The 224142-nt window shown below is 69.6% G+C and carries 206 protein-coding genes, 2 tRNA genes and 2 pseudogenes (2 of these 210 only partly in view); 126 read left to right on the forward strand and 84 right to left on the reverse strand.

Going from position 1 to position 224142, the window contains the following annotated elements:
• The 8 genes from RTA_RS09300 to RTA_RS09335 all read left to right on the forward strand — a co-directional run.
• Window positions 1–19, forward strand: partial view of a bifunctional salicylyl-CoA 5-hydroxylase/oxidoreductase gene (locus RTA_RS09300; protein WP_013901136.1) — the 3' end only. The gene continues 2315 nt to the left of window position 1, outside the view; only the last 19 of its 2334 coding nucleotides appear in the window; its start codon lies beyond the left edge, outside the window; its stop codon occupies window positions 17–19.
• Window positions 16–873, forward strand: coding sequence for an enoyl-CoA hydratase family protein (locus RTA_RS09305; protein ID WP_013901137.1), 858 nt, complete (start codon window positions 16–18; stop codon window positions 871–873). The genes RTA_RS09300 and RTA_RS09305 overlap by 4 nt, the downstream gene beginning before the upstream one ends.
• 1 nt (window position 874) lies before the next feature.
• Window positions 875–2044: an acyl-CoA dehydrogenase family protein gene (locus tag RTA_RS09310; RefSeq protein WP_013901138.1), complete on the forward strand. Its 1170-nt coding sequence runs from the start codon at window positions 875–877 to the stop codon at window positions 2042–2044.
• Window positions 2041–2436 carry a RidA family protein gene (locus tag RTA_RS09315; RefSeq protein WP_013901139.1) on the forward strand — a complete coding sequence of 132 codons (396 nt, stop codon included), beginning with the start codon at window positions 2041–2043 and terminating at the stop codon, window positions 2434–2436. The genes RTA_RS09310 and RTA_RS09315 overlap by 4 nt, the downstream gene beginning before the upstream one ends.
• A gap of 10 nt (window positions 2437–2446) precedes the next feature.
• Window positions 2447–3625, forward strand: a complete 1179-nt coding sequence (locus RTA_RS09320; RefSeq protein WP_013901140.1) for an acyl-CoA dehydrogenase — start codon at window positions 2447–2449, stop codon at window positions 3623–3625.
• A gap of 103 nt (window positions 3626–3728) precedes the next feature.
• Window positions 3729–4700 (forward strand): tripartite tricarboxylate transporter substrate binding protein, encoded by a 972-nt coding sequence (locus tag RTA_RS09325; protein ID WP_013901141.1) that lies wholly within the window; start codon window positions 3729–3731, stop codon window positions 4698–4700.
• Between the two features lie 74 nt (window positions 4701–4774).
• Window positions 4775–5008, forward strand: a complete 234-nt coding sequence (locus RTA_RS09330; protein WP_013901142.1) for a FitA-like ribbon-helix-helix domain-containing protein — start codon at window positions 4775–4777, stop codon at window positions 5006–5008.
• Window positions 5005–5442 (forward strand): type II toxin-antitoxin system VapC family toxin, encoded by a 438-nt coding sequence (locus tag RTA_RS09335; RefSeq protein ID WP_013901143.1) that lies wholly within the window; start codon window positions 5005–5007, stop codon window positions 5440–5442. The genes RTA_RS09330 and RTA_RS09335 overlap by 4 nt, the downstream gene beginning before the upstream one ends.
• A 2-nt stretch (window positions 5443–5444) precedes the next feature.
• Here RTA_RS09335 and RTA_RS09340 read toward each other — a convergent pair whose 3' ends face one another.
• The gene (locus RTA_RS09340; protein WP_013901144.1) at window positions 5445–6080 is read right to left on the reverse strand and encodes a GntR family transcriptional regulator; all 636 of its coding nucleotides are present in this window, start codon (window positions 6078–6080) and stop codon (window positions 5445–5447) included.
• Between the two features lie 80 nt (window positions 6081–6160).
• On the opposite strand from RTA_RS09340, the gene scpA reads away from it, so the two are divergent.
• From scpA to cuyA, 7 genes are read left to right on the forward strand one after another with little or no spacing between them, the layout of a single operon-like run.
• Window positions 6161–8314 (forward strand): methylmalonyl-CoA mutase, encoded by a 2154-nt coding sequence (gene scpA, locus RTA_RS09345; RefSeq protein WP_013901145.1) that lies wholly within the window; start codon window positions 6161–6163, stop codon window positions 8312–8314.
• Entirely contained in the window at window positions 8311–9309 is a 999-nt protein-coding gene (meaB, locus tag RTA_RS09350; RefSeq protein ID WP_013901146.1) for a methylmalonyl Co-A mutase-associated GTPase MeaB, read from the forward strand. The genes scpA and meaB overlap by 4 nt, the downstream gene beginning before the upstream one ends.
• Before the next feature lie 35 nt (window positions 9310–9344).
• On the forward strand, window positions 9345–10877 hold the full coding sequence (locus RTA_RS09355; protein ID WP_013901147.1) for an acyl-CoA carboxylase subunit beta: 1533 nt from the start codon (window positions 9345–9347) through the stop codon (window positions 10875–10877).
• 41 nt (window positions 10878–10918) lie between these two features.
• Window positions 10919–11692 (forward strand): YdcF family protein, encoded by a 774-nt coding sequence (locus RTA_RS09360; protein WP_226986136.1) that lies wholly within the window; start codon window positions 10919–10921, stop codon window positions 11690–11692.
• Between the two features lie 22 nt (window positions 11693–11714).
• Window positions 11715–13763, forward strand: coding sequence for an acetyl-CoA carboxylase biotin carboxylase subunit (locus RTA_RS09365; RefSeq protein ID WP_013901149.1), 2049 nt, complete (start codon window positions 11715–11717; stop codon window positions 13761–13763).
• On the forward strand, window positions 13760–14263 hold the full coding sequence (locus RTA_RS09370) for a VOC family protein (RefSeq protein ID WP_013901150.1): 504 nt from the start codon (window positions 13760–13762) through the stop codon (window positions 14261–14263). The genes RTA_RS09365 and RTA_RS09370 overlap by 4 nt, the downstream gene beginning before the upstream one ends.
• Window positions 14250–15290, forward strand: coding sequence for a D-cysteate sulfo-lyase (gene cuyA, locus RTA_RS09375; protein ID WP_013901151.1), 1041 nt, complete (start codon window positions 14250–14252; stop codon window positions 15288–15290). The genes RTA_RS09370 and cuyA overlap by 14 nt, the downstream gene beginning before the upstream one ends.
• Before the next feature lie 9 nt (window positions 15291–15299).
• Here cuyA and RTA_RS09380 read toward each other — a convergent pair whose 3' ends face one another.
• Window positions 15300–16187, reverse strand: coding sequence for a LysR family transcriptional regulator (locus RTA_RS09380; RefSeq protein WP_013901152.1), 888 nt, complete (start codon window positions 16185–16187; stop codon window positions 15300–15302).
• An 81-nt stretch (window positions 16188–16268) separates the two neighbouring features.
• Here RTA_RS09380 and argC point away from each other — a divergent pair, with 81 nt between their 5' ends.
• Complete coding sequence (gene argC, locus RTA_RS09385) at window positions 16269–17210, forward strand: N-acetyl-gamma-glutamyl-phosphate reductase (RefSeq protein ID WP_049871262.1); 942 nt, start codon at window positions 16269–16271, stop codon at window positions 17208–17210.
• Here the strand turns inward: argC and rsxB are convergent.
• The 3 genes from rsxB to RTA_RS09400 all read right to left on the reverse strand — a co-directional run bounded on the left by rsxB (window position 17161) and on the right by RTA_RS09400 (window position 20533).
• Complete coding sequence (gene rsxB, locus RTA_RS09390) at window positions 17161–17817, reverse strand: electron transport complex subunit RsxB (RefSeq protein ID WP_013901154.1); 657 nt, start codon at window positions 17815–17817, stop codon at window positions 17161–17163. The genes argC and rsxB overlap by 50 nt on opposite strands.
• Window positions 17814–19160: a polyhydroxyalkanoate depolymerase gene (locus RTA_RS09395; protein ID WP_013901155.1), complete on the reverse strand. Its 1347-nt coding sequence runs from the start codon at window positions 19158–19160 to the stop codon at window positions 17814–17816. Before RTA_RS09395 ends, rsxB begins: the two co-directional genes overlap by 4 nt.
• Window positions 19161–19336: 176 nt before the next feature.
• Window positions 19337–20533: an amino acid aminotransferase gene (locus RTA_RS09400; protein ID WP_013901156.1), complete on the reverse strand. Its 1197-nt coding sequence runs from the start codon at window positions 20531–20533 to the stop codon at window positions 19337–19339.
• A 116-nt stretch (window positions 20534–20649) separates the two neighbouring features.
• Between RTA_RS09400 and uvrB the strand changes: the two genes are divergently transcribed.
• The 8 genes from uvrB (at window position 20650) to fdx (ending at window position 28306) form a co-directional block, all read left to right on the forward strand.
• Window positions 20650–22755 (forward strand): excinuclease ABC subunit UvrB, encoded by a 2106-nt coding sequence (gene uvrB, locus RTA_RS09405; RefSeq protein ID WP_013901157.1) that lies wholly within the window; start codon window positions 20650–20652, stop codon window positions 22753–22755.
• A 262-nt stretch (window positions 22756–23017) separates the two neighbouring features.
• Entirely contained in the window at window positions 23018–23554 is a 537-nt protein-coding gene (gene iscR, locus RTA_RS09410) for a Fe-S cluster assembly transcriptional regulator IscR (RefSeq protein WP_013901158.1), read from the forward strand.
• 56 nt (window positions 23555–23610) lie between these two features.
• Window positions 23611–24837: an IscS subfamily cysteine desulfurase gene (locus RTA_RS09415; protein WP_013901159.1), complete on the forward strand. Its 1227-nt coding sequence runs from the start codon at window positions 23611–23613 to the stop codon at window positions 24835–24837.
• 30 nt (window positions 24838–24867) lie between these two features.
• Complete coding sequence (gene iscU / locus RTA_RS09420) at window positions 24868–25254, forward strand: Fe-S cluster assembly scaffold IscU (protein WP_013901160.1); 387 nt, start codon at window positions 24868–24870, stop codon at window positions 25252–25254.
• 11 nt (window positions 25255–25265) lie between these two features.
• Window positions 25266–25589, forward strand: a complete 324-nt coding sequence (gene iscA, locus RTA_RS09425; protein WP_041675264.1) for an iron-sulfur cluster assembly protein IscA — start codon at window positions 25266–25268, stop codon at window positions 25587–25589.
• The gene (hscB, locus tag RTA_RS09430) at window positions 25586–26104 is read left to right on the forward strand and encodes a Fe-S protein assembly co-chaperone HscB (RefSeq protein ID WP_013901162.1); all 519 of its coding nucleotides are present in this window, start codon (window positions 25586–25588) and stop codon (window positions 26102–26104) included. The genes iscA and hscB overlap by 4 nt, the downstream gene beginning before the upstream one ends.
• A 4-nt stretch (window positions 26105–26108) precedes the next feature.
• The gene (gene hscA, locus RTA_RS09435) at window positions 26109–27968 is read left to right on the forward strand and encodes a Fe-S protein assembly chaperone HscA (RefSeq protein WP_013901163.1); all 1860 of its coding nucleotides are present in this window, start codon (window positions 26109–26111) and stop codon (window positions 27966–27968) included.
• Complete coding sequence (gene fdx / locus RTA_RS09440) at window positions 27968–28306, forward strand: ISC system 2Fe-2S type ferredoxin (protein ID WP_013901164.1); 339 nt, start codon at window positions 27968–27970, stop codon at window positions 28304–28306. The genes hscA and fdx overlap by 1 nt, the downstream gene beginning before the upstream one ends.
• 18 nt (window positions 28307–28324) lie before the next feature.
• On the opposite strand, the gene RTA_RS09445 is transcribed toward fdx, so the two are convergent.
• Genes RTA_RS09445 through RTA_RS09505 form a run of 13 tightly spaced genes read right to left on the reverse strand, consistent with a single transcriptional unit; the run spans window position 28325 to window position 41459 of the window.
• Window positions 28325–29188, reverse strand: a complete 864-nt coding sequence (locus tag RTA_RS09445; protein ID WP_013901165.1) for an isocitrate lyase/PEP mutase family protein — start codon at window positions 29186–29188, stop codon at window positions 28325–28327.
• A 9-nt stretch (window positions 29189–29197) separates the two neighbouring features.
• Window positions 29198–30535 (reverse strand): FAD-dependent oxidoreductase, encoded by a 1338-nt coding sequence (locus tag RTA_RS09450; RefSeq protein ID WP_041675266.1) that lies wholly within the window; start codon window positions 30533–30535, stop codon window positions 29198–29200.
• A gap of 4 nt (window positions 30536–30539) precedes the next feature.
• Window positions 30540–32015, reverse strand: coding sequence for a dihydroorotase (locus RTA_RS09455; RefSeq protein ID WP_013901167.1), 1476 nt, complete (start codon window positions 32013–32015; stop codon window positions 30540–30542).
• The gene (locus tag RTA_RS09460; RefSeq protein ID WP_013901168.1) at window positions 32012–32527 is read right to left on the reverse strand and encodes a LeuD/DmdB family oxidoreductase small subunit; all 516 of its coding nucleotides are present in this window, start codon (window positions 32525–32527) and stop codon (window positions 32012–32014) included. The genes RTA_RS09455 and RTA_RS09460 overlap by 4 nt, the downstream gene beginning before the upstream one ends.
• Window positions 32524–33786, reverse strand: coding sequence for an aconitase/3-isopropylmalate dehydratase large subunit family protein (locus tag RTA_RS09465; protein ID WP_013901169.1), 1263 nt, complete (start codon window positions 33784–33786; stop codon window positions 32524–32526). Before RTA_RS09465 ends, RTA_RS09460 begins: the two co-directional genes overlap by 4 nt.
• A 2-nt stretch (window positions 33787–33788) precedes the next feature.
• Entirely contained in the window at window positions 33789–34769 is a 981-nt protein-coding gene (locus tag RTA_RS09470; protein WP_013901170.1) for a Bug family tripartite tricarboxylate transporter substrate binding protein, read from the reverse strand.
• 1 nt (window position 34770) lies between these two features.
• Window positions 34771–36093: an MmgE/PrpD family protein gene (locus tag RTA_RS09475; RefSeq protein WP_013901171.1), complete on the reverse strand. Its 1323-nt coding sequence runs from the start codon at window positions 36091–36093 to the stop codon at window positions 34771–34773.
• 4 nt (window positions 36094–36097) lie between these two features.
• A complete protein-coding gene (locus tag RTA_RS09480) occupies window positions 36098–36808 on the reverse strand; it encodes an ABC transporter ATP-binding protein (protein ID WP_013901172.1) in 711 nt (236 codons plus the stop codon).
• Window positions 36805–37566: an ABC transporter ATP-binding protein gene (locus RTA_RS09485; RefSeq protein WP_013901173.1), complete on the reverse strand. Its 762-nt coding sequence runs from the start codon at window positions 37564–37566 to the stop codon at window positions 36805–36807. The genes RTA_RS09480 and RTA_RS09485 overlap by 4 nt, the downstream gene beginning before the upstream one ends.
• Window positions 37559–38536 carry a branched-chain amino acid ABC transporter permease gene (locus RTA_RS09490; protein ID WP_013901174.1) on the reverse strand — a complete coding sequence of 326 codons (978 nt, stop codon included), beginning with the start codon at window positions 38534–38536 and terminating at the stop codon, window positions 37559–37561. Before RTA_RS09490 ends, RTA_RS09485 begins: the two co-directional genes overlap by 8 nt.
• The gene (locus RTA_RS09495) at window positions 38533–39405 is read right to left on the reverse strand and encodes a branched-chain amino acid ABC transporter permease (RefSeq protein WP_013901175.1); all 873 of its coding nucleotides are present in this window, start codon (window positions 39403–39405) and stop codon (window positions 38533–38535) included. The genes RTA_RS09490 and RTA_RS09495 overlap by 4 nt, the downstream gene beginning before the upstream one ends.
• 16 nt (window positions 39406–39421) lie before the next feature.
• Window positions 39422–40636: an ABC transporter substrate-binding protein gene (locus RTA_RS09500; RefSeq protein WP_013901176.1), complete on the reverse strand. Its 1215-nt coding sequence runs from the start codon at window positions 40634–40636 to the stop codon at window positions 39422–39424.
• A 19-nt stretch (window positions 40637–40655) separates the two neighbouring features.
• Complete coding sequence (locus RTA_RS09505; RefSeq protein WP_013901177.1) at window positions 40656–41459, reverse strand: GntR family transcriptional regulator; 804 nt, start codon at window positions 41457–41459, stop codon at window positions 40656–40658.
• 104 nt (window positions 41460–41563) lie between these two features.
• On the opposite strand from RTA_RS09505, the gene dnaQ reads away from it, so the two are divergent.
• Together dnaQ and RTA_RS09515 are read left to right on the forward strand one after the other, a co-directional pair.
• The gene (gene dnaQ / locus RTA_RS09510) at window positions 41564–42295 is read left to right on the forward strand and encodes a DNA polymerase III subunit epsilon (RefSeq protein ID WP_013901178.1); all 732 of its coding nucleotides are present in this window, start codon (window positions 41564–41566) and stop codon (window positions 42293–42295) included.
• A 37-nt stretch (window positions 42296–42332) separates the two neighbouring features.
• Window positions 42333–42407, forward strand: a tRNA-Val gene (locus RTA_RS09515).
• A 60-nt stretch (window positions 42408–42467) separates the two neighbouring features.
• Here RTA_RS09515 and RTA_RS09520 read toward each other — a convergent pair.
• Window positions 42468–43460 carry an SDR family NAD(P)-dependent oxidoreductase gene (locus tag RTA_RS09520; protein ID WP_013901179.1) on the reverse strand — a complete coding sequence of 331 codons (993 nt, stop codon included), beginning with the start codon at window positions 43458–43460 and terminating at the stop codon, window positions 42468–42470.
• Window positions 43461–43556: 96 nt separating this feature from the next.
• On the opposite strand from RTA_RS09520, the gene RTA_RS09525 reads away from it, so the two are divergent.
• The 3 genes from RTA_RS09525 to RTA_RS09535 all read left to right on the forward strand — a co-directional run bounded on the left by RTA_RS09525 (window position 43557) and on the right by RTA_RS09535 (window position 46495).
• Window positions 43557–44447 carry a LysR family transcriptional regulator gene (locus RTA_RS09525; RefSeq protein WP_013901180.1) on the forward strand — a complete coding sequence of 297 codons (891 nt, stop codon included), beginning with the start codon at window positions 43557–43559 and terminating at the stop codon, window positions 44445–44447.
• Between the two features lie 78 nt (window positions 44448–44525).
• On the forward strand, window positions 44526–45377 hold the full coding sequence (locus RTA_RS09530; protein WP_013901181.1) for an N-formylglutamate amidohydrolase: 852 nt from the start codon (window positions 44526–44528) through the stop codon (window positions 45375–45377).
• Window positions 45377–46495, forward strand: a complete 1119-nt coding sequence (locus tag RTA_RS09535; RefSeq protein ID WP_013901182.1) for an NAD(P)/FAD-dependent oxidoreductase — start codon at window positions 45377–45379, stop codon at window positions 46493–46495. Before RTA_RS09530 ends, RTA_RS09535 begins: the two co-directional genes overlap by 1 nt.
• On the opposite strand, the gene RTA_RS09540 is transcribed toward RTA_RS09535, so the two are convergent.
• Window positions 46496–47560 carry a quinone-dependent dihydroorotate dehydrogenase gene (locus RTA_RS09540; protein ID WP_013901183.1) on the reverse strand — a complete coding sequence of 355 codons (1065 nt, stop codon included), beginning with the start codon at window positions 47558–47560 and terminating at the stop codon, window positions 46496–46498.
• Here RTA_RS09540 and rpiA point away from each other — a divergent pair.
• Window positions 47559–48269 (forward strand): ribose-5-phosphate isomerase RpiA, encoded by a 711-nt coding sequence (gene rpiA, locus RTA_RS09545; protein WP_049871264.1) that lies wholly within the window; start codon window positions 47559–47561, stop codon window positions 48267–48269. The two genes, RTA_RS09540 and rpiA, sit on opposite strands and share 2 nt — an antisense overlap.
• Before the next feature lie 6 nt (window positions 48270–48275).
• Here the strand turns inward: rpiA and RTA_RS09550 are convergent, their stop codons facing one another.
• The 5 genes from RTA_RS09550 to RTA_RS09570 form a co-directional block, all read right to left on the reverse strand.
• On the reverse strand, window positions 48276–48929 hold the full coding sequence (locus tag RTA_RS09550) for a glutaredoxin family protein (protein WP_013901185.1): 654 nt from the start codon (window positions 48927–48929) through the stop codon (window positions 48276–48278).
• A gap of 25 nt (window positions 48930–48954) precedes the next feature.
• Window positions 48955–50985: a M3 family metallopeptidase gene (locus RTA_RS09555; protein WP_013901186.1), complete on the reverse strand. Its 2031-nt coding sequence runs from the start codon at window positions 50983–50985 to the stop codon at window positions 48955–48957.
• Between the two features lie 68 nt (window positions 50986–51053).
• Window positions 51054–51905 (reverse strand): bifunctional methylenetetrahydrofolate dehydrogenase/methenyltetrahydrofolate cyclohydrolase, encoded by an 852-nt coding sequence (locus tag RTA_RS09560; RefSeq protein ID WP_013901187.1) that lies wholly within the window; start codon window positions 51903–51905, stop codon window positions 51054–51056.
• 7 nt (window positions 51906–51912) lie between these two features.
• Window positions 51913–52539 carry a response regulator transcription factor gene (locus tag RTA_RS09565; RefSeq protein WP_013901188.1) on the reverse strand — a complete coding sequence of 209 codons (627 nt, stop codon included), beginning with the start codon at window positions 52537–52539 and terminating at the stop codon, window positions 51913–51915.
• Window positions 52536–55073: a PAS domain S-box protein gene (locus RTA_RS09570; RefSeq protein ID WP_049871265.1), complete on the reverse strand. Its 2538-nt coding sequence runs from the start codon at window positions 55071–55073 to the stop codon at window positions 52536–52538. Before RTA_RS09570 ends, RTA_RS09565 begins: the two co-directional genes overlap by 4 nt.
• A gap of 179 nt (window positions 55074–55252) precedes the next feature.
• Here RTA_RS09570 and aceE point away from each other — a divergent pair, with 179 nt between their 5' ends.
• From aceE to lpdA (RTA_RS09590), 4 genes are read left to right on the forward strand one after another with little or no spacing between them, the layout of a single operon-like run.
• Window positions 55253–57958, forward strand: coding sequence for a pyruvate dehydrogenase (acetyl-transferring), homodimeric type (gene aceE, locus RTA_RS09575; protein ID WP_013901190.1), 2706 nt, complete (start codon window positions 55253–55255; stop codon window positions 57956–57958).
• 57 nt (window positions 57959–58015) lie between these two features.
• A complete protein-coding gene (gene aceF, locus RTA_RS09580) occupies window positions 58016–59719 on the forward strand; it encodes a dihydrolipoyllysine-residue acetyltransferase (RefSeq protein WP_013901191.1) in 1704 nt (567 codons plus the stop codon).
• Between the two features lie 23 nt (window positions 59720–59742).
• On the forward strand, window positions 59743–60345 hold the full coding sequence (locus RTA_RS09585) for an Ntn hydrolase family protein (RefSeq protein ID WP_013901192.1): 603 nt from the start codon (window positions 59743–59745) through the stop codon (window positions 60343–60345).
• Window positions 60332–62128 (forward strand): dihydrolipoyl dehydrogenase, encoded by a 1797-nt coding sequence (gene lpdA / locus RTA_RS09590; RefSeq protein ID WP_013901193.1) that lies wholly within the window; start codon window positions 60332–60334, stop codon window positions 62126–62128. Before RTA_RS09585 ends, lpdA (RTA_RS09590) begins: the two co-directional genes overlap by 14 nt.
• A gap of 35 nt (window positions 62129–62163) precedes the next feature.
• Here the strand turns inward: lpdA (RTA_RS09590) and RTA_RS09595 are convergent, their stop codons facing one another.
• Window positions 62164–62784, reverse strand: a complete 621-nt coding sequence (locus tag RTA_RS09595) for a C40 family peptidase (protein WP_081466249.1) — start codon at window positions 62782–62784, stop codon at window positions 62164–62166.
• Window positions 62785–63011: 227 nt separating this feature from the next.
• Between RTA_RS09595 and RTA_RS09600 the strand changes: the two genes are divergently transcribed.
• Window positions 63012–64058: a PQQ-dependent sugar dehydrogenase gene (locus RTA_RS09600; RefSeq protein WP_226986160.1), complete on the forward strand. Its 1047-nt coding sequence runs from the start codon at window positions 63012–63014 to the stop codon at window positions 64056–64058.
• Here RTA_RS09600 and RTA_RS09605 read toward each other — a convergent pair whose 3' ends face one another.
• Both RTA_RS09605 and RTA_RS09610 read right to left on the reverse strand, forming a co-directional pair.
• Window positions 64059–64706, reverse strand: a complete 648-nt coding sequence (locus tag RTA_RS09605) for a response regulator (protein WP_013901196.1) — start codon at window positions 64704–64706, stop codon at window positions 64059–64061. It lies immediately after the preceding gene.
• 19 nt (window positions 64707–64725) lie between these two features.
• Window positions 64726–65808: a hybrid sensor histidine kinase/response regulator gene (locus RTA_RS09610; protein WP_013901197.1), complete on the reverse strand. Its 1083-nt coding sequence runs from the start codon at window positions 65806–65808 to the stop codon at window positions 64726–64728.
• Window positions 65809–65989: 181 nt separating this feature from the next.
• Here RTA_RS09610 and RTA_RS09615 point away from each other — a divergent pair, with 181 nt between their 5' ends.
• Window positions 65990–66745, forward strand: a complete 756-nt coding sequence (locus tag RTA_RS09615) for a GGDEF domain-containing protein (protein ID WP_013901198.1) — start codon at window positions 65990–65992, stop codon at window positions 66743–66745.
• Window positions 66746–66766: 21 nt separating this feature from the next.
• On the opposite strand, the gene RTA_RS09620 is transcribed toward RTA_RS09615, so the two are convergent.
• Window positions 66767–68419: a 4-hydroxyphenylacetate 3-hydroxylase family protein gene (locus RTA_RS09620; RefSeq protein WP_013901199.1), complete on the reverse strand. Its 1653-nt coding sequence runs from the start codon at window positions 68417–68419 to the stop codon at window positions 66767–66769.
• A gap of 88 nt (window positions 68420–68507) precedes the next feature.
• Here RTA_RS09620 and RTA_RS09625 point away from each other — a divergent pair, with 88 nt between their 5' ends.
• The 7 genes and pseudogenes from RTA_RS09625 to RTA_RS09655 all read left to right on the forward strand — a co-directional run bounded on the left by RTA_RS09625 (window position 68508) and on the right by RTA_RS09655 (window position 78610).
• A complete protein-coding gene (locus tag RTA_RS09625) occupies window positions 68508–69110 on the forward strand; it encodes an isochorismatase family protein (RefSeq protein ID WP_013901200.1) in 603 nt (200 codons plus the stop codon).
• A gap of 5 nt (window positions 69111–69115) precedes the next feature.
• Window positions 69116–71029, forward strand: a pseudogene (locus RTA_RS09630) (propionate--CoA ligase); the annotation flags it as partial.
• Window positions 71030–71248: 219 nt separating this feature from the next.
• Complete coding sequence (locus tag RTA_RS09635) at window positions 71249–74119, forward strand: 2-oxoglutarate dehydrogenase E1 component (RefSeq protein ID WP_013901202.1); 2871 nt, start codon at window positions 71249–71251, stop codon at window positions 74117–74119.
• A gap of 65 nt (window positions 74120–74184) precedes the next feature.
• On the forward strand, window positions 74185–75468 hold the full coding sequence (gene odhB, locus RTA_RS09640; RefSeq protein WP_013901203.1) for a 2-oxoglutarate dehydrogenase complex dihydrolipoyllysine-residue succinyltransferase: 1284 nt from the start codon (window positions 74185–74187) through the stop codon (window positions 75466–75468).
• A gap of 9 nt (window positions 75469–75477) precedes the next feature.
• Window positions 75478–76908, forward strand: coding sequence for a dihydrolipoyl dehydrogenase (lpdA, locus tag RTA_RS09645; protein WP_013901204.1), 1431 nt, complete (start codon window positions 75478–75480; stop codon window positions 76906–76908).
• Window positions 76909–76910: 2 nt separating this feature from the next.
• Window positions 76911–78011, forward strand: a complete 1101-nt coding sequence (gene zapE, locus RTA_RS09650; protein ID WP_041675272.1) for a cell division protein ZapE — start codon at window positions 76911–76913, stop codon at window positions 78009–78011.
• Window positions 78008–78610, forward strand: coding sequence for a hypothetical protein (locus tag RTA_RS09655; protein ID WP_143762943.1), 603 nt, complete (start codon window positions 78008–78010; stop codon window positions 78608–78610). Before zapE ends, RTA_RS09655 begins: the two co-directional genes overlap by 4 nt.
• 20 nt (window positions 78611–78630) lie before the next feature.
• On the opposite strand, the gene RTA_RS09660 is transcribed toward RTA_RS09655, so the two are convergent.
• Window positions 78631–79392 carry a PP2C family protein-serine/threonine phosphatase gene (locus RTA_RS09660; protein ID WP_041675274.1) on the reverse strand — a complete coding sequence of 254 codons (762 nt, stop codon included), beginning with the start codon at window positions 79390–79392 and terminating at the stop codon, window positions 78631–78633.
• 104 nt (window positions 79393–79496) lie between these two features.
• On the opposite strand from RTA_RS09660, the gene RTA_RS09665 reads away from it, so the two are divergent.
• Window positions 79497–79700: a YdcH family protein gene (locus tag RTA_RS09665; RefSeq protein WP_013901208.1), complete on the forward strand. Its 204-nt coding sequence runs from the start codon at window positions 79497–79499 to the stop codon at window positions 79698–79700.
• Between the two features lie 93 nt (window positions 79701–79793).
• Window positions 79794–81818: a DNA repair helicase YoaA gene (gene yoaA / locus RTA_RS09670; protein ID WP_041675276.1), complete on the forward strand. Its 2025-nt coding sequence runs from the start codon at window positions 79794–79796 to the stop codon at window positions 81816–81818.
• Here yoaA and RTA_RS09675 read toward each other — a convergent pair.
• Window positions 81778–82590, reverse strand: a complete 813-nt coding sequence (locus tag RTA_RS09675; RefSeq protein ID WP_041675278.1) for an outer membrane protein assembly factor BamD — start codon at window positions 82588–82590, stop codon at window positions 81778–81780. The two genes, yoaA and RTA_RS09675, sit on opposite strands and share 41 nt — an antisense overlap.
• Window positions 82591–82602: 12 nt before the next feature.
• Between RTA_RS09675 and RTA_RS09680 the strand changes: the two genes are divergently transcribed.
• From RTA_RS09680 to RTA_RS09775, 20 genes are all read left to right on the forward strand, one after another.
• Window positions 82603–83655, forward strand: coding sequence for an RluA family pseudouridine synthase (locus RTA_RS09680; protein WP_013901210.1), 1053 nt, complete (start codon window positions 82603–82605; stop codon window positions 83653–83655).
• 102 nt (window positions 83656–83757) lie between these two features.
• Complete coding sequence (gene scpB, locus RTA_RS09685; protein ID WP_013901211.1) at window positions 83758–84441, forward strand: SMC-Scp complex subunit ScpB; 684 nt, start codon at window positions 83758–83760, stop codon at window positions 84439–84441.
• Complete coding sequence (locus tag RTA_RS09690) at window positions 84438–85835, forward strand: pseudouridine synthase (RefSeq protein ID WP_013901212.1); 1398 nt, start codon at window positions 84438–84440, stop codon at window positions 85833–85835. Before scpB ends, RTA_RS09690 begins: the two co-directional genes overlap by 4 nt.
• A gap of 117 nt (window positions 85836–85952) precedes the next feature.
• Window positions 85953–86378, forward strand: coding sequence for a nucleoside-diphosphate kinase (gene ndk / locus RTA_RS09695; protein ID WP_013901213.1), 426 nt, complete (start codon window positions 85953–85955; stop codon window positions 86376–86378).
• Between the two features lie 19 nt (window positions 86379–86397).
• The gene (rlmN, locus tag RTA_RS09700) at window positions 86398–87555 is read left to right on the forward strand and encodes a dual-specificity RNA methyltransferase RlmN (RefSeq protein WP_013901214.1); all 1158 of its coding nucleotides are present in this window, start codon (window positions 86398–86400) and stop codon (window positions 87553–87555) included.
• The gene (gene pilW, locus RTA_RS09705; protein WP_013901215.1) at window positions 87552–88376 is read left to right on the forward strand and encodes a type IV pilus biogenesis/stability protein PilW; all 825 of its coding nucleotides are present in this window, start codon (window positions 87552–87554) and stop codon (window positions 88374–88376) included. The genes rlmN and pilW overlap by 4 nt, the downstream gene beginning before the upstream one ends.
• Window positions 88369–89307: a helix-turn-helix domain-containing protein gene (locus RTA_RS09710; RefSeq protein WP_041675280.1), complete on the forward strand. Its 939-nt coding sequence runs from the start codon at window positions 88369–88371 to the stop codon at window positions 89305–89307. The genes pilW and RTA_RS09710 overlap by 8 nt, the downstream gene beginning before the upstream one ends.
• An 18-nt stretch (window positions 89308–89325) precedes the next feature.
• Window positions 89326–90582: a flavodoxin-dependent (E)-4-hydroxy-3-methylbut-2-enyl-diphosphate synthase gene (ispG, locus tag RTA_RS09715; RefSeq protein ID WP_013901217.1), complete on the forward strand. Its 1257-nt coding sequence runs from the start codon at window positions 89326–89328 to the stop codon at window positions 90580–90582.
• A gap of 13 nt (window positions 90583–90595) precedes the next feature.
• Window positions 90596–91915, forward strand: a complete 1320-nt coding sequence (gene hisS / locus RTA_RS09720; RefSeq protein WP_013901218.1) for a histidine--tRNA ligase — start codon at window positions 90596–90598, stop codon at window positions 91913–91915.
• A gap of 42 nt (window positions 91916–91957) precedes the next feature.
• On the forward strand, window positions 91958–92647 hold the full coding sequence (locus RTA_RS09725; RefSeq protein ID WP_013901219.1) for a YfgM family protein: 690 nt from the start codon (window positions 91958–91960) through the stop codon (window positions 92645–92647).
• Complete coding sequence (gene bamB / locus RTA_RS09730) at window positions 92644–93819, forward strand: outer membrane protein assembly factor BamB (RefSeq protein ID WP_013901220.1); 1176 nt, start codon at window positions 92644–92646, stop codon at window positions 93817–93819. The genes RTA_RS09725 and bamB overlap by 4 nt, the downstream gene beginning before the upstream one ends.
• 112 nt (window positions 93820–93931) lie before the next feature.
• Complete coding sequence (gene der, locus RTA_RS09735) at window positions 93932–95269, forward strand: ribosome biogenesis GTPase Der (protein WP_041675282.1); 1338 nt, start codon at window positions 93932–93934, stop codon at window positions 95267–95269.
• A gap of 147 nt (window positions 95270–95416) precedes the next feature.
• Complete coding sequence (gene hfq, locus RTA_RS09740; protein ID WP_013901222.1) at window positions 95417–95665, forward strand: RNA chaperone Hfq; 249 nt, start codon at window positions 95417–95419, stop codon at window positions 95663–95665.
• Between the two features lie 68 nt (window positions 95666–95733).
• Complete coding sequence (hflX, locus tag RTA_RS09745; RefSeq protein ID WP_013901223.1) at window positions 95734–96933, forward strand: GTPase HflX; 1200 nt, start codon at window positions 95734–95736, stop codon at window positions 96931–96933.
• 41 nt (window positions 96934–96974) lie between these two features.
• The gene (gene hflK, locus RTA_RS09750) at window positions 96975–98309 is read left to right on the forward strand and encodes an FtsH protease activity modulator HflK (RefSeq protein ID WP_041675284.1); all 1335 of its coding nucleotides are present in this window, start codon (window positions 96975–96977) and stop codon (window positions 98307–98309) included.
• A gap of 16 nt (window positions 98310–98325) precedes the next feature.
• Window positions 98326–99243 carry a protease modulator HflC gene (gene hflC, locus RTA_RS09755; protein WP_013901225.1) on the forward strand — a complete coding sequence of 306 codons (918 nt, stop codon included), beginning with the start codon at window positions 98326–98328 and terminating at the stop codon, window positions 99241–99243.
• Between the two features lie 10 nt (window positions 99244–99253).
• Window positions 99254–99442, forward strand: a complete 189-nt coding sequence (locus RTA_RS09760) for a DUF2065 domain-containing protein (protein ID WP_041675287.1) — start codon at window positions 99254–99256, stop codon at window positions 99440–99442.
• Window positions 99443–99495: 53 nt separating this feature from the next.
• On the forward strand, window positions 99496–100644 hold the full coding sequence (locus RTA_RS09765; RefSeq protein ID WP_013901227.1) for an ATP phosphoribosyltransferase regulatory subunit: 1149 nt from the start codon (window positions 99496–99498) through the stop codon (window positions 100642–100644).
• A 31-nt stretch (window positions 100645–100675) separates the two neighbouring features.
• A complete protein-coding gene (locus RTA_RS09770) occupies window positions 100676–102007 on the forward strand; it encodes an adenylosuccinate synthase (protein WP_013901228.1) in 1332 nt (443 codons plus the stop codon).
• Window positions 102008–102037: 30 nt separating this feature from the next.
• Window positions 102038–102562 carry a phosphoribosyltransferase gene (locus RTA_RS09775; RefSeq protein WP_013901229.1) on the forward strand — a complete coding sequence of 175 codons (525 nt, stop codon included), beginning with the start codon at window positions 102038–102040 and terminating at the stop codon, window positions 102560–102562.
• A gap of 24 nt (window positions 102563–102586) precedes the next feature.
• On the opposite strand, the gene RTA_RS09780 is transcribed toward RTA_RS09775, so the two are convergent.
• On the reverse strand, window positions 102587–103282 hold the full coding sequence (locus RTA_RS09780; protein ID WP_013901230.1) for an extensin-like domain-containing protein: 696 nt from the start codon (window positions 103280–103282) through the stop codon (window positions 102587–102589).
• Between the two features lie 38 nt (window positions 103283–103320).
• Here RTA_RS09780 and RTA_RS09785 point away from each other — a divergent pair, with 38 nt between their 5' ends.
• The 7 genes from RTA_RS09785 (at window position 103321) to RTA_RS09815 (ending at window position 110398) form a co-directional block, all read left to right on the forward strand.
• Window positions 103321–104526: a PLP-dependent transferase gene (locus tag RTA_RS09785; protein WP_013901231.1), complete on the forward strand. Its 1206-nt coding sequence runs from the start codon at window positions 103321–103323 to the stop codon at window positions 104524–104526.
• 8 nt (window positions 104527–104534) lie between these two features.
• A complete protein-coding gene (locus RTA_RS09790) occupies window positions 104535–105260 on the forward strand; it encodes a FadR/GntR family transcriptional regulator (RefSeq protein WP_013901232.1) in 726 nt (241 codons plus the stop codon).
• Between the two features lie 69 nt (window positions 105261–105329).
• On the forward strand, window positions 105330–106241 hold the full coding sequence (gene kdgD, locus RTA_RS09795; protein WP_041675289.1) for a 5-dehydro-4-deoxyglucarate dehydratase: 912 nt from the start codon (window positions 105330–105332) through the stop codon (window positions 106239–106241).
• A 23-nt stretch (window positions 106242–106264) separates the two neighbouring features.
• Complete coding sequence (locus tag RTA_RS09800; RefSeq protein ID WP_013901234.1) at window positions 106265–107224, forward strand: Bug family tripartite tricarboxylate transporter substrate binding protein; 960 nt, start codon at window positions 106265–106267, stop codon at window positions 107222–107224.
• A gap of 17 nt (window positions 107225–107241) precedes the next feature.
• Window positions 107242–108801, forward strand: a complete 1560-nt coding sequence (garD, locus tag RTA_RS09805) for a galactarate dehydratase (protein WP_013901235.1) — start codon at window positions 107242–107244, stop codon at window positions 108799–108801.
• Window positions 108802–108806: 5 nt separating this feature from the next.
• Entirely contained in the window at window positions 108807–110132 is a 1326-nt protein-coding gene (gudD, locus tag RTA_RS09810) for a glucarate dehydratase (RefSeq protein ID WP_041675291.1), read from the forward strand.
• A gap of 83 nt (window positions 110133–110215) precedes the next feature.
• Entirely contained in the window at window positions 110216–110398 is a 183-nt protein-coding gene (locus RTA_RS09815; RefSeq protein ID WP_013901237.1) for a hypothetical protein, read from the forward strand.
• 3 nt (window positions 110399–110401) lie between these two features.
• On the opposite strand, the gene mnmH is transcribed toward RTA_RS09815, so the two are convergent.
• Window positions 110402–111463, reverse strand: a complete 1062-nt coding sequence (mnmH, locus tag RTA_RS09820) for a tRNA 2-selenouridine(34) synthase MnmH (RefSeq protein WP_013901238.1) — start codon at window positions 111461–111463, stop codon at window positions 110402–110404.
• Window positions 111460–112104, reverse strand: a complete 645-nt coding sequence (locus tag RTA_RS09825) for an arylesterase (RefSeq protein ID WP_226986137.1) — start codon at window positions 112102–112104, stop codon at window positions 111460–111462. The genes mnmH and RTA_RS09825 overlap by 4 nt, the downstream gene beginning before the upstream one ends.
• On the opposite strand from RTA_RS09825, the gene RTA_RS09830 reads away from it, so the two are divergent.
• Genes RTA_RS09830 through RTA_RS09840 form a run of 3 tightly spaced genes read left to right on the forward strand, consistent with a single transcriptional unit; the run spans window position 112103 to window position 114276 of the window.
• Complete coding sequence (locus RTA_RS09830; protein ID WP_013901240.1) at window positions 112103–112774, forward strand: ABC transporter ATP-binding protein; 672 nt, start codon at window positions 112103–112105, stop codon at window positions 112772–112774. The two genes, RTA_RS09825 and RTA_RS09830, sit on opposite strands and share 2 nt — an antisense overlap.
• Before the next feature lie 33 nt (window positions 112775–112807).
• On the forward strand, window positions 112808–113542 hold the full coding sequence (rlmB, locus tag RTA_RS09835; protein WP_013901241.1) for a 23S rRNA (guanosine(2251)-2'-O)-methyltransferase RlmB: 735 nt from the start codon (window positions 112808–112810) through the stop codon (window positions 113540–113542).
• Window positions 113539–114276, forward strand: coding sequence for an NAD-dependent protein deacylase (locus RTA_RS09840; protein ID WP_013901242.1), 738 nt, complete (start codon window positions 113539–113541; stop codon window positions 114274–114276). Before rlmB ends, RTA_RS09840 begins: the two co-directional genes overlap by 4 nt.
• A 1-nt stretch (window position 114277) precedes the next feature.
• On the opposite strand, the gene RTA_RS09845 is transcribed toward RTA_RS09840, so the two are convergent.
• The 4 genes from RTA_RS09845 to RTA_RS09860 form a co-directional block, all read right to left on the reverse strand.
• On the reverse strand, window positions 114278–114745 hold the full coding sequence (locus RTA_RS09845; RefSeq protein WP_013901243.1) for a DUF3237 domain-containing protein: 468 nt from the start codon (window positions 114743–114745) through the stop codon (window positions 114278–114280).
• A gap of 32 nt (window positions 114746–114777) precedes the next feature.
• Window positions 114778–115344 (reverse strand): chromate transporter, encoded by a 567-nt coding sequence (locus tag RTA_RS09850; protein WP_013901244.1) that lies wholly within the window; start codon window positions 115342–115344, stop codon window positions 114778–114780.
• Window positions 115344–115922: a chromate transporter gene (locus RTA_RS09855; protein WP_041675296.1), complete on the reverse strand. Its 579-nt coding sequence runs from the start codon at window positions 115920–115922 to the stop codon at window positions 115344–115346. Before RTA_RS09855 ends, RTA_RS09850 begins: the two co-directional genes overlap by 1 nt.
• Before the next feature lie 154 nt (window positions 115923–116076).
• Complete coding sequence (locus RTA_RS09860; protein ID WP_041675303.1) at window positions 116077–117027, reverse strand: bifunctional helix-turn-helix transcriptional regulator/GNAT family N-acetyltransferase; 951 nt, start codon at window positions 117025–117027, stop codon at window positions 116077–116079.
• Window positions 117028–117144: 117 nt separating this feature from the next.
• Here RTA_RS09860 and sorT point away from each other — a divergent pair, with 117 nt between their 5' ends.
• Together sorT and sorU are read left to right on the forward strand one after the other, a co-directional pair.
• The gene (sorT, locus tag RTA_RS09865) at window positions 117145–118365 is read left to right on the forward strand and encodes a SorT family sulfite dehydrogenase catalytic subunit (RefSeq protein WP_041675305.1); all 1221 of its coding nucleotides are present in this window, start codon (window positions 117145–117147) and stop codon (window positions 118363–118365) included.
• Between the two features lie 35 nt (window positions 118366–118400).
• Window positions 118401–118673, forward strand: coding sequence for a SorU family sulfite dehydrogenase c-type cytochrome subunit (gene sorU, locus RTA_RS09870; protein WP_049871371.1), 273 nt, complete (start codon window positions 118401–118403; stop codon window positions 118671–118673).
• On the opposite strand, the gene RTA_RS09875 is transcribed toward sorU, so the two are convergent.
• Complete coding sequence (locus tag RTA_RS09875; protein ID WP_013901249.1) at window positions 118670–118951, reverse strand: hypothetical protein; 282 nt, start codon at window positions 118949–118951, stop codon at window positions 118670–118672. The genes sorU and RTA_RS09875 overlap by 4 nt on opposite strands.
• A gap of 284 nt (window positions 118952–119235) precedes the next feature.
• On the opposite strand from RTA_RS09875, the gene RTA_RS09880 reads away from it, so the two are divergent.
• Window positions 119236–119889, forward strand: coding sequence for a response regulator (locus RTA_RS09880; protein ID WP_013901250.1), 654 nt, complete (start codon window positions 119236–119238; stop codon window positions 119887–119889).
• On the opposite strand, the gene RTA_RS09885 is transcribed toward RTA_RS09880, so the two are convergent.
• Window positions 119850–122303, reverse strand: coding sequence for a PAS domain S-box protein (locus tag RTA_RS09885; RefSeq protein ID WP_041675307.1), 2454 nt, complete (start codon window positions 122301–122303; stop codon window positions 119850–119852). The genes RTA_RS09880 and RTA_RS09885 overlap by 40 nt on opposite strands.
• A 278-nt stretch (window positions 122304–122581) precedes the next feature.
• On the opposite strand from RTA_RS09885, the gene RTA_RS19745 reads away from it, so the two are divergent.
• The 11 genes and pseudogenes from RTA_RS19745 to RTA_RS09935 all read left to right on the forward strand — a co-directional run bounded on the left by RTA_RS19745 (window position 122582) and on the right by RTA_RS09935 (window position 134012).
• Window positions 122582–123460 carry a response regulator transcription factor gene (locus RTA_RS19745; RefSeq protein WP_013901252.1) on the forward strand — a complete coding sequence of 293 codons (879 nt, stop codon included), beginning with the start codon at window positions 122582–122584 and terminating at the stop codon, window positions 123458–123460.
• A 40-nt stretch (window positions 123461–123500) separates the two neighbouring features.
• Window positions 123501–123863: a response regulator gene (locus RTA_RS09895; protein ID WP_013901253.1), complete on the forward strand. Its 363-nt coding sequence runs from the start codon at window positions 123501–123503 to the stop codon at window positions 123861–123863.
• A gap of 15 nt (window positions 123864–123878) precedes the next feature.
• Window positions 123879–124232, forward strand: coding sequence for a response regulator (locus tag RTA_RS09900; RefSeq protein WP_013901254.1), 354 nt, complete (start codon window positions 123879–123881; stop codon window positions 124230–124232).
• A gap of 7 nt (window positions 124233–124239) precedes the next feature.
• Entirely contained in the window at window positions 124240–124791 is a 552-nt protein-coding gene (locus RTA_RS09905; RefSeq protein ID WP_013901255.1) for a chemotaxis protein CheW, read from the forward strand.
• A gap of 43 nt (window positions 124792–124834) precedes the next feature.
• Window positions 124835–126967 (forward strand): methyl-accepting chemotaxis protein, encoded by a 2133-nt coding sequence (locus RTA_RS19750; RefSeq protein ID WP_013901256.1) that lies wholly within the window; start codon window positions 124835–124837, stop codon window positions 126965–126967.
• Between the two features lie 27 nt (window positions 126968–126994).
• On the forward strand, window positions 126995–129835 hold the full coding sequence (locus RTA_RS09915) for a hybrid sensor histidine kinase/response regulator (RefSeq protein WP_013901257.1): 2841 nt from the start codon (window positions 126995–126997) through the stop codon (window positions 129833–129835).
• A 32-nt stretch (window positions 129836–129867) separates the two neighbouring features.
• The gene (locus tag RTA_RS09920) at window positions 129868–130302 is read left to right on the forward strand and encodes a hypothetical protein (protein WP_226986065.1); all 435 of its coding nucleotides are present in this window, start codon (window positions 129868–129870) and stop codon (window positions 130300–130302) included.
• A gap of 3 nt (window positions 130303–130305) precedes the next feature.
• Window positions 130306–130518 (forward strand): annotated as a pseudogene (locus RTA_RS21450) (chemotaxis protein CheW); the annotation flags it as partial.
• A 31-nt stretch (window positions 130519–130549) separates the two neighbouring features.
• Complete coding sequence (locus RTA_RS21215) at window positions 130550–130774, forward strand: hypothetical protein (RefSeq protein ID WP_041675311.1); 225 nt, start codon at window positions 130550–130552, stop codon at window positions 130772–130774.
• A 244-nt stretch (window positions 130775–131018) separates the two neighbouring features.
• Window positions 131019–133157, forward strand: coding sequence for an AAA family ATPase (locus RTA_RS09930; protein WP_013901259.1), 2139 nt, complete (start codon window positions 131019–131021; stop codon window positions 133155–133157).
• A gap of 150 nt (window positions 133158–133307) precedes the next feature.
• Window positions 133308–134012, forward strand: a complete 705-nt coding sequence (locus RTA_RS09935) for a Rieske (2Fe-2S) protein (RefSeq protein ID WP_049871267.1) — start codon at window positions 133308–133310, stop codon at window positions 134010–134012.
• 19 nt (window positions 134013–134031) lie between these two features.
• Here RTA_RS09935 and RTA_RS09940 read toward each other — a convergent pair whose 3' ends face one another.
• From RTA_RS09940 to lptF, 5 genes are read right to left on the reverse strand one after another with little or no spacing between them, the layout of a single operon-like run.
• Window positions 134032–135201: a pyridoxal phosphate-dependent aminotransferase gene (locus tag RTA_RS09940; RefSeq protein ID WP_013901261.1), complete on the reverse strand. Its 1170-nt coding sequence runs from the start codon at window positions 135199–135201 to the stop codon at window positions 134032–134034.
• Complete coding sequence (locus RTA_RS09945) at window positions 135191–136135, reverse strand: CysB family HTH-type transcriptional regulator (RefSeq protein ID WP_013901262.1); 945 nt, start codon at window positions 136133–136135, stop codon at window positions 135191–135193. The genes RTA_RS09940 and RTA_RS09945 overlap by 11 nt, the downstream gene beginning before the upstream one ends.
• A 51-nt stretch (window positions 136136–136186) precedes the next feature.
• A complete protein-coding gene (locus RTA_RS09950) occupies window positions 136187–136570 on the reverse strand; it encodes a sirohydrochlorin chelatase (protein WP_013901263.1) in 384 nt (127 codons plus the stop codon).
• Entirely contained in the window at window positions 136567–137667 is a 1101-nt protein-coding gene (gene lptG, locus RTA_RS09955) for an LPS export ABC transporter permease LptG (protein ID WP_013901264.1), read from the reverse strand. The genes RTA_RS09950 and lptG overlap by 4 nt, the downstream gene beginning before the upstream one ends.
• A complete protein-coding gene (gene lptF, locus RTA_RS09960) occupies window positions 137664–138761 on the reverse strand; it encodes an LPS export ABC transporter permease LptF (protein ID WP_041675314.1) in 1098 nt (365 codons plus the stop codon). Before lptF ends, lptG begins: the two co-directional genes overlap by 4 nt.
• 40 nt (window positions 138762–138801) lie before the next feature.
• Here lptF and RTA_RS09965 point away from each other — a divergent pair, with 40 nt between their 5' ends.
• The 7 genes from RTA_RS09965 to RTA_RS09995 all read left to right on the forward strand — a co-directional run bounded on the left by RTA_RS09965 (window position 138802) and on the right by RTA_RS09995 (window position 150154).
• Window positions 138802–140292: a leucyl aminopeptidase gene (locus RTA_RS09965; protein ID WP_013901266.1), complete on the forward strand. Its 1491-nt coding sequence runs from the start codon at window positions 138802–138804 to the stop codon at window positions 140290–140292.
• A gap of 10 nt (window positions 140293–140302) precedes the next feature.
• Window positions 140303–140734 (forward strand): DNA polymerase III subunit chi, encoded by a 432-nt coding sequence (locus RTA_RS09970; protein WP_013901267.1) that lies wholly within the window; start codon window positions 140303–140305, stop codon window positions 140732–140734.
• The gene (locus RTA_RS09975; protein ID WP_013901268.1) at window positions 140734–141033 is read left to right on the forward strand and encodes a hypothetical protein; all 300 of its coding nucleotides are present in this window, start codon (window positions 140734–140736) and stop codon (window positions 141031–141033) included. Before RTA_RS09970 ends, RTA_RS09975 begins: the two co-directional genes overlap by 1 nt.
• Window positions 141034–141169: 136 nt before the next feature.
• Window positions 141170–142375 (forward strand): branched-chain amino acid ABC transporter substrate-binding protein, encoded by a 1206-nt coding sequence (locus tag RTA_RS09980; protein WP_013901269.1) that lies wholly within the window; start codon window positions 141170–141172, stop codon window positions 142373–142375.
• 340 nt (window positions 142376–142715) lie between these two features.
• Entirely contained in the window at window positions 142716–147950 is a 5235-nt protein-coding gene (locus tag RTA_RS09985) for a hybrid sensor histidine kinase/response regulator (protein WP_013901270.1), read from the forward strand.
• Between the two features lie 11 nt (window positions 147951–147961).
• On the forward strand, window positions 147962–150028 hold the full coding sequence (locus RTA_RS09990) for a hybrid sensor histidine kinase/response regulator (RefSeq protein WP_013901271.1): 2067 nt from the start codon (window positions 147962–147964) through the stop codon (window positions 150026–150028).
• Between the two features lie 35 nt (window positions 150029–150063).
• Window positions 150064–150154, forward strand: a tRNA-Ser gene (locus RTA_RS09995).
• Between the two features lie 55 nt (window positions 150155–150209).
• Here RTA_RS09995 and RTA_RS10000 read toward each other — a convergent pair.
• Together RTA_RS10000 and RTA_RS10005 are read right to left on the reverse strand one after the other, a co-directional pair.
• On the reverse strand, window positions 150210–151124 hold the full coding sequence (locus tag RTA_RS10000) for an SPFH domain-containing protein (protein WP_013901272.1): 915 nt from the start codon (window positions 151122–151124) through the stop codon (window positions 150210–150212).
• 29 nt (window positions 151125–151153) lie between these two features.
• The gene (locus RTA_RS10005) at window positions 151154–151579 is read right to left on the reverse strand and encodes an NfeD family protein (RefSeq protein ID WP_013901273.1); all 426 of its coding nucleotides are present in this window, start codon (window positions 151577–151579) and stop codon (window positions 151154–151156) included.
• 134 nt (window positions 151580–151713) lie between these two features.
• On the opposite strand from RTA_RS10005, the gene RTA_RS10010 reads away from it, so the two are divergent.
• Window positions 151714–153978, forward strand: a complete 2265-nt coding sequence (locus RTA_RS10010; protein ID WP_013901274.1) for an arginine/lysine/ornithine decarboxylase — start codon at window positions 151714–151716, stop codon at window positions 153976–153978.
• Window positions 153979–154084: 106 nt separating this feature from the next.
• On the opposite strand, the gene fabI is transcribed toward RTA_RS10010, so the two are convergent.
• Window positions 154085–154879: an enoyl-ACP reductase FabI gene (gene fabI, locus RTA_RS10015; protein WP_041675316.1), complete on the reverse strand. Its 795-nt coding sequence runs from the start codon at window positions 154877–154879 to the stop codon at window positions 154085–154087.
• Window positions 154880–154916: 37 nt separating this feature from the next.
• On the opposite strand from fabI, the gene RTA_RS10020 reads away from it, so the two are divergent.
• The 13 genes from RTA_RS10020 to RTA_RS10080 all read left to right on the forward strand — a co-directional run bounded on the left by RTA_RS10020 (window position 154917) and on the right by RTA_RS10080 (window position 171274).
• Complete coding sequence (locus tag RTA_RS10020; protein ID WP_013901276.1) at window positions 154917–156731, forward strand: extracellular solute-binding protein; 1815 nt, start codon at window positions 154917–154919, stop codon at window positions 156729–156731.
• A 7-nt stretch (window positions 156732–156738) separates the two neighbouring features.
• Window positions 156739–157761 (forward strand): microcin C ABC transporter permease YejB, encoded by a 1023-nt coding sequence (locus RTA_RS10025; RefSeq protein WP_013901277.1) that lies wholly within the window; start codon window positions 156739–156741, stop codon window positions 157759–157761.
• A gap of 61 nt (window positions 157762–157822) precedes the next feature.
• Window positions 157823–158878: an ABC transporter permease gene (locus RTA_RS10030; RefSeq protein ID WP_013901278.1), complete on the forward strand. Its 1056-nt coding sequence runs from the start codon at window positions 157823–157825 to the stop codon at window positions 158876–158878.
• Window positions 158875–160500, forward strand: a complete 1626-nt coding sequence (locus tag RTA_RS10035) for an ABC transporter ATP-binding protein (RefSeq protein WP_013901279.1) — start codon at window positions 158875–158877, stop codon at window positions 160498–160500. Before RTA_RS10030 ends, RTA_RS10035 begins: the two co-directional genes overlap by 4 nt.
• Before the next feature lie 12 nt (window positions 160501–160512).
• Window positions 160513–160923 (forward strand): alternative ribosome rescue aminoacyl-tRNA hydrolase ArfB, encoded by a 411-nt coding sequence (gene arfB / locus RTA_RS10040; protein ID WP_013901280.1) that lies wholly within the window; start codon window positions 160513–160515, stop codon window positions 160921–160923.
• Window positions 160924–161061: 138 nt separating this feature from the next.
• Window positions 161062–161655 (forward strand): ribosome maturation factor RimP, encoded by a 594-nt coding sequence (gene rimP / locus RTA_RS10045; protein ID WP_013901281.1) that lies wholly within the window; start codon window positions 161062–161064, stop codon window positions 161653–161655.
• 1 nt (window position 161656) lies between these two features.
• On the forward strand, window positions 161657–163153 hold the full coding sequence (gene nusA / locus RTA_RS10050) for a transcription termination factor NusA (RefSeq protein WP_013901282.1): 1497 nt from the start codon (window positions 161657–161659) through the stop codon (window positions 163151–163153).
• Window positions 163154–163176: 23 nt separating this feature from the next.
• Entirely contained in the window at window positions 163177–166041 is a 2865-nt protein-coding gene (gene infB, locus RTA_RS10055) for a translation initiation factor IF-2 (protein ID WP_013901283.1), read from the forward strand.
• 39 nt (window positions 166042–166080) lie between these two features.
• Complete coding sequence (rbfA, locus tag RTA_RS10060; protein WP_013901284.1) at window positions 166081–166461, forward strand: 30S ribosome-binding factor RbfA; 381 nt, start codon at window positions 166081–166083, stop codon at window positions 166459–166461.
• Between the two features lie 2 nt (window positions 166462–166463).
• Entirely contained in the window at window positions 166464–167432 is a 969-nt protein-coding gene (gene truB / locus RTA_RS10065; RefSeq protein ID WP_041675319.1) for a tRNA pseudouridine(55) synthase TruB, read from the forward strand.
• On the forward strand, window positions 167429–169261 hold the full coding sequence (gene typA, locus RTA_RS10070) for a translational GTPase TypA (RefSeq protein ID WP_013901286.1): 1833 nt from the start codon (window positions 167429–167431) through the stop codon (window positions 169259–169261). Before truB ends, typA begins: the two co-directional genes overlap by 4 nt.
• Window positions 169262–169268: 7 nt before the next feature.
• Window positions 169269–170144 carry a DMT family transporter gene (locus RTA_RS10075; protein ID WP_041675321.1) on the forward strand — a complete coding sequence of 292 codons (876 nt, stop codon included), beginning with the start codon at window positions 169269–169271 and terminating at the stop codon, window positions 170142–170144.
• Between the two features lie 2 nt (window positions 170145–170146).
• Window positions 170147–171274: an enoyl-CoA hydratase/isomerase family protein gene (locus RTA_RS10080; protein ID WP_013901288.1), complete on the forward strand. Its 1128-nt coding sequence runs from the start codon at window positions 170147–170149 to the stop codon at window positions 171272–171274.
• 3 nt (window positions 171275–171277) lie between these two features.
• Here RTA_RS10080 and RTA_RS10085 read toward each other — a convergent pair whose 3' ends face one another.
• On the reverse strand, window positions 171278–171739 hold the full coding sequence (locus RTA_RS10085) for a hypothetical protein (protein ID WP_013901289.1): 462 nt from the start codon (window positions 171737–171739) through the stop codon (window positions 171278–171280).
• An 18-nt stretch (window positions 171740–171757) separates the two neighbouring features.
• Entirely contained in the window at window positions 171758–172231 is a 474-nt protein-coding gene (gene smpB, locus RTA_RS10090; protein ID WP_013901290.1) for an SsrA-binding protein SmpB, read from the reverse strand.
• Between the two features lie 61 nt (window positions 172232–172292).
• Here smpB and RTA_RS10095 point away from each other — a divergent pair, with 61 nt between their 5' ends.
• Together RTA_RS10095 and RTA_RS10100 are read left to right on the forward strand one after the other, a co-directional pair.
• Window positions 172293–172742, forward strand: coding sequence for a type II toxin-antitoxin system RatA family toxin (locus tag RTA_RS10095; RefSeq protein WP_041676312.1), 450 nt, complete (start codon window positions 172293–172295; stop codon window positions 172740–172742).
• On the forward strand, window positions 172726–173079 hold the full coding sequence (locus RTA_RS10100; protein ID WP_013901292.1) for an RnfH family protein: 354 nt from the start codon (window positions 172726–172728) through the stop codon (window positions 173077–173079). The genes RTA_RS10095 and RTA_RS10100 overlap by 17 nt, the downstream gene beginning before the upstream one ends.
• A gap of 12 nt (window positions 173080–173091) precedes the next feature.
• On the opposite strand, the gene RTA_RS10105 is transcribed toward RTA_RS10100, so the two are convergent.
• Window positions 173092–173628: a DUF4124 domain-containing protein gene (locus RTA_RS10105; protein WP_041675323.1), complete on the reverse strand. Its 537-nt coding sequence runs from the start codon at window positions 173626–173628 to the stop codon at window positions 173092–173094.
• A 149-nt stretch (window positions 173629–173777) separates the two neighbouring features.
• Here RTA_RS10105 and guaB point away from each other — a divergent pair, with 149 nt between their 5' ends.
• Genes guaB through guaA form a run of 4 tightly spaced genes read left to right on the forward strand, consistent with a single transcriptional unit; the run spans window position 173778 to window position 177562 of the window.
• Window positions 173778–175250: an IMP dehydrogenase gene (gene guaB, locus RTA_RS10110; protein WP_013901294.1), complete on the forward strand. Its 1473-nt coding sequence runs from the start codon at window positions 173778–173780 to the stop codon at window positions 175248–175250.
• Between the two features lie 33 nt (window positions 175251–175283).
• A complete protein-coding gene (locus tag RTA_RS10115) occupies window positions 175284–175505 on the forward strand; it encodes an AbrB/MazE/SpoVT family DNA-binding domain-containing protein (protein WP_013901295.1) in 222 nt (73 codons plus the stop codon).
• Window positions 175498–175947 carry a putative toxin-antitoxin system toxin component, PIN family gene (locus RTA_RS10120; protein ID WP_013901296.1) on the forward strand — a complete coding sequence of 150 codons (450 nt, stop codon included), beginning with the start codon at window positions 175498–175500 and terminating at the stop codon, window positions 175945–175947. The genes RTA_RS10115 and RTA_RS10120 overlap by 8 nt, the downstream gene beginning before the upstream one ends.
• 1 nt (window position 175948) lies before the next feature.
• The gene (gene guaA, locus RTA_RS10125) at window positions 175949–177562 is read left to right on the forward strand and encodes a glutamine-hydrolyzing GMP synthase (protein WP_013901297.1); all 1614 of its coding nucleotides are present in this window, start codon (window positions 175949–175951) and stop codon (window positions 177560–177562) included.
• 12 nt (window positions 177563–177574) lie between these two features.
• Here the strand turns inward: guaA and RTA_RS10130 are convergent, their stop codons facing one another.
• The gene (locus tag RTA_RS10130) at window positions 177575–178648 is read right to left on the reverse strand and encodes a DUF72 domain-containing protein (protein ID WP_013901298.1); all 1074 of its coding nucleotides are present in this window, start codon (window positions 178646–178648) and stop codon (window positions 177575–177577) included.
• Between the two features lie 118 nt (window positions 178649–178766).
• On the opposite strand from RTA_RS10130, the gene RTA_RS10135 reads away from it, so the two are divergent.
• Genes RTA_RS10135 through RTA_RS10150 form a run of 4 tightly spaced genes read left to right on the forward strand, consistent with a single transcriptional unit; the run spans window position 178767 to window position 181947 of the window.
• Window positions 178767–179399 carry an FMN-binding negative transcriptional regulator gene (locus RTA_RS10135; protein ID WP_013901299.1) on the forward strand — a complete coding sequence of 211 codons (633 nt, stop codon included), beginning with the start codon at window positions 178767–178769 and terminating at the stop codon, window positions 179397–179399.
• A 3-nt stretch (window positions 179400–179402) separates the two neighbouring features.
• Window positions 179403–179624, forward strand: coding sequence for a hypothetical protein (locus tag RTA_RS10140; RefSeq protein ID WP_013901300.1), 222 nt, complete (start codon window positions 179403–179405; stop codon window positions 179622–179624).
• 7 nt (window positions 179625–179631) lie between these two features.
• Complete coding sequence (tadA, locus tag RTA_RS10145) at window positions 179632–181014, forward strand: tRNA adenosine(34) deaminase TadA (RefSeq protein WP_081466254.1); 1383 nt, start codon at window positions 179632–179634, stop codon at window positions 181012–181014.
• Between the two features lie 21 nt (window positions 181015–181035).
• A complete protein-coding gene (locus tag RTA_RS10150; protein WP_013901302.1) occupies window positions 181036–181947 on the forward strand; it encodes an LD-carboxypeptidase in 912 nt (303 codons plus the stop codon).
• An 18-nt stretch (window positions 181948–181965) separates the two neighbouring features.
• Here the strand turns inward: RTA_RS10150 and RTA_RS10155 are convergent, their stop codons facing one another.
• The 7 genes from RTA_RS10155 to mltG all read right to left on the reverse strand — a co-directional run bounded on the left by RTA_RS10155 (window position 181966) and on the right by mltG (window position 187139).
• The gene (locus RTA_RS10155; protein WP_143762947.1) at window positions 181966–182250 is read right to left on the reverse strand and encodes a hypothetical protein; all 285 of its coding nucleotides are present in this window, start codon (window positions 182248–182250) and stop codon (window positions 181966–181968) included.
• A 354-nt stretch (window positions 182251–182604) separates the two neighbouring features.
• Window positions 182605–183264, reverse strand: a complete 660-nt coding sequence (locus tag RTA_RS10160) for an ankyrin repeat domain-containing protein (protein WP_013901304.1) — start codon at window positions 183262–183264, stop codon at window positions 182605–182607.
• Entirely contained in the window at window positions 183261–184067 is an 807-nt protein-coding gene (locus RTA_RS10165) for a TatD family hydrolase (RefSeq protein ID WP_013901305.1), read from the reverse strand. Before RTA_RS10165 ends, RTA_RS10160 begins: the two co-directional genes overlap by 4 nt.
• A 70-nt stretch (window positions 184068–184137) precedes the next feature.
• A complete protein-coding gene (locus tag RTA_RS10170) occupies window positions 184138–184500 on the reverse strand; it encodes a PilZ domain-containing protein (RefSeq protein ID WP_041675327.1) in 363 nt (120 codons plus the stop codon).
• 8 nt (window positions 184501–184508) lie between these two features.
• Complete coding sequence (locus tag RTA_RS10175) at window positions 184509–185498, reverse strand: DNA polymerase III subunit delta' (protein WP_013901307.1); 990 nt, start codon at window positions 185496–185498, stop codon at window positions 184509–184511.
• Complete coding sequence (gene tmk, locus RTA_RS10180) at window positions 185495–186130, reverse strand: dTMP kinase (RefSeq protein ID WP_013901308.1); 636 nt, start codon at window positions 186128–186130, stop codon at window positions 185495–185497. Before tmk ends, RTA_RS10175 begins: the two co-directional genes overlap by 4 nt.
• 13 nt (window positions 186131–186143) lie before the next feature.
• Window positions 186144–187139 carry an endolytic transglycosylase MltG gene (gene mltG, locus RTA_RS10185; protein ID WP_013901309.1) on the reverse strand — a complete coding sequence of 332 codons (996 nt, stop codon included), beginning with the start codon at window positions 187137–187139 and terminating at the stop codon, window positions 186144–186146.
• Between the two features lie 55 nt (window positions 187140–187194).
• Here mltG and ygfZ point away from each other — a divergent pair, with 55 nt between their 5' ends.
• Entirely contained in the window at window positions 187195–188115 is a 921-nt protein-coding gene (gene ygfZ, locus RTA_RS10190; RefSeq protein WP_013901310.1) for a CAF17-like 4Fe-4S cluster assembly/insertion protein YgfZ, read from the forward strand.
• A 4-nt stretch (window positions 188116–188119) separates the two neighbouring features.
• Here ygfZ and RTA_RS10195 read toward each other — a convergent pair whose 3' ends face one another.
• Both RTA_RS10195 and RTA_RS10200 read right to left on the reverse strand, forming a co-directional pair.
• Entirely contained in the window at window positions 188120–188998 is an 879-nt protein-coding gene (locus RTA_RS10195; RefSeq protein WP_013901311.1) for a YbgC/FadM family acyl-CoA thioesterase, read from the reverse strand.
• Entirely contained in the window at window positions 188995–189915 is a 921-nt protein-coding gene (locus tag RTA_RS10200) for an alpha/beta hydrolase (protein ID WP_049871373.1), read from the reverse strand. The genes RTA_RS10195 and RTA_RS10200 overlap by 4 nt, the downstream gene beginning before the upstream one ends.
• Window positions 189916–189992: 77 nt before the next feature.
• Between RTA_RS10200 and gbd the strand changes: the two genes are divergently transcribed.
• Complete coding sequence (gene gbd, locus RTA_RS10205; protein ID WP_013901313.1) at window positions 189993–191129, forward strand: 4-hydroxybutyrate dehydrogenase; 1137 nt, start codon at window positions 189993–189995, stop codon at window positions 191127–191129.
• 37 nt (window positions 191130–191166) lie between these two features.
• Here the strand turns inward: gbd and RTA_RS10210 are convergent, their stop codons facing one another.
• The 4 genes from RTA_RS10210 to RTA_RS10225 form a co-directional block, all read right to left on the reverse strand.
• The gene (locus RTA_RS10210) at window positions 191167–192237 is read right to left on the reverse strand and encodes a serine/threonine-protein kinase (RefSeq protein ID WP_013901314.1); all 1071 of its coding nucleotides are present in this window, start codon (window positions 192235–192237) and stop codon (window positions 191167–191169) included.
• Complete coding sequence (locus RTA_RS10215; protein ID WP_013901315.1) at window positions 192234–193034, reverse strand: PEGA domain-containing protein; 801 nt, start codon at window positions 193032–193034, stop codon at window positions 192234–192236. The genes RTA_RS10210 and RTA_RS10215 overlap by 4 nt, the downstream gene beginning before the upstream one ends.
• Window positions 193031–194146, reverse strand: a complete 1116-nt coding sequence (locus RTA_RS10220) for a patatin-like phospholipase family protein (protein ID WP_041675329.1) — start codon at window positions 194144–194146, stop codon at window positions 193031–193033. Before RTA_RS10220 ends, RTA_RS10215 begins: the two co-directional genes overlap by 4 nt.
• Window positions 194147–194259: 113 nt before the next feature.
• The gene (locus RTA_RS10225; RefSeq protein ID WP_013901317.1) at window positions 194260–196578 is read right to left on the reverse strand and encodes a Tex family protein; all 2319 of its coding nucleotides are present in this window, start codon (window positions 196576–196578) and stop codon (window positions 194260–194262) included.
• A gap of 142 nt (window positions 196579–196720) precedes the next feature.
• Here RTA_RS10225 and RTA_RS10230 point away from each other — a divergent pair, with 142 nt between their 5' ends.
• Window positions 196721–197335 carry a hypothetical protein gene (locus RTA_RS10230; RefSeq protein WP_013901318.1) on the forward strand — a complete coding sequence of 205 codons (615 nt, stop codon included), beginning with the start codon at window positions 196721–196723 and terminating at the stop codon, window positions 197333–197335.
• A 30-nt stretch (window positions 197336–197365) separates the two neighbouring features.
• On the opposite strand, the gene RTA_RS10235 is transcribed toward RTA_RS10230, so the two are convergent.
• The 11 genes from RTA_RS10235 to RTA_RS10285 are packed head-to-tail and all read right to left on the reverse strand — an operon-like array spanning window position 197366 to window position 209234.
• Window positions 197366–197920, reverse strand: coding sequence for a methylated-DNA--[protein]-cysteine S-methyltransferase (locus RTA_RS10235; protein ID WP_013901319.1), 555 nt, complete (start codon window positions 197918–197920; stop codon window positions 197366–197368).
• A 5-nt stretch (window positions 197921–197925) separates the two neighbouring features.
• A complete protein-coding gene (locus tag RTA_RS10240; RefSeq protein ID WP_013901320.1) occupies window positions 197926–198876 on the reverse strand; it encodes a glutathione S-transferase family protein in 951 nt (316 codons plus the stop codon).
• 16 nt (window positions 198877–198892) lie between these two features.
• Window positions 198893–200539: an isovaleryl-CoA dehydrogenase gene (locus tag RTA_RS10245; RefSeq protein WP_013901321.1), complete on the reverse strand. Its 1647-nt coding sequence runs from the start codon at window positions 200537–200539 to the stop codon at window positions 198893–198895.
• Window positions 200532–201566: a fatty acid desaturase family protein gene (locus RTA_RS10250; RefSeq protein ID WP_013901322.1), complete on the reverse strand. Its 1035-nt coding sequence runs from the start codon at window positions 201564–201566 to the stop codon at window positions 200532–200534. The genes RTA_RS10245 and RTA_RS10250 overlap by 8 nt, the downstream gene beginning before the upstream one ends.
• A 15-nt stretch (window positions 201567–201581) precedes the next feature.
• On the reverse strand, window positions 201582–202598 hold the full coding sequence (locus RTA_RS10255) for an NADP-dependent oxidoreductase (RefSeq protein ID WP_013901323.1): 1017 nt from the start codon (window positions 202596–202598) through the stop codon (window positions 201582–201584).
• A 27-nt stretch (window positions 202599–202625) separates the two neighbouring features.
• Window positions 202626–203066, reverse strand: a complete 441-nt coding sequence (locus tag RTA_RS10260; protein ID WP_013901324.1) for a PaaI family thioesterase — start codon at window positions 203064–203066, stop codon at window positions 202626–202628.
• The gene (locus RTA_RS10265; protein ID WP_013901325.1) at window positions 203066–203857 is read right to left on the reverse strand and encodes an SDR family oxidoreductase; all 792 of its coding nucleotides are present in this window, start codon (window positions 203855–203857) and stop codon (window positions 203066–203068) included. The genes RTA_RS10260 and RTA_RS10265 overlap by 1 nt, the downstream gene beginning before the upstream one ends.
• Window positions 203854–204081 carry a hypothetical protein gene (locus RTA_RS10270; RefSeq protein ID WP_013901326.1) on the reverse strand — a complete coding sequence of 76 codons (228 nt, stop codon included), beginning with the start codon at window positions 204079–204081 and terminating at the stop codon, window positions 203854–203856. The genes RTA_RS10265 and RTA_RS10270 overlap by 4 nt, the downstream gene beginning before the upstream one ends.
• Window positions 204081–205910 carry an acyl-CoA dehydrogenase gene (locus tag RTA_RS10275; RefSeq protein ID WP_013901327.1) on the reverse strand — a complete coding sequence of 610 codons (1830 nt, stop codon included), beginning with the start codon at window positions 205908–205910 and terminating at the stop codon, window positions 204081–204083. Before RTA_RS10275 ends, RTA_RS10270 begins: the two co-directional genes overlap by 1 nt.
• Before the next feature lie 9 nt (window positions 205911–205919).
• Window positions 205920–207095: an acetyl-CoA C-acyltransferase gene (locus tag RTA_RS10280; protein WP_013901328.1), complete on the reverse strand. Its 1176-nt coding sequence runs from the start codon at window positions 207093–207095 to the stop codon at window positions 205920–205922.
• A gap of 36 nt (window positions 207096–207131) precedes the next feature.
• Window positions 207132–209234, reverse strand: coding sequence for a 3-hydroxyacyl-CoA dehydrogenase NAD-binding domain-containing protein (locus RTA_RS10285; RefSeq protein WP_013901329.1), 2103 nt, complete (start codon window positions 209232–209234; stop codon window positions 207132–207134).
• 240 nt (window positions 209235–209474) lie between these two features.
• On the opposite strand from RTA_RS10285, the gene RTA_RS10290 reads away from it, so the two are divergent.
• Window positions 209475–210179, forward strand: coding sequence for a hypothetical protein (locus RTA_RS10290; protein WP_013901330.1), 705 nt, complete (start codon window positions 209475–209477; stop codon window positions 210177–210179).
• Window positions 210180–210199: 20 nt separating this feature from the next.
• Window positions 210200–212731: an ATP-binding response regulator gene (locus RTA_RS10295; RefSeq protein WP_041675331.1), complete on the forward strand. Its 2532-nt coding sequence runs from the start codon at window positions 210200–210202 to the stop codon at window positions 212729–212731.
• Here the strand turns inward: RTA_RS10295 and RTA_RS10300 are convergent.
• The 6 genes from RTA_RS10300 to RTA_RS10325 all read right to left on the reverse strand — a co-directional run bounded on the left by RTA_RS10300 (window position 212701) and on the right by RTA_RS10325 (window position 219565).
• Entirely contained in the window at window positions 212701–213396 is a 696-nt protein-coding gene (locus RTA_RS10300) for an ABC transporter ATP-binding protein (protein WP_013901332.1), read from the reverse strand. The genes RTA_RS10295 and RTA_RS10300 overlap by 31 nt on opposite strands.
• Window position 213397: 1 nt before the next feature.
• The gene (locus RTA_RS10305; protein ID WP_013901333.1) at window positions 213398–214177 is read right to left on the reverse strand and encodes an ABC transporter ATP-binding protein; all 780 of its coding nucleotides are present in this window, start codon (window positions 214175–214177) and stop codon (window positions 213398–213400) included.
• Window positions 214174–215466 carry a branched-chain amino acid ABC transporter permease gene (locus RTA_RS10310; protein WP_013901334.1) on the reverse strand — a complete coding sequence of 431 codons (1293 nt, stop codon included), beginning with the start codon at window positions 215464–215466 and terminating at the stop codon, window positions 214174–214176. Before RTA_RS10310 ends, RTA_RS10305 begins: the two co-directional genes overlap by 4 nt.
• Window positions 215467–215469: 3 nt before the next feature.
• The gene (locus RTA_RS10315; protein WP_013901335.1) at window positions 215470–216504 is read right to left on the reverse strand and encodes a branched-chain amino acid ABC transporter permease; all 1035 of its coding nucleotides are present in this window, start codon (window positions 216502–216504) and stop codon (window positions 215470–215472) included.
• 81 nt (window positions 216505–216585) lie between these two features.
• Window positions 216586–217821: a branched-chain amino acid ABC transporter substrate-binding protein gene (locus RTA_RS10320; protein ID WP_013901336.1), complete on the reverse strand. Its 1236-nt coding sequence runs from the start codon at window positions 217819–217821 to the stop codon at window positions 216586–216588.
• Between the two features lie 115 nt (window positions 217822–217936).
• The gene (locus tag RTA_RS10325) at window positions 217937–219565 is read right to left on the reverse strand and encodes a 3-(methylthio)propionyl-CoA ligase (RefSeq protein WP_013901337.1); all 1629 of its coding nucleotides are present in this window, start codon (window positions 219563–219565) and stop codon (window positions 217937–217939) included.
• Between the two features lie 169 nt (window positions 219566–219734).
• Between RTA_RS10325 and RTA_RS10330 the strand changes: the two genes are divergently transcribed.
• Entirely contained in the window at window positions 219735–220769 is a 1035-nt protein-coding gene (locus RTA_RS10330; RefSeq protein WP_041675333.1) for a fatty acid desaturase family protein, read from the forward strand.
• Here the strand turns inward: RTA_RS10330 and RTA_RS10335 are convergent.
• A complete protein-coding gene (locus tag RTA_RS10335; RefSeq protein ID WP_143763060.1) occupies window positions 220756–221910 on the reverse strand; it encodes a hybrid sensor histidine kinase/response regulator in 1155 nt (384 codons plus the stop codon). The genes RTA_RS10330 and RTA_RS10335 overlap by 14 nt on opposite strands.
• A gap of 14 nt (window positions 221911–221924) precedes the next feature.
• Window positions 221925–224142, reverse strand: the 3' portion of a protein-coding gene (locus RTA_RS10340) for an ATP-binding response regulator (RefSeq protein WP_013901340.1). It continues 290 nt past the right edge of the window; the window shows 2218 of its 2508 coding nt (coding positions 291–2508); the start codon falls outside the window, past its right edge; its stop codon occupies window positions 221925–221927.

Below are 224142 nucleotides of genomic sequence, written 5' to 3' on the forward strand. Positions count from 1 at the left end.
GGAAGAAAGGCAACTATGAACCAGGCTCCCCGACTCGATCCGGCCCTGGCCGCCGGCAACCACCAGTTCCTGGCCGACTACCAGGCCCGGCATTTCAAGTGGGAAGCCGCCGGCGGCGTGGCGACCATCACGCTGAACCGGCCCGAGCGCAAGAACCCGCTGACCTTCGACTCGTACGCCGAGCTGCGCGACCTGTTCGGCCGGCTCCGGTACGCGCAGGACGTCAAGGCCGTGGTGGTGGCCGGCGCCGGTGACAACTTCTGCTCCGGCGGCGACGTGCACGAGATCATCGGCCCGCTGGTGCGGCTGAAGGCGCCCGAGCTGCTGATGTTCACCCGCATGACCGGCGACCTGGTCAAGGCCATGCGCGCCTGCCCGCAGCCCATCGTGGCCGCGGTCGACGGCGTGTGCGCGGGCGCCGGCGCCATCGTGGCCATGGCGTCCGACATGCGCCTGGGCACGGCGCGCAGCAAGACCGCCTTCTTGTTCAACCGCGTCGGCCTGGCCGGCTGCGACATGGGCGCCTGCGCCATCCTGCCGCGCCTCATCGGCCAGGGCCGCGCCAGCGAACTGCTCTACACCGGCCGCGCGCTGGGCGGCGAGGAGGGCGAGCGCTGGGGCTTCTTCAACCGCCTGTGCGCGCCCGAGCAGGTGCTGGCCGAAGCCACGAGCCTGGCGCGCAGCCTGGCCGAGGGGCCGACCTTCGCCAACGGCATCACCAAGACCATGCTGCACCAGGAATGGGCCATGACCCTGGAGCAGGCCATCGAGGCCGAGGCGCAGGCCCAGGCGATCTGCATGATGACCGAGGACTTCTCGCGGGCCTACCACGCCTTCGTCGCCAAGCAGAAGCCCAGATTCGAGGGCAACTGACGTGGCTGACACCCGTTACCTGGACTGGCCGTTCCTGGAGGACCGGCACCGCCAGCTAGCCCGCGAACTGGACGCCTGGGCGGCGCAGAACATCCCCCATGGCCACGGCCCCGACGTGGACGCCGAGTGCCGCGAGCTGGTGCGGCGCCTGGGGCAGGGCGGCTGGCTGCACCACGCCGTGGCGGGCGGGCCCGGCACGGGCGCGGCCATCGACACCCGCGCCATCTGCCTGATCCGCGAGACCCTGGCCCGCCACAGCGGCCTGGCCGATTTCGCCTTCGCCATGCAGGGGCTGGGATCCGGTGCCATCAGCCTGCACGGCACGCCGGCGCAGACAGAAAGGTACCTTGCCCGGGTGGCCCGGGGCGAGGCGATCGCGGCCTTCGCGCTGTCCGAGCCCGAGGCCGGCTCCGACGTGGCGGCGATGCAGTGCAGCGCCCGCGTCGAGGGCGACCATGCGGTGCTGGACGGCGAGAAGACCTGGATCTCCAACGGCGGCATCGCCGACTTCTACGTGGTGTTCTGCCGCACGAACGAAGCGCCGGGCGCCCGCGGCATCTCGGCCTTCATCGTGGATGCAGGGACACCGGGCTTCGAGATCGCCGAGCGCATCCACGTCATCGCGCCGCACCCGCTCGCCCGGCTGCGCTTCACGAACTGCCGCATCCCGCTCAGCCAGCGCATAGGCGCAGCCGGCGAGGGCTTCAAGATCGCGATGCGCACCCTGGACGTGTTCCGCACCTCGGTGGCCGCCGCCGCGCTGGGCTTTGCCCGCCGCGCCCTGGACGAGGCGCTGCGGCGCGCCACCACCCGCAGGATGTTCAACCAGGCCCTGGCCGACTTCCAGCTGACCCAGGCCAAGCTGGCCGGGATGGCCACCACCATCGACAGCTCGGCCCTGCTGGTCTACCGCGCCGCCTGGCAACGCGACCAGGGCCGCAACGTCACGCGCGAAGCCGCCATGGCCAAGCTCACCGCCACCGAGGGCGCGCAGCAGGTGATCGACGCCGCGGTGCAGATCTTCGGCGGGCTGGGCGTGGTCAGCGGGCAGGTGGTGGAGAGCCTGTACCGCGAGATCCGCGCGCTGCGCATCTACGAAGGCGCGAGCGAGGTGCAGCAGCTCATCATCGCCCGCGAACTGCTCAAGGACCCCCAGGAGACCTCCCCGTGAACCAAGTCATCCTTCCCGAGGGCTGGCCCCGGCCCAAGGGCTACGCCAACGGCGTGCTGGCCCGCGGCCGGCAGCTCTACATCGCCGGCATGATCGGCTGGGACGCCCAGGAGCGCTTTCCCAGCGACGATTTCGCCGACCAGGCCCGGCAGGCGCTCAAGAATGTCGCCGAGGTGCTGCGCGAAGCCGGCGGCAGGCCCGAAAATATCGTCCGCATGACCTGGTACGTGACCAGCAAGCGCGAGTACCTGGAGGCCGGGCGCCGCATCGGCCAGGCCTTCCGCGAGCTGATCGGGCACTATGACATCGCCATGACGGCGGTGCAGGTCAGCGCCCTGATCGAGGACCACGCCAAGGTCGAGATCGAAGTGACGGCCGTGCTGCCTGACTAAGGAGATTCTGATGGCTTCCAAAGCCGCGTTCCACTGGGACGACCCGCTGCTGCTGGAGCAGCAGCTGACCGACGACGAGCGTGCCGTGCGCGACGCGGCCCACGCCTACTGCCAGGAGAAGCTGGCGCCCCGCGTGCTGGAGGCTTTCCGCACGGAAACCACCGACCCGGCGATCTTCCGGGAGATGGGCGAGATGGGCCTGCTGGGTCCCACCATCCCCGAGACCTATGGCGGCGCCGGCCTGGACTACGTGTCCTACGGCCTGATCGCCCGCGAGGTCGAGCGCGTGGACTCGGGCTACCGCTCCATGATGAGCGTGCAGTCCTCGCTGGTGATGGTGCCCATCTTCGAATTCGGCAACGAGGCGACCAAGCGGAAGTACCTGCCCAGGCTGGCCACCGGCGAGTACATCGGCTGCTTCGGCCTGACCGAGCCCAACCACGGCTCCGACCCGGCCAGCATGATCACCCGCGCCCGCAAGGTCGATGGCGGCTATCGGCTCACCGGCAGCAAGATGTGGATCTCCAACTCGCCGTTCGCCGACGTGTTCGTGGTCTGGGCCAAGGACGACGAGGGCGCCATCCGCGGCTTCGTGCTGGAAAAAGGCTGGAAAGGCCTGTCGGCGCCCAAGATCAAGGGCAAGGTCGGCCTGCGCGCCTCGGTCACCGGCGAGATCGTCATGGACGAGGTGTTCTGCCCCGAGGAGAACGCCTTCCCCGAGGTGCGCGGCCTGAAGGGCCCGTTCACCTGCCTGAATTCCGCCCGCTACGGCATCGCCTGGGGGGCGCTGGGCGCGGCCGAGGACTGCTGGCACCGCGCCCGCCAGTACGTGCTGGACCGCAAGCAGTTCGGCAAGCCGCTGGCGGCCAACCAGCTGGTGCAGAAGAAGCTGGCGGACATGCAGACCGAGATCACGCTGGGCCTGCAGGGCTGCCTGCGGCTGGGCCGCATGAAGGACGAGGGCACGGCCGCGGTGGAGATCACCTCCATCATGAAGCGCAACTCCTGCGGCAAGGCGCTGGACATCGCCCGCGTGGCGCGCGACATGATGGGCGGCAACGGCATCAGCGACGAGTTCGGCGTGGCCCGGCACCTGGTCAACCTGGAAGTGGTGAACACCTATGAAGGCACGCACGACATCCACGCGCTGATCCTGGGGCGGGCGCAGACGGGCATCGCGGCGTTCTGAAGGCGGCCGCGCCCCCGGCGGGTGCTGGAAAACGCTAGTGCCGCAGCCGCCCCGGCGGCGCCCGCCCTGTGCAGAATGGTCCGACCACAACGGAGACATCTGCATGAATGCACCACGCATGGGGCAGCTGCTGTGCGCGGCCGTGCTGGCCCTCGCATCCCTCGGGGCCGCGGCCCAAACGGCAGCCTGGCCCAGCAAGCCCATCCGCATCGTCGTCACCTTCCCGCCGGGCGGCGCGCCCGACACGCTGGCGCGCGTGCTGGCCGACAAGTGGGCCGCGCTTGGCCAGCCGGTCACGGTGGACAACAAGCCGGGCGCCGGCGGCAACATCGGCGCCGACTTCGTCGCCAAGAGCGCGCCGGACGGGCACATGCTGGTGGTGGGCACGGTGGGCACGCACGCCATCAACGCGTCGCTCTACCCGAACCTTTCCTACCACCCGCAGAAGGATTTCACGCCCATCAGCTTCCTGGCGTCCACGCCCAACCTGCTGGTGGTCAACAACTCGGTGCCGGCCAAGACGGTTCCGGAGCTGATCGACCTGGCCAAAAAGACGCCGCTGACCTTCGGCTCCAGCGGCAGCGGCACCTCCATCCACCTGTCGGGCGAGCTGTTCAACACCATGGCCGGGGTGAAGATGCAGCACATCCCCTACAAGGGCCGGGCGCAGGCCATCCCCGACCTGCTGGGCGGGCGCATCAGCATGATCTTCGACAACATGCCCTCGGCCCTGCCGCTGGTGAAGTCCGGCGAGCTGCGCGCCGTCGCGGTCACCAGCGCCAGCCGGTCGGCGGCGGCGCCCAACATCCCCACCATCGCCGAGTCCGGCCTGCCGGGCTTCGAGGCCACTTCCTGGTTCGCGCTGTTCGCGCCGGCCGGGGTGCCGCGCGAGGTGCAGATGAAGATCAACGCCGAGACTGCGCGCGTGCTGGCCCTGCCCGACGTGAAGGACAAGCTGGCCACCCTGGGCCTGGACCCCAACCCCGGCACGCCCGAGCAGCTGGCGGCGCAGGTGCAGTCCGAGATCACCAAGTGGGCCAAGGTGGTGAAGGAGTCGGGGGCGAAGCCGGATTGAAGCCCGGTCAGAGTGTTGGTTGATATCAGAAGGGGTTTTTGATATCATGGGCTCCCTCAGCCAGGGGCCCCCCAATGCCTGCCGTCACTGTTCGCAATCTCACTGAAGCGACCCATCGCGCACTCAAGAGCCGTGCCGCTCGACATGGGCGAAGCACCGAAGCCGAGATCCGGGCCATCCTGGAAGAGTCGGTGCGCCCCCGGGTGGGCCTGGGCAGCCAGTTGCTGGCCGTGGGTCGCCGTCTGGGCGGTGTCGAGTTGCCGCTGGTGCGCGACAAGACGCCGGTGGCGCCGGCGACTTTCGAATGATCATTCTCGATACGAACGTCGTTTCGGAACCGCTCAAGCCCCAGCCCGAGCCAGCCGTTTTGAGGTGGCTGGACGCGCAGGATCCACAAACGCTGTATCTCACGGCGGTCAACCTGGCCGAGCTGCTGGCTGGTGTTGGAGCGCTGGCGGCAGGCCCTAGGCGGGCTGGGTTGGAACGGGCATTCGATACGCAGGTGCTGCCGCTGTTCGACGGGCGCATCCTGGCTTTCGATGAACCAGCGGCGCGATCCTTTGCCCGCGTGGCTGCTTCGGCCCAGGCTGCCGGCAACCCCATCGGTTTCGCCGACGCAGCCGTTGCCGCCATCGGTGCGGCGAATGGCTTCCTGATCGCGGCGCGCAATGTGCGCGACTTCCGCGGTACCGGTGTGGACGTGATCAATCCGTGGGAAGCCGAGGCAGCCAAACCGGGTTGAGTTCAGCCCGCTGCCTCCAACCCGTTCCTGAAGTGCCGCTGCATGCGCGCGATGGCGGCCGCCGCATCGCGCCGGGCCAGGGCCTCCATCACCTGCGCATGCTCCGCCAGCGACTCCTCGATGCGCCCGGATTTGAGCAGCGAGTTGTGGCGGTTGAGCTTCATCACCTTGCGCAGGTCGGCCACCATCTGGTTGCGCCAGCGGTTGCCGGCGATCTCCAGCAGCCGCATGTGGAAGCGCTCGTTCAGGGCGAAGAACTTCTCGCGGTTGCGCGTGGCGCCTGCCAGTTCCTTGTGGATGGCCTGCAGCTCGCGGATCTCGCCATCGCTGGCTTTTTCGGCCACCACGCCGGCGGCGTCGCTCTCCAGCAGGGAGAGCAGGTGGTAGACCTCGGCCAGGTCCTGCTCGGACACCTCGGTGACGTAGGCACCGCGGCGCACCTTCATGGTCACCAGCCCTTCGGCGGCCAGGACCTTGAGCGCCTCGCGCAGGGGAGTGCGGCTGATGCCGTACTCCTGCGCCAGCTTGACCTCGTCGATCCAGCTGCCCGGCTCCAGCTCGCGCCGGAAGATGCGCTGGCGCAGCAGTTCGGCCACCTCTTCGTAGAGGGCGCGCGGGGCAAGCGAGATGGCGGACATGGCCGCGATTCTAGGACCCGCTGCATTCTTTATCAATAATTATGAATGCGGTAGACTCGAATCCCCGCTGGAAAACTCCCATGAGCCAAGCCCCCGAATTCCCACCCGCTACCCTGGAAGCCTGGGCCAAGGCGGCCGCCAAGTCCACGCCGGGCGGGCGGCTGGAAGCCCTGAACTGGGTCACGCCCGACGGCATCGCCGTCAAGCCGCTGTACACCGCGGCCGATCTGCGGGGCCTGCCGCACACCGACACGCTGCCGGGCTTCGAGCCCTACATCCGCGGCCCGCAGGCCACCATGTACGCCGTGCGGCCCTGGACCATCCGCCAGTACGCGGGCTTTTCCACCGCCGAGGAATCCAACGCCTTCTACCGCAAGGCGCTGGCCGCGGGCGGGCAGGGCGTGTCGGTGGCGTTCGACCTGGCCACCCACCGCGGCTACGACAGCGACCACCCGCGCGTGACCGGCGACGTGGGCAAGGCCGGCGTGGCCATCGACTCGGTGGAGGACATGAAGATCCTGTTCGACGGCATCCCGCTGGACAAGGTGTCCGTGTCCATGACCATGAACGGCGCCGTGCTGCCGGTGCTGGCGGGCTACATCGTGGCGGCCGAGGAGCAGGGCGTTGCGCAGGACCAGCTGTCCGGGACCATCCAGAACGACATCCTCAAGGAGTTCATGGTCCGCAACACCTACATCTACCCGCCGCAGCCGTCGATGCGCATCATCGGCGACATCATCGAGTACACGGCGAAGAACATGCCGAAGTTCAACTCGATCTCGATCTCCGGCTACCACATGCAGGAGGCGGGGGCCAACCAGGCGCTGGAGCTGGCCTTCACCCTGGCCGACGGCAAGGAGTACGTGAAGACGGCGGTGTCCAAGGGCCTCCAGGTCGACGAGTTCGCCGGCCGCCTGTCGTTCTTCTGGGCGATCGGCATGAACTTCTACCTGGAGATCGCCAAGATGCGGGCGGCGCGCCTCCTGTGGTGCCGCATCATGAAGGGCTTCGGCGCCAGCAACCCCAAGAGCCTGATGCTGCGCACGCACTGCCAGACCTCGGGATGGTCTCTGACCGAGCAGGACCCCTACAACAACGTGGTGCGCACCACCATCGAGGCCATGGCCGCGGTGTTCGGCGGCACGCAGTCGCTGCACACGAATTCATTCGACGAGGCGATCGCGCTGCCTTCCGAGACCTCCTCGCGCATCGCGCGCAACACCCAGCTGATCATCCAGGAGGAGACCCACATCACCAGCGTGATCGATCCCTGGGCCGGCAGCTACATGATGGAGAAGCTGACGCAGGACATGGCCGACGCCGCCTGGAAGATCATCGAGGAGGTCGAGGCCCTGGGCGGCATGACCCGCGCGGTGGACTCCGGCTGGGCCAAGCTCAAGATCGAGGCGGCCGCCGCCGAGAAGCAGGCGCGCATCGACTCGGGCAAGGACGTCATCGTGGGCGTCAACAAGTACCGCCTGGCCAAGGAGGATCCGGTCGACATCCTGGAGGTGGACAACGTCAGGGTGCGCGAGCAGCAGATCGCCCGGCTGAAGGCCATCAGGCAAAAGCGCGATGCGGCCCGCGTCGAGGCGGCGCTCGCGGCCATTACCTCGATCGCGGAAGCCGGCCAGGGCAACCTGCTGGCCGCCAGCATCGAGGCGATCCGCGCCCGCGCCACGGTGGGCGAAGTGTCCGATGCACTGGAAAAGGTTTTCGGGCGCCACCGCGCCGACACGCAGAAGGTGACCGGTGTGTACGCAGCCGCCTACGACTCGGCCGAAGGCTGGGAGAAACTCAAGGGCGAGATCGCCCGCTTCGCGCAGGAGCAGGGTCGCCGCCCGCGGGTGATGATCGCCAAGCTGGGCCAGGACGGCCATGACCGCGGCGCCAAGGTGGTGGCCACGGCGTATGCCGACCTGGGCTTCGACGTGGACATGGGCCCGCTGTTCCAGACGCCCGAGGAATGCGCCCGCCAGGCGATCGAGAACGACGTGCATGCGGTGGGCGTCTCCACCCTGGCCGCCGGCCACAAGACGCTGGTGCCCGCCATCATCGGGGAGCTGCGCCGCCAGGGCGCCGACGACATCATCGTCTTCGTCGGCGGCGTGATCCCGCAGCAGGACTACGACTTCCTGTACCAGGCCGGCGTCAAGGGCATCTACGGCCCGGGCACGCCCATCCCCGCCAGCGCCAAGGACGTGCTGGAGCAGATCCGCAAGGCCCTGGCTTGAACAGCCCGCTGGCCCTGGCCGAGCAGGTGCGCTGCGGCACGGCCGTGCCGCAGCGCCGCGCCATCGCCAAGGCCATCACGCTGTTGGAGTCCACCCGTACCGACCACCGGGCGCAGGCCGACGAGCTGCTGACGGCGCTGCTGCCGCACACGGGCCAGGCCTTCCGCCTCGGGCTGTCCGGCGTGCCGGGGGTGGGCAAGAGCACCTTCATCGAGGCGCTGGGCCTGTACCTGATCGCGCTGGGGCACCGCGTGGCGGTGCTGACCATCGACCCGTCCAGCAGCGTCTCGGGCGGCTCCATCCTGGGCGACAAGACGCGCATGGAGCGGCTGTCGGTGCACGAGAAGGCCTACATCCGCCCCAGCCCGTCCAGCGGCACCCTGGGCGGCGTGGCCGAGAAGACGCGCGAGGCCATGCTGGTGTGCGAGGCCGCGGGCTACGACATCGTGATCGTCGAGACCGTGGGCGTGGGCCAGAGCGAGACCGCGGTGGCCGGCATGACCGACATGTTCGTGCTGATGCAGCTGCCCAACGCCGGCGACGACCTGCAGGCCATCAAGAAGGGCGTGATGGAGCTGGCCGACCTGGTGGCGATCAACAAGGCCGACCTGGACCCGGACGCCGCCGTGCGGGCGCAGGCCCAGATCACCAGCGCGCTGCGGCTGTTCACGCAGCACGGGCGCGACCGCGGGCAATGGATGCCGCAGGTGCTGCAGCTCAGCGCCTTGAGGAACACCGGCGTCGACGCCTTCTGGGCCGCGGTGGACAGGTTCCGCGGGATCCAGGCCGCCGAGGGCCGCCTGCAGGCGCGCCGCCGCCAGCAGGCCCTGGCCTGGATGTGGGAGCGCATCGAGGCCGGCCTGAAGCAGGACTTCCGCCAGCATCCGGCCGTGCAGGCGCTGCTGCCGCAGCTGACGGTCGATGTCGAGGCGGGGCGCCTGCCGGCCTCCACCGCCGCGCGACACCTGCTCGCCGCCCGCACACAGGCGGCCTGAGCGGCACGCACACAGAGCAACAACGAAAGACCTCCATGCAAGACATCCTGGAACAACTGGAGAAGAAGCGCGCCGCCGCGCGCCTGGGCGGCGGTCCCAAGCGCATCGAGGCCCAGCACGGCAAGGGCAAGCTCACGGCGCGCGAGCGCCTGGAGCTGCTGCTGGACGAGGGCACCTTCGAGGAATGGGACATGTTCGTGGAGCACCGCTGCCACGACTTCGGCATGGAGAAGAACAAGATCCCGGGCGACGGCGTGGTCACCGGCTACGGCATGATCAACGGCCGCCTGGTGTTCGTGTTCAGCCAGGACTTCACCGTCTTCGGCGGCGCGCTGTCGGAGGCGCATGCCGAGAAGATCTGCAAGGTGATGGACCAGGCCATGAAGGTGGGCGCACCGGTCATCGGCCTGAACGACTCGGGCGGCGCGCGCATCCAGGAAGGCGTGGCCTCGCTGGGCGGCTATGCCGACGTGTTCCAGAAGAACGTGCTGGCCTCGGGCGTGATCCCGCAGATCAGCATGATCATGGGCCCCTGCGCCGGCGGCGCGGTGTACTCGCCGGCCATGACCGACTTCATCTTCATGGTGAAGGACTCCAGCTACATGTTCGTCACCGGCCCCGAGGTGGTGAAGACGGTGACCCACGAGGAGGTGACGGCCGAGGAGCTGGGCGGCGCGTCCACGCACACCAGCAAGAGCGGCGTGGCCGACCTGGCTTTCGAGAACGACGTGGAGGCGCTGATCATGCTGCGGCGCCTGTACAACTACCTGCCGCTGAACAACCGCGAGAAGCCGCCGATCCGCCCCAGCAACGACCCGGTGGACCGCATGGACCACTCGCTGGACACGCTGGTGCCCGACAACCCGAACAAGCCGTACGACATGAAGGAGCTGATCGTCAAGACGGTGGACGACGGCGACTTCTTCGAACTGCAGCCCGAATACGCCAGGAACATCGTCATCGGCTTCGCACGCATGGAAGGCACGAGCGTGGGCATCGTGGCCAACCAGCCGCTGGTGCTGGCCGGCTGCCTGGACATCAAGAGCAGCATCAAGGCGGCGCGCTTCGTGCGCTTCTGCGACGCGTTCAACATCCCGGTCATCACCTTCGTCGACGTGCCCGGCTTCATGCCCGGCACCAGCCAGGAGTGGAGCGGCATCATCAAGCACGGCGCCAAGCTGCTGTACGCCTACGCCGAGTGCACCGTGCCCAAGGTCACGGTCATCACCCGCAAGGCCTATGGCGGCGCCTACGACGTGATGAGCTCCAAGCACCTGCGCGGCGACGTCAACTTCGCCTGGCCCAACGCCGAGATCGCGGTGATGGGCGCCAAGGGCGCGGTGGAGATCATCTTCCGCGAGGACAAGGGCGATCCCGCCAAGCTGGCCGCCCGCGAAGCCGAGTACAAGGCCCGCTTCGCCAACCCCTTCGTGGCGGGGGCCCGCGGCTTCATCGACGACGTGATCCTGCCGCACGAGACCCGCAAGCGAATCTGCCGCTCGCTGGTGATGCTGCGCGACAAGAAGCTGGACAACCCGTGGCGCAAGCACGGGAACATCCCGCTCTGACGGCCATGTCCCTGGCTTTGCGACTGCCTGCTCTGCCTGCCTTGCGGCCGGTCCTGTGCGCCGCCTCCGGCGCGCTGCTCGTGGCGGATGCAGTGTTCCTCATGGCCCAGCGGCTGTTCAGCGTCGGCGTGCTGCTGCCGCTGGTCCTGGGCATCGCTCTGCTGTTCCTCGGCCTGCGCTGGCAGGCGGCCCACCGCTGGCTGGCGGCCCGGCCGGGCCGGGCGCGTGCCTGGCGCTGGCTGCGCCTGGCGCTGCTGGCCTGGCTGGCCAGCCTGGCGGCGTTCTGGGCGGTGCTGGCCCAGGCCGGCGGTGCGGCAGCCGGCCAGGCGCCGCCGCCTGCCGCCATCCTGGTGCTGGGCTCGGGCACGCCGGGCGGCAAGGCTTCGCCCGTGCTCGCAGCCCGGCTCGAGCTGGCACTGAAGCAGGCGCGGCTGCATCCGGATGCGCTGGTGGTCGTCAGCGGCGGCATCGACTTCAACGAGACCGTCAGCGAGGGGCAGATCATGGGCGACTACCTGCGCGCGCGCGGGCTGGCCCCGCAGCGCATCCTGCAGGAGGAGAGGAGCACGAGCACGCAGGAGAACCTGCGGTTCAGCCAGCCTCTGCTGATGCAGCGCGGCGTGGCCGCGTCGGCCCCCATCCGCCTGGTGACCAGTGACTTCCATACCCTGCGCGCTGGGTGGATCGCGCGGCGCGCCGGCTACACGCAGGTGACGCCGCTGGGGGCGCCCACGCCGCTCTATGTCCGCTACAACGCCTGGCTGCGCGAGTATTTCGCCGTGGCCAGCGGCTTCATCCTGCGCGAGTTCGCGTAGCCGAACACAAGGAGAACAACCGATGTTCGACAAGATCCTCATCGCCAACCGCGGCGAGATCGCCTGCCGGGTGATCAAGACGGCCAGGAAGCTGGGCATCAGGACGGTGGCCGTCTACTCCGACGCCGACCGCGACGCGCGCCACGTGCGGATGGCCGACGAGGCGGTGCACATCGGCGCCGCGCCCTCGCGCGAGAGCTACCTGCAGGGCGACAGGATCATCGCCGCCTGCAGGCAGACCGGCGCGCAGGCGGTGCATCCCGGCTACGGCTTCCTGTCGGAGAACGAGGACTTCGCCCGGAAGGTGGAGGAGGAGGGCATCGTCTTCATCGGCCCCAAGCACTACTCCATCGCGGCCATGGGCGACAAGATCGCGTCCAAGAAGCTGGCCAACGAAGCCCGGGTCAACACCATCCCCGGCTGGAACGACGCCATCGAATCGGCCGAAGCAGCCGTGGCCATCGCCAGGGACATCGGCTATCCGGTGATGATCAAGGCCTCGGCCGGCGGCGGCGGCAAGGGCCTGCGGGTGGCGCACGACGACAAGGAGGCCTTCGAGGGGTTCACCTCCTGCCGCAACGAGGCGCGCAACAGCTTCGGCGACGACCGGGTGTTCATCGAGAAGTTCGTCGAGGAGCCGCGCCACATCGAGATCCAGGTGCTGGGCGACGCGCACGGCAACGTGATCTACCTGAACGAGCGCGAGTGCTCCATCCAGCGGCGCCACCAGAAGGTGATCGAGGAGGCGCCGTCGCCCTTCATCAGCGACGCCACGCGAAAGGCCATGGGCGAGCAGGCGGTGGCGCTGGCCAGGGCCGTGAAGTACCAGTCCGCCGGCACGGTGGAGTTCGTGGTCGGCAAGGACCAGTCGTTCTACTTCCTGGAGATGAACACCCGGCTGCAGGTGGAGCATCCGGTGACCGAGTGCATCACGGGCCTGGACCTGGTGGAGCTGATGATCCGCGTGGCGGCCGGCGAGAAGCTGCCGCTCACGCAGGCCCAGGTGCCGCGCAACGGCTGGGCCATCGAGTGCCGCATCAACGCCGAGGACCCCTTCCGCAACTTCCTACCGTCCACCGGCCGGCTGGTGCGTTTCCAGCCGCCCAAGGAGAGCATGTGGGCCGCCGACACCGGGCACCTGCAAGGCGTGCGCGTCGACACCGGCGTGACGGAGGGCGGCGAGATCCCGATGTACTACGACTCGATGATCGCCAAGCTCATCGTGCACGGCGTGGACCGCAAGGACGCCATCGCCCGGATGCGCGAGGCGCTCAACGGCTTCGTCATCCGCGGCATCAGCAGCAACGTGCCCTTCCAGGCGGCGCTGCTGGCCCATCCAAAGTTCGTCGCGGGCGACTTCAACACCGGCTTCATCGCGGAGCACTACGGCAAGGGCTTCCGCGCCGAGGACGTGGCGCACGACGACCCGGATTTCCTGGTGGCCCTGGCGGCCTACGTGCACCGGCGGGCGCTGCAGCGCTCGGCCGGCATCGCCGGCCAGATGCGCGGCCACGAGCTGCGGGTCGGCGAGGACTTCGTGGTGGTGCAGCTGGGCGAGGGCGGCCGGCACCGGCGCCAGCCGGTGAAGGTCACCGGTTTCGAAGCCAAGTCGGGCTCCAGCCGGGTCGTGGTCGGCGCGAAAGGCTACGAGATCTGCAGCCACTGGCACCTGGGCGGGGCCCGCATCCGCGGCACTGTCGGCGGCCGGCCCTTCACCGCCCAGGTGGAGCGCGGCCTGTCGTGCAACCCGCTGGCCATCGCCATCAGCCACGACGGCATGCGGCTGGAGGCGCTGGTGATGACGCCGCGCGCCGCCGAACTGCACGCGCTGATGCCTTACAAGGCGCCGCCGGACATGAGCCGCTTCCTGCTGTCGCCCATGCCGGGCCTGCTGGTCCATGTGGCGGTGCAGCCGGGGCAGAAGGTGCAGGCCGGCGAGCGGCTTGCCGTCATCGAGGCCATGAAGATGGAGAACGTGCTGTTCGCCGCGGCGGACGGCGTGGTGGGCAAGCTGCTGGCCGGCAAGGGCGAGTCCCTGGCCGTGGACCAGCCCATCCTGGAGTTCGAATGAGCGCGACGGGCAAGCCGTTCAAGGTGCTGGGCGTCCAGCAGATCGCCATCGGCGGGCCGGACAAGCAGCGCCTGAGAAGGCTCTGGGTCGACCTGTTCGGCCTGGAGGTGACCGGCACCTACACCAGCGAGCGCGAGAACGTGGACGAGGACATCTGCGCCCTGGGCGCGGGTGCCTTCAAGGTCGAGGTCGACCTGATGCAGCCGGTGGACCCGGACAAGAAGCCGGCGGTCCACGCCACACCCCTCAACCACGTGGGCCTGTGGGTGGACGACCTGCCCCGGGCGGTGGAATGGCTGGGCCGGCAGGGAGTGCGGTTCGCGCCGGGCGGCATCCGCCGCGGCGCGGCCGGCTTCGACATCACCTTCATCCATCCCAAGGGAAGCGAGGAGTCGCCCATAGGCGGCGAGGGCGTGCTGATCGAGCTGGTGCAGGCCCCGCCCGAGGTGGTGAGGGCCTTCGCCGCGCTCGCGGCACAATCGGGCCATGGACCTGTCTAGATTCCCCCGCCGGCGGTACACGCCCTTCGCCACTCCCCTGGAGTTCCTCCCCAACTTCAGCCGCGCCCTGGCGGCCACCTGCCCGGGCGGGCAGGGGCCCGAGGTCTGGATCAAGCGCGACGACATGCTGGGCCTGTTTCCCGGCGGCAACAAGACGCGCAAGCTGGAGTTCCTGGTCGCCGATGCCCTGGCGCAGGGGGCCGATACGCTGATCACCTGCGGCGCGCCGCAGTCCAACCACTGCCGCATCACCCTGGCCGCCGCGGTGAAGGAAAGCCTCAAGTGCCGCTTCGTCATCGAGGAGCGCGTGCCCGGCAGCTACAGCAAGGACGCCAGCGGCAACAACTTCATGTTCCGGCTGATGGGCGTGGAAGCGATCACCGTGGTGCCCGGCGGCAGCAACATGGCGGCCGAGATGCAGAAGGTGGCCGACGCGCTGGCCAAGGAAGGCCGCAAGGGCTACATCGTCCCCGGCGGCGGCTCCAACGCCCTGGGCGGCCTGGGCTACGTGGCCTGCGCCCAGGAGCTGCAGCAGCAGCTGTTCGAGCAGGGCCTGGCCCTGGACCACGTCGTCCTCGGCTCGGGCAGCTCGGGCACGCACGGCGGGATGGTGGCGGGTTTCCTGGGCAACCACATCCGCATCCCTATCACCGGCATCGGCGTCAGCCGCGACCCGGCCGACCAGGAGCCGCTGGTGCACAAGGAAGCCCAGGCCATCATGGACCTGCTGGGCCTGTCCATCCAGGTGCCGCGCGAGGCGGTGGTCAGCGTGGGCGGCTACTGGCAGCCCAAGTACTCGGTGCCCAACCAGCGCATGGTTGAAGCCGTGCAGCTGCTGGCACGCACCGAAGGCATCCCGCTGGACCCGGTGTACACCGGCAAGATCATGGCCGGGCTGATCGGCTTGGCGCGCCAGGGCCGCTTCAAGGCCGGCGAGAAGGTGCTGTTCCTGCACACCGGCGGCCTGCCGTCGCTGCACGCCTACGAGCGCGAGGTGCTGGGCGCCGAGCCCGTCACCGCCGCCTGACCGGCCGGCTCAGCGAGTCGCGCTGCTGTCCAGCAGCGCCTGCCGCACGTGGGCCGCGGGCCCGTCCTGCCCCTGCTCACGCATGGCCACGCCCAGCGCCCGCCACAGGGCGGGCGAGAGCGGCCGCGTGGTGATGCGCTCCTCCTGCAGTGGCTGCTCGGCCTCCTGTGGCAGCAGGGCGGCGCCGTAGCCCGCGGCCACCAGGGTGCGGATGGCGTCGTTGTAGTTCAGCTCGATGCGCGGCCGGCAGTGCAGCCCGGCGGCCGCAAACCATTCCGCCGTCAGCCGGAACAGGCGCGTGGAGGCATCGTTCAGTATCAGCGGGCGCTCGGCCAGCCAGCGCGGGGTGACGCGGCGCGGTGGCTTCCAGGCTGCGGGCAGGAAGGCCAGCACCGGGTCCCGCCGCAGCGGCGTGACGACCACGCCGCGCACCGACGCCTGGGGCAGGGCCACCACCGCCAGGTCCAGCGTGCCCGCGGCCAGCCGCGCCATGCTGTCGCCGGAGGTCAGGACCTGTACGTGCACGTCCAGCCCAGGCTGCTCCCGGCCCAGCCGCTCCAGCACCGGCGGCAGCTGGTGCGCGATGACGCCGGTGGAAGCACCGATGCGCACGCGCCCGGTCAGGCCGGCCAGCTGGCGGCGCACCTCGTCCTGCGCGTCGTCGGCCTCGGCCAGCAGCCGCCGGGCGCGCGCAATGAACCGCTCGCCCACCGCGGTCGACACGGCCGGACCGCGCCCGCGCCACAGCAGCTGCGCCCCCAGCCGGGTCTCCAGGTCGGCGATGTGGACGGTCACGGTGGGCGGCGCCAGTTGCAGCGCCTGCGCGGCGGCAGCCAGGGAGCCCAGGTCGGCGATCGCGACGAGGGTGCGCAGGTGGTCAAGGCTGAGTTCACGCATGCGCGCACTTTATCGTTTGTGAATCCCGGCTTTGAGAAATTCAGCTTGGCTGCAGCCGATGGCATGCCTAGCATGCGTTGCATGGACCCCATCCTCTTCATCGACGGCGACCAGGGCACCACCGGACTGGACCTGCAGCGGCGGCTGCTCGGCCAGCCCTTCCGCGTGCGCACCTTGCCGCCCGAGCAGCGCAAGGACCCGGACGCCCGACGCGACGCGCTCAACGGCTGCGACATCGCCGTGCTCTGCCTGCCGGACGCGGCAGCGCGCGAGGCGGTGGCTTGGGTGGACAACCCCGCCGTCCGCGTGCTCGACGCCAGTTCGGCGCACCGCACCGCGCCAGGCTGGGTGTACGGATTGCCCGAACTGGACACCCGGCAGCCGGCGTGCATCGCGGCCGCCACCCGCGTGAGCAATCCGGGCTGCTACCCGACGGCGGCCGTCGCGCTGCTGCGGCCGCTGCGCGATGCCGGCCTGCTGCCTGCCGACCTTCCGCTGGCGATCCATGCGGTTTCGGGCTACTCGGGACAGGGCCGTGCCGGCGTCGAGCGCTTCGAAGGCGGGGAGGCGGCCGCGACGGCCCTGCAGGTGTACGGCCTGGGCCTTGAGCACAAGCACGTGCCGGAGATCCAGCACCATGCAAGTCTGGCCGAGCGGCCCGTGTTCGTCCCGGCTTATGGCAACTATCGCCAGGGCATCGTGCTGACCATCGCGCTGCATCTGCGCCTGTTGGCCCCCGGCTCCACCGCCGCGCGACTGCACGACTGCCTGGCTGCGCACTACGCCGGCAGCGAGTTCATCGAGCTGCAGGCAGCGGGCGCGCCGGGCGAGCTGGACCCGCAGGCACTCAATGGCACCAACCGCATGCGGCTGACGGTGGCCGGCAACGACCGCACCGGTCAGGTGGTGCTGTGCGCCGTGCTGGACAACCTGGGCAAGGGGGCGGCCGGGGCGGCCGTGCAGAACCTGGCGCTCATGGCGCGGCACGTCGAGACTGGGCGCGTTCCAGGGCCTGCTGGATGATGGCGCGCTTGCGCTCGGCCTCGGCGCCTTCGGCACCGTGCGTGGTGGCCGGCAGGTCGGCCAGCTTGGCTTCGGCTTTTTCTTCAAGCCTTTTTTGCTGATCGCCGTCGTCGCGCTTGCTTCGATAGCTATGAAATTCATAGCGCTCCAGGGCCTGGGCGGCCTGGGCCGGTGACCAGGCCTGCCAGCCGGTGCGGCTGCCGCTGACGTTCTCCAGGCCGATGCAATCCACCGGGCACACCGGGATGCAAAGCTCGCAGCCGGTGCAGTACGGCTCGACCACGGTGTGCATGCGCTTGTTGCCGCCGAGGATGGCGTCGGTGGGACAGGCCTTCAGGCACAGGGTGCAGCCTATGCACCAGTCCTCGTCGATCACTGCCACCGTGCGCGGCCCTTCGGTCCCGTGCACCGGGTTGAGCGGCAGCAGCGGGCGTCCGGTGAGGGCGGCCAGGCGGGCAACGCCCTCGGCCCCGCCCGGCGGGCACTGATTGATGTCGGCCTCGCCGGCGGCGATGGCCTGTGCATAGCCCTCGCAGTCGGGGTAGCCGCAGCGCGTGCACTGCGTCTGCGGCAGGGCCGCGTGCAGGCGCCGCGCGAGCTCGTTCACGCCGTGGCGCGCGCCTTTCGGTCGGCGGCCTTGCTGGGCGCCGCAGCGGCGGCGCGCTTCCTGGGCGCGGCCGCCGGGCTCTCGTTGAACCTGGCGATGAAATCGCGCACCTGCGGGTACACCACGTCGCGCCAGCGGCGGCCGCTGAAGATGCCGTAGTGGCCCGCGCCCTTGACCTCGATGTGCTTCTGGCGCTCCTTGGGCACACCGACGCACAGCTCGTGCGCCGCCTCGGTCTGGCCGGCACCGGAGATGTCGTCCAGCTCGCCCTCCACCGTCAGGTGGGCGGTGGCGGTGATGTCCTGCGGCCGCACCGGCTCCAGCACGCCCTGCTCGTTGCGCACCTCCCAGCTGCCGTGCACCAGGCGGAACTCCTGGAACACGATCCGGATGGTTTCCAGGTAGTAGTCCGCATCCATGTCGAGCACGGCGTTGTACTCGTCGTAGAACTTGCGGTGCGCTTCGGCCGACGCGTCGTCGCCCCTGATCAGGTTCTTGAAGTAGTCGTAGTGGCTGGACAGGTGGCGGTCGGGGTTCATGGCCACGAAGCCGGTGTGCTGCAGGAAGCCGGGGTAGACGCGGCGGCCTTCACCGGGGAAGCTGCCGGGCACGCGGTAGATCACGTTGTTCTCGAACCACTCGTAGCTCTTGTTCATGGCCAGGTTGTTGACCGCGGTGGGCGATTTGCGCGCGTCGATCGGGCCGCCCATCATGGTCATGGTCAGCGGTGTGGTTTCGCCGCGCGAGGCCATCAGCGACACCGCCGCTAGCACCGGCACCGTGGGCTGGCAGACGCTGACCACGTGGCAGTTGCCATAGGCGCCCTGCAGGTACCGGATGAACTCCTGCACGTAGTTGACGTAGTCGTCCAGGTGGAACTCGCCCTGCGCCAGCGGCACCGTGCGGGCGTTCTTCCAGTCGGTGATGTAGACCTTGTGGTCCTGCAGCATGGCGCGCACCGTGTCGCGCAGCAGCGTGGCGTAGTGGCCGGACAGCGGCGCGACGATCAGCACCACCGGCTGGGCCTTGAGCTTGTCCAGCGTCGCGGGGTCGTCGGTGAAACGCTTGAAGCGGCGCAGCTCGCAGAACGGCTTGTCGACCTCCACCGTCTCGTGGATCACCACGTCGGTGCCGTCGGCCTGCACGGTCTTGATGCCGAACTCGGGCTTCTCGTAATCCTTCCACAGCCGGTACATCAACTCGTAGCTGGCCGAGACGCGCTGCGCCAGCGGGTTCTGGCCGAACGGGGAGAGCGGGTTGCTGTAGAGCTTGGCGGCCGCCTGGGCAAAGTCCGCGAAGGGTTCCATCAGCGAACGCTGGGCCTCATAGATCTGGTAAAGCATGGTCCAAAGTCCCTTGTTGTGCAGTGCAATATAGCAGCGCTCACCAAATTTGACATTCGTAGCATCCGCAGCCCTGCGGAAGGAAGTCACATGCGTGTGTGGGACGCCACCTCGGACCCGGGAGGTGCGAAAAAGCCGCCCCGGGGGCGGCTTGTCGTGGAAGCTGGCTCAGCCTCTCAGATGACCTTGGCGATCGATTGGCAGACGTAATCGATGTTCCTGCTGTTGAGCGCCGCCACGCACATGCGGCCGGTGTCCGTGCCATAGACGCCGAACTCGTTGCGCAGCCGGACCATCTGGTCCTTGGACAGGCCCGAGTAGCTGAACATGCCGATCTGCTGGGTGATGAAGCCCATGTCCTGCTTGACGCCGGCGGCCTTGAGTTTTTCCACCAGGGCCAGACGCATCTGCTTGATGCGCAGCCGCATGTCGCCCAGCTCCTTTTCCCACAGGGCGCGCAGCTCCGGGGTGCCCAGCACCGTGGCGACCACCATGCCGCCATGGATGGGCGGGTTGCTGTAATTGGTGCGGATCATGATCTTCAGCTGGGACAGCACCCGCCCCGCCTCGTCCTTGTCCTGGCAGCACACGGACAGGGCGCCCACCCGCTCGCCGTACAGGCTGAAGCTCTTGGAGAACGAGGTGGAGACGAAGAAATTCTGGCCGGAGGCCACGAACTTGGCGACCACCGCGCCGTCCTCGGCGATGCCATGGCCGAAGCCCTGGTAGGCCATGTCCAGGAAGGGCACCAGCTTCCTGGCCTTGACGGCGGCGATGACTTGATCCCATTGCTCGGCCGTGATGTCATAGCCGGTGGGGTTGTGGCAGCAGGCGTGCAGCACGACCACGGTGCCGGCGGGCGCCATCTGCAGCGCCGTGAGCATGCCGTCGAAGTCCAGGCCGCGCCTGGCCGCGTTGTAGTAGGGGTAGGTTTCGACCGGGAAGCCGGCCTGGGTGAACAGGGCCCGGTGGTTCTCCCAGCTGGGGTCGCTGATCAGCACCTTGGCGCCCGGATTGACGCGCTTGAGTAGGTCGGCGCCTATCTTCAGGCCGCCGGTGCCACCCAGGGCCTGCACGGTGGCGACACGGCCGCTCTTGACCGGTTGGCTCTCGGCCCCAAATACGAGGTTGCGCACGGCCTGGTCGTACGCGGCGATGCCGTCGATCGGCAGGTAGCCGCGGGGCTTGGGCGTTTCCATCATCTGTTTTTCGGCCCGCAGCACGCATTGCAGCAGGGGCAGCTTGCCGTCGTCGTCGTAGTAGACGCCGACGCCCAGGTTCACCTTGTTCGGGTTGACGTCGGTGTTGAACTGCTCGTTGAGACCCAGGATGGGGTCGCGCGGTGCCATTTCGACGGCGGAAAACAGAGACATGGGGATCCTTGGCAAGTGTGTCTGGGAGCGCGGGTCGCCGGGGCGCCAGGCTTGCGGTACCCTGTCCGGCTGCCCGCAATTTTAAGCCGCCGCCATCGGCCCATTTCCGAAGAGCCATGCCAGAAATCTCCGAAGTCACACAGGAACAGCAACCAGGCGAGTTCGTTACCTTCCCGGGCTCGCCGTTCGAGCTGTTCCTGCCGTACCCGCCGGCCGGCGACCAGCCCAAGGCCATCGAGAAGCTGGTGGAGGGGGTCCTCGACGGCGAGGTGTTCCAGACCCTGCTGGGCGTGACCGGCTCGGGCAAGACCTTCACCATGGCCAACGTGATCGCCCGCCTGGGCCGCCCAGCCATCGTGTTCGCGCCCAACAAGACCCTGGCGGCCCAGCTGTACAGCGAGTTCCGCGAGTTCTTCCCCAAGAACGCGGTGGAGTACTTCGTCAGCTACTACGACTACTACCAGCCCGAGGCCTACGTGCCGCAGCGCGACCTGTTCATCGAGAAGGACAGCTCGATCAACGAGCACATCGAGCAGATGCGCCTGTCGGCCACCAAGAGCGTGCTGGAGCGGCGCGACACGGTGATCGTCGCCACGGTGAGCGCGATCTACGGCATCGGCGCCCCGGAGGACTACACGCAGATGCGCTTCATCTGCCGGGTGGGGGACAAGATCGGCCAGCGCGACGTGATCAGCCAGCTGATCCGCATGCAGTACAACCGCAACGAGCAGGATTTCTCGCGCGGCACCTTCCGCGTGCGCGGCGACACCATCGACGTGTTCCCGGCCGAGCACAGCGAGCTGGCGATCCGGCTGGAGCTGTTCGACGACGAGATCGAGTCGCTGCAGCTGTTCGACCCGCTCACAGGCCGCATCCGCCAGAAGGTGCCGCGTTTCACCATCTACCCGTCCAGCCATTACGTGACGCCGCGCGAGAAGGTGGTCTCGGCCGTGGAGTCCATCAAGCTCGAGCTGAACCAGCGGCTGGCCGAGCTGGTGGGCATGGGCAAGCTGGTGGAAGCCCAGCGGCTGGAGCAGCGCACCCGCTTCGACCTGGAGATGCTCAGCGAGGTGGGGCACTGCAAGGGTATCGAGAACTACACCCGGCACCTCAGCGGCGCCCCTCCGGGCGCGCCGCCGTCCACGCTGACCGATTACCTGCCCAAGGACTCGCTGATGTTCCTGGACGAGAGCCACCAGATGATCGGCCAGCTGGGCGCCATGTACAACGGCGACCGCCAGCGCAAGACCACGCTGGTGGAGTACGGCTTCCGCCTGCCCTCGGCGCTGGACAACCGGCCGCTGAAGTTCGAGGAATTCGAGGCCCGCATGCGGCAGGTGATCTTCGTCTCGGCCACGCCCGCCGCCTACGAGCAGCAGCATGCCGGGCAGGTGGTCGAGCAGCTGGTGCGGCCCACCGGCCTGATCGACCCCGAGGTCGAGGTTCGTCCAGCTACCCATCAGGTGGACGACGTGCTGCAGGAGATCCGCATCCGGGTGGAGAAGAGCGAGCGGGTGCTGATCACCACGCTGACCAAGCGCATGGCCGAGCAGCTCACCGACTACCTGGCCGACAACGGCGCCAAGGTGCGCTACATGCACAGCGACATCGACACGGTCGAGCGGGTCGAGATCCTGCGCGACCTGCGGCTGGGCGCCTTCGACGTGCTGGTGGGCATCAACCTGCTGCGCGAGGGCCTGGACATTCCCGAGGTGTCGCTGGTGGCCATCCTGGACGCCGACAAGGAAGGTTTCCTGCGTGCCGAACGCTCGCTCATCCAGACCATCGGCCGGGCGGCGCGCAACCTCCATGGCAAGGCCATCCTGTACGCCGACCAGATGACCGAGTCGATGAAGAAGGCCATCGGCGAAACCGAGCGGCGCCGCGCCCGCCAGATCGCCCACAACCTCGAGCACGGCATCACGCCGCGCAGCATCAAGAAGCAGGTACGTGATCTCATCGACGGCGTCTACAGCGAGAAGACGGCCAAGGAGCAGGAGAAGCAGGAGCTGCAGCGCGCCCTGGCCGAGGACATGTCGGAAAAGGACGTGGCCAAGGAGATCAAGCGGCTGGAAAAGCAGATGCTCGAGCATGCGCGCAACCTCGAGTTCGAGAAGGCGGCGCGGGTGCGCGACCAGCTGGCCCTGCTCAAGGAGCAGGCCTTCGGCGCCGCCGGGCGCGAGAACGTCATCCCGATCCAGGCGGGCAAGCGCGGCAGCTAGCTTTTTCTCCCGGCGTGCTTGGCTTCGGCCGGCAAGGAACCATATGGTGACTGGCCGGTCTACTTACCCGAGCGTTTTCTTGGGTCTTCGGGTATACTTGACGGAAACGCTCAAGAACAGAACCAAAGAAGTAACGAACAAGCCGGCGGCCAAAGGCCGCGGCGAGGGCCGGCGGAAGCCGGAAACATGGGTGGAGACGGGCCTGCGGCGACAGGTGCCGCCCGGGCAGTTGAACGGTAAGCCAGCAAACAAGGAGCTTGCGATGCGTCTCACAACCAAAGGCCGTTTTGCGGTCACCGCGATGATCGACCTGGCCCTGCGCCAGAACAATGGTCCCGTCACCCTGGCGGCGATCAGCCAGCGCCAGCAGATTTCCCTGTCTTACCTGGAGCAGCTGTTCGGCAAGCTGCGCCGCCACGAGCTGGTGGAGTCCACCCGTGGCCCCGGCGGCGGCTACACCCTGGGCCGCAAGGCCTCGGAGATCACCGTGGCCGACATCATCGTCTCGGTGGACGAGCCCATCGATGCCACCCAGTGCGGCGGCAAGGAGAACTGCACCGGCGACGGCGGCCGCTGCATGACGCATGAGCTGTGGTCGGCGCTGAACCAGCGCATGGTCGAGTTCCTGGACTCGGTCACCCTGCAGAAGCTGGTGGACGACCAGCTGGCCAAGGGCGTGCAGATCGAGGACAAGCCGGCCGTCAAGCGGGCCATTTCCAGCGCCCCGGTGGTCAAGCCCATCCGCGTGAACGCGCCGAACTCGGTATTCGCCCTGGGCAACGTGCTGGCCAAGAGCTGAGGCCAGGCCTTTCCCCCCCTCAACAAGACGTCATCGCGAGCAGCAAGAAGCCAGCCATGGACATGACTCCCCACTTCCCCATCTACATGGACTACGGCGCGACCACGCCGGTGGACCCGCGCGTCGTCGACGCCATGATCCCCTGGTTGCGCGAGCACTTCGGCAACCCGGCGTCGCGCAGCCATGCCTGGGGCTGGGAAGCCGAGGAAGCGGTGGAAAAGGCGCGCCAGCAGGTGGCCGACCTGATCGGCGCCGATCCGCGCGAGATCGTCTGGACCTCCGGTGCCACCGAGTCCAACAACCTGGCGCTCAAGGGCGCCGCCCATTTCTACAAGACCAAGGGCAAGCACCTCATCACCGTCAAGACCGAGCACAAGGCGGTGCTGGACACCATGCGCGAGCTGGAGCGCCAGGGCTTCGAGGTGACCTACCTCGACGTGCAGGAAGACGGCCTGCTGGACCTGGAGAAGTTCAGGGCCGCGCTGCGGCCGGACACCATCCTGGCCAGCGTCATGTTCGTCAACAACGAGATCGGCGTGGTCCAGGACATCCCGGCGATCGGCGCCATGTGCCGCGAGCGGGGGATCATCTTCCACGTCGACGCGGCCCAGGCCACGGGCAAGGTGGAGATCGACGCCAAGACGCTGCCGGTCGACCTGATGAGCCTGGCCTCGCACAAGACCTACGGCCCCAAGGGCATAGGCGCGCTGTACGTGCGGCGCAAGCCGCGCGTGCGGCTGGAGGCGCAGATGCACGGCGGCGGCCACGAGCGCGGCATGCGCTCGGGCACCCTGCCCACGCACCAGATCGTGGGCATGGGCGAAGCCTTCCGCATCGCCCGCGAGGAGATGGCCCAGGACAACGCCAAGGCCGCCGCGCTGCAGAAGCGCCTGCTGGACGGCCTGAAGGACGTCGAGCAGGTGTTCATCAACGGCAGCATGTCGCCCGGCCGGCGCGTGCCGCAGAACCTGAACATGAGCTTCAACTTCGTCGAGGGCGAGTCGCTGATCATGGGCATCAAGGGCCTGGCCGTGTCGTCCGGCTCGGCCTGCACCTCGGCGTCGCTGGAACCCAGCTACGTGCTGCGCGCCCTGGGCCGCAGCGATGAACTGGCGCACAGCAGCCTGCGCATGACCATCGGCCGCTTCACGACCGAGGAAGAGATCGACTACGCCGTCACCACGATCAAGAAGAACGTGGCCAAGCTGCGTGAGCTCAGCCCCCTCTGGGAGATGTACCAGGACGGGGTGGACCTGAGCACCATCCAGTGGACGGCCCATTGAACGCATACAGAGGTTCGAGAGGAACACACCATGGCTTATTCCGAAAAGGTCGTTGACCACTACGAGAATCCGCGCAACGTCGGCTCCTTTGACAAGGGCGACGAGAGCGTGGGCACCGGCATGGTCGGTGCGCCGGCCTGCGGCGACGTGATGAAGCTGCAGATCAAGGTCAATCCCGCCACCGGCGTGATCGAGGACGCGCGCTTCAAGACCTATGGCTGCGGCTCGGCCATCGCGTCCAGCTCGCTGGTGACCGAATGGGTCAAGGGCAAGACGCTGGACGAGGCGGCCTCGCTGAAGAACAGCCAGATCGCCGAGGAACTGGCCCTGCCGCCGGTCAAGATCCATTGCTCCATCCTGGCCGAGGACGCGATCAAGGCCGCGGTCGAGGACTACAAGAAGAAGCGCACGCACTGATCGGCGGGTCCATGGCAGTGACATTGACCGAGGCGGCCGCCCGCCACGTGAACCGTTACCTGAGCAGGCGCGGCAAGGGCGTGGGCGTGCGGCTGGGCGTCAAGACCACCGGCTGCTCGGGCCTGGCCTACAAGCTCGAGTACGTCGACGAGGTTGCGCCCGAGGACATCGTGTTCGAGAACCATGGCGTCAAGGTCCTGATCGACCCCAAGAGCCTGGCTTACATCGACGGCACGCAGCTGGATTTCGTGCGCGAGGGCTTGAACGAGGGCTTCAAGTTCAACAACCCGAACGAGCGCGACCGCTGCGGCTGCGGCGAATCCTTCCGCGTGTGAACCTCCAGGCCAGCGACTTCGAGCTGTTCGGCCTGCCCGAGCGGTTCGCCCAGGACCGCCCGGCCATCGACGCGCGCTGGAAGGAACTGCAGCGCGAAGCGCACCCCGACCGTTTCGCCGCCCAGGGCGCCGCCGCCCAGCGGGTGGCCATGCAATGGTCGGTGCGCATCAACGAGGCCTACCGGCGCCTGAAGGATCCCCTTCAGCGCGCCGCCTACCTGTGCGAGCTGCGCGGCGCACCCATCGAGGCGGAGAGCAACACCGCCATGCCCGCGCAGTTCCTGATGGAGCAGATGGAATGGCGGGAGGCGCTGGACGAGGCCGATGGCGAGGCCGAACTGCAGGCGCTGCAGCGGCAGCTGCGCAGTGCGCGCGAGCAGGTGCTGCAGGCCATAGCACGCGCCCTGGACCAGCAAGGCGATGCCCGGGCTGCAGCCCAGCAGGTCAGGGCGCTGATGTTCATCGAGCGCTTTGCCCATGACGTCGAAGCGCGCTTCGACCAGCTGGGACAATAGCGGGATGGCGCTCCTTCAAATCTCCGAGCCGGGCCAGGCACCGGACCCGCACCAGCGGCGCATCGCCGTGGGCATCGACCTGGGCACCACGCATTCGCTGGTGGCCGCGGTGCGCAACGGCGTGGCCGAATGCCTGCCGGACGACCAAGGCCGGGTGATCCTGCCCTCGGTGGTGCGCTACCTGGAGGGCGGGCGCCGGCAGATCGGCCATGAGGCGCTGGCCGCGCAAGGCGAGGACGCGGAGAACACCATCGCTTCGGCCAAGCGCTTCATGGGGCGCGGCCTGGCCGACATCGCGGGCCGCGAGAAGCTGCCGTACCGCTTCGTGGACCAGCCCGGCATGGTGGCCCTGCAGACGCGTGCCGGCGTGAAGTCGCCGGTGGAGGTCAGCGCCGAGATCCTGGCCACGCTGCGCCAGCGCGCCGAGGACACCTTCGACGACGAGCTGTACGGCGCCGTGATCACGGTGCCGGCGTACTTCGACGACGCGCAGCGCCAGGCCACCAAGGACGCCGCGCAGCTGGCCGGCCTGAACGTGCTGCGCCTGATCAACGAGCCCACGGCCGCCGCCATCGCCTACGGTCTGGACAACGCCAGCGAAGGGGTCTACGCGGTCTACGACCTGGGCGGAGGCACCTTCGACATCTCCATCCTGCGCCTGGCGCGCGGCGTGTTCGAGGTGATCGCCACCGGCGGCGACTCGGCCCTGGGCGGCGACGACTACGACCGCGCGCTGGCCGACTTCCTGCTGGCGCAGACCGGCCTGCAGGTCCAGGGCCCCGCCGACAAGGCCGCCATCCAGCGCTGCGCCCGGGCCGCCAAGGAGGCCCTCTCGGCCGCGCAGTCCGTGCCCGTCGAAGTGAAGCTGACGGGCGCCGCGGCCCATGTGGAGGTCACGCGGTCCGATTTCGAGGCGGTCACCGCCGCGCTCACGGCCCGCACCATGGCCGCGGTCCGCAAGGCCCTGCGCGATGCGCGCCTGGGCAAGGACGAGATCCAGGGCGTGGTGCTGGTGGGCGGCTCCACCCGCATGCCGCAGGTGCGGCGTGCCGTGGCCGAGTTCTTCGGCCGCGAGCCGCTGACCAACCTCAATCCCGACGAGGTGGTGGCCCTGGGCGCCGCCATCCAGGCCAACCAGCTGGCCGGCAACAACGCCGCCGGCGACCTGCTGCTGCTCGACGTGATCCCGCTGTCGCTGGGCATCGAGACCATGGGCGGGCTGGTCGAGCGCATCGTGCCGCGCAACGAGACCATCCCCACCGCCAAGGCGCAGGACTTCACCACCTACCAGGACGGCCAGACCGCGCTGGCGCTGCACGTCGTGCAGGGCGAGCGCGACCTGGTGCAGGACTGCCGCAGCCTGGCGCGTTTCGAGCTGCGCGGCATCCCGCCGATGGCGGCCGGCGCGGCGCGCATCCGCGTGACCTTCACGGTGGATGCCGACGGCCTGCTGAGCGTGGGCGCGCGCGAGCAGGCCAGCGGCGTCGAGGCCCGCATCGACGTCAAGCCCTCGTACGGCCTGAGCGACGAGCAGGTGGCCCGGATGCTGCAGGACAGCTTCGCCACTGCCGAACAGGACATCCGCGCGCGCGCCCTGGCCGAAGCCAGGGTCGATGCCGACCGGCTGCTGCTGGCCACGCGCAGCGCGCTGGAGGCCGATGGCCACCTGCTGGCGCCGGCGGACCGGCAGGCCATCGCGCAGGCGATGGACCGGCTGCAAGGCGCGGTGGCGCAGGCCCAGGAGGCGGCAGCCATCGAAGCCGCCACCGAGGCACTGGCCAAATCCACGGAAGGCTTCGCCGCCGAGCGCATGAACCACAGCATCCAGAAGGCCCTGGCCGGCCGCAACGTGGAGACCCTGTAGTGGCCGTCATCAAGATCCTGCCGCACCCCGAGTACTGCCCGCAGGGCGCGCGAGTCGAGGCGGCCGCCGGCACGTCCATCTGCGAGGCCCTGCTGGACAACGACATCAGGATCGAGCATGCCTGCGACATGAGCTGCGCCTGCACCACCTGCCACGTCATCGTGCGCGAGGGCTTCAACTCGCTGGGCGAGATGGACGAGAGCGAGGAGGACCTGCTGGACCGCGCCTGGGGCCTGGAGCCGAACTCCCGCCTGTCCTGCCAGGCCATCGTCGCGCAGCAGGACCTGACGGTGGAGATCCCGCGCTACTCCATCAACCACGCCAAGGAAAACCACTGAGCGCGGCTGCGCCGGCATTCAGCCGCCGTACCGTCTGCCCGCTTCCAGCAGCTCGGGCGTGCCTATCACCGCATTGAGGCCCTCGAAATCCAGCATGTGGCCGCGCAGGCCGGCGGTCGAGCCCTCGCGCAGCAGCGTCGCGTAGTAGGTCTGCAGGCCGTGCGCCACGGCCCGCGCCGTTCCGCCGGGGAAGATGACGATGCGAAAGCCCAGCGCGCCCAGGTCGTCCACCCCCAGCACCGGCGACTTGCCGCCCTCGACCATGTTGGCCAGCAACGGCACGCGCCCGGCGAAGCGGGCGCAGGCGGTGCGCATCTGGTCGGTGCTGCGCAAGGCCTCGATGAACAAGGCGTCCACGCCGCAGGCCAGGTAGCGCTCGGCCCGCTCCAGCGCCGCGTCCACCCCCTCGACCGCGACCGCGTCGGTGCGCGCCAGGATCAGCGTGTCGCTGCTGCGCCGGGCGTCGAGGGCGGCGCGCAGCTTGCCGCACATCTCGTCCACGGGGATCACGGTCTTGCCGTCCAGATGGCCGCAGCGCTTGGGGAAGCCCTGGTCCTCCAGCTGGATCATGGCGGCGCCGGCGCGCTCGAAGTCACGCACCGTGCGCTGGGTGTTGAGCGCGTTGCCGAAGCCGGTGTCGGCGTCCACGATCACGGGCAGCGCGACCCGGTCGCAGATGGCCCCCAGGGTCTGCGCGACCTCCGTGGCGGTGGTCAGGCCGACGTCGGAGCGCCCCAGCCGGGTGTAGGCGATGGAGGCGCCCGACAGGTACAGCGCGCGGAAACCGGCTTGTTCGGCCAGCAGCGCGGTCAACGCGTCGTACACGCCGGGAGCGAGCAGGGGGCCGGGCGCGGCCAGCAGGGTCTTGAGGGAAGGGGTCATGGCGGAAAATCAGGTGCGCAGCTGCGCTGAAAGGGTCCGGGCCGCGATCCAGCCGCCGGCCACGGCACTCAGCAAGCCGTTGCCCGACAGGTAGCCCCAGACCGCGTTGCCGCTGACGCCACGTGCGGCGCCGCCCGCGGCCAGCAGATTGGGAAACACACTGCCGTCCGGCCGCCGCACGCGGCAGCCCGCGTCGATGTCCAGACCGCCTTGGGTGTGGAACAGCGCGCCGGTCACCCGGACGGCGTGGAACGGCGGGCCCAGGCGCTCCAGTTCGGGGGCCAGTCCGCCGGCGGTGCAGCCGATGATGGCGGCCAGGGCCTGGCGGTCGGCGGCCGTGCGCAGCGCGCCGGCGGCTTCGGCCTCGCGAAAGTCGGGGAACTCCCGGGCCAGGGCGAGTTGCCGGTCGCCGAACACGTTCCAGGCCGTGCCGCCGGGCTGGCGCAGCACCTCGACCGCGGCTTCGGAGTAGCCGCGGGTCTCGTCGTGGAAGCGGCGGCCGTGCGCATTCAGCTGCACGCCGCCCTGCATCATCACGGCCCAGGTCATCAGCGCCCCCTGGGGCACCACCCAGGAGCCATGGCCCTGGTAGCCGCCCAGGTCGGCCAGCCCGGCGCCGATGTCCCGGCCCCAGAGAAGAGCGCTGCCGTCATTGCCGGCATGGCCGGCGAAGATCGCGTCGCGCATGGACGGCAGCAGTTCGCCCACCAGCGCCGGGTTGCCGCCGAAGCCGTTGCAGCACAGCAGCAGGGCTTCGCAGGCCACCTGTTCGCGACGGCCGTCCGGGCGCTCAAAACCCACTCCCAAGACCCGGTCGCCGGCGTCCAGCCACAGCTCGGTCACCAGCGAGGAGGTGATCAGGTCGCAGCCCGCCGCCTGCGCGGCCCGCTGCAGCGCCGCCATCAACGCGGCGCCGGTGCGCTGCGGCAGGGTGTGCATGCGGTGCACGCTGTGTCCCGGATAGAGGAAGCCGTCCAGCACCTCGAAGGCCAGCCCGTGCGCCGCCAGCGACTCGATCGCGGCGGCGCTGGCCTCGGCGTAGGCGCGCACCAGGTGCGGCGCGGCCGTGCCGTCGGTCTTGGCCAGGACGTCCTGGGCGAATCGCGCGGGGCTGTCGGCGATGCCCTGGGCCCGCTGCATCCGCGTCCCGGCCGCCGGGATGAAGCCGGAGGACAGGGCGGTCGAACCGCCGGGCGCGGCGTCGCGCTCCAGCAGCAGGCAGTCGATGCCCGCGTCGCGCAGCGCCAGGGCCGCGGTCAGGCCGCCGGCGCCGGCGCCGACGATCGCCACCGGCACCTGCACCGGGGCGGCCAGCCGGTCGGCGCGGACGACGCGGGGCGCAGCCATGGCTTCAGGCCGTGGGACGGAACAGGTACTGGCCGCGCGGCTTGCCGATCACGCCCCGGTCATGGGCGTAGATCTGCTCGCCGCGCAGGTAGGTGGCCTCGACCCGCGCCGACAGCTCCAGCCCCTCGAACGGCGTGTAGCCCTGCGTCGAAGGGGAGTCCTTGGCCTGGATGGTCCAGCTGCGCGCCGGGTCCACCAGCGCGATGTCGGCGTCGAAGCCTTCGGTGATGTCGCCCTTGCGGTTGAGGCCGAAGCGCTGGGCCGGCGCCCAGCTGGTGACCCGGGCCATGTGGTTGTAGCCCATGCCGCGCCGCGTGCCTTCGCTCACCAGCGCCGGCAACAGGTACTCGGTGCCGCCGAAGCCGCTCTTGGCCATCCAGATGTTGCCGAAGTAGCGCCGCGGGACCTTGGTCTCGTGGCGGCAGCAGGCGTGGTCGGACACGACCCAGTCAAGCTCTCCCGCCAGCAGCGCGTCCCACAGGAACTCCACGTCTTCGCGCGGGCGGATCGGCGGGTTGACCTTGGCCAGCTCGGCGGCCTTGGCGTTGATGTCCAGCATCAGGTGGCCGATGGTCACCTCGCGCCGGAAGTCGATGTGCGGGAACACCTCGGCCATCATCAGCGCCGCCTGCACTGCCTTGCGCGAGCTCAGGTGCAGCAGGTTGATGGTGGGAAGCGCCGTCTCGTGCGCCAGGTAGCTGGCGATGAAGACCGCCAGGCCTTCGGAGTGCTGGGGGCGCGAGGCGCTGTAGGCAGCCAGGCCCTGCAGCGACTTGTCCTTCTCCACCAGCCGGGTGTAGGCCGTCATGATCTCGGCCGTCTCGCAGTGCAGCGACAGCGAGATCTGCCGCGCCCGCTCGGGGAACTGTTCGCGAGCCTTCTGGATGCCGCGCATGATGAATTCGAAATGCGCGTAGTCGTAGCGCTCGTCCTCGCCGATCATCAGGAACTCGCGCTGGGAATTGCTGGCCCCGTGCAGGCCGTGCGAGCCGTAGAACATGAAGATCTTGAAGCTGGACACGCCGTGCTTGTCGATCAGCATCGGGATCTCGTCGATGTGCGTGCGGTCCATGGGCGCCAGGTGGAAGCCGTAGTCGACGTGGAAGCGGCCCTCGCTGGTCTTGAGCACCTCGGGATAGAAATCCCGGTACGGGCCGCCCTTGTTCAGGTAGTACTGCCCGGTGCGGAAGTAGTTCAGGCTGGAGGTCACGCCGCCCATGGCCGCGGCCTTGGATTCGCTTACCGCGTCCTCGTCCAGCGGCGAGTAGATGCCGCTGTGCATGTGTGCGTCCACCACGCCGGGAAAAGCCAGCTGGCCGCGGCCGTCGTGCACCTGGCGCGCCAGCGCCGGGTCGATGCCGGGCGCGACCTTGGCGAAACGGCCCTCGGCGACGGCGATGTCGGCCTCGTGCACCACGTTGCCTTGGGGCCGCACCACGCGGACATTCTTGATCAGCAGGTCGTAGGGAGGTCGGCTCACGGGGTGCTCCTGGCTGGGTAACGTTGTTTGAGTTGGGGCAGCAGGCCCCCTGCCTCGACCATGTCGAGCAGGAAACCGGGGATGGGGTCGGTGGGCAGCGTCCGGCCGGCGCCGGTGACGATGCGGCCGGCACGCGCGTCGATCGCCACCTGCTCGCCCTCGGCCAGCTCGTGGGCGCGCGCGCAGGTCAGCAGCAGCAGCCCGAGATTGAACGCGTTGCGGAAGAACAGGCCCGAGTACGAGGGGGCGATGACGGCGGCCACCCCCAGGTGGCGCAGGGCGGCCGCGGCCTGCTCGCGCGAGGAGCCGATGCCGAAGTTGGGACCGGCCGCCAGCACGTCGCCGGGCCGCACCTGCGCGGCGAATTCCGGCCGTACCGATTCCAGGCAGTGCTGCGCGATCACCTCCACGCCGTGCTGCATCCAGGCGCCGGGCGCCAGCGCGTCGGTGTCGATGTCGGCCCCCACGCGCCAGACGCGGTGGGAGGCCTTCGCAACCACCGGGCGCTTCATGCCAGCACCTCGCGCGGGTCCGCGATGCGCCCGGCCGCCGCGGAGGCGGCCACGGTGTAGGCCGAGGCCAGGAAGACGCGGGTGCTGGGCGGGCCCATGCGCCCCTTGAAGTTGCGCGCGGTGCTGGAGATCACGGTCTCGCCCTCGGCCAGGCTGTCGCCGTAGCCGGCGCAGACGCCGCAGGCGCTGGGCAGCAGCTGGGCGCCGGCGTCCAGCAGCACCTGCAGCGTGCCTTCGCGCTCGGCGGCGGCGCGGTCGGCCAAGCTGGCCGGCGCCACCATCAGCCGCACGCCCGGCGCCACCCGGCGGCGCCGCAGCACATGGGCGGCGAAGCGCAGATCGTCCAGCTTGGCGCCGGTGCAGGCGCCGATGTAGGCGGCGTCTATGCGGGTGCCGGCCAGCTCGCCCACGCCATGCCCGTTGGCCGGGCTGTAGGGCGCGGCGACCTGCGGCGCCAGCGCGCCCGCGTCGAAGACGTGCTCCTCGTCGGCGCTGCCGTCATCGCTGAACCAGGGGGCGATGTCCACCCCGGGCGCGCCGTGCGCCGCCAGCCAGTCGCGCGTGACCTCGTCGGGCGCGACCAGCCCCACCTGCGCGCCCAGCTCGGCGCTCATGTTGGACAGCGTCATGCGCTCGTTCATGCCCAGGGCCCGCACCGCCCCGCCCGCGTATTCCACGGCCTGGTAGGCGCCGCCGTTCATGCCGAAGCGGGCGATCAGCGCCAGCATCATGTCCTTGGCCGTGACGCCGGCCGCCAGCCGGCCTTCCCAGCGCATGCGGATGGTGCGCGGCGCCTGCACCCAGATCTGCCCGGTGGCCACCACGCCCAGCATCTCGGTGGCGCCGATGCCGAACATGTAGGCGCCGAAGGCGCCGCCGGTGGGCGAGTGCGAATCGCCGCCCACGCAGAACATGCCGGGCCGGATGTGCCCGTGCTGCGGCACCACCACGTGGCAGATGCCCATGGAATCGTAGACATGGGGCAGGGCCTGATCGCGCGCCCAGTCCCGCGCGATGCGCACGATGCGCCGCGCGTCCTCGCTGCGTTCGGGCACGTAGTGGTCCATGACCAGCACGACCTTGGACTTGTCCCAGATCGCCGCGCCCAACTCCTCGAGCATGGGCTGCAGCCGCCGCGGGCCCGAGGAGTCGTGGAACATCGCCAGGTCTACGCCGCAGGTGACGATCTCGCCGGGGCGCACGTGCTCGCGCCCGGCTGCCCGGGCGACCAGCTTGCAGGCCAGGGTGGCGGCAGCCATGCTCAGTCCAGTCTCGCCCCGGATGCCTTGACGGCACGGCCCCAGCGCTCGATCTCGGCCTGCAGGAAGCGCCGGAATTCCTCGGGCCCGCCGGCCACGATGGTCGAGCCGCCCTCGGCCATGCGCTGGCGCACGTCGGGCTGGGTCAAGGCCCAGACCAGGTCGTCGGCCAGCCGGGCGGCCAGCGCCGGCGGCAATCCCTTGGGCGCGAAAAAGCCGGCCCAGGGCGCCGCCACGTAGCCGGGCAGCCCCTGCTCGGCCACGGTGGGCACCTCGGGCGCGGCGGGCGTGCGCTCGGCCGTGGTCACGGCCAGCAGCCGCAGCTTGCCGGCCCGCGCCAGGGGCAGGGCCGCCGGCAGGCCGGTCAGCCCGGCGTCGATCTGGCGGCCGACCAGGTCGTTGAGCATGGACGCGCCGCCGCGGTAGGGGATGTGCGTCATGAAGACGCGCGCGTCCGCCTTGATCAGCTCCATGCCGAGGTGCGACGCCGTGCCATTGCCGTCCGAGCCGTAGCTCAGCTGCCCTGGCCGGCTGCGCGCCAGGGCGATCAGCTCGCGCAGGTCGCGCGCGGGCACGCCGGGGTGCACCGCGACTGCGTTGGGGAACAGGGTGGCCTGCGTCAGCGCCTCGAAATCGCGCAAGGGGTGGTAGGGCAGGCTCGGGTAGAGCGACAGGTTGATGGCGTGCGAGCCGGTGACGCCCAGCACCAGGGTGTGGCCGTCCGGTGCCGCCCGGGCCACCAGGGCCGAACCCACGTTGCCGCCCGCGCCGGGCTTGTTGTCCACCACCACCGGCCGGTCCCAGCGCTCGGCCAGCTTCTCGGCCACCAGCCGCGCCGTCAGGTCGGTGGGGCCGCCGGGTCCGAACGGCACCACGAGGGTCACGGTGCGCGCGGGGAATGCGCCCTGCGCGCCCGCGCCCAGCGGCGGCAGCGCCGCACCCGTCAGGGCGCCCATCCACTTCAGCAGGCTTCGTCTTTGCATCTCATGCTCCAAGGTCGGGAAGAAGGGCGGGTGCCTGCGCGTCCTGCGAGCGCAAGCGATGCGCCCAGCGCGCCATCGCCGCGTCGCCGCCGGTGAACTGCCGGAACTTGGCCATCACGGCCGCCTCGTCGGGCTGCAAGCCGCCGTCGCCCGCCACCGGGCCCTGCTCGACCTGCCAGGTCCGGTCGCCCCGGCGCACCCGCAGGTGCGCGCCGCGCGTGGCGCCGGGGAAGGCCTGGGCATCGGCCACAACCTCGACGCGCTGTTCCAGGGCCCGCACCGCCTCGTCCATGAAACGCGGCGCCCGGAATTCCGCCGGCGAGAGGTCGCCGTGCACCCAGGCCGCGGCCACGCCATGGCTCAGGCTGAACTGCGCCGCCAGCGGCGTACGCGGGGCCCGGTTGGCGCAGTACTGCAGTGCCTCCGGGTAGACGGTCAGGCGAACCTCGTCCGGCAGCGCCGACCCGGCCTGCGCCCGCAGCCGCAGCGCCGCCTGCGCGCCGTAATGCACATGCCGCACGGCCGCGAACGGTTTCCAGTAGCTCTGCAGGATCAGCCACTCGCCCGGCGCGGGCCAGCCGCCGGCCTGGGTCGGATCGAGCGCCAAAGCCGCGAAATCGTCGATGCACCCCTGCGGCGTCGCCAGCCCGGCCAGCGCCGCCTGGCCGGCCTGCAGGCCGAGCCAGGCGCTGTGGCCCAGGTACAGGTTGCGCACGTTGGCGCCTTCCCGCACCGGCCGGTACAGGCTGAAGGGCAGCTGCGCGGCGCAGGTCTCCAGCGCCCGGGCGGCGCAGGCCCAGTCGCCGCCGCGCAGGTGCACCAGGGCGGCGGCCGCGCCGAAGGCGCTCCACACCCCGTCCACGTGCATGCCCGGCCGGATGCGCAGGCGTGCCCCCAGCCGCGCAGCCACCTCGTAGCCCACGGCGGTGGCCTGCCACAGCGCCTGCCAGGCGGGCCGCAGCGAGGCGACCTGCGTCCACAGCGCGGCCACCACCGGCACGCCCGGCCGGCCATGGGCCAGCGCCAGGCCCTCGCAGGCCTCGTCCCAGCAGGCTGCCAGGGCGAAGCCGGTGGCCGCCGCCGAGGCTGCCAGGCGGGTCGGGCAGCCGGGCAGCGGCACGGCCCCGGCGTCGCCCTGGGCCTGCAAGGCGATCCAGCGCGCCGGCTCCTCGGCCTGCAGCCCGGCCCAGGCGCAGGCGGCCGTGTCCAGCCACAGCCGCCGGGCGCGCTCCACTACCGGCGGCGGCAGCTCGCGCGCGGCCGGCCACAGCCAGTCGCCCAGCGCCTGCAAGGCCTGGGTGACGGGGAGCGCGGGCCCGCTCATCCCCTCACACTCCCAGGTAGGCCTGGCGCAGCCGGTCGCTGGCCAGCAGCTGCGCGCTGCTGCCCGAGAAATCGACGGCGCCGTTTTCCAGCACGTAGGCGCGCTGGGCGATCTCCAGCGACTGCCCCACGTTCTGTTCCACCAGCAGGATGGCCAGACCCTGCGCGTGCAGGCGGCCGATCAGGCCGAACAGCTCCTCCACCAGCAGGGGCGACAGGCCCAGGGACGGTTCGTCCAGGATCAGCAGGCGCGGCTCGCCCATCAGCCCGCGGCCGATCGCCAGCATCTGCTGCTCGCCGCCGCTCATGGTGCCGGCCAGCTGCCGCGTGCGCTCCTGCAGGCGCGGGAAGATGCCGAACACCCGTTCCAGGTTGTCGGCCCGGCGCGCTCTCGCCCGGGCGAACGAGCCCAGCTCCAGGTTCTCCAGCACCGACAGGTTGGGAAAGATGCGGCGGCCCTCGGGCACCTGGATCAGTCCGGCCTCGACGATGGCGCGGCAGGACCGGCCGGTGATGTCCTGGCCGTCGAACAGGATGCGCCCGCCGCGCGCGCGCACCAGGCCGCTGACCGTGTGGTTGAAGGTGGATTTGCCGGCGCCGTTGCTGCCCAGCAGGGCCACGATCTCGCCCGGCCCGACTTCGATGTCGACGCCGCGCAGCACCTCCACGGCTCCGTAGCCGCTGCGCAGGCCGCGCACGGACAGCAGCGGCGTCATGGGGTGGCCTCCGCCGCCTGGCCGGCCAGCCGCCGCGCCGTGCCGTGGCCGAGGTAGGCCTCGATGACGCGTTGGTCCCGCGTCACCGCCCGGGGCGGTCCCTCGGCGATCAGCTGCCCCTGGGCCAGCACCCACACATGCTGGGCCAGGTTCATCACCGCCTGCATCACGTGCTCGATCATCAGCACGGTGACGCCGCCGGCCGCGATGTCGCGCACCACCGGCACCATCTCGGCCACTTCCTGCGGGTTCAGTCCGGCCAGCACCTCGTCCAGCAGCAGCAGGCGAGGGCGGGTCGCCAGCGCCCGGGCCAGCTCCAGGCGCTTGCGGCCGGCCACGGTCAGGTCGCCCGCCGGCTTGTCCAGTTGCGGCGCCAGCCCGACGCGCCGGGCCACCAGCGCGGCCTGCTCCAGCGCCTCGGCCCGCGCCGCGCAGTGCAGGTGGGCGCCGACGGCGATGTTCTCGCGCACGGTCTGGGCCGCGAAGGGCTGCACGATCTGGAAGGTGCGGGTCATGCCGCGCCGCGCGTTCAGGTGCGGCGGCTGGCCCGTGATGTCGCGGCCGTCGAACACGATGCGGCCCGCGTCCGGCCGCAAAAAGCCCGACATCAGGGCGAACAGCGTGGTCTTGCCGGCGCCATTGGGCCCGATCAGGGCCCCCAGGCTGCCGGCCGGCAGCTGCAGCGAGACATCCTGCACCGCGGCCAGCCCGCCGAAGGACTTGGACACGTTCGCCAGGCGCAGCAGCGGCTCAGCCACGCCGGCGTTCCCACAAGGCCCGCGCCGACTGGCCCAGGCCCATCACGCCGCGCGGCGCGAACATGACGATCAGGATCAGCACGGCGCCGTAGATCACCATGTTGATGCCCGGCAGCTGGCCGAACAGGTTGCGCGTGAGGTCGGCCAGCAGGTGCAGCGCGAGGGCGCCCAGCACCGGCCCCCACAAGGTGCCCAGCCCGCCCACGATGGCCGCGACCAGGGCCTCCACCGAGGTGTGCGGCCCGTAGGCGATGGCCGGGTCGATGTACTGGAACACCTGCACGTAGAAGGCGCCGGCGGCGCCCATGAAGCCCGCGGACAGCCCGATGGCGCCCAGCTTGACGCGCAGCGGGTCGACGCCGACCGCCCGGGCCGCATCCTCGTTGTCGCGCACCGCCTGCAGCCGCGCGCCGAAGCGCGAGTGCCGCAGCCAGCAGGTGGCCAGCAGCGCCAGCACCACCAGGCCCAGCATCAGCAGCACGTAGCCGCCCCGGCCGGCGAACTGCAGGTGGGCCGCGCCGGTGCGCAGCGGCACCATCAGCCCGACGCCGCCGCCGGTGAAGTCGACCGACAGGGCCAGGATGCGGGCCACCTCGGCAAAGGCCAGGGTCACCAGCGCGAAGTACGAGCCTTTGAGGCCCCAGCGGAACGACAGCGCGCCCACGCCCAGGCCCGCCGCCGCCGCGGCCAGCACGGCCAGCGGCAGGGCCAGCCAGGGGTTCAGGCCGGCGCCGAGCTGGGCGATCGCCTGCACGTAGGCGCCGGTGCCGAAGAACAGCGCATGGCCGAACGAGAACTGCCCGCCGTAGCCGCCCAGCAGGTTCCAGGCCTGCGCCATCAGGCAGGCATAGAGCGCCATCATGGTGAAGTTCAGCACCACGCCGGAGCGCGCGAACACGCCCACCAGCGCCACGGCCGCCGTGAAGGCGGCGATGTGCAGCAGGTCGCGCCGCAGGCTGGGCATCTTCATGCGCGCGCTCCGAACAGGCCCTGCGGGCGCAGCAGCAGCACGGCGATGAAGATCAGGAAGATCCCGATCTGCCCCAGCGACTCGCCCAGCCACAGCCCGCCCAGCGACTCGACGACGCCGACCAGCAACCCGCCCAGCAGGGCGCCGGCGAAGCTGCCCATGCCGCCCAGCACCACGATGGTGAAGGCCACCAGCACGAAACCGTTGCCCACCTGCGGGTTGACGTAATAGGCGGGCAGCAGGAAGCAGGCCGCCGCGCCCAGGCAGGCCAGGCCGATGCCGAAGCTCATGGCATACACATGGTCCACGTCGATGCCCACCAGCCGCGCGCCCTGCTTCTCCCTGGCCACGGCCCGGATGGCCCGCCCCAGGTCGGTGCGCCTGACCGTCCACAGCAGGACCGCGCAGGCCGCCAGGGCGCCGCCGAACGCCACCAGCTTGGGCAGGGCCAGCGTGGCCGGGCCGATGGCGACCGTGGCCAGGGTGTAGGGCGTCTCGATGGTGCGCGTGTCCGACTTGAAGGCCAGCAGCGCGAGGTTCTCCAGCACGATGGCCAGGCCCAGCGTCACCAGCAGGATGTTCTCGTCCTTGCCGTGGCTGGCGCGGTTGATCACCACGCGCTGCAGCCCATAACCCAGCACGAACATCGCCGCCACCATGGGCGGCAGCGCCAGGTAGGGGTCCAGCCCCAGACGCTGCTTCAGGAAATAGACCCCGTACAACGCCATCATCAGGGCCGCGCCATGCGCGAAGTTGATGATGTGCAGCACCCCGTAGATCAGGGTCAGGCCGAGCGCCACCAGCGCGTAGACCGCGCCGGTGGTCAGCCCGTTCAGGATGGAGGGGAACAGGACCTCGAAGGCGAACATCGCGGCGGCGTGTGCTTCAGGCCTTGAGCGGGAAGACGGGTTCGGCCTCGCGGTATTCGCGCGGAATGATGACGCGGATGTCGTCCTTGATCACCTGCGTCATCAGCGGCTGCGCGCCGGTGTTCTGGCCGTTGACGAAGCGGGTCGGGCCGTAGGGCATCAGGTGGTCGGAAAAGGTGCTGCTCTCCAGCGCGGCCAGGATGGCGGCGCGGTCGGCGGACCTGGCCCGCTCGATCGCATCGGCCAGCAGCTGCATCGCCGTGTAGGTCATGAACAGCTCGTAGCTGAAGAACAGGCCCTTGGCCTCGGCCCGCTTCCTCAGCGCTGCGCTGCGCCTGTCCTTGGGGTTGAACCAGTGGTTGCAGTCGATGATGCCGTTGGCGGCCTGCGGGAACTCCTTGATGAACTTGTAGCTGGAGGCGGCGCCGCCCAGCACCGAGTAGACGGCCTTGGGCGTCACCTTCTGCTGCTGCATGGTGCGCACCAGCAGGGCGTACTCGTTGTAGTAGTTGGCCGGGATCACGATGTCGGGGTTGACCGCCTTCATCCGCAGCACGATGTTGTTGAAGTCGCGCGTCGGGTTGGCGTGCTTGACCACCTCCTTGATCTCGTAGCCATAGCCCGGCAGCTCGCGCGAGAGCAGCTGCGCCGTCCCGGTGCCGAACAGCGACTCCTCGTGCACGATCATCACGCTGCGCGCGGGCTTGCCGGCCGAGGTGTTGAGCACCTGCAGGTTGGCCATGGCGATCTCGGCGCACTTGCGGTAGCCGGGCCCGAAACGGAAGGTGTTCTTCAGGCCGCGCTCGACGATCTGGTCGGCCACGCCGACGTCCACCACGTGGGGCAGGTTGTACTTGGCGGCCGCCTGGGTGGTGGCCAGGCAGATGGCGGAGGCGAAGGCGCCGACCACCGCGCTCACGCCCGCCTCGTTCATCTTCTCGATCTCGGCCGTGCCGGCCGCCGGCGTGGACTGCGCGTCGCCCAGCAGCGCCTCGATGCGCGCGCCGCCCAGGGATTTGATGCCGCCGGCCTGGTTGATGTCCTCGATGGCCATCAGCGCGCCCTCGCGGCATTGCTGGCCGGAGTAGGCCAGCGCGCCCGTCACGGGATGCAGCACCCCCACCTTGACGGTGCGCGGCTGCGCGCCGCTCACCAGCGGCAGGGCCAGTGCGGAGGCTGCGGCGCCAGCCTGGACGATGAACCGGCGGCGATTGTTGTGCGGTGTGCTCACGGTGTGCTCCTGTGGGTCGTCAGTGGAACTGGGCAGCGAAGTCGCGGCTGACCCAGACCTTGGCGTCTATCTCGCCGACGCGGGACAGCTGCATCTGGTACTCGTAGCGGTCGGGCCGGTACAGGCCGTGCAGCCATTGCACTGGCCGGCCGTCCTCGTCATGGATCAGCCGGCGCACCGCCAGCAGGGCGGAGCCCACGGCCAGGCCCAGCTGCGCGGCCACCTGCGCGTCGGCCAGCCGGGCCGAAAGGGTCTGGTGCGCGCCGCCGACGCGCACGCCAGCCTCCTCCAGCAGCACCAGGATGGGCTTCCTCGCGAGCTCGCGCTTGCCGAAGCCCTGCGCCAGCGCCGCCGGCACCCAGGTGGTGATGTGGGACAGCGGACCTTCGCGCGTGGAACGCACGCGCACCGCCTTCTGCACCGGCTCGCCCGGCTGCAGGCGCAGCGCCTGCGCCACCTCCGTGGCGGCGGCCACCTCGCCGACCTCCAGCACGCGCACGGTGGTGTTCAGGCTGGTGCTGACCAGGTTCTCGAGCAGGCCGGTCAGGCGCGTGGTCTTGGCACCCGCGGCGCCGGCGCGCGCGGCGGGCGAGGCGCCATGAGCCGCCGACAGCGCACGGGTGCCGCGACCACGCTCGCGGGCGATCAGGCCCTCGCCGGCCAGCTCCTGCAGGGCGCGCCGCACGGTCACGCGCGCCACGCCGAACTGCCGCATCAGCTCCAGCTCGCCGGGCAGTCCCTGCGCGAACCGTCCCTCCTGCAGCTGTTCGCGCAACACCAGGTAGATCTGGTGGTACTTGGGCAGGGGCAGGGCGGCCGTCATGGGCGCATGGTCGGCCGGCCCATTTGTCCTGTCAATGGGACAATTCATCGGGACAAACCATGGGACAACCGGAGCGCCGCAGGCCTCTTGCATAATCGCCCGCCATGCGCCAGATCGTCCTCGACACCGAAACCACCGGCCTGTCCGCCGAAGGCGGCGACCGCATCATCGAGATCGGCTGCGTGGAGCTGGTCGGGCGCAAGCTCACCGGCAACAACCGCCACTGGTACCTGAACCCCGAGCGCGACAGCCACGAGGACGCGCTCAAGGTGCACGGCATCAGCAACGAGTTCCTGCGCGACAAGCCCAAGTTCGCGGCCATCGCCGACGAGCTGCTGGACTACCTGGCCGGCGCCGAGATCATCATCCACAACGCGGCCTTCGACGTGGGCTTCCTGAACAAGGAGCTGGAACTGCTGGGCCGGCGCGCATTCAAGACCTACGTGGGCAGCGTGACGGACACGCTGGCGATGGCCAAGGAGATGTACCCCGGCAAGCGCAACAGCCTGGACGCGCTGTGCGACCGCCTGGGCGTGGACAACTCGGGCCGCACGCTGCACGGCGCGCTGCTGGATGCCGAGCTGCTGGCCGACGTCTACATCAACCTCACGCGCGGCCAGGACGCGCTGCTGATCGACGTGGGCGACGACCACGCCGTGCAGGGCGTCGCCGTCAAGGTGGACCTGTCGGCCTTCACGCTGCCGGTGCTGCTGGCCAGCGAGCAGGAAGCGGCCGCGCACGACGAGGTGCTCAAGCAGCTGGACAAGGCCAGCGGCGGCAAGACCCTGTGGCGCCAGCAAACGCCCGGCCAGAACCCTCCCGTGCCTGTGGCATAATCGTGAGCTTTCCGGATGGGCTCCCCATCCGCGAAACGGGTGATTAGCTCAGCGGTAGAGCACTGCCTTCACACGGCAGGGGTCGCAGGTTCAAACCCTGCATCACCCACCATCGAATTCAAGGGCTGACGCCACCTGCGGGTGGCGTTTTCATTTCTCTGGTACGGAGAAGCTACGGGGTGGCTGCGTGCGCCGGTGCTACTGCCGACAGGCAGCCCAACCCGCGCAGCGTAGCCGCCACGGCCTCGTCAAGCGCAGTGTGCGGCTCGTGGCCCAGGGTGGCGACCAGCTTGCGGTTGTCCATGCGCACCTCCTGCCGCCACAGGTAGCGCAGTTCGAGCAGCTCGCGCAGCGTCACGACGAAGGGCGAGGCGATGCGCACCAGCCACCACGGAAAGGCACGCAGCGCGGGCACGGTGCCGTCATGCCACTCGACGACGCGAGCGATGGCCTTGGCCATGCCCTGGCCGTCCTCGTCCCAGTGCCCGGCCATGTGGAAGCTGGCAAACGGCTCCAGCTCGTCACGTTTTGCCAGGAGTTCGACCATCGTCCGTGCGACGTCCGGCAGGTAGGACCATTGATGGCCCACGCCGGCGTCGGCCAGCATGTTCACCTGGCGCACCGGTTGCCCTGGCTTCACCATGCCCTGCGAGAACCAGCTGTTGCCTGGCTTGGGGCCGAAGAAGTCGCCGGCGCGCACCACGATGACGCGGCAGCCGGATTCGCTGCCCTGCCGCAGACGCCGTTCCAGCTCGACGCGGATGGCGCCCTTGCGCGTGGCCGGGTTCTGCGGCGAATCCTCCCTGAGCAGGGGAAAGGCGTCGGGTCCATAGTTGTAGACGGTGCCAGGCAGCACGATGGTCGCGCCCTGCTGGCGCGCGGCTGCGATGGTGTTGTCCAGCATCGGAAGCACCAGCTCGCTCCAGCGTCGGTAGCCGGGGGGATTCACAGCGTGGACGATGACCGAGCAGCCGCGCGCCGCGGCGGCGACATCCTGCGCATCGAGTGCGTCGCCCTGCAACCAGGTGATCTCGGGGCAATCCGCCGCCGCCGCTGCGGCGCGGCGCCGCAACGCGCGCACTTGCCAGCCCGCCTCCTTCAGCTGGCGGGCTACTTCACCGCCGATGCCGCCAGTGGCGCCGAGCACCAGGACCGTCTTTTCCATTCTCATCTCCAGCTTGGGTTGGGATGCCGGGAATTCTGGAAGCGGGTGGCCTAAAAAGAAATTACCGAGGATCGCCGAGCAACCATACAATTTTGTATGGCAAGCGAGATCGGCTGGGAACTCTACCGCACCTTCCTCGGAGCGCTGCAGGCGGGCTCGTTGTCCGGCGCCGCACGTGCCTTGGACCTGACCCAGCCGACCGTGGGCCGCCACATCGACGCGCTGGAAAAGGCGCTGGGCGTGACGCTGTTCACCCGCTCGCAGGCCGGTCTTTCGCCCACGGACGCGGCGATCGGCCTGCGCAGTTATGCCGAGGCGATGCGCAGCCAGGCCGAAGCGCTGGTACGCGCAGCCGAAAGCCAGGGTGCGGCCGCCAAGGGGACGGTGCGTGTCACCGCCAGCGAAGTGATCGGCGTCGAGGTGCTGCCCCCCATCCTGGCGCGCCTGCGGCAGGAGCATCCGCTGTTGAAGGTGGAGCTGGTTCTGGCCAACCAGATGCAGGACCTGCTTCGGCGCGAAGCCGACATCGCGGTGCGCATGACCCGCCCGACACAGGACGTCCTGGTCGCGCGACGGCTGGGTAACGTCGAGCTCGGCCTGTTCGCGCACAGGCGCTACCTGCGCGCGCGGGGCACGCCGGCAAGCGTCGCCGAGCTCGCCGGCCATTCGCTGATCGGCTACGACCGCGAGACGCCCTTCCTTCGGGCGGCCCGGAAAGGTTTTCCCTTCTGGCACCGATCGGCGTTCGCGCTGCGGGCGGACAGCGATGTCGCGCAGCTGGCCTGCATCCGGGCGGGCGTCGGCATCGGCGTGTGCCAGGTCAAGCTGGCGATGCGGCAGCCGGACCTGGTGCGTGTGCTTGCACAGGAGTTCAGCATGCCGCTGGATACCTGGGTGACGATGCATGAGGACCTGCGCGCCACGCGTGCGTGTCAGGTCGTGTTCGACGCGCTGGTCAGCGGGCTGGGGGAGTACCTGGCCCCGTAGCCGGGCTCCTGCTCATGTGCGCGCCACGCAGCCTGCCGGGCGCCCCGTTCCGAGGCGCGCTGCGCCACAATCCTGCCCATGACTGAACAAGTCCGTTTCCTCGCGGGCACGACGGCGCTGGTGCTCGATTCGCCGCACAGCGGCACCGCCTATCCCGCCGATTTCCGCCATGCCTGCGCGCTGTCCGAGCTGCGGCGCGCCGAAGACACGCACGTGGACAAGCTCTACGATTTCGCGCCGGCGCTGGGCGTAGCCTGGATCGAGGCGCTGTTCCCGCGCAGTTATCTCGACGCCAACCGCCATCCGGCGGAGATCGACCAGAGCCTGCTCGATGCGCCCTGGCCCGGCGAGATCGCGACCGACCCCGGGCTGCTCGCCAAGGTGCGCCTGGGCAAGGGCCTGGTGTGGCGGTGCACCGACGACGGCCTGCCGATCTACGACCGCAAGCTCCCGGTGGGCGAGGTGCAGGCCCGCATCGAGCACTGCTGGAACCCCTACCACGCATCGGTGGCGCAAGCCATAGACCAGGCCCATGCGAAGCACGGCTTCAGCATCCACATCAACTGCCATTCCATGCCGGCGATCGCCGGCAGCCACGCCACCGACTTCCCCGGCGCCGCCCATGCCGACTTCGTGGTGGGCGACCGCGACGGCAGCACCGCCGCGCCCGCGCTGTCGCAGCGGGTGTGCGACCACCTGCGCGGCCTGGGCTACAGCGTGGACTACAACCATCCCTACAAGGGCGTGGAGCTGGTGCGGCGCCATGGCCAGCCGGCGCGGCACCGCCACAGCATCCAGCTGGAGGTCAACCGCAAGCTCTACATGGATGAGCAAACCCTGCAGCCGCACGGCGGCTTCGGCCGGCTGCGGGACGACCTGCAGTCGCTGGTCCGCCGCTTGCTCGAGACCGATCCGCGCAAGCTCGCCTGATGGAACGGGTGGATGCTGTGGTCGTCGGCGCCGGCGTGGTCGGCCTGGCGGTGGCGCGTGCGCTGGCGCAGGCCGGGCACGAGACCATCGTGCTGGAAGCCGGCCCCGGCATCGGCCAGGGCGTGAGCTCGCGCAATAGCGAGGTGATCCACGCCGGCCTGTACTACACGCCGGGTTCGCTCAAGGCGCGGCTGTGCGTGCGCGGCAAGGAGCTGCTCTACGCGATGTGCGCCAGCCACGGCATCGGCCACCGCCGCTGCGGCAAGCTCACGGTCGCCAATAGCGAGGAGGAGGTGCGGGCGCTCCACGGCTTGCAGGACCGCGCGGCGGCCAATGGCGTCCCGGTCGAGTGGCTGGAAGCGCGGCAGGCGGTGGCGATGGAGCCGGCGCTGCGCTGCATCGCCGCGCTGCATTCGCCCAGCACCGGCATCGTGGACAGCCACGGCTTCATGCTGGCCTTGCAAGGGGACCTGGAGCGCGCCGGCGGCATGGTGGCTTTCCATGCCACCGTGGACTCGGCGCAGCTGGCCGCCGGCGAGGGCGGCCTGCACGTGCTGAACCTGGCCGACGGCACCGAGCTGGCCACGCCGGTGCTGGTGAACGCGGCGTCGCTGCACGCCTGCGCGCTGGCGCGGCGCTTCGACGGGCTGGACCCCCGGTTCGTCCCGCGCGAGTGGTTCGCCAAGGGCAACTACTACTCGCTCGGTGGCAGGGCGCCCTTCAGCCGTCTGATCTACCCGGCGCCGGCCGACGCCCACCTGGGCACGCACCTGACGCTGGACCTGGGCGGCCAGGCCAAGTTCGGCCCGGACATCGAGTGGCTGGACATCCGCGCGCCCGAGGAGATCGACTGGCGGGTGGACCCGCGGCGCGCCGATGCGTTCTACGCCGAGGTGCGGCGCTACTGGCCAGGACTGCCGGGCGGCAGCCTGCAGCCCAGCTACAGCGGCGTGCGGCCCAAGATCCACGGGCCGCACGAGAAGGCGCCGGACTTCCGCATCGACGGCCCGGCCCTGCATGGCATCGGCGGTCTGGTCAACCTGTTCGGTATCGAGTCGCCGGGCCTGACCAGCTCGCTGGCCATCGCCGAGCAGGTGGTGGGCGCCATCGGCCGCTGATCACCGGCGGCGGCCGTGCGCCCGCAGGGCGTACGCGGCCTCGCCCGCCAGGGCCGGGCCGCGGTAGATCAGCCCGGTGTAGACCTGCACCAGGTCGGCCCCGGCCTCGATCTTGGAGACCGCATCCGGTCCGCTCATCACGCCGCCCACGCCGACGATGGGAAAGCGCGGGCCCAGCGCGGCACGCAGCTGCCGGATCACGCGGTTGCTGGCCTCCAGCACCGGCGCGCCGCTCAGGCCGCCGGCTTCCTGCGCGTGCGGCAGGCCTTGCACCGCGTCACGGCTCAGGGTGGTGTTGGTGGCGATCACGCCGTCCATGCCGTGGCGCTGGAGGGTGGCGGCGATCACCCGGACCTGCGCCTCGTCCAGGTCGGGCGCGATCTTCACGAACAGCGGCACGCGGCGGCCGTGCCGCTGCTCCAGCTCGGCGCGCCGCCGCGCCAGCGCCGCCAGCAGCGCATCGAGGGCCTCGTCGCTCTGCAGCGCCCGCAGGTTCTGGGTGTTGGGGCTGGAGATGTTGACCGTCACGTAGTCCGCGTGCGGGTACACGCCTTCCAGGCCCGTCAGGTAGTCGCGCGTGGCGTCCTCGATGGGGGTGGCGGCGTTCTTGCCGATGTTCAGGCCCAGCACGATGCCGCCGTCATGCAGGCTGCGCCGACGCACGGCCGAACGCTGCACGTTGGCCACGAAGGCCTCCAGGCCCTCGTTGTTGAAGCCCAGCCGGTTGACCAGGGCCTGGGCCTGCGGCAGCCGGAACATGCGCGGCTTGGCATTGCCCGGCTGGGCCAGAGGCGTGACGGTGCCGACCTCGACGAAGCCGAAGCCCATGCCGGCAAAGGCGTCGATGCAGCGTGCGTTCTTGTCCAGTCCGGCGGCCAACCCGACGCGGTTGGGGAAGCGCAGCCCGGCCAGCTCGACGGGGTCGTCGACGCGCCGGCTGCGCCACGCCCATTGCAGGGGCGTTCCTTGCAGCCGCGCCAGCGAGGCCAGGGTCAGGTCATGGGCGCGCTCGGCGTCCAGGTGGAACAGGAAGGGGCGGGCCAGCGGGTAAGGCAGCAGCGGCATGGATAATCCGTCGTTTTGCTCAGCCGGGGATTGTCGCGTGACGCAGGATGAATTGAAGGCGCTGGTCGGCCAGGCGGCGCTGCAGTACGTGGTGCCCGGCGAGGTCGTGGGCGTGGGCACCGGATCCACCGTCAACAAGTTCATCGAAGCCCTGGCCACCGTCAAGGACCGCCTGCCGGGCGCGGTCTCCAGTTCGGAGGCGTCGACGCAGCGGCTGCGGGCGCTGGGCATCCGGGTGTTCGACGCCAATGAGGTCGGCGAGCTGTCGGTCTACATCGATGGGGCCGACGAGATCGACGGCCGCGGCCACATGGTCAAGGGCGGCGGCGCCGCGCTCACGCGCGAAAAGATCGTGGCGGCGCAGTCCCGGCGCTTTGTCTGCATCGCCGACGAATCCAAGCGCGTCGAGGTGCTGGGCCGCTTCCCGGTGCCGGTGGAGGTGATCCCCATGGCCAGCGCACGCATCACGCGCCAGTTCGCGGCGATCGGCGGCACCGCGCGCGCGCGGCTGAAGGACGGCGCGCCGCTGCTCACCGACAACGGCCAGCACCTCCTGGACGTCAGCGGCCTGGCCATCGCCGACCCGATGGCGTTCGAGACCGAGGTAAACCAGTGGCCCGGGGTGGTGACCGTCGGTGTCTTCGCCCACCAGAAAGCCGCCGTGTGCCTGCTGGGCACGAGCGGCGGCGTGCGGACGCTGACCTTCTAGCGGGCGCTAGAACTGGATGCCCGCCGGGTTGGACGGGCTGGAGCCGGAGGAGGGCGCGGGCACGGTGGCGCGCTGGTTGGCCGTGTTGGAGGCGGGCGCCGCGGTCGTCGGCGCCGCAGGGCGCTGCACCGCCACCAGGGGCGTGGCCGCCGGCGGCCGGTACGAGGCGGGCAGCACCGAATTTTTCGGGTACCCCGCCGCGTCCAGGAACTGCGTCCACTCCGAATCGGAATAGCCCTTGAGCTGCTGGCCGCCGATGGTCAGCAGCGGCAGCGAGCTCTCGCCGGCCAGCCGCTCGAGCGCCTGCGCATCCTCGGCGGTGGTGACGGTCTTTTCGGTGAAGGGGATACCGCGGCTGGTGAGCATGGCTCGGCCCGAGCCGCAGGGCACGCAGTTCGTACCGGTGTACAAGGTGACGGGGTACTTGCCGGCTACCTGGCGCAGCTCGAAGGGAAGGCCGGCGGTGCCGGACCCGCCCGATCCGCCGGAGGCCGCCGGCGCCGCCTTGGCGTTGGGTTCCTGGGGCGGCTTGTCGGAGAAGGTGACGCGGCCGTCGGGTCCGACGATGCGCCAGACCTGTTGGCCTTGCGCCACGATCGGCGTCGCGGCAGCCATCAACGCGGCCAGGCCGGCCGCCAGCACGGGACGGGTGCGGGACATCTTCAACTCCTCCTAAGGTGACTCCTCAGGCCATGCCCTGGTGCCGCAACAGCGCGTCCAGCTTGGGTTCGCGGCCGCGGAAGGCCTTGAACGACTCCATCGCCGGCCGGCTGCCGCCGGCCTCCAGGATGGCCTCGCGGTATTTTCGCCCGGTTTCCACGCTGGGACTACCCTCGGGATCGGCCGTCTCCTCGAACGCCGCATACGCGTCGGCCGACAGCACCTCGGCCCACTTGTAGCTGTAGTACCCCGCCGCGTAGCCGCCGGCGAAGATGTGGCTGAAGGTGTGCGCGGTGCGGCTGAAGGCCGGCGGCTGGATCACGGCCACCTCGTCGCGCACCCGCTTGAGCAGCGGCATGAAGTCCTGCGCCGGCTCGTGCTCGGTGTGCAGCAGCATGTCGAACAGCGCGAACTCGATCTGCCGCAGCGTCTGCAGGCCGCTCTGGAAATTGCGGGCGGCCAGCATCTTGTCGAACAGCTCGCGCGGCAGCGGCTCGCCGGTGTCCACATGAGCCGTCATGTGGCGCAGCACGCTCCACTCCCAGCAGAAGTTCTCCATGAACTGGCTGGGCAGCTCCACCGCGTCCCATTCCACGCCGCTGATGCCCGAGACGTCGCGCTCGTTCACTTGCGTCAGCATGTGGTGCAGGCCGTGGCCGAACTCGTGGAACAGGGTGGTGACGTCGTCGTGCGTCAGCAGCGGCGGCTTGCCCTCCACGCCGTCGGCGAAGTTGCACACCAGGTGCGCCACCGGCGTCTGCAGCTGCCCGTTGTCGGGCCGCAGCCAGCGGGCGCGCACGTCGTCCATCCAGGCGCCGCCGCGCTTGCCGCTGCGGGCGGCCGGGTCCAGGTAGAACTGGCCCACCAAACGGCCGTTGCGCTCGATCCGGTAGAACTCCACGCCCGGCACCCACACCGGCGCCTGGTCGCGGCGGATCGCCACCTCGAACAGGGTCTCGACGATCTTGAACAGCCCGCCCAGCACCTTGGGCGCGGTGAAGTAGGGCTTGACCTCCTGCTCGCTGAAGGCGTAGCGCTCCTCCTTGAGTTTCTCGCCGATGTACGACCAGTCCCAGGGCTGCGGGTCGGCGATGCCCAGCTTTTCGGCGGCGAAGGCGCGCATGTCGGCCACGTCCTTCTCGGCATAGGGCCGGGCGCGGCGGGCCAGGTCGCGCAGGAAATCGATCACCTGCTGCGGCGAATCGGCCATCTTGGGCACGACCGAGACCTCGCCGAAGTTGCGGTAGCCCAGCAGCCGCGCTTCCTCTTGGCGCAGGGCCAGGATCTCGCGGACCAGCTCGCTGTTGTCGAACTTGCGGAACTCCTGCGGCGCCTGGTCGCTGGCGCGCGTGACGTAGGCGCGGTACAGCTGCTCGCGCAGCGCGCTGCTGTGCGCGAACTGCATCACCGGCAGGTAGCTGGGCATCTTGAGCGTGAGCTTGTAGCCCTCCTTGCCGTCGGCCTGGGCAGCGGCGCGGGCGGCCTGCACCACGTCCTCGGGCACGCCGGCCAGCTCGTCCTGCCGGGCGTAGTAGGCGAAGGCGTCGGTGGCGTCCAGCGCGTTCTCGCTGAACTTCTGGCTCAGCTCGGCCTGGCGCTCCTGGATCTTGGCGAAACGCTCCTTGGCCGCGCCGGTCAGCTCGGCGCCGCCCAGCACGAAGTTGCGGATCGCGTTCTCGCGCGCCCGGCGCTGCTCAGGGTTGAGCGTGGCCGGGTCGATGGCCTTGTACTTGGCGTACAGGCGCTCATCGCTGCCCAGGCGGGTCCAGAACTCGGTCACGCGGGGCAGGGCGGCGTTGTAGGCGGCGCGCAGCTCGGGCGTGTCAGCCACGCTGTTGAGATGGCTGACCGCGCCCCAGGCGCGGCCCAGCTTCTCGGTGGCCACGTCCAGCGTGCCGGCCAGGTCTTTCCAGGTTGCCGGGAAGCCGGGCTGGGCAACGGCCTCCAGGGCCGCCTCGCTCTGGGCCAGCAGCTCGTCCATGGCCGGCGCCACGTGCTCCGGCTTGATACGGTCGAACAGGGGGAGGTCGCTGAAATCGAGAAGGGGATTGCTCATCCCGCCGATTTTGCGTCAGGGGCGCCTTCCTCAAGCCCGGCGCGGGATTGATTTGCCCGATGGGCGCCTTAGCCGGCGGCGCGCTCGGCGGCTTCCAGCGTGTTGACCAGCAGCATGGCGCGCGTCATGGGACCCACGCCGCCCGGCACCGGCGTGATCCAGCCGGCGACCTGCCGCACGCCCTCGAAGTCCACGTCGCCGCACAGCTTGCCGGCCTCGTCGCGGTTCATGCCCACGTCGAGAACCACGGCGCCCGGCTTGACCATGCCCGCGGTCAGCACGTTGCGCTTGCCGACCGCGGCCACCACCACGTCGGCCTGGCGCGTCATCGCACCCAGGTCGGCCGTGGCGCTGTGGCAGATGGTGACGGTGGCGTTCTTCTGCAGCAGCATCAGCGCCATCGGCTTGCCCACGATGTTGCTGCGGCCGATGACCACCGCGTGCCTGCCGCGCAGCTCGTAGCCGATGCTCTCCAGCATCTTCATGCAGCCGTAGGGCGTGCACGGCCAGAAGCCGGGCTGGCCGGTGACCAGTGCGCCGGCGCTGGCGACGTGGAAACCGTCCACGTCCTTGGCGGGCGAGATGGTCTCGATGACCTTGCTCGCATCCATGTGCCCGGGCAATGGCAGCTGCACCAGGATGCCGTGCACCTTCGGGTCGGCGTTGAGCGCCCGGATGCGGTCCAGCAGCTGCGCCTCGGCCAGAGTGGCGGGGTAGCGCTCCAGCGTGGCGCCCAGGCCGGTCTCGGTGCTGTCGTTGACCTTGTGCCGGGTGTAGACCTGGCTGGCCGGATCGTCGCCCACCAGGACGATGGTCAGCTGCGGCTGGATGCCGCGCGCCTTGAGCGCCTCGGTGCGGTGCGCCACCTCGGCGCGGATCTGCCTGGCAAGCGCGTTGCCGTCGATGAGCTGGGCTGTCAAGGGGAGTTCAGGGTTTGCCGGCGTTCTGCCCGAGCGCGATCTTGAGCAGGTCGGCCACCGTGTTGGCGTTGAGCTTTTCCATGATGTTGGCGCGGTGCGCCTCCACCGTCTTGATGCTGATGCCCAGGTCGTCGGCGATCTGCTTGTTCAGCCGGCCGGCGACGATGCGCTCGAGCACCTGCGCCTCCCGGCTGGTCAGCTTGGCCAGCAGCGCGTCGCGGCTGGCCGCGCTCTGGTACTCGGCGAACGAGCCGCGGGCGTGCTCGAGCATGCGTTCGACCAGGTTCACCAGCTCGTCCTCCTTGAACGGCTTCTGGATGAAATCCATGGCGCCCTTCTTCATGGTGTTCACCGCCATGGGCACGTCGCCATGGCCGGTGATGAAGACGATGGGCAGGGGCGACTTGCGCTCGAGCAGCTTGTCCTGCAACTCCAGGCCGGTCATGCCGGCCATGCGGATGTCGACGATCAGGCAGGCGACCTCGCGCGGGTCGTAGCGGGCCACGAAGGACTCGGCCGAGTCGAAGCAGCGCACGCGGTAGTCCTTGCCCTCGAGCAGCCACTGCACCGAGTCGCGGACGGCCTCGTCGTCGTCCACCACGTACACCGTGCCCTTCTTGGGAATAAGGCTCATGCGGTCACCCCGGCATCCTTGCCTGCTATGTTATTGGTAGCGCCGGACACAGGAATCCAGAAGGAGAACAGGCACCCGGCAACTTCCGTGCCATTGTAGATGTTCTCGGCCAGCATCCGGCCCTGGTGCGACTCGACGATGCTGCGGCACAGGCTCAGGCCAATGCCCATGCCCTCGGCCTTGGTGGAGAAGAAGGCCTCGTAGAGCCGGGCCATGACCTCGGGCGCCAGGCCCTGGCCCGAATCGCGCACCGAGAACTCCACCACCGGCTGCCCCTCCACCGACTTGGGCACCACGCGCAGCTCCACGCTGCGGCGGGCCGTGGGCCGCTGCGCGAGCTCGATCGACTCGGCCGCGTTCTTCAGCAGGTTGACCAGCACCTGCTCGATCAGGATCGGGTCCACCATCAGCTGGGGCAGTCGCGCGGCCACGTAGTGCGACAGGCGCACGTTGCGCCGGCGCAGCTCGATCTCGGCCAGCTCCACCGCTTCGGTGACCATCTGGGTCACGTCGGCCAGCTGGCGGTTGGGCTCGCTGCGCTTCACGAAGGTGCGGATGCGCTGGATGATCTGGCCGGCCCGCTGGGCCTGGCGCGCGGTCTTGTCCAGCGCGGCCAGCAGGTCCTGCTCCTGGATCTGCTTGCCCTTGATGCGCGAGACCATGCCGTTGCAGTAGTTGTTGATGGCCGTCAGCGGCTGGTTCAGCTCGTGCGCCACGCTGGAGGCCATCTCGCCCATGGTGATCAGCCGGCTGGCGGTCTGGGCCCGCTCGGCCTGGGCGGCCGCCTGTTCCTCGGCCAGGCGCCGGGCCGTGATGTCGGTGGTGATCACCATCTGCGCCAGGCGGCCGTCCACCCAGTTCAGGTAGCGCGAGCGCACCTCCAGCCACTTGCCCAGCTCGTGCACGAAGATCTCGGCATTGCCCGCCTGCACCGCCTCCAGCTGGCCTGTGGGCAGGCCGACGAAGGAATCGACCTCGTCCAGTGATTCGTCGGTGCGCGGCTGGTCCGGCACACCGGCCTGCGCCACCATCTGCAGGTGGCCGGCGGTGTTGGTGCCGAACCATTGGCGGTACAGCTTGTTGGCGAACAGCAGTTCCTCGCTGCCCAGGGGCGCCACCGACACCGAGGCGTCCAGCGCCTCCAGCACGGTGGTGAAGCGCTCGTGCGAGGCCTGCAGCTGCTCGCGGATGCGGTTGGGCTCGGTGATGTCGGTCATGGAGGTCATCCAGCCGGTCTGCCGTCCCTTGGCATCCACCAGGGGCGACATGTAAAGCCGCGCGTCGAAGCGGCTGCCGTCCTTGCGCTTGACCCGCACCTGGAAGCCGCCCGGCCGGGTGCGGCCCTGCAGCTCGTCCTCCAGGCGGTCGGCCAGCAGCTCGCGGTCCTCCTCCGGCCAGTAGGGGAAGGGCGGGGTGCGGCCGACCAGCTCGGCCTCGCTCCAGCCGGTCATCTGGCAGAAGGCGGCGTTGACGTAGGTGATGCGCCCCTGCATGTCCAGCGCGCGCATGCCGGTGAGCATGGAGTTTTCCATGGCCCGGCGGAAGTTGGTCTCGGCCACCAGCGCGCGCTGCGCCTGCAGCCGCCGGCGCGTGTGGCGCCAGTTGCCGATCAGCATCCAGGCTGTCATGGCGCTGAGCGTGCCCACCAGCCAGAACAGGCCGCTGCCGATCACGCCCAGCGAGGTGCGGTAGGCCTGGGCCCGGATCACCAGGCCATTGCCCACGGGCGAGACCGGCACCTCGTACTCGTTGGCCTGGGGCGCGGTCCAGGGCAGCCAGCTGGCGATCGGGCTGCGCACCGGCACCGTGCTGCCCGCGAGCAGCCGGCCCTTGCCGTCCAGCAGCGCCACCGCGTACTTGGCCGACACCTCGGAAGGCACGCCGTAGCGCAGCAGGCTGTCGATGGAGTACTCGCCCAGGATCACGCCGCCGAAGCGGCCCTGGTCGGTCAGCGGCACATGCAGCTGCAGCAGCCCGGCGCTGTCGGTTTCCGCCCCGGGCTGCGAGTACACCGGCTGCAGCAGGTCGCGCGCCAGGCCATACATGGACTCCGTTTCCCCCGGCCGCAGCACCTCGCCGGGGATGTGCTGCTGGTTGACCGCCACGCTGGGCGCGGCGTAGCTGGCCTTGACGCGGCGCCGCTCGTCGATCCAGGACAGCGCCTGCAGCTCCGGGTACTGGATCACCATGGACTCCGCCCGGCCCATGAACTCCTCCTCGTCCACCTCCTTGTTGGAGATGTCGCGCGCGATGCGCATCAGCTGCTCCTGGCGCTCCAGCAGGCGCAGCCGCACCCGCTGCTGCGCGTACTCGACATCGCGCTTGACCGCCTCCTGCTCGCGCTCCATCTCCTCCAGCCGCAGGTAGCCGAAGGCGGAAACGATGGCCGCCAGGAACAGCAGCACGGCGGCCAGCGGCGCCAGCATCGCGAAGCGGTCCTGGCGTCCGGGCGTCTGGCGTCGCCACCAGCGCCGCAGCCACGGGGCGGGCGGCACGGTGTCATGCAACTCCGAGGGGATGACCGAATCCTGCATACGGGTGCAAGTGTAGGTGTCTGCCCGCGCTGCTCCCACGCGTGGGAGCCTCGTCCATTGGAATTTCATATTCTGGAACGATGGCGCACTATTTGAAACAGCCAAAAAACTGTGCCACACTCGCGCCCGGGTGCGGCCAGGCCGTACTAAATTCACTCGCATCCCCCAGGAGACAAGCCATGTCAGCCCAGCCCGAGTATGTGTTCGGCGCGGCCGCCAATGACGCGGACGCCCAGGAAACCCGTGAATGGATCGACGCCCTGTCGGCCGTCATCGCCACCGAGGGCCGCCAGCGCGGCCACTATCTGCTGGAGCAGCTGCTCGAGCAAGCGCGGCAGGAAGGCATCGACCTGCCGTTCTCGGCCACCACCGGCTACGTCAACACCATCGAGCCGCAGGACGAGGAGCGCTGTCCCGGCAACCTGGAGATCGAGGAACGGCTGCGCGCCTACATGCGCTGGAACGCCATGGCCATGGTGGTCAAGGCCAACCGCCTGCACCCGGCCGACGGCGGCGACCTGGGCGGCCACATCAGTTCCTTCGCCTCGCTGGCCAACATGTTCGGGGCCGGCTTCAACCACTTCTGGCATGCCGAGAGCCCGGACCACGGCGGCGACTGCCTCTACATCCAGGGCCACAGCGCGCCCGGCATCTACGCTCGTGCGTTCCTGGAGGGCCGCATCACCGAGGAGCAGCTGCTGAACTTCCGTCAGGAGGTGGACGGCAAGGGCATCTCCAGCTATCCGCATCCCAAGCTGATGCCCGAGTTCTGGCAGTTCCCGACCGTGTCCATGGGCCTGGGGCCGCTGATGGCGATCTACCAGGCGCGCTTCCTGAAGTACCTGCACGCCCGCGGCATCGCCGACACCAGCAAGCGCAAGGTCTGGGTGTTCTGCGGCGACGGCGAGATGGACGAGGTGGAGTCGCTGGGCGCCATCGGCGTGGCCGCCCGCGAGAAGCTGGACAACCTGATCTTCGTCGTCAATTGCAACCTGCAGCGCCTGGACGGCCCGGTGCGCGGCAACGGCAAGATCATCCAGGAACTGGAAGGCGAGTTCCGCGGCGCCGGCTGGAACGTGATCAAGCTGATCTGGGGCAGCTACTGGGACCCGCTGCTGGCGCGCGACAAGGAGGGCGTGCTGCGCCAGATCATGATGCAGACGCTGGATGGCGACTACCAGGCCATGAAGGCCAACGACGGTGCCTTCGTGCGCAAGCATTTCTTCGGCCAGCACCCCAAGGCGCTGGAGATGGTGGCCAAGATGAGCGACGAGGACATCTGGCGCCTCAACCGCGGCGGTCACGACCCGCAGAAGGTCTATGCGGCCTACCACAAGGCGGTGAACCACAAGGGCCAGCCCACGGTGCTGCTGATCAAGACCGTCAAGGGCTTCGGCATGGGCAAGGCGGGCGAGGGCAAGAACATCGCCCACCAGGCCAAGAAGCTGACCGACGAGGACATCCGCGCCTTCCGCGACCGCTTCAACATCCCGATCCCCGACGAGAAGCTGCCGGAGATCCCGTTCTACAAGCCCGAGGAGCACACGCCCGAGATGCAGTACCTGCACGAGCGGCGCCGCGCCCTGGGCGGCTACCTGCCCAAGCGGCGCGTCAAGGCCGACGAGCAGCTCAAGGTGCCGGCGCTTGACGCCTTCAAGGCGGTGCTGGAGCCCACGGCGGAAGGCCGCGAGATCAGCACCACCCAGGCCTACGTGCGCTTCCTCACCGCGCTGCTGCGCGACAAGGAGCTCGGGCCGCGGGCCGTGCCCATCCTCGTGGACGAGGCCCGCACCTTCGGCATGGAAGGCCTGTTCCGCCAGATTGGCATCTACAACCCCGAAGGCCAGAAGTACACGCCGCAGGACCGCGACCAGGTCTCCTACTACAAGGAAGACCAGAAGGGCCAGATCCTGCAGGAGGGCATCAACGAGGCCGGCGGCATGGCCAGCTGGATCGCGGCGGCCACGTCGTACTCGACGAACAACCGCATCATGGTGCCGTTCTACATCTACTACTCGATGTTCGGCCTGCAGCGGGTGGGCGACCTGTGCTGGGCGGCAGGCGACATGCAGGCGCGCGGTTTCCTGCTGGGCGGCACCTCCGGGCGCACCACCCTCAACGGCGAGGGCCTGCAGCACGAGGATGGCCACAGCCAGATCCTGGCGCAGACCATCCCGAACTGCGTGAGCTACGACCCGACCTTCGCGCACGAGGTCGCCGTGATCATGCAGGACGGCCTGCGGCGCATGGTGGAAAAGCAGGAGAACGTCTTCTACTACATCACCCTGCTGAACGAGAACTACCCCATGCCCGGCCTGCAGCCCGGCACGGAGCAGCAGATCATCAAGGGCATGTACCTGTTCAAGCAGGGCGGCAAGGCCAAGGCCAGCGTCAACCTGCTGGGCTGCGGCACCATCCTGCGCGAATCCATTGCCGCCCAGGAGCTGCTGGAGAAGGACTGGGACGTGGCGGCCAACGTCTGGAGCTGTCCCAGCTTCAACGAGCTGGCGCGCGACGGCCTGGACGCCGATCGCTGGAACCTGCTGCATCCGACCGAGACGCCGCGCGTGCCCTTCGTCACGCAGCAGCTGGACAAGCACGCCGGCCCGGTGGTCGCCTCCACCGACTACATGAAGGCCTACGCCGAGCAGATCCGCCCCTTCGTCCCCAAGGGCCGCGCCTACAAGGTGCTGGGCACCGACGGCTTCGGGCGCAGCGACTTCCGCGGCAAGCTGCGCGAGCACTTCGAAGTCAACCGCCACTACATCGTGGTGGCCGCGCTCAAGGCGCTGAGCGAGGAGGGCACGGTGCCCGCGGCCAAGGTCGCCGAGGCGATCCGGAAGTACGGGATCAAGGCTGACAAGGTCAATCCGCTCTACGCCTGATCATTGCGGCGCCAGCCGCAACAAGAAAGAACACAAGAACACAGGAGAACAAGAAACATGGCGTTGATCGAAGTGAAGGTCCCCGACATCGGGGACTTCGACGAGGTCGCGGTCATCGAACTGCTGGTCAAGCCCGGCGACAGCGTCAAGCCCGAGCAGTCGCTCGTCACCGTCGAGTCCGACAAGGCCTCGATGGAGATCCCCTCGTCGGCCGCCGGCGTGGTCAAGGAGCTCAAGGTCAAGCTCGGCGACAAGGTGGCCGAGGGCAGCGTGCTGCTGATGCTGGAAAGCGAGGGCGCCGGTGTCTCTTCGCCTCCCGCCCCGGGGGATGGCAGGGTGGGGGCGCCAGCGGCGGCCAGCACGCCAGCCGCTGCGCCTTCAAGCGCTGCAGCGCCTCCACCCCAACCCTCCCCCGGTGGGGGAGGGAGCGTCGAAGTACGGGTGCCGGACATCGGCGACTTCAAGGATGTCGCGGTCATCGAGCTGCTGGTCAAGCCCGGCGACAGCGTCAAGCCCGAACAGTCGCTGATCACCGTCGAATCGGACAAGGCGTCGATGGAAATCCCGTCGAGCGCCGGCGGCGTGCTCAGGGACCTGAAGGTCAAGCTGGGGGACAAGGTCAACATCGGCGACCTGATCGCGGTGCTGGAGGGGACGGGCGCCGCGGCCCCGAGCCCCTCACCCCAATCCGCTTCCCCGCGGGCAGAGGGGGCCAGTCCCGCGCTGGCCGCCGCCCCGGTCGGCTCCTACGGCACGCCCGCCGCCACCCCGGCCGAGCGGGCCCTGCCCACCGCCTCGCTGCCGCCGCACGAACCCAGCGCGCCCACGGGCAACCTGCCGCACGCTTCGCCTTCGGTGCGCAAGTTCGCCCGCGAGCTGGGCGTGCCGCTGGAGCAGGTCAAGGGCACGGGTCCCAAGGGCCGCATCACGCAGGAAGACGTCCAGGCTTTCACCAAGGCGGTGATGAAGGGCGAGGCGTCCACCAAGGCCGCGGCCGCCAAGGCGCCTGCCGGCGGTGGTGGCGAGGCCCTGGGCCTGCTGCCCTGGCCCAAGGTCGATTTCACCAAGTTCGGCCCGGTCGAACGCAAGGACCTCTCGCGCATCAAGAAGATCAGCGGCGCCAACCTGCACCGCAACTGGGTGATGATCCCCCACGTCACCAACCATGACGATGCCGACATCACCGAGCTGGAAGCCTTCCGCGTCCAGCTCAACAAGGAAAACGAGAAGTCGGGCGTCAAAGTCACGATGCTGGCCTTCCTGATCAAGGCCTGCGTGGCGGCGCTGAAGAAATTCCCCGAGTTCAACAGCTCGCTGGATGGCGAGCAGCTGGTCCTCAAGCAGTATTTCCACATCGCCTTCGCCGCCGACACGCCCAATGGATTGGTCGTGCCGGTGATCAAGGACGCCGACAAGAAGGGCATCTTCCAGATCAGCCAGGAAATGGGCGAACTGGCCAAGAAAGCCCGTGACGGCAAGCTCGGCCCGGCCGACATGCAGGGCGCCTGCTTCACCATCTCCTCGCTGGGAGGCATAGGCGGGCGTTACTTCACGCCCATCATCAACGCACCGGAAGTCGCTATCCTTGGCGTTTGCAGAAGCCAGACCGAACCGGTCTGGGACGGCAAGCAGTTCCAGCCCCGCCTGATGCTGCCGCTGTCGCTGTCGTGGGACCATCGCGTGATCGATGGCGCCGCGGCCGCCCGTTTCAACGCCTACCTGGGGCAGATCCTGGCGGACTTCCGCCGTGTCCTGCTTTAGAAGAAGAACAGCAACCCTTCCGTATGACGACAGTTGTAGTGGTGAGAAAAGCCGGACAGATCGCCATTGCCGCCGACACCCTGGTCACCTTTGGCGACACCCGGCTGGCCCACCGGTTCGAGGACAACACCAAGATTTTCAAGGTCGATACCGACGCCGGCCCCAGCTACATCGGCATGGCCGGCACCGTGGCGCACTTCCCGGTGCTGCGCAAGGCACTGAGCTCCATGCCGCGCGAGATCCTTCAACTGGGCAGCAAGGACGAGGTGTTCGACACCTTCACCAAGCTGCATCCGTACCTCAAGGACAACTTCTTCCTGCAGACCAAGGAGGAGGACAGCGATCCCTACGAGTCCAGCCAGTTCAGCGTGGTGATCGCCAACGCCAGCGGCATCTACGGCCTGTACAGCTACCGCGAGGTGTTCGAGTTCAAGGAGTTCTGGGGCATAGGCTCGGGCCGCAGCTTCGCGCTGGGCGCCATGCATGCCCTGTACGGCAAGGCCAAGACCGCCCGCGAGGTCGCCGAGGCCGGCATCGCCGCCGGCTGCGAGTTCGACCGCAACTCGGCGGCGCCCTGCGATGTGTTCACCCTCAAGGCCAAGGAGCCCGCCGATGGCGGTCGTTGAAGTGCAGGTGCCCGACATCGGCGATTTCGCCGAGGTCGCGGTGATTGAACTGCTGGTCGCGCCCGGCGACCGCATCCAGGCCGAGCAGTCGCTGGTCACTGTGGAAAGCGACAAGGCCTCCATGGAGATCCCCTCCAGCCACGCCGGGGTGGTGAAGGATCTCAAGGTCAAGCTGGGCGACAAGGTGTCCAAGGGCACCGTGCTGCTGACCTTGGAGGCGGACGGTGCTGCTTCCGCGCCCGCGCCCGCGCCGGCACCCGCTGCGGCGCAAAAGCCCACCGCTGCCCCTCCCGCGGCCGCACCGGCCGCCAGCTACGCCGGCGCCGCCGACCTGGAATGCGACATGCTGGTCCTGGGCGCCGGTCCCGGGGGCTATTCGGCTGCTTTCCGCGCCGCCGACCTGGGCATGAAGGTGGTCCTGGTCGAACGCTACGCCACGCTGGGCGGCGTGTGCCTGAACGTGGGCTGCATCCCGTCCAAGGCGCTGCTGCACGTGGCGGCGGTGATGGACGAAGTCAGCCATTTCGAGTCGCTGGGCGTGAGCTTCGGCAAGCCAACGCTGGACCTTGCCAGGCTGCGGGCGCACAAGGCCAAGGTGGTGGGCAAGCTCACCGGCGGCCTGGGCGCGATGGCCAAGATGCGCAAGGTCACCGTGGTCCGCGGCCTGGGCCAGTTCCTGGACCCGCACCACCTGGAGGTGGCCGAGACCAGCGGCGAGGGCCAGCAGGCCACGGGCAAGAAGCAGACCGTGCGCTTCAGGAACGCCATCATCGCGGCGGGCTCGCAGGCCGTGCGCCTGCCCTTCATGCCGCAGGACCCGCGGGTGGTGGATTCCACCGGCGCGCTGGGCCTGGCGGCCGTGCCCAAGCGCATGCTCATCCTGGGCGGCGGCATCATCGGGCTGGAGATGGGCACGGTGTATTCCACGCTGGGGGCGCGCCTGGACGTGGTCGAGATGCTCGACGGGCTGATGCAGGGCGCCGACCGCGACCTGGTGCGCGTGTGGCAGAAGATGAACGCGCCGCGCTTCGACAACATCATGCTCAAGACCAGGACCGTGGGGGCCGAGGCCACGAAGGACGGCATCCTGGTGCGCTTCGAGGGCGAGCAGGCACCCAAGGAGCCGCAGCTGTACGACCTGGTGCTGCAGGCCGTGGGCCGCAGCGCGAACGGCAAGAAGATAGGCGCCGAGAAGGCCGGCGTGGCGGTGAGCGACCGCGGTTTCATCCCGGTGGACGTGCAGATGCGTACCAACGTGCCGCACATCTTCGCCATCGGCGACATCGTGGGCCAGCCCATGCTGGCGCACAAGGCGGTGCACGAGGGGCACGTGGCGGCAGAGGTCGCGGCCGGCGAGATGCTGGAAGACGACACGTTGCGTCGCGCGGTGTTCGACGCACGGGTGATCCCCAGCGTGGCCTATACCGACCCCGAGGTCGCCTGGGTCGGCATCACCGAGGACCAGGCCAAGGCCCAGGGCATCGCCGTCAAGAAGGGCCATTTCCCGTGGACCGCCTCGGGCCGCGCCATCGCCAACAACCGCGACGAGGGTTTCACCAAGCTGCTGTTCGACGCCCAGACGCATCGCATCCTGGGGGGCGGCATCGTGGGCACGCATGCGGGCGACATGATCGGCGAGATCGCGCTGGCCATCGAGATGGGCGCGGACGAGGTGGACATCGGCAAGACCATCCACCCGCATCCCACGCTGGGCGAGAGCATCGGCATGGCCGCCGAGGTTGCCCATGGCACCTGCACGGACGTGCCGCCGCCGCGGCGCTGAACAGCCTACAGCTGGACGAAACGCGCGCGCGCCGTTCAGGGGTTCATGGTGACGCCGGGCGGCAACCCGGGCGCTGCCGCGGCGGCCGTCCTTGCAGGCTTGGCCCTCCGGGCGCGTAGCGGGCTGGCCGTCGGTGTCATGGCCACCCGGCGGGCGCCATCGAAGCGGCTCTGCCAGTAGCTCATGCCCATGTCCTCCACCCGTACCCGGGCACCGGACCTGGGCGAATGGATGAACTTGTTGTCGCCGACGTAGATGCCGACGTGGCTGAAAGCCCGCCTCAGCGTGTTGAAGAACACCAGGTCGCCCGGCTGCAGGTCCCTGCGGTCGATGACCTGCGTGGCGGCGGCCTGCTCGTCGGCCCGGCGGGGCAGCACCAGTCCCAGGGTCTGCGCGTAGATGGCCTTCACGAAACCGCTGCAGTCGAAGCCCGTTTCGCCCGAGTTGCCTCCGCGCCGGTAGGGAACGCCCAGGAAACCCTGGGCCGTGGCCACCACGTCCGAAGGGCGATCTCCCCGGGCTGGATGGCCCGGGTGCTCCATCCGGTTCACCAGCCCCTTATCGGTCATGAAATCGGCCATGTCGTCCTCAGGGACGGCTGCCAGCGCCGGCAGGCCGGCCGTCGCCATGAGGAAGGTGCAAAGCCATCGGGACATGTGGCGAGGTTACGGACGAGGTTGGGTCAAGTCAACCAGGGCGGCCTGCGTAACCCATTGATTCAACAACGATGATGCGCCGCCGACACGCCCGCTGAGGATGCGGTTCTGCGCACAATGGACCGATCCACGTTCTGGAGAACACGATGGCTTGGTGGACCCCCTTGTGGCAGCGCGCCGGCGCGACCCTGGCGTTGGGACTGGCGTTTTCCGCGGCGGCACAGGAGATGCGCACGCAGGCCGTGGCCACCGGCCTCGAACATCCCTGGGCCGTGGCCTTCCTGCCCGACGGCCGGTTCCTGGTGACGGAACGGCCTGGCCGCGTGCGCGTGATCGAGCCCGACGGCACGCTGGGCGCCCCCCTGGGCGGCGTGCCCGAGGTGGTGGCAGGCGGGCAGGGCGGGCTGCTGGACCTGGTGCTGGATTCGGACTTCGCGCGCAACCGGACGGTGTATTTCTGCTTTTCCGAACCCGGCGGCGGGAGCAACAGCACCGCCTTGGCCAGCGCGCGCCTGAGCGACGACCGCTCGCGGCTGGAGAAAACGCGCGTCATCTTCAGCCAGAAACCCAAGGTCGCCAGCAACCTGCACTTCGGCTGCCGCATCGCGCAGGCGCGCGATGGCACGCTGTTCCTGACGCTGGGCGATCGTTTCCACCGCATGCAGGACGCCCAGAAGCTGGACAACCACCACGGCAAGGTGGTGCGGCTGAACAAGGATGGCTCGCCGGCCCAGGGCAATCCCTTCATCGGCCGCTCCGGCGCGCTGCCGGAAATCTGGAGCTATGGCCACCGCAACCCGCAGGGCGCGGTGTTGGGGACGGACGGCAGGCTGTGGCTGCACGAGCACGGTCCCCAGGGCGGCGACGAGATCAACCTGCCGCAGGCCGGGCGCAACTACGGATGGCCGGTCATCACCCATGGCGAGAACTACGGCGGCGGCAAGCTGGGCGAGGGCACGGCCCGCGCAGGCATGGAGCAGCCGCTGCATTACTGGGTGCCGTCGATTGCCCCTTCCGGCATGGCGGTGCTGACCAGCGACCGCTACGGGGAGGCTGCCCGGGGCGACCTGTTCCTCGGCTCACTCAAGTTCGGACACGTGGCCCGGCTGGAAGTCGAAGGCGGCAAGGTCGTGCGTGAGCACAAGCTGGCCGTTCCCGGCGAGCGCATCCGCGATGTCCGCCAGGGCCCGGACGGGCTGCTGTACCTGCTGACCGACAGCCCGCGCGGGCGACTGCTGCGACTGCCGGCCCAGCCGCTGGCGGGTGCGTCGTGATCAGGGCTTGATCAGGCCCTTGCGCACGGCGTAGCGGGTGAGGCTGGCGATGTCGTTCAGCCGCAGCCGCTCCATGATGCGGGCGCGGTGCACGTCCACCGTCTTGGGCGACAGGCCCAGCTCGAAGGCGATCTCCTTGGAGGCGCGGCCCTGGGCGATCAGCCGCAGGATCTCGACCTGGCGGTGCGTCAGCTCGTCGTCCACCGTGGGTTCGGAAGGCTGAAGCAGCCGCTGGGCGATGGCCGGGCTGAAGTAGCTGCCGGTGGCCATGACGCTGCGCAGCGCCTGCTCCAGCTCGAACGGCGGGGCGTCCTTCATCAGGTAGCCGCAGGCGCCGTTGGCGACCGCGCGCTTGACGAAGTCGACGGTGTCGTACATCGACAGCACCAGCAGCCGCACCTCCGGCTGCCTGGAGTGGATCTCGGCGATCGCCGCGATGCCGTCCATGCCGGGCATGGAGATGTCGGTCATCACGACGTCGGGCTTGAGGCTTTCGACCAGGGTGACCAGTTCCTGGCCATGCCGGGCCTCGGCGATGACCTGCACGCCGGCGATCATGGTCAGCAGGGCCTTGATGCCCGAGCGCACCAGGTCATGGTCGTCGGCCAGCACCACGCGGATGGAGGGAAGGGCGTCGTTGGTGTTCATGGTTGAACTGCTCGCTTTCCTAGAGCACGGCCCGGATGGCAACACCGGCCCCCGGACACGTGCGGATGTGGAGCCGGCCGCCGGCCAGCTCGGTCCTTTCGATCATGCCGTACAGCCCGACATTGTGTTCGCTGGGCTGTCCTGTCAGCAGTGCTGCCTTGTCGAAACCCACACCGTCGTCCAGCACCAGCAACCCGATGCGGCCCTGCGGCAGGAAGCGCAGCCGCACCCATACCTGCGACGCATTGGCGTGGCGCACGATGTTGTTCAGCGCCTCCTGCACCAGCCGCACGGCCACGGAAGCCGTTTCGCCCAGCACCTGCGGCTCCTGGCCGCGTGCCGTGACCGCGAAAGCCAGCCCCGCGGGCTCGGCGAAGCGCTGCACCGCCGTCTGCACGGTAGCGACCAGGCCCAGCAGGTCCAGCTGCGGTGGACGCAACGAGAAGGACAGGGTCTTGAGCTGCTCGACCGCGCCCTGCGCCATGTCCATGGCGGTATCGGCATGCCGGCGGGCATCGCCGGCTTCGGCGGCACGTTGGGCGGCATGCAGGTGGATGACAACGCCGGTGAGGGTCTGCCCCAGCTGGTCGTGCAGCTCGCGCGAGATCAGGGTCCGCTCGCGTTCCTGCGCCACCACCAAGCGGGCCGAGAGCTTCTTCAGGCGCCGGTAAGCCGCTTCCAGCTCCCGGCCGAGCCGCTCCTGCTCCTGCACGCGGTGCCGCTCGGCCATCACCCGGTCGATGATCTGGGGCAGGGTGCCCAGCTTGTCCTTGGTGACGTAGTCCTTGGCACCGCAGCGCAGCACGTGCACCGCCGCCTCCTCGCCGATCGCTCGCGTCACCACCAGCAAGGGCGTGTGGCACCGCCGCGCCACCAGGATCTGCAGCGCCGCATAGGGCGAGAAGCGCGGCATGTTGAAGTCGCACAGGATCGCGTCGAAGTCGCGCTGCAGGGCTTCGACGAAGGCTCCCGGGTCATCGACGCGGTGCAGCTCGTAGCGCCGCTCGGGATCGGAGCGCTCCAGCGCCAGTTCCATCAGCTCGACGTCGTCCGGGTTGTCCTCCACGCACAGCAGGCGGATCAGGTCGTGGTCGGGAGGCATGTCGGAGCGAACAGCGGGTGCTGGGAGTGTAACGGCCGGTGTCCAGTAGCCCGAGCCGCTGCGTTCGGGGGCGCCTAAGGCTTTTCCTTAATCCCAGGCTCGGCAACCACTTAGTTTCCGAATGTAAAGCTGTGGCCTGATCACCCCATACCAAAGAAACCGGCTTTCAGTGAGGACACCCATGATGCAGGACTTCGCACCGACCTCGGTCCAGGACCCCCTGGGCCGCTGGACCGGCACACCGCCGCAAACGGCGGCGGGCCGCAGTCCGTGGGTGCTGCGGCTGGCACGGTGGCTGCGCGCATCCTCGGCCCGGCGGGACGAGGTGAAGGCGGCCCATGTCGATCCCTGCACCGGATTGCTCAACCGCGCCGGCCTGCTGACCCTGGGCGACCGGCTGCTGGGGGATTGCCGGCGCCGCGGGCGGCCGTTCGCCGTCGCGGTGTTCGACTGCCATGACCTGCTGGAAGTCAACGAGCTGTATGGCCGCCGCGTGAGCCACCAGCTGATGGAGCGGCTGGCGGCGAGGATGGACCGGCTGGCGGGCGTGCGTGGTCTGGCGGCACGCACCGGACCGGCGCAGTTCGCGGTGGCGCTGCCCGGCCTGGACCGCGAGGGCGCCCTGCAGGCGATCCGGCGCGTGCTGGGCGAATCGCCATGCATCGAGCTCGAGCAGCGCGGGGACGAGATCGTCCTGGTGCCCGACTTCATGGTGGACATCGCCGGTTCCGAGGCCGGCACGGCCGAACGGCTGTACCGCAAGCTGTGCGCCGAACTCGCGCGCATGCAGGAATTCCAGCAGCGTCGCTGCAGCTACATGCGGCGCCAGCGCGAGCGGCATTCGAGGCCCATGGACATCTCATCGGCCGCCAACGACACCGAGTTCGGCTCCAGCCGGCCCGCCGCGGACACCATACCCATGGTGGCTGCGCGCTGAGCGCAGCCGGTCCAGCCGGGTCTACCGCCCCGGAGCCGGGGAACCGCCGGGCGCGGGCAGGTCCACCATCACCGGCTGCCCCGGCGCACTGCAGCCCATGTCGCAGCAGCGGCCCGGCTGCCGGTTGCGCGTGACGGCGCGCTGCGGGTCGTGGGGCGCGGCCGCGGGGCTGCCGTCGGCGGCAACGCCGCGCTCGAGCAGGCGCTCCACCAGCTCCACCTTGGAACCCACCGGGTAGTGGCGCCAGATCTCCTGCTTCATCGCGGCCGGTGAGCCGCCGCCGTGCAAGCTGATCACGCTGTACCAGCCGCCCTGGTAGCCGGCCGTCAGGTCCTCGATGAAGCGCGCCGTCTGGATGCGCTGCTCGTAAGGCACATGGGGGTTGGCGCGCAGCACGTCAGACAGCCGCGCCGCCGTCTCGGGATTGTGGTCCTCGTCCGGGCCGGGCAGGGTGACGATCAGCCCGCCGCTGACGTAGTGCGCGATGCGGTGCATGTCGTAGATCTGGGTGGCCATCAGCAGCTTGCCGATGTTGGCGAACACCGGGTCGGGCATGAAGGTCCTGCTGTGCTCGTCGGCCTTGCCGTACACGCTGGCGGCCACGCCGCAGGCGAAGAAGCCCTCGGTGATCTTGATCAGCTCCACCATCTGCTCGCGCAGGTGCGTCTCGCGGCCCGGGTCGAATCCGTTGGCCTCGCACATCAGCGCGCCGGCGCCGATCAGCAGGTCGCCGAAGCCGGCGCGCGCGGCGATGCAGGTCTGACGGTGGTGCGTCGCGTAACTGTAGGTGAGGTGGCCGGAGTGCTCCCATTCGCCGGCATAGAACACGTCGTCCCAGGGCACGAACACCCGGTCGAAGATGCACACGCCGGTGCTCTGGCCGTACTTGCGCGAGAACAGCGCGTCGCCGTGCTCCAGCTTGTCGCCCGGGCGTCCGGCCGGCCGGGCCACGATGGTCAGGCCGGGCGCGTCGATGGGCACGGCGCAGCACACCGCGAAGTCGGCGTCCTCCCGGCCCATGTTCCGGCAGGGCATGACCAGCAGCTCGTGCATGTAGGGCGCGCCGGTGACGATGGCCTTGGTGCCGGAGATCACGATGCCGCGCACGCCGTCCCGCACCGCGTCGCGTTCGACGACGTGCACGTAGCTGTCGGCGTTGGCCTGCTGGTGCGGCCGCAGGCTGCGGTCGCCCTTGGCGTCCGTCATGGCGATGCCCAGGGTGAGGTCCTGGTCCTGCACGCGGTGCAGGTAGTTGAGGAACCGTGCCGTGTGCTCCGTGCTGCCCCGGGCATCGTCGATGCGCGCGGCCACCTGGCCGATCGCGTTGAGCGCGTCGTGCGTCAGGTAGCGCTGGGCACAGCCGGTCTCCTGGCACACCAGCCGCACCGCTTCCAGCTTGTTGAGCAGGTCGCCCGCGCTGGTGTTGATGTGCGCCAGCCGGTTCACGCGCCTGCCGCTGGTGTGCTGCACCGCGGTCATCAGCGGCGCGTACTCGGGTTTGTGCGCGTAGTCGTAGGTCAGGGCGATGGCGTTGATGCCGGGGCGCAGCGCCGGGTCGTCCGCCACGCTGTCCACCCGCCGGCCGTCCACGAACACCGTGGGCCGGTAGCGGCGCAGCGACTCGCGGTAGTCGTCGCCGGTCATCAGCAGGGCGGTGGGTGCAGGCGCGTTCATGAGGGAAATCCTTTGCTGGTGTTTGTCAGGTGCGGGTCATTCCAGCACGCTGGAATAATGGGCTGCAAGCTCCACAACCCGAATACCCATGCTGCTCGACGCCGACGACTCGCAACTGGTGCTGGTGGACTACCAGGCGCGGCTGATGCCGGTCATCCACGAGGGGCCGGCCGTGCTGGCCAATGCCTTGCGGCTGGCTCAGCTGGCGCGGCTGTTCGGCGTGCCGGCGTTCGGCACCGAGCAGAATCCCTCACGGCTGGGCGAGAACCCCGCCGAGCTGCGGGCGTTGTGCCGCAAGACCCTGGCCAAGATGCATTTCAGCGCCTGCGCGGACGGCCTGGTGCCGCTGCTGCGGCCGCCGGCCAAGCCCGGCGGTGGCAATGCACGCAGCCTGCCGCGCCACCTGCAGAAACCCGCGGAACCCGCGCCGCAGCGCGGCACGGTGGTCATCGCCGGCTGCGAGGCCCATGTCTGCCTGCTGCAGACCGCGCTGGATCTGCTGGACGAGGAGTTCGAGGTCTGGGTGGTCACTGATGCCTGCAGCTCGCGCACCGAGCGCAGCCGCGACGCGGCCTTCGACCGCCTGGCCGGCGCCGGCTGCGAGCTGGTGACCACGGAAATGGTGGCCTTCGAGTGGCTGCGCACGGCCGAGCATCCCCGGTTCAAGGACATGCTGGCCCTGATCAAGTAGAAAAGCACGACAAGCCGGAGACAACGATGAGCTATGCAGAGTTCTACCGCCGCTCCATCGAGCAGCCGGAGGCTTTCTGGGCCGAGCAGGCCCGCCTGATCGACTGGCAGTACCCGCCCGAGCGCATCTGCGACGACAGCCGGCCCCCTTTCACCCGCTGGTTCATGGGTGGCACCACCAACCTGTGCCACAACGCGGTGGACCGGCACCTCAAGGAGCGTGGCGGCCAACCCGCGCTCATCCACGTCTCCACCGAAACCGGTAGCGAGACGGTCTACACCTTCGCGCAGCTGCACCGGGAAGTGCAGCGCACCGCCGCCATGCTGAAGGCGCTGGAGGTGGCCAAGGGCGACCGGGTGCTGATCTACATGCCCATGATCCCGGAGGCGGTGTTCGCCATGCTGGCCTGCGCCCGCATCGGCGCCATCCACTCGGTGGTGTTCGGCGGCTTCGCTTCCGTTTCGCTGGCCTCGCGCATCGAGGACGCCACGCCCAAGGCCGTCGTCAGCGCCGATGCCGGCTCGCGCGGCGGCAAGGTGGTGCCCTACAAGCCGCTGCTGGACGAGGCGATCCGCCTGTCGCGCCACAAGCCTTCGGCCGTGCTGCTGGCCGACCGAGGCCTGGCCGCCATGGACATGGTGGCGGGACGCGACCATGCCTGGCGGGCCCTGGCCGAGGAACATGCGCAGGCCGAAGTGCCCTGCGAGTGGCTGCAGGCCACCGACATCAGCTACACCATCTACACCAGCGGCACCACCGGCCGGCCCAAGGGCGTGCAGCGTGACGTGGGCGGCTACGCCGTGTCCCTGGCCGCGAGCATGAAGCACATCTTCCAGGCCCGCGCCGGGGAAACCTATTTCTCCACCAGCGACATCGGCTGGGTGGTGGGCCACAGCTACATCGTCTATGGCCCGCTGATCGCCGGCATGGCGACCCTCCTGTACGAGGGCCTGCCGGTCCGGCCCGATGCCGGCATCTGGTGGAGCCTGGTCGAGAAGTACCGGGTCACCGCCATGTTCAGCGCGCCCACGGCGGTGCGCGTGCTCAAGAAGCAGGACCCGGCCTATCTGAAGAAGCACGACCTGTCCAGCCTGCGGGCGCTGTTCCTGGCCGGCGAGCCGCTGGACGAGCCGACCGGCCGCTGGATTACCGAAGCCTTGGGCGTGCCCGTCATCGACAACTACTGGCAGACCGAGAGCGGCTGGCCCATCCTGACCATCGCCGGCGGGGTCGAACCCAAGGCCACCAAGTTCGGCAGCCCGGGCATCCCCATGTACGGCTACAAGGTCAAGATCCTGCACGAGTCCACCGGCCAGGAGCTGACCGGGCCGAACGAGAAGGGCGTGGTGGTGATCGAGGGGCCCACGCCGCCGGGCTTCATGCAGACCGTCTGGGGCGACGACGAGCGCTTCGTCAACACCTACTGGAAGAGCGTGCCCGGCCGCATGGTCTACAGCACCTTCGACTGGGGCATCCGCGACGAGGGCGGCTACTACTACATCCTGGGCCGCACCGACGACGTGATCAACGTCGCAGGTCACCGCCTGGGCACGCGGGAGATCGAGGAGAGCATCGCCAGCCACCCCAACGTGGCCGAGGTCGCCGTGGTGGGCGTGGCCGACGCGCTCAAGGGCCAGGTCGCGATGGCTTTCGTGGTGGCCAGGGACGCCGCGGCGCTGGACGACCCTGCCGCACGGCTCAGGCTCGAGGGCGAGATCATGAAGCGGGTGGACGAGCAGCTCGGCTCCGTCGCCCGGCCGGCGCGGGTGCGTTTCGTCACCCTGCTGCCCAAGACCCGCAGCGGCAAGCTGCTGCGCCGGGCCATCCAGGCGGTCTGCGAAGGCCGCGACCCGGGCGACCTGACCACCATCGAGGATCCGACGGCGCTGCAGCAGATCAAGGACGTCGCCAGCCAATAAGGACTCCCTCTCCCCCTCGGGGGAGAGGGCGGGGGTGAGGGGGTTCCTGAAGCCGCCGCGGGCCGTGTTGCGCAGGCGAGCGTGCCACGGAAGTGGCACAATCGCTTGCGCAACCAAGGCCCTTCCAGCCACAGTCGCATCCGCCATCCGGTCCAGCCGTGTCGCGGAAGGTTTCTTCAACCAGCTCATGCTCCCTGCAGGGGGGCGGAAAGTAGCGAAATGAGCGAGACGAACTCCGTCTACACGGCCTATCAGGCCAATTCGTACCTCTTCGGCGGCAACGCGCCCTACGTGGAGGAGATGTACGAGAACTACCTGACCAATCCCGGCAGCGTGCCGGACAACTGGCGCGAGTACTTCGACGCGCTGCAGCACGTGCCGGCCGTCGACGGCAGCAATGCCAAGGACGTGCCCCACCTGCCGGTCGTCAACGCCTTCGCCGAGCGCGCCAAGCAGGGCGGCACCAAGGTGGTGGTGGCCTCCGGCGCCGATTCCGAGATGGGCCGCAAGCGCACCGCGGTGCAGCAGCTGATCGCCGCCTACCGCAACGTCGGTGCCCGATGGGCCGACCTGGACCCGCTCAAGCGCACCGAGCGCGAGAAGATCCCCGAGCTCGACCCCGCGTTCTACGGCTTCACCGATGCCGACCAGGAGACGGTGTTCAACACCAGCAACACCTTCTTCGGCCGCGACACCATGTCGCTGCGCGAGCTGATCAACGCACTGCGCGAAACCTACTGCGGCACCATCGGCGCCGAGTACATGTACATCACCGACCAGGGCCGCAAGCGCTGGTGGCAGCAGAAGCTCGAGTCCATCCGCAGCAAGCCGCAGTTCAACGCCGACAGGAAAAAGCACCTCCTGGACCGCCTGACGGCGGCCGAGGGCCTGGAGCGCTTCCTGCACACCAAGTACGTGGGCCAGAAGCGCTTCTCGCTGGAAGGCGGCGAGAGCTTCATCGCCGCCATGGACGAGCTGATCCAGCAGGCCGGCGCCAAGGGCGTGCAGGAGATCGTGATCGGCATGGCCCACCGCGGCCGCCTGAACGTGCTGGTCAACACCCTGGGCAAGATGCCGCGCGACCTGTTCGCCGAGTTCGAGCACACGGCCAAGGAGGACCTGCCGGCCGGCGACGTGAAGTACCACCAGGGCTTCTCGTCCGACGTCACCACCCCCGGCGGCCCGGTGCACCTGTCGCTGGCCTTCAACCCCTCGCACCTGGAGATCGTCAACCCGGTGGTGGAGGGCTCGGTGCGCGCCCGCATGGACCGCCGCGGCGACCCCAAGGGCCGCCAGGTGCTGCCGGTGCAGGTGCACGGCGACGCCGCCGTGGCCGGCCAGGGCGTGGTGATGGAGACGCTGGCGCTGGCCGAGACCCGGGGTTACTTCACCGGCGGCACGGTGCACCTCGTCATCAACAACCAGATCGGCTTCACCACCTCGGACCCGCGCGACAGCCGCTCGACGCTGTACTGCACCGACGTGGTCAAGATGATCGAGGCGCCGGTGCTGCACGTGAACGGCGACGACCCCGAGGCGGTGGTGCTGGCCACCCAGCTGGCGCTGGAGTACCGCCAGGAGTTCGCCAAGGACGTGGTGGTCGACATCGTCTGCTTCCGCAAACTGGGCCACAACGAGCAGGACACGCCCTCCCTGACCCAGCCGCTGATGTACAAGAAGATCGCGGCCCACCCGGGCACGCGCAAGCTGTACGCGGACAAGCTGGCGACCCAGGGGCTGGGCGACTCGCTGGGCGACGACATGGTCAAGGCCTACCGCGCCGCCATGGACGCCGGACGGCACACGGTGGATCCGGTGCTGACCAACTTCAAGAGCAAGTATGCGGTCGACTGGAGCCCCTATCTTGGCAAGAAGTGGACCGACGCCGCCGAGACCGCCATCCCCACGGCGGAATGGAAGCGGCTGGCCGAGCGCATCACCACCGTGCCGGAGAATTTCACCGTGCACCCGCTGGTCAAGAAGGTGCTGGAAGACCGCGCCGCCATGGGCCGCGGCGACGTCAACGTCGACTGGGGCATGGGCGAGCACATGGCGTACGCCTCGCTGGTGGCCAGCGGCTACCCGGTGCGGCTGTCGGGCGAGGACGTGGGCCGGGGGACCTTCACCCACCGGCACGCCGTGCTGCACGACCAGAACCGCGAGCGCTGGGACGTCGGCACCTACATCCCGCTGCAGAACGTGGCCGACAGCCAGGCGCCCTTCGTCTGCATCGACTCCATCCTGTCGGAGGAGGCCGTGCTGGGCTTCGAGTACGGCTACGCGTCCAATGATCCCAATACGCTGGTGATCTGGGAGGCCCAGTTCGGCGATTTCGCCAACGGCGCGCAGGTGGTGATCGACCAGTTCATCGCCTCCGGCGAGGTGAAGTGGGGCCGCGTCAACGGCATCACGCTGATGCTGCCGCACGGCTACGAGGGCCAGGGCCCCGAGCACAGCTCGGCCCGCCTGGAGCGCTTCATGCAGCTGTCGGCCGACACCAACATGCAGGTGGTCCAGCCCACCACGGCCAGCCAGATCTTCCACGTGCTGCGCCGCCAGATGATCCGCCCGCTGCGCAAGCCGCTGGTGATCATGACGCCCAAGTCGCTGCTGCGGAACAAGGACGCGACCTCGCCGCTGTCCGAATTCACCAAGGGCGGCTTCCAGACCGTGATCCCCGAGAACCAGGAGCTCAAGGCCGACAAGGTCAAGCGCGTCATCGTGTGCTCGGGCAAGGTGTACTACGACCTGGCCAAGAAGCGCGAGGAGAAGGGCGCCGACGACACCGCCATCCTGCGCGTGGAGCAGCTCTACCCGTTCCCGCACAAGGTCTTCGCCTCGGAACTGAGGAAGTACCCCAACGCCACCGACATCGTGTGGTGCCAGGACGAGCCGCAGAACCAGGGTGCCTGGTTCTTCGTGCAGCACTACATCCACGAGAACATGCTCGAGGGCCAGAAGCTGGGTTATGCCGGCCGCGCGGCCTCGGCCTCGCCGGCGGTGGGCTACTCGCACCTGCACCAGGAGCAGCAGAAGGCGCTGGTCGACGCCGCCTTCTCCAAGCTCAAGGGCTTCGTGCTGACGAAATAACGACGGATTCGACAAGCCGGGCTCCGCCCGGCCTTGTCCTTGAACAAGAATTTTTAGGAATAAGAATGGCTATCGTTGACGTGAAAGTGCCGCAGCTGTCGGAGTCGGTGGCGGAAGCAACCCTGCTGCAGTGGAAGAAGAAGCCCGGCGAGGCCGTGGCCCAGGACGAGATCCTGATCGAGATCGAGACCGACAAGGTGGTGCTCGAGGTGCCGGCCCCCAGCGCCGGCGTGCTGGCCGAGGTGGCCGTGGCCAATGGCGGGACCGTGACGGCCGACCAGGTCATCGCCAGGATCGACAGCGAGGGCAGGGCCGGTGCCACCGCACCCGCGGCCGCGCCGGCCGCTGCGGCCGCGGGCAAGCCCGACGCCGCAACCCCCAGCGCTGTGGCCTCCCAGCCAGCGGCCGTGGCGGGCGCCAAGGCCGGCGTGGCCATGCCCGCGGCGGCCAAGCTGATGGCCGACAACAACCTGCCCGCCGGCTCGGTGGCCGGCAGCGGCCGCGATGGCCGCGTGACCAAGGGTGACGTGCTGGGCGCGGTGGCCGGCGGCACTCCCAAACTGGCGGTCGTGCCGGCGCAACCGGCGCGGCCGGCGGCGCCGTCGCTGCCGCAGGTGGCGGCACCCGTCGCGGCGCCCGACCTGGGCGAGCGTCCCGAGCAGCGGGTGCCCATGAGCCGGCTGCGCGCCCGCGTCGCCGAGCGCCTGCTGCAGTCGCAGTCCACCAATGCCATCCTGACCACCTTCAACGAGGTCAACATGGCGCCGGTGATGGAGATGCGCAAGCGTTTCCAGGAGAAGTTCGAGAAGGAGCACGGCGTCAAGATCGGCTTCATGAGCTTCTTCGTGAAGGCCGCGGTGCACGCGCTCAAGAAGTACCCGGTGATCAACGCCAGCGTGGACGGCAACGACATCGTCTACCACGGCTACTTCGACATCGGCATCGCCGTCGGCTCGCCGCGCGGCCTGGTGGTGCCCATCCTGCGCAATGCCGACCAGATGTCGTTCGCCGACATCGAGAAGAAGATCGCCGAGTTCGGGCAGAAGGCCAAGGACGGCAAGCTGGGCATCGAGGAGATGACCGGCGGCACCTTCTCCATCTCCAACGGCGGCGTGTTCGGCTCCATGCTGTCCACCCCCATCATCAACCCGCCGCAATCGGCCATCCTGGGCGTGCACGCGACCAAAGAGCGCCCGGTGGTGGAGAACGGCCAGATCGTCATCCGCCCGATCAACTACCTGGCCATGAGCTACGACCACCGCATCATCGACGGCCGCGAGGCCGTACTGGGCCTGGTGGCGATGAAGGAAGCGCTGGAAGACCCGGCCCGTCTCCTCTTCGACATCTAAGGAGCGGCCATGGCGAAGAACTTTGACGTCATCGTCATTGGCGGCGGGCCGGGCGGCTACATCGCCGCCATCCGCGCGGCGCAGCTGGGATTCAACACGGCCTGCGTCGACGAGTGGAAGGGCCCCAAGGGCGGACCGGCCCCGGGGGGCACCTGCACCAACGTGGGCTGCATCCCGTCCAAGGCGCTGCTGCAGTCCTCGGAGAACTTCGAGGAGGCCGGCAAGCACTTCGGCGACCACGGCATCCAGATCGGCGGCCTGTCCATCGACGTGGCCAGGATGCTGGGCCGCAAGGACACCGTCGTGAAGCAGAACAACGACGGCATCCTGTACCTGTTCAAGAAGAACAAGGTCAGCTTCTTCCACGGCCGTGGGTCGTTCGTCAAGGCCGGCGCCGAAGGCTACGAGATCAAGGTCGCGGGTGCCGCCGAGGAAACGCTGTCGGCCAGGCAGGTGATCGTCGCCACCGGTTCCAATGCCCGCGCGCTGCCGGGCGCGCCTTTCGACGAAGCCAACATCCTGTCCAACGACGGGGCGCTGCGCATCCCCCAGGTGCCCAGGACGCTGGGCGTGATCGGCTCGGGCGTGATCGGCCTGGAGATGGGTTCGGTGTGGCGCCGCCTGGGCGCCGACGTGACCATCCTGGAAGGCCTGCCCACCTTCCTGGGCGCGGTGGACGAGCAGATTGCCAAGGAAGCGCACAAGCTGTTCACCAAGCAGGGTCTGAAGATCGAGCTGGGCGTCAAGGTCGGCGAGGTGAAGAACAACGGTGCCCAGGGCGTGTCCATCGCCTACACCGGCGCCAAGGGCGAGGCCCTGAACCTGCAGGTCGACAAGCTCATCGTCTCCATCGGCCGCGTGCCCAACACCATCGGCCTCAACCCCGAGGCGGTGGGACTGAAGCTGGACGAGCGCGGCGCCATCGTCGTGGACGACGAGTGCCGCACCAACCTGCCCGGCGTCTGGGCCATCGGCGACGTGGTGCGCGGCCCCATGCTGGCGCACAAGGCCGAGGAGGAAGGCGTGGCCGTGGCCGAGCGCATCGCCGGCCAGCACGGCCACGTCAACTTCAACACCATTCCCTGGGTCATCTACACCAGCCCGGAGATCGCCTGGGTGGGCCAGACCGAGCAGCAGCTAAAGGCCGCGGGCCGCAAGTACCGCGCCGGCACGTTCCCGTTCATGGCCAACGGGCGCGCGCGGGCGCTGGGCGACACCTCCGGCATGGTCAAGTTCCTGGCCGACGAGGCGACCGACGAGATCCTGGGCGTGCACATGGTCGGCCCCATGGCCAGCGAGCTGATCTCCGAGGCCGTGGTCGCGATGGAATTCAAGGCGTCCAGCGAGGACATCGCCCGCATCTGCCACGCGCACCCGTCGCTGTCGGAAGCGACCAAGGAGGCGGCGCTGGCGGTGGACAAGCGCACGCTCAATTTCTGAACGTGACCTCGGTCCGCGAGGCCTATGACGCAGAGCTGAAGGCGCGGGGTTACGCCAGCGACCCCGCGCAGCTGCGTGCCGTCGAGGCGCTGGACCGTTGCGCTTTGGAGTGGGCGCAGTTCAAGGAGCAGCGCTCCAACGTCATCAAGAAGCTGATAAACCGGCCCGCCATCCCGCGCGGCGCCTACCTCTGGGGCGGCGTGGGGCGCGGCAAGAGCTTCCTGATGGACTGCTTCTTCAACGCGGTGCCGCTCGCGCGCAAGACGCGGCTGCATTTCCACGAGTTCATGCGCGAGGTGCACCGCGAGCTGGCCGAGCTCCAGGGCACCGTCAACCCGCTGGACCGGCTGGGTGAGCGCATTGCGCGGCGCTACCGGCTGATCTGCTTCGACGAGTTCCACGTCGCCGACATCACGGACGCGATGATCCTGCACCGGCTGCTGCAGGCGCTGTTCGACAACGGCGTGGGCTTCGTCACGACCTCCAACTTCAGGCCCGACGATCTGTATCCCAACGGGCTGCACCGTGACCGCATCCTGCCGGCCATCGAGCTGCTCAAGGAGAAGATGGACGTGGTGAACGTGGACAACGGCACGGACTACCGGCGCCGCACGCTGGAGCACGTCAGGCTCTACCACACGCCGCTGGGCCCGCAGGCCGACGCCGAGATGGACCGCGCCTTCACCGAGCTGGCCGAGACGCACGACGAGGACCCGGTGCTGCACATCGAGCAGCGCGAGATCCGGGCGCGGCGCAAGGCCGGCGGCGTGGTCTGGTTCGACTTCAGGACCCTGTGCGGCGGGCCGCGCTCGCAGAACGACTACCTGGAGATCGCCACCCAGTTCCACACGGTGCTGCTGTCGGGGGTGCCGCACATGCCGGTGCGCATGGCCTCGGAAGCGCGGCGCTTCACCTGGCTGGTCGACGTGCTGTACGACCGGCGGGTGAAATTCATCATGTCGGCAGAGGTGCCGCCGGAGGGCCTGTACACCGAAGGACCGCTGGCCCATGAGTTCCCGCGCACCGTCTCGCGCCTCAACGAGATGCAGTCGGCCGAGTTCCTTGCGCAGGAGCACCGCATGGTCGACACTCGCCTGACATGAACACCCGTTGGACGTGGCCCTTGCTGCTGGCGCTGGGCAGCGGGGCGGCGCAGGCCCAGACTCAGACCCAGGCACCTGACGCCCTGGACGCCGAACTCGCCCGCATCTCGGCCGAGCGGCGCCAGGCCGAGGCCCGGTTCGCGGCCGAGGAAAAGGCCTGTTACGCGCGCTTCGCGGTGAACGACTGCATCGCCGAGGCCCGCGCGCGGCAGCGTGCCGCGGCGGCCGACCTGCGCCGGCAGGAGAATTCGCTGGCCGAGGAACAGCGCCGGCGCCGCGGCGCCGAGCGGAGGGAGGAGCTGCGCGAGCGGGCGGACGAGCGCGACCGGGAACTGGCGCAGCGCCGCGCCGGCGCGGCGATGCAGCAGGAAAGCCGCGATCAGGACGGCACGCGCAAGGGGACGCAAGGCGCCCCGCGCGCGGACAGCACGCCGCGGCGGGCCGAACGATTGCCGTCGGAGCGTCCGGCCGTGGACGAGGCGGGCAACCGGCGCGCCCACGAGGAACGCGTGCGCGAGGCGCTCCAGCGCAAGGAGCGGGTGCAGGAAAGGGCGGCGCAGCGCGCCAAGCGCGCGCAGCCGCTGCCCGTGCCGCCCTGAGCCGGGCGGGCCGGCCTGGCCTACGAGGCCAGCGGTTCGAGCTTGACCACCACCAGCGACAGGTTGTCGCCGCCGCCGCGCGCGCGCGAACGCGCCTTGTCGATCAGGAACTCGGTGGCCTCGCGCGGCGACAGCGAGGCCAGCACCGATCCCAGCTCGTTCGGGCTGAAGTAGTGCCAGACGCCGTCGCTGCAGGCCATCAGCACGTCGCCGGGCTTGAGCTGCGGGATGAAGTGCAGATCGGCCGGCGGGTCCTCGTCGGCGCCCAGGCAGCCCATCAGGATGTTGGACTGCGGGTGCACGTTGGCCTCTTCCTCGGTGATCTCGCCCCGGTTCACCAGCGTCTGCACATAGGAGTGGTCCAGGGTGCGCTTGACCAGCTGGCTGCCGTGAAAGTGGTAGATGCGCGAGTCGCCGGCGTGCACCCAGTGGCAGTCGCCGGCCGGGTTGATGACGAACGCCGCCACCGTGCTGTGCGGTTCCTGCTCCGAGGAGATGGCGGTGAGCTTGATCACCAGATGGGCTTCCTGCACCACCTGCTTGAGCATGTCGGCAGCGTCGTCGTGGTCGGGCGAGTAGCGCTCGAACAGCTGCCTGGCGGTGAGCATGACCTGGTCGGAGGCCTTGCGTCCGCCGCTGCGCCCGCCCATGCCGTCGGCCACCACCGCCAGCAGGCAACCGGCCGCGCGCGGGTGGCTGATCAGGCTGATCTGATCCTGCTGGTACTCGCGGTCGCCCTTGTGGATGCCGGTCGAAGCGGTGAGTCGATAACCTTTGGCCATGCGATTGGGCAATGCGCCACGCCGGGTGGCCGGGGCGCCATTGTGCTGTCGGGCAGGTATTATCAAGCGAACGGCGGTGCTGCCCGCCTGCTGCTGCGCGCGCCTTGGACACCAACCTGCATTCGCCCGAACGACGGCTCATCGAGCTGCGCATGGAGCATGCCGATCTCGACGCGCTGATCGACGGCGCGGCGCGCCAGGTGCCCGCCGACGAGCTGATGATGCGCCGGCTCAAGAAGCGCCGCCTCGCGCTGCGCGACCAGATCGCCCGCCTGGAGCGGGTGCTCGACCCCAAAGAACCGGCGTGAGCGATGAGGCCCCCACGCTTCCCCACTGCGTGTGGGTCGCTGCCCCCCGAGGGGGCCGCAATCGTCTTGGGACGGCCCGGCGGCGATTGATCCGTGCGCTTGCCCGACCTCACTCGTGAAGCTTTCGCTCCCGGCGCGGCATTGTCGCGCGCGGCCGAGCACTTCCGTCCGCGGGAGGGCCAGACCGAGATGGCGCTGGCGGTAGCCCGCACCATCGAGCAGGGCGGCGCACTGGTGGTGGAGGCCGGCACCGGCGTCGGCAAGACCTTCTCCTACCTGGTGCCCGCGCTGCTGTCGGGCGAGCGGGTGCTGCTGTCCACCGCCACCAAGACGCTGCAGGACCAGCTGTACGGACGCGACCTGCCGCGTCTGGCCCAGGCCCTGGGCCTGCCGGTGAAGACCGCGTTGCTCAAGGGCCGCGCCAGCTACCTGTGCCTGCACCGCATGGAGCTCGCCCGCCGCGACCTCACGCTGCCGGACCGCACCTCGGTGCGGGCCCTGGCCAAGGTCGAGGAATGGTCCCAGGTCACCCGCACCGGCGACCTGGCGGAACTGCCCGGGCTGGACGAGCGCTCGCCCATCATCCCGCTGGTGACCTCCACCCGCGACAACTGCCTGGGCGCCCAGTGCCCGCGCTTTCGCGCCTGCCACGTCAACACCGCGCGGCGGGAGGCCTTGGGCGCCGACATCGTGGTGGTGAACCACCACCTGTTCTTCGCCGACCTGGCGGTGCGCGAGTCCGGCATGGCCGAGCTGTTGCCGACCGTCCGGGTGGGCATCTTCGACGAGGCGCATCAGCTCAACGAGACCGGCGTGCAGTTCCTGGGAGCCCAGCTCACCACCGGCCAGGTGCTGGACCTGGCGCGCGACCTGCTGGCGGCTGGCTTGCAGCTGGCGCGGGGCCTGGTGGACTGGCAGCAGCTGGCGGCCATCCTGGAGCGGGCGGCGCGCGACCTGCGGCTGGTCGTGGGCCGCGGCATGGCGACGCGCCTGCGCTGGACTGCGGCCGGACCGGAGGCGGTCAGCCCCGACGCCTGGCCGCAGTCGCTCGAGGCCTTGCAGGCCGCCTGCGGCCAGGCCCAGGACGGCCTGGCGACGGTCAGCGAGATCGCGCCCGATTTCGTGCGCCTGCACGAGCGTGCCGAAGCCCTGGCCCAGCGCGCCGCACGCTTCGTCCAGCCCTGCGAGCCCGGTTCCGTGCGCTGGATCGACGTGGGGCAGCAGCTGCGGCTGGTGGAGTCGCCGCTGGACATCGCCCAGGCGGTGCACACCCGCCTGCTCAAGCAGGACGGGGAGGGCGAGGCCAGCCACCGGGCCTGGATCTTCACCTCGGCCACGCTGGGCGACGACGAGCGCCTGTCCTGGTTCACCGAACCCTGCGGGCTGGGCGCGGCCGAGATCCTGAGGGTCGGCAGCCCTTTCGATTACGCCCGTCAGGCCGCGTTGTACGTGCCGCAAGGCCTGCCCAGGCCGGGCGAGCCGGCGCACAGCGCCGCCGTGGCGGCGATCGCGGCCGAGGGGGCGAGCCGGCTGGGCGGCCGCACCATGGTGCTGACCACCACGCTGCGCGCCTTGCGCGCCATCGGCGAGGCGCTGCAGCAGCGCTTCGGTGAGAGCGGCGAAGTCGAGGTGCTGGTGCAGGGCCAATGGCCCAAGCGCCGGCTGATCGAGCGCTTCCGCGAAGGCGCGCAGGGTGGCGGCCCCGGCTGCGTGCTGGTGGCTTCGGCCTCGTTCTGGGAGGGCGTCGACATCCCGGGCGATGCCCTGCAGCTGGTGGTGATCGACAAGCTGCCGTTCCCGCCACCCGGCGACCCGCTGGTGGAGGCGCGGGCGCAGCGGCTGCAGGCGCAGGGGCGCAGCCCCTTCAACGACTACTACGTGCCCGAGGCCGCCGTGGCGCTCAAGCAGGGCGCCGGCCGCCTGATCCGCCAGGAGACCGACCGCGGCGTGCTGGTGGTGTGCGACAGCCGGCTGGCCAGCATGGGCTACGGGCGCCGGCTGCTGCAGGCCCTGCCGCCGATGCGCCGGCTCACGTCGGCCGAGGGGTTCGAGGAGGCGCTGGACGAGCTGGCCGGGCTCACCAGAGCTTCCACCACGGACCCTGGCCTGCTCGGCTGACCTCCTCGCCGCGCAGGTAGGCGCTGCCCGGATAGGTCTTCTCCAGCACGCGCCGCGTGTCGGCGGCCAGCTGGGTCATGCCCAGGGCCCGGTACGAGCGCTGCAGGATGGCCAGGGCCTCTTCCAGCGCCGGCACGTCCTGGTACTCGGCCAGCGCGGACTGCGTACGGTTGATCGCCGCCACGTAGGCCCCCCGCCGGTAGTAGTAGCGCGCCACATGCACCTCGTACTGGGCGAGGGAGTTGACGATGTAGGTCATGCGCGCGCGGGCATCGGGCGTGTAGCGCGAGTCCGGGAAGCGCGTGGCCAGCTCCTTGAACGCCTCGAACGACTCCTTGGCCGCCTTCTGGTCGCGCTCGGACAGGTCCTGCCGCGAGATGAAGGAGAACAGGCCCAGGTTGTCGTTGAAGTTGACCAGGCCCTTGAGGTAGAGGGCGTAGTCGATGGCGGGGCTGGCCGGGTGCAGTTTCATGAAGCGGTCCAGCGTCGCCAGGGCCTGGGCCTGCTCGCCCGCCTTGTGGTGGGCATGGGCCTTTTCCAGCTGGGCCTGCTGCGCCAGCGGCGTGCCAGCGGCGCGGCCCTCGAGCCGCTCGAACAGCGGGATGGCCTTGTCGTAGGAACCGGCGCTGACCTCGTCGCGCGCCTCGCTGTAGATGCGGTTGGGGCTCCAGTTGGCGGTTGGGTCGTCCGGCGTGGACGAGCAGCCGGCCAGCACGGCCAGGCCCAGGATCGGCATCACGCGGGCCACCGCCGATAATTTCGCTCGCAACATGACGCGACTTCCTTGATACAGGGTTCCAAGTTTATATCGGCCGGGCAGGGGCCCGAGGCGGCGGAACGCCTGCCCGACGAGGGTGCGGCCGAGGTTACCGGCGAGGCCGAGCTGCGCGCCTTCACCATCGCCGCGGCCTTGCATGGTGAGCGGCTGGACCGGGCGTTGGCCGAGCTGGTGCCCGAGTTCTCGCGCAGCTACCTGCAGCAGCTGGTGGATGCCGGCGCGGTGCGGCTCAACGGTGCGGTGGCATCGCGTCCCGCGCACCGCGTCCGCGCCGGCGACACGGGCCAGATCGAGCTGCGGCCCACGCCCCAGAGCCAAGCGTTCCGGCCCGAGCCCATGGCCCTGGACGTCGTGTTCGAAGACCCGCACCTGCTGGTGCTGGACAAGCCGGCCGGCCTGGTGGTGCATCCGGCCCCGGGGCACTGGAGCGGTACCCTGCTCAACGGCCTGCTGGCGCGCGACGCCAAGGCCCTGGCGCTGCCGCGCGCAGGCATCGTGCACCGGCTGGACAAGGACACCAGCGGCCTGATGGTGGTGGCCCGCGAGCGCCAGACCATGGACGCGCTGGTGCGGCTGATTGCGGCACGCGAGGTCTCGCGCCAGTACCTCGCCCTGGCCCATCGACCCTGGGCCGGCGCTCCCGTGCGCGAGGTGGACGCGGCCATCGGCCGCGATCCGACCAACCGTCTGCGCATGGCGGTGGTCGACCTGGACAGGCAGGGCGGCAAGCCGGCCTCGACCCGCATCGAGCTGCTGCAGGATGCGTCCGAGGGCTGCTGGGTTCAGGCCACGCTGCGCACCGGCCGCACGCACCAGATCCGGGTGCACATGGCCCACCTGGGGCATCCGCTGGTGGCCGACGAACTGTACGGCGGTGCGCCGGCCGCGGGCCTGCGCCGCCAGGCGCTGCATGCGTTCCGACTGGCGTTCAGGCACCCGGTCACGGGCCAGGCGCTGGAGTTCCAGTCGCCGCTGCCGCGGGACCTGCAGGACGCCTTGGCGGCCTGGGGCCTGCGTTACAATCGCGGCGACCGGCCCACCAGCCATCTCCCCGGCTAGGTACGCGGCGCTGCATGCCAGCCATGCCCGCGGCAACCCGACGCCTACCGGCCTGAACCACTGGCGCACCGCCCCGGCGGTCCGAACCCTTCGACACGACACATGAATACGGCGGATGCCAAGCGCGTCCTCGAAACCGCCCTGATCTGCGCGCAGCAGCCTCTCACGGTGCGCGACATGCGCGTGCTGTTCAACGACGAGCTCGGGGCCGACACCCTCAAGTCGCTGCTGCTGGACCTGCAGGACGACTGGGCGCAGCGCGGCGTGGAACTGGTGGGCGTGGCCAGCGGCTGGCGCTTCCAGAGCCGTCCGCAGATGCGCGAATACCTGGACCGGCTGCATCCCGAGAAACCGCCCAAGTACAGCCGGGCCACGCTGGAAACGCTGGCCATCATCGCCTACCGCCAGCCGGTCACCCGCGGCGACATGGAAGACATCCGCGGCGTCACCATCAACACCATGATCCTCAAGCAGCTCGAGGACCGCGGCTGGGTCGAGGTGATCGGGCACCGCGAGGCGCCGGGCCGGCCGGCCCTGTTCGCCACCACCCGCCAGTTCCTGGACGACCTGGGCCTGGAGTCGCTGGACCAGTTGCCGCTGCTGGACACCCCGGCCCAGCAGGCCGGCCTGCTGGCCGAGCTGGCCGGCGATGCACCCGGGCAGCCCGAACTGGGCATGGCCGCTGACACGCCTGACGCAGCCGATGCCGCTATGGCATCCGATGCGCCTGTCGGCTCTCCCTCCGAAGGCGCTGCCGCTGCCGACCTGAGCTCCGAACCCACATGAACGACGCTATGCCCGAGGGCGCTCCACGCGACGCCGGCGAATCCGAGTCCCAGGAACCTGGGCCCGATGCCCCGCATGACGCCGCGCCGTTGATGCGTCCGGCGGCGGCTGCGCCGGTGGAGGAGGCCCAGGCCCAGGATGGCGGCGAAGACGAGGACGATGGTTCCGAAGCCGATGAGGACGAGGACGAGCCGTCCGTCCGTCCGCGCAGCCCCGCGCCGGCGGTGCTGCCTGCCATCCGCTTCGAGGACGTGGTGTCGGGCCAGTTCGATGCCGACGAGGACAGCCCCGAGGTAGGACCGCCCAAGCGCGTGCTGGCGCCGCAGGCCGAGACCCCCAAGCTGCACAAGGTACTGGCCCAGGCCGGCCTGGGATCGCGGCTGGAGATGGAGCAGCTCATCATGGAAGGGCGCATCTCGGTCAACAACGAGCCCGCCCACATCGGCCAGCGCATCCAGTTCGGCGACCAGATCAAGGTCAACGGCAAGCCGATCCGCTTCCGCATCGCGCCGCCGCCGGCCCGCGTGATCGCCTACCACAAGCCGGTGGGCGAGGTGGTCACGCACGACGACCCGCAGAACCGCCCGACCGTGTTCCGCCGGCTGCCCAAGCTGCAGCAGGGCAAGTGGCAGTCGGTAGGCCGGCTGGACCTCAACACCGAAGGCCTGCTGCTGTTCACCAGCTCGGGCGAACTGGCCAACAAGCTGATGCACCCGCGCTTCGGCCTGGAGCGCGAGTACGCGGTGCGGGTGCTGGGAGCGCTGAGCAAGGACGAGAAGCAGCGCCTGCTCGACGGCGTCGAGCTGGACGACGGCCGGGCCCAGTTCGGCTCCATCGAGGACGGCGGCGGCGAGGGCGCCAACGCCTGGTACCGGGTCACCATTTCCGAGGGCCGCAACCGCGAGGTGCGCCGCCTGTTCGAAGCCGTCGGCCACGCGGTCAGCCGCCTGATCCGCATCCGTTACGGCGCCATGGTGCTGCCGCGCGGACTCAAGCGCGGCGCCTGGCTGGAACTGGACGAACGCGACATCCGCGCGCTGGCCCAGGTGGCGGGGGCCGACACCGTCCGCGGCGGCGCCGACACGGGCGAGGGCCGGGGCGGGCGCAACCGCCGCCGTGGCAATACCGGCAACGGGCCGCGCGGCGGGCCCGAAGGCGGCCGTGGCGGCCCGCCTGGCAACAAGAAGGCCGGCGGCGGCCAGCAGCAGCGGCGCAAGGAGCGCGGCGACCGGCAGGGCGACGGCGGCGGGGCGGCCCAGCCGGATCCGATGAAAACTTCGTTCGGCTACATCGGCGCCGACAGCTTCACCCGCCAGCGCCAGCAGGCCGGGCCCGGGCAGCGCCGCAGCGGCGGCGGCAACGGCGGCCAGCGGCGCAATCGCGGCGGCCGCTGAGGCAGCGCCCACCACGGCCCGGCGGTTAAAATCCCGGGCTTTGCCGAACTTTTGCACGCCGGCCAGGCCTAACGGCCGGGGCAGCAATTCTCATAACTCAAGCCCAGGAAGAACCACATGGCTATCGAACGCACCCTCTCCATCATCAAGCCCGACGCCGTGGCCAAGAACGTGATCGGCCAGATCTACGCGCGCTTCGAGGCCGCCGGCCTGAAGGTCGCCGCCGCCAAGATGGCCCACCTGTCGCGCGGGGAGGCCGAGCAGTTCTACGCCGTGCACAAGGCGCGTCCTTTCTTCAAGGACCTGGTCGAGTTCATGATCTCCGGCCCAGTGATGATCCAGGTGCTGGAAGGCGAGAACGCCATCCTGAAGAACCGCGAGCTGATGGGCGCGACCGATCCCAAGAAGGCGGAGAAGGGCACCATCCGTGCCGACTTCGCCGACAGCATCGATGCCAACGCCGTGCACGGTTCCGACGCGCCCGAGACGGCCAAGGGGGAAGTGGCCTTCTTCTTCCCCGCCATGAACATCTATTCCCGCTGAAGCGGGGATCTCCCATGCGATGACGACGGCCAACCTGCTCGATTTCGATCTCGACGGGCTGGCCGCGTTCTGCGAAACCCTGGGCGAGAAGCGCTTCCGCGCCACCCAGCTGTTCCGCTGGATCCACCAGCGCGGCTGCGCCGAGTTCGACCAGATGAGCGACCTGGCCAAGTCGCTGCGCGAGAAGCTCAAGTACGCGGCCCGGGTCCAGGGCCTGGCCATCATCACCCAGCACGAGTCGGCCGACGGCACCATCAAGTGGCTGTTCGACGTCGGCCAGGGTAACGCCGTCGAGGCAGTGTTCATCCCCGAGGACGACCGCGGCACCCTGTGCGTGTCCTCGCAGGCCGGCTGCGCCGTCGGCTGCCGCTTCTGCTCCACCGGCCACCAGGGCTTTGCGCGCAACCTCAGCACGGGCGAGATCGTGGCGCAGCTGTGGTTCGCCGAGCATTACCTGCGCCGGCACCTGGGTACCTCGGAGCGGGTCATCTCCAACGTGGTGATGATGGGCATGGGCGAGCCGCTGCAGAACTACTCGGCCCTGGTGCCGGCGCTGCGCACCATGCTGGACGACCATGGCTACGGCCTGTCGCGCCGGCGTGTCACGGTGTCCACCTCGGGCGTGGTGCCCATGATCGACCGGCTGGGCCAGGACTGCCCGGTGGCGCTGGCCGTGTCCCTGCATGCCCCCAATGACGAGCTGCGCGACCACCTGGTGCCGCTCAATCGCAAGTACCCGCTTGCCGAGCTGCTGGATGCCTGCAACCGCTACCTTGAGCATGCGCCGCGCGACTTCATCACCTTCGAGTACTGCATGCTGGACGGCGTCAACGACCAGCCCGAGCACGCCCAGCAGCTGATCGAGCTGGTGCGCGGCCACGCCGGCCGCGGAGTCTCATGCAAGCTGAACCTCATCCCGTTCAACCCCTTCCCGCAGTCGGGTCTGACGCGCTCGCCCAACAAGGCGGTGTCGGCATTCGCTGAAAAGCTCATCAATGCTGGTATCGTCACCACCGTGCGCAAGACCCGGGGGGACGACATCGACGCGGCCTGCGGCCAGCTGGCCGGCGACGTGCGTGACCGCACCCGCGTGGGCGAGCGCATCGCCCAGCAGCGCACGGTGATGTTGAAACAGGTGCCGGCGGTCCAGGCTGCCGGGAAGGAGATGGAACGATGAGGAGCAGCGGGCTTGCGCGCAGGGGACATGGCGCCGCGGCATGGGTGCCCCTGGTGGCGGCCGCTTGGGTCGCACTGGCCGGATGTGCCGGCACAGGGATGCAGCCCGGCGCGCGCAAGGACATGGTGACCGAGTCCGACGAGCCCGAGGCACGCAAGCGTGCCCGCATCCGCATGGAGCTGGCGCTCGGCTACTTCGAGCAGGGGCAGACCAGCGTGGCGCTGGACGAGATCAAGCAGGTCATCGCCAGCGACCCCAACTTTCCGCAGGCCTACAACCTGCGCGGGCTGATCTACATGCGCCTGAACGACATGGGCCAGGCCGAGGACAGCTTCCGCCGCGCCCTGTCCGTGGACCCGCGCAGCGGCGACACGCTGCACAACTACGGCTGGCTGCAATGCCAGCAGCGCCGTTACGACGAGTCCGTGCGCTCGTTCGAGCAGGCGCTGGCCAACCCGACCTACGGCGCCCGCGCCAAGACGCTGATGGCCCAGGGCCTGTGCCAGGCACGTGCGGGCCGGGCCGTCGATGCCGAGCGCAGCCTGGCGCGCTCGTACGAGCTGGACGCCGCCAACCCGGTCACGGGCTACAACCTGGCGCGCCTGCTGTACCAGCGCGGCGAGCTCAAGCGCTCGCAGTTCTACATCCGCCGCCTGAACAACAGCGAACTGTCCAATTCCGAGTCGCTGTGGCTGGGTATCCGGGTCGAGCGCCGCCTGGGCGACCGCGTCGCCATGACCCAATTGGCCGAGCAGTTGCGCCGCCGCCATCCGCAGTCGCGCGAGCTGACGGCCTACAACCGGGGAGCCTTCGATGAGTGAGGTAGCCGCCATGGAAGCCGTCAGCGCCGGCACCCTGCTGCGCCGCGCGCGCGAGGCCGCCGGCCTGCATGTGGCCGCGCTCGCGGTGTCGCTCAAGGTGCCGGTGCGCAAGCTCGAGGCGCTGGAAGAGGACCGCTTCGACCTGCTGCCGGAGCCGGTGTTCGCCCGCGCACTGGCCTGCAGCGTCTGCCGCGCGCTCAAGATCGACCCCCAGCCGGTGCTCGACCGCCTGCCGCAATCGTCCGCGCCCTGGCTGGTGCAGGACAACCCTGGTCTCAATGCGCCGTTCCGCGCCCCGGGCGATCCGCCGGGGCCGGCCTGGTGGGAGCAGCTGACCAATCCGGTGTTCCTCAGCGTGGCGGCCTTGCTGCTGGGCGCGCTGATCCTGCTGCTGCTGCCGGTGCCACAGCGTGAACAGGCGGCGCCCGCGCCGGGCCCGCTGGCCGCCGCGCCCGTGAAGCCGCCCGCCGCGGCACAACCTGCGGTGCAGACCGTATCCGTGGTGGCACAGGGCGAAGCGCCCCAGGCCGACAGGCCGGCTGCCGCCAGCAACGCGCAGCCAAGCGTGCCGGCCGCGGCCGTCATGCCGGCCATCGACAAGGTGGCCGCGCCGGCCGCCGCGGTACCGGTCGCGGTCGTGCCGGCTGTCACGGCAGCGGCACTGCCCGCCTCTGTCCCGGCCAAGCCGGTGGGCGGCCTGGTCGCCTTCCGCGCCGCCGCCCCGTCCTGGATCCAGGTCGTCGATGCCAATGGCAGCGTCAGGCTGAACCGCCTGCTGGCCGGGGGCGAGAGCGCCGGCATCTCCTCGGGCGCGCTGCCGCTGGCGGTCACCGTGGGCAGCGCCTCCACCATCGAAGTGCTGGTGCGCGGCAAGCCCTTCGATGTGGCGCGTCTGGCGCAAGAGGGCGTGGCCCGTTTCGAGGTCAAGTAAGACGTGACTGGTCCCTGTATGCCGGTGGAGCCGGCCGCCCCCCAACCCCGCCGTTCGCGCCAGGCGCGCACCGTGTGGGGTTCGCGCGTGGTGACGGTGGGCGGGGACGCGCCGGTGCGGGTGCAGTCCATGACCAACACCGACACCCAGGACGCGATAGGCACCGCCATCCAGGTCAAGGAGCTCGCCATCGCCGGCTCGGAGATGGTGCGCATCACCGTCAACACGCCCGAGGCGGCCCAGGCCGTTCCCTACATCCGCGAGCAGCTGGACCGCATGGGCATCGACGTGCCCCTGATCGGCGACTTCCACTACAACGGCCACCGGCTGCTGACCGAGTTCCCGGCCTGCGCCCAGGCGCTGTCCAAGTACCGCATCAACCCCGGCAACGTGGGCAAGGGCGACAAGCACGACAAGCAGTTCGGCCAGATGATCGACGCGGCGCTGCGCTGGGACAAGCCGGTGCGCATCGGCGTCAACTGGGGCAGCCTGGACCAGGAGCTGCTGGCCGGCCTGATGGACGAGAACAGCCGCCGCGCCATGCCCTGGGACGCCAGGTCGGTGATGTACGAGGCGCTGATCACCTCGGCCATCGACTCCGCGAAGCTGGCCGAGTCCATGGGCATGGACGGCAGCCAGATCATCCTGTCGTGCAAGGTCAGCGGCGTGCAGGACCTGGTCTCGGTCTACCGCGAGCTGGCGCGCCGCTGCGACTACCCGCTGCACCTGGGCCTGACCGAGGCCGGCATGGGCACCAAGGGCACGGTGGCCTCCAGCGTGGCGCTGGGCATCCTGCTGCAGGAGGGCATCGGCGACACCATCCGGGTCTCGCTCACGCCGCAGCCGGGCGAATCGCGCACGCAGGAGGTGGTCATCGCCTCCGAGATCCTGCAGGCCCTGGGCCTGCGCAGCTTCGTGCCCAGCGTCACGGCCTGCCCGGGCTGCGGCCGCACCACCAGCACCACCTTCCAGGAGCTGGCCAAGCAGATCGACGACCACCTGCGCAGCCAGATGCCGGTCTGGCGCGCCAAGTACCCGGGCGTCGAGAAGATGAAGGTGGCCGTGATGGGCTGCATCGTCAACGGCCCCGGCGAGAGCAAGCATGCCGACATCGGCATCAGCCTGCCGGGCACCGGCGAGGCGCCGGCCGCGCCGGTGTTCATCGACGGACAGAAGGCCCTCACCCTGCGCGGCGACAACATCGCGGCCGAGTTCCACCAGATCGTCGAAAACTACATCGAGCAGCGCTTCGGTCACGCCACCGAAACCGCCTGACTCGGGGATCCCCATGGCCGAGAAACTCAGTGCCGTCAAGGGCATGAACGACATCCTGCCGGCGTCGGTGCCGCGTACGGAGAAGCTGCCCGATTCCGCCTTGTGGCAATGGTTCGAGGGCGCGGTGCGCGGCGTGCTCGGCCGCTACGGCTACCAGTACCTGCTGACGCCCATCGTCGAGCCCACGCAGCTCTTCGTGCGCGGCCTGGGCGAGGTGACCGACATCGTGGAGAAGGAGATGTACTCCTTCACCGATTCGATGAACGGCGACCGGCTGACGCTGCGGCCCGAGGCCACTGCCGGCATCGTGCGGGCGATGATCGAGCACAACGCGCTGTACAACGGCCCGCTGCGCATCTGGACGCTGGGCCCCATGTTCCGCCACGAGCGGCCACAGAAGGGCCGCTACCGGCAGTTCCACCAGCTCGACGTGGAGGCCCTGGGTTTCGCCGGCCCCGACGTCGATGCCGAGATGATCCTGATGGCGCGCGCCCTGTGGCGCGAGCTCGGGCTGGTCGAAGGCAGCCACGTGCGGCTGGAGATCAACAGCCTGGGCCAGCCCGACGAGCGCCGCGCGCACCGCCAGGCGCTGGTGCAGCACTTCGAGCAGAACGCCGATGCGCTGGACGAGGATGCGCGGCGGCGCCTGCACAGCAATCCCCTGCGCATCCTGGACAGCAAGAACCCGCAGATGCAGCCGCTGATCGAGCGGGCGCCGCGGCTGATGGACTTCCTGGGGGCCGAGTCGCGCGCGCACTTCGACGCGGTGTGCGCGGCGCTGGACGCGGTGGGCCTCGCGTTCCGCGTCAACCCGCGCCTGGTGCGCGGCATGGACTACTACAACCTCACGGTGTTCGAGTGGGTGACCGACCAGCTCGGCTCGCAGGGCACGGTGTGCGGGGGCGGCCGCTACGACGGCCTGATCGCGCAGCTGGGCGGCAAGCCGGCGCCCGCGGTCGGCTTCGGCCTGGGCATCGAGCGGCTGCTGCTGCTGGTGCAGGAGCTGGGCCTGCCGGTGCCGTCCGGCGCGCCGGATGCCTACGCCATCGTGCCGGCCGGCACGCCCCTCGCGCCCGTGGTCGTGGCACTGGAGACATTGCGTGCCGCGGGCCTGCGGGTGGTGCAGCATGCCGGCGGCACCGAAGGGCCGGGCAGCATGAAGTCGCAGTTCAAGAAGGCCGACGCCAGCGGTGCGCGCCACGCGCTCATCTTCGGCGCGGACGAACTGGCGGCCGGCGAGGTCACCGTCAAGTCGCTGCGCGACGGCGGCGGGGCGCAGTCGCGCCGTCCGCTGGCCGCCGTGGCCGACTGGGCCGCGGCCCTGAAGGGCTGAAGAGCGCCTCACTACAATCGCGCCTTCCCCCGGATCCCACGCATGGCTAAACACCTCGACCTCGAAGAACAGGAGCAGCTGGACCAGCTGAAGCACTTCTGGAACGCCTACGGCAACCTGATCACCTGGTTGCTGATCGCCGTGTTCGGCAGCATCGCGGCCTGGAACGGCTGGCAGTACTGGCAGCGCCAGCAGGGCCTGCGCGCGTCCGCGCTGTACGAGGAGGTCGAACGCGCCGCCCAGGCCGGCGACCTGGCCCGGCTGCAGCGCGGCTTCGACGACGTGAAGGACAAGTTCGGCGGCACCCTCTATGCCGCCCAGGCCGGCCTGCTGGCGGCCGAGACCTTCTTCGACAAGGGCAACGCGGACGCCTCCAAGGCGGCGCTGGGCTGGGTGGCCGCCGAGTCGGGCAATGCGGGTTACCAGGCGGTGGCGCGCCTGCGGCTGGCGGGCCTGCTCACCGAGGCCAAGGCCTACGACCAGGCCCTGCAGCAGCTGGCCGGCGAGTTCCCGAACGAGTTCGCGCCGCTGGCGGCGGACCGCCGCGGCGACATCTACAACCTCCAGGGCAAGAAGGCCGAGGCACGGGCCGAGTACGCCCGGGCCTACCAGGGCCTGGAGGGCCGCGCCGAGTACCGCCGGCTGGTCGAGGTGAAGCTGGCGTCGCTGGGCGGCGATCCAAAGGCCGCGGAGGCGCCCGCGGCGGCGGCTTCCGGAACGGCCAAACCATGAGCCGGGCGGCGGTACCGGCCCGCACCGGCGCGGGACGCGCGGCGCTCCTGGCGCTGGCCCTGGCAGGCAGCCTGCTGGCCGGCTGCTCCGCGCTGCCTTCGTTCCTGGGCGGCGGCCCCGAGCGGCCCAAGCCGGCCGAGCTGGGGCCCAACCCGGGCCTGATCGGCGTGCGCCAGGCCTGGTCCGCCCGCATCGGCAAGGTCGAGTTCCCCCTGTCGGTCCAGGTCCAGGGCACCACCTTGTGGGTGGCCGGCAGCGACGGCGCCGTGGCCGCGCTGGACGCCGCCAGCGGGCGTGAGCTGTGGCGCGGCAGCGCCGGCGGTGCATTGGCGGCGGGCGTCGGCAGCGACGGCAGCGTCACGGCCGTGGTCACGCGCGAGAACGACCTGGTGGCGCTGGGCGAGGGCGGCCAGCCGCTGTGGCGCCAGAAGCTCGTCGCCCAGGCCTACACCGCCCCCTTCGTCGCCGGCGGCCGGGTGTTCGTGCTGGCCGCGGACCGCACCGTGTCGGCCTTCGACGGCCAGACCGGCCGTCGCCTCTGGAGCCAGCAGCGCCCGGGTGAGCCCCTGGTGCTGCGCCAGGGCGGCGTGCTGCTGGCCGTGGGCGATACCCTGCTGGCCGGCCAGGCCGGCCGGCTGGCCGCGCTGAACCCGGGCAACGGCAGCATCCGCTGGGAGGCGCCCATCGCCACGCCGCGCGGCACCAACGACGTGGAACGGCTGGTGGACCTGGTCGGGCGCGTCAGCCGAGTCGGCAGCAGCGTCTGCGCCCGGGCGTTCCAGGCGGCGGTGGGCTGCGTGGACGCGAACCGCGGCACCGTGGCCTGGACCAAGCCGGCCAATGGCGCCGACGGGGTGCACGGCGACGAGCGCCAGGTGTTCGGCAGCGAGAGCGACGGCCGCGTCGTCGCCTGGCGCCGCAGCGACGGCGAGCGCACCTGGGTCAACGACAAGCTGACGTACCGCGGCCTGACGGCGCCGCTGCTGGTGGGCCGCTCGGTCGCCGTGGGCGACAGCACGGGCCTGGTGCACCTGCTGTCGCGCGAGGACGGCAGCCTGCTCACCCGCCTGTCCACCGACGGCTCGGCCATCGCGGCGGCGCCCGTGCTGGCCGGCAACACCCTGGTCGTGGTGACGCGCAACGGCGGCGTCTTCGGCTTCGTTCCTGAATGAACATGGGCCCCCACGCTCTCCGCTGCGCGTGGTCGCTGCCCCCCGAGGGGGCCTTCGCGCCTTGGGGCGGCCCGGCGGCGCTCAAGCGTCGCGCCGGCTGATACTGCTTCCCATGAAACCGGTCATGGCCCTGGTGGGCCGCCCCAACGTCGGCAAGTCCACGCTGTTCAACCGGCTGACCAAGTCGCGCGACGCCATCGTGGCCGACTTCGCCGGCCTGACGCGCGACCGCCACTACGGCAACGCCAGGCAGGGCCGGCACGAGTTCATCGTCATCGACACCGGCGGCTTCGAGCCCACGGCCGAGGGCGGCATCTACATGGAGATGGCCAAGCAGACGCGCCAGGCGGTCGCCGAGGCCGACGTGGTGGTGTTCGTGGTCGACGCGCGCGGCGGGTTGTCGGCACAGGACCATGACATCGCCGGCTACCTGCGCAAGCTGGGCAAGCCCACGGTGCTGGCGGCCAACAAGGCCGAGGGCATGCAGGAGGGTGCCCAGCTGGCCGAGTTCTACGAGCTCGGCCTGGGCGAGGTGCTGCCGGTCTCGGCCGCGCACGGGCAGGGCATCCGCAGCCTGGTCGACACCGCCCTCGGGCTGCTGCAGCTGCCCGAGCCCGGCGAGGAAGGCGAGGCCGGGCCGGACGGCACCATCAAGCTGGCCGTGGCCGGCCGGCCCAACGTCGGCAAGTCCACCCTCATCAACACCTGGCTGGGCGAGGAGCGCCTGGTCGCCTTCGACCTGCCCGGCACCACCCGCGACGCGATCTCCGTGCCGTTCGAGCGCGCCGGGCAGAAGTTCGAGCTGATCGACACCGCCGGCCTGCGCCGCAAGGGCCGGGTGTTCGAGGCGATCGAGAAGTTCTCGGTGGTCAAGACGCTGCAGGCGATCGAATCGGCCAACGTCGTGCTGCTGCTGCTGGACGCGACCCAGGGCGTGACCGACCAGGACGCGCACATCGCGGGCTACATCCTGGAGAGCGGCCGGGCGGTGGTGCTCGCGGTCAACAAGTGGGACGCGGTGGACGACTACCAGCGCGAGCAACTGCAGCGGCAGATCGAGTCGCGGCTGGCCTTCCTGAAGTTCGCCAAGCTGCATTTCATCTCGGCCAGGAAGCGACAGGGCCTGGGTCCGGTGTGGCAGTCCATCGCCGAGGCCCACAGGTCGGCCACGGTCAAGATGCCCACCCCGGTGTTGACGCGCCTGCTGCTGGAGGCGGTGCAGTTCCAGTCGCCCAAGCGCGCCGGCATGTTCCGCCCCAAGCTGCGCTACGCGCACCAGGGCGGCATGAATCCCCCCGTGATCGTGGTGCACGGCAATTCGCTGGAGCACGTGACCGACGCGTACAAGCGCTTCCTGGAAGGGCGCTTCCGCAAGGAATTCAACCTCGTCGGCACCCCGCTGCGCATCGAGATGAAGACCTCGAAGAACCCCTACGCGGACAAGGAATAGGGCAGGGATCGCGCGCGGAGTCGGGCGGGCCCTTGAAGAAGCAAAACCCGCGCCCATGTGGGGTGCTGTCGGTGGCGGACTACTTGCACAGCCGTTACCCTGTGGTAATGTGCAGCTTCCAAAAAACTTCGCAACACGGAGAATATCGTGAGCAACAAAGGGCAACTACTACAAGACCCCTTCCTCAATACCCTGCGTCGCGAGCATGTGCCGGTGTCGATCTACCTGGTCAACGGCATCAAGTTGCAGGGGCAGATAGAGTCCTTCGACCAGTACGTCGTGCTCCTGCGCAACACCGTGACGCAAATGGTCTACAAGCACGCCATCTCCACCATCGTTCCCGGGCGCGCCGTGAATTTCTCCACGGCCGAAAGCAACGAAGCTTCCGCAGCCTGACGGCGCCGGCCTGGCGCCGGACGCGGCACCCGGGTTGTTCCATCCTTCGATGAACCCGGGCTCCCAGATTGTCTGAAACTCCGCAAACACAACGTCCCGCCGCCTCCGCCATCCTGGTCGGGGTCGACCTGGGCCATCCCCATTTCGATGCCGAGCTCGAGGAGCTCGGCCTGCTCGCGCAGACCGCCGGCCTGGAGCCGGTGGCGCGGGTGACCTGCAAGCGCAAGGCGCCCGACGCGGCGCTGTTCATCGGCAGCGGCAAGGCCGACGAGATCAAGCTGCTGGCCGAGCAGGCCGGCGCCAGCGAGGTGCTGTTCGACCAGTCGCTCAGCCCCGCGCAGCAACGTAACCTGGAACGGCACCTGGGCCTGCCGGTCAATGACCGCACCCTGCTGATCCTGGAGATCTTCGCCCAGCGTGCCCGCAGCCACGAAGGCAAGCTGCAGGTGGAACTGGCGCGCCTGCAGTACGTCAGCACCCGCCTGGTGCGGCGCTGGTCCCACCTGGAGCGCCAGACCGGCGGCGCCGGCGTGCGCGGCGGCCCGGGCGAGAAGCAGATCGAACTGGACCGCCGCATGATCGGCGAGGCCATCAAGCGCACGCGCGAGCGGCTGGAGAAGGTGAAGAAGCAGCGCCACACCCAGCGCCGCCAGCGCGAGCGCCAGGGAGCCTTCAACATCTCCCTGGTCGGCTACACCAACGCCGGCAAGTCCACGCTGTTCAACAGCCTGGTCAAGGCGCGCGCCTACGCGGCCGACCAGCTGTTCGCCACGCTGGACACCACCACCCGCCAGCTGTACCTGGGCCCGAATCCCGACGATCCGCAGGGCGGCGGCCGTTCGGTCTCGCTGTCCGACACGGTGGGCTTCATCCGCGACCTGCCGCACGGCCTGATCGACGCGTTCGAGGCCACGCTGCAGGAGGCGGCCGATGCCGACCTGCTGCTGCACGTGGTGGACGCGGCCAATCCCAACCACCCGGAGCAGATCGCCGAGGTGCAGCGCGTGCTGCGCGAGATCGGCGCCGACCAGGTGCCGCAGCTGCTGGTGTTCAACAAGGTGGACGCGCTGGATGCCGGCCAGCACCCGCGCCAGGCCGAGGATGTGTTCGAGCTGGAGGGCACGCCGGTGCCGCGCCTGTTCGTCAGCGGCCGCAGCGGCCACGGCCTGCCGGCGCTGCGCTCGCGTCTGGCCGAGGCCGCGGCCGGCGCCCGCGGCGCCGCTTTGGCCCTGCCGGGCGACCCGGAAATGCAGGGAACGGTCGCCTGATTGGGCACAATCCGGCCCAGCTACAAATGAGATCCAAGCGCATGAACCTCCACTTTCCGGGCCTGCGGCCTGCCGGGCTATGGGGCCGTCTCAGGGGCATGTTCAACCTGAACGACCCCCGCTGGGGCCGTGGCGAGGACACCAAGTCCGAGAACAACCGGCCCGACGGCGGTCCGCCCAAGGGACCCAACCAGGGCCCGCCCGACCTGGATGAGCTGTGGCGCGATTTCAACCGCAAGCTGGGCGGCCTGTTCGGCGGCGGCCGGGGCCGCCGCGGCGGCGACAACGGCTTCGGCGGGGGCGGCAACTTCCAGCCCGACATGAAGAGCGCCGGCATAGGCGCCGGCTTGATCGCGGCCGTGGTGGTGCTGATCTGGCTGGGCACCGGCTTCTTCATCGTCCAGGAAGGCCAGCAGGCGGTGATCACCCAGTTCGGCCGCTACAAGGAGACGGTCGGCGCGGGCTTCAACTGGCGCCTGCCGTACCCGATCCAGCGGCACGAGCTGGTCACCGTGACCCAGGTGCGCTCGGTGGACATCGGCCGCGACACCATCATCCGGGCCACCGGCCTGCGCGAGTCGGCCATGCTGACGCAGGACGAGAACATCGTGGAGATCAAGTTCGCCGTGCAGTACCGGCTGAACGACGCCCGCGCCTGGCTGTTCGAGAGCCGCAACCCGGCCGAGACCGTGGTGCAGGCAGCCGAGACCGCGGTGCGCGAGGTGGTGGGCAACATGCGCATGGATGCCGCCCTGGGCGAAGAGCGCGACCAGATCGGCCCGCGCGTGCGCAAGCTGATGCAGACCATCCTGGACCGCTACGGGGTGGGCGTGGAGGTGCTGGGCATCAACCTGCAGCAGGGTGGGGTGCGCCCGCCCGAGCAGGTGCAGGCCGCCTTCGACGACGTGCTCAGGGCCGGCCAGGAGCGCGAGCGGGCCAAGAACGAGGCCCAGGCCTATGCCAATGACGTGATCCCGCGCGCCGTGGGCGCCGCCTCGCGCCTGACGGAGGAGGCCCAGGGCTACAAGGCGCGCATCGTGGCCCAGGCCCAGGGTGACGCGCAGCGCTTCCGCTCGGTGCTGGCCGAGTACCAGCGCGCCCCCCAGGTCACGCGCGACCGCATGTACCTGGAAACCATGCAGCAGATCTACAGCAACGTCACCAAGGTGCTGGTCGACTCGCGCCAGGGCTCCAACCTGCTGTACCTGCCGCTGGACAAGATCATGCAGCAGGTGGCCCAGGGCGGCACCGCCGCCGAGGCCACGCCCGCGCCCGGCAGCCCGCCTTCCTCCTCCGTCCCGTCCAGCGCCGCGCCGCCGGTAGGTGACGTGCGCAACCGCGACAACGCCCGCGGCCGCGACCGCGAGTCGCGCTGAGCCCGGAGCACAGAACATGAACAAGATCGGATTCATCGTCACCGGCGTCCTGGTGGCGCTCGCGCTGCTCAGCTCCACGCTGTTCGTGGTCGACCAGCGCCAGTTCGGCGTGGTCTACGCGCTCGGGCAGATCAAGGACGTGATCACCGAGCCCGGGCTGCACTTCAAGCTGCCGCCCCCGTTCCAGAACGTGTCGTACATCGACAAGCGCCTGCTCTCGCTGGACAGCAACGACACCGAGCCCATGCTCACGGCGGAGAAGCAGCGCCTGGTGATCGACTGGTTCGTGCGCTGGCGCATCATCAACCCCTCGCAGTACATCCGCGCCGTGGGCCTGAACGAGGCCGCCGGCGCGGCCCAGCTCAGCCGCGAGGTGCGTGACGCCTTCCAGCAGGAGATCAGCAAGCGCACCGTGCGCGAGCTGCTCTCGACCCGGCGCGACCAGCTGATGAACGACGTGCGCCAGAGCGTGCAGCAGGAGGTCAAGGCGCGCAACTGGGGCATCGAGATCGTGGACGTGCGCATGACCCGCGCCGACTATTCCGAGTCCATCACCGAGTCCGTGTACCGCCGCATGCAGGCCGAGCGCCAGCGCGTGGCCAACGAGCTGCGCTCGACCGGCGCGGCCGAGGGCGAGAAGATCCGCGCCGACGCCGACCGCCAGCGCGAGGTGACGCTGGCCAATGCCTACCGCGACGCGCAGAAGGTGCGCGGCGAGGGCGACGCGCAGGCCGCGGCCGCCTACGCGGACGCTTTTGGCCGTGATCCGCAGTTCGCCCAGTTCTACCGCAGCCTGGAGGCCTACAGGGCCAGCTTCAACAAGAAGGGCGACGTGATGGTGCTGGACCCGGACGGCACGGAGTTCTTCCGCACCTACCGCGGCGCCGGCTCGCTGGCGCCCGGCATCACGCCCTCGCAGCCGCCGCGCCGCTGAGCCGCGCGCCGTGGACAGCGACGTCCTGTGGGCGGCCCTCGCCCTGGTGCTGGTGTTCGAGGGCCTGTTCCCCTTCATCTCGCCCGGCGGCTGGCGCCGCACCTTCCAGAAGCTGCTGGCGCTGCAGGACGGGCAGCTGCGCTTCTTCGGCCTGTGCAGCGTGATGCTGGGCCTGCTGCTGCTCTGGCTGACCTCGTGAGGGCGGCCGGTGGGCGGCCGGTAAAATACCGTTTTTAACAGCGTCCCTTTTCCATGTCCGCCTGGGTCCTGCCGGATCACATCGCCGATGTGTTGCCTTCCGAGGCCCGGCACATCGAAGAACTGCGCCGCCTGCTGCTCGACACCGCCCGCGGCTACGGCTGCGAGCAGGTGATGCCGCCGCTGCTGGAGCACCTGGAGTCGCTGCTCACCGGCACCGGCGAGGCGCTGGACCTGCAGACCTTCAAGCTGGTGGACCAGCTGTCCGGCCGCATGATGGGCCTGCGGGCGGACACCACGCCGCAGGTGGCGCGCATCGATGCGCACCTGCTCAATCGCCGCGGCGTCACCCGCCTGTGCTACTGCGGACCGGTGCTGCACACCCGCCCGGGCCGGCCGCACGCCACGCGCGAGCCGCTGCAGTTCGGCGCCGAGATCTATGGCCATGCCGGCCTGGAGGCCGACCTGGAGGCATTGACGCTGGCGCTGGACTGCCTGCGCGCCACCCGCGTGGCCGACCTCACCGTGGACCTGGCGGACGCGCGCATCGTGCGCGCGCTGCTGGCCGGGGTGCCGCTGGACGCGGCCGCCTTGGCGCGCGTGCACGCGGCACTGGCGGCCAAGGACGCGAGCGAGCTGGCGGCGTTGACCCGCGGCATCCCCGCCGCCTCGCGCGAGGGCCTGGCGGCGTTGCTGTCGCTGTACGGTGACCAGGGCGTGCTGGACGAGGCCGAAAAGTGCCTGCCGCCCGCGCCCTTGCTGCGCGAGGCGCTCGCCAACCTGAGGTGGCTGGCCAGCCAGGTGGAAGGCGCGCGCATCAGCTTCGACCTGGCCGACCTGCGCGGCTACGCCTACTACAGCGGCGCGCGTTTCGCGGTCTACACGCCCGGCGCCAGCGACGCGCTGGTGCGCGGCGGCCGCTACGACGAGGTGGGAGCCGTGTTCGGCCGCAACCGCCCCGCCGTGGGTTTCAGCCTGGACCTCAAGGAACTGGTCGGCGTGGTCGCCAAGCCCGCGCTCAAGGCCGCGATCCGGGCGCCCTGGGGCGAGGACGCCGGCCTGCGCGCCGCGATCGCCGAGCTGCGCCGGAGTGGCGAAACGGTGGTGTGCGTGCTGCCCGGCCACGAGAGCGAGGTGGACGAGTTCCACTGCGACCGCGAGCTCGCCCGCCAGGGCGGCGGCTGGGCCGTGCGCCCCCTCTGATCCATCTCTCTCCAACCGGGATTTCTCTGCGATGAACAAGACATCAGGCCGCAACGTGGTCGTGGTCGGCACCCAGTGGGGTGACGAGGGCAAAGGCAAGCTGGTCGACTGGCTGACCGAGAGCGCCCAGGGCGTGGTGCGCTTCCAGGGCGGCCACAACGCCGGTCATACGCTGGTGATCAACGGCGTGAAGACCGCGCTGCACCTCATCCCCAGCGGCATCATGCGCCCGGGCGTCAGGTGCTACATCGGCAACGGCGTGGTGCTGTCGGCCGCCAAGCTGTTCGAGGAGATTGAGGGCCTGGAGAAGGCCGGCGTGGAGGTGCGCTCGCGCCTGCGCATCAGCGAGGCCTGCCCGCTGATCCTGCCCTTCCATGCCGCGCTGGACATCGCGCGCGAGCAGCTGCGCGAGAAGGGCGGCAGCGAGAAGATCGGCACCACCGGCCGCGGCATCGGCCCGGCCTACGAGGACAAGATCGCCCGCCGCGCGCTGCGCGTGCAGGACCTGCGGCACCCGCAGCGCTTCGCCGACAAGCTCAAGACCCTGCTGGAGCTGCACAACCACGTGCTGACCACCTTCCTGCACGCGCCGGCCGTCGACTACCAGCAGACGCTGGACGAGGCCCTCAAGCTGGGCGAGCGGCTCAAGCCCATGATGGCCGACGTCTCGCGCGAGCTGAACGAGGCGCACCTGCGCGGCGACAACCTGCTGTTCGAGGGCGCCCAGGGCACGCTGCTGGACGTGGACCACGGCACCTATCCCTACGTCACCTCCAGCAACTGCGTGGCGGGCAACGCGGCGGCGGGCGCCGGCGTGGGGCCGGGCCTGCTGCACTACGTGCTGGGCATCACCAAGGCCTATTGCACGCGCGTGGGCGGCGGCCCCTTCCCGACCGAGCTGGACTGGGAAAAGCCCGGCACCGTCGGCTACCACCTGTCGACCGTCGGCGCGGAAAAGGGCGTGACCACGGGCCGCTCGCGCCGCTGCGGCTGGTTCGACGCCGCGCTGCTCAAGCGCAGCGCCCAGGTCAACGGCCTGTCGGGCCTGTGCATCACCAAGCTGGACGTGCTGGACGGCATCCAGGAACTGCAGCTGTGCACCGGCTACGAGCTGGATGGCGAGCACACCGACATCCTGCCGCTGGGCGCCGACGAGATCGCGCGCTGCAAGCCGGTGTACGAGCAGCTTCCCGGCTGGAGCGAGAGCACGGTGGGCGTGACGCAGTACGAGCGGCTTCCGGTCAACGCGCGGCTGTACCTGCAGCGCATCGAGCAGGTCACCGGCGTGCCCATCGCCATGATCTCCACCAGCCCGGACCGCGACCACACCATCATGATGCGTCACCCCTACCTGGCGGATTGAGGAACTGAAACCACAAGAGGAGCAGTTGAGATGTTGACGGAAGACGGCAAGCACCTGTACGTGAGTTACGACGAGTACCACAACCTCATCGAGAAGCTGGCGATCAAGGTGCACCAGTCGGGCTGGCAGTTCGACACCATCCTGTGCCTGGCGCGCGGCGGCATGCGGCCGGGGGACATCCTCTCGCGCATCTTCGACAAGCCGCTGGCCATCATGTCCACCAGCTCCTACCGCGCCGATGCGGGCACGGTGCAGGGCCACCTGGACATCGCGCGCTTCATCACCACCCCCAAGGGCGAGATCGCCGGTCGCGTGCTGCTGGTGGACGACCTGGCCGACTCCGGGCACACGCTGCACAAGGTGGTGGACCTGCTCAGGACCAGCTACAAGCCCATCACCGAGCTGCGCAGCGCCGTGATCTGGACCAAGGGCATGTCCAGCTTCACGCCGGACTACTCGGTGGAGTTCCTGCCAACCAATCCCTGGATCCACCAGCCCTTCGAGGGCTACGACAGCATGGGGCCGGAGAAGCTGCTGGCCAAGTGGAAGATCTGAGTACCGCCCGCGGTTCCGCCCGACTCAGCGGCAGGCGCGCCAGGGTCCGCGGTCCAGGTGCAGGTGGTCGCGGTGGGCGGCGTTGTAGTCGGGCCCCAGCACCGCGTCGAAGAACCTGCATGCCCCGGCGTGGGCCTCGCGCAGGAAGGCAGCTTCCGCGCCCTCGGCCGACCAGTCCCGCAGCACGCTGATGCGCCGGCCGTCGGCCAGCACGAAGCCGGCCACGTCCAGGGCGTCGGCCGTCGCGTGCTGGCTGCGCCGCCCGGCCGTCGCGTGGTTCACGTTGCGGCAGGCGTAGCTGCCGAAGTGCTCCAGCCGCACCACGCGCGCCGGCAGCAAGGCGGCCGCCGGCTGCAGCACGTGCCGCTCCCACAGGGCCAGCGACACCGCCGCGGGGCATGAGAGCACGAAGGCCGGCCCGACATGCATTTGCGTGCGTTCGATGCGCACCGCGTTGGCCAGGCCGCAGCGCTCGCCGGTGACGCGGTCGGGCACGGGCGCCCAGCGCATCTGGGCCGTGCCCAGCACCTGGAGGCACAGGGCCGGCTCGCGGCCGAGCCTGCCCAGCTTGTGCCGCGTCAGCCAATGCGGCTCCTCCTCGATGCGCAGGGGCGCCCAGGGGTTCCAGCGGTCCGGCAGCTGCCACGAGCCCGTCCACAGCGCGTAGCCTGCCGCGGCCGGCAAGACCAGCAGCGCGGCGGCGAACAGCTTTGCGATCATCCGGCGATTCTGCGAAGACTCTGGCTACCATGGGGCGCATGAGCGACCCTGTTACCCACCTCCTTCACCACCCGTACCAGCCGCCCGCGGGCTTCGCCGCGCCGCAGCCGGGCGTGTTCAAGGCCTCCACCGTCATCTTCCCCAACGTCGCGGCCATGCGGGCGCGCGACTGGAAGCACAAGCACGGCTACACCTACGGCCTGCACGGCACGCCCACCACCTTCCTGCTGGAAGAGCGCATCGCGGCGCTGGAGGGTGGGGCGCAGTGCGTGCTGGTGCCCAGCGGCCTGGCGGCCGTCGCCAACGTCGACCTGGCGCTGCTCAAGACGGGCGACGAGGTCCTGATCCCGGCCAACGCCTACGGCCCGTCCAAGGCGCTGGCCGAAGGCGAGCTGGCGAACTGGGGCATCACGCACCAGCTGTACGACCCCATGGACCCGGCCGACCTGGCGGCGCGCCTGGGCCCTCGCACGCGCCTGGTCTGGCTGGAAGCGCCCGGCTCGGTCACCATGGAGTTCCCCCCATTGGCGCAATTGGCCCATGCCTGCCGGCAGCGTGGCGTGACCACCGCGCTGGACAACACCTGGGGCGCCGGCCTGGCTTTCAACGGCTTCGATCTCGCGACGCCCGGCAGCGGCGCCGACATCGTGGTGCAGGCGCTGACCAAGTACCCCAGCGGCGGCGGCGACGTGCTGATGGGCAGCATCGTCACCCGTGACGAGGCGCTGCACCTGCAGCTCAAGCTGACCCACATGCGCCTGGGCTGGGGCGTGGGCGCCAACGACGCCGAGGCGGTGCTGCGTTCCCTGCCCAGCATCGCGCTGCGCTACCAGGCCCACGACCGTGCGGCTCGGGTGTTGGCGCGCTGGCTGCAGGCGCGGCCCGAGGTGGCACGGGTGCTGCATCCGGCACTGGAGGGCTCGCCGGGCCATGAGCACTGGCGGGCGCTGTGCACGGACCCGGGGCAGGGCGGCGGGGGGCGGGCGGCCGGCCTGTTCTCCGTGGTCTTCCATGAGCGCTACCGCATGGCGCAGGTCGACGCCTTTTGCGACCGGCTGCGGCTGTTCAAGCTGGGCTACTCCTGGGGGGGACCGGTCAGCCTGGTCGTGCCCTACGACATGCCCGGCATGCGACGGCACTGGCCGCACCGCGGCACGCTGGTGAGGTTCTCGGTCGGGCTGGAGGCGGCGGCCGACCTGCAGGCCGACCTGGCGCAGGCTCTGGACGCCCTGGCCAAGACATAATACCTCTCATGAACGCCGAAACCCCCGCCAGCCTGCGCCGCGGCCGCTCCCTGACGGCCGACCTGGTCCAGGCCCTGGGCGACCGGGTGCGGGACGGCCGCTGGCCTGCGGGCGCGCGCCTGCCCAAGGAGGCGGACCTGATGTCCGAGTTCGGCGTCAGCCGCACCGTGGTGCGCGAGGCCATGTCCCGGCTGCAGGCCGCGGGCGTGGTCGACATCCGGCACGGCGTGGGCACCTTCGTCCTGGGCTACGGCGACCCGGGCAGCTTCCGCATCGCGCCCGAGCAGCTGGGCACGCTGCAGGACGTGATCGCGGTGCTGGAGCTGCGCATCGCGCTGGAGACCGAGAGCGCAGGGCTGGCGGCGCAGCGCCGCACCGTAGAGAACCTGGCGGCGATCCGCTCCGCGCTGGATGCGTTCACCGGCGCAGTGGACGCGGGACGCGACGCCGTTGGGCCGGACTTCCAGTTCCATCTGGAGATCGCCCGCGCCACGCAGAACCGGCACTTCGGCGACCTCATGGGCACCCTGGGCGGCATGATGATCCCGCGCGCCCGGCTGGAATCCAGCGAGCCCCTGACGCCCGAGCGCGCGCAGTACCTGCGGCGTGTCAATGCCGAGCACGAGAGCATCTACGACGCCATCGACCGGCAGGACGCGGAGGGCGCACGGGCCGCAATGCGCACGCACCTGGCCAACAGCCGCGAACGGCGCCGCCGCGCGGCGCTGGCCTGAGTCACAACAAAACACAAACAGGGGTAGAGACCATGAGGTACGATGTCCTATCTCTTGGAAATTAAACGCATGACCCCGAACGAACTCAAGCAAGCGCTGTCCAGCGGCTTGCTGTCCTTCCCGCTGACCGACTTCGACGCCCAGCTGCGCTTCCATGCCCGTGGCTACGCCGACCGGCTGGAGTGGCTGATGCCCTACGGCGCCACGGTCCTGTTCGCTGCCGGCGGCACCGGCGAATTCTTCTCGCTCGAGCCGCAGGAATACGGCGCGGTGATCAAGACCGCGGCCGACACCTGCCGCGGCCGGGTGCCCATCATCGGCGGCGCCGGCGGCGGCACCACGCTGGCCATCAGGTACGCGCAGGAGGCCCAGCAGCAGGGCGCCCAGGGCGTGCTGCTGCTGCCCCACTACCTGACCGAGGCCACGCAGGAAGGACTGGTCGCCCACGTCGAAGCCGTGTGCAAGAGCCTGAAGATCGGCGTGATCGTCTACAACCGCGGCGCCACCCGCCTGTCGGCCGACTCCCTGGCCCGCCTGGCCGAGCGCTGCACCAACCTGATCGGCTTCAAGGACGGGCTGGGCGACATCGAGCGCATCGTCTCCATCCGTCAGAAGCTGGGCGACCGCTTCGTCTACGTGGGCGGCATGCCCACGCACGAGGTCTATGCCCATGCCTACAAGGCACTGGGCGTGCCGGTGTATTCCTCCGCCGTCTTCAACTTCATCCCGCGCACGGCCATCGAGTTCTACAACGCCTACGCCAGCGGCGACACCGCGACCACCGGCCGCCTGCTGGACGAGTTCTTCCTGCCCTACCTGGCCATCCGCAACAAGGGCGAGGGCTATGCCGTTTCCATCGTCAAGGCGGGAGCCACGGCGGTCGGCCGCAGCGCCGGGCCGGTGCGCCCGCCGCTGTCGGAGCTCAAGCCGTCGGAAGCCGAGGAGCTGGCCGCGCTGATCCGCAAGCTCGGCCCGCAGTAAGTCTGTTCATCCAAGGAGACACCATGAAAAAAAACCTGCTCGGCCTGGCGCTGGCCCTGGCCGCCACCGTGAACGCCCTGGCCGCCTACCCCGAGAAGCCGGTGACGGTGGTGGTGCCGTTCCCGCCGGGCGGCTCCACCGACAACATCGCGCGCGTGCTCTCGCAGAAGCTGCAGGAGTCGCTGGGCGGCTCGTTCATCATCGACAACAAGCCGGGCGCCACCGGCACCATAGGCGCCGCCTTCGTCAAGCGCGCGCCCGCGGACGGCTATACGCTGTTCGTGTCGTCCCTGGGCCCCTTTGTGATCGCCCCGCACCTGATCAAGGGCGTGCAGTACGACGCGCTGAAGGACTTCGACCCGATCACCGTGGCCGTGCAGGCGCCCAACGTGCTGGTCGTGCCCGCAGCCTCCGCCGACAAGAACCTAGCCGACCTGCTGGCGCACCTCAAGCGCACGTCCGGCAAGGTGAGCTTCGCTTCCTCGGGCAACGGCTCCTCCGACCACCTCTCGGCCGAGCTGTTCTGGCAGCAGACCGGCACCCAGGGCCTGCACATCCCGTACAAGGGCGGCGGCCCCGCCATCAACGACCTGCTGGGTGCCCAGGTGGACGCGGCCTTCGTCAACATCAACAGCATCATCCAGCACGTCAAGGCGGGCAAGGTGCGGGCCCTGGCCATCTCCTCCGAGAAGCGCTCCCCGCTGCTGCCGGAGGTGCCCACGCTGGCAGAGCAGGGCGTCAAGGGCGCGGAGGTCCAGTCCTGGCAGGCGGTCGCGGCCCCCAGGGGCCTGCCGGCCGACGTCAAGGCCAGGCTGCACGGCGCCATCGTCGCCGCGCTTGGCGACCCGGTCGTCAAGGACAAGCTGCTGGCGCAGGGTTTCGAGATCGTGGCCAACACGCCCGAGCAGTTCGCCCGCTTCCAGGCCGCCGAGTACGCGCGCTGGAAGCAGCTGATCGAGGCTCGCAAGATCACCGCAGACTGAAGGCGGGCAGCGCGGCCATGAATGCCAGTCCCCGCTGGATCCGCATGCACGAGGCGGACAACGTGGCCATCGTCGCCAATGACGGCGGCCTGGAGGCGGGCGCCTCCTTCCCCGGCGGCCTCACCCTGCGCGAGCGCGTTCCGCAGGGCCACAAGGTGGCGCTGGTCGACCTGCCGGCCGGCGGCGAGGTGCGCCGCTACAACGTCGCGATCGGCCGCGCGCTGCGGGACATCCCGGCGGGCAGCTGGGTGCACGAGCGCCTGCTGGCCATGCCGGCGGCCGCCGACCTGGCGCAGCTGCCCGCTGCGCGCGCCCGTGCCGAACCGCCGCCGCCCCTGGAGGGCTACACCTTCCAGGGCTACCGCAATGCCGACGGCTCGGTGGGTACCCGCAACCTGCTGGCCATCACGCAGACGGTGCAGTGCGTGGCCGGCGTCGCGCGCATCGCGGCCGAGCGCATCCGCGCCGAGTTGCTGCCGCGCTACCCCAACGTGGACGGCGTGGTGGCGCTGGAGCACAGCTACGGCTGCGGCGTGGCGATCGATGCGCCCGAGGCGGCCATCCCGATCCGCACCTTGCGCAACATCAGCCTCAACCCGAACTTCGGCGGTGAGGTGCTGCTGGTGAGCCTGGGTTGCGAGAAGCTGCAGCCGGACCGGTTGCTGCCGCCGGGCGTGATCCCCCTCGTGGCCGACGCCGGACCGCAGCCGCTGGACATGGTCCGGCTCCAGGACGACAGGCACGTCGGCTTCCAGTCGATGGTCGACGCCGTGGTGCGCCAGGCCGTGCCGCACCTGGAGCGGCTGCAGGCGCGCCGGCGCGAGACCGTCCCGGCCGGCGAGCTGGTGGTGGGCGTGCAGTGCGGCGGCAGCGATGCCTTCTCCGGCGTCACCGCCAATCCGGCGGTGGGCTACTGCACCGACCTGCTGGTGCGTGCCGGCGCCACCGTGATGTTCTCGGAAACCACCGAGGTGCGCGACGCCGTCGACCAGCTGACCTCGCGCGCCGCTTCGCCCGAGGTGGCCGAGGCGATCAAGCGCGAGATGGCCTGGTACGACGCCTACCTCGAGCGCGGCCGTGTCGACCGCAGCGCCAACACCACGCCCGGCAACAAGGCCGGCGGCCTGTCCAACATCGTCGAGAAGGCGATGGGCTCCATCATCAAGTCCGGCAGCGCGCCGATCTCCGGCGTGCTGCCGCCCGGCGAGAAGCTGAAGCCGGGCCAGCGCGGCCTGTTCTACGCCGCCACGCCCGCCAGCGACTTCATCTGCGGCACGCTGCAATTGGCCGCCGGCATGAACCTGCACGTGTTCACCACCGGGCGCGGCACGCCCTACGGCCTGGCCGAGGTCCCCGTGATCAAGGTGGGCACGCGCACCGAGCTGGCCCGCCGCTGGCACGACCTGATCGACCTGAACGCCGGCCGCGTCGCCGACGGCGAGTGCAGCGCCCCGGAGATGGGCTGGGCTCTGTTCCGCCTGATGCTCGAGGTCGCCAGCGGCCGGCAGCGCACCTGGGCCGAGCGCTGGAAGCTGCACAACCAGCTGGTCCTGTTCAACCCCGCCCCCGTGACCTGATCGCCATGACCACTCCCATCGTCCGCACCCTGCGCGTGGTGCCCGTCGCCGGACGCGACGGCATGCTGCTCAACCTGTCCGGCGCCCACGCGCCTTTCTTCACCCGCAACCTGGTGATCGCCACCGACAGCGCCGGCCGCACCGGCCTGGGCGAGGTGCCGGGCGGCGAGAAGATCCGCCAGACGCTGGAGGATGCGCGCGCCCTGGTGGAGGGCCGTCCCGTCGGCGAGCTGCAGGCCATCCTCAGCGAGATGCGGCAACGCTTCGCCGAGCGCGACGCCGGCGGCCGCGGCCTGCAGACCTTCGACCTGCGCACCACCATCCATGCGGTGACGGCCGTTGAGTCGGCGCTGCTGGACCTGCAGGGCCAGCACCTCGGGGTGCCGGTGGCCGCCTTGCTGGGCGAAGGCCAGCAGCGCGAGGCGGTGCAGATGCTGGGCTACCTGTTCTTCGTCGGCGACCGGCGCAAGACCGACCTGCCGTACGCCAGCGAGCCCGATGCGGCGGACGACTGGCTGCGCCTGCGGCACGAGCCTGCGCTGACGGCCGAGGCCGTGGTGAGGCTGGCCGAGGCGGCACACGAGCGCTATGGCTTCCAGGACTTCAAGCTCAAGGGCGGCGTGCTGCGCGGCGAGCAGGAGGTGGAGGCGGTCCGTGCGCTGCACGAACGCTTCCCGCAGGCGCGGGTGACGCTGGACCCGAACGGCGGCTGGCTGCTCAAGGACGCCGTTCGCCTGATGCGCGACATGCATGGCGTGCTGGCCTATGCCGAGGACCCGTGCGGCGCCGAGGAGGGATTCTCCGGGCGCGAGGTGATGGCCGAGTTCCGCCGCGCCACCGGCCTGCCCACGGCCACCAACATGGTGGCCACCGACTGGCGGCAGCTGTCGCATGCGCTGTCGCTGCAGGCGGTGGACATCCCGCTGGCCGACCCGCATTTCTGGACCCTGGCCGGCTCGGTGCGGGTGGCGCAGACCTGCCGCGACTGGGGCCTGACCTGGGGCTCGCACTCCAACAACCACTTCGACGTGTCGCTCGCGATGTTCACCCACGTGGGCGCCGCCGCGCCCGGCAAGGTGACGGCCATCGACACCCACTGGATCTGGCAGGACGGCCAGCGCCTGACCCGGGAACCGCTGAGGATCGAGGACGGCTGCGTGCAGGTGCCGAAAAAGCCCGGCCTGGGCGTCGAGCTGGACATGGCCGAGGTGGAGAAGGCGCATGCCCTCTACCAGCAGCATGGCCTGGGCGCGCGCGACGACGCGATCGCGATGCAGTACCTGGTGCCGGGCTGGACCTTCGACCCCAAACGCCCCTGCCTGGTGCGCTGACCCTGCGGCCAACCGGGCCGCCGGTACCCATCGCAGGGCTGATCGCTTACATTGCACCCTCAACCCAACCCGATGGAGCGCTGGTGGCCACACCCAATTACGGATACGAGAAGCGGCAGAAAGAGCTGGCCAAGAAGCGCAAGAAAGAGGAAAAGCTCAAGGCCAAGGCCGAACGCAAGACCGTCCCCGGCCAGGAAGCCGGGAACGGCTCCCCGGATGCGGGCGGGCCGGGCAGCACCCCGGTGCCGCCGGCCCGGCAGGGCTGAAGCTCAACCTTCCACGGCCGTCAATTCCTGCGCCAAGCGGCCCATGGCCTGCATCGAGCGGTCCTGGGCCGCGATCGTTCTGGCTGTGCCGTACTGCCGGAAGTTGCGCGCTATGGACGCCGCGTAGCCGGGGTCGTAGTGCTGGGTGAGCAGCTCGCGCACCACCTCGCGGATCCGGCCGGCGCCCACCCGGGCCTGCCAGTCCTCCACCACCGCGCGGCCGCGCAGCTCGGCCAGCGCCCCCAGGCGGTCGCAGAAGAAATCCGGCTGGCGCACGAACCAGTCGTAGTCCTCCATCAGCAGCTCCACCCGCTCGGGCTCGGGCAGTTCCAGCCGCAGGCAGGGGCTGGCGCGCATGGCGGCGATCAGCGCCTCGGGCACGGCCACGTTGCCGACCTTCTTGCTCTCGCTTTCCACGTACACCGGCCGCGCCGGATCGAGGCGGCGCAGCTGCTCCCAGACACGGGTGTCAAACTGCTTCTGGCTGGGCTGCGGCTGGCCCGGCACCAGGCCCAGCACGGAGCTGCGATGCTGGGCCAGGCCCTCCAGGTCCAGCACCTGCGTGCCCCGGTCGGCCAGCGCCTGCAGCAGGCGCGTCTTGCCCGAGCCCGTGGGGCCGCAGATCACCTGGTAGGACAGCCGCTGCGCCAGCGCCGGCAGCTCGGCCAGCACGGCGGCGCGGAAGGCCTTGTAGCCGCCGTCCACCAGGCTGACGCGAAAGCCGATCTGGTCCAGCACCAACGACAGCGAGCCGCTGCGCTTGCCGCCGCGCCAGCAGTACACCAGCGGCTGCCAGCCCTTGGGCTTGTCCAGCACCTCGCGCTCGATGTGGCGCGCCACGTTGGCCGCCACCAGGGCGGCACCGCGCTTCTTGGCCTCGAAGGGGCTGACCTGCTTGTAGATCGTGCCCACCAGGTGCCGCTCATCGCTGGTGAGGGAGGGCCAGTTCACCGCCCCGGGCAGCCGGTCCTCGGCGTACTCGGCCTGGCTGCGTGCGTCGATGACGGTGCTGAACTCGGCCAGGCGCGCGATGGCCTCGGCCGCCGGGATGACCTGGACCGTCACTTCGACCTGAGGAGCTTCACCAGCTCGGGCCAGACGTTGGCCAGCATCTGCGGCTGCGCCTCCTCGGTGGGATGGATGCGGTCCGGCTGGAACAGGCGGGCGGCGTCAGGGATGTCGGCCACGCCCTTGAGGATGAAGGGCACCACCGCCGCCTTGTGCTGGCGGCCCACCTTCTCGAACAGCGCCGCGAAGCGCTCGCCATAGTCGCGCCCGTAATTGGGCGGCAGCTGGATGCCGGCCAGCAGCACCTCGGCGCCGGCCTTCTGGGCCGCCTGCGTCATGGCCGACAGGTTGTTCTCCGTCATGCCCAGGGGCAGGCCGCGCAGCGCGTCGTTGCCGCCCAGCTCGATCACCACGTGGGTCGGCTTGTGCTGCGCCAGCAGGGCCGGCAGGCGCGAGCGGCCGCCGGAGGTGGTGTCGCCGCTGATGCTGGCATTGACCACGCGGGCCGCGATCTTCTCGCGCTCCAGCCGCTGCTCCAGCAGCGCCACCCAGCCGCTGCCGCGTTTGAGGCCATACTCGGCACTCAGGGAATCGCCCACGACCAGAATCACCGGCGTGGCGGCCCACGCGGCGGGAGCGTAAGCCGCGGCCAGGCCGGCGGCGATCAATTGCCTGCGATCCAACACCCAGAACTCCATGTCCGAACCCATCATTTCCGTCGAGCACGTCTTCAAGTCCGTCACGGACTCGACCGGCACCCTCGACATTCTGCGCGATATCGATTTCACCCTGGCTCCCAGGGAGACCGTGGCCATCGTGGGCGCCTCGGGCTCGGGCAAGAGCACCTTGCTGTCCATCGTCGCCGGGCTGGACACGCCCACCCGCGGCACCGTGCGGCTGGCGGGGCAGGACCTGTTCGCCATCGGCGAGGACGAGCGGGCGCGGCTGCGCGCGCAGAAGGTGGGCTTCGTGTTCCAGAGCTTCCAGCTGATGGGCAATCTCACGGCACTGGAGAACGTGATGCTGCCGCTGGAGCTGGTGGGCCGGCGCGATGCGCGCAAGGCCGCCGCCGAGATGCTGGCGCGCGTGGGCCTGGACCAGCGGCTGGGCCACTACCCCAAGGTGCTGTCCGGCGGCGAGCAGCAGCGGGTGGCGCTGGCCCGCGCGTTCGTGGTGCAGCCGGCGGTGCTGCTGGCCGACGAGCCCACCGGCAGCCTGGACTTCGCCACCGGCGAGACCGTGATGCAGCTGATGTTCGACCTCAACCGCGAGCAGGGCACCACGCTCGTGCTGGTGACGCACGACCGCGCCATCGCGGCCCGCTGCGATCGGCGCATCACCATCGAGGCGGGACGGATCGCGGGGTGAGATCGGCGCCTTCCTGCCTCCGATAATCCCCTGATGTCCGCACCCAAAGTCCTGTTCGGCTTCCACGCGGTGGGCGTGAGGCTCAAGACCGCGCCGCAGTCGGTGATCGAGGTCTACTACGAGCCGACGCGGCGCGACGCGCGCATGCGCCAGTTCCTCGAGCGTGCCAAGGAGGCCGGCGTGCGCCTGATCGAGGCCGACGGGCTGCGCATCGCCAAGCTGGCCGGCAGCGCCGGCCACCAGGGCGTGGCGGCCCGGGTGCAGGCCCTGGAAGCCGCCCGCTCCCTGGACGACCTGCTGGACGCGGTCCAGGGGCCGCCGCTGCTGCTGGTGCTGGACGGCGTGACCGATCCCCACAACCTGGGCGCCTGCCTGCGCGTGGCCGACGGCGCGGGAGCGCACGCCGTGATCGCACCCAAGGACCACGCGGTGGGCCTGAACGCCACCGTGGCCAAGGTGGCCAGCGGCGCCGCCGAGACCGTGCCCTACTTCATGGTCACCAACCTGGCGCGCACGCTGGGCGAGCTCAAGGAACGCAACATCTGGTGCATAGGGACCAGCGACGACGCGCCGCGCACCCTCTACCAGGCCGACCTGAAGGCGCCAGTGGCCCTGGTGCTGGGCGCCGAGGGGCCGGGCATGCGGCAGCTCACGCGCAAGACCTGCGACGAGCTGGTGTCCATCCCCATGCGCGGGGCGGTGGAGAGCCTCAACGTGTCCGTGGCCAGCGGCGTGGTGCTGTACGAGGCGCTGCGGCAACGGTCATGAGCACGGCCGGCGTCGCCGAGGTGCAGCGCTGGGTGCGGGCCGCCCGCCGCATCGTGGTGCTCAGCGGCGCCGGCATGAGCCAGGAGTCGGGCGTGCCCACCTTCCGGGACGCGCAGACCGGGCTGTGGGCGCACCACCGGCCCGAGGACCTGGCCACCGAGGACGCCTTCCGCGCCGCCCCGTCCATGGTGTGGGACTGGTATGCCATGCGGCGCGCCAAGGTGGCCGAAGTGGAACCCAATGCCGGCCACCGGGCAGTGGCGGCTTTCCAGCGGCGTCACCCGGGGCGGCTCACGGTGGTGACGCAGAACGTGGACGATCTGCACCAGCGCTCGGGCAGCCCCGGCGTGCTGCCCCTGCACGGCAGCCTGTTCGCCGACCGCTGGCTGGACCCGCCGCGCGCCTGCTGCCAGGCGCAGCCGCCGCAGCCGGGCCACCCGCCGCGCTGCGCCGGCTGCGGCAACCTGCGCCGGCCTGGCGTGGTCTGGTTCGGCGAGGCGCTGCCGCCGGACGTGCTGGCCGCCGCCCAGGCCGCCGCCACGGCCTGTGAGCTGATGCTGGTGGTCGGCACCTCGGGCCTGGTCTACCCCGCGGCGGGCCTGCCGGGCGAGGTGTCCGCGGGCGCGCGCGTGGCGGTGGTCAACCCGCAGCCCTCGGCACTGGACGACCCGGCCCAGGCCGTGCTGCGCGGCACGGCGGCCGCGCTGCTGCCGGCGCTGCTGGCGGCGGACTGATTCAGCCCAGTTCCCAGAACCGCATCACCACGCGGTCCGGGTGGCGCTGGCCGCTGCCGACGAACACGCGCTCGGTGATCCAGCGCAGCGCCGGCCAGGCGGTCTCGAAGCTGGGGCTGCAGCGGAAGTAGATCCGCGCCGGGTCCACCGGCTCGCCGCGCGCCAGCCGCGCCATCAGCTCGGGCGGGCCGCTGCGCAGCGCGCGGTTGGTGACGTAGATGCGTTCGCCGCCCTCGGCCTCCAGCATGTAGCGCGCATCCAGCTCGGCCAGCGTGTCGCTCACCACCAGCTGGAAGTCGGCGCCGCCCGGCAGCACGCGGGCGCGCCAGCCGTCGCCCACCACCTCGCCGCCCAGGATGGGGATCAGCCGGCGCAGGCCGCGGCCGGTGCGGCCCAGCTCCTGCGGCGCGGCCACCTGCACCGTCAGGTCGGCGAAGAACTTGAGCGGGGGCAGTGCGAGGTCGGCCATTCGGCATTATGGGCAGCCGCGGTCCCGCTGCCCTAGACCAGGCCGAACCAGCCCAGCACGGCCCCTATGCCCAGCAGCCACAGCAGGTGCACCCGCGTGCGCCAGACAATGAGGGTGGTGGCCAGGGTCACGGCCCACAGCGGCCATTGCGACAGCCGGTAGCCGCCGCTGGTGGCCAGGATCCAGCCGGTGGCGACGAGCAGCGCGATCACGATGGGCGCCATCCCCTGCTTGAAGGCACGCACCGCGCGCAGCTCGCGGTTGCGGTGGCCCCAGCTCGCCGCCAGGTAGGTCAGGGTGGTGCTGGGCAGCAGGATGCCGGCCAGGGCCAGTACCAGGCCGGCGCCGGCCCCGGCCCAGCCGCCCGCGCCCATCCCGACGTTCCATCCCAGCAGCGCGACGAACAGCACGTTGGGCCCGGGTGCCGCCTGCGCGATCGCCACCGAGGAGGTGAACTGCGGGTCGGTGAGCCAGCCCTGTTCCTGCACCAGGTAGCGGTGCATGTCGGGAGCTGTGGTGATGGCGCCGCCGATGGACAGCAGCGAGAGCATCAGGAAGTGGCCGAAGAAAGCCAGCCAGTCCAGGCCGCCGCCCACCATCAGCGCGGCCCCAGCTTGCGCCAGGTGAGCGCGCAGGCCAGGCCGCCCAGCACCAGCAGCACCCAGGCCAGCGGCAGCCGCAGCAGGGCGATGGCGACGAAGGCGGCGCCGCCCAGCGCCATGCACACGGGCAGGCCCAGCGGGTGCTTGAGCAGGGCGCTGAACAGCTTGAGTCCGGTGGCCGCCACCAGCCCGGCGGCCACCGCGCCCATGCCGCGCAGCGCGCCGGCCACCTGCGGATGGTCGGCGAACCGCGCGTAGACCAGGGCCAGCGCCAGCACCACCATCAGCGGGACCAGCAGCATGCCGGCCAGTGCGACCAGCGCTCCCGGCAGGCCGAAGTAACGCCCGCCTATCATCAGCGACAGGTTGATCACGTTGGGCCCGGGCATGATCTGCGCCACCGCCCATTCCTCGACGAACTCCTCGCGCGTCATCCAGCGCTTGCGCTCGACCAGCTCGCGCTGGACCACCGCCAGCACGCCGCCGAAGCCCTGCAGCGCGAGCCAGGTGAAGGAGAGGAACAGGTCGGTCAGGGAACGGGGCTGGGGCCGGTCGGCGGGGAGAGGGGAGGTCATCGCACCAGGATTATCGGCATGCGCCGCGCCCACGCCGGTCACTTCAGCCCGAACCTGCGCGCAGGCTGTGCGTGGCCAGCCACAGTCCGGCGGCGATCGGCGGCATGCCAGGCGCCCGGTGGCTCGCCGGTTCATGCGGCGCACGCCTGCCGCGTCACAGCTTCAGTTCCCAGGTCTCGCCCACCAGCGCGTGCCCGCCATAGCCGCGGTAAGGCTCGCTCTTGACCAGGCGGAAGCCGCGCTGCGCGTAGATATGGCGCGCGGCCTGCAGGTTGCCGTTGGTCCACAGCACCATCCTGCGGTAGCCCCTGGTGCGCGCGAAGGCGATGGCCTCGTCGGTCAGGCGCGCGCCCAGGCCATGGCCGCGCGCCTGCGGGGTCAGGATCAGCAGGCGCAGCTGGGCCACGGTGGCGCTCTTGCGCACCACGAACACCGAACCGGCGCGCTCGCCGTCCACCTCCGCGATCCAGCAGCGTTCCCACTCGGGCTGGAACCTGCGCACGAACTCGCCGGCGATCTGCGCCACCAGGGCCTCGAATTCCTGGTTCCAGCCGTACTCGCGCGCATAGATCTCGCCGTGCTGCTGCACCACCCAGCCCATGTCGCCGGGTCGCGGGTCGCGCAGCACCACGGTGCGCGGCGGCGCGGCCCGGGAAGCGTCCAGCAGCCGCTGGACGGTGGCCATGGCCGCGATCAGCTGCTCGCGCTGCGGCACCGGCAGGCTGGAGAGCAAGGCGGCTGCTTCGTCGCGCGATTTCTGCTGCAGCGGCGCGAAGGCCAGGTGGCCGGCGGCGTTCAGGCGCAGCAGGCTCTGGCGCGCGTCGGCCGGCGAGGGCTGCCGCTCCAGCCAGCCGCGCGAGTCGATGCGGCGCAGGATGCGGCTGAGGTAGCCGGCGTCCAGGCCCAGGTCGCGGCCCAGCTCGCTGGCGGTGGGCTGGTCGCGGTGCGCCAGTTCGTACAGCACCCGCACCTCGGTCAGCGACAGTTCGCCGCCCAGGTAGGGGTCCAGCACGCCCATGCGGCGGGTGTAGAAGCGGTTGAAGCCTCGCAGCGCCTGCACCTGGGCGGCGGTCGGTGGGTCGGCGCCGGCATCCATGTTTGCCATCGTCAGGCAATTGGTTGCCGCAGTCAAATAACACGGAGGTCTTACAGCACTTCCCCCTGTGCAGCGCGGCCGGCCGGGGCTATGCTGCGGCTGCACGACAAACCGCAGGAAACAACCATGACCCCCTTCCCTCACACTTCCCGGCGCCGCCTCCTGTCCGGCGGCGCCACCGCCCTGGCCGCGCTGGGCCTGGGGCGCGCCCAGGCGCAGACCGCATCGGCCCCGACACCCGCCGCGGCAGCTCCCGCCCGCAGCCTGCCGCCCTACGTGGACTGGAAGGACGCGGAGCAGATGATCGTGCATACCGGCACGACCATCGAGACCCGGCGCAGCGCCTTCGGCACCAGCATCATCACGCCGGCCGAGCGCCTGTACATCCGCAACAACCTGCCGGCACCCGAGGTGGGCATCGTCGCCGACCCGGACGCCTGGGCCATGGCCGTGGAGGGCGTCCAGCAGCCGCGCTACCTCACGGTGCGCGAGCTCAAGGCACTGGGCATCGAGACCGTCGCCACCGTGCTGCAGTGCTCGGGCAATGGCCGCGGCTACTTCGCCGGCAAGCCCAGCGGCACCAAGTGGACGGTGGGAGCGGCCGGCTGCGTGCTCTGGAGCGGCGTGCCGGTGCGCAACGTGGTGGCCGCCCTGGGCGGCCTGGCCGGCGGCGCCCGGTTCATGACCGGCACCGGCGGCGAGAAGCTGCCCGAGGGCCTGGACCCCAGGAGCGTGATGGTGGAACGCTCGGTGCCGCTCAAGGCCATGCAGGATGCCCTGCTGGCCTGGGAGATGAACGGCGAGCCGCTGCACCACGCGCACGGCGGGCCGCTGCGGCTGGTGGTGCCCGGCTACAGCGGGGTGAACAACATCAAGTACATCAAGCGGCTGGCGTTCACCGCCGCCGAGAGCGACGCGGCGATCCAGAAGACCGGCTATCGCATGTCGCCGCCCGGCACCAAGGGCGACCCCAGCCACCCGTCGGTGTGGGAGATGGACGTGAAGTCCTGGATCAACGGTCCCGCGCCGGAAACCGGCCCGCTGCGCGCGGGCTGGGTGCAGGTGCACGGCGTGGCCATGGGCGGCACGCGGCCGCTGCGCCGGGTGGACGTGTCCATCGACGGCGGCCAGACCTGGCGCGAGGCGCGGCTGGTCGGCCCGGACCTGGGCCGCTTCGCCTGGCGGCAGTTCGTGCTGCCGGTGCAGCTGCCGCCCGGCCAGCACGTGCTGGCTTCGCGCGCGCAGGACACACAGTTCAACTGGCAGGTGGAGACCTCGCCCGAGAACGCCGGCGGCTATCTCAACAGCGGCTGGCGCTCCCACGCGCTGCCCATCACGGTGGCCTGACCGTGCGGTATGTACTGGCGGCCGCCGCGTTGGCCATGGCTTCGCCGCTCTTGGCGTCGGCGGCCGACGAGGACACCGGCCGCAAGCTCTTCACCAGCGTCACGCCGGCGTGTGCCCTGTGCCACAAGCTCAAGGACGCCGAGGCCGAGGGTGCGGTGGGGCCCTCGCTGGACGAGCTCAGGCCGGACCAGGCCCGCGTGGCCAAGGCCTTGAAGAACGGCATCGGCCAGATGCCGGCTTTTCCGCAGCTGAGCGAGGCCGAGGTCCAGGCGTTGGCGCGCTACGTCGAGCGGGCAGCCGGCCGCTAGACCTGGACAGCCACCCTGCGGCGGCACATGGCGCGCTGGCGCGAAGACGCCAGCCCGGCCACCTGGAAACGGGCCATGGCTTCCGCGGTGGCGAGGGCGGCCTCCGGGCTGCGATGGTGCTCGCCGCCGAACAGCTTGAACAGGCAGTGGGCATCCCAGTAGCTGCCAGGCCGCTCCAGGCATACCTTGGCATAGGCGGTGAACAGGCTGCTGCCTGAATTGCGCCTGGCCGAACAAACGATCCAGAAGCCGCCGGCCGGGCCCGTGATCCTTTCCATGTGCTTGCCTCCTTGCGAACCGAGCGGCAGTGTGGGCGCGAAGCACCGGTCTTGAACGTGAGGCATTTCACGTTTGCGCGCGAGATTCAACTCATCCGTTGAGCTTCCGGCAGGCGCCCGCCACGCGGGACTTGGACACAATGCAGGCCGATGAGCCTGCCCTGGAGTGGCCGGACGGGGCGGGCTGCCCCCAGCGGAGGAGCCGGAAGGCGCAGGCGGATGAGATACTCGCGCCAGGTCCGATGGCGTGCGGGGTGCCGCGCGTCGAAGCGGCCGGCACCAACTTGAACACCGAAACAGGCAAGAACAATCCGATGCGGGTGGTCCTGGCGGACGACCACCTGCTGGTGCGCGTGGGGCTGCGCGCGCTGCTCGGCGACATGGATGGCGTCGAGGTGGTGGGCGAGGCAGGCGAAGGCCGCGAGGCTCTGCGGCTGGTGCAGCAGCTGCGTCCCGATATCCTGCTGACCGACATCGCCATGCCGCAGCTGGGCGGCCTGCCCCTGCTGCGGGAAATCCGCGCGGCGGACCTGCCGGTCAAGGTGATCCTGCTGTCCATGCACGACAACGACGAGTACGTGGCCGAGGCCATCCGCCTCGGCGCTTCGGGCTACATCGTCAAGAGCGCGGCGGCGGAGGAACTCGCGTCGGCCATCCAGGCGGTCTCGCAGGGGGACGCCTACCTCAGCCCCCGCATCGCCGGCAAGCTGACCCAGGCCTTCAGCGGCGGCCACAGCCTGCTGACCGAGCGGCAGACCGACGTGCTGCGGCTGATCGCGCGAGGCGCCTCCTCCAAGGAGGTGGCGCGGTCGCTGAACCTGTCGGTCAAGACCGTGGAGACGCACCGCTCCCAGATCATGGACCGCCTGGGCATACGCGACCTGGCCGGCCTGGTGCGTTATGCGGTGCGCAAGGGATTGATCGATCCCGAGGAGTAGGCGCCGGGCGGCTCGGCGAGCCGGAACAGGACCATCAGCGCCGTGCCCCGGCCCGGCTGCGAATCGACGTCGAGCGTGCCGCCGCGCGCCTTCACCCGCTCGCGCATGCCCACGATCCCCAAGCGGCCGGCGGCGGCCGCGCTCTCGGGGTCGAAGCCCACGCCGTTGTCGCGCACGATCAGCACCGCCTGCCCCTCGCTCACACCCAGGCGCACCTCGACGCGGCTGGCGCGCGCATGGCGGGACACGTTGGTCAACGCCTCCTGGCAGACCCGGTAGAGGGTGACGACCAGGTCGGACGGCAGCTGTGCCAGGTCGCCCAGGGTTTCCAGGTCCACCGCCATCCGGGCGAGCTCGCGGTGGCGGTTGCACAGCTCCCGCACCGCCGGCAGCAGCCCCAGGTCGTCGAGCACGGGAGGCCTCAGGTTCATCGACATCGTGCGCACCCGCACGATGGCGTCGTCCACGACCGACCGGGCCAGGTACCAGGGCTCGCCGAGGGCGGGCCGGCCTGAATCGGAGCGCGGGGGAACCAGCACCATCCGCACGGCCGTCAGCACCTGGCCGATCTCGTCGTGCAGTTCGCGGGACAGCTGCCGGCGCTCCTCCTCCTGCGCCGCCAGGAGCCGGCCGGACAGCGCGGAGACGTGCGATGCGTACTCGCGCAGCTGCTGGTCGGCCTTGCGCCGCTCGGTGATGTCCTCCACGACCACCACGCGGTGGACCTTCTCGCCCGGACGCCCGGGCAGCACCGAGACGCGCACATGCGCCCATACGTCGCGGCCGCTGCGGTGGCGGTAGCGTGTCTCGACGGCGGCCCGGTCCGGCAGCGGTGCAGCCGGATCGTCCGCGCGTCCCTGTGCATGGGAAAACTGCGCCAGGGGCCTGCCGATGAGATCGACGCGCTCATAGCCCAGGAGCGAGCACAGCCGTGGGTTGGCCTCCGTGATGCACTCGTCGCGCAGGATGGCGATGCCCACGGGGGCCTCGGCGATCACCACCCCGAAGCGCGCCTCGCTCTGCGTCAGGGCCCGGGCGCGCTGGAGCGCTCGCTTGCCCAGGTCGTGGTTGAGCTGCTCGAGCGCCTGTTCCGCGCGCTTGCGCACCGTGATGTCGGTGTACGAGATCAAGGTGGACGAGCCCTTGGGACCGGCCTCGATGGGCCGGCCCCGCATCAGCACCCAGATCGACTCGCCTGACTTGACGCGCATTTGCGCCTCGCGCTCCTGCGAGCCCGCCGCCGCACCGAACACGTCTGCGTGGCTGAGCCATTGTTCGTCGCTGTGGTAGAGGACGCGGTCGCACTGGCCTTTGAGTTCGCCCTGGGCATAGCCGAACATCTGCTCCATGCGCTCGTTGCACATCAGCAGCACCCGCTGGTCCCCGACGAACGCGGTGCCGGCGGGGGAGTGGTAGAACAGCGCGGTGCCCATCCGTTGGGCTTCGTTGCGTTCGCTGTCGGCCACCGCATGCGCCACCATGCGCGCCAGGGTCTGTGCGAACTGGCGGTCTTCCTCGCTCCAGCCTTCATCCCCGTGTGCGCGCTCGAGGCGGATGACGCCCAGCAGGCGTGCGCCGAGGCGCATGGGCGCGTCCAGGGTCGAGGCGGCGCCCCGCGGCGCGCGTCCGCCGGGGAACAGGTCACCCATGCCGCTGTCGCGCACCGTGTCCGTGGCGCTCATGGGTTCGCCCTCGGCCAGCGCGGCAAAGTACCGCGCGTGCACCTGCGCGTCCACGGTGAAGCCCTGCTCGTGCGAAGCATCCGACGCGCGATACAGGTCGCGGCACACCAGGCCTTTGCCGCCGTCCTCCTGCAGCCAGATGCCCGCACGCTCGACCTGCAGCGCCTGCGCCGCCGCCTCGGTGGCCACCTGCAGGAAGCGGCCGATGGGCGAGACGTCCTGCTCGGCCAGGGTCAGCAGCACCCGGCTGAGTTCCAGCGAACGCGCCGTGCGGGACTTCTCCGCGTCCGCCAATTGTTCGGCCCGCTTGCGGTCGGTGATGTCCATGCTGATGCCGATCATGCGCAGGGCGCGCCCGGTGAGCGGATGGCGCTCTACAACCCGGCCGTGCCAGAGGACCCAGCGCACGCTTGCGTCGGCCGCCTCGATGCGCTGCTCGAGGCTGCACTCGTCACGCAGACCGTTGAGCACGGCATCCAGCAGCGCCCGGCCCTGTTCCCGGTCCCCGGGAGGCAGTGAGTCCACGAGGGCAGAAAAGCTCGTCCGGCTGCGGGCGGGCGCCTGGCCCCGGCCTGCGTCCCAGCTTCCGCTGAGCAGCAGTTCGCCGCTGCGGTGGTCGTACTCCCAGGGAGAGGCATGGGCGCTGCGCAGCGCGAACTCCATGCGCACGTGGGCCTGCCGCAGTTCGTCGACCTGCTCGCGCAGCCGCTCGACGGTATTTGCCAGTTCCATGGCCTGCGCGTGCCGGGGAGGTCGACCAGGCAGGAATGCCCGGCCAAGCCGGGCGGCGAAGGAGCGGTAGAGCTGGAACATACGCGTGATTCTCTTTGCAGCCGCTACGGTACCCGCCTCACCAGCTTAGTTATTAATACCTAGGTGTACTTCGCACCTACCACCAGGGTATGACAGGCGCGCCAGGGTGTAACGCACGGATCGCGCCAGGGCCCAGCAATTCGTACATTCAGTTACGCCAATGTAGAGCTTTCACCCCATCCATGAGAAACCCACCCATGCTGGATACCCACCGAATCGCCGCGCAGGCCGCGTCCGCACCTGTGCTCCTGGAACTGCAGGGCCATCCGCCCGCCGCGGCAGGTGATGTCGTGCGCCTGCTGGTCATGGGCTTCACCGACGCGGAGCGCCGCCTGCTGCAGGGCAGCGTGATGCTGTCCCGGCGCCGGGCGCCACAGCTGGAACTGGTCACCGAGGCCGAGGCGGAGCGGGCCGACGTCTTCATGGTCGATGCGCGCGACCGCCTGGCCTCGCGCTGGGCCGAGGGCCGACCCTGGCTGGCGGACAGGCCCGTGATCTGGGTCGATGGCCGGGAGGGTGCCGCGCCCGGACACGTGCAGATGGCGCGCCCGGTCCAATGGCCCATCCTGCCCATGCTGCTGTTCCGCGCCATGGAGCAGCACCCCACCGTGGCCGGCAAGCCGGCACCCAAGCAGGCGTCGCCCGCGTCCGCGCAGCGCGTTCGCCCGGCGGAAGCGGGGCGTGACGTGCTGGTCGTGGACGACAGCATGGCGGTACGGGCCTACCTGCGCTCGCTGCTGGAGCCGCGCGGCATCCGGGTGGCCGAGGCCGACGGCGGGGAGGCGGCGCTCGCGGCCACCGCCGCCGGCGCGGTGGACTGCGTGCTCATGGACGTGCTGATGCCCGGGATCGACGGCTTCGAAGCCTGCCGCCGCATCAAGGGCCGGGGCGGCCTCGTTCCTCCGGTGGTGATGCTCACCAGCAAGTCGTCGCCGTTCAACCTGGTGCGCGGGAAGATGGCCGGCTGCGACGCCTACCTCACCAAGCCCGTCGATCCCGCCCAGCTTTTCCAGGTGCTCCAGGCCTTCGTGCGCCTGGACCTCGATCTCACCCAGCCGGCGCCGCTGCCGGCTTGACCGCCCCGAACCCTTTCCGTCACCCACCCAAGGAGCCGACATGCCCCGCGCCATCCTCATCGTCGAAGACAACCAGGCCGAACGCCAGCGCCTGGAAAAGCTGCTGGCCGACAACGGCTACGCCGTGACCACCGCCGCCACGGGCGTGCAGGCGCTCGACGCGGTCAAGCGCAGCAAGCCCGACGCCATCCTGATGGACATCAACATGCCCGAAATGGACGGCTTCGCCGCGACCCGTGCGCTGCTGCGGGGGGAGGCCGACACGCGCGACATCCCCGTGATCGTGGTCTCGGCCAAGGACCAGAAGGCCGACAAGGCCTGGGCCCAGATGCTGGGCGTCAAGGGCTACATCACCAAGCCGTTCACCGACGAGCAGGTGCTGTCGCAGGTGCGCGCGGTTTAACCAAGGAGTTCCGCCATGGCTAGCAAGATCCTCGTCGTCGACGACGCCCCCGTGGACCGCGACAACCTGCAACGCATCCTGGCCGGCGCCGGCCACACCGTCATCACGGCGGAGTCCGGCGAGCAGGCGATCGCCCGCGCCCGCAGCGACGCGCCGGACCTGATCATGATGGACGTGAACATGCCGGACATGGACGGCTTCGCGGCCGCCCGCAAGCTCAAGAGCGAAGACGCGACCAGGAACATCCCGGTGGTCTTCGTCTCCGGCAAGAACCAGAAGGCCGACATGGCCTGGGGCCTGATGCTCGGCGCCAAGGGCTATGTGGCCAAGCCCTACACGGCGGCCCAGATCCTGGCGCAGCTGGCCTGAGACCGGCATGGACGCCGCGTTCGCAACCCTCGCTCCGCTGGCGCAGCTGGCGCCCAGCCAGGCCCTGGCCATGCCTGCCAATGCGGTGCTCGCCTTCACGGCGCCGCTGGCGGCTGCCGACCAGGACGAGCGCCGGCAAGGCTTCGCCGTGGGCGGCCTGCGCCTGATGATCCGCTACGAGGACGGCAGCGAGCTGGCCGAACTGCCCGCGTCGACCGCCTTGCCGAACGCGCCGCACTGGTTCGTCGGCACGGCCAACCTGCACGGCGTGCTGGTGCCGGTGTTCGACCTGGCCGCCTATCTGGGCGTGGCGCGCGGCGGCCGGGCGCGTCCGATGCTGCTGGTGCTGGGCCACAGCGATGACGTCACCGGCATGGTGATCGACGGCCTGCCGCGCCGCCTGCGCTGGAACGCCGCCCAGGTTGCCGATCCCGGCACCATCCCGCCCGCCCTGGCCGGCCTGGTGCACAACGCCGTGACCGTGGCCGACGAGCTCTGGCTCGACCTCGACATGCCCGCGCTGCTGGACGCCCTGGAATCCGCGCTGCGCAACCACTGACTTCCCCTTCGTCGTGCAACCCTGAACCTGAACGGAACCCGCCATGAAATTGCGTCTCCCTAGCTTCCAGTCGAGCACCATGCTCGGCAGCGGCGACACGCTGATCGCCGAACGCCTGAACCGGCTGCTGCGGCAGGCCGCCATCGCCTTTGGTGTGCTGCTGCTGGCGTACCTCGGCGTCGCCGTCTTCAATACGCGGGGGGTGGCGCAGCAGACCGACCTCGGCGCGCTGGCCCAGGCCGTGCAGGGCTACGAGTCCGCGCTGCTGCAGATGCGACGCAACGAAAAGGACTTCTTCGAACGCAAGACGCAGGAGGAGCTGGACAAGCACAAGAGCAACGACGAGGAGTCCCTCGCCCTGCTCAAGGCGGCGAAAGCCAATCCGGCGGCTACCGACGAAGAGGTGCGGGTGCTGACCGAGCTGGAGAAGACCAACGCGGCGTACCGGCAGGCCTTCCTGGCCGCCGCCAACACCCAGATCGCCCTGGGCGTGGACGAGAACGCCGGCCTGCAGGGCGCTTTGCGCAAGGCGGTGCGCGAGGCCGAGGCGCTGGCCGATAAATCCGGCGCGCTGGACATCGAGAACAGCGTGCTGCAGCTGCGCCGGCACGAGAAGGACTTCATCCTGCGCGAACGGCAGGAGTTCGCGGACCGACACGCCAAAGAAGCGCAGCGGCTGCAGCAGCTGATCGCCGGAGCCAGGCTGGACGGCGCGGCCCGCGCGCAACTGGCCGAATTGGCAGGCGCCTACGACAAGACCTTCAAGGAGTTCGCCGCCGGCACGATCGCGGTGAACCAATCCATCGCCACGGCGCGGGCTGCCGCACGCGCCGCGGAAGAGCCCCTGCCCGGGCTGCTGAAGGAAGTCGCCGAGCGCCGCGATGCCGCCGCCACCCGGGTGCGCATCGCGCTGCTGGTCTCGATCCCGGCGCTGCTGGCGGTGCTTGCCGCGGTGGGCTGGATGCTGTACCGGACGCTGACCGGCGTGCGGGTGAACATCACCCATTCGGTGCACCAGCTGCAGAACACGGTGGAGCGGGTGCGCGGCGGCGAGCAGCTCACCGCGGAGTCGGCCGTGGTGAGCGCCGACGAAATGGGCCAGGTGTGGCGCTCAGTGGACGCGCTGCTGACCGACCGGCTGAACGCGCAGCGCGCGGCCGAGTCGGAGAACGAGCGCCTGAACAACTCGGTGATCTCGATCCTGCAGGCGGTGAACCAGCTCTCCCAGCGCGACCTGACCGCCAAGGCCCCGGTGACGGAGGACATCATCGGCACGGTGTCGGACTCGATCAACCTGCTGACGGACGAGACCAACAAGGTGCTCCACGGCGTGACGCGCATCGCCGGCGAGGTGCGGCAGGTGTCGGGCAACGTGAAGACGCAGGCCGAGCTGGTGTCCAAGACCGCCGAGGACGAGCGCAAGAGCGTGAACCAGATGATCCAGGCGCTGGCGGAAGCCACGCAGATGACCGACCAGGTCGCCAAGGTGGCCGAGCAGAGCAACCGCTCCGCCGAGCAGGCCACGCAGGCCACCGACACGGCGCTGGAGACGGTGACCGGCACGGTGCGCGGCATGGAGTCGATCCGCGAGACCATCTCCGAGACCGAGAAGCGGATCAAGCGGCTGGGCGAGCGCTCGCAGGAGATCACCGGCATCGTGAACCTGATCAACACGATCTCGGAACGCACGCACGTGCTGGCGCTCAACGCCTCCATGCAGGCGGCGGTGGCCGGCGAGGCGGGCCGCGGCTTCGCGGTGGTGGCCGAGGAGGTGCAGCGCCTGGCGGAGAGCTCGCGCAACGCCACCCAGCAGATCGGCACGCTGGTGAACAACATCCAGCTGGAGACCAACGAGACGATCGCCACGGTGAACCGCACCATCGGCCAGGTGGTCCAGGGCTCCGAGCAGGCGCAGAGGGCCGGCGAGCAGATGCGCCGCACGCAGGAGATCACCGCCGCGCTGGTGGAGCAGGTGCGCCGCATCGCCGCCGCCTCCGGGGAGCAGAAGCAGATGTCCGAGACGCTGATGAAGTCGGTGCAGACCATCGGCCAGAGCACCGAACGGACGGCCGCGCAGATCCAGGCGCAGACGCGGGAGACCGACACGCTGCTCGACTCGGCCCGCAGGCTGGTCGACTCGGTCAACGTGTTCAAGCTGATGCCGGTGTCCGTCTGACGCCGGTCCATCCTCAAGGGTGCGCGCATGAAGCTCAATGACTTGATCGACGCATTGGCTGCCGAGGTCGAACTGGCGCAGGCCGACCTCGAGCGCAGCCTGGGCGAACTGGCCGCACGCGCCGTCGACGACGCGGCCTTCGTGGACGCCTTCGAGCTGTACAGCGGGCAGGCCCAGCGCATGGGCGAGGCCGCCTCGCTGGCAGGATTTCCCGGGCTCGAGGCGGTGTGCCAGCACGTGGCGGAAAACACCTTGCTGCTGCCGGCGCTGCCGCCGGGCGAGCGCGGGCCGCTGATCGAGTTCCTGCGGCGCTGGCCGGCGCTCACGGTGCACCACCTGCGCAACCTGAGCGACCCGTCCACGGCCGCGGGCCTGGTCGACCACCTGCGCGCCGCCCCCAGCCCCATGGAGGAGGAGCGGGCGCTGAAGGTGATGCACATGCTGGGCGCGATGCCGCTGCAGGTGGGCGTCGGGGTCGACGAGTCGCAGCCGCTGCGGCCCGTGCTGGCGCTGCCCGAGGACGTGGCGCTGGAGCTGCCTGCCGATGCCGACGAGCACATGCTGGCCGGCTTCCTGCAGGAGGCGCCGGAGCAGGCCCGGCAGCTGGTCGCCTACGCACGCGCGCTCGCCGCAGGCGAGGGCGACAGCTCCGACGTGGTCGCCGCCAAGCGCGTGGCCCACACGCTCAAGGGCTCGGGTTCCATCCTGGGCGTGCGGGGCATCGCGTCGCTCGGCCACCACCTGGAGGACATCCTGGAGCACGCCGAGCGCTCGGACGGCCGCATGGGCCGACACGCGCGCGAAACCCTGCTCGACGCCGCCTGGTGCGTCGAGCAGATGGTCGGCTTCATGACCGGCGCCGACGACCTCCCGGCCCAGGCCCAGCCCGTGCTGCAGGCGGTGCTGGACCTGGCCAACCGCCTGGACCGCGGCGAACCGGTCGAGGCCGATGGCGTGCTGCGCGCGCCCGCGGCCAACGCTGGCATCCCATCCGCCGTCCAGGAGCCGGCGCCGGCCGCGCGCGCCGCGGGCGCCCCCCACGGCCCGGCCAGCGCGCTGCGCGTCAGCCTGGCGCGCATCGAGGCGCTGTTCCGGGTGTCGGGCGAGGCGTCGGTGCAGGCGGCGGCGATGGAGACGCGCATCAAGGACGTGGTGGACCGCTCGCGCGAGTTGCTGGTCCAGAACCTGCGCCTGCAAAAGCGCCTGTTCGAGCTGGAGACGGTGGTCGACGTGCGCACCCTGTCCACGCTGCGCGAGCGCAGCATGCAGACCGAGCGCCCCGGCTTCGACCCGCTGGAGCTGGACCAGTACAGCGAACTGCACAGCACCACCCATGCGCTGGTGGAGGAGGCGGCCGACGCGCGGATGCTGGCCGTCCGGCTGGAGGAGGAGATCGCCGGGCTGGCCGGGCTGCAGGCGCAGCAGAAGCGGCTGTCGGACGAAATGCAGCACATCGTGATCGGCACCCGCATGACGGAGGTGGGCGCGCTGGAATCACGCCTGCAGCGCAACGTGCGCGCCACCTGCAAGGCCACCGGCAAGGAGGCCGGCCTGGTCGTCGTGGGCGGCCAGACGCTGGTGGACAGCGAGATCCTCAACCGCCTGGGCGAGCCGCTGCTGCACCTGCTGCGCAACGCGGTCGACCACGGCCTGGAGCCGGCCGGCGTCCGTCTGGCGGCGGGCAAGCCGGCGGCCGGCCGCATCGAGCTGGCGTTCCGGCGCCAGGGCCAGCAGCTGGTGGTCACCTGCCGCGACGACGGTGCGGGCATGGACCTGGCAGCCGTGCGCCACCGTGCGATCGAGCGCGGCCTGGTCGCCGCCGACCAGGTGCTCGGCGAGGAGGACACGGCGCGCCTGGTGCTGCTGCCGGGCTTCTCCACCCGCGACCGGGTGACCGAGGTGTCCGGCCGCGGCGTGGGCCTGGACGTGGTGCGCGAGTTCGCGGTGGCGATGAACGGCAGCATCCGCATCGAGACCGGGGCCGGCCGCGGCTGCGTGTTCGAGATGCGGGTGGCGGCCACCCTGTCCACCGTGCAGTCACTGATCGTCGAGGCGGCCGGGCAACGTTATGCGCTGCCGGCCGTGCAGGTGGTGCAGGCGCTGCCGCGCGGCGTGGGCGCTTTCGAGCTCCAGGCCGGCCGGGCGCTGTACCGCCATGACGGCACCGTGTACCCGGCGCTGCGGCTGGCGCAGGCCGCCGGCCTGCGCGAGCCCGAGCCCCTGCCTTTGGAGGAGCAGCATGCGGTGGTGGTGCGGGTGGACGACCAGGTCAAGGTGCTGGCGGTCGACCGGCTGCTGGACGCGCGCGAGCTGCTGGTCAAGAGTCCCGGCCGGTACGCGCGCCACCTGCGCGGCGTGGCGGGGCTGTCCATCCTCGGCGACGGCTCGGTGGCCCTCAACCTCGACCTGCTGCAGCTGCTGGCACCGGACGCAGGCGCACGGCGCGGGCTGCAGGACGGCGCGGCGGATTCCGTGCAGGAGCCGGCGGGAGGCCGTCAGCAGGCCAAGGGCGTGCTGATCGTGGACGACGCGTTCTCGGTGCGCAACGCGCTGCAGCAGCTGGTGCAGGACGCCGGCTATGTGGCAAAGACCGCACGCGACGGCATGGAAGCCGTGGACGCGCTGCGCAGCTTCAGGCCGGACGTGGTGTTGACCGATTTGGAGATGCCCAACATGAACGGCGTCGAGTTCACCGCGCACCTGCGCGGGCGCGAGGACCTGCGCGGCCTGCCGGTGATCATGATCACCTCCCGCTCGCAGGAGAAGCATCGCCGGATGGCGCAGCAGGCCGGGGTCGACACCTACCTGACCAAGCCCTACCGCGACGAGGAGCTGCTGGACACGCTGCGCCAGGCGCTGGCCGGGTGAGCGGGCGGGACGCTGCAATGACCATGGACACGATGAGCGCCGACCTGCCGCAGGGCGCCTGGGTGATGCTGCGCGCCGGCAGCCTGCGCTTGCTGCTGCCGCACGGCGAGCTCGGCGAGGCGTCGTACCTGGAGGTGCGGCCCCAGCCCGGTGCTGTGCCGGGGCTGCTGGAGGAGCCGACGCCCGGGACGCGCCGCTTCGTCGCCCTTTCCGAAGACATGAAGCCGCTGCCGCAGTGCCCCTCGGGACGCTTCGTGGCCACCGCCTTCGCCGGGGACCGCGATGGGCTGCTGTGGTGCTGGGACGAGGTGCAGATGATGAACGGCGCCCAGCTCAAGGCCCGGCCGGTGCCGGCGGTGCTGCGGACCGGCTCCACGCCGGTGACGCATTTCGTCGAGCAGGCCGACGGCCTGGCCTACCTGTGCAGCGCTGCGCGCCTGCGGGCCTTTGCGCTGGAAGGAAGCTGAGCCATGGACCTGCATGTTGCCCCCGAGGTGTCCGCCCAGCTGGTGGAGTACCGCGAGAACCACTGGATCGCGCTGCCGGTCCACACCACGCTGGAGGTGGTCGAGCAGCCAGCGGTGGTGCCGGTGCCGGGTGCCGCGCGCGCCGCCCACGGCCTGATGCCCTGGCGCGGCGCCTGGATCCCGCTGGTTGACATGGAGGGGCTGCTGCGGCCGGGGCCGCTGCTGCAGCGGTTGCCGCCGCCCCGCTATGCCTTGGTGCTGGCCTGGCAGCCGGCAGCCGGGGCAGCCGGCCGCCCACGGCGCCCTGGGCCTGGCCCGGCTGCCACGCGTTGTCACGGTGGACGACCAGGACCGCTGCGCGCTGCCGCAGGACAGCCGGCTGTGGCCGTCGGTCGCCTCGGCGTGCTTCCAGCACCACGGCCGCCCGGTCCCCGTCGTGGACCCCCTGCGCCTGTTCGCCGCGGTCGCCTGAGCACCGACCGCGCCAGAAAAAATCCCCCGGTCGCAGAGCGGCCGAGGGATGAAGGGCCGGGGGAAGAAACTTGAAAAAAACCCGGCCTGCATTGGAGCGGTTTGCCCTGCGCGGGTTCCCGCGTGAATAAGTCACGAGAGCGTTCACAAGCAGAGGGGGCGTGTGTCTAAGGCTGGCTTCGCGTGGTAGGTCTATGTAGGATGCCTCTGACACGTGATCGCGTGTTTTTCCTTCGAAAGAACCTATGTCGGATCTGTCCGCCAGCGCCAACACTTCTACCGAAATCTCCAAGGACGAGCAGCCCGCCGGCAGCCTGTGGCTGGCCATCAAGAAAGCCGCGTCGCGGCTGCAGGACTGGTTCGTCATTCAGACCTCGGCCGTCAAGCTGACGGTCATCGCCATGGCCCTGTTGATTCCGGCCACCGGCATCTACTCCCTGGTGCTCATCCAGAAGCAGGCCGTGGTGGCCGAGGAGGTCCGGGCCATGGCCGGCGGCGACAAGGTCGCGGGCGGCCTGTGGACGCTCAATGAGCAGCTGCCCGTGGTGTTCGGCACCGGCTCGGTGCTGAGCTTCCTGGAGAACAGTCCCGTCGAACGCATCACGGTCATCTACAAGCCGCTGATGTGGAACGTCTCCGAGCGCTTCATCCTGGTCGAATCCCAGGGCAAGCAGTTCGCCTACTACCCGTCGGACATGGAGACCAAGATCTTCGCCGACAAGGCCGTGTCGGCCGCCTGGGGGGGCAAGCTGGTGTTCGTGCCGCGTGCCGAGCTCAGCGCCACCAGCATCGCCATGATCGAGCGCCTGGACCAGCGCTTCGCCGGCGCCCGGCCCCAGTCCGAGAAGGACGCCTGGAAGGCCGGCGTCAGCGGCGTGCTGTCGGCCTCGCTCACCCTGGGCCTGCTGGGCTTCCTGTTCTTCCAGCTCAAGGGCCAGATGAAGTCGCTCAAGTTCATCGAGCCGGCCCAGGTGCAGGGCTCGATCGAGGACCTGGTCGGCATGGACGACATCAAGACCGAGGTCGCGCAGATCAAGGACCAGTACCAGCGCCGCGCCGAGTACGCCGAGTACGGCATCAACAAGCCGTTCAACGTGATGTTCAGCGGCCCGGCCGGCACCGGCAAGACCAAGCTGGCCAGCTACCTGGCCAAGGAGCTGAACCTGCCCATCCTGTTCCACTCGGCCGTGAACCTGGAGACCGGCTACGTGGGCGGCGGCGCCAGCACCCTGAACCGCATCATGTCCATGGCCAAGCGGCGCAAGCGCTGCATCGTCTTCCTGGACGAGGCGCAGGACCTGTTCATGAAGCGCGGCGGCAACCGCAAGTTCGACGACGACACGCAGAACATGCTGCTGGCCGTGCTGGACGGGGTACGCACCAAGAACGACGCCGAGATCATCTGGATCGTGGCCTCCAACTTCAACAGCGAGACCATGCAGATGGACGAGGCCATGCTGCGCCGCTTCCAGATGAAGGTGGACTTCCGCCTGCCCAACAAGGAAGAGCGCGCCGCCATCATCGGCCACTACCTGGGCCAGCGCGCCGACAAGGTGCTGCCCGACCTGGACCTGCGCCACATCGTCGAGATCACCGAGGGCCGCAGCCCGGCCGATCTGGAGACCATCGTGAACCAGGCCGGCATCACCGCGGTGCAGGCCGGCGAGATGATCGGCACCGACACGCTGATGCAGGCGGCCGAGCGGGTCATGGTGGGCAACGTCAACACCAACACCACCAAGGAGCGCGAGCGCGACCGCCGCATCATCGCCATCCACGAGTGGGGGCACTTCCTGGTGGATTTCGAGCAGGAGCGCAAGCGCACCGGCGGCGACTGGGACACCATCCTGGCCGAGATGAAGACCCTCAAGATCTCGCTCAAGGCCAATCCGCGCAATAACGCGCTGGGCTTCGTGTTCCACAAGCAGGGCGCCAACCTGCTCAAGACCAAGGGCGACATCGAGCACGACGTGCGCGTCCTGCTGGGCGGCATGGCCAACGAGGAGCTGTTCTTCGGCGAGGAGGGCACGACCAATGGCGCGCACAACGACATCACCCGCGTGACCAAGCTGCTGCACCACGCCGTGGGCGAGATGGGCATGTACCGCAAGACGCGGCTGAACTTCGGCGCGCTGTCCAGCGACGGCCAGGGCAGCAGGAACATCGACGAGGAGACGCGTTCCATCATGGAGGCGCAGAGCGAGCGCCTGTACGGCGAGACCAAGGCCCTGCTGGCCCGCCTGAAGCCGCTGACCGAGCACCTGGCCGGCAAGCTGATGGAGGCCGGCGAGATGAGCCTGAAGGAAGCGCTGGCCGAGATCCGTGCGTTCGAGGCGGCCTGCTACAGCTTCAACACCCGGGTGGGCCTGACCCACGCGGCCTGAAAGCCAGGATGCCCCGCGAAAGCCGCCTTCGGGCGGCTTTTTCCTGGGCGCCCTCAAAACTGCGGACTTTGTTCTTGCGTACAAACGGGCATGACAGACCGCCGGGCTGCCACTACCGTGGCGGCCCCAGACCCGAAAAAGAAGCATCCCATGGACCGGCGCAGTTTCATCGAGTCGTGCACCGCAGGCGCCGCCTGCCTGTCCTCCTCGGCGGCCCTGCCGGCCTTCGCGGCCGACGCGCGGCCCAAGGCCTATGCCCGCGCCCTGCTGGTGGACGAGCAGAACCAGCCGCTGCGCGCGTCCAGCCTTCGGCCGCAGACCAACTACGTCTTCCATTACCCGTTCGAGGCCACGCCCGCGTTCCTGCTGGACCTGGGCAAGCCGGCGGCCCCGCAGTCGCTCACCACCCGCTCGCGCGACACCTACCAGTGGCCGGGAGGCGTGGGGTCGCGGCGCAGCATCGTGGCGTTCTCGGCGATCTGCTCGCACCAGCTGGTGTATCCCACGCGCGAGGTGAGCTTCATCAGCTTCCGCAAGACGCGGGCGCAGCGCGGCGTGCAGGACAGCCTGATCCACTGCTGCGCCGAGCACAGCCAGTACGACCCGGCGCGCGGCGCCGAGGTGCTCTCCGGTCCTGCGCCGCAGCCGCTGGCCGCCATCCTGCTCAGCCATGATCCGCAGGCCGACACGCTCACCGCCACCGGCACGCTGGGCGGCGAGCTGTTCGACGCGTTCTTCCAGAAGTACGCCACCAAGCTGAGCCTGGACGTGGGCGCCAAGGCGCGCAATGCCGTGGCCGGGCAGGCCGTGGTGCGCGAACTGGACAGGTTCTGCCGCAACAACGTGCAGTGCTAGCCGCGCGCGGCGCGGCGCCTCACAGCCGTGCCAGCCGCTCCAGCGCCAGCCGCAGGGTCTCGTCCTTCTTGGCGAAGCAGAAGCGCACCACGCGCTGGTCGAAGCCGTCGCCGTAGAACGCCGACAGCGGGATGGCCGCCACGCCGATTTCGCTGGTCAGCCACTGGCAGAACGCATCCTCCGCCAGGTCGCTCACGCCGGAGATGTCCACGCACTGGAAGTAGCTGCCCTCGCTGGGCAGCAGGCGCAGCCGGGTGCGCGCCAGGCCCTCGCGGAACAGATCGCGCTTGCGCTGGTAGAAGGCGGGCAGGTCGCGGTAGGGCGCCGGGTCGGCCATGTACTGCGCCAGCCCGTGCTGCACCGGCGTGTTGACGGTGAACACGTTGAACTGGTGCACCTTGCGGAACTCGGCCGACAGCGGCGCCGGCGCCGCCACGAAGCCCACCTTCCAGCCCGTCACGTGGTAGGTCTTGCCGAAGCTGGAGACGATGAAGGCGCGCGCGGCCAGGCCGGGGAAGCGCGCCGCGCTCTGGTGCGCCTGGCCGTCGAACACCATGTGCTCGTAGACCTCGTCGCTGATCAGCAGCACCTCGGTGGGGGCCAGCAGCTGGGAAAGGCGCAGCATCTCCTCGCGCGTCCACACCGTGGCGCTGGGGTTGTGCGGCGTGTTGATCAAGAGGGCCCGGGTGCGGCCGTTGATGGCGGCGGCGATCCTGTCGAAGTCGGGCCGGAAGCTGCCGGGCGTGAGCGGCACGCGCACCACGGTGCCGCCGGCCAGCTCGATGTTGGGGACGTAGCTGTCGTAGCAGGGCTCCAGCACGATCACCTCGTCGCCCGGCCGCACCACCGCCAGGATGGCGGTGATGATGGCCTGCGTGGCGCCGGCGGTGATGGTGATCTCGCTGCCGGCGTCGTAGCGGTGGCCGTGCAGCGCCTGCACCTTGGCGGCAACGGCCTCGCGCAGGGCCGGCACGCCCGTCATGGGCGGGTACTGGTTCAGCCCGCGCGTCATGGCCTGGGTGACGGCCCCGACCAGCCGCGGATCACAGTCGAAATCCGGGAAACCCTGGCCCAGATTGACCGCGCCCTTCTCGGCGGCCAGGGCGGACATCACGGTGAAGATGGTGGTGCCCACGGCGGGCAGCTTGGACTGCACCGCCGGGGTGCGTACGAGGAGGTCAGAGCTCATAGTCGTTGACGTGGCCGGTCATGGCCTTGGCGATCAGGTGCCGGTCCAGCCGTGGCGACAGCAGCTCGGCGAACTGGTAGACGAAGTTGCGCAGGTAGGCGCTGCGCTTGAAGGCCACCCGCGCGATGTTCTGGCCGAACAGCTGGCCCAGCGGCCGCACCGCCAGGTCGCCGTTGCTGCCATCGTCGCGCACCGCCATCTCGGCCACGATGCCCACGCCCAGGCCCAGGCGCACATAGGTCTTGATCACGTCGGAGTCGATGGCTTCCAGCGCGATGCGCGGCTGCAGCTTGCGGTTGGCGAAGGCCGTGTCGATGCGTGTGCGGCCGGTGAACGACGGGTGGTAGGTGATGATGGGCTCGGCCGCCAGGTCTTCCAGGGAGATGCGTTCCTTCTGGGCCAGCGCATGGGCGGACGGCATCACCAGCACGTGCTGCCACTCGTAGCAGGGCAGGGTGACCAGGTCCTGGTAGTCCGCCAGCGACTCGGTGGCGATGCCGATCTCCGCCACCTCGTCCATCACCATGCGCGCCACCTGGTCCGGCGAGCCCTGGTGCAGGCTGACGTTGACCTTGGGATAGGCCTCGCGCAGCTTGGCCACCGACACCGGCAGCACGTAGCGCGCCTGCGTGTGGGTGGTGGCGATGGACAGCGTGCCGCTGTCCTGGGCGCTGAACTGCTCGCCGATGCGCTTGAGGTTGCCCACCTCGCGCATGATCAGCTCGATGCTGCGCAGCACGTGCTGGCCCGGCTCGGTGATGCGCTTGAGCCGCTTGCCGTGCCGGGCGAAGATCTCCACGCCCAGCTCTTCCTCGAGTTCGATGATGGCCTTGGACACGCCGGGCTGCGAGGTGTGCAAGGCCTTGGCCGCCTCGGTAAGGTTGAGGTTGCGCCGCGCTGCCTCCTGCACGAACCGGAACTGGTGGAGGTTCATACCGAATCTCTACTAAGGAAGAAATTCATTATGCCTCAACACTCTAAGGGGCTATTCAAGGGACTGTTCGGCGGCAATCTCGGCCAGCAGGTCCAGCAGGCGTTCGTCCTCGCCCACGGGCGGTCGCAGGGTCCAGATGACACCCGGATGCGCCGCCTTCAATTGCTCCACCAGCGCCGGCAGGTCTTCCCGCACGTGCCGGCCGGCCCCGAGGAACATGGGCGTGATGGCGACCTGGGTGGCACCGGCCCGCGCCAGATCGGCCGCGGCGGTGGGCAGGTCGGGCTGGGTCAGTTCCAGGTAGGCGCATCGCACCAGCAGACCCGGTGCGCGTCGCGCCAGCCGGGCGGCCACGGCTTCCATGGGGAGCCGCCACAGCGGATCGCGTGAGCCGTGCGCGAACAGGATGACGGCGTGGGAGGCGGTGTCGCTCATCGCCGAAGCACCAGCCATCCGAAGGCCCCCAACGACACCACGGAGTAGATCAGCCCGGGCGCCGCGGCCGTCAGCCAGGGCAGCCAGTTGCGCAGGTTGCCGATGTAGCCGAACACGTTGTTCAGCAGGAAGAAGCTGATGCCGATCAGCACGCCGACGAACACGAAGCCGGTGATGCCGCCGGAACGGAAGTGCAGGTAGGCGAAGGGCAGGGCCAGCACCACCATGACGAAGCAGCTCAGGGGATAGAACACCTTGCGCCAGAACTCGATCTCATAGCGCTGCGAACTCTGCCCGTTCTCCTCCAGGTGCTGGATGTAGTGGAACAGGTCCAGGGTGGCCATGCGGTCCGGCTTGAGCAGGGCCACCGACACCATCTCCTGGTTGATGCTGTTGGGCCAGCGCAGCAGGGGCGACCGGGTCTTGGTCACGCGCGGCACACCCTCGCCGACGGCGGCGAAGTCGGTGCGCTCGGCATTGCGCAGGATCCATTCGCCATTGCCGAACTCCGCCTCCTGGGCCTGCATGACCGCCACCAGGAAGCCACGCGCGTCGGCCTCGAAGATGCGCACGCCCATCATGTCGCCGTCCGGACGCAGCGCGCTCACGTTCACGTTGTAGGTGGACTGCTGCTGGCGCTCCTTCAGCCAGGCGCCGGTCTGGCCCACGCTGATGCTGCCCTGCAAGCGGGCCCGCAGCAGCTGCGCCGCGCGGTCGGCCGCCGGCGCCACGTAGTCGCCGGTGGCGAAGGTGAGCAGGGTGAACACCAGGCCCAGCGCCAGGAGCGAGCGCAGCGCGCGCCAGGGGCCCAGTCCGCTGGTGCGCAGGATGGTGTATTCGGAGCTCTGCGCCAGGCGGGCCATCACGAAGATGGTGCCGATCAGCACGGCGATGGGCAGCAGCTCGTACAGGTGGCTGGGCTGCAGCAGGGTGACGCGCAGCAGCGCCTGCGCCAGTCCATAGGAGGCGCTGCCCCGGCCCACCCGGGGCAGCTCGTCGACGAAATCGAAGAAGAAGAACAGCGCCAGGAAGCCAATCGCGACGAAGGCCACGGACGCGACCACCTCGCGGTAGATCAGGCGGCGGATGGTCATCATGGCGCGGCCTCCATTCGCCGCAGCCGCGGCTTCCATGACCAGTTGTTGTGCTGCTTCCCCAGCCAGAGCAGGCCCAGCGCCAGCACGCCGCCATGCAGCGCCAGCACGAACACGTGCAGGCCGATGCGGCCGGTGCCTATCCAGCTCTGCCCCAGGTTGAGCAGGTTGTAGTAGACGATGAAGGCGAACAGCGCGAACAGCAGGTTGCCGCTGCGCCCGGCGCGCGGGTTCACGCTGGACACCGTGATCGCGATCACCACGAAGTTGAACGCCGCCAGCGCCAGTCCCAGGCGCCACGCCAGCTCGCCCTGGTTCGCCGGCGTGGGCTCGCGCAGCAGGGCCAGCGTCGAGCGCGCCCGTGCCGGCACCGAATCGCGGCTGCCCGGCGAGGCCGCGCCGACGCGGTTGCCCAGCTCGGCGAATTCGCTGACCTGCAGCTCGCCGTCGTCGGCCGTGCGTTCTATGCGCTGGCCGTCGGACAGCAGCAGGAACTGGCTGTCGCCCTGGGTGATGATGCGGCCGGTGCGCGCCGAGGTGACGGTTTCCTTGCCGCGTTCCACGGTGGAGATGAAGATGTTCTTGCCCGAGCGGTTGTCGGGCGTGTCCTTGTCCAGGAAGAACACCCGCGCCCCGTTGGCCGACTCCTGGAACTGGCCCGGCGCCACGCGTTCGAGGTCGCCGCGGCTGCCGTAGCGGTCACGCAGCCCCTGCGCCTGCTCGTTGGCCCAGGGCCAGACCGCCAGCGCCAGCACCGCGATGACCACCAGGATCGGCCAGGCGAAGGCCAGCAGCGGCTTGAGGAAGGACGACAGGCCGCGGCCCGCGCCGAACCAGATCACCATCTCGCTGTCGCGCCACATGCGCGAGAGCGTGCCGACGATGGCGATGAACAGCGACATCGTCAGAAGAGGAGGCAGGTATCCCAGCACGGTGTAGCCCATCACCATCAGGATCTCCTGAGGGTTGACGCTGCCCCGGCTGGCCTGGCTGAGGGTGCGAATCAGCGTCATGGTCATGACGATGGTGATCAGCACCACCAGGGTCGCGCCGAAGCTGCGGGCCAGCTCCTTGCGGACGGAGGAATGGAATAACATCGGCGCGCAACAAGCAGTGGCGACAAAGAAGAACGGCATTATGGACTTCGAACTCAAGACCCTGGACCTGGCCGCGGCGGCATCGGAGAAGTGCGACGCGCTGGTCCTGCTGGTCACCGATGGTTTCCAGGGCGGCAAGGATGCACTGTCCCGGCTGGCGGCCGATGCGCTCAAGGCGCGCGACCTGGAGGCCAAGCCGGGCAAGCTGCTGCAGGCCTGGCGCCCGACGGGCATCGCGGCCGGCCGCCTGCTGCTGGCCGGCGCGGGCGACGGCAGCGGCAAACGCATCCACGCGGCGGTGCAGGCCGCTGTCTCCGCGCTGCGCACCAGCGGCGTGCGGCGGCTGCTGATCTGCCTGCCCGAGGCCGCCGAGGACGATGCGGTGCGCGCCGCCGTAGCGGCCACCGCCGAGGCCAGCTACGTCTACGTCACCACCAAGTCCAAGCCGGAGGGCCGCGAGCTGCAGCGGGTCGTCCTCGCGGTGGCCGACGCACCGGCGCGGCGCGAGGCTTTCGCGGCGGCCAAGGCCGCGGCCCTGGGCATCGAGTTCGCGCGCGAACTGGCCAACCTGCCGCCCAACCATGCCACGCCCACCCGCTTGGGCGAGGAGGCCAAGAAGCTGGCCAAGCTCGGCGGCTTCCAGTGCGAGGTGCTGGGGCCCAAGGAGGTGACGCGGCTGGGCATGGGCGCCCTGCTCGGCGTGGCGCAGGGCTCCCAGGAGCCGCTGCGCTTCATCGTCCTCAAGTACCAGGGCGCCGCCGCCGCGGACGCGCCGGTGGTGCTGGTGGGCAAGGGCATCACCTTCGACAGCGGCGGCATCTCCATCAAGCCGGCCGCCGAGATGGACGAGATGAAGTTCGACATGGGCGGGGCGGCCAGCGTGCTGGGCACCTTCCGCGCGCTGGCCGAACTGCGGCCCAGGCTCAACGTGGTGGGCCTGATCCCCAGCTGCGAGAACATGCCGGGCGGCCGCGCCTTCAAGCCCGGTGACGTGCTCCAGAGCCTGAGCGGCCAGACCATCGAGGTGCTCAACACCGACGCCGAGGGCCGGCTGATCCTGTGCGACGCGCTCACCTACGCCGAGCGCTTCAAGCCGCGCGCGGTGGTGGACGTCGCCACGCTGACCGGTGCCTGCGTGATCGCGCTGGGCGGCGTGCGCACCGGCCTGTTCGCCACCGACGACGGCCTGGCCCAGGCATTGCAGTCCGCCGGCGATGCCGCATTGGACCCATGCTGGCGCCTGCCGCTGGACGACGAATACGGCGAAGGCCTCAAGAGCAACTTCGCCGACATGGCCAACGTCGCCGGCCGGCCCGGCGGCGCCATCACGGCCGCCAAGTTCCTGCAGCGCTTCACCGCCAAGTACCCCTGGGCCCACCTCGACATCGCCGGCACGGCCTGGAAGGGCGGGGCGGCCAAGGGCTCCACCGGCCGCCCGGTGGGCCTGCTGGTGCAGTACCTGCTGTCCCAGCAAGCGGCCGGCAGCGCCGCTGCCAAGGCCGTGCGGCGCAAGGCGGTGCGCGCGGCCTGAGGGCCAATGCATGACCGAGGTCGCCTTCCACTTCAACGCGCCGGACAAGCTGGGCTACGCCTGCCGGCTGCTGCGCAAGGCCCAGGCGGGTGGCGCGCAGGTGGTGGTGACCGGTGCGCCGGAGCTGCTGCGCGAGCTGGACACGGCGCTGTGGACCTTCTCGGCGCTGGACTTCGTCCCGCACTGCCATGACGCGGTGGCGTTCGAAGCGGTGCGCCGCCGCACGCCCGTCGTGCTGGCCGAATCCGTCCGCTCGGCACCGCACCGCCAGGTGCTGGTCAACCTGGGGACCGGGGTGCCGGAGGGTTTCGAGGGCTTCGAGCGGCTGATCGAGGTGGTGACCGGCCAGGACGAGGATCGCCTGCAGGCCCGCCGCCGCTGGAAGCACTATGCCGACCGCGGCTACGGCATCATCCGCCATGACCTGGCGCAGGGGCAGTGATGGCCGGCCGCCCTCCGTCACCGCGTTTCGTCCCGACGCTCACCGAGGTGGTCAAACCGGCCGGCGAAGCCGCACCGCCGGTGCCTGCCGGGGTGGCGGAGGAACAGCTGGTGCATCGCGTGATGCAGCGCGTGGAGCAGGAGCTGGACAAGCGGCTGCGCGAAGCCATCGCGACGGTGGTGATCGAACACACCCGCACGCTGGGGCCGCTGCTGCGCCAGGAGGTCGAGGCGGCGGTGCGCCAGGCCGTGTCACAGGCCCTGGCCGACGAGTCGGCGGCCGCGGCGCAGCGCCGCTGAAAGCGCACAGGCCGGGTGGCGGGTGGGTTTGATCGCGACTCCGGGGCTTCCACTATGGTTTGGGCGCAAAAATTGCGCTAATGTCGCGCTCCCTGAGCCAGGACTCATTTCTCATTAATCCAACTGGAGGTTTGTTATGCGGAGAGGTTTTGTTGCAGCCGGTGTGGCCGCTGCTGCGATGGTGGTTGTAGGCTGCGGCAAGAAGGAAGAGACCGCTTCCGCGCCGGCACAGGCTCCGGCCTCGGCTCCCGCGGCCGCGCCGGCCGCTGCGGCAGGCGGCGAGACGGTCGTGCGCATCGGGCACGTCGCCCCGGTGTCCGGCGCCCAGGCCCACTATGGCAAGGACAACGAGAACGGCACCCGCATGGCCATCGAGGAGCTCAACACCCAGGGCATCACGATCGGCGGCAAGAAGGTGCGCTTCGAGATCCAGGCCGAGGACGACGCGGCCGATCCCAAGCAGGGCACGGCAGCCGCCCAGAAGCTGTGCGACGCCAAGGTCGCCGGCGTGGTCGGCCACCTGAACTCCGGCACCACCATCCCCGCTTCCAAGGTCTACAACGACTGCGGCATCCCCCACGTCACGGGCGCGGCCACCAATCCCAGCCTGACCAAGCCGGGCTACAAGACCACCTACCGCATCATCGCCAACGACAACGCCCTGGGTGCCGCCCTGGCGCTGCACGCCGCCGACACGCTCAAGCTCAAGAAGGTCGCCATCATCGACGACCGTACCGCCTACGGCCAGGGTGTGGCCGAGGTGTTCAAGCAGACCGCGACGTCCAAGGGCATGCAGGTGGTGGACGAGCAGTTCACGACCGACAAGGCCACGGACTTCATGGCCATCCTCACCGCCATCAAGGCCAAGAATCCTGACGCCATCTTCTACGGCGGCATGGATCCGCAGGCCGGGCCGATGCTGCGCCAGATGGAGCAGCTGGGCCTGTCCAACGTCAAGTACTTCGGCGGCGACGGCATCTGCACCTCCGAGATCGCCAAGCTGGCTGCCGGCGCCAAGACGCTGGCCAACGTGGTCTGCGCCGAGGGCGGCGCGTCGCTGGCCAAGATGCCCGGCGGCACCGAGTGGAAGAAGAAGTACGACGCCAAGTACCCGGGCCAGTTCCAGGTGTACAGCCCGTACACCTACGACGCGACCTTCGTGCTGGTGGACGCGATGAAGCGCGCCGATTCGACCGACCCCAAGGTCTACATTCCCAAGCTGGCCGAGACCAATTACAAGGGCGTGACCTCCGTCATCCAGTTCGAGCCCAGCGGCGAACTGAAGAATGCCGCCACGACGCTGTATTCGTACAAGGATGGCAAGAAGACGCCCATCGAGTGATGCTCACCAGTCGGTTCGAGCGCTTCTTGAAAGGCCGCCGCAGGGCGGCCTTTTTCATGGAAGGACTGGTCTTCGCCGCTGCTGAGTCGTGCCGGAAGAGGTGACCAGCACAGCCTTTTCATTGCCAAGTCCAGGCTCAGCATCGCTGCCGAGTTTCTTCGCAGCCACATCAGGGCGTAGGGATGAGCGCATTGATGCCGTAGGCTAATTCCTACAAGCCGCGCCAGTGTTGGTTTGGCAGCCCGGCAGTACTTTTCTCGGGTTGTCTCCTCTAGTGGAAATCACTACCCTCCCGCAACGCAGTCACTCTGTGACATTTGTTTACGTATTGGGGACTCACATGGAAGTGGTGGCAAAGCTCCCGTCGTCGGAGCAGCAAAACAGCGAACTCAAGCTGGTGCTCAAGGCGTTGGGAGCCTTTCGGCGGGGAGACAGCGACGTAACGCTTCCCACCGAATGGGACGGCGTGTACGGCAAGATCGCGGCCGAGTTCAACGAACTGGTGGCCCAGACCACAAGGACCTCGCACAAGCTCAAGGCGGTGGAACTGGCCTCGCGCGGCGGCGGCAAGGTGAACCGCCGGATCTCGGATGACAAGCTGACGGGCTTCTGGCAGGACAACGTGGCCAACGTGAACCTGCTCGTCGACCAGCTGGATCAATCGGCCGAGCACACCCGGGCGGTGCTGGGCGGCCTGACCGACCTGAAGAAGGGGAAGGCCACGGCACAGCTGCCGCAGGACTGGTCGGGCATGTTCGGCAAGGTGGCCGACGCGTTCAACGATGTGGTCGGCGAGAACGTGCGCATGTCGCAGGAGCTGGCCCGCCTGTCGCGCGTGGTCGGCAAGGAGGGCAAGCTCAAGGAGCGCGCCCAAGTGCCCAACGCCAGCGGTTTCTGGCGGGACTCGGCCGAGTCCATCAACTCCTTGATCGGCGACCTGGTGCACCCGACGTCCGAAGTGGCGCGGGTGATCGGTGCGGTGGCGCAGGGCGACCTGTCCAAGTCGATGGCGCTGGAGGCCGACGGCCGGGCACTGGAAGGCGAGTTCCTGCGCACCGCCATGATCATCAACAAGATGGTCCAGCAGCTGGGCACCTTCTCCGCCGAGGTCACGCGTGTGGCGCGCGAGGTGGGCACCGAGGGCAAGCTGGGCGGCCAGGCCGACGTGCAGGGCGTGGCCGGCACCTGGAAGGACCTGACCGATTCGGTGAACTTCATGGCGTCGAACCTGACCTCGCAGGTGCGCAACATCGCGGAGGTGACGACCGCCGTGGCCGCCGGCGACCTGTCCAAGAAGATCACGGTGGACGTCAAGGGCGAGATCCTGGAGCTCAAGAACACCATCAACACCATGGTGGACCAGCTGCGATCCTTCGCCTCGGAGGTGACGCGGGTGGCCCGCGAGGTGGGCACCGAGGGCAAGCTGGGCGGCCAGGCCGACGTGCAGGGCGTGGCCGGCACCTGGAAGGACCTCACGGACAACGTGAACTTCATGGCCGGCAACCTCACTTCGCAGGTGCGCAACATCGCCGACGTGACCAAGGCGGTGGCCGCCGGCGACCTGTCCAAGAAGATCACGGTGGACGTCAAGGGCGAGATCCTGGAGCTCAAGAACACCATCAACACCATGGTGGACCAGCTGCGATCCTTCGCCTCCGAAGTGACGCGGGTGGCCCGCGAGGTGGGCACCGAGGGCAAGCTGGGCGGCCAGGCCGACGTGCAGGGCGTGGCCGGTACCTGGAAGGACCTCACGGACAACGTGAACTTCATGGCCGGCAACCTCACTTCGCAGGTGCGCAACATCGCCGACGTGACCAAGGCGGTGGCCGCCGGCGACCTGTCCAAGAAGATCACGGTGGACGTCAAGGGCGAGATCCTGGAGCTCAAGAACACCATCAACACCATGGTGGACCAGCTGCGATCCTTCGCCTCCGAAGTGACGCGGGTGGCCCGCGAGGTGGGCACCGAGGGCAAGCTGGGCGGCCAGGCCGACGTGCAGGGCGTGGCCGGCACCTGGAAGGACCTCACGGACAACGTGAACTTCATGGCCGGCAACCTCACTTCGCAGGTGCGCAACATCGCCGACGTGACCAAGGCGGTGGCTGCCGGCGACTTGTCCAAGAAGATCACGGTGGACGTCAAGGGCGAGATCCTGGAACTGAAGAACACCATCAACACCATGGTGGACCAGCTGTCCTCCTTCGCCTCGGAGGTGACCCGGGTGGCGCGCGAGGTGGGCACCGAAGGCAAGCTGGGCGGCCAGGCCGACGTGCAGGGCGTGGCCGGCACCTGGAAGGACCTGACCGACTCGGTGAACTTCATGGCCGGCAACCTGACGGCCCAGGTGCGAGGCATCGCCAAGGTGGTGACCGCCGTGGCCAACGGCGACCTGGAGCGCAAGCTGACCGTGGAAGCCAAGGGCGAGATCGCCGCGCTGGCCGACACCATCAACTCCATGACCGACACGCTGGCCACCTTCGCCGACCAGGTGACGACGGTGGCGCGCGAGGTGGGCGTGGAAGGCAAGCTGGGCGGCCAGGCCAAGGTGCCCGGCGCCTCGGGCACCTGGAAAGGCCTGACCGAGAACGTGAACCAGCTGGCCGCCAACCTTACCACCCAGGTGCGCGCCATTGCCGAGGTGGCGACCGCGGTGACCCAGGGCGACCTGACCCGCGCCATCTCCGTGGAAGCCCAGGGCGAGCTGGCGGCGCTGAAGGACACCATCAACGAGATGATCCGCAACCTGCGCGACACCACCCAGGTCAACACCGAGCAGGACTGGCTCAAGACCAACCTGGCCAAGTTCTCGCGCATGCTGCAGGGCCAGCGCGACCTGGTCGCGGTGGGCCACCTGATCCTGTCCGAGCTGGCCCCGGTGGTGGGCGCGCAGCAGGCCGAGTTCTACGTATTGCGCTACACCCAGGACCAGCCCAGGCTGCGCCTGATGGCCAGCTACGCCTCGGACGGGCACGGCTCGTACGGCAAGGAGGTGGACCTGGGCCAGGGCCTGGTGGGCCAGTGCGCCTTCGACCGCAAGAAGATCCTGCTGACCTCGTCCATCCCCGAGAGCCTCAAGATCTCCTCCGGCCTGACCGAGCTGGCGCCGCTGAACGTGCTGGTGCTGCCCATCATCTTCGAAGGGCAGGTGCGCGGCGTGGTCGAACTCGCGTCGATGGAGCGCTTCAGCCCGTCGCAGCAGGCCTTCCTGGACCAGCTGACCGAATCCATCGGCATCGTGATCAACACGATCGAGGCCAACATGCGCACGGAGGACCTGCTGACGCAGTCGCAGTCGCTGGCGCAGGAGCTCCAGAGCCGGCAGCAGGAACTGCAGCAGACCAACGAGGAGCTGCAGGAGAAGGCCCGCCTGCTGGTGCACCAGAACCACGAGGTGGAGCGCAAGAACCAGGAGGTGGAGCAGGCGCGCCAGGCGCTGGAGGAAAAGGCCAAGCAGCTGGCCCTGACGTCCAAGTACAAGTCCGAGTTCCTGGCCAACATGTCGCACGAGCTGCGCACGCCGCTGAACTCGCTGCTGATCCTGTCGGACCAGCTGTCCAAGAACCCGGACGGCAACCTCAGCACCAAGCAGGTGGAGTTCGCCAAGACCATCCACTCGTCGGGCAACGACCTGCTGATGCTGATCAACGACATCCTGGACCTGTCCAAGATCGAGTCCGGCACGGTCGCGGTGGACGTCAGCGAGCTGCGCCTGTCCGACCTGCAGCTGTACGTGGAGCGCACCTTCCGCCACGTGGCCGAGGCCAAGAGCGTGGACTTCATGATCCACAGCGGCCTGCAGCTGCCGGGCTCCATGGTGACCGACGTCAAGCGCCTGCAGCAGATCCTGAAGAACCTGCTGTCCAACGCCTTCAAGTTCACGCACCAGGGCCAGGTGACGCTGGCCATCGAGGAGGTCGTGACCGGCTGGACTCCGGACAACGAGGACCTCAACCGTGCTCCGCAGGTGATCGCCTTCGCCGTCTCCGACACCGGCATCGGCATCTCGGCCGACAAGCAGCAGATCATCTTCGAGGCCTTCCAGCAGGCCGACGGCTCGACCAGCCGCAAGTACGGCGGCACCGGCCTGGGCCTGGCGATCAGCCGCGAGCTGTCCAAGCTGCTGGGCGGCGAGATCCGCCTGGCCAGCGCCCCGGGGCAGGGCAGCACCTTCACCCTGTACCTGCCGGTGCACTTCCCGGCGACCCGCGGCACGCGGCGCACCAGCTCCTACACCGAGCCGCGCGGCGACGCGGCGCTGCCGCCGCAGGCGCGCCGGCTGCTGCCGTCCAAGACGCCCCAGCTGCCCGAGCCGGAGCTGACGCGCGCCGTGGCCGAGGCCGAGGAGCTGGAGGTCGGCACGCGCAACGAGGCCAATGACGACCGCGACATCATCACCCAGGGCGACCTGGTGCTGCTGATCGTCGAGAACGACATGGCGTTCGCCCGCTTCCTGCTGGACGCGGCCCGCGCCAAGGGATTCAAGGGCCTGGTGACCGCCATGGGGGCGGGCGCGCTGACGCTGGCCAGCCAGTACCAGCTCTCGGCCGTGACCCTGGACATGTACCTGCCGGACGTGGACGGCTGGCGCGTGCTGGACCGGCTCAAGCAGGACTTCACCACGCGCCACATCCCGGTGTGCGTCATCTCCACCGACGACTCCAAGGACCGGGCCTTCGACGGCAGCGCCGTCGCGTTCGTCGAAAAGCCGATCCAGTCCAAGGAAGTGCTGGACACCATGCTGGACCAGCTGCGCTCCTATGCCATGCGCCAGCAGCGCAGCATCCTGGTGGCGATGAAGGACACGGCCGCGCGGCGCGAGCTGCTGGCGCAGCTGGAGGACGAGAACATCAACACCGTGGTGGCCAAGTCGCCGGAGAGATTCCTGGAGGCGCTGGACGAGAGCCGGTTCGACTGCGTGGTGCTGGACGACAGCTTCGGCAAGCTGGACACGGCCGAGACGCGCCAGGCGCTGGCCGCGCAGGCGACCATGGGACCGGTGCCGCTGCTGCTCTACCGCTCCGGCAGCCTGGATGGCAATGGCCGCTTCGCCTGGCATTCGGACGACAAGGTCACGGTGCGCGAGATGCACACCGTGCCCCGGCTGTTCGACCTGGCGCTGCTGGCCATGCACCACAACGTGACGCGCCTGCCGGCGGCCAAGCGCGCCATGCTGGACGACGTGATCTCCTCGACCAAGCCGCTGGCCGGCAAGCGCGTGCTGATCGTCGACGACGACATGCGCAACATCTTCGCCCTGGCCACCGTGCTGGAGGAGCACGCCATGGACATCGTGTGGGCGGACAACGGCCGCGAGGCCATCAACCGGGTGGCCAACGACCCGCAGATCAAGATCGTGCTGATGGACATCATGATGCCGGAGATGGACGGCATGGCGACCATGAAGGAGATACGCAAGCTGCCGCAAGGCAAGACGCTGCCCATGATCGCCGTGACCGCCAAGGCGATGAAGGGAGACCGCGAGAAATGCATCGAGGCCGGGGCCTGGGACTACCTGTCCAAGCCGGTCAACACGCAGGACTTGTTGGCCGTGTTGCGGGCATGGCTGCACCAGTGAGGCCGGCGCCGATGCAGGACACCGCGGCAGCGGCCCGGCCGGAGAAGGCCAGCATCCTGATCGTGGACGACCTGCCCGAAAAGCATGTCGTCTTCCGCAGCATCCTCGAGGAGCTGGGCCAGCACATCGTCAGCGCCCGCTCGGGCAAGGAGGCGCTCGCCCAGATCCTGGACAACGAGTTCGCCGTGATCCTGCTGGACGTCAACATGCCGGACATCGACGGCCTGGAGACCGCCAGCCTGATCCGCCAGTACAAGCGGTCGGCCCAGACCCCCATCGTCTTCATCACGGCGTATGTGGATGAGCTGCAGGCCAAGCGCGGCTACGCGCTGGGGGCGGTGGACTACATCCCCTCGCCGGTGGTGCCGGAGGTGCTGCGCTCCAAGGTCCGGGTGTTTGTCGAGCTGTTCCGCATGAACCGGCAGCTGCAGTGGCGCGCGGCCGAGCGCGAGGCGCTGGCCCGCTCGGAGGCCGCCCGGGCGGCGGCGGAGCAGGCCATCGCGCGGGCCGACTACCTGGCCGATGCCAGCCAGCTGCTGTCGCGCTCGCTCGACATGGACCAGACGGCGCGGGCGCTGCTGGAGGTGTCGGTTCCCATGCTGGGGCGGCGCGCCTTGCTGGTGGTCGCCGGATCCGATGGCGCCGTCATGCGCTCGCAGGACCATCCGGCCGGTGCCGTCGGCGGCGTGGACGGGCTGGAGCCCGGGCTGCGCGAGGCGGTGGCCCGCGTGCTCGAGGAGCGCCGCTTCGAGCGCTGGCAGGACGGCACGGCCGGCGCCGCCGTGTGCCCGCTGCTCATGGGCGAACACTCGCGCGGCGTGCTGGTGCTGCTGGGCAGGCCCGACGAATTCGACTCGCCGCGCCTGGCCCTGGCCAAGGAGGTGGTCAGCCGCGCCTCGATCGCACTGGAGAACGCGCGGCTGTACGCGGCGGTGCAGGAGGCCGACCGGCGCAAGAACGAGTTCCTGGCCATGCTGGCCCATGAACTGCGCAACCCGCTGGCGCCCATCCGCAACGCCGTGCACATCATGCAGGGCGCCGATGTGGCCCCGCCCACCATGAACTGGGCGCGCGACGTGATCAGCCGCCAGGCCGACCACATGGCGCGCCTGATCGACGACCTGCTGGACGTCTCGCGCATCGTGCAGGGCAAGGTGGTGGTCAAGCCCGAGAAACTCAGCCTGGCTTCGCTGGTGGAGCGGTCCGTCGAGTCCAGCATGCCCAAGATCGAGGGCCGCAGCCAGCGCCTGGCGGTGGAGCTGCCCGACGATCCGGTGGTGCTCGATGGCGATTCCGTGCGTCTGGCGCAGGTGCTGTCCAACCTCATCAACAATGCCTCGAAGTTTTCCCCGCCGGACACGCGGATCGCGCTGCGGGCGCGCTATGCCGCCGGCAAGGTGACGATCGCGGTGCAGGACCAGGGCGTGGGCATCGCGCCGGACTTCCTGCCCCACATCTTCGACCTGTTCGCCCAGGCCGACCAGTCGCTGGACCGCTCGCAGGGCGGGCTGGGCATCGGGCTGACGCTGGTCAAGCACCTGGTCGAGCTCCATGGCGGCCGCGTGGAGGCGCGCAGCGAAGGCATCGGCCGCGGCACCGAGGTGTCGGTGCAACTGCCGGCCAGCCTGGCGCCCGCGCAGCGGCCCGCCGAGCCGGTGGCGGCGGCCGCCAAGCCTTCGGCTGGCGAGCGCGCCGCGCCGCGCGTGCTGGTGGTGGATGACCTGGCAGCGTCGGCCGAGACGCTGATGATGCTGCTGGAGATGGAGGGTTTCGAGGTCAAGACCGCGCACGAGGGCAATTCGGCGCTGGCCGTCGCCGAGGCGTTCCGGCCGGACGTGGTGCTGCTGGACATCGGCCTGCCGGGCATGAACGGGTTCGAGGTGGCGCACCGGCTGCGCAGCCTGCCGGCCTCGCGCGACGCGCTGCTGATCGCGCTCACCGGCTACGGCGAGGCCGAGAGCCGCAACCGGTCGGCCGAGGCCGGCTTCGACTTCCACATGGTCAAGCCGGCCGACGTGAACCTGCTGCTGCAGCTGGTGGCCGATCCCCAGCAGGCCCGGCGCGCCAAGGTGGCCTGATGGGCAGGGTGCGCTGCTACAATCGCCGGCTGTCAGGAGCGGTGGATGAGTGGTTTAAGTCGCACGCCTGGAAAGCGTGTGAGGGTTAACAGCCCTCCGCGGGTTCGAATCCCGCCTGCTCCGCCAGCCACATGAGAAAAGCCCCGCCATGCGGGGCTTTTTCTTGGGGCGGGATCCCCGGTCAGCCGGTCTTGCCCGCCTGCACCATCCGCATCGCCGATGCGATGAGTGTCGACACCTCACTCATGTTGGCCGGCACGATCAGCGTGGTCTGCGACTCGTTGGCCACGTTGCGAAAGGCGTCCACTGCTTTCTCCGCCACCTCCAGCTGCACTGCCTGCTCGCCACCCGGCTGGCGGATCGCCTCGGCCACCTTGCGGATGGCTTCCGCGCGCGCCTCGGCGATCGACAGGATGGCGGCGGCCTCGCCCTGGGCCTGGTTGATCTCGGCCTGCTTCTCGCCCTCGGAGCGGGCGATGAAGGCCTCGCGCTCGCCGGTGGCGATGTTGATCTGCTCCTGGCGCCGGCCCTCGGAGGCGGCGATCAGGGCGCGCTTCTCGCGCTCGGCCGTGATCTGCGACTGCATCGCGCGCAGGATCGCCTCGGGCGGGGTCAGGTCCTTGATCTCGTAGCGCAGCACCTTCACGCCCCAGTTCAGCGCCGCCTCGTCGATGGCGGCCACCACCTGCGCGTTGATCACGTCGCGCTCCTCGAAGGTTTTGTCCAGCTCCAGCTTGCCGATCACGCTGCGCAACGAGGTCTGGGCCAGCTGCGTCACCGCCACGAGGTAGTTGCTGCTGCCGTAGCTGGCGCGCATCGGGTCGGTCACCTGGAAGTACAGGATGCCGTCCACCTGCAGCTGGGTGTTGTCGCGCGTGATGCACACCTGGCTGGGCACGTCCAGCGGGATCTCCTTGAGGCTGTGCTTGTAGGCCACCTTGTCGATGAAGGGCACCAGGAAGTTCAGGCCGGGTGCCAGCGCGGCGTGGTACTTGCCCAGGCGCTCCACCACCCAGGCGTTCTGCTGCGGCACCACCTTGACGGACCGCACCACGAAGATGACGGCCACGACGAACAGGACGAGTGCGATTTCCATATGAGCTTCTTCTCCGGTCAATGGGGACTTCAGATCTTCTCGACGATCAGGCGGTTGCCCACCACCTCTTTCACCCGGTGCGGCCCGGTGGCGCCCGGCAGGCCGCCGGCGGGCAGGGCGGTCCAGGTCGCGCCGCGGTAGCGCACCGCCGCCGTGCCGTCGGCCTGCCAGGCGTCGACCTGCACCGTCTCGCCGATGTCCAGGTTGATGTCGCGGTTGGCGGCGGCGGTCGGGCCCTCCGGCCGCCGGCCCCGGGCGACGTGCCAGGCGGCCACCGCGCCGCCGCCGACCAGCGCGGCGGCGACCAGCTGGGCGGCCAGGGCGCCGCCCGCGTGCGCCGCCAGCGCGCCGGCGGCCAGGCCGATGGCCAGCATCAGCAGGTAGAACGTGCCGGTCACCAGCTCGACGGCCACGGCCGCGCCGGCCAGCAGCCACCAGACGGTCGATGGGTCCATGCTTCCCTCCTCCTGGGTGTTGTGCGCCGCATTCTGGGCCATCCGGCCGCCGCCCGCCCAGCGTGGCCATCTTATTTGCATACACTTCGCGGCTGCCTTTTTTATCCGACCTGCCAGGCGAAGAAAGCCCGTCCATGAAATTCCGCTTCCCCATCGTCATCATCGACGAGGACTACCGTTCCGAGAACACCTCCGGGCTGGGCATCCGCGCCCTGGCCCAGGCGATCGAGGCCGAGGGCATGGAGGTGCTGGGGGCCACCAGCTACGGCGACCTGTCGCAGTTCGCGCAGCAGCAAAGCCGCGCCAGCGCCTTCATCCTGTCGATCGACGACGAGGAGTTCAGCTCCGGCCCGGACCCGGACCCCGTGGTGGTCAAGCTGCGCAGCTTCATCCAGGAGGTGCGCCGCAAGAACGCCGACGTGCCGATCTACATCTACGGCGAGACCAAGACCAGCCGGCACCTGCCCAACGACATCCTGCGCGAGCTGCATGGCTTCATCCACATGTACGAGGACACGCCGGAGTTCATGGCGCGCCACATCATCCGCGAGGCCAAGAGCTACCTGGAGGGCGTGCAGCCCCCGTTCTTCAAGGCGCTGCTGGACTACGCGGAGGACGGCTCCTACTCCTGGCACTGCCCGGGCCACTCCGGCGGGGTGGCCTTCCTCAAGAGCCCGATCGGCCAGATGTTCCACCAGTTCTTCGGCGAGAACATGCTGCGCGCCGACGTGTGCAACGCGGTGGACGAGCTGGGCCAGCTGCTGGACCACACCGGCCCGGTGGCCGCCAGCGAGCGCAACGCGGCGCGCATCTTCAACGCCGACCACTGCTTCTTCGTGACCAACGGCACCTCCACGTCCAACAAGATGGTCTGGCACCACACGGTTGCGCCGGGCGACGTGGTGGTGGTGGACCGCAACTGCCACAAGTCCATCCTGCACTCCATCATCATGACAGGGGCCATCCCCGTGTTCATGAAGCCCACGCGCAACCACTTCGGCATCATCGGCCCGATCCCGCAGAGTGAATTCGAGCCGGCGGCGATCAAGGCCAAGATCAAGGCCAACCCGCTGCTCCAGGGCGTGGACCCGGACACCGTGAAGCCGCGCGTGATGACGCTGACCCAGTCCACCTACGACGGGGTGCTGTACAACACCGAAACCATCAAGAGCATGCTGGACGGCTACGTCGACACGCTGCACTTCGACGAGGCCTGGCTGCCGCACGCGGCCTTCCACCCGTTCTACGGCTCCTACCACGCCATGGGCAAGCGGCGCTCGCGGCCCAAGGAGTCGCTGACCTTCGCCACCCAATCCACACACAAGCTGCTGGCAGGCATCAGCCAGGCCAGCCACGTGCTGGTGCAGGACTCGGCCAACCGCAAGCTGGACAGGCACCTGTTCAACGAGGCCTACCTGATGCACACCTCGACCAGCCCTCAGTACAGCATCATCGCCAGCTGCGACGTGGCGGCCGCCATGATGGAGCCGCCCGGCGGCACGGCCCTGGTGGAGGAGAGCATCCTGGAGGCGCTGGACTTCCGCCGCGCCATGCGCAAGGTCGACCAGGAGTACGGCAAGGACTGGTGGTTCAAGGTCTGGGGCCCGGACAAGCTGGCCGAGGAGGGCATAGGCCGCGCCGACGACTGGGTCATCAAGGGCGAGGCGCGCACCGCCAAGTGGCACGGCTTCGGCAACCTGGCCGAGGGCTTCAACATGCTGGACCCGATCAAGTCCACCATCGTCACGCCCGGCCTGGACCTGAACGGCAAGTTCGCCAAGACCGGCATCCCGGCGTCCATCGTCACCCGGTTTCTGGCCGAGCACGGGATCATCGTGGAGAAGACCGGCCTGTACAGCTTCTTCATCATGTTCACCATCGGCATCACCAAGGGCCGCTGGAACACGCTGCTGACGGCGCTGCAGCAGTTCAAGGACGACTACGCGCGCAACCAGCCGATGTGGCGCATCCTGCCGGAGTTCTGCCAGGCCTACCCGCGCTACGAACGCATGGGACTGGCCGACCTGTGCCAGCACGTGCACGAGCTGTACGCCAAGTACGACATCGCGCGGCTGACCACGGAGATGTACCTGTCGGACCTGACGCCCGCCATGAAGCCCAGCGATGCCTTCGCGCACATCGCCCACCGCAAGACCGAGCGGGTGGAGATCGACCAGCTCGAAGGGCGCATCACGACCAGCCTGGTCACGCCTTATCCGCCGGGCATCCCGCTGCTGATCCCGGGCGAGGTGTTCAACAGGAAGATCGTCGACTACCTCAAGTTCTCGCGCGAGTTCAACGCGCAGTGCCCGGGCTTCGAGACCGACATCCACGGCCTGGTGGAGGAGCTGGGCAGCGACGGCCAGCCGCGCTACTTCGCCGACTGCGTCAAGGATTGATCAGGCCGGCCGGTCGGGCCGCACGCACAGGAAGCGGCCTCGAACCGCCCGTGGCCGGCCCACAGCTCGCCGTCCACGGGCCGGGGCACTCGACCTGCCAGGCGGGCTAACCGCCGGCGGGCTCGGCGATGCCGCCCACGACCTGGCTGAAGCCGCCGTCCACGTAAGTGATCTCGGCGCTCACGCCGCCGGCCAGGTCGCTCAGCAGGAAGGCCGCCACGTTGCCCACGTCCTCGATGGTCACGTTGCGGCGGATCGGCGAGGCCTCGGCCACCACCGACAGGATCTTGCCGAAGCCCTTGATGCCGCTGGCCGCCAGCGTCTTGATCGGGCCGGCGCTGATGCCGTTGACCCGGATGCCCTGGGGGCCCAGCGATTCGGCCAGGTAGCGCACCGACGCCTCCAGCGAGGCCTTGGCCAGGCCCATGGTGTTGTAGTTGGGCACGGTGCGGATGGCACCCAGGTAGGTCAGCGTCAGCAGGGCCGAGCGGTCATTCAGCAGGGGCAGGGCCGCCTTGGCCATGGCCGGGAAGCTGTAGGCGCTGATGTCGTGGGCGATGCGGAACGCCTCGCGCGACAGCCCGTCCAAGAAGTCGCCGGCGATGGCCTCGCGCGGCGCGTAGCCGATGGCGTGCACGAAACCGTCGAACTTCGGCCAATGGGCCGACAGGTCGGTGAAGAGCCTGGCGATCTGGGCGTCGTCGCCCACGTCGCAGTCGAACACCAGCTTGGAGCCGAAATCGGCGGCGAATTCGGTGATGCGGTCCTTGAAGCGCTCGCCCACGTAGCTGAAGGCCAGCTCCGCGCCCTGCGCGTGGCAGGCCTTGGCGATGCCGTAGGCGATGGATCGGTTGGACAGCACGCCCGTGATCAACAATTTCTTGCCAGACAGAAAACCCATGATGTTTGACGGTGAAAAAAGTCGGCAGAATTGTCGCATGCGAGGTCTGCTGTTCGCGCTGGTCGGCGCCCTGGCCCCGGCCGCCTGGGCCGCCCATGGCTATGCCATCTGGGGCGACATGAAGTATCCGGCCGATTTTTCGCACTTCGCCTACGTGAACCCCGCTGCTCCCAAGGGGGGCGAGCTGCGGCTGGTGAGCAACCTGCGGGTGTCCACTTTCGACAAGTACAACCCGTTCACCATCAAGGGCAACGCGCCCGCGTATCTCTCGGGCCTGCTGTTCGACAGCCTGCTGTCGGGGGCGCTGGACGAGGTCGGCGCCGGCTACGGCCTGCTGGCCGAAGACGTGGAAGTGGCCCCGGACGGCCTGTCGGCCACCTTCCGCCTGCGGCGCGAGGCGCGCTTCCACAACGGCGAGCCGGTGCTGGCCGCCGACGTCAAGCACACCTTCGACACCCTGCTGGGGCCCTACACCTCGCCGGCCTACAAGACCGCGCTGGAGGACCTGGACGGGCTGGACGTGGTGGACGAGCGCACCGTGCGCTTCCGCTTCAAGCGCCTGAACCGCGAGATGCCGCTGACCGTGGGCGGCTTTCCCATCTTCAGCCGCCAGTGGGGCATGGATAACGGCAAGGCCAAGCGCTTCGACGAGGTGGTGATGGACATCCCCATCGGCAGCGGCCCGTACAAGATCGGCCCGGTGCGCTTCGGCAAGGACATCACCTACGTGCGCGACGCCAGCTACTGGGCGCGCGACCTGAACGTGCGCCGCGGCAGCGCCAACTTCGACCGCATCACGGTGAAGATCTACCGGGACAACACGGCCCGGCTGGAGGCGCTCAAGGCCGGCGAGTTCGACCTGATGCGGTTCTTCTCGGCCGGCGACTGGGCGCGCCGGGTGGACGGCAAGCGCTTCAAGACCGGCGAGCTGGTCAAGGGCGAGTTCAAGCACCGGCTGCCGGCCGGCTTCCAGAGCTACGTGCTCAACACCCGCCACCCCAAGCTGCGGGATGCGCGCGTGCGGCAGGCGCTGGGCCTGGCCATGGACTACGAGTGGATGAACCGGCAGATGTTCTACAACTCGTACCAGCGGGTGAAGGGCCTGTTTATGAACACGGACTGCGAGGCCACCGGCATGCCCGGCCCCGAGGAACTGGCATTGCTGGAGCCCTGGCGCGGCCAGATCCCCGATGCCGCCTTCGGCCCCATGGTCGTGCCGCCGCGTACCGACGGCGAGAGCACGCTGCGCGACAACCTGCTCAAGGCGCGCGACCTGCTGCGCCAGGCCGGCTGGCAGGTGCGCGATGGCGCGCTGCGCAACGTCCAGGGCGAGCCACTGGTGCTGGAGTACCTGGACAGCAACGAGTCCGGCGCGCGCGTGGTCACGCCCTGGGCGCGCAACCTGGAGAAGCTGGGCATCCAGCTGGTGTTCCGACCGGTGGACTTCGCGCTGTACCAGCAGCGCCTGCAGAAGTTCCAGTTCGAGATCACGACCCTGGCCTACCCGGGCACCCACACGCCGGGGCAGGAGTACGTGGACCTGTTCGGCAGCAAGGCGGCCGACACCGAGAACTCCGGCAACCTGACCGGCGTCAAGAACCCGGCGCTGGACGACCTGCTGGCCCGGATGACCGGCGCCTCCACCCGCCAGGAGCTGGTGCCGGCCTGCCGCGCGCTGGAGCGGGTCGTCGCCCACATGCACCTCATGGTCCCGCAGTGGACGGCCGGCACCCACCGCATCGCCTACAACGCCTGGCGGCTGCAGCCCACGGCCTCCATGCCGCCCTATGCCCAGGGCGAGGCCTGGGCCATCGACACCTGGTGGGCCCGTCCGGGGCCGCCGGCCCACTGAAATCGCCGTGGCCTCGTACATCCTCAAGCGCCTGCTGCTGATGCTGCCCACGCTGCTGGGCGTGCTGCTCATCACCTTCGTCGTCACGCAGTTCGTGCCCGGCGGCCCGGTGGAGCAGTACCTGGCGGAGTCGCGCGCGGGCACGGGCGGGGAGGGCGGCGCCTTGACCTACCGCGGCGACCAGGGCGTGGACCCCAAGCGCATCGAGCAGATCAAGGCCCTGTACGGCTTCGACAAGCCGCCGCACGAGCGCTTCCTGCAGATGCTGGGGCAGTACGCCCGCTTCGACCTGGGCCGCAGCTTCTTCCAGAACAAGGACGTGTGGCTGCTGATCCGCGAGAAGCTGCCGGTCTCCATCACGCTGGGCCTGTGGACCTTCTTCATCAGCTACCTGATCGCCGTGCCGCTGGGCGTGTCCAAGGCGGTTCGCGCCGGTTCGCGCTTCGACCTGGCGACCACGCTGCTGGTGCTGGTGGGCTACGCCATCCCGGGCTTCGTGCTGGGGGTGGCGCTGCTGGTGGTGTTCGGCGGCCAGCTGCAGTGGTTCCCCCTGCGCGGACTGACCTCCGGCAACTGGGACGAGCTGAGCCTGGGCGGCAAGGTCGTCGACTACCTCTGGCACATCACGCTGCCGGTCACGGCCATGGTGGTGGGCAGCTTCGCCGTGACCACCATGCTGACCAAGAACTCCTTCCTGGAGGAGATCCGCAAGCAGTACGTGCTGACGGCCCGCGCCAAGGGCCTGGGCGAGCGGCGGGTGCTGTGGAAGCACGTGTTCCGCAATGCGCTGATGCCCATCATCGCGGGCTTTCCCGCTGCCTTCCTGGGCGCCTTTTTCACCGGCTCGCTGCTGATCGAGACCCTGTTCTCGCTGGACGGGCTGGGCCTGCTGAGCTACGAGAGCGTGATCCGGCGCGACTACCCGGTGGTGCTGGGCACGCTGTACCTGTTCACGCTGATCGGGCTCGTCACCAAGCTGATGAGTGACCTCATGTACGTCTGGGTGGACCCGCGTGTCAAGTTCGACTAGCCCTGAGCTCCTGGCCGACCCGTCGGCTGCCGGCCAGACACAGGGTGCGGGCGCGGCCGCCATGCCGCCGCCGGCTGGCCTGGCCTTGCCGGAGCATGTCTCGCCCGGCCGGCGCGCTTGGCGCAGGTTCAGGCGCAACCGGCTGGGCTTCGGCAGCCTGGTGGTCTTCGTCACCCTGGTGGTCCTCAGCCTGTTCGCCGAGGTGCTCTCCAACGACAAGCCGCTGGTGGTGCGCTACGAGGGGCAGTTCTACTTCCCGCTGGTGAACCGCTATCCCGAGACCACTTTCGGCGGCGACTTCCTGACCGAGACCGACTTCCTGGACCCCTTTATCCGCAAGCAGCTGGCCAGGGACGGCAACTGGGCGATCTACCCGCCCAACCCCTACGGCCCGAAAACCCTGAACTATTTCGCCAAGGAGCCCAACCCGTCGCGGCCCACGCGCCACAACCTGCTGGGCACCGACGACCGCGGCCGCGACATGCTGGCCCAGCTGGTCTACGGCTTCCGCCTGAGCGTGCTGTTCGCCCTGGCGCTGACGGCCGTCGGCGTGGTGATCGGGGTGGTGACGGGCGCCATCCAGGGCTTCTTCGCGGGCAAGACCGACCTGGCGTTCCAGCGCTTCATCGAGATCTGGGATTCCATGCCGGAGCTGTACCTGCTGATCATCTTCAGCGCCATCTTCGCGCCCAGCGTGGCCCTGCTGCTGATCCTGCTGTCGCTGTTCGGCTGGATGGGGCTGTCCAACTACGTGCGGGCCGAGTTCCTGCGCAACCGGCAGATGGACTACGTGCGCGCCGCCCGGGCCCTGGGCGTGGGCAACGGCCGGATCATGTGGAAGCACATCCTGCCCAACAGCATGACCCCGGTGATCACCTTCCTGCCGTTCCGCATGAGCGCGGCCATCCTGGCGCTGACCTCGCTGGACTTCCTGGGCTTGGGCGTGCCGCCGGGCACGCCTTCGCTGGGCGAGCTGCTGAGCCAGGGCAAGAACAACATCGACGCCTGGTGGATCTCGCTGTCCACCTTCGCCGTGCTGGTGGTCACGCTGCTGCTGCTGACCTTCATGGGCGACGCGCTGCGGGATGCGCTGGATCCTCGGAAGGCAGACGCATGAGTGGGCGGGAGGAAGGCCTGGCCCCGCTGCTCGAGGTCAGCAACCTGCGCGTGGCCTTCGGCGGCAAGGAGGTGGTGCACGGCGTGAGCTTCGCCATCGCCCCGGGCGAGAAGCTGGCCCTGGTGGGCGAGTCCGGCTCCGGCAAGACGGTGACGGCGCTGTCGCTGCTGCGGCTGGCCCAAGGCGCTCGGCTGGGCGGTTCCGCCCGCCTTCTCGGTTCGGACCCCGCCGCCGGCAGGCGCGACCTGCTGGCGATGTCCGAGCGGGAGCTGCTGGGCGTGAGGGGCCGGGAGATCGCCATGATCTTCCAGGAGCCGATGACGGCGCTCAACCCGGTCTACACCGTGGGCGACCAGATCGCCGAGGTGCTGCGGCTCAAGCAGGGCCTGTCGGCGCGCCAGGCCTGGGACGGCGCGGTGGAGGCCCTGGCCGCCACCGGCGTGCCCGAGCCGCAGCGCCGCGCCCGGGCCTTTCCGCACCAGCTCTCCGGCGGCCAGCGCCAGCGCGCCATGATCGCCATGGCCCTGGCCTGCCGGCCGCGGCTGCTGCTGGCCGACGAGCCCACCACCGCGCTGGACGTGACGCTGCGCCAGCAGATCCTGGAGCTGCTGGCGCAGCTGCAGCGCCAGACCGGGATGGCCGTGCTGATGATCACGCACGACCTGAACCTGGTGCGCAAGTTCGCCGACCGGGTGGCGGTGATGGAGAACGGGCACCTGGTGGAACACGGCGCGGTGCAGGCCGTGTTCGGCCAGCCGCGGCATCCCTACACCCGCAAGCTGATCGACAGCCGTCCGGAACGCGAGCTGCAGGAAGGCCCACCCGAGGGTGAACCGGTGATGCGGGCCCGGGAGGTGCGGGTGAGCTACCCGGTACCGCTGGCCGGCATCCGCGGCTGGTTCCGCCGCGGCGAGTTCGTGGCGGTGCACGGGGCGGCGTTCGCCATCCCGCCGGGCCGCACCCTGGGCGTGGTGGGCGAGTCCGGCTCCGGCAAGTCCACACTGGCCCTGGCGGCCCTGGGCCTGGTGCCGCACCGGGGCACACTGGAGGTGGCGGGTGGGCACTGGCAGCGCGGCACGGCGGCCAGCCGGCCGCTGCGCCGGCAGATCCAGGTGGTGTTCCAGGACCCGTTCTCCTCCCTGTCGCCGCGCATGACCGTGGAGGAGATCGTGGGCGAGGGCCTGCTGGTGCACGAACCCGGCCTGGACCTGGCGCAACGCCGCGAGCGGGTGGTGCGGGCGCTGGGCGACGTGGGCCTGACCGAGCAGCTCTTTCCCGGCCTGCTGGCGCGCTACCCGCACGAGTTCTCCGGCGGCCAGCGCCAGCGCCTGGCGATCGCCCGGGCGCTGATCGTGGAGCCGCGCCTGCTGGTGCTGGACGAGCCGACCAGCGCGCTGGACGTGACCATCCAGAAGCAGGTGCTGCGCCTGCTGCAGCGGCTGCAGCGCGAGCGGGGCCTGAGCTACCTGCTGATCACCCACGACATCGAGGTCATCCACGCCATGGCGCACGACGTGGTGGTGATGAAGGAGGGCCGCATCGTCGAAGCCGGCACGGCCCAGCAGGTGCTGGGCCAGCCGCAGGACCCGTACACCCAGGCGCTGATCGCGGCCGCCGTCTGAACCCTGCAGGCCATGGCCGCCGCCGGACGCACGCCCATCCCGCCGCACGAGGTCGAGACCACGGCCATGCGCGCCCAGGGCGCCGGCGGCCAGAACGTCAACAAGGTCTCCAGCGCCATCCACCTGCGCTTCGACATCCCGCGTTCCTCGCTGCCGGAAGACCACAAGGCCCGGCTGCTGGCGCTGCGCGACGGCCGGATCAACCGCGACGGCGTGCTGGTCATCAAGGCCCAGCAGCACCGCAGCCAGGACATGAACCGGGCCGAGGCGTTCGGCCGGCTGCAGGAACTGGTCGACAGCGTGGCGCAGGCGCCCCAGGCGCGGCGCGCCACCCGGCCGACCGCCGCCTCGCGGCAGCGGCGCCTCGAGGCCAAGAAGCTGCGCTCCCAGGTCAAGCTCATGCGCAGCCCGCCGCAGGACTGAGGGCGAGGTTCTTCCGGCGGCTTGCATCCCGGCCGCGCTGGCGGTACAATCTTTGCTTCACGACCAAGCCGGGCGGGTACTCACCGCCCGTTTTTTTTGGTCGATCGCAAACCGCACCCCAGGAATCCAGACACAGACGTGGCGCTGCAGGACATCGTCGAACAAACCGTGAGCGGGCTCGGCTACGAGCTGGTGGAGATCGAGCGCTCCGCCGGCGGCTTGCTGCGCATCACGATCGACCTGCCCTGGCAGCCCGTGTCCCAAGGAGCCGTTCCGTCGCCGGAACAGTTCGTGAACGTCGAGGACTGCGAGAAGGTCACGCGCCAGCTGCAGTTCGCGCTGGAGGTCGAGGGTGTCGAGTACAAGCGGCTGGAGGTGTCGTCGCCGGGCATCGACCGGCCGCTGCGCGGCGAGCGCGACTTCGAGCGTTTCGCCGGCGAGTTGGTGGACATCACGCTCAAGGCGCCCATGGGCGCGGCGGCGGCGGGCCAGGTCGCGGCCAACCGCAAGAAGTTCCGCGGCACGCTCGAGCGCGCGGCCTCGGGCCAAGGCTGGCAGATCAGCTGGACCGACGAGCCGCAGGCCAGGCCCGGCCAGAAGGTGAGCAGGAAGAAGGAGCGCCCGCCGGTGCAGGTGCTGGGGTTCCGGCTGGACGAGTTGAAGGAGGCCCGTCTGGCCTCAGTTGTGGATTTCAAGGGGCGCAGGCCCAAGGCAGTTGCAGGAGAGTCGTGACATGAACCGCGAATTGTTGATGCTGGTGGAAGCCATCTCGCGCGAGAAGAACGTCGAGCGCGACGTGGTGTTCGGCGCGGTGGAGTCGGCCCTGGCCCAGGCCACCAAGAAGCTGTACGAGGGCGACGTGGACATCCGCGTGGCGGTGGACCGCGACTCCGGCAGCTATGAGACCTTCCGCCGCTGGCACGTGGTGCCCGACGAGGCCGGCCTGCAGCTGCCCGACCAGGAGATCCTGCTGTTCGAGGCCAAGGAGCAGATCCCCGACATAGAGGTGGACGACTACATCGAGGAGCCGGTCGAGTCCGTGCCCATCGGGCGCATCGGCGCGATGGCGGCCAAGCAGGTCATCCTGCAGAAGATCCGCGACGCCGAGCGCGAGATGCTGCTGAACGATTTCATGTCGCGCGGCGACAAGATCTTCGTGGGCACCGTCAAGCGCATGGACAAAGGCGACATCATCGTCGAGAGCGGCCGCGTCGAGGGACGCCTGCGCCGCGGCGAGATGATCCCCAAGGAGAACCTGCGCAACGGCGACCGGGTCCGGGCCATGATCATGGAGGTGGACCTGACGCTGCGCGGCGCGCCCATCATCCTGTCGCGCTCGGCGCCGGAGTTCATGATCGAGCTGTTCCGCCAGGAGGTGCCCGAGATCGAGCAGGGCCTGCTGGAGATCAAGTCCTGCGCCCGCGACCCCGGCAGCCGGGCCAAGATCGCCGTGCTGTCGCACGACAAGCGGGTGGATCCCATCGGCACCTGCGTGGGCGTGCGCGGCACGCGCGTGAACGCGGTCACCAACGAGCTGGCCGGCGAGCGGGTCGACATCGTCCTGTGGTCCGACGATCCGGCCCAGTTCGTGATCGGCGCGCTGGCCCCGGCCAACGTGACCTCCATCGTCGTGGACGAGGAGAAGCACGCCATGGACGTGGTGGTGGACGAGGAGAACCTCGCCATCGCCATCGGCCGCGGCGGGCAGAACGTGCGGCTGGCGTCCGAGCTGACCGGCTGGAAGATCAACATCATGGACGCCAACGAATCGGCCCAGAAGCAGGCCGAGGAGACGGACAAGATCCGCACGCTGTTCATGGAAAAGCTGGACGTGGACCAGGAGATCGCCGACATCCTGTTTGCTGAAGGGTTCACCAGCCTGGAGGAAGTGGCCTACGTGCCCATCCAGGAGATGCTGGAGATCGAGGCGCTGGACGAGGACACGGTCAACGAGCTGCGTTCCCGTGCCAAGGACGCCCTGCTGACCATGGAGATCGCCCGCGAGGAAAGCGTCGAGGAGGTGTCGCAGGACCTGCGTGACCTCGACGGCCTGAACCCGCAGCTGATCGGCAAGCTGGCCGAGGCCGGCGTGCACACCCGCGACGACCTGGCTGACCTGGCCGTCGATGAATTGACAGATATCACCGGCCAGTCCGCGGACGAGGCCAAGGCCCTGATCATGAAGGCTCGCGAGCACTGGTTCACCAGCGCACCCGCGACCCAAGAGTGATGTGATGGGAGGCTCCAGAACATATGTCCAGTACGACCGTCGCCGAGTTCGCCAGCGAACTCAAGAAATCCCCCGACACGCTGCTTGAGCAGCTGCGCAGCGCAGGCGTGTCCAAGTCGGCTCCGTCCGACGCACTGTCCGAGGCGGACAAGCAGAAGCTCCTGGGCTTTCTGCAGGCCAGCCACGGCACGTCCTCGCCCGAACGCCGCAAGATCACCCTGGTGAAGAAATCCACCAGCGAGATCAAGCAGGCCGACGCCTCCGGCAAGGCCCGCACCATCCAGGTGGAGGTGCGCAAGAAACGCACCTTCGTCAAGCGCGACGAAGGCGCGGACACCGCCGTGGTCGACGCGCCGGAGCCCGAGGTCCAGGCCGCGGCTTCCCCGCGTGCGGACGAGGCCGAGCTGGCTCGCCGCGAGGAAGAGGCGCGCCGCCAGGCCGAGCTGATCCGCCGCCAGGAGGAAGACCTGCAGGAAAAGCGCCGCCAGCGCGAGGAAGCCGAGCGCAAGGAGCGGGAAGCCGAGGCACGTGCCGCGGCCTATGCTGCCGCCGAGGAGGCCAAGAAGGTGCAAGCCAACGCCGTGAAGGCCGAGGCCAACGCCGAAGCCCAGGCCCATGCCAGCGCCCGCACCGTCGCCCAGGCCGAAGCGCGCGCCAAGGCGGAAGCGCAGTCGCAGGCGCGGGCCGCGGAAGAAGCCGCGCGCGCCAGGGACCTGGAGGAGCGCCGCCGCAAGGCGCTGGCCGAGGCCGAAGCCATCCGCGCGATGATGGCCGCGCCCAAGAAGGTGCTGGTGGCCAAGAAGCCGGAGGAGGCCAAGCCGGCCGCCAAGACCGCCGACGGCGCCGCCAAGCCGGCCGCCAAGGGCACGCTGCACAAGCCCGCGGTGGGCACGGGACGTCCCGCGCCCGGCGCGGCTGCGCCCGCGGCTCCCGGCGCCGGCAAGGAAGTCAAGTCGGCCAAGCTGTCGTCCAGCTGGGCGGGCGATCCGGCCAAGAAGAAGGCCATCCCGACCCGCGGCGACGCCTCGGGCGGCGTGGGCCGCAACAACTGGCGTGGCGGCCCGCGCGGCCGCCGCGGCAACGATCGCGACCATCGCGACGACCATGTGCAGTCCGCGCCCGTCGAGCAACGGGTGATCGAGGTGCACGTGCCCGAGACCATCACCGTCGCCGAGCTGGCGCACAAGATGGCCGTCAAGGCCTCCGAGGTGATCAAGGCGCTGATGAAGATGGGCCAGATGGTCACCATCAACCAGCCGCTGGACCAGGACACGGCCATGATCGTGGTCGAGGAGATGGGCCACAAGGCCGTCACCGCCGCGCTGGACGATCCGGAAGCCTTCACCGAGGAGGACGTGGGCACGGCCGACGGCGAGGCCCTGTCGCGCGCCCCGGTGGTCACCGTCATGGGCCACGTGGACCACGGCAAGACCTCGCTGCTGGACTACATCCGCCGCGCCAAGGTGGCGGCGGGCGAGGCCGGCGGCATCACGCAGCACATCGGCGCCTACCACGTGGAGACGCCGCGCGGCATGATCTCCTTCCTGGACACGCCCGGCCACGAGGCCTTCACCGCCATGCGCGCCCGCGGCGCGCAGGCCACCGACATCGTCATCCTGGTGGTGGCGGCCGACGACGGCGTCATGCCGCAGACGCGCGAAGCCATCAAGCACGCGAAGGCGGCGGGCGTTCCCATCGTGGTCGCCGTCAACAAGATCGACAAGCCCGGCATCAACCTGGAGCGCGTCAAGCAGGAGCTGGTGGTCGAGGAGGTGGTGCCGGAGGAGTACGGCGGCGAGTCGCCCTTCGTCAACGTCTCGGCCCTGACGGGCCAGGGCATCGACGACCTGCTCGAGCAGGTGCTGCTGCAGGCCGAGGTGCTGGAGCTCAAGGCGCCGGTGGAAGCGCCGGCCAAGGGCCTGGTGGTCGAAGCCCAGCTGGACAAGGGCCGCGGCCCGGTGGCCACGGTGCTGGTGCAGTCGGGCACGCTCAAGACCGGCGACGTGGTGCTGGCCGGCCAGACCTACGGGCGGGTGCGCGCCATGCTGGACGAGAACGGCAAGACCATCAAGTCGGCGGGTCCCTCCATCCCGGTGGAGATCCAGGGCCTGACCGAGGTGCCGCAGGCCGGCGACGAGTTCATGGTGCTGGCCGACGAGCGCCGGGCGCGCGAGATCGCGACCTACCGCGCCGGCAAGTTCCGCAACACCAAGCTGGCCAAGCAGCAGGCCGCCAAGCTGGAGAACATGTTCACGGACATGACCGCCGGCGAGGTGAAGACGCTGCCGATCATCGTCAAGGCCGACGTGCAGGGCTCGCAGGAGGCGCTGTCGCAGTCGCTGCTCAAGCTGTCCACCGATGAGGTCAAGGTGCAGATGGTCTACACCGGCGTGGGCGGCATCAGCGAGTCCGACGTCAACCTGGCCATTGCCTCCAAGGCGGTGATCATCGGCTTCAACGTGCGCGCCGACGCCGGCGCGCGCAAGCTGGCCGAGGGCAACGGCGTGGACATCCGCTACTACAGCATCATCTACGACGCCGTCGACGAGCTGAAGGTGGCCATGTCCGGCATGCTGGCGCCGGAGCAGAAGGAGGAGGTCATCGGCACGGCGGAGATCCGCACGGTGTTCGTCGCCTCCAAGATCGGCACCGTGGCGGGCTCGTACATCACCTCGGGCCAGGTCACGCGCAACTGCCGCTTCCGCCTGCTGCGCGACAACGTGGTGGTCTACACGGGCGAGGTCGAGTCGGTCAAGCGCATGAAGGACGACGTGCGAGAGGTCAAGGAAGGCTTCGAGTGCGGTATCAAGCTGCGCAACTACAACGACATCCGGGAAGGCGACCAGCTCGAGTTCTTCGAGGTCAAGGAGATCGCGCGCACCCTGTGACGGGCCGGCGGGCCGCCGCAAGCGGCCCGTCCTTCACCAATGGTCAAGAAGAAGTCCTCCTCCCCCGGCGCCAACCGCGGCTACAAGGTCGCGGACCAGATCCAGCGCGACCTGGCCGAGCTGATCCGCGAGGTCAAGGACCCGAGGGTCGGCATGGTCACGATCAACGCGGTCGAGGTCACGCCCGACTACGCCCATGCCAAGGTGTTCTTCAGCGTCCTGGTGGGCGAGCCGCAGGAAACCCAGGACGCGCTCAACCAGGCGGCCGGCTTCCTGCGCAACGGGCTGTTCAAGCGCCTGCACATCCACACCGTGCCGACGCTGCACTTCCAGTTCGACCGCACCACCGAGCGGGCGTCGGACATGAACGCGCTGATCGCGCGCGCGGTGGCCTCGCGTTCCAAAGACTCCGACGAATAGCCATGAGCGCACCACGAGCACGGGTCGTGAGGCGCCCCGTGCACGGGGTGCTGCTGCTCGACAAGCCCAGGGGCCTGTCGAGCAACGACGCCTTGCAGAAGGCCAAATGGCTGCTGCGGGCGGAGAAGGCCGGCCACACCGGCACGCTGGACCCGCTGGCCACCGGCGTGCTGCCGCTGTGCTTCGGCGCCGCCACCAAGTTCAGCCAGCTGCATCTGGAGGCGGACAAGACCTACGAGGCCGTCGCGGTGCTGGGCGTGAAGACCACGACCGGCGACGCGGAGGGCGAGGTGGTTTCGCGCCAGCCGGCGCCCGAGCTGACGGCCGACAGGCTGGCCCAGGTGCAACGCCAGTTCACCGGGGCGCTGAGTCAGGTGCCGCCCATGCACAGTGCGCTGAAGAAGGACGGCAAGGCGCTGTACGAATACGCCCGGGCAGGCGAAGAGGTCGCCCGGGAAGCGCGCGCCATCATGGTCCATGCGCTGGAACTGGCCGCGGCCCGCACCGGGTCGGGACAGGCAGCCGTGCGCTTTATCGCCAAGGTCAGCAAGGGAACCTACATCCGCACCCTGGGCGAGGACATCGGCGAGGCGCTGGGCTGCGGCGCGCACCTGTCCCTGCTGCGCCGGCTGGCGACCGGGCCCTTCGACCTGTCGCAGTGCGTGACCCTGGAGGCGCTTCAGGACATGGCCGAGGACGAGCGCCTGGCCCGCCTGCTGCCGCCCCAGGCCCTGCTGGCCGGCCACGGCCGTGTCACGCTGGACGCCGACAATGCCGGCCGCTTCCTCTCCGGCCTGCGCCGTCGAGGCGACTGGCCGGACAGCGAGGCGGTGGCGGTGTTCGGCGAACAACCGCCGGCGCTGCTAGGCACCGGCCACGTCAAGGCCGGCGAACTGATCCCGGGGCGTCTGCTGAGCCCCATCGAAATCCAGCAAATCCTGCACCCGCAAGAACAGGCGACCACCCCATGAGCACCAAGCAAATCCGCAACATCGCGATCATCGCCCACGTCGACCACGGCAAGACCACCATGGTCGACCAGCTGCTGCGCCAGTCCGGCACCTTCGCCGAGCACGAGAAGGTGGTCGACACGGTGATGGACAACAACGCCATCGAGCGCGAGCGCGGCATCACCATCCTGGCCAAGAACTGCGCCGTGAGCTGGCAGGGCACGCACATCAACATCGTGGACACGCCCGGCCACGCCGACTTCGGCGGCGAGGTCGAGCGCGCCCTGTCCATGGTGGACGGCGTGGTGCTGCTGATCGACGCCCAGGAAGGTCCCATGCCGCAGACCCGGTTCGTGACCAAGAAGGCGCTGGCCCTGGGCCTGCGGCCCATCCTGGTGGTCAACAAGGTCGACAAGCCCGGCGCGCGCCCGCAGCACGTGGTCAACGCCGCCTTCGACCTGTTCGACAAGCTCGGCGCGACCGACGAGCAGCTGGACTTCCCGGTGGTCTACGCCTCGGGCATCAACGGCTGGAGCTCGATGGAGGAGGGCGCCGCGGGCGAGCAGTGGGGCCCGGACATGTCGGCGCTGTTCGACACCATCCTCAAGCACGTGCCGGCGCACCAGGGCGACCCCGCCGAGCCGCTGCAGCTGCAGATCTCGGCCCTGGACTTCTCCACCTTCGTCGGACGCATCGGCGTGGGCCGCATCAACGCGGGCACCATCAGGCCGATGATGGACGTGCTGGTGATGGAAGGCCCGGACGGCAAGTCGATCAAGGGCCGCGTGAACCAGGTCCTGACGTTCCAGGGCCTGGACCGCGTGCAGGTCACCGAGGCCGGCCCGGGCGACATCGTCCTGATCAACGGCATCGCGGAGATCGGCATCGGGGTCACGCTGACGGACCCCGCCAAGCCGACGCCGCTGCCGATGCTGAAGGTCGACGAGCCGACGCTCACCATGAACTTCTGCGTCAACACCAGCCCGCTGGCCGGCCGCGAAGGCAAGTACGTCACCAGCCGCCAGATCTGGGACCGTCTGCAGAAGGAGCTGCAGTCCAACGTGGCGCTGCGCGTGAAGGAGACGGACGAGGAGGGCGTGTTCGAGGTCTCCGGCCGCGGCGAGCTGCACCTCACCATCCTGCTGGAGAACATGCGCCGCGAGGGCTACGAGCTGGCGGTGTCCAAACCGCGCGTGGTGTTCAAGGACATCGACGGCCAGCGCTGCGAGCCGATCGAGCTGGTCACGGTGGACATCGAGGAGCAGCACCAGGGCGGCGTGATGCAGGCCCTGGGCGAGCGCAAGGGCGACCTGGTGAACATGGAGCCGGACGGCCGCGGCCGCGTGCGCCTGGAATACCGCATCCCGGCGCGCGGCCTGATCGGCTTTTCCAACGAGTTCCTGAACCTGACGCGAGGCTCGGGCCTGATCTCCAACATCTTCGACCGCTACGAGCCCTACCGCGGCGAGATCGGCGGACGCAAGAACGGCGTACTGATCTCCATGGACGACGGCGAGATCTTCACCTACGCGCTGGGCAAGCTGGACGACCGCGGCCGCATGTTCGTGCGCGCCAACGACCCGGTCTACGAGGGCATGATCGTGGGCATCCACAGCCGCGACAACGACCTGGTGGTCAACGCCACCCGCACCAAGCAGCTGACCAACTTCCGAGTCAGCGGCAAGGAGGACGCGATCAAGGTCACGCCGCCGATCGAGCTCACGCTGGAGTACGGCGTCGAGTTCATCGAGGACGACGAGCTGGTCGAGATCACGCCCAAGTCCATCCGGCTGCGCAAGCGCTTCCTGAAGGAGCACGAGCGCAAGCGCGCCCTGCGCGAAGCGGCTTGACGAGCCCATGAGGCTCACGCACACGCGGGCGGTCTTCACCATGGTGGCGGTGACCCTGATGTGGTCCATCGCCGGCGTCGTCACGCGCCAGCTGGAGAACGCGCGCAGCTTCGAGATCACCTTCTGGCGCAGCTTCTTCACAGTGGTCTCGCTCTTGGTGATCCTGCCGTTCTTCCAGGGGCGCGAGGTGTTCGCCAGGATCCGCCGGGGCGGCGCCGCGCTGTGGCTGTCGGGCCTGTGCTGGAGCGTGATGTTCACCGCCTTCATGGTGGCGCTGACGCTGACCACCGTGGCCAACGTGCTGGTGACCATGGCGGTCGGCCCGTTCCTGACGGCCCTGATCGCCCGCGCCTTCATCGGCCACCGCATCCCCGCGCGCACCTGGGGCGCCATCGGGGTGGCCGGGGCCGGCATCGCCTACATGTACGGCGCCCAGCTGTCGGCCGGGCAGCTGGCGGGCACGCTGGTGGCCTTCGCCGTGCCGCTGGCCGGCGCGGTGAACTGGACCGTGACCCAGCGCTCGCATGCGCGCGGCGAGGACGTGGACCTGGTGCCCGCGGTGCTGATCGGCGCCGTGCTCTCGTCGCTGGCCACGCTGCCGCTGGCCTGGCCGTTCGAGGCGACCGGCCGGGACGTGGGCCTGCTGGCCCTGCTGGGCCTGGTGCAGCTGGCGATTCCCTGCTCGCTGGCGGTGGTGTGCGCCCGGGTGCTGAAGGCGCCGGAGATCTCGCTGCTGGCCCTGCTGGAGGTGATCTTCGGCATCCTGCTGGCCTGGGTGGGCGCGGGCGAGGCGCCCGGCCCCACGGTGCTGGCCGGCGGTACGCTGGTGATAGGCGCCCTGGTCGCCAACGAACTGCTGGCCTGGAAGCAGCGAGGAGCATGAGCATGAGCGAGGTGGTCACCGAGGTCCGCGGCGGCGTGGGCTTCATCACGCTGAACCGGCCCCAGGCGCTGAACGCGCTGTCGCTGGACATGGTGCGCGCGCTGACGGTCACGCTGCTGGCCTGGCGCGACGACGCCCAGGTGCAGGCGGTGGCCATCCGCGGCCAGGGCAAGGATCCGGCCAGCCCCGCCGGCAGTAGCGCCTTCGGTGCCTTCTGCGCCGGCGGCGACATCCGCTTCTTCCACCAGGCGGCCCTGGCGGGTGACCCCCGGCTGGAGGATTTCTTCACCGAGGAGTACAGCCTCAACTACCTGGTCCATGGCTATCCCAAGCCCTACATCGCTTTCCTGGACGGCATCTGCATGGGCGGCGGCATGGGCATCGCGGGGCACGGACAGACAGGCGCGCTACGCATCGTCACCGAGCGCAGCAAGCTGGCCATGCCCGAGACCCACATCGGCTTGTTCCCCGACGTCGGCGGCGGCTGGTTCCTGGCCCGCTGCCCGGGCCATCTCGGCGAGTACCTGGCGTTGACCGGGCAGGTGATGGGATCGGACGATGCCTTGGCCGCGGGCCTGGCCGATCTGCGGCTGGAAGCCCAGGCGCTGCCGGCCCTGTGGGACGACCTGGCGGCGCATGGCATGGCCGCGGTGACGCAGCTGCAGGCACGCGCCGCCGCGGGAACCCCCGCCGCCACGCAGTCGGAGCTGGTGGCGGCCAGGAGCCGGATCGATGCGGCGTTCGCCCTGCCGACGGTGCCCGCCATCATCGCCGCCCTGGAAGCCGACGCCTCGGCCTGGGCGGCGCAAACCGCAGCCGTGCTGCGCAGGCGCTCGCCCTTGATGCTGCACGTGGTGCTGGAGCAGGTGCGGCGCGCACGCCACCTGGGCCTGGCGGATGCCCTGCGCTTGGAGCGCGGCATGGTCAGGCACTGCTTCCACACGCGGCACCTGGGCCGCTCGGGCGCGGCCAGCGAAACCGTCGAAGGCATCCGCGCCCTGGCGGTGGACAAGGACCACGCGCCGCGGTGGACCCCGCCGCGCATCGAGGACGTCACGCCGGCGATGGTGGGCCCGTTCTTCGACAGCCCCTGGCCGGCGCAGGCGCATCCCTTGCGCTCGCTGGACTGAGAACTACCCGGGCGTCCGTGCCGCCCATCCGTGGCGCTGCCAGGCCCAGAGGGCGGTAGCGACGGCCAGGCAGAAGGCGGCCAGCACGTCCGCCGTCACCACCCGGGCGAGCGCTGCGTTGAGTCCGGGCTGCAGGGCCGCCAGCACCAGGAACGCGGCGACGCTGGCCCATCCGGCCATGAGCGCGAGCGGCACCAGCGAGGGTCGCCAGGCTGCGTACAAGAGCAGTGCACCGAGCAGACCGAACAGCACGGCACGGTGGCGCATCAGCAGGACCAGGTTGGGATCGTCGAGCGGTATGCCGTAGAGCAGCCGCAGGCGCTCAGGACCCAGAACGCCCGGCAGCGGGAGCAGGTGGATGATGCCGACCACGGCCAGCAGGCACGACACCACGAGAGAACCGGAAGGACGCATGGCCCGCAGTATGCCGCCCGTGCGGCACCCGGCCATGACCTCGGAGGTCATGCGCGGATCGTCCTGCCGCTAACGGTTGCGGCCCTTCATCGCCCGCTCGACCTCGCGCTTTCCTTCGCGCTCCTTGATGGTGTCGCGCTTGTCGTGCTCGGCCTTGCCCTTGGCCAGCGCGATCTCGCACTTCACCTTGCCGGCCTTCCAGTGCAGGTTGAGCGGCACCAGGGTGTAGCCCTTCTGTTCGACCTTGCCCACCAAGCGGCGGATTTCGTCCTTGTGCAGCAGCAGCTTCTTAGTGCGCACCGCGTCCGGGTTGACGTGGGTGGAGGCGGTCTTGAGCGGGTTGATCTGGCAGCCGATGAGGAACAGCTCGCCCTGCTTGACGACCACGTAGCCGTCGGTCAGCTGCACCTTGCCTTCGCGCAGGGCCTTGACTTCCCAGCCCTGCAGCACCATGCCCGCCTCGTACTTTTCCTCGAAAAAGTAATTGAAGGCGGCCTTCTTGTTGTCGGCAATGCGGCTTGCCGTGTCGGGGTTTTTGGCCATTGGCTGACAGGTGGAGCCGCGGGTGCGTCTCTACAATGCCGCCGCGGAAGCGCAATTCTCCATGAAAACCGTCCACAAGTCCGTGCTCATCTGGTACAGCGCCGAGGAGATGTTCGCGCTGGTGACCCACGTGGAGGACTATCCGAAGTTCCTGCCCTGGTGCGACCGTGCGGCCGTGCTCTCGCGCGACGCGCACGGCATGCAGGCCCAGGTCGGCATCTCCTTCGGCGGCATCCGCCAGACCTTCACCACCCGCAACGAGCATGTGCCGGGGCGGCAGGTGCACATGAAGCTGGTCGAAGGCCCGTTCTCGCAACTCCAGGGCCAATGGACCTTCACGCCCGTGGGCACGCCCGAGCAGCGCGCCTGCAAGGTCGAGCTCAAGCTCGATTACGGCTTCAAGAACGCGGCGCTGGCGGCCCTGGTCGGGCCGGTGTTCGACAAGATCGCGGGCAGCCTGGTCGACGCCTTCGTGAAGCGGGCCAAGCAGGTGTATGGCGAACCCGCCTGAGACGCTGACCGTGACGGTGGCCTACTCGCCCTCAGCCCGCGAGGTGGACGAACGCGTGGTCCGGCTGCCGGCCGGGGCCCGCGTGGCCGACGCCCTGGACGCCAGCGGGTTGCGCGTCGCGTACCCGCAGCTGGACCCGGCGCAGGCGGGCGTGGGCGTGTGGGGCCGCGCCGCGGCCTGGGACCAGCCCCTGCGCGAGCGCGACCGCGTCGAGATCTGGCGGCCGCTGCGCGTCGATCCCAAGGTGGCGCGGCGCGAGCGCTTCCGGCGCCAGGGTTCGCGCGCCGCCGGCCTGTTCGTCCAGAAGAAAGCCGGCCCGCGGGCCGGCTCCGGCTGACACACGGCGTCTTCAGGACGCCTTGCACTCGCTCGCGATCATCTCCTGCAGCCGCTTGACCTCGGCCGCGCGCTGGGCGTCGTCCAACACCTCGCGCTCGCCCTTGGCATTGGTGCGGGCGATGCGCATGCCGGAATCGAAGTCCGCCTTCGACTGCTTGGCCCGCGAGCAGTTGTCGGCGCGGGCCTTGGCCACCCGCTCTTCCTCGGCCTTGCGCTTCTCGGCTTCCGCGGCCTCGGCCTGCTTTTTCTTCTCTTCCAGTTCCTTGTCCTTGCCGCCGATCTTGAGCGTGCCGGTGGCCGTGCGCGTGGCGGCCGATGCGGGCACGGCGCTCGGCGCGGGCGCGGCGGTGGGCACCGGCTCGGCCGCGGCAGGCACCAGCGCGCGCCCACCCGGCTGCTTGAGGATGTTCTTGGCGGGGATCTCGGGCGGCGGCGACTGGTCGCTGAAGACCTTGCGGCCGTCCTTGTCGACCCATTGCCATTGCGCCAGGCCGATCGCGGGCGCGGCGCATGCCAGGCCCAGGAGAAGGGAGCGGAACAGATTCATCGGGGCAGTGTAGCTCTGCCTTTCAGCAGCAACCACTCCCGGCGGGGTTCCGCGTGGCCGCGCGTGACCTGCAAGTCACAGTCGCGCCGGCCGGCAGACCCCAGGGTTAACACCAGGGCGCCGTTACAATCCGGCTTTTGGAGCCAGACATGCGCCTTCTTGGCAAAGCGCTCACCTTCGACGACGTGTTGCTGGTGCCGGCGTACTCCCAGGTCCTGCCCAAGGACACCTCGCTCGCCACCCGCCTTTCCCGGAACATCCAGCTGAACCTGCCCCTGGTGTCCGCCGCCATGGACACCGTGACCGAGGCACGCCTGGCAATCGCCATCGCGCAGGAAGGCGGCATGGGCATCGTCCACAAGAACCTCAGCGCCCAGCAGCAGGCGGCCGAGGTGGCGCGGGTCAAGCGCTACGAGTCGGGCGTGCTGCGCGACCCGGTGATCATCACGCCCACGCACACGGTGCGCCAGGTGCTGGCGCTGTCCGAGCAGCTGGGCATTTCCGGCTTTCCGGTGGTGGACGGCGGCAAGGTGGTGGGCATCGTCACCGGCCGCGACCTGCGCTTCGAGACGCGCTACGAGGTGCCGGTCACCCAGATCATGACGCCGCGCGAGCGGCTCATCACCGTCCAGGACGGCACCACCCCGGCCGAGGCCAAGCAGCTGCTGAACAAGCACAAGCTGGAGCGCCTGCTGGTGGTGAACGACACCTTCGAGCTCAAGGGCCTGATCACGGTCAAGGACATCACCAAGCAGACCAGCTTCCCGAACGCCGCGCGCGATCCCTCGGGCCGGCTGCGCGTCGGCGCGGCGGTGGGCGTGGGCGAGGGCACGGAGGAGCGGGTCGAGGCCCTGGTCAAGGCGGGCGTGGACGCCATCGTGGTGGACACGGCGCACGGCCACAGCAAGGGCGTGCTCGACCGCGTGCGCTGGGTCAAGCAGAACTACCCCCAGGTGGACGTGATCGGCGGCAACATCGCCACCGGCGCCGCGGCGCGCGCCCTGGTGGAAGCCGGGGCCGACGCGGTCAAGGTGGGCATCGGCCCGGGGTCGATCTGCACCACGCGCATCGTGGCCGGGGTCGGCGTGCCGCAGATCATGGCCATCGACAACGTGGCCACGGCCCTGCAGGGCAGCGGCGTGCCGTTGATCGCCGACGGCGGCATCCGCTACTCGGGCGACATCGCCAAGGCGATCGCCGCCGGCGCCCATACGGTGATGATGGGCGGCATGTTCGCCGGCACCGAGGAGTCGCCCGGCGAGATCGTGCTCTACCAGGGCCGCAGCTACAAGAGCTACCGCGGCATGGGCTCGATCGGAGCGATGCAGCAGGGCAGCGCCGACCGCTACTTCCAGGAAGCGACCACCGGCAACCCGAACGCCGACAAGCTGGTGCCCGAGGGCATCGAGGGCCGCGTGCCGTACAAGGGTTCCCTGGTCTCCATCGTGTTCCAGATGGCCGGCGGCGTGCGGGCCAGCATGGGGTACTGCGGCTGCACCACCATCGAGGAGATGCGCAGCAAGGCCGAGTTCGTGGAGATCACGGCTGCGGGCATCCGTGAGAGCCACGTCCATGACGTGCAGATCACCAAGGAAGCGCCGAACTATCGAGCGGACTCGTAGTAAAGTAAGGAATCCTTCTTTCCGGAGTTCCTTATGTTGGCCAAGCTGACGTCCAAGAACCAAATCACCCTACCTAAGGCAGTGGTGACCCAAGTGCCTGCGGCCGAGTATTTCGAAGTGGAAGCGGTGGGTGACCGCATCGTGCTCACGCCCGTGCGGGTGAACAAGGCTGATGCGGTGCGCGCCAAGCTAGCCGAGATGAATCTGAGCGAGCAGGACGTCAGGGACGCTGTGGAGTGGGCACGCCGTGGCTGAAGGTCCGGCACGCGTCGTGCTGGACACCAATGTCGTTGTTTCCGCCCTTCTGTTCCAAAACGGTCCTCTGGCGCGCTTTCGACATATGTGGCATCGGAGAACCCTGGTGCCCCTCACCTCAGCAGCTACTACGAGCGAGCTGTTGCGGGTGCTGGCATATCCGAAGTTCCGGCTCAGCACGACAGATCGCGACGAATTCATTGCGGACTACCTGCCTTATACGGAAACCGTGCATCCACAGTCCACGCCGAACTCGTTGGCCCACCTGCCGGTGTGCCGCGACGCGAACGACACCATGTTTCTCGAATTGGCCCAGGCCGGTAGCGCGGACTTCCTGGTCACTGGCGACAAGGACCTGCTGGAGCTGAACGATCCGCTCCAACGCCATATGCGCTTCCTGATCGTGACGCCGGCTGAGGCACTGCGTCATTGGGAGAACTGACATGCAACACGACAAGATCCTCATCCTCGATTTCGGCTCCCAGGTCACGCAGCTGATCGCCCGGCGCGTGCGCGAGGCGCACGTGTACTCCGAGGTCCATCCCTGCGACGTGACCGACGACTGGGTGCGCCGCCACGCCGCCGACGGCACGCTCAAGGGCGTGATCCTGTCCGGCAGCCATGCCAGCGTGTACGAGGAAACCACCGACAAGGCGCCGCAGGCGGTGTTCGAGCTGGGCGTCCCGGTGCTGGGCATCTGCTACGGCATGCAGACCATGGCGCACCAGCTGGGCGGCAAGGTCGAGGGCGGGCACAAGCGCGAGTTCGGCTTCGCGGCCGTGCGCGCCCGCGGCCACACGGCGCTGCTGCGGGACATCGCCGACTACACCACGCCCGAGGGGCACGGCATGCTCAACGTCTGGATGAGCCATGGCGACAAGGTGGTCGAGATGCCGCCCGGCTTCAAGCTGATGGCGTCCACCGACAGCTGCCCTATCGCCGGCATGGCCGACGAGGCGCGCAGGTTCTACGCCATCCAGTTCCATGCCGAGGTCACGCACACCGTGCAGGGCCGCGCCATCCTCGAGCGCTTCGTGCGGGACATCTGCCAAGCGCGGCCCGACTGGGTGATGCGCGACCACATCGCCGAGGCGGTGGAGGCCATCCGCCGGCAGGTGGGCGACGAGGAGGTGATCCTGGGCCTGTCTGGCGGCGTCGATTCCTCGGTCGCCGCGGCGCTGATCCACCGCGCCATCGGCGACCAGCTGACCTGCGTGTTCGTGGACCATGGCCTGCTGCGCCTGGACGAGGGCGACATGGTGATGGACATGTTCGCCGGGCGCCTGCACGCCAAGGTGGTGCGCGTGGACGCCAGCGAACGCTTCCTGGGCAAGCTGGCCGGCGTGAGCGACCCGGAGGCCAAGCGCAAGATCATCGGCCGCGAGTTCGTCGAGGTGTTCAAGGCCGAGGCCGCCAGGATCAAGGAGACGCACTCGCGCCACGTGGCCTGGCTGGCGCAGGGCACCATCTACCCGGACGTGATCGAGTCCGGCGGCGCCAAGAGCAAGAAGGCCGTGACCATCAAGAGCCACCACAACGTGGGCGGCCTGCCCGAGCAGCTGGGTCTGAAGCTGCTGGAGCCGCTGCGCGACCTGTTCAAGGACGAGGTGCGCGAGCTGGGCGTGGCGCTCGGGCTGCCGGCCGAGATGGTGTACCGCCATCCCTTCCCGGGGCCCGGCCTGGGCGTGCGCATCCTGGGCGAGGTGAAGAAGGAGTACGCCGACCTGCTGCGGCGCGCCGATGCCATCTTCATCGAGGAGCTGCGCGAGGCGCGCGACGCGTCCACCGGCAAGAGCTGGTACGACCTGACCAGCCAGGCCTTCACCGTGTTCCTGCCGGTCAAGAGCGTGGGCGTGATGGGCGACGGCCGCACCTACGACTACGTGGTGGCGCTGCGGGCGGTGCAGACCAGCGACTTCATGACGGCCGACTGGGCGGAGCTGCCCTATGCCCTGCTCAAGCGCGTGTCGGGCCGCATCATCAACGAGGTGCGCGGCATCAACCGGGTGACCTACGACGTCTCCAGCAAGCCGCCGGCGACCATCGAGTGGGAGTGAGCCGAAGGCGGGTCAGCGGCCGGCGGCGCGGGCCGCCATCGCCTCGTCGAAGGCCTGTGCCAGCGCGAAGGCCGACAGCGGCGCCGAGCCCTCGGCCTTGTTGCTGATGGTCACGTAGACCTTCTGCCCGGCGGCCGCCGTGCCGGCCATCACCCGCGCCAGCGCGGCCCGGGTGTCCGGGTCGGCATCGCGCAGCCGATCGAACGGCGCGTACACGCGCTCGGCCTCTTCGTAGCCGTAGGCGCCGTGCCGGCGGTGGTAGTTCCAGCGGCACACCAGCGGCCCGGGCCAGAGTGCCCGCAGCAGCGGCAGTTGCGCTTCCAGCGGCGGCAGCTTGGCATGCACGCCCAGGCAGTAGGTGGCGCCATGGCGGCGCAGCAGCGCCGCGAATTCGGGCGTAAGCAGGGCGGCGTCGCGCACCTCCACGGCGATGATGCCGTCCGGGGCCTGCGGACGCAGCGAGGGCAGGGCGCCGAGCATCGCGTCCAGCCGGGCATGCAGCCGCGGCAGGTCGACCAGCCAGCGCGCGGGCAGCGGGCTGAGCTGGAACACCAGGGCGCCGCAGTGCTCGCCCAGGCCTTCCAGCGCCGGCTGGACGAAGCCCTGCACGGCCAGCTCGGGATCGAGGAAGTGCGGATTGGAGGCGGTGCCACGGCCGTCTTCGCCGCGCACGGTCGCGTCGGTGACCAGGCTGGGCGCCTTGGCCACGAAGCGGAAATGCGGCGGCACCTGGGCCGCGTAGCGCGCGTAATCCGCCACCGCCAGCGGCTGGTAGAAGTTGCGGTCGATGCTGACGGTGCGCAGCAGCGGATGCCGCGCATAGGCCTCCAGGCCGCGTTTGGCCAGCACGCTGGCGTCGTATGCGCCGTCCCACACGAAACCGGCCCAGCCCGGGTAGCTCCAGGACGAGCTGCCGATGCGCACGTGCGCCGGCAGTCGGGCGGCCAGGGCCGGCAGCTCGTCCGGCACGGACGCGGCCACCACCCCCGCGGCGGGCTTGCGCGCGCGGGCTGTGGGCTTGGCCGCGGGCCGCGCCGCGGCGGGAAGGTCCGCCTCGGCGAGCTCGGGAAACAACGAGTCCTGCATGCACTACCATTGTTCTTCAAGCCCGAACGGCCTGCAAGCATTGCGCATGCTGGCCCTGGCGCTCTGAATGTAATAGCAGCTTCGGCTTGTGCCAGGCGCTGCGCTACGATCCGTGCCCATGTACCTGCCGCGCCACTTCGAATCCGAGGACGCCGCCCTCGCCCGAGAGCTGATGCGCGCGCATCCCTTCGCCAGCCTGATCTCCACCGACGACGATGGCCTGCCTTTCGTCACCCACCTGCCGCTTCACTTGGAGGAGCAGCCGGCCGCCGAAGGCGACACCGGTCTGGCGCTGCTGGGGCACTGCGCCCGGCCCAATCCGCACTGGCGCTACCTGCACCAGCGCCCCCGGGCGCTGGTGACCTTCCTGGGGCCGCACGCCTACCTGTCGCCGCGCGTCTACCCGGACCGGCAGCGCGTGCCGAGCTGGAACTACCTGGCGGTGCACTGCACGGTGCAGGCCTCGCTGGTCGAGGAGCCCGAGGCCAAGGACCGGCTGCTCAAACAGTTGATCGGCGACCATGAACCGGCCTATGCGGCCCAATGGCGCGGGCTTGGCGAGGATTTCCAGCACAAGCTGCTGGCCGGCATCGTGGGCTTCGAGCTGCGCATCACGGCGCTGCAGTGCAAGGTCAAGCTGAACCAGCACCGGCCGGAGGCGCACGAGGCCATGAAGGCCGGCTATGCCCAGGGCAGCGAGGACGAGCGCGCGCTGGCCCGCTGGATGGATCGTTTGCAAACGAGGAGGTGAGACATGCGCATGGTATTTGGCGTGCTGGGGCTGCTGCTGGTGGTGGCCATCGTGGGTGTGCTGGCGAAAAAGCAACTGACTTCCGTGGCCGGGACCTCCGGGGCGCCAGGGGCGGTGTCGGCCAGCGGATCGGCCCCGGCCGCGCCGGCGCAGCAGGTCCAGCAATTCCAGCAGGCGGTGCAGGGCGCCATGCAGCAGGCCCGGCCGATGCCGGACGACAAATGACACGCCAGTGACGGCCGCCGCGGACGACCTGCACTTCATGGGCCTGGCGCTGGACCAGGCGCGGCAGGCCCAGGCCGCCGGCGAGGTTCCGGTGGGCGCGGTGATCGTGCGGGACGGGCAGGTGATCGCCACCGGACGCAATGCGCCCGTGACCGCGCATGATCCGACCGCGCACGCCGAGATCGCCGCCCTGCGCGCCGCGGCGGCGGCCCTGGGCAACTACCGGCTGGACGGCTGCGACCTGTACGTGACGCTGGAACCCTGCGCCATGTGCAGCGGCGCCATGCTGCACGCGCGCCTGCGGCGGGTGGTGTTCGGCGCGCCCGACCCCAAGACCGGCGCGGCCGGCTCGGTGCTGGACCTGTTCGCCGAACGCCGGCTGAACCATCACACCCAGGTGCAGGGCGGCGTGCGGGCCGGGGACTGCGGCCGGCTGCTGTCCGATTTCTTCCAGCAGCGACGCACGCAGGCCCGTGTGGCGCAGCAGCCTTTGCGCGAGGACGCGCTGCGCACGCCCGAAGAACGTTTCGCCGGCCTGCCCGACTACCCCTGGGCGCCCAACTACCTGAGCGACCTGCCGGCCCTGGCCGGGCTGCGCCTGCACTACCTGGACGAAGGCCCGCGCGCCGGCGCGTCGGTCTGGCTGTGCCTGCATGGCAACCCGGCCTGGAGCTACCTGTACCGCAGGATGATCCCGGTGTTCCTGGCCGCCGGCCACCGCGTGGTGGCGCCGGACCTGGTGGGTTTCGGCAAGAGCGACAAGCCCAAGAAGGAGGGCGCCCACAGCTTCGGCTGGCATCGCCGGGTGCTGCTGGAATTCGTGGATCGCCTCGACCTGCGGGAGGTGGTGCTGGTGGTGCAGGACTGGGGCGGGCTGCTGGGCCTGACCCTGCCCATGGCCGCGCCGCAGCGTTACCGCGGCCTGCTGGTGATGAACACCCTGCTGGCCACCGGCGATGCGCCGCTGAGCCCCGGTTTCCTGGCCTGGCGGCAGATGTGCGCCCACAACCCCGAGTTCGACATCGGCCGCCTGCTCGCCCGCGGCAACCCGCAGCTGCGGCCGGAAGAATGCGCCGCGTACAACGCCCCGTTTCCCGACCGAGGCTATCGCGCGGCGCTGCGCGCCTTTCCGCCCATGGTGCCGGAGTTCCCGGAATCCGACGGCGCCGCGCTGTCCCGCCAGGCGCGCGAGTTCTGGTCGCGGCAATGGTCGGGCAAAAGCCTGATGGCCATAGGCGCGCAGGATCCCGTGCTGGGCCCACCCGTGATGCAGGCCTTGCACCCGCTCATCCGAGGCTGCCCGGAACCCATCGTGGTCGACCAGGCCGGCCATTTCGTGCAGGAGCACGGACAGGGCATCGCCGAGCAGGCGGTGCGGCATTTCAGCTGACCCACACAGGACCCTCTTTCCTTGAGCCACATCTACATCTTCTCGCCCTCCAGCGCCGTGCGCGACAAGCCGGCCGTGCGCCGCGGCATCGCGCGCCTGCGCGCCCTGGGCCACGAGGTCGAACTGGACGAGGCGGCGCTGACCGCCCGCATGCGCTTCGCCGGCGACGACGAGACCCGCCTGGGGGCCATCCATCGGGCCGCGGCCAGCGGCGCGGACATCGCGATGATCACGCGCGGCGGTTACGGCCTCACCCGGCTGCTGCCGGCCATCCGCTACAAGGAGGTGGCCCGGGCCGTCGAGCGTGGCCTGAAGTTCGTCGGCCTGAGCGACTTCACGGCGTTCCAGAACGCCATGCTGGCCCGCGCAGGCGCCGTCACCTGGTCGGGGCCGGCGCTGGGCGAGGACTTCGGTACCGAGGCCGAGCCGGACGAGATCATGCAGGCCTGCTTCGAGGACCTGGCGAGCGGGCAGGGCGAGGGCACGGGCTGGCGCCTGTCACGCGCCGAGCGCCAGGAGGGCCTGCTGGAGCTGCGCGGCCAGCTCTGGGGCGGCAACCTGGCCATCCTGGCCGCGCTGGCCGGCACGCCGTATCTGCCCGAAGCCAAGGGCGGCATCCTGTTCATCGAGGATGTGCACGAGCATCCGTACCGCGTCGAACGCATGCTCACCCAGTTGCTGTACGCCGGCGTGCTGGCGAGGCAGAAGGCCATCGTGTTCGGCCAGTTCACCAATTACCGCCTGATGCCCCACGACAAGGGGTTCAAGCTGCAGACGGTGGTCGAGTGGCTGCGCCGGCAGGTCAAGGCCCCGGTGCTGACCGGGCTGCCCTTCGGCCATGTGCCTACCAAGGTGTTGCTGCCGGTGGGCGCGCCCGTGCAGCTGACGGTGGAAGGCGCCGATGCCTTCCTGCTCTGGGGACACCGCCACTGACAGGCGGCAGGCCCGGGTTCAGTTGACCAGCGGGCTGGGACGGGAATGCAGGCTGCTGGGCAGCAGGCCCTGGAACATGCGCGAGACCGATTGCAGCTTCTCGCGGGCGTGGGCTTCGCCCTCCATGGCGGCCAGCACGGCCATCAGGTCGCCGCGCAGGTACCACAGGCCCTGCACATCACCGGCATAGCGGATGCGACGGGTCACATGGGGATAGCTGTTGCGGCCCTGGTCGCCCAGCAGGCCCAGCATGGCTTCCCGGATGTCCTCCATGCTGCTTTCCATGGCCGATTGCGAGGGCATGACGGAATGCCCCAACAAGCCATAGATGCTCCCTCGCAAACTGGGTTTGAGCCAACGCATATATCTTTTTTTGTCCCTGTGGACGGTCGAATCGGCAGATAGGTGACAAGTTATGCGGACTGTTGCCAAAGCGCAAGTTAATTTCGTGAAGGAGTTGACTAAAAACCATCAGATAAATCAACACCTTGGTAACGAAACGTCAAGTCGAACCGAGATTTAGGCCCTTTGTAATACCTGAGCAAATGCAGGTGTTTGACAGCAAGCGGGATCCGCCGTCTTTGGCAGCTGGAAATACCCTCCTTAATTATTTGACATAACGCACATCGTATTCAATTGAAAATACGGCGGATGGGCTCACCAGCGCCCGCGTGGCTGCTGCTGGCGGATATGGGCAGCGATCAGCTCTGCCGCGTCCCGGCGGTTGGCCCGGTTGGCGAAATCGATGGCGGTCAGGCCCAGCTGGTTTCTCATGTTCACGTCGGCACCGGCTTCCAGCAGCAGCTTGACGGCCGCCGGCGTGCCGTAGTGCGCCGCCATCATCAGCGGCGTCGTGCCGTTGGGCGACTCGGCGTCGATGAAGGCATGGTGCTCCAGCAGCAGGTCCATGACCTCCAGGTGCCCGTGGGTCGCCGCGTAATGCAGCGGCGCCCAGCCGGGCTTGCTCACATGGGCACCCTTGGCGATGAGCTGGCGCACCAGCCCGGTGTGACCCTTGAGTGCCGCCATCATCAGCGGGCTCTCGTCCTGCTTATTGCGCGCGTTCAGGTCGGTCTTGGGCCAGTCGATCAGCGCCTGCGCGACCTTGGGCGACGGCTCGCGCAGCGCCAGGTACAGCCCGTGCAAGCCGTCCGGACTGGGCGTATTGGGGTCGAAGCCACGGCGCAGCAGGTCGACCACGGCCGTCGCATCATCGCGCTTGATGGCGATGAAAAAGTCTTCGTACGAACCCGCGTTTACAGCAGAAAAAGCAAGTACGACAACAAGATAAAGAAGATTCTTCAGGTAATGTCTCATGCATTCACTCCGGCGAACAGGCGCTCGAAATTGGCGCTGGTGTGGGCCGCGACCGCCTCCACGGGCAGTCCGCGCAGTTCGGCGATCTGGCGCGCCACATAAGGCACATAGGAGGGGTTGTTGGTCTTGCCGCGGAACGGCACCGGCGCCAGGTAGGGGCTGTCGGTCTCGATCAGCAGCCGGTCCAGCGGCACGAAAGCCGCCACCTCGCGCAGGTCGGCCGCGCTCTTGAAGGTCAGGATGCCAGAGAAGGACACGTAGTAGCCGATGTCCAGCGCCGCCCGCGCCACCTCGGCGGTTTCGGTGAAGCAGTGGAACACGCCGCCGGCCGAGCCCGCAGAGCCATCCTCGCCCTCCTCTTTCAGGATGGCCAGGGTGTCGGCCGAAGCGGAGCGGGTATGGATGACCAGTGGCTTGCCGACCTGGCGCGCGGCGCGGATGTGGGTGCGAAAACGCTGCCGCTGCCACTCCAGGTCGGCCACCGTGCGGCCGCCCTTGCGCTCGACCATCTGGTAGTAGTCCAGCCCGGTCTCGCCGATGGCCACCACCCGCGGCCGGACGGACAGCGTCACCAGGTCCTGCAGCGAGGGCTCCTGCACGCCTTCGTTGTCCGGGTGCACGCCCACGGTGGACCAGAAGTTGTCGTACCGCAGGGCCAGGGCGTGGACGGCGTCGAACTCCTCCAGCGTGGTGCAGATGCACAGCGCGCGGTCGACCTGGGCCTGCGCCATGGCGTCACGGATGGCCGGCAGCTGGGAGGCCAGTTCAGGAAAGCTCAGGTGGCAATGGGAATCGACGAACATGGGTCTTCAACGCGGGAAAAAGCCGCGACCCGCCCCGGACCGGAGCGGCAGCCACGAAGACCGTGGCAGCTCAGATCGTCTGGGTGGGCCGCTCGGAAGCCAGGTGGCCGCCGAGGATTTCCTCGATTTTGGCCTTGAGCAGGCGGGACTTGTCGTCCGAGGGGAATCGGATGCCCACCCCCTGGGTGCGGTTGGCCGCCGCGCGCGGCGGCGTCACCCAGGATACCTTGCCCGCCACCGGGTAGCGCTGCGGGTCGTCGGGCAGCGTCAGCAGCACGTAGACGTCGTCGCCGAGCTTGTAGTCGCGCGTGGTGGGGATGAACACGCCGCCGTCGGTGAACAGCGGGATGTAGGCCGCGTACAAGGCTGCCTTTTCCTTGATCGCCAGCTGGATGACGCTGGGACGCGGCGCGGTCGGGGACGGGGTGCTCATCGGTGGGTTCAAGTGCCGCAGTGTAGGGCCGAGCGCGCGCGGCCCACAAGCGATTCCAGCATCAGGCCGGCGTTGAACGGGTGATCGGCCGTGCGGGCGTTGCGGGAAAGCTCACGCGCCCATTCGCCCAGCGCCGCCATCGACGGCGCTGGCGGCAGCTCCTGGGCCGCGAAGAACCGCGGCGCGGCGCCCGCCCCTGTGGCCAGCATGTCGTGGCAGAGCTTTTGCAGGGCCTGGACCGCCTCGGCCGGCGCCCAGTCGGCCAGCACCGACACGTCGCCGCGCGCCACCGCCTTGGGCAAAGCGGTCCACTGGCGGGCATCACGCCCGGCCTGCGACCAGCGCAGCGCGTCCTCCGGACGGTCGCCGGCCGCGCGAAGCAGCACCGGCGCATCGGCCGCCGGCACGCCCTCGGCCTGCAACCAGGCCAACGCCTCGTCCGGCCCGGGCCAGCGCATGGTGTGGACCAGGCAGCGGCTGCGGATGGTGGGCAGCAGCTGGTGCGCCGCCTCCGACGCCAGGATGAAGCGCACGTCGCCCGGCGGCTCCTCCAGCGTCTTGAGCAGGGCATTGGCCGTCACGTGGTTCATGCGCTCGGCCGGGTAGACCAGCACCACCTTGCCGCGGCCGCGGCCGCTGGTGCGCTGGGCGAACTCGACCGCCTCGCGCATGGCCTCGACCCGGATCTCGCGGCCGGGCTTGCGCTTCTTGTCGTCCAGCTCCTGCTGCGCCTTCTCGGACAGGGGCCAGCCCAGCTCCAGCATCGCCACCTCGGGCATCAGCATGCACAGGTCGGCATGGGTGCGCACCTGGACGGCGTGGCAGCTGGCGCACTGGCCGCAGGCGCCCTGCTCGCCTGGCTGGTCGCACAGCCAGGCCAGGGCCAGGTCCAGCGCCAGGGTGTACTGGCCCAGGCCCGAAGGGCCCTGCAGCAGCCGGGCGTGGCCGCGCTGCGCCAGCAGGCTGCGCAGCTGGGCCGCCAACCAGGGCGGCGTCACAGCACCCCCCGGGCCACCAAGGCCTGCTCCAGCTGCGCCCACACGGACTCCCGCGGCCGGTCCGCGTCGATGCGCACGAAGCGCGCGGCGTCCTCGCGCGCCCGGCGGTCGTAGCCGGCCGCCACCCGGCGGAAGAACTCGGCCGGCTGGGACTCGAACCTGTCCGGCATCCGCGTGCCCGACAGCCGCCGCGCCGCCACCTCGGCCGGCAGTTCGAACAGCACGGTGAGGTCGGGCTGGCGCAGCGCCGCCATGGACGTGGCCTGCACCCAGCGCTCCAGCTGCTGCAGCACGGCCCAGTCGAATCCGCGGCCGCCGCCCTGGTAGGCGAAGGTCGCATCGGTGAAGCGGTCGCACAGCACCACCTCGCCGCGCGCCAGGGCCGGCTCGATCACCTGCAGCAGGTGGTCGCGCCGGGCCGCGAACATCAGCAGCGCCTCGGTCAGCGGGTCCATGGGGTCGTTGAGCGCCAGTGTCCGAAGCTTTTCCGCCAGCGCGGTGCCGCCCGGCTCGCGCGTGCGCGTCACCGCCCATCCCCGCGCCTGCAGCGCCGCCGCCAGCGCGTCCAGGTGGGTGGACTTGCCGGCACCGTCGATGCCTTCGAAGCTGATGAACAGGCCGGATGCCGTCATGACCCCTGCGGCATCACTGGCCGCGCTGGTACTTGTTCACGGCGCGGTTGTGCTGGTCCAGCGTCTCGCTGAACTGGCTGCTGCCGTCGCCGCGGGCCACGAAGTACAAGGCCTTGCTGTCGGCCGGCCGCAGGGCCGCCAGCAGCGACGCCCCGCCCGGCATGGCGATGGGCGTGGGCGGCAGGCCGTTGCGGGTGTAGGTGTTCCAGGGCGTGTCGGCCTGCAGGTCGGCCTTGCGCAGGTTGCCGTTGAAGCTCTCGCCCAGGCCGTAGATGACGGTGGGGTCGGTTTGCAGCGGCATGCCGATGCGCAGGCGGTTGTTGAAGACCGCGGAGACCAGCGGCCGGTCGGCGCCGCGGCCGGTCTCCTTCTCCACGATGCTGGCCAGGATCAGCGCCTCGTACGGCGTCTTGGCGGCCGACTGCGGTGCCCGCTGCTTCCAGGCGCCGGTGAGCTGGCGCTCCATGGCCCGCAGGGCCCGCCGCAGCACGCCCAGGTCGCTGGAGCCCTTGCTGTAGGCGTAGGTGTCGGGGAAGAACTGGCCTTCCGGATGCACCCCGGGCAGGCCGATCAGCTTCATGACCTCTTCGTCGCTCAGGCCCTGGGTGTCGGGCTTGAGTTCCTCCGCCTTGGCCAGAGCGGCACGGAACTGCCTGAAGGTCCAACCCTCCACCAGGGTGACGACCCGCTGGGCCTCCTCGCCACGGGCCAGCTTGGACAGCAGCTGCCGCGGCGTCAGCCCGGCAGGCAGCTCGTAGTTGCCGGCCTTGATCTGGCGCGCCTGGCCCGACAGGCGGAACCAGGCATACAGCAGGTCGGGATGCACCTGAACCCCCGCATCGGCCACGGCCTGGGCCACGCCGCGCGGCAGCGTGCCCGGCTGGATCGACAGCTCCACCAGAGGTGCCGCCATGGGCATGGGCTTTTGCACCCACCAGAAGGCGGCGCCCGCGGCGCCCAGGGCCAGCAACACCGCCAGCAAGAAAACTCTCGACAAGAAACGAAGCACGAGGACGCCGCCCCTTCGGGCCGGATGGATGTGGTGAGGGGATGATAATTCAGCGGTGAGCAAGCACCTGGAAGGCATCGCCCCCCTGCCCCACCTGGGCATCATCCGCGTCGAGGGCGAGGACGCGGCTTCTTTCCTGCACGGGCAGCTGACGCAGGACTTCGCCCTGCTGGGCCCGGGCGAGGCGCGCCTGGCGGCTTTTTGCAACGCCAAGGGCCGGATGCTGGCCAGCTTCGTCGGCTTCAAGCAGGGCGCGACCACCGTGCTGCTGGTCACGCCCCGCGAGGTGCTGGCGCCGGCGCTCAAGCGCCTGTCCATGTTCGTGCTGCGGGCTAAGGCGAAGCTGACCGATGCCACGGCCCACTTCATGCTGCAGGGCCTGGCCGGCAGCGCCGTCGCGCAGGTCGCCGGGCAGCCGGTGGCCGCGCCGTGGCGCCGGGTGGCTCTGGGCGGCGCCGATCTGGTCACCCTGCCGCCTGCGGACGGCCAGCCCAGGGCCTTGTGGATCGCCCCGTCCGGCACGCCGGTGCCGGCCGGCGCGCCTCTGGAAACGAGCCACTGGCAATGGGGCGAGGTGCGCAGCGCGGTCGCCTGGATCACGGCGCCGGTGGTCGAGGCATTCGTGCCGCAGATGCTCAACTACGAATCGGTGGGCGGCGTCAGCTTCAAGAAGGGCTGCTACCCGGGCCAGGAAGTGGTGGCGCGCAGCCAGTTCCGCGGCACGCTCAAGCGCCGCGCCTGGCTGGCGCACGCGCAGGCGGAACTCGCGGCCGGCCAGGAGGTGTTCCATCCCGCCGACGCTTCGCAGCCCTGCGGCCTGGTGGTCCAGGCCGCGGCCGCGCCCGGCGGCGGCTGGGACGCGATCGTCTCCCTCCAGACCGCGGCCGCCGATGGCTCGGCGCTGACGGTCGGCGCCGCTGCGGGCCCGGCGCTGGTCCTGCAGCCCCTGCCCTATCCGCTGCTCGAGGACATCTGAGGCGCTACGGGCGCGGCGGCAAAGGGACCGCCATCTCCACGTGCGGGATGCCCGCCTCCTCGAACGGTTCGCCGCGCGCCACGAACCCCAGTCCGCGGTAGAAGCTCTCGGCGCTGCGCTGCGCATGCAGCATGACCTCGGTGTCGCCGCGCGCCGCGGCAGCCTGCAGCAGCGCCGCCATCACCTGCCGGCCGACCCCGCCGCCGCGCAGCACCGGGTGCACCGCCACGCGGCCGATCTGGGCCAACCCGCGGCGCGGCTGCAGCAGGCGGCCGGTGCCGACGGCCTGGCCGAGCCGGTTGTAGGCCACGGCATGCAGCGCGCCGGCATCGGCGGCATCCCATTCCAGCTCGGCCGGGATGCGCTGCTCCTCGACGAAGACCCGGGTGCGGATGCGCGATGCATCGGCGCCCAGCGTGTCCCAGCTGCCGGTGCGCACCTGCAGCATGGGCTCGCCGGCCTCGTGGCCGGTGAGCACCTCGCGCAGCGCGGGGGGCACGGGCCGCGAGGTCTGGCTGGCCGGGTCGGCGAACACGTAAACCAGCTCGGCGGTGACCAGCAGGTCCTCGCCACGGAAGATGGCGCCATCGAACGCCATGGACGAGTTGCCGATGCGGCCGCAGCGCAGCGCGACCTGGAGCCGGTCGTCCATGCGGGCCGAGGCGTCGTACTGCACCGTGGCCTTCTTCAAGTACAGGTCGCCGCCCAGCTGGTGCATCGCCTCCTCGTACGGCAGCGCCAGCGCCCGCCAGTAGTCGGCCACCGCCGTGTCGAAGTACATCAGGTAGTGCGCGTTGAAGACGATCTTTTGCATGTCCACCTCGGCCCAGCGCACGCGCAGGTGGTGGAAGAAGCGGAAGCTGTCGCGGGTGGTCGTGGTCATGGTGTGCTCGGACGAAGGGCCTCGGCCAGGGCGCGCGCCGCATCGGCATGGGCCTGCCGCGCCTCGGCCAGGGCCCGGCCCATCTTGATGAACTCGTGGGTGACGCCGCGGTAGATCTCCAGGGCCACCGGCACGCCGGCGGTCCGCAGCCTGTCGGCGTACAGCAGGCCTTCGTCCACCAGGGGGTCGCATTCGGCCAGGCCGAACCAGGCCGGCGCCACGCCTTCGACGTCGGGCGCATCGAGCGGCGCGAAACGCCAGTCCCCGCGGTCGGCCGGGTCGATGTAGTGGCCGAAGAAGTAGTCGATCAGGGCCCGGTCCAGCACCAGCCCCTGGCCGAAGCGCCGGTGCGAGGCCGTGTCCTGCCGCGCCGCGCAGCCGGGGTAGAACAGCAGCTGCAGGCGCAGCGGTAGGCCTGCATCGCGGGCCAGCAGCGCGCAAACGGCCGCCAGCGTGCCGCCCGCGCTGTCGCCGCCCACGGCCAGGCGGCGGCCGTCCAGCCGCAGTTCGCCGGCTTGGGCGGCCAGCCACTGCAAGGCATCCCAGGCGTCGTGCACCGCGGTGGGAAAGCGATGCTCTGGCGCCAAGCGGTAGTCCAGCGACACCACGGCGCAGCCGCTCAGGCGGCACAGCTCGCGGCACAGCGTGTCGTGCGAATCCACGCTTCCGATGGTGAAGCCGCCGCCGTGGAAGTACAGCAGCACCGGCAGGCCGGCCGCATCGCCGGCGTAGAGCCGCGCCCGCAGCCGCTGGCCGTCGCGCGCGGGGATGCCCAGGTCCTCCACCCGCGGCAGTGCGGCGCGCGGCACCTCCAGCACGCCGGCGGCGGCTTCGTACGCGGCGCGCGCCTGCTGCGGCGCCAAGGTGTGCAGCGGCGGATGGCCGGCCCGCGCCATGCGGTCGAGCACGGAGCGCATGGCGGGGGTCAGGGAGAGCTGCTGCGGCAAGGCGGGTGGCGTAAAGTGCGAGCCGATCGATCCTACCGCGCGGCACCATGGCCTTCATCTACTACGTCACCCAGATCCAGTTCGACTTCGGCGCCGTCGCGCTGCTCAAGGCCGAATGCCAGCGCGTGGGGATCACCCGCCCGCTGGTGGTCACCGACGCGGGCGTGCGCGCGGCCGGCGTGCTGCAGAAAGCGCTGGATGCGCTGACCGGCCTGCCGGTCGCCGTGTTCGACCAGACACCGTCCAATCCGACCGAGGCGGCGGTGCATGCGGCCGCGCAGCTCTACCGCGACCAGCGCTGCGACGGCCTGGTGGCGGTGGGCGGCGGCTCGGCCATCGACTGTGCCAAGGGCGTGGCCATCGCTGCCACGCACGAGGGCCCGCTCACCCGCTACGCCACCATCGAAGGCGGGTCGCCGCGCATCACCGACCGGGTCGCGCCGCTGATTGCCGTGCCCACCACCAGCGGCACCGGCAGCGAAGTGGCGCGCGGCGCCATCATCATCGTCCAGGATGGCCGCAAGCTCGGCTTCCATTCCTGGCACCTGGTGCCCAAGGCTGCCATCTGCGACCCGGAGCTGACGCTGGGCCTGCCGCCGCGCCTGACGGCCGCCACCGGCATGGACGCCATCGCGCACTGCATGGAAACCTTCATGTCGGCGGCGGTCAACCCGCCGGCCGACGGCATCGCGCTGGACGGGCTGGAGCGCGGCTGGGCCCATATCGAGCGCGCCACGCGCGACGGCAGCGACCGGGAGGCGCGCTTCCAGCTGATGAGCGCCTCCATGCAGGGCGCGATGGCGTTCCAAAAGGGACTGGGCTGCGTGCATTCGCTCAGCCACAGCCTGGGCGGCGCCGACCCGCGGCTGCACCACGGCACGCTCAATGCCCTGTTCCTGCCGGCAGTGGTCCGGTTCAACGCGCAAGCCGAGCCCGTGCGCAAGGAACGCCGGCTGGAGCGCATGGCCCACGCCATGGGACTGGCCTCGGCCGGCGACGTGCCGGAGGCGATCCGCGACATGAACGCGCGCCTGGGTTTGCCCCAGGGCCTGGCCGAGATCGGCGTGCAGCGTTCGCTGTTCCCCAAGGTGATCGAGGGGGCCTTGGCCGATCACTGTCACAAGACCAACCCGCGCCTGGCTTCCGCCCAGGATTACGAGGCCATGCTGGCAGCCTCCCTCTGAGCAAGGCGCGGCAGCTCGTCGCGACCTTGACAGCGCCTCAGCGCAACGCCACCGCGAGCGCTGCCAGCGCGGCCACGCCCCAGCCCAGCAGCCAGGCGAACGGCACGCGGCGCCGGGCCGGTTGCCCGTCTGCCTTGGACCACTGCCGCAACGCGGCCTGCTGGTCGAAACGCGGCGACAGCCGCAGCGGCCGGGCCTGCGCCTTCAGGGGCTCGGTGCGCGCGAACGCGTCCACGTCCTCCTTCGGCCCGGCCGTGCGTCGTCCGCCGACCGGCCAGGACCGTACCAGCGCCGCCAGCGCCCGGGCCAGCTCACCGGCATTCTGGTAGCGCTCCTCGCGCTGCTTGCGCAGCGCCTTGGCGACGATGGCGTCCAGCTCCGGCGGCACTGCCGGGTTGAGCCGGCTGGGGGGCGGCGGGTCCGCGCGCACGACGGCCATGAGCAGCCCGCGCAGGTCCTCGCCATGGAACGGCGGCGTGCCGGCCGCCATCTCGTACAGCAGCGTGCCCAGCGAGAAGATGTCGCTGCGCGCATCCACCGGCTGGCCTTCCACCTGCTCAGGCGACATGTAGCGGGGCGAACCCAGCATCAGCCCGACCTGGGTGCGCACCTGCGAGGACTGCAGCCGCGCGACGCCGAAGTCCATGATCTTGGCGTGCGAGCCGGCCACCACCATGATGTTGGAGGGCTTGATGTCCCGGTGCACCACCCCGTGGGCATGGGCCGCGGCCAGGCCCTCGGCCACCTGGCGCGCCAGGTCGGCCGCCAGCGGCAGGTCCATGGCGCCCTGCGCCATCAGGTCCCTCAGCTCCTCGCCGCGCAGCAGCTCCATGGCGATGTACAGCCATTCGCCCTCGCGGCCCAGGTCGTGGATGGTGACGATGTTGGGGTGGCTGATCGCGCCGGCGGACTGCGCCTCCTGGAGGAAGCGCGCCTCGTGGTCGGCGCGCTCCTGCGCGTCGCCTGGCAGCAGCAGCGCCTTGACCGCCACCTGCCGGTGCAGGGCCTCGTCCTCGGCCAGGTAGACCACGCCCATGGCGCCGCGGCCCAGCTCCTGCAGCACGCGGTAGCGGCCGAAACGGCCGACCGCGGGTTCGCGTGCGCTCATTTGGGCACCCAGCCCGGCAGGCCGTCGCGCAGCCGGTCGCGCAGCCGGTCCGTCCATGGCGGGGTGCCGCGGCTGGCGGCGGGCGGCGGCGCGGCGCGGAACTCGTGCCGGATCGTCATTTCCTCGCCGGGCTCCAGGCGGATCTCCATGCGCAGCGGCTTGAAGCGACCATTGCGCACTTCCAGGGTATGGGCGCCGGCCGCGATGCGCATGCGGCTGAGCGGCGGCGTGCTTCCCTTGAGGTCGCCGTCCACCCAGATCTCGCCGGAGGGCCGGATCTCCAGCTGCAGCGTGGCCAGCTGCGGCTGCGACCAGCGCTGGCGCAGGGTACGGCCCAGGCCGCCCAGCGCGAGCAGGCCCACCACGCCGGCCGCGCCGACCATGTGCAGGCGCAGGCGCCGCGCCCCGGCCAGGGCCTGGTCGAACTGCGGCGTGGTGCGCAGCGCGGGCCGGCCTTCCTCGGCCACGGCCGCCGCGGCGGCAGTGTCCATGGCCTCGCCCATGGCCTGCATGCCCGAGTCCTGCCGGACCAGCTGCACCGGCCCGTGGTGCAGGGCGATGAGCAGCCCGTCCTTGCGCGCGGCTCGCCGGGCCGCTTCCAGCACCGCCACCGGGCCGCCCAGGCCGATGACCGCCGCCGCGCCGTCCGCTTCCAGCACCAGGCGCTGGTCGGCCGGCCAGCCCGACAAGGCCCGGTCCAGCGCCGCCGCCAGGCGCTTGGCGGGGGCGCCGTCCACCAGGCGCAGGTACAGCACGCTGGCTACCCGCGGCGCCAGCGTTGCGGGGATGTCCTTCACAAGGCCTCCAGTCGCGACGGGTCGGGGCGCGCGACCCATTCGGCGAACTCGTCCGCCAGCTGCCGACTGGCCGAGGCGGCGGCGCGCCATGCGGCGCTGCGGCCCCGCGTGTCACGGCCGAAGCGGCCGAAGTCGGTGCGGTCCGGCAGCTTGCCGCCCGGCAGGCGGCCGGCCACCCACGCCGGGTCGGGCGCCAGCAGCAGCATGTGGTCCAGGAAGGGCGTGGCGGCGTGGCGCCAGCGCCAGCCCTTGTCCAGCCAGCCGGGCACCACCGCCTTCTGGAAATGCGGGTACAGCACCAGGCCGCCCGCCGCCGTCGTGCCATTGCCGGGCGCTTGCGGGCGCAGGTAGTTCAGATGCAGGTGGTAGTCGGTGATGCCGCCGTCCCAGTAGGCGCCGCGCGGGGCGCCCGGGATGTCGTGCACCGCCTTCAGGGCGAACGGGATCGAGCAGCTGGCCTGCAACGCATGGCTGAAATTGGCCTCGCTCAGCGCCACCTGCCGCGTGCGGTAGTCGCCGGTGGCGAAGGGCAGCGCGGCCGCGCCGCCCTCGCCCGGCGCCGAGAACACCACCCGCTCCAGCCACGCGCCGAGAGCCCTGCGGTGCACCGAGTTGCAGACGAAGGCTCCCAGGTAACCCAGGGGGGTCGCGATGCGGTGCTCGCGGGCCAGCACGTGCCGGCCGCGCGCCGTCACCACATGCAGCCGGAAGCGCGAATGCCCCAGCACCTCGGTCACGCGGCCGCCGTAGAAGGCCTGCAGGTTCTCGCCAAAGCGCAGCGACACATGCTCGGGCGTGGGCAAGCGCCGCCCGGGCGGAAGTTCGTACTCCTGGTGGATGTAGTCGTGCTCCAGCCGCTCGAGGGCCTGCACCGGATCGCGCAGGCAGGCGGTGGCCAGCCTCCAGGCGCCGATGGAGGCGCCCACCAGGTGGACGGGATGGTCCGATTGCGGCAGCCATTGCCCGAACAGGAAACGGTCCAGCGGGCCCAGCACCAGACCCTTGGGCCCGCCGGCCGCGCCGGGCACGACGCCGATGTCGTGCGGCCGCAGCCCGTGCCGCTCGACGTGACGCCGGGCAGCGGGTCCGGCGTAGAGGCGCAGGGCGTGCATGCGCGAAATTGTAGGAGGCCCGCCGTCCGCTGCTGCTGCAGGAACGGCATCAGGACCTCCGATTCCTCGCAGCGCCGCAACGCGTAGCACTCCTGCAACGCCGGGCACTGCGCCTACTTGCGCAAGCCTTGCAGCTTCGCGAACGCGCCCTGCATGGCCGAGCCAATCGCGGGGTTGGTCGGCGCGCGCTGGCCGCGCGCCGCGCCCTCGAAGCGGTTGTCGCGCGGACCGTCGCGGCGACCGGCCGGTGCCCCCAGCTTCATGGTCAGGCTGATGCGCTTGCGCGCGGGGTCCACCTCCAGCACCTTGACCTTGACGATGTCGCCGGTCTTGACCACCTCGCGGGCGTCGTTGACGAACTTGTGCGACAGCTGGCTCACGTGCACCAGGCCGTCCTGGTGCACGCCCAGGTCGACGAAGGCGCCGAAGGCAGCGACGTTGCTCACCGTGCCCTCCAGCTCCATGCCCTCGCGCAGGTCGGCGATGTCCTCCACGCCGTCGTTGAAGCGGGCCACCTTGAAGTCGGGACGCGGGTCGCGGCCGGGCTTTTCCAGCTCCACGATGATGTCCTTCACGGTCACCGCGCCGAAACGGTCGTCCGCGAAGCGCTCGGGCCTGAAGGTCTTGAGCAGCTCGCCGCGGCCCATGAGCTCCTGCACCGGCTTGCCCGCGGCCGCCAGCATCTTCTCCACCACCGGGTAGGTTTCGGGGTGCACCCCGGTCATGTCCAGCGGGTTGTCGCCGCCGCGGATGCGCAGGAAGCCCGCGCTCTGCTCGAAGGTCTTGGCGCCCAGGCCGCTGACCTCCAGCAGCTGCTGGCGGCTCCGGAACGCGCCGTGCGCCTCGCGCCAGCGCACCACCGCCTTGGCCACGCTGCCCGACAGGCCGGAGACCCGCGACAGCAGCGGCACGCTGGCGGTGTTGAGGTCCACGCCGACCGCGTTCACGCAGTCCTCCACCACCGCGCCCAGCATGCGCGCCAGCTCGCCCTGGTTCACGTCGTGCTGGTACTGGCCCACGCCGATGGACTTGGGATCGATCTTGACCAGCTCGGCCAGCGGGTCCTGCAGGCGCCGCGCGATGCTGGCGGCGCCGCGCAGGCTCACGTCCACGTCAGGCATCTCCTGCGAGGCGAACTCGCTGGCGGAATACACCGAGGCGCCGGACTCGCTGACCACCACGCGCTGCATGCCGGGCAGGCGCTTGCCCAGGTCGGCCGCCAGCTTGTCGGTCTCCCGGCTGGCCGTGCCGTTGCCGATGGCGATGAGGTTGACGCCGTGCTTCTCGCACAGCCGGCCCAGCGTGTGCAGGGCGCCGTCCCAGTCGCGGCGCGGCTCGTGCGGGAACACCGTCGCGGTGTCCACCAGCTTGCCGGTGGCATCGACCACCGCCACCTTCACGCCGGTGCGGATGCCCGGGTCCAGGCCCATGACCACGCGCGGGCCGGCGGGCGCGGCCAGCAGCAGGTCGCGCAGGTTGTCGGCGAAGACCTTGATGGCCACCTTCTCGGCCTCTTCGCGCAGCCGGGCGAACAGGTCGCGCTCGGTGGACAGTGAGAGCTTGACGCGCCAGGTCCAGGCGACGCACTTGCGGATCAGGTCGTCGGCCGGCCGGCCCTGGTGGCTCCAGCCCAGGTGCAGCGCGATCCTGCCCTCCGCGATGGAAGGCTTGCCCGGCTCGGGCTCGACCGGCAGGGAGAGCTTGGCCTCCAGCACCTCCAGCTGGCAGCCGCGGAACACGGCCAGCGCGCGGTGCGAGGGCACGCGGCCGATCGGCTCGTCGTAGTCGAAGTAGTCGCGGAACTTGGCGACGTCGGGATGGTTCTCGTCCTTGCCGGTGGCCAGCTTGCTCTTGAACAGCCCCTCGCTCCACAGCCACTCGCGCAGCTGCTGCACCAGCGCCGGGTCCTCGGCCCAGCGCTCGGACAGGATGTCGCGCACGCCGTCCAGCACCGCGGCCACGGTGGTGAAGTCCTCGCCGCCCTCGCCCTTGTCGGTCTTCACGAAGGCCTGGGCCTGGGCCGCCGGGTCCAGGCCCGGGTCGGCGATCAGCCGGTCGGCGAGCGGTTCGATGCCGGCCTCGCGCGCGATCTGGCCCTTGGTGCGGCGCTTGGGCTTGTACGGCAGGTACAGGTCTTCCAGCTCCTGCTTGGTGGGGGCGGCCTCGATCGCGGCGCGCAGCTCGGGCGTGAGCTTGCCCTGCTCCTCGATGCTGCGCAGGATGGCCTCGCGCCTGTCCTGCAGCTCGCGCAGGTAGACCAGGCGCACCTCGAGCTCGCGCAGCTGGACGTCGTCCAGGCCGCCGGTGGCTTCCTTGCGGTAACGGGCGACGAAAGGCACGGTGGCGCCGCCGTCGAGCAGCTGCACGGCCGCGCGCACCTGCTCCTCCCCCACCCTGATTTCGGCAGCGATCTGCCGGATGATCCATTGCATTCGTGTAACTGCTCAGACGCCTGGGACGCGGCAGTGTGCCACAGCACGCCGGGCCATCCGCGACAGGAAGACGGCATCTCCTCCGACACGGGCGGCCCGGCGCCGGCGCGAAGAATTTCTCATTCCTTGAGGAGTTGTCCCTATGCGAGCCCGAACCCTGGTCCTGATCGTCGCCATCGCCGCGGTGGTGCTGTTCGCCCTGCTGAACTGGCAGGAGTTCTCCCGCCCGACCACGCTGAACCTCGGCTGGCGCACGGCCACTGCCCCGCTGGGCCTGCTGCTGCTGGGCCTGCTCGGGCTGACACTGATCGCTTTCCTGGTCAGCAGCGCCTCGGCCCACACGCGCATGCTGATGGAAAGCCGGCAGAACGCCAAGGCGCTGCAAGCCCAGCGCGATCTGGCCGACAAGGCCGAGGCTTCGCGCTTCACCGACCTGAGGCAGCAGCTAGACAACCACCTGCGCGAGACCCGCCAGCGCGAGACGACGGCCGCCGCCGAGTTCGAGAAGACCATGAGCAACCACCAGCGCGAACTGCGCAACCAGCTCGAGCAGATGCAGCGCTCGCTGTCCATGCGCCTGGGCGAGATGGAGGCGCGCATCGATGCACGGCTGGGCCACCAGCAGCCCATGGCCGCTCCCGCGATGGGCGCCGCGCCCGTGATCACGCCGCCGCGGCACACCGAGACGGTGAGCAGCACTGAGCATGTGGAGCCGGTACTCGGCCGCGGCGAGTTCACGTCCTCCCCCCGCGGTTGAGCCGCGAGCGGCGCCATGCGGCGCCGCTGCCTATGCCGGGTCGAACAGGCCCGGCGTAGCGCCGAACTGAGCCGTTTCGATCTGCAGCAGGCGCAGCTTGGTGGCAACGCCGCCGTCGGCCGAGAACCCGCCGGCGCCATTGCGCGCCGCGAGCACACGGTGGCAAGACCCGACGGGCGCGAAGGGATTGCGTCCGAGTGCCTGGCCGACCGCGCGGGCGGCCCCGGGAACTCCCAGCAGGGCCGCCAGCTCGCCGTAGGTGAGCGTGCGGCCCGGCGCGATGGCGCGTGCGGCCTGGTAGACGCGGCATTCGAATTCGCCCAGCCCGCGCCAGTCCAGCGGCAGGTCGCGCAGGTCGTCGCGGCCGTGCGCCAGCAGGCCTTCGATGCGCTCGATCCAGCCTATCACCACGGTCGGCGGGGCGGCCTCCCGGGCGCCGGGAAAACGCTGCCGCATGCGCCGGCGCAGCACGGCCTCGTCCGCTTCGGGCAGGTGGACGCCGGCGATGGCGCCATCGTTCCAGGCCAGGGCGCAGGGGCCGACCGGCGTGGGAAACAGCGCGAGCCCGTGCGCCTGCGCCACCATGGGACTCAGCCGGCGGCCCGCAGCACGTAGCCGATGCGCGGGAAGTGCACGTGCACCAGGCCGGCGCGCGCATCGGCACGGCGCAGGCTGTAGTGGGTGCGCGTAGCGGCCACCAGCTCGCCCTCGGTAGGTTCGGTGCCGAACGACTCCGGCGTGACCGTGACCCGGCTGCCCAGCGGGATGCCGTGGTCGTCCTGGAAAGCGCTGTCGACCAGCAGGTTGCTGCCCGCCGGCTGCGGGTCGGAGCCGGCGGCGATGGTGATCGCGTCGGCGGACGACAGCTTGGTGGACGCGGCGTGCCCGATGGCCTCCAGCCGGCTCATCCACTCCAGGATCGAAGGCGTTGCGTTGAAGATGTCGGCCATCACCGGCACCTGGCGACGCGTGTACCAGAGGCCGTGATAGGTCGCGAAGTCGGCCACGCAGGGCTCGGCCCCGAACAGGAAGTCGTGCTCCTCGACCATGTTGGCGATGCGCCGCAGGTAGGAGCGCAGGGCCGAGGTCGCGTCCGGCGGGCGCAGCTGGGTCATGTTCACGCGCATGGCCTTGCGGTCTTCCATGAAGGCCTTGGCGAGCTCGGGCGGCGCCTTGGCGAACGCCTGGGCCGCGCCGCGCGGCTGCAGGTTGTAGGCCATGGCCGCCCAGAACAGCGTGGTGTCGGCCCAGTGGGCGAAGATGCGACAGACACCGCGCAGGTGCGGCGGGTACAGCGTGGGCTCGGGCCGCACGTGCTCCAGCACGTCGCAGATCAGCGCCGTGTCGCAGTAGATGTCCCCGCCGACCTGCAGGAAGGGGGCGCGGCGGTAGCCTCCGGTCAGCGCCACCACGTCCGGCTTGGGCATGACCGGCGGCACGTGCACCGATTTCCAGGGCAGCTTCTTGTGGCCCAGCACGAGCCGGATCTTCTCGGAGAAGGGCGAGGACGGGTAGTGGTGCAGGATCAGGTCGGCGGTCATCGGTGGGGAAAAAGGTTCAGCGCGGCATGGCGCGGGCAAGGATGGCGTCGAAATCGGTGGCGGCGCCCAGGGTGCCGAAGGCCTGGCCCCAGTTGCCGGCTATGCGCGAGTCGCAGAAGGCGGCGAACACGGCGGGCGGCGCGGTCTGGGCCAGCAGCGCGGCCTGCACGGCCACGGCCACGTCCTGCGCCAGGCGCCGGGCCTCCACCTCGCTGGCCATTTCCTCCACGCGCGTGGGCAAGGCCGCCACCAGGCGGTCCAGCGCGGCGTGCTGGCCGCGGGCCGGCGCCAGCTCCTGGGCCAGCGCGGCGGCGGCATCGGCCTTGCGGATGGCGCGCAGCAGGTCCAGCGCCATGATATTGCCGGCGCCCTCCCAGATGGAGTTGAGCGGCATCTCGCGGTAGATGCGGGCCATCACGCCCTCGCCGCCCTCCTCCACGTAGCCGTTGCCGCCCAGGCACTCCATCGCCTCCTGGGCAAAGTGGCTGCCGCGCTTGCACACCCAGTACTTGGCGACGGGCGTCAGCAGGCGGGCCATGGCCTTCTCGTGCGGCTGGTCGGGGTGGTCGAACGCCCGCGCCAGCCGCAGGGACAGCGCGCAGGCGGCTTCGCTCTCCAGCGCCAGGTCGGCCAGCACGTTGCGCATCAGCGGCTGCAGGATCAGGCGCTTGCCGAAGGCCTGCCGCTGGCTGGCGTGGTTCAGCGCCAGGCCGAGGGCCTGGCGCATCAGGCCGCTGGTGCCCAGGGCGCAATCGAGACGCGTGAGCGTGCCCATCTCCAGGATCTGCGGCACGCCCCTCCCCTCCTCGCCCACCAGCCAGGCGATGGCGCCGTGGAACTCCACCTCCGAGCTGGCATTGGCCTTGTTGCCCAGCTTGTCCTTCAGGCGCTGGATGCGGATGGCGTTGGGCTCACCCTGGGGCAGCACGCGCGGCAGGAACAGGCAGGACAGGCCCGAGGCCGTCTGCGCCAGCACCAGGAAGGCATCGCACATGGGCGCCGAGAAGAACCACTTGTGGCCGGTGACGGCGTAGCGTGGCCCCCAGCCGTCCTGCCCGGCCGGCTCGGCCCGGGTGGTGTTGGCCCGCACATCCGAGCCGCCCTGCTTCTCGGTCATGCCCATGCCCATGGTCAGGCCGGCCTTGTCGCGCCAGAGCCTGGGTTGCGGGTCGTAGGACCGGTTGGTGAGCTTGGGGCCCCAGTCGGCATACACCGCCGGGTTGCCGCGCAGCGCCGGCGTGACCGCGTAGGTCATGGAAATGGGGCACAGGACCGAGGGCTCCAGCTCGGTGAAGAGCATGAAGCCTGCTGCCCTCAGGACGTGCGGCGACGCGCAGCCGCCTGCCCACGGCGTGCCATGCAGCCCGGCCTGCACCGCCGCATCCATCAGCGCGTGGTAGCTGGGATGGAACTCCACCTGGTCGATGCGCCGGCCGAAGCGGTCGTGCGTGCGCAGCTGCGGCGCATGCACATTGGCCAGCCGCGCATGCAGCTGCATCTCGGCCGTGCCCAGCCGGCGGCCGAGCTCGGCCAGGGGCGCGGTATCCAGCGCAGGCGCGTTGAACTTCAGCGCGTCGCGCAGCGCTGCATGGCCCTGGAACAGGTCGTAGTCCACCAGCGGCTCGGGCTGGTTGAACACCTCGTGGGTGGCGATGTCAGGCACGGGACCTCCTTGGCGCGAACACCCGGCGCCAGCTGGCGGGCACGTCGCGCACCTCGGCGCCTTCCAGCGCGCCCCGGGCCGCCAGCAGCCGGTGCAGCCGCGGCAGGTGGTAGTGCGGAACGGCCGGATAGAGATGATGCTCCAGGTGGTAGTTCACGTGGTGCGGGAACAGCACGAAGCGGGCGAGCCAGTTGGCGGCGCAGCCCCGGGTCCGGTTGCTGCGCGCGGCGGTCAGCGGCGAGCTGAGGTCATCCACCGCGCCGTGCTCCAGCACCGCACGCAGGCGCAGGATGGGCTGCAGCACCGTGACCATGGGCAGCAGCCACAGTACCGCGTACATCAGCACGCCGCGCCCACCGCCGAGCGCCAGGGCCAGCAGCGGTGCAGCCAGGTGGAACGCCACCACGCCCCAGCGGTCGCGCCGGGCCGCCGCGCGCAGCTGCGGCGAGGTGTCGTCCAGGGGGCGGATCTCGCGCTGGGTGTCTTCATTGATGGCCGGCGCGCCGAAGAAATAGGCGAAGGTCTTCCAGGCGTTCAGGCCGGCCAGGTCGCGCGCCAGCTTCTTCCACAGGTAGGCCCGGCCACGCGGGTAGCCGCCGTGGATGGCGGTGTCCGGATCTTCTTCGGTGTAGAGATTGTTGTGGTGCAGCCGGTGCGTGACGCGGTAGGTGCACATGGAGATGCCGCCCAGCATGCCGATGAAGCGGCCCAGCGCATCGTTGGCGCCGCGATGGGCGAACAGCCGGTAGTGGGCCGCCTCGTGCGCCAGGATGAACAAGCCATGCTGGGCGATGCCGACCAGCACCACGCTGACCAGCAGCCAGGCGCTGGGCCAGGTGGCAACGCCCAGCGCCAGTGCGGCGCCGATCAGGCCGAAGGTCTGCATCACCGCGAGCAGCGAGCGGCCGGTCGACAGCTGCGTCAGGGGGACGAGCTCGGCGGCGCCCAGCAGGCTGCGCGCCTGCGCATTGCGCGACCCCGGGGTGCGGTGGTCCTCCCGGAACTCCTCGCCGCTGCGCTGCGCCATGGCCGGCTCGCCGCGTCAGACCAGCTGGACCAGCTGCTTGCCGAAGTTGCGGCCCTTGAGCATGCCCAGGAAGGCTTCGGGCGCGGCCTCCAGGCCCTGGGCCACCGACTCGCGCGGCCGCAGCTTGCCGCTGCCCACCAGCTGGCCCAGCTCCTTGAGCGCCTCGGGCCAGACCTCCATGTGCTCGCTGACGATGAAGCCTTCCACCCGCAGGCGGTTGGTGAGGATCAGCTGCGGATAGCTCATGGGGATGGGCTGGCCGTCGTAGCCGGCGATCATGCCGCACAGGGCCATGCGGCCGAAGGCGTTCATGCGCAGCATCACGGCGTCCATCACCATGCCGCCCACGTTCTCGAAGTACCCGTCCACGCCCTGGGGACAGGCCTGCTTCAGCGCCTTGGCAAGCGATTGCGCGTCCCGGTGCTGCTTGTAGTCGATGCAGGCGTCGAAGCCGAGCTCCTGCTCCACGTACCTGCACTTGTCCGGCCCGCCGGCGATGCCGACGGCGCGGCAGCCGCGCGCCTTGGCCAGGGCGCCGAAGGCGCTGCCGACCGCGCCGCTGGCCGCGCTGACCACCACGGTCTGGCCAGCCTGCGGTTCGATGATCTTCACCAGCCCGTACCAGGCCGTGACGCCCGGCATGCCCACCGCGCCCAGGTAGTGCGACAGCGGCACGTGCGTGGTGTCGACCTTGCGCAGCATGCCGGGTGCGTTGGCGTCGGCCACGCTGTATTCCTGCCAGCCGCCCATGCCCACCACCTTGTCGCCGGGGCTGAACTTCGGGCTGCGGCTTTCCACCACCTCGCCCACCGTGCCGCCGATCATGACCTCGCCCAGCGGCTGCGGCTGGGCGTAGCTCTTGCTCTCGTTCATGCGGCCGCGCATGTAGGGGTCGAGGCTGAGGAAATGGTGCCGCACCAGCACCTGGCCGTCCTGCAGCGGCGGCGTCTCGCGGGTGACCAGCTTGAAGTTGGAGGCCGTGGCCTCGCCCTCGGGACGGCTGTCCAGCAGGATCTGCTTGTTCTGCGGCATGGGGTTCTCCTTGCGCTTGCGCAAAGCTCAGTCGGTGGAAATCACGTTCAGCGGGTTCGTGCTGCGGGGCCCGGTGGGCAGCCTGCGCACGTACTTGAAGGTGCCGGTGGCGTGGGCGCAGGCGCGGCCCTCGGCGTCGACGATGGTCGCCTCGGTGAACGCCAGCGTCGCCGTGCGGTGCATCAACCGGCCCTGCCCGACCAGCAGGCCCTTGGCCGGCTGCATGAAGCTGGTCTTCATCTCGATGGTGACCACGCCCATCTCGCGGTCCACGCTGCGGGCGGCCACCGCCATGGTGACGTCCATCAGCGTCATGACGGCCCCGCCGTGGGTGACGCTGAACGAGTTGAGGTGCTCGGGCCGCGGGTCGAACTCCAGGCGCGACTCGCCGCCCTCCATGCGCACCAGGCGGAAGCCCAGGTGCTCGACGAAGGGGATGCTGACGCCGAAAGGGTTTTCTTCGCTCATCATCCTCCCGTGATCACGCTGGTGCCGCCGTCCACCGCCAACCACTGGCCGGTGATGTGCTTGCCGGCGTCGGAGGCGAACAGCAGGGTCGTGCCCTTGAGGTCCTCGTCGTCGCCCAGGCGCCGCAGGGGCGCGTGCGCGGCCAGCTTGTCCTGGCCCAGCCGCTCCAGCGTGCCCCTGGTCATCCTGCTCGGGAAGAAGCCGGGACAGATCGCGTTCACCGTGATGTTGTACTTGCCCCATTCGCAGCCCAGCGCACGGGTGAAGTTGATGACCGCGCCCTTGGAGGTGTTGTAGGCCAGGGTCTGCATCTCGGGCGGGTTGCCGCCCAGGCCCGCGATGGAGGCGATGTTGATGATCCTGCCCTGCCTGCGCGGGATCATGCTCTTCTTGCCCAGGTGCTGGCTCAGGATGAAATAGCCGCGCACGTTGAGGTTCATGAGCTTGTCCCAGGCTTCGACCGGATGGTCCTCCGCCGGCGCCCCCCAGGCCGCCCCCGCGTTGTTGACCAGGATGTCCACGCCGCCCAGGCGCTGCAGGGCCTCGTCGCCCAGCCGGCGGATCTCCTCCTCGCGCGACAGGTCGGCCGCGACCCAGCGGGCATCGATGCCGGCGGCCTGCAGGTCGGCGGCGGCCTCCTCCAGGTCGTCCGCCTTGCGCGAGCTGAGCAGGATCTTGGCGCCCGCCTCGCCCAGCGCATGCGCCATCTGCAGCCCCAGGCCGCGCGAGCCGCCGGTGACCAGGGCGGTCTTGCCTTCCAGGCTGAAGAGTTGCTGCACGGTGCGGGTCATGGTCGTCCTTTGGGTTGGGGGGCGGCGGGATCGCGCAGGCGCGAGCGCACCCAGATGAGAAAGAAGCCGACGGCGGCCACCGCCGCGCCGGCCACCAGCAGGCTCCAGCCCAGCGGCTCGTCGGTGCGCCGCGTGGCGATGCCGACGACCAGCGTCAGCAGGCCGCCATAGACCAGGGTCCAGACCAGGCGGTCCAGCCACTTGAGCGTGGTCGGCGAGGCCATCAGAACGCCTCCTCGGGCATGTCGGCGCAGGTGCGGTCGCGCCGCGCCACCACCTGCAGCCAGGCATCGATCCTGGGCAGCTCGTAACGGTAGAAATAGGCGGCCGCACGCATCCTGCCCTGGTGCACCGCCACCTCGCGGACGGCGTCGGCGGGGATGGCCAGCAGCACGTCCAGCCAGGTCCAGGCCAGCACCAGGTGGCCGGCCGCCTGCATGTAGGGCACGGCGTTGGCCAGGGCGTCGCCGGGGTCGCCGGTGGCCCAGGCCGCCTGGGTGGCGGCGCCCACCTGCTGCAGCGCCTGGCCCAGCTGGTTGGCGTAGGCCGCCAGCTCGGGCCGCTGGATGGCGCGCTCGATGGTCGCGTTGATGCGCCCGGCCAGCAGCTGCAGGCCGCGGCCGCCTTCCATGGTGACCTTGCGGCCCAGCAGGTCCGCCGCCTGGATGCCGTGGGTGCCCTCGTGGATCATGTTCAGGCGGTTGTCGCGCCAGTACTGCTCCACCGGGAAGTCGCGCGTATAGCCGTAGCCGCCGTGGATCTGGATGGCCAGCGAATTGGCCTCCAGGCAGAACTCCGAAGGCCAGCTCTTGGCGATGGGCGTCAGCACCTCCAGCAGCGCTCGCGCCTCGTCGGCCGCTTCCGGCGTGCCGGTGTGCTGCTCGTCCACCAGGCGGGCGCAGTACAGCAGCAGGGCCAGCGCGCCTTCGCAGTAGGACTTCTGCGCCAGCAGCATGCGCTTGACGTCGGCGTGCTCGATGATGCGGATCTGCGGCTGCGACGGGTCTTTTCCCGCCGGCCCCACCGGCCGGCCCTGGGGTCGGTTCCTTGCGTAGTCCAGCGAGGCGTAGTAACCGGCCAGCCCCAGCGAAGTGGCGGCCATGCCGATGCCGATGCGCGCCTCGTTCATCATGTGGAACATGCAGCGCAGGCCTTCATGCGGCCTGCCCACCAGGTAGCCGATGGCGCCGGGTGCGCCACGCACCGGGTACCTGCCCTCGCCGAAATTCAGCAGCGTGTTGGTGGTGCCGCGCCAGCCCAGCTTGTGGTTCAGGCCGGCCAGCGCCACGTCGTTGCGCTCGCCGGTGAGCCGGCCATCCGTTCCCACCAGCTTCTTGGGCACGATGAATAGCGAGATGCCGCGCGTGCCGGGAATGAGCTTGCCGTCGGGCCCCGGGATCTTGGCCAGCACCAGGTGGATGATGTTCTCGGACAGCTCGTGCTCGCCGGCCGAGATCCACATCTTGTTGCCTTTGAGGCGGTAGCGCGGGCCCAGGGGATCGGCCTCGAAACCCTCACCGTCGGGCACGGCCCGGGTGGTGATGTCCGACAGCGAGGAGCCGGCCTGCGGCTCGGACAGGCACATGGTGCCGGTGAAGCGGCCGGCGAACTCGTTGCGCGCGAACACCTCCTTCTGCGCCCCGGTGCCGTGCACCATCAGCAGGTTGGCGTTGCCCTTGGTCAGCAGGCTGGAGCCTATGCTCACCGACGCCACGGCGAAGAAACCGTTGGCCGCGGCCTCGATGGTGTAGGGCAGCTGCATGCCGCCCTCTTCGTAATCCTGCGCCGCGCTGACCATGCCGGACTCCACGTAGGCGCGGTGCGCCTCGTGGGTGGCCCGGGGCAGGATCACCTTCTCGCCGTCGAAGCGCGGCTCCTCGGTGTCCACCAGCCGGTTGAAGGGCGCGTACTTCTCGCGCGCGATGCGCTCGCAGGTGTCCAGCACCGCGTCGAAGGTCTCGCGGGAGTGGTCGGCGAAGCGCTCGCGTTCGCCCAGTTGCCCGACCTTCAGCCAGTCGTACAGCAGGAAGTCGAGGGTCGGGCGCAGGCTCATCGTCGCGGCTTACAGCACCTCGAACACACCGGCCGCCCCCATGCCGCCGCCGATGCACATGGTGACCACCACGCGCTTGGCGCCGCGGCGCTTGCCTTCGATCAGCGCATGGCCCGTCAGCCGCTGGCCCGACACGCCGTAGGGATGGCCGACGGCGATGGCGCCGCCGTTGACGTTCAGCCGGTCGGCCGGGATGCCCAGCTTGTCGCGGCAGTAGAGCACCTGCACCGCGAACGCCTCGTTCAGTTCCCACAGGTCGATGTCGCCGACCTTCAGGCCCAGCTTCTTCAGCACCTTGGGCACGGCGAACACCGGGCCGATGCCCATCTCGTCCGGCTCGCAGCCGGCCACGGCGAAGCCCAGGAAGCGGCCCATGGGCTTGAGGTTGTTCCTGCCGGCGTATTCCTCGCTCACCACCACGCAGGCGCCGGCGCCGTCGGAGAACTGGCTGGCGTTGCCGGCCGTGATCACCCCGCCGGGCAGCGCCGGGCGGATGCCGCTGATGCTCTCCTTGGTCGTGCCCTCGCGCAGGCCCTCATCGGCGCCGACGGTCACCTCCTTGGTGCGCAGGCCCAGCACGGGGTCGGCCACCCCGGCCTTGACCGTGATGGGCGCGATCTCGTCCTTGAACTTGCCGGCGGCCTGGGCGGCGCAGGCTTTCTGCTGGCTGGCGGCGCCGTACTCGTCCATCTGGTCGCGGCTGATCTTGTAGCGCTGGGCCACCTGCTCGGCGGTCTGCAGCATGCTCCAGTAGATGGCCGGCTTCTTCTTGTCCAGCTCCAGGTCGCGCAGCATGTGCTGGTTCATCTCCTGCTGCACGCAGGAGATGCTCTCCACGCCGCCGGCCACGTAGACATCGCCCTCGCCCGCGATGATGCGCTGCGACACCATGGCGATGGTCTGCAGGCCGGAGGAGCAGAAGCGGTTGACGGTGGCGCCGGACACGCTGATCGGCAGGTCGGCCATCAGCGCGATCTGGCGCGCGATGTTGGCGCCGGTGGCGCCTTCGGGGTTGGCGCAGCCCATGAGCACGTCCTCCACCGCGTCGCCGGGCACGCCGGCGCGCTGCAGCGCGTGCTTGACGGCATGGCCGCCCAGGGTGGCGCCATGCGTCATGTTGAAGGCGCCCTTCCAGCTCTTGGTCAGCGGCGTGCGGGCGGTGGAGACGATGACGGCATTGGTCATGGTGAACCTTTCAGGAATGTCGTTGGGCGGCGGGCATCAGCCGTTGAAGGTCTTGCCTTCGGCGACCAGGCGCTTGATCAGCGGGGCCGGCTCCCAGAACTTCGCGTCGTCCCGCGGGTTCTGCTGGAAGCGCTTCATGGCCTGCATCACGTTGAACAGGCCCACCTGGTCGGCATACAGCATGGGGCCGCCGCGGTGGATGGGGAAGCCGTAGCCGGTGAGGTACACCATGTCGATGTCGCTGGCGCGCGAGGCGATGCCTTCCTCCAGGATGTGCGCGCCCTCGTTGACCAGGGCGTAGACCAGGCGCTGGACGATCTCCTCGTCGGAGATCTTGCGCGGCTCGATGCCCAGTTCCTTGCGGTGCGCGGCGATCATGTCCTCCACCAGCTTGGAGGGGATGGCGTCGCGCTTGCCGGCCTGGTAGTCGTACCAGCCGGCGCCGGTCTTCTGGCCGAAGCGGCCCAGCTCGCACAGCTTGTCGGCGGTGCGGCTGTACTTCATGTCGGCGCGCTCGGTGGCGCGGCGCTTGCGGATGGCCCAGCCGATGTCGTTGCCGGCCAGGTCGCCCATGCGGAACGGGCCCATGGCGAAGCCGAACTTCTCGATGGCCTTGTCCACCTGCTGCGGCGTGGCGCCTTCGTCCAGCAGGAAGCCGGCCTGGCGGCTGTACTGCTCGATCATGCGGTTGCCGATGAAGCCGTCGCACACGCCGGAAACCACGGCGGTCTTCTTGATCTTCTTGGCCAGCTGCATCACGGTGGCCAGCACGTCCTTCGCCGTCTTGCCGCCGCGCACCACCTCCAGCAGCTTCATCACGTTGGCCGGGCTGAAGAAGTGCATGCCGACCACGTCCTGCGGGCGCTTGGTGAAGGCGGCGATCTTGTTGACGTCCAGGGTGGAGGTGTTGGAGGCCAGGATGGCGCCCTTCTTCATCACGCCGTCCAGCGTCTCGAACACCTTCTGCTTGACGCCCATCTCCTCGAACACGGCCTCGATCACAAGGTCGGCCTGCGCCAGGTCCTGGTAGTCCAGCGTGGTCTTGAGCAGGGACATGCGCTGCTCGTACTTGTCCTGCTTGAGCTTGCCCTTCTTGATCTGGGCCTCATAGTTCTTGCGGATGGTGGAGATGCCGCGGTCCAGCGCCTCCTGCTTCATCTCGAGGATGGTGACCGGGATGCCGGCGTTCAGGAAGTTCATGGAGATGCCGCCGCCCATGGTGCCGGCGCCGATCACGGCCACGGCCTTGATCTCGCGCTGCGGCGTGTCTTCCGGGACATCAGGGATCTTGCTGGCCGCGCGTTCGGCCATGAAGATGTGGCGCAGCGCCCGGCTCTCGGGCGTGAACATCAGGTTGGTGAAGATCTCGCGCTCGAGCGTCATGCCCTCGTCGAACTTCTTCCTGGTGGCGAACTCCACGGCGTCCACGCACTTGACCGGCGCCGGGAAGTTCTTGGCCATGCCCTTGACCATGTTGCGCGCGAACTGGAAGTAGGCGTCGCCCTGGGGATGCTTGCACGGCAGGTTGCGCACCAGCGGCAGGGGCCGCGTGTCCGCCACCGAGCGGGCGAATGCCAGGGCCTCTTCCTGCAGGGCCTGCGCCGAGGATGCCATCTTGTCGAACAGCTTCTGGCCCGGCTGCTGCGCCAGCAGCTCGCTCTTGACCGGCTCGCCGCTGACGATCATGTTGAGCGCGGTCTCGACGCCCAGCACGCGCGGCAGGCGCTGCGTGCCGCCGGCACCGGGGATCAGGCCCAGCTTCACCTCTGGCAGCGCGATGTTGGCGCCCGGCGCGGCGATGCGGTAATGGCAGCCCAGCGAAAGCTCGAGGCCGCCGCCCATGGCCACGGAGTGGATCGCGGCCACCACCGGCTTGGACGAGTTCTCCATCGCCAGGATCACGGACAGCAGGTTGGGTTCCGCCACTGCCTTGGGGGTGCCGAACTCCTTGATGTCGGCGCCGCCGGAGAAGGCCTTGCCCGCGCCGGTGATGACGATGGCCTTGACGCTGCCATCGGCATTGGCCTTCTCCAGGCCCTGGGTGAGCGCCACGCGGGTGGCCAGGCCCAGTCCGTTGACGGGCGGGTTGTTCATCGTGATCACGGCGACGTCGCCGTGCACCTTGTATTCAGCCGTCATGCGGGTTCCCTTCAGGAGTCAAAAAGAACGGTCGTGCGATTTTGGATTCTAGGGCCGTGGACATGGCTGGCCTGTGGTTTTGTCGCAGGCGGGACAGAGCCTGCAAACTGCTTAAGTGCTCTTACGCTTGAGCTGGCACGCGGGACATGACATCCTCGTCCCTCGGCATCCGCACCGCGGCTGCATAACCGTTGGACGGAGGGGTCGATCTTCATGCCTCGACCTGTGAGGGAAAATTCCATGCACGTCACTGAACAACAAGGCATCTGCCCGGCCACCGGCTGGGCGGCTGCCGCCGGGGAAGCCGTGCCTCCACGCACCAAGATGATGTCCGACGGCGCACGCAAGACCCTGCGATTCCAGGTCATGCGCACGGCCGACGAAAGGTCGGCCCTTGCCGGCCTGCGCCAGCACGCCGCCTTGACCGTCGAACAAGACCTGGGTCTGGAGCTGGCTCCCTTCGAAAGCAGGAGGGACGAGATCGGCATCGTGGGCGCCATCTTCCTGGAAGAAAGGCTGGTCGCCACCATCCGGTTTGTTCCTACGGGTTACGGCATGACGGGCGCCGAACGCTTGCCAGGCGATCTCATCCCGGACAAGAACATCCTGCGGCCCGGTAGCTGGGAGGTTGGCAGGCTCATCATGCAGCCCGGGGATCGCCATCCCGAGCTGCTGGCCCGGTGCCTCACGCTGGCCCTCCAGGAGCTGATCAGGCTGCACGAGGTCCGCTGCTTCCACGGCACCACCACCCTGCCCATGGCCCGGCTGTGGCGCCGCTTCGGCATGAGGACGGCGCTGACGGCCATCGGGTCCAGCGGCAAGCCTTATGCCTTGTTGTTCGGGAAAGTATCGGACGTCGCCGCGGCCTTGAGCGTGCTGGAAAGCGCGCGCGCCGCGCCTGGGGACATTTGCTACAGTGCCCCGGCGCTCCGGCGCATGGCTTGAAGCAAGGGAGAGGAATGGACATGAAAAAGCTGATAGCGACCCTGTACGACGGTTACCGGCATCACCACGAGTCGAACAAGTCTCTGCTGCAGTGGATCGGCGTCGTCGGCTCCATCGCATTTCCGCTGCTCTATGCCGCACGGCTGACGGGCAAGCTGCCGCCCCGGTATGACGACCTGAATTTTCGGCTCGCAGCCATCGTCCTGTGCCTGTTCCTGGCACTGCGCCGGTGGTGGCCGGAGCGCCTGCGGCCGTTCTACCTGCCCTACTCCTACCTGACCATCTTCTACTGTCTGGCCTTCCTGCTGCCGTTCACCCTGCTGCAGAACAAGGCGGCGGCCAACACCATCGTCAACGTGGTGATAGGAGCCGTTCTCATCATCCTGCTGACGGACTGGCGCAACACCATCGTCATGCTGGTGACGGGCTATGTGATGGCGGTGGTCGTCTACTGGACGGTCAGTCCCGGCGCCCAGCTGCCAGCCGAGTTCCTCTATTGGTGGGTTCCCCTGTCGGGCATCCTCATCGCCGGCGGCGGCCTGTCCAAGTACGCCGAGAAGCGCGCCGAGCTGGAACGCATGCGCGGCCTCTATTCCGGCCTGGCCGGCTCCATCGCGCACGAGATGCGCAACCCGCTCGCGCAGATCCGCCAGGTGCTGGACCAGATCGCCGCCGCCGTCCCGGCGCCGCAGGGCGGCATGCCTGCCGTGCTGTCGCCCGAGCAGGCGGCCGCCGTGACCCGCAGCATCGCGCAAGGCCAGCAGGCCGTCACGCGGGGACTGCAGGCCATCACGGTGACCTTGCAGCAGCTCAACACCAACGCGCTGGACGCCTCCACGTTCACCCGCCTGTCCGCCGCGCAGTGCGTGCGCAAGGCGGTGGACGAGTATGCCTACGACGACGAGTCCCAGCGGGCCAAGGTGTCGGTGCAGGTGCGCGGCGATTTCACGTTCAAGGGGGAGCCCACCGCGTTCCTGATGGTGCTGTACAACCTCATCAAGAACGCCCTGTACTACCTGCCGGTGCATCCCGGCGCCACGCTCTCCATCACCGTCGCGCGCGAGGCGGGCCACCGCATCGTCGTGCGCGACACGGGCCCGGGCATCGCCCCTGCCGTGCAGGCGCGCCTGTTCCAGGAATTCCACAGCGCGGGCAAGCCCGAGGGCACGGGGCTGGGCCTGGCCTTCTGCCGGCGGGTGATGCGCGCCTTCGGCGGCGACATCACCTGCCGCTCCACGCTGGGCGAGTTCACCGAGTTCACGATGACCTTTCCCGAAGTCGCGCCGGACGGGCAGGAGCAGCGGCCGGACACCGCATCGCACTTGCGCAGCCTGCTGGCCGGCAAGCGCGTTCTGGTCGTCGACGACGATCCCAACCTGCGCAAGGCCACGGTCGCCCGGCTGACGGCCGCCGACTGCGGGGCCGACGAGGCCGGCAGCGGCGCGGCCGCGCTGGACATGCTGGCCCGGGTGGCTTACGACATGGTGGTCATGGACATCCGCATGCCGGGCCTGGATGGCCTGGAGACCACCCGGCTGATCCGGCAAGGCAAGGTCCCCGGGAGGGAACGCACACCCGTGATCGGCTTCAGCGCCGAGCCCGCCGGGTGGGAGGCTGGTGGACGTCGGGCCGGGATGGATGGTTTCCTCGCCAAGGGCTGCAGCGACGCCGAGTGGACCCAGGCGGTCGTGGCGGTCATGACCGCCCGCCCCGCGCAGGCCGAACGGACCGGCGCGGCCTGGAAGGGCACCACGGTGCTGCTGGCCGAAGACAGCGCGTTGAACCGCTCCCTGACCCGGACCCGCCTGGCCGAACTGGGCATGGAGGTTGTCGAGGCGGCGCATGGCCGGGAGGTGCTGCAGCTGGTGGGTGCGGGCGTGCGGCCCACGGTGATCCTGATGGACATGCACATGCCCGGGATGGACGGCATCGCCACCACCCAGGCGCTGCGGGCCCTGCCCGCGCCGGCCGGCAAGACGCCCATTCTTGCGCTCACCGCGCATGTCTCGGCGGCGCAATCGCAGGCCGCGATGGCCGCCGGCATGGACGGCGTCCTGACCAAGCCCCTGGACGTGCCCATGCTGCTGGGTGAGTTGGCGCGCCTGCTGGGCGGAACGCCGGCAGCCAGCCCGTCCCGGCAGGAGACGCCGCACGACGGCGGCACGCCGACGCTGCTCAACACCGAGCGCGCCGACGAGTTCCGCCGGCTCGGCATCCTGGACGAGCTGTTTCCCATGTGCCTGGCGGACATCCGCCAGCTGACGCAGCGGCTGGAAGCCTGCGCGGCCTCCGCGGACCGTGACGGCGCCTACATGGCCCTGCATTCGCTGCTGGGGGCCAGCGGCGAGATCGGGGCGCAGGCCCTGCACGAGACCGCCCAGGGATGCTACCGGGCGCTGTCGCAGGGCGAATGGCCGCAGCCGCGCGACTGGCCGGCCCGCATCGCGGGGCTGGCGAGCGCCACCGAGGAGGCGGTGCTGGCTGCCTATGCGCTGCGGCCGGCGGCGGCCGCGCCCGCGTCTCAGACCTCCAGCCACTCCTTGCGCGTGTAGGCATCGGCCCGCAGGCCGTCGGGCGTTCCCTGGAACACGATGCTGCCGTGGCCCATCACCAGGGCCCGATCGGAGATCGCCATCGCAATGGTGAGCTTCTGCTCGATCAGCAGCACCGAGATGCCCCGGGCTTTCAGCGCCTTCAGGTAACCGCCCACCAGCTCGACGATCTTGGGCGCCAGCCCCTCGGTGGGCTCGTCGATGATGATGAGGTCGGGATCGCCCATCAGCGTGCGGCACAGCGTCAGCATCTGCTGCTCGCCGCCCGACAGCACCCCCGCCTCGGTGTGCTGGCGCTCCTTCAGGCGCGGGAACATGCGGTACATGTCGTCGAACGACCAGCGGCCGCTCTGCCCGGCGCGCTTTTGCCCCAGCATCAGGTTCTGGTGCACGGTGAGCTTGGGGAAGATGTCGCGGTTCTCCGGCACGTAGCCGATGCCCAGATGGGCGATCTCGTAAGGCTTCCTTCCCAGCGTCTGCCGGCCTTTCCAGGCCACGCTGCCGGTGCACTCGACCATGCCCATGACGGCCTTGGCCGTGGTCGAGCGTCCCGAGCCATTGCGGCCCAGCAGGGCCACGATCTCGCCAGGCCGCACCTCGAAATTGACGCCATGCAGGACATGGCTCTTGCCGTAGAAGGCATGCAGGTTGTCGACCTGGAGCATCTCAGTGGCCTCCCGGCGTCTCGGCCACGTGCGAGCCCAGGTAGGCTTCCTGCACGCGCTGGTTGGCCCGCACGTTCTCGGGCGTGTCGAAGGCGATGACCTCGCCGTAGACCACCACCGCGATCCTGTCGGCCAGCCCGAACACCACGCCCATGTCGTGCTCCACCGTCAGCAGCGTCTTGCCCACCGTCACTTCCTTGATCAGCTCGATGAAGCGCCGGGTCTCGCTCCTGCTCATGCCGGCTGTGGGCTCGTCCAGCAGGATCACGCTGGCGCCGCCGCCGATGGTGATGCCGACCTCCAGCGCGCGCTGCTCGGCGTAGGTGAGGTTCATCGCGAGCACGTCGCGCTTCTTGTCCAGCCGGATCATTTCCATCAGCCGGTCGGCGCGCTCGTTGGCGTCGTCGAGGTCGGCCAGGAACTTCAGGAAGGTGTAGCGGTAGCCCAGGCTCCACAGCACGCTGCAGCGCAGGTTCTCGAAGACGCTGAGTTTGGGGAAGATGTTGGTGATCTGGAAGCTGCGCGACAGGCCCATGCGGTTGATCTCGAATGGCCGCTTGCCGTCGATGCGCTGCCCGTGCAGCAGGACCTGCCCGCTGGTCGGCTCGAAACGTCCACTGACGAGGTTGAACAGCGTGGACTTGCCGGCACCGTTGGGCCCGATCACGGCGATGCGCTCGCCGGGCGCCACCGCCAGGTTGGCGCCGCGGATGATCTCGGTCTTGCCGAAGCTCTTGCGCAGGTCTTTCAATTCGAGCGCGTAGGTCGAAGCGGCCGTCATGAGAGGGCCTCGCGACGCTTGATCTCCTTCTCTATGTACTCCTGGATCTCGCCCCATTGCCGGCTGAACTGGCGCCGCGCGAGCTCGAACAGGCCGATGCCGGTGAGCATGACGAAGGCCGAGCCGAACCAGCTGTCCACGCTCCTGGGATCCAGCGCCGCGCCCATGAACTTCACCGTGCCGCCCGGCAGCGAACTCAGCTGCAGGTGGTAGACCATCTCGACGATCGCCGCGCCGCCGGCCATGGCCACCAGAGCGCAGAAGGCCAGGGCCAGGTAGCTCACCCACAGGGGTCGGAGCCTGCCGAAGGCGGCGACGCGCAGGTTCATCATGATCAGGCTGGCGACGCCGCCGGGCGCGTACATCACCATGAACAGGAAGATGAGTCCCAGGTACAGCAGCCAGGCGGCCGTGAACTCGCTGAAGAGGATGAAGGCCAGCACCATCAGGATGGCCCCGATGATGGGGCCGAAGAAGAAGGTGGCGCCGCCCAGGAAGGTGAACAGCAGGTAGGCGCCCGAGCGGGCGGCGCCGACCACCTCGGCGGTCACGATCTCGAAGTTCAGCGCGGCCAGGCCGCCGGAGATGCCCGCGAAGAAGCCGGCGGTGATGAAGGCCAGGTAGCGGACCTTCTGCGTGTCATAGCCGATGAACTCGACGCGCTCGGGGTTGTCGCGCACGGCGTTGAGGATGCGGCCCAGCGGCGTGCGCGTGAAGGCGAACATGGCGGCCACCGAGACGAAGGTGTAGGCCGCGATCAGGTAGTACACCTGGATGGGCGGGCCGAAGTTGATGCCCAGGAAAGGCTTGCCGACCACGCGGTTGGCGTTGATGCCGCCCTCGCCGCCGAAGAACTCGGGCACCATCAGGGACATGGCGAACACCAGCTCGCCGATGCCCAGCGTGATCATCGCGAACGTCGTGCCGGACTTCTTGGTGGTGACGTAGCCCAGCAAGGCCGCGAACCCCATGCCGGCCAGGCCGCCCACCAGCGGGATGGTGACCACCGGCAGCGGCAGGGAGCCGCTGGCCACCTGGTTGAGTGCGTGGATGGCAAGGTAGGAGCCCAGGCCGGTGTAGACGGCATGGCCGAAACTCAGCATGCCGCCCTGCCCCAGCAGGATGTTGTAGGACAGGCAGGCGATGATGGCGATGCCCATCTGCGAGAGCATGGTGATGGACAGCCCGCTGGTGAAGACCAGCGGCGCGAACACCAGCGCCAGGGCGAACAGGCTCCAGATCAGCCAGCGGCCGATGTTGAGCGGCTTGAACTCGTAATACTGTTTCATGCGTCAGCCCTCGCGCGTGCCCAGCAGGCCCTTGGGACGGAAGATGAGGATCAGGACCAGCAGAAGGTACGGGAGGATGGGCGCCACCTGCGACAGGGTCATCTTCACCAGCGAATTGCCCTGCACGGCGCTGCCCAGGGGGATGCCGACCTGCGCGGCCAGCGAGCCGATGGAATAGTCGAAGGCCACGGCGAAGGTCTGGACGACGCCGATCAGCAGGGACGCGAGGAAGGCGCCGGACAGCGACCCCAGGCCGCCCACCACCACCACCACGAAGATGACCGAGCCGACGGTCGCCGCCATGGAGGGCTCGGTCAGGAAGGTGCTGCCGCCGATCACGCCCGCCAGCCCCGCCAGGGCCGTGCCGGCCCCGAACACCAGCATGAAGACCCGCGGCACGTTGTGCCCCAGGGACTCCACCGCTTCGGGGTGCGTCAGCGCCGCCTGGATCACCAGCCCGATGCGCGAGCGCGTCAGCAGCAGCCACACCGACAGCAGCATCACCAGCGCGATCAGCATCATGAAGCCCCGCGTCGCCGGGAACGGCGAGCAGACCACCCGCACGGCCGCATCCGCGGCGTTGCACAGGCTGGCCGGGGCCGCGCCCCACAGCACGCTCAGCCCGTTCACCGCGTGGTTGACCAGGGTGAACGCCGGGCCCTGCAGCAGCTCCGGCGGGCGGAACTCGACGGCCAGGCGCCCCCAGACGAGCTGGACGACCTCCACCACCACATAGGACAGGCCGAAGGTGATGAGCAGCTCGGGGACGTGGCCGTACTTGTGGACCTTGCGCAGGAAGGTGCGTTCGAACAGGGCGCCCAGCACGCCCACCAGCAGCGGCGCGATGAACACGGCGGGCCAGAAGCCGATCAACCGGGACGTGCTGTAGCCGATGTAGGCTCCCAGCATGTAGAAGCTGGCGTGCGCGAAATTGAGCACGCCCATCATGCTGAAGATCAGGGTCAGCCCCGAGCTGAGCATGAACAGCAGCAAGCCGTAGCTCAACCCGTTGAGCAGGGAAATGATCAGGAACTCCATGTCGACCGATTCCGGTGGCCGGCAAAAACAAGGAGCCCGATACGGTGCACCCGTATGGGCTCCTTCTTGCCGGAGGCAGCGTCAGGAAGGACGCTTCATCTGGCAGCTGGTGGGCGTGCTGGATACGTAGTTCGGGAATTCCTTCACCGGCGCCAGCGTCATCCCCGTGTTCTCGGGGCTGTAGGGGTACTTCTTGTCGGCCTTCTGCCAGACGGAGATGTACAGCGGCTGCTGCAACTGGTGGTCGGCCTTGCGCATCTCGACCTCGCCGTTGAAGCTCTTGACCTTGATGCCCTCCAGGGCGGCGGCCACCTTGACCGGGTCGGTCGACTTGGCCTGGGCCATGGCGGCGCCCAGCGTCTCGAAGATGCGGATGGTCGAGCCGGTGTAGAAGTCGTCGTTGTACTTCTGCTTGAACTCGGCCATCCACTTGTCCATCTGGCCGCCCATGTTGTAGTGGCTGTAGGCGACCTGGTACACCCGACCCGCGCCGTTCTGGCCCAGGGAACTGGGCGTGCCGGTCACACCGGCGTAGTAGGTGAAGAACTTGCCGTTGAAGCCGCCTTCGTTGGCCGCCTTGATCAGCAGCGACAGGTCCGAGCCCCAGTTGCCGGTGATGACGGTGTCGGCGCCGGAGGCCTTGATCTTGGCGATGTAGGGCGCGAAGTCGCGCACCTGGGCCAGCGGATGCAGGTCCTCGCCGACGATCTTGATGTCGGGGCGCTTGCGCGCCAGCGTCTCCTTGGCGTACTTGGCCACCTGCACGCCGTGCGAGTAGTTCTGCCCGAGGATGTAGACGTTCTTGATGTCCTTCTGGTCCACCATGAAGCTGGACATCGCCTCCATCTTCATGGAGGTGTCGGCGTCGAAGCGGAAGTGCCAGTAGCTGCACTTGCTGTTGGTGAGGTCCGGGTCGACCGCGGCGTCGTTGAGGTACAGGACCTCCTTGCCGGGATTGCGCTCGTTGTGCTTGTTGATCGCATCCACCAGGGCCAGCGCCACGGACGATCCGTTGCCTTGGATGATGTAGCGGGCACCCTGGTCGATGGCCGCCTTCAGCGCGTTGAGGCTCTCGGCCGGGCTCAGCTTGTTGTCGATGAGGGTGACCTCGAACTTCACGCCCGCCGGGTTGCCCGCGCCGCTGAACTTCTCGGCGAAGAACTGGTAGCCCTTGCCCTGGCTGACGCCCACCGGCCCCAGCAGGCCGGTCAACGGGTCGATCCGGACCATCTTCACGGTCTCGCCCTTCTGGGCGAACGACGTGCCGGTGGCAGCCAGCACCGCGGCGGCAACGAGGGCTTTCAACGCGAACTTCATGCTTGTCTCCTGGAAGCGAACAGCGCGCAGGGTAATGGTTTTTGTGCAGCGCAACGCTCAGGGATTGCCCGTAAGCCGCCAGTCCGCTATCGCCCAGGTGACATGCGGACGCGGCTCAAGCCGTCGGCAAGCGGTAGTCCTTGAGCATCTCGCGCAGCCGCGTCTTGAGCATCTTGCCGGTGGCGCCCAGCGGGATGGCGTCGACGAACACCACGTCGTCCGGCACCTGCCACTTGGCGGCCTTGCCGTCGTAAAAACGGATCAGTTCCTCCCGGGTGACCTCGGCGCCGGGCCTCCTGACCACCGCCAGGATCGGCCGCTCGTCCCATTTGGGGTGCTTCATGCCTATGCAGGCCGCCATCGCCACCGCGGGGTGCGCCATGGCGACGTTCTCGATGTCGATGGAGCTGATCCACTCGCCGCCGGACTTGATCACGTCCTTGCTGCGGTCGGTGATCTGCACGTAGCCGTCAGGGTCGATGGTGGCCACGTCGCCGGTGGGGAACCAGCCGTCCACCAGCGGGTCGCCGCCCTCGCCCCTGAAGTACTCGCGCACGATCCAGGGGCCCTTCACGTGCAGGTCGCCGGAGGTCTTGCCGTCCCAGGGCAGCTCGCGGCCGTCGCCGCCGACGATCCTCATGTCCACGCCGAAGATGGCGCGGCCCTGCTTGAGCCGGATCTTCATCTGCTCCTCGGGCGGCAGCGCCAGGTGCTTGTTCTTGAGCGTGCACAGCGTGCCCAGCGGGCTCATCTCGGTCATGCCCCAGGCGTGCAGCACCTCCACGCCGTACTGCTCGCGGAAGGCGTGGATCATGGCCGGCGGACAGGCGGAGCCGCCGATGACGGTGCGCTTGAGCGTGGAAAAGCGCAGCTGGTTGGGCGCCATGTGACCCAGCAGCATCTGCCACACGGTGGGCACCCCGGCGGCGTAGCTGACCTTCTCGGCCTCGATCAGCTCGTAAACCGACTTGCCGTCCAGCGCCGGCCCGGGAAACACCAGCTTGCAGCCGGTCAGCGCCGCCGAATACGGGATGCCCCAGGCGTTGACGTGGAACATGGGCACCACCGGCAGCACCGCGTCGCGCGCCGACAGGGCCATCACGTCGGGCAGCGCGGCCGCGTAGGCATGCAGCAGCGTCGAGCGGTGGCTGTACAGCGCGGCCTTGGGGTTGCCCGTGGTGCCGCTGGTGTAGCACATGCTGGAGGCGGAGTTCTCGTCGAAGCTGGGCCACTCGTAGCTGACGGGCTGCCCGCCGATCCAGTCCTCGTAGGCCACCAAGTGGGGGATGCCGCTGTCCTGCGGCAGCTTGCCCGCCTCGCACAGCATCACGTACTGCCGGATGGTGGGGCACTTGGCGTGGATGGCCTGCACCAGGGGCAGGAAGGTGGCGTCGAAGCACAGCACCTGGTCCTCGGCGTGGTTGGCGATCCAGGCGATCTGCTCGGGGTGCAGGCGCGGGTTGATGGTGTGCAGCACCCGGCCCGAGCCCGACACGCCGAAGTACAGCTCCAGATGCCGGTAGCCGTTCCAGGCCAGCGTCGCGACCCGGTCGGAGAACAGCAGGTTCAGCCCATCCAGGGCATGCGCCACCTGGCGCGAACGCAGCGCCACATCGCGCCAGCTGTAGCGGTGGATGTCGCCCTCCACGCGGCGCGAGACGATCTCGGCGTCGCCATGATGGCGTTCGGCGAACTCGATGAGGGACGAGATCAGCAGCGGCTGGCTTTGCATCAGACCGAGCATGGGAAGTGTCTCCTATGAAATTTCTTGTGGATGGAACGGCCTCCATCCTAAGCCGTCGCACGGCGGCCGGCCAAGGCTCGGGAATGCGTGAAAGCCCTGCCGTCGCTGCACGCCGCACTTGTGGCCCGCGCCCGAAGAAAATATGCTCCTCCTTTCACCCCTACACGCCATGAGCGAGCACCGGTCCCTCCCCTCCGCCCCCAGAGAGCTAGAGCTGCGCGCCGCGCGGGCCGTGATCGCCCGCGAACTGGGAACCGAGCAGCTCGCGCGCCTGCACGCGCCCAACCTGGCGCTCGACCTGGCCGCCATCGTCGGCTCCATCGCATTGTTCCTGGTTTGCGCCTGGAAGCTCGCGACCGGCAGCTTCAAGGATCCTCTCTGGTGGTTGTGCCTGGTCGTGCAGGGCAACCTGATCATCGTGATGGCCATCCTCAACCACGATGCATTCGTCCATCGCAAGTTGTTCCCGCAGCGGCTTCGATGGGTTGTCTCCTCGGTCCTTGCCTGGCCGGCGCAGCTGCGAAGCGCGCTTTACGAGAGCCAGCACCTGAAGCATCACCGCGCCCTGGGTACGGACGGCGATACCGAGATGCACAAGCAAGGCATAGACACCCGCCTGAGGCGGCTGGTCTACGCGACACCGGCCCTAATCGCATATCGCGCCATCTTCTACCGGTCGCTGGTGTCGCAACAGCGGCAGACACTGCCCGCCGACCCGCAAAAACCGCCGCAGGCGCGTGCGGCACACGGCGACGAGACGCGCCTGCGTTGGGAGAAATCCACGCGTTATGTGATCTGGGGGCTGGTAGCCGCGAGCGCGGCATGGGATTGGCGATTGGTCGTGTTCGGATACCTGCTACCTTTCGCCGTCGTGACTCCGCCGCTGAACACGGTGCGCATCGTGCTGGAGCATTTCGACCTGGATCGGAACAACCCGCTGTGGGTGGGCACCTTTTATCGCACAGGATTGTTCACCCGCGTGATGTTCTGGTGGGGAACTGGCGATTGCCACCTCGTGCATCACTACTACGCCAACATCCCTTTCTACCGGATGCCGGCAGCACTGCGTCTGGTGCGCCCCATCCTTCAACGCGAAGGCGTGTACGAGCACCGCTCGCTGCTGCGGCTGCTTTGGCAGTGGTTCTCCGCGTCGCGCGGACACTGGTCCGTGCCGCCTGGTTCTGCGCCGGTCAAGTCGTCTTGAAGTAGAGCGACACCTTCGTTCCGGCGCCCAGCACCGAGTCCACGGCGATGCTGCCGCCTATGGACTCCATCACCCGCCGGCAGAACATCAGGCCCATGCCATTGCCGCCGGACTGAGCCCGGGTCGTGACGGGTTCGCGCGTCAGGCGAGCCAGCACCTGCGGCGGGATGCCGGGGCCGTTGTCCTCGAATCGGATGCAAGCGCGCACGGGCCCGCCGACCTCAAGCTCCCGCCCGACGCGGATGTGCAGCCTGGGCGCGGCGTGGCCACGCAACGCCTGCAGCGCGTTCTTGGCCAGGGTGCACAGCACCAGGTACAGCAGGTCGCGCCGGCCCGGCAGCTGGAAATCGTGCTCGATGTCGCGGCTGACCCAGGAACGCTCACTGTTTTCGAAGGGGAACTCGTCGAGCAGGGCGTCGACCAGGCTGCTGCCGCTGACCGTCTGCGGCGCCACGCCCGGATAGGCATCACGCGCCGACTGGACGAAGGTGGACACCAGGGACTGGCAGTACAGCGCGCGCCGCTCGGCGCTTTCCAGGGCAGCCAGCACCTCGCCGGCGCGATGCTCGGTGATCCTGGCGATGCCAGGCTCCTCGCCCGGCGCGGGCCGCACGTAGCGGCTGGCCAGCGTCCCCACCAGGCCGCGGACGGTGGCCAGCGGCGTGTTGAGCTCGTGCGCCAGGAACCCCAGCGTTTCCCGCAGCGCGGTGAGCCGCCCCTCGTTCAAGGCGCGCTCCATCGCCTGCGCCCGGTGCAGCGCCACCGCCTCCCGCAAGGCATCGCGGGTGGATGCCTCATCCAGGGGCTTCTCCAGGATGCGCAGCACCCTGCCCTGGTTCACCGCGGCGATGGCGACGTCCTTCTCGGCATAGGCGGTGGCCAGCAGCCGGATGACGTGCCGATGATCGCGCTGGACGGCCCGCAGCAGCTTCATGCCGTCCTGCTGCGGCATCCGGTAGTCGGTCACCAGCACTGCGATCTCCTCGTGCCCGCGCAGGACGGCCAGGGCCTCGTCGGCGCTGGCCGAGGTCAGGATGTTGAATTCGTCGCCGAAGGCCCGGGCGAACCACTTGCGCGACATCGACTCGTCGTCGACGAACAGTACCGTGCTGCCCACGGGGGTCTCGGCAGCTGTCGGCATGGGTGAAGCTTCCATCAATGCACTCCCGTGGGCTGCCGGTCCTGACGGTACTTGCGCACGGCGGACACGGTCTGCTTGGCCAGAGCACCGATGTCGGACTCCCAGCCCTCCTCCGCCGGCCAGCGCCTGTGTTCCAGCATGGGCACGTACAGCGAACGCACCCGGCGATACAGCGCGGCCGCGCCCACCTCGCCGGTCATGCCCAGCAAGGCGTGCAGCGTTTCCAGGCAGCCCTGGAAATCGATGGACGTGACTGCCGTGCGGAGGGTATCCACCAGCCGCTCCAGCTCGGGCAGGCCCTCGTCCACCAACTCGTCCAGCAGGCCCAGGCGGGCATAGTTCTCCAGACGGTCCACGTCGAGCAGCGCCTCCTGCGGCGCTGGCGGCGCGCGGTGGTAGCCCACCCAAGGCTCTCGGGCCACCACCGCTCCGCCGCCGTTCTCGGCTTGGGAAAGCAGGCGCTCGAGCGTCTCATAAAGGCCCGCTGCGCTGACCGGCTTGGTCACGAAATCATCCATGCCGGCCGCCTTGGCCGCCTCGACGGCGGCGGCATCGGAGCGGGCGGTCATGGCCACGATGGCCAACCGCCGTCCGCCGGGAGGGTCGGCGCGCAAGGCCCGCGCGGTCTGGTAGCCGCCCAGCCCCGGCATGTGGATGTCCAGCAGCACCGCATCACAGGATTGACCGCCGCGCAGCAGCGCGAGCACCGCTTCGCCATGCTCCGCTTCGACCACCGCGATCCCCGCCTGTTGCAGGTAGGTCGACACGGCGCGCCGGTTCCAGCTGTTGTCGTCCGCCACAACCACCGTGCGACCGGCCAGCGCCTTCGCGCGCCGGGCGCCCTGGTGCCGGTCCAGCGCACGCTGCATGGCCAGCAGCAGCGCCAGCTGCGAACTGGGCTTGCTCGCGAAGCCGTCCATGCCGGCCTTGCGGGCCTTGACTTCCGCCACGTGGCCAGGTTCGCTGCTGTGCGCCAGGATGGGAACGTCCTGATGTCCCACGCGTCCGCGGCGTATGCGGGCGGCCAGCTCGTAGCCGTCCATGCCTGGCATGTACAAGTCCGTCACCAGCAGGTCGTAAGAGGTGCGGCCGAGCAGCGCCAGGGCCTCGGCGGCGCTCGAGGCCGTGTCGACCCGAATGCCCGTGTCTGACAGCTTGTGCACCGTGTACTGCCGGGCCGTGTCGTCGTCGTCGACCACCAGCACCCGGCGCCCGGCGAATGCGGCCGTGGCCTGCTGCCACAACCGGGCCTGGTGGGCCTGCAGGTCGGCCGCGGCTACGGCGGGGAAGCGCATGGCGAACTCGGTGTGCTCGCCGGGGACGGAACGGCAGCCGATCTCCCCGCCGAAGGAGTGCATCACCCGCCGGCAGTAGGCCAGTCCCAGGCCGGTGCCCCCCGTCTTGCCTGCGGAGCGGAACGGCTCGAACACATGGGCCAGCACATCATCGGTCATGCCAGGGCCGGTGTCCCGCACCCGGATCTCCTGCTCCGCCACCGTGATCACCACCTCCAACTGCGGCCGCACCGGCAGGTAGTACAGCGCGTTCTTGATCAGGTTGAAGAGCACGAATACGAAGGCTGTTTCATCGCCTTTGAAGACGAAGTCCTGCGACACCTCCAGGCGCACGCGGCCGCGCTGCAGCTCGCTGGCGTACCCGTACTCGCGCACCGCCTTGCCCGCCGCGTCGGACGCCGACAGGTACGAGAAAGCCGCCGGGTCCAAGGGCTTGGCGTTCACCTCGTCCAGGGTCATGGCGATCACTTGCAAGCCCCGGCTGACAGCCAACTCGCCATGCGCCACATGGCGGTAGAGCTCGTCGATCGCCGCGCCTTCCACGGCCTGCTCGCGGCTCGCCACGGTGGGCAGGGGCAGCGCCTGCTGCATGCTCTCCAGGTTGTGCTTGAGCTGGGTGAGCGGGTTGCGCATCTCGTGCGCGATGGAGCCAGCCAGCGAGCCGTAGGCTTGCCGGACCCGTTCAGCCGTCGCCTGCTCGAGTGCGGACTTGAACAGGCTGCCCCCAACCACCGCGGCGATCAGCACCGGAAGCCGGGCCACATAGTCCATCGGCAGCCTCGGGTCGGGGTCCGTGAGCACATAGAGCACCGCAGCCGAGGCGAAGCCGGTCAGGAGCATGACCACCATGTTCCGCCAATCCGCTAGCAGGATGAGCAGGAACACGGCCATGAACGTGTTGCCGATCGCCCCGGGTCCGCCTCCGTTCTTCAATGAG

Source organism: Ramlibacter tataouinensis TTB310, from assembly GCF_000215705.1.
Taxonomy (GTDB): domain Bacteria; phylum Pseudomonadota; class Gammaproteobacteria; order Burkholderiales; family Burkholderiaceae_C; genus Ramlibacter; species Ramlibacter tataouinensis.

Excerpts from the sequence above, each read along its gene's own strand:
- RTA_RS09540 (WP_013901183.1), bottom strand. The coding sequence starts at position 47,560 with ATGCCGCTGCTGCCTTACCCGCTGGCCCGCCCCTTCCTGTTCCACCTG.
- RTA_RS09840 (WP_013901242.1), top strand. The coding sequence starts at position 113,539 with ATGAGCACGGCCGGCGTCGCCGAGGTGCAGCGCTGGGTGCGGGCCGCC.
- RTA_RS09785 (WP_013901231.1), top strand. The coding sequence starts at position 103,321 with ATGAGCGACCCTGTTACCCACCTCCTTCACCACCCGTACCAGCCGCCC.
- RTA_RS09415 (WP_013901159.1), top strand. The coding sequence starts at position 23,611 with ATGGACATGACTCCCCACTTCCCCATCTACATGGACTACGGCGCGACC.
- RTA_RS10235 (WP_013901319.1), bottom strand. The coding sequence starts at position 197,920 with ATGGTGGCGCAGGCGCACGGGCTCGCGCTGTTTCCCACGCCGGTCGGC.
- RTA_RS10005 (WP_013901273.1), bottom strand. The coding sequence starts at position 151,579 with ATGGACCCATCGACCGTCTGGTGGCTGCTGGCCGGCGCGGCCGTGGCC.
- lpdA (WP_013901193.1), top strand. The coding sequence starts at position 60,332 with ATGGCGGTCGTTGAAGTGCAGGTGCCCGACATCGGCGATTTCGCCGAG.
- RTA_RS09900 (WP_013901254.1), top strand. The coding sequence starts at position 123,879 with ATGGCTAGCAAGATCCTCGTCGTCGACGACGCCCCCGTGGACCGCGAC.
- RTA_RS09895 (WP_013901253.1), top strand. The coding sequence starts at position 123,501 with ATGCCCCGCGCCATCCTCATCGTCGAAGACAACCAGGCCGAACGCCAG.
- RTA_RS09565 (WP_013901188.1), bottom strand. The coding sequence starts at position 52,539 with ATGAGCCTTATTCCCAAGAAGGGCACGGTGTACGTGGTGGACGACGAC.
- RTA_RS10095 (WP_041676312.1), top strand. The coding sequence starts at position 172,293 with ATGAAAACCGTCCACAAGTCCGTGCTCATCTGGTACAGCGCCGAGGAG.
- odhB (WP_013901203.1), top strand. The coding sequence starts at position 74,185 with ATGGCTATCGTTGACGTGAAAGTGCCGCAGCTGTCGGAGTCGGTGGCG.
- rbfA (WP_013901284.1), top strand. The coding sequence starts at position 166,081 with ATGGTCAAGAAGAAGTCCTCCTCCCCCGGCGCCAACCGCGGCTACAAG.
- RTA_RS09635 (WP_013901202.1), top strand. The coding sequence starts at position 71,249 with ATGAGCGAGACGAACTCCGTCTACACGGCCTATCAGGCCAATTCGTAC.
- RTA_RS10100 (WP_013901292.1), top strand. The coding sequence starts at position 172,726 with ATGGCGAACCCGCCTGAGACGCTGACCGTGACGGTGGCCTACTCGCCC.
- RTA_RS10290 (WP_013901330.1), top strand. The coding sequence starts at position 209,475 with ATGCACGTCACTGAACAACAAGGCATCTGCCCGGCCACCGGCTGGGCG.
- RTA_RS10075 (WP_041675321.1), top strand. The coding sequence starts at position 169,269 with ATGAGGCTCACGCACACGCGGGCGGTCTTCACCATGGTGGCGGTGACC.
- RTA_RS09770 (WP_013901228.1), top strand. The coding sequence starts at position 100,676 with ATGAACAAGACATCAGGCCGCAACGTGGTCGTGGTCGGCACCCAGTGG.
- ndk (WP_013901213.1), top strand. The coding sequence starts at position 85,953 with ATGGCTATCGAACGCACCCTCTCCATCATCAAGCCCGACGCCGTGGCC.
- RTA_RS19745 (WP_013901252.1), top strand. The coding sequence starts at position 122,582 with ATGCTGGATACCCACCGAATCGCCGCGCAGGCCGCGTCCGCACCTGTG.
- guaB (WP_013901294.1), top strand. The coding sequence starts at position 173,778 with ATGCGCCTTCTTGGCAAAGCGCTCACCTTCGACGACGTGTTGCTGGTG.
- uvrB (WP_013901157.1), top strand. The coding sequence starts at position 20,650 with ATGCCAGAAATCTCCGAAGTCACACAGGAACAGCAACCAGGCGAGTTC.
- RTA_RS09620 (WP_013901199.1), bottom strand. The coding sequence starts at position 68,419 with ATGAACGCGCCTGCACCCACCGCCCTGCTGATGACCGGCGACGACTAC.
- RTA_RS09950 (WP_013901263.1), bottom strand. The coding sequence starts at position 136,570 with ATGAGCGACACCGCCTCCCACGCCGTCATCCTGTTCGCGCACGGCTCA.
- RTA_RS09370 (WP_013901150.1), top strand. The coding sequence starts at position 13,760 with ATGAGCGCGACGGGCAAGCCGTTCAAGGTGCTGGGCGTCCAGCAGATC.
- fabI (WP_041675316.1), bottom strand. The coding sequence starts at position 154,879 with ATGGGTTTTCTGTCTGGCAAGAAATTGTTGATCACGGGCGTGCTGTCC.
- RTA_RS09655 (WP_143762943.1), top strand. The coding sequence starts at position 78,008 with ATGAACACCCGTTGGACGTGGCCCTTGCTGCTGGCGCTGGGCAGCGGG.
- RTA_RS09530 (WP_013901181.1), top strand. The coding sequence starts at position 44,526 with ATGACTGAACAAGTCCGTTTCCTCGCGGGCACGACGGCGCTGGTGCTC.
- RTA_RS09610 (WP_013901197.1), bottom strand. The coding sequence starts at position 65,808 with ATGCCTCCCGACCACGACCTGATCCGCCTGCTGTGCGTGGAGGACAAC.
- RTA_RS09845 (WP_013901243.1), bottom strand. The coding sequence starts at position 114,745 with ATGGCCGACCTCGCACTGCCCCCGCTCAAGTTCTTCGCCGACCTGACG.
- RTA_RS10080 (WP_013901288.1), top strand. The coding sequence starts at position 170,147 with ATGAGCGAGGTGGTCACCGAGGTCCGCGGCGGCGTGGGCTTCATCACG.
- RTA_RS09460 (WP_013901168.1), bottom strand. The coding sequence starts at position 32,527 with ATGAAGCGCCCGGTGGTTGCGAAGGCCTCCCACCGCGTCTGGCGCGTG.
- RTA_RS09710 (WP_041675280.1), top strand. The coding sequence starts at position 88,369 with ATGAGTGAGGTAGCCGCCATGGAAGCCGTCAGCGCCGGCACCCTGCTG.
- iscA (WP_041675264.1), top strand. The coding sequence starts at position 25,266 with ATGGCAGTGACATTGACCGAGGCGGCCGCCCGCCACGTGAACCGTTAC.
- RTA_RS09990 (WP_013901271.1), top strand. The coding sequence starts at position 147,962 with ATGCAGGACACCGCGGCAGCGGCCCGGCCGGAGAAGGCCAGCATCCTG.
- RTA_RS09860 (WP_041675303.1), bottom strand. The coding sequence starts at position 117,027 with ATGGCAAACATGGATGCCGGCGCCGACCCACCGACCGCCGCCCAGGTG.
- RTA_RS09490 (WP_013901174.1), bottom strand. The coding sequence starts at position 38,536 with ATGAAGATGCCCAGCCTGCGGCGCGACCTGCTGCACATCGCCGCCTTC.
- nusA (WP_013901282.1), top strand. The coding sequence starts at position 161,657 with ATGAACCGCGAATTGTTGATGCTGGTGGAAGCCATCTCGCGCGAGAAG.
- RTA_RS09320 (WP_013901140.1), top strand. The coding sequence starts at position 2,447 with ATGGCTTCCAAAGCCGCGTTCCACTGGGACGACCCGCTGCTGCTGGAG.
- ispG (WP_013901217.1), top strand. The coding sequence starts at position 89,326 with ATGCCGGTGGAGCCGGCCGCCCCCCAACCCCGCCGTTCGCGCCAGGCG.
- RTA_RS09800 (WP_013901234.1), top strand. The coding sequence starts at position 106,265 with ATGAAAAAAAACCTGCTCGGCCTGGCGCTGGCCCTGGCCGCCACCGTG.
- RTA_RS10330 (WP_041675333.1), top strand. The coding sequence starts at position 219,735 with ATGAGCGAGCACCGGTCCCTCCCCTCCGCCCCCAGAGAGCTAGAGCTG.
- RTA_RS10140 (WP_013901300.1), top strand. The coding sequence starts at position 179,403 with ATGCGCATGGTATTTGGCGTGCTGGGGCTGCTGCTGGTGGTGGCCATC.
- RTA_RS09495 (WP_013901175.1), bottom strand. The coding sequence starts at position 39,405 with ATGTTCGCCTTCGAGGTCCTGTTCCCCTCCATCCTGAACGGGCTGACC.
- RTA_RS09725 (WP_013901219.1), top strand. The coding sequence starts at position 91,958 with ATGGCTAAACACCTCGACCTCGAAGAACAGGAGCAGCTGGACCAGCTG.
- iscU (WP_013901160.1), top strand. The coding sequence starts at position 24,868 with ATGGCTTATTCCGAAAAGGTCGTTGACCACTACGAGAATCCGCGCAAC.
- RTA_RS09940 (WP_013901261.1), bottom strand. The coding sequence starts at position 135,201 with ATGAGCTCTGACCTCCTCGTACGCACCCCGGCGGTGCAGTCCAAGCTG.
- RTA_RS09660 (WP_041675274.1), bottom strand. The coding sequence starts at position 79,392 with ATGGCCAAAGGTTATCGACTCACCGCTTCGACCGGCATCCACAAGGGC.
- RTA_RS21215 (WP_041675311.1), top strand. The coding sequence starts at position 130,550 with ATGCCTTGGTGCTGGCCTGGCAGCCGGCAGCCGGGGCAGCCGGCCGCC.
- RTA_RS10305 (WP_013901333.1), bottom strand. The coding sequence starts at position 214,177 with ATGACGGCCGCTTCGACCTACGCGCTCGAATTGAAAGACCTGCGCAAG.
- RTA_RS10230 (WP_013901318.1), top strand. The coding sequence starts at position 196,721 with ATGCGAGCCCGAACCCTGGTCCTGATCGTCGCCATCGCCGCGGTGGTG.
- RTA_RS10220 (WP_041675329.1), bottom strand. The coding sequence starts at position 194,146 with ATGCACGCCCTGCGCCTCTACGCCGGACCCGCTGCCCGGCGTCACGTC.
- der (WP_041675282.1), top strand. The coding sequence starts at position 93,932 with ATGAAACCGGTCATGGCCCTGGTGGGCCGCCCCAACGTCGGCAAGTCC.
- rpiA (WP_049871264.1), top strand. The coding sequence starts at position 47,559 with ATGGATAATCCGTCGTTTTGCTCAGCCGGGGATTGTCGCGTGACGCAG.
- RTA_RS10265 (WP_013901325.1), bottom strand. The coding sequence starts at position 203,857 with ATGACCCGCACCGTGCAGCAACTCTTCAGCCTGGAAGGCAAGACCGCC.
- RTA_RS09365 (WP_013901149.1), top strand. The coding sequence starts at position 11,715 with ATGTTCGACAAGATCCTCATCGCCAACCGCGGCGAGATCGCCTGCCGG.
- RTA_RS10335 (WP_143763060.1), bottom strand. The coding sequence starts at position 221,910 with ATGCCGACAGCTGCCGAGACCCCCGTGGGCAGCACGGTACTGTTCGTC.
- RTA_RS09765 (WP_013901227.1), top strand. The coding sequence starts at position 99,496 with ATGTCCGCCTGGGTCCTGCCGGATCACATCGCCGATGTGTTGCCTTCC.
- RTA_RS19750 (WP_013901256.1), top strand. The coding sequence starts at position 124,835 with ATGAAATTGCGTCTCCCTAGCTTCCAGTCGAGCACCATGCTCGGCAGC.
- RTA_RS09330 (WP_013901142.1), top strand. The coding sequence starts at position 4,775 with ATGCCTGCCGTCACTGTTCGCAATCTCACTGAAGCGACCCATCGCGCA.
- RTA_RS09975 (WP_013901268.1), top strand. The coding sequence starts at position 140,734 with ATGGCCGGCCGCCCTCCGTCACCGCGTTTCGTCCCGACGCTCACCGAG.
- RTA_RS09885 (WP_041675307.1), bottom strand. The coding sequence starts at position 122,303 with ATGGAACTGGCAAATACCGTCGAGCGGCTGCGCGAGCAGGTCGACGAA.
- hscA (WP_013901163.1), top strand. The coding sequence starts at position 26,109 with ATGGCGCTCCTTCAAATCTCCGAGCCGGGCCAGGCACCGGACCCGCAC.
- typA (WP_013901286.1), top strand. The coding sequence starts at position 167,429 with ATGAGCACCAAGCAAATCCGCAACATCGCGATCATCGCCCACGTCGAC.
- RTA_RS10250 (WP_013901322.1), bottom strand. The coding sequence starts at position 201,566 with ATGGCGCAGCGCAGCGGCGAGGAGTTCCGGGAGGACCACCGCACCCCG.
- RTA_RS09305 (WP_013901137.1), top strand. The coding sequence starts at position 16 with ATGAACCAGGCTCCCCGACTCGATCCGGCCCTGGCCGCCGGCAACCAC.
- RTA_RS09525 (WP_013901180.1), top strand. The coding sequence starts at position 43,557 with ATGGCAAGCGAGATCGGCTGGGAACTCTACCGCACCTTCCTCGGAGCG.
- arfB (WP_013901280.1), top strand. The coding sequence starts at position 160,513 with ATGGCCGCCGCCGGACGCACGCCCATCCCGCCGCACGAGGTCGAGACC.
- RTA_RS09855 (WP_041675296.1), bottom strand. The coding sequence starts at position 115,922 with ATGACCTCCCCTCTCCCCGCCGACCGGCCCCAGCCCCGTTCCCTGACC.
- dnaQ (WP_013901178.1), top strand. The coding sequence starts at position 41,564 with ATGCGCCAGATCGTCCTCGACACCGAAACCACCGGCCTGTCCGCCGAA.
- RTA_RS09605 (WP_013901196.1), bottom strand. The coding sequence starts at position 64,706 with ATGAACACCAACGACGCCCTTCCCTCCATCCGCGTGGTGCTGGCCGAC.
- RTA_RS10165 (WP_013901305.1), bottom strand. The coding sequence starts at position 184,067 with ATGTTCGTCGATTCCCATTGCCACCTGAGCTTTCCTGAACTGGCCTCC.
- RTA_RS09980 (WP_013901269.1), top strand. The coding sequence starts at position 141,170 with ATGCGGAGAGGTTTTGTTGCAGCCGGTGTGGCCGCTGCTGCGATGGTG.
- RTA_RS09585 (WP_013901192.1), top strand. The coding sequence starts at position 59,743 with ATGACGACAGTTGTAGTGGTGAGAAAAGCCGGACAGATCGCCATTGCC.
- RTA_RS10135 (WP_013901299.1), top strand. The coding sequence starts at position 178,767 with ATGTACCTGCCGCGCCACTTCGAATCCGAGGACGCCGCCCTCGCCCGA.
- pilW (WP_013901215.1), top strand. The coding sequence starts at position 87,552 with ATGAGGAGCAGCGGGCTTGCGCGCAGGGGACATGGCGCCGCGGCATGG.
- RTA_RS09985 (WP_013901270.1), top strand. The coding sequence starts at position 142,716 with ATGGAAGTGGTGGCAAAGCTCCCGTCGTCGGAGCAGCAAAACAGCGAA.
- RTA_RS10310 (WP_013901334.1), bottom strand. The coding sequence starts at position 215,466 with ATGAAACAGTATTACGAGTTCAAGCCGCTCAACATCGGCCGCTGGCTG.
- RTA_RS09470 (WP_013901170.1), bottom strand. The coding sequence starts at position 34,769 with ATGCAAAGACGAAGCCTGCTGAAGTGGATGGGCGCCCTGACGGGTGCG.
- RTA_RS09340 (WP_013901144.1), bottom strand. The coding sequence starts at position 6,080 with ATGTCCGCCATCTCGCTTGCCCCGCGCGCCCTCTACGAAGAGGTGGCC.
- hisS (WP_013901218.1), top strand. The coding sequence starts at position 90,596 with ATGGCCGAGAAACTCAGTGCCGTCAAGGGCATGAACGACATCCTGCCG.
- RTA_RS10225 (WP_013901317.1), bottom strand. The coding sequence starts at position 196,578 with ATGCAATGGATCATCCGGCAGATCGCTGCCGAAATCAGGGTGGGGGAG.
- RTA_RS10255 (WP_013901323.1), bottom strand. The coding sequence starts at position 202,598 with ATGCCGCAGAACAAGCAGATCCTGCTGGACAGCCGTCCCGAGGGCGAG.
- RTA_RS10200 (WP_049871373.1), bottom strand. The coding sequence starts at position 189,915 with ATGCGCTCCGTGCTCGACCGCATGGCGCGGGCCGGCCATCCGCCGCTG.
- scpB (WP_013901211.1), top strand. The coding sequence starts at position 83,758 with ATGAATACGGCGGATGCCAAGCGCGTCCTCGAAACCGCCCTGATCTGC.
- RTA_RS10105 (WP_041675323.1), bottom strand. The coding sequence starts at position 173,628 with ATGAATCTGTTCCGCTCCCTTCTCCTGGGCCTGGCATGCGCCGCGCCC.
- bamB (WP_013901220.1), top strand. The coding sequence starts at position 92,644 with ATGAGCCGGGCGGCGGTACCGGCCCGCACCGGCGCGGGACGCGCGGCG.
- hflK (WP_041675284.1), top strand. The coding sequence starts at position 96,975 with ATGAACCTCCACTTTCCGGGCCTGCGGCCTGCCGGGCTATGGGGCCGT.
- RTA_RS10010 (WP_013901274.1), top strand. The coding sequence starts at position 151,714 with ATGAAATTCCGCTTCCCCATCGTCATCATCGACGAGGACTACCGTTCC.
- truB (WP_041675319.1), top strand. The coding sequence starts at position 166,464 with ATGAGCGCACCACGAGCACGGGTCGTGAGGCGCCCCGTGCACGGGGTG.
- RTA_RS09600 (WP_226986160.1), top strand. The coding sequence starts at position 63,012 with ATGCGCACGCAGGCCGTGGCCACCGGCCTCGAACATCCCTGGGCCGTG.
- RTA_RS10320 (WP_013901336.1), bottom strand. The coding sequence starts at position 217,821 with ATGAAGTTCGCGTTGAAAGCCCTCGTTGCCGCCGCGGTGCTGGCTGCC.
- RTA_RS10170 (WP_041675327.1), bottom strand. The coding sequence starts at position 184,500 with ATGAGCACCCCGTCCCCGACCGCGCCGCGTCCCAGCGTCATCCAGCTG.
- RTA_RS09905 (WP_013901255.1), top strand. The coding sequence starts at position 124,240 with ATGGACGCCGCGTTCGCAACCCTCGCTCCGCTGGCGCAGCTGGCGCCC.
- RTA_RS10000 (WP_013901272.1), bottom strand. The coding sequence starts at position 151,124 with ATGGAAATCGCACTCGTCCTGTTCGTCGTGGCCGTCATCTTCGTGGTG.
- RTA_RS10195 (WP_013901311.1), bottom strand. The coding sequence starts at position 188,998 with ATGACCACGACCACCCGCGACAGCTTCCGCTTCTTCCACCACCTGCGC.
- RTA_RS09335 (WP_013901143.1), top strand. The coding sequence starts at position 5,005 with ATGATCATTCTCGATACGAACGTCGTTTCGGAACCGCTCAAGCCCCAG.
- lptG (WP_013901264.1), bottom strand. The coding sequence starts at position 137,667 with ATGATGACCATCCGCCGCCTGATCTACCGCGAGGTGGTCGCGTCCGTG.
- RTA_RS09675 (WP_041675278.1), bottom strand. The coding sequence starts at position 82,590 with ATGTTGCGAGCGAAATTATCGGCGGTGGCCCGCGTGATGCCGATCCTG.
- RTA_RS09930 (WP_013901259.1), top strand. The coding sequence starts at position 131,019 with ATGTCGGATCTGTCCGCCAGCGCCAACACTTCTACCGAAATCTCCAAG.
- RTA_RS09505 (WP_013901177.1), bottom strand. The coding sequence starts at position 41,459 with ATGACGGCCGCCCTGCCCCTGCCCAAGTACCACCAGATCTACCTGGTG.
- RTA_RS09535 (WP_013901182.1), top strand. The coding sequence starts at position 45,377 with ATGGAACGGGTGGATGCTGTGGTCGTCGGCGCCGGCGTGGTCGGCCTG.
- RTA_RS09480 (WP_013901172.1), bottom strand. The coding sequence starts at position 36,808 with ATGACGCCGCTGCTGTCCGTGCGCGGCCTGCGCAGCGGCTACGGAGCC.
- rlmB (WP_013901241.1), top strand. The coding sequence starts at position 112,808 with ATGTCCGCACCCAAAGTCCTGTTCGGCTTCCACGCGGTGGGCGTGAGG.
- RTA_RS09935 (WP_049871267.1), top strand. The coding sequence starts at position 133,308 with ATGGACCGGCGCAGTTTCATCGAGTCGTGCACCGCAGGCGCCGCCTGC.
- RTA_RS09775 (WP_013901229.1), top strand. The coding sequence starts at position 102,038 with ATGTTGACGGAAGACGGCAAGCACCTGTACGTGAGTTACGACGAGTAC.
- RTA_RS09945 (WP_013901262.1), bottom strand. The coding sequence starts at position 136,135 with ATGAACCTCCACCAGTTCCGGTTCGTGCAGGAGGCAGCGCGGCGCAAC.
- garD (WP_013901235.1), top strand. The coding sequence starts at position 107,242 with ATGAATGCCAGTCCCCGCTGGATCCGCATGCACGAGGCGGACAACGTG.
- RTA_RS10300 (WP_013901332.1), bottom strand. The coding sequence starts at position 213,396 with ATGCTCCAGGTCGACAACCTGCATGCCTTCTACGGCAAGAGCCATGTC.
- RTA_RS10260 (WP_013901324.1), bottom strand. The coding sequence starts at position 203,066 with ATGAGCGAAGAAAACCCTTTCGGCGTCAGCATCCCCTTCGTCGAGCAC.
- tmk (WP_013901308.1), bottom strand. The coding sequence starts at position 186,130 with ATGACGGCATCCGGCCTGTTCATCAGCTTCGAAGGCATCGACGGTGCC.
- gudD (WP_041675291.1), top strand. The coding sequence starts at position 108,807 with ATGACCACTCCCATCGTCCGCACCCTGCGCGTGGTGCCCGTCGCCGGA.
- RTA_RS09395 (WP_013901155.1), bottom strand. The coding sequence starts at position 19,160 with ATGCTTTACCAGATCTATGAGGCCCAGCGTTCGCTGATGGAACCCTTC.
- RTA_RS10020 (WP_013901276.1), top strand. The coding sequence starts at position 154,917 with ATGCGAGGTCTGCTGTTCGCGCTGGTCGGCGCCCTGGCCCCGGCCGCC.
- RTA_RS10295 (WP_041675331.1), top strand. The coding sequence starts at position 210,200 with ATGAAAAAGCTGATAGCGACCCTGTACGACGGTTACCGGCATCACCAC.
- RTA_RS09450 (WP_041675266.1), bottom strand. The coding sequence starts at position 30,535 with ATGGCTGCGCCCCGCGTCGTCCGCGCCGACCGGCTGGCCGCCCCGGTG.
- RTA_RS09615 (WP_013901198.1), top strand. The coding sequence starts at position 65,990 with ATGATGCAGGACTTCGCACCGACCTCGGTCCAGGACCCCCTGGGCCGC.
- RTA_RS09555 (WP_013901186.1), bottom strand. The coding sequence starts at position 50,985 with ATGAGCAATCCCCTTCTCGATTTCAGCGACCTCCCCCTGTTCGACCGT.
- RTA_RS09920 (WP_226986065.1), top strand. The coding sequence starts at position 129,868 with ATGAGCGCCGACCTGCCGCAGGGCGCCTGGGTGATGCTGCGCGCCGGC.
- RTA_RS09595 (WP_081466249.1), bottom strand. The coding sequence starts at position 62,784 with ATGTCCCGATGGCTTTGCACCTTCCTCATGGCGACGGCCGGCCTGCCG.
- RTA_RS09570 (WP_049871265.1), bottom strand. The coding sequence starts at position 55,073 with ATGCAGGATTCGGTCATCCCCTCGGAGTTGCATGACACCGTGCCGCCC.
- RTA_RS09475 (WP_013901171.1), bottom strand. The coding sequence starts at position 36,093 with ATGAGCGGGCCCGCGCTCCCCGTCACCCAGGCCTTGCAGGCGCTGGGC.
- RTA_RS09830 (WP_013901240.1), top strand. The coding sequence starts at position 112,103 with ATGTCCGAACCCATCATTTCCGTCGAGCACGTCTTCAAGTCCGTCACG.
- RTA_RS10115 (WP_013901295.1), top strand. The coding sequence starts at position 175,284 with ATGTTGGCCAAGCTGACGTCCAAGAACCAAATCACCCTACCTAAGGCA.
- argC (WP_049871262.1), top strand. The coding sequence starts at position 16,269 with ATGGACCCCATCCTCTTCATCGACGGCGACCAGGGCACCACCGGACTG.
- RTA_RS10160 (WP_013901304.1), bottom strand. The coding sequence starts at position 183,264 with ATGAGACATTACCTGAAGAATCTTCTTTATCTTGTTGTCGTACTTGCT.
- RTA_RS10155 (WP_143762947.1), bottom strand. The coding sequence starts at position 182,250 with ATGCCCTCGCAATCGGCCATGGAAAGCAGCATGGAGGACATCCGGGAA.
- RTA_RS10285 (WP_013901329.1), bottom strand. The coding sequence starts at position 209,234 with ATGACGGCTGAATACAAGGTGCACGGCGACGTCGCCGTGATCACGATG.
- RTA_RS09780 (WP_013901230.1), bottom strand. The coding sequence starts at position 103,282 with ATGATCGCAAAGCTGTTCGCCGCCGCGCTGCTGGTCTTGCCGGCCGCG.
- lpdA (WP_013901204.1), top strand. The coding sequence starts at position 75,478 with ATGGCGAAGAACTTTGACGTCATCGTCATTGGCGGCGGGCCGGGCGGC.
- RTA_RS09970 (WP_013901267.1), top strand. The coding sequence starts at position 140,303 with ATGACCGAGGTCGCCTTCCACTTCAACGCGCCGGACAAGCTGGGCTAC.
- RTA_RS10315 (WP_013901335.1), bottom strand. The coding sequence starts at position 216,504 with ATGGAGTTCCTGATCATTTCCCTGCTCAACGGGTTGAGCTACGGCTTG.
- RTA_RS09875 (WP_013901249.1), bottom strand. The coding sequence starts at position 118,951 with ATGGAAAGGATCACGGGCCCGGCCGGCGGCTTCTGGATCGTTTGTTCG.
- infB (WP_013901283.1), top strand. The coding sequence starts at position 163,177 with ATGTCCAGTACGACCGTCGCCGAGTTCGCCAGCGAACTCAAGAAATCC.
- RTA_RS10035 (WP_013901279.1), top strand. The coding sequence starts at position 158,875 with ATGAGTGGGCGGGAGGAAGGCCTGGCCCCGCTGCTCGAGGTCAGCAAC.
- hflC (WP_013901225.1), top strand. The coding sequence starts at position 98,326 with ATGAACAAGATCGGATTCATCGTCACCGGCGTCCTGGTGGCGCTCGCG.
- smpB (WP_013901290.1), bottom strand. The coding sequence starts at position 172,231 with ATGGCCAAAAACCCCGACACGGCAAGCCGCATTGCCGACAACAAGAAG.
- RTA_RS09400 (WP_013901156.1), bottom strand. The coding sequence starts at position 20,533 with ATGTCTCTGTTTTCCGCCGTCGAAATGGCACCGCGCGACCCCATCCTG.
- RTA_RS10280 (WP_013901328.1), bottom strand. The coding sequence starts at position 207,095 with ATGACCAATGCCGTCATCGTCTCCACCGCCCGCACGCCGCTGACCAAG.
- RTA_RS09445 (WP_013901165.1), bottom strand. The coding sequence starts at position 29,188 with ATGACCCCTTCCCTCAAGACCCTGCTGGCCGCGCCCGGCCCCCTGCTC.
- RTA_RS09825 (WP_226986137.1), bottom strand. The coding sequence starts at position 112,104 with ATGGAGTTCTGGGTGTTGGATCGCAGGCAATTGATCGCCGCCGGCCTG.
- aceF (WP_013901191.1), top strand. The coding sequence starts at position 58,016 with ATGGCGTTGATCGAAGTGAAGGTCCCCGACATCGGGGACTTCGACGAG.
- RTA_RS09355 (WP_013901147.1), top strand. The coding sequence starts at position 9,345 with ATGCAAGACATCCTGGAACAACTGGAGAAGAAGCGCGCCGCCGCGCGC.
- kdgD (WP_041675289.1), top strand. The coding sequence starts at position 105,330 with ATGACCCCGAACGAACTCAAGCAAGCGCTGTCCAGCGGCTTGCTGTCC.
- RTA_RS09380 (WP_013901152.1), bottom strand. The coding sequence starts at position 16,187 with ATGCGTGAACTCAGCCTTGACCACCTGCGCACCCTCGTCGCGATCGCC.
- rlmN (WP_013901214.1), top strand. The coding sequence starts at position 86,398 with ATGACGACGGCCAACCTGCTCGATTTCGATCTCGACGGGCTGGCCGCG.
- RTA_RS10130 (WP_013901298.1), bottom strand. The coding sequence starts at position 178,648 with ATGCAGGACTCGTTGTTTCCCGAGCTCGCCGAGGCGGACCTTCCCGCC.
- RTA_RS10030 (WP_013901278.1), top strand. The coding sequence starts at position 157,823 with ATGCCGCCGCCGGCTGGCCTGGCCTTGCCGGAGCATGTCTCGCCCGGC.
- guaA (WP_013901297.1), top strand. The coding sequence starts at position 175,949 with ATGCAACACGACAAGATCCTCATCCTCGATTTCGGCTCCCAGGTCACG.
- RTA_RS10085 (WP_013901289.1), bottom strand. The coding sequence starts at position 171,739 with ATGACCTCCGAGGTCATGGCCGGGTGCCGCACGGGCGGCATACTGCGG.
- iscR (WP_013901158.1), top strand. The coding sequence starts at position 23,018 with ATGCGTCTCACAACCAAAGGCCGTTTTGCGGTCACCGCGATGATCGAC.
- RTA_RS09965 (WP_013901266.1), top strand. The coding sequence starts at position 138,802 with ATGGACTTCGAACTCAAGACCCTGGACCTGGCCGCGGCGGCATCGGAG.
- RTA_RS10270 (WP_013901326.1), bottom strand. The coding sequence starts at position 204,081 with ATGGCCTCGCCGACCACGCTCAAGTGGCTGGACCGCCTGGTCTGGACC.
- RTA_RS09465 (WP_013901169.1), bottom strand. The coding sequence starts at position 33,786 with ATGGCTGCCGCCACCCTGGCCTGCAAGCTGGTCGCCCGGGCAGCCGGG.
- RTA_RS10210 (WP_013901314.1), bottom strand. The coding sequence starts at position 192,237 with ATGAGCGCACGCGAACCCGCGGTCGGCCGTTTCGGCCGCTACCGCGTG.
- RTA_RS09520 (WP_013901179.1), bottom strand. The coding sequence starts at position 43,460 with ATGGAAAAGACGGTCCTGGTGCTCGGCGCCACTGGCGGCATCGGCGGT.
- sorT (WP_041675305.1), top strand. The coding sequence starts at position 117,145 with ATGACCCCCTTCCCTCACACTTCCCGGCGCCGCCTCCTGTCCGGCGGC.
- RTA_RS09790 (WP_013901232.1), top strand. The coding sequence starts at position 104,535 with ATGAACGCCGAAACCCCCGCCAGCCTGCGCCGCGGCCGCTCCCTGACG.
- scpA (WP_013901145.1), top strand. The coding sequence starts at position 6,161 with ATGAGCCAAGCCCCCGAATTCCCACCCGCTACCCTGGAAGCCTGGGCC.
- aceE (WP_013901190.1), top strand. The coding sequence starts at position 55,253 with ATGTCAGCCCAGCCCGAGTATGTGTTCGGCGCGGCCGCCAATGACGCG.
- RTA_RS10240 (WP_013901320.1), bottom strand. The coding sequence starts at position 198,876 with ATGACCGCCGACCTGATCCTGCACCACTACCCGTCCTCGCCCTTCTCC.
- RTA_RS09325 (WP_013901141.1), top strand. The coding sequence starts at position 3,729 with ATGAATGCACCACGCATGGGGCAGCTGCTGTGCGCGGCCGTGCTGGCC.
- RTA_RS09915 (WP_013901257.1), top strand. The coding sequence starts at position 126,995 with ATGAAGCTCAATGACTTGATCGACGCATTGGCTGCCGAGGTCGAACTG.
- RTA_RS09690 (WP_013901212.1), top strand. The coding sequence starts at position 84,438 with ATGAACGACGCTATGCCCGAGGGCGCTCCACGCGACGCCGGCGAATCC.
- RTA_RS09850 (WP_013901244.1), bottom strand. The coding sequence starts at position 115,344 with ATGGTGGGCGGCGGCCTGGACTGGCTGGCTTTCTTCGGCCACTTCCTG.
- sorU (WP_049871371.1), top strand. The coding sequence starts at position 118,401 with ATGGCTTCGCCGCTCTTGGCGTCGGCGGCCGACGAGGACACCGGCCGC.
- lptF (WP_041675314.1), bottom strand. The coding sequence starts at position 138,761 with ATGTTATTCCATTCCTCCGTCCGCAAGGAGCTGGCCCGCAGCTTCGGC.
- gbd (WP_013901313.1), top strand. The coding sequence starts at position 189,993 with ATGGCCTTCATCTACTACGTCACCCAGATCCAGTTCGACTTCGGCGCC.
- RTA_RS10275 (WP_013901327.1), bottom strand. The coding sequence starts at position 205,910 with ATGAGCCTGCGCCCGACCCTCGACTTCCTGCTGTACGACTGGCTGAAG.
- RTA_RS09625 (WP_013901200.1), top strand. The coding sequence starts at position 68,508 with ATGCTGCTCGACGCCGACGACTCGCAACTGGTGCTGGTGGACTACCAG.
- RTA_RS10325 (WP_013901337.1), bottom strand. The coding sequence starts at position 219,565 with ATGCTCGGTCTGATGCAAAGCCAGCCGCTGCTGATCTCGTCCCTCATC.
- RTA_RS09550 (WP_013901185.1), bottom strand. The coding sequence starts at position 48,929 with ATGTCCCGCACCCGTCCCGTGCTGGCGGCCGGCCTGGCCGCGTTGATG.
- cuyA (WP_013901151.1), top strand. The coding sequence starts at position 14,250 with ATGGACCTGTCTAGATTCCCCCGCCGGCGGTACACGCCCTTCGCCACT.